The following is a 230,686-nucleotide window of genomic DNA, read 5'->3' on the forward strand; positions in this document are numbered from 1 at the left end:
TGACTGCCCTCCGGATCGGCGATAAGGGACGACAAGTTCACGTGCGACGTTGCGTGCAATTTCGATGCCGTGGTCGGTTTCGATGAGGGCCAGCGCCAGGTCAATCCCTGCGGAAATCCCCGCAGATGTCCAGACATTGTGGTCCGAGATGAAGATACGGTCGGCCTCAACCCTGATCTGGGGATAGCGCTGTTGCAGTTCTGGTGCGAGGCGCCAGTGGGTCGTTGCACGGCGACCGTCGAGCAACCCGGTTTCTGCGAGGAGGAATGCACCGGTACACACACTCGCAATACGGCCAGTGTTTGCCGTGAGATTTTTTGCGGCTGCGATGACGCCGGGGTTTTGGAAAGCCTCGATGTCTCCGCCGATGAACAGAACCGTGTCGAAAACCGTGCTGAGGATGGGTTGGGTGTCGATGGGCACCCCCGAGCTCCCGACGACGATGCCGCCGGGTTCGGAGATGACCGTCAGCCGGTAGGCCCCACCCTCAATGAGGGTGTTGGCCTCTTCGAAAGCCCCCAGAGGACCTGCGAGATCGAGAATCCGGTGGTTCGGGCAGACAAAAAATCCGATGTGATGCATAGGCCTTATTTAAGGGAAAAATGTAATTCAGGCCATGTGTTTCTTTTCAGGGGCGGAGGGAGAAGGCGCAGACGCGGGGATTGCCACCTCGCGGTAGTGCGAAAGCGTTTCTTTCAGTCCTTCGCTGGAAGAAAATGCTGCAATATAGCCGTCTGGTCGGATCAGGACCCACTCGTTGCCGTCGAGGCCATAGGCCTCGGCAATGAAGCCGTTATCGTCCACAACATCTCCTCCGTCGCCGACGGTTATGATGCGAAGGCCAGAGCTGGCGGCTGGACGGTTCTGAACATTTTGTCCCATCAAAATCCATTCGGGGCCCTGAAAGAGGGTGAACAGTCGGGTCTGCTGACCGTCTGGAGTGCGGCATGGTGCATCTGGCGCGCGATCGCCGGTCTTGATCCGCGCCGTTTCAGCCCGCTCGGACTGCGACAGGGAAGATGCGCGATAGCCAAGGTCCATCTGCCGGACTTCACGATTGCGGCGCATCCTACCGTCTCGTGCCTCGCCCAGCATGCGAGTCGAGAGATCCAGCATGTCGCTGGCGATCGGCCGCCGTTCCTCTTCATAAGTCTCGAGCAGGGCGTCCGGTGCGCCTTTGAGGACAGCAGCCAGTTTCCAGCCGAGGTTATAGGCGTCCTGAACACTGGTATTGAGCCCCTGGCCACCGGTAGGCGGATGAATATGGGCAGCATCACCTGCCAGGAAAACGCGTCCGACACGATAGCGGTCTGCCAGCCGGGAACTCATGGAATAAACCGATGACCATACGACCGATTGCACGACAATATCGTCACGGTTACTGCGATCCCTGAGGAGGCTTGTCAGGCCCTGAGCGGAGAGGTCCACTTCTCCTTCCAGAGGTACAGGCGCCTGGATCTGGAACAGTTCGGTGCCGACGAGCGGGCAGACCATGATCTGGGTTGCGGCAGTTCCAAGCTGGAAGCGATGCCAGACGAGCCGATCCAGCCCGGTGAGGTCCACATCGGCAACAAGCGCGCGGACACCCAGGGACTGGCCGGGGAAACCGATCCCGAGCGCATTCCTGACGAAACTGCGTCCGCCGTCGGTTCCGATGAGGTATCGCGCCCGCAGAGTGTGCGATTCCGTTGCATCCTGAATGCGGGCTGAGACGCCATCTGCGTCCTGCTCAAAGCCTGTCAGCTGGCAGCCGAAACGGGGCTGTTGCCCCAGTTCTGCAAGGCGCTCGCGCAGGACAGCTTCCGTGCGGAACTGCGCGACCATGAGGGGATGTGCATAAGGTTCTGCCGGGCTGGGAGTTGTCCTGTCCTCGCTCAGGGACGTTTTCTCACGGCTTCCATCCGCACGATAGACGAGGAGCGGGGGGTATGGGCCGCCCGCCTCCATAAGTCTGTCGAGAAGGCCGAGATCCTCGAAGATTTCCAGTGACCGCGGTTGAAGGCCTTTTCCCCGCGAGCCACCGAAGGGCTGCGCGTTCTGCTCGATCAGGATGGAGTCAATTCCATGTCGTGCGAGGTCGATAGCCAGGGTCAGGCCTGCTGCTCCTGCACCGCAGATCAGAACGTCCGTATCAAAAGCCATTGGCTTCTCCAGTAAACAGCGTGTAATATGCACATATCACCATTAAATTGGATAAAGCAATAATTACGTGAAAAATACACACGACTCCAAGATCCTGCAGGAATTGCACAGCGCGCTCATCGACCTTGTCGACGAAATCAACCGTCCGCGCCGGGATGATCGACTGATCGAAGAAGCGGGGCTCCCGCTTGATCGGGCATTGTTTCCGCTCCTCGCCCGTGTCGGCAGATATGGACCGATTGGCGTGGTGGAACTTGCGGACCGGACGGGTCGAGATCACACGACAGTGAGCCGCCAGATGGCGAAGCTGGAGTCCCTTGGGCTGATTGAACGTCAGCCTTCGATAAAGGACAGGCGTGTCCGCGAGGCCGTGGTCAGCACGCGCGGGAGAGAGATGATTGCAGTGCTGAACCGGGCGCGCGAACGGCTGGCCAATCGCATCCTCGCGTCATGGACGGATGATGACCTCGACCAGCTGGGAAAATTGTTGCGACGCTTTGCGGACGATCTGATGCGCTGAAGCGTTTATGGTGTCGGAAGGCTGCTTTCGACCAGGGTCATTTTCTGCCGGTCGATGGTCCACAGGTGATGGCTGGAGATAACGTCCCAGTCGAAGGCCTGTCCGCGTGTGGGCAAATCATATGTGCCGACATGAAGGAGGCGCCCGCCAGCATCCGGAAGGGCGAGAACATAAAGGCTGGGGGCGTCATGTCCGGTGACATAGAGGCGGCCATCCTGACCCCAGTGTCCGCCCGATGCGCTGTGATGGCCGAAGCTGTTGAGGACGTCTTCGGGAAACAGCCACTGCTCCTGTGTGACGAAATGCGGATCCATCCGCACAAGCAGTGTGGAGCGGTGGTCACGGGGAGCTTCGCCGCCATCGCCGTCGTAATTTGCGAAACATGCCCACCAGCTTCCGTCATGCCAGTCGATCCAGGTGAGCGATCCGCGTCCGGGGCCGAAACTGTGGCTGCGGAGGTGACGCATGGTCTTCGTGTCGAACCACTCGACAGAACTCCACATCGGAACATTGGGATAGTTCGACATCGCGCAGACCAGTTCGGTCCCCTGCGTTTCGCAGCTGTTGATATGGATGAAAACCCTGCGATCACCCGACCATAAGCCTACACGCTGGCCTGTTCTTCGGTCGTATTTGCCGATTGTGCTGTTTTCGATGGCGTAGAGAAACCGGGGATCGTTGGCGACACCCTGCGTGGCTTCCCGTGCCGGCACGGTGCGCAGAATCTTTGCCGCACCCAGCATGGGGGCTTCCTCCTGAGCGAGGGCTGGGGCACTGACGGACGCGGTGAGGAGGAGGGCGAAAAATGACAGAACAAGCGTTTTCATGAGATCAGAAATCCGGCTGGAAGCGGAGGCCGAACCAGACGCTGCGTCCGGCGGGATGACGGTCCTGGATCAGGTTTTCACGCGGCCCCATCCGGGTTTCGTAACCTTCCCCCGTCAGGTTCTGGACCTGACCGGTGGCGGAAAGCCATTTGTAGAAACGGTAGCTGACCTGAAGGTCGAGCTGTCCGCGCTCCTGAAGCCACATGTCCTGCCAGCTTGCCGTGCCGGACGTGGAATAGAGGGACTTTCCGATCCGGTTATAGGCGACGCGCGCCTCGAGATGTTTGTCGGCATAAAACAGTGAGGCGTTATAGATGTGTGACGGCTGGTTCGAGAGACCGTGCACCCTGCGCTGCGAACCGTCGTCCATGGTTTCCTCGTAGAACCCCTGAAGGAAGGTCGCGTTGAAGGAAATACCGAAATTCTTCAGAATTCCGGGCAGGAAGCCGAAGCGTTGACGCATGAACTGCATTTCGACGCCACGCATGCCCGCACCGGAGGCGTTGAGGGGTTCGGAGACGACTGCAGCGTAAGTGCTCCCGTCCATCACGACATTGCCGTATGATGTGCGTGTATAGATTTCGTCGTGAATGTCTTTGTAGAAGATCCCGACCGTTACGAGGGTGTCCTTCTGCGGATACCATTCATAGGACAGGTCGTAATTCCAGGAATGACGGGGTTTGAGGTTCGGGTTGCCCTGGGAAATATTGACGGTCGCGCCGTCGAATGTGGTGCTTGTCGCGGCGCCGTAGTCTCCGTAGTTGGGGCGACCGACCGTCTCGGTGAATGCCGCGCGCAGCTTCATTGTGGGGCTGACGTTGAATGAGGCCAGAACCGAGGGGAGGAGATAATCGTAACCGGCTCCTCGCGTTTCGAACTGGTAATCGGTGACGCCGGAATTTGTTACGCCATTGAAATTTCCGATGTCGGCGCGTGTGTGGTCCCAGCGGAAGCCGCCCTGAAGCGAAACGTAGCGGTTGTGCCAGCCGGTCTGGAAGTAGGCGGCAGTGATGGACTCCTGAAGGTGATAGTAGGCTGGTTTGGTCGTTGACGTTGTGTTGGTGGTTTTGAAAAGAGATTTGTTGTTCAGGAGCTTGTTGAGGGCTTCCTGATAATTAAAAATGGGAAATTTCAGCCCCGGAGCGGATTCCAGCGTCAGGACCTTGCTCGCGAGTACTTCGTTCATGTTCCCGATTTCAGCAGCGGTTATGGCATCTTTCGGGATCCACTGGGTGTAGGTTTCACTGTTGTCCACATGTGTCATCGTCTGGGTGACGCCGGCATTCAGCCAGAAACCATGCCCGACGTCCCATCGCCAGTCGCCCCTCAGAAACCGTACGTCATTCTTGACGTGGAAGCCGTAAAACCGCCAGTAACGCGGGTTGTAGTTGTTGGCGTCATTGGCCGCGGAGAGGTCGTTCAGGGCAATGACCGGAGCGCCGTTGTTGATGGAATAATTATATCCGTAGGCAGACTGGTATGTTGTCTTGTTCGTGTTTTCGTTCATTCCGGTGTTGTATTTGATCATGGTGCGGTAGCTGTCGTCCCAGGCGATGGAGTCTGACGCGAGAAAATTCAGGTGCATCCGGTCGTTGATGTCGTAATGGATCTTGCCGTTGACGAACCATGTCCGCTGCGTCTCGGGCTGTTGTGTGATTCCGAACTGATACTGGCCGGTCGTGACGGAACCGGTGTCGGGGGTTGCGCCCTGCGTCCATGTGCCTGAGGGCATCGAAAGCGCTTCGTTGCGCGTTTCCTGATCGAGTGTGTGGAAGTAGCCGCCAAAAACCGACAGATCGAAGCGGCTGGACGGTCGATACTGGAACTTCCCGGTCAGGCTGTAGCGCCGATAGGCGTCATCAAAAGCGTAATCCTGCGAACGCACGGGAACAGCGTTGCCTTTTGCAGCCTGTGCGTCCGTGTTGGTAGGGGAGCCCACGGATGTTCCCGAGGTGCTGTAATAGTTCCAGCCGTCACCCGTCGTATCGCCCGGCAAAATCGCGTGCGAGGCGGAATGAAGTTCCTGATAGTTGCCGGAAAGGACGAAGCCGAATTCCTTGTTCTTGCCGAATACGCGCGTCAGGGCGCCGTCGACGCGCCAGTTTTCGTGCATCGGCTGGACGACACTCCCGGCAAGATTGTTCCATCCGCCGAGAAGCTGCGTATCGAAACTGTTGCCGTAATCGAATGCGCTTTTCGTCACCATGTTGACCTGACCGCCGATCCCCTGCGGATCGTTATAGGCGTCCACAGTTTTGAGAACCTGGAGTTCGCCCAGCATGGACGATGGGATGAGGTCCAGCCGTGCGCCGCGATAGGTATTGTTGGCGCTGGCAAGCTGGGCGCCATCAATGGTGATGAGGTTGTAGGAATTGTCGAGGCCGCGGATCGTGATGTTTTCGATATTGTTGTCCGACCGGTTGTCGTCCGTGCTCGGCATGACCGAAATGCCGACGATGCGCCGGGCCGCCTCGACGACGCTCAGATCGGGCACCGTGCGCATCTGGGCCGCGCTGAGCGTATCGACGATCTGCGAAGCGTAGCGTTTGGTCGAGGTGTTGTCCCGCTTTCCGGTGACATTCACGTTCTCGCTGACGGTTGCATCCCGTCCAAGGCGGCGGGCAGAGGCTGTTTTGACGCCGGAAGCTGCGGCTGTCTTGCGAAGACCGATGACAATCAGTCGGTCATGCGTGGAAATTACTTCAAGTCCGGTTCCGGCCAGAAGTTTCTCCAGAGCGGTTTGACTGTCCATGCTGCCCTGAACGGCATTTCCGGTGATGGACTGGCGCACGGGATCGGCCAGAATGATCTGCATATTGGCCTGCCGACCATAGGTAATGATCGCGCGGGAAATCGGCATGCGTCCGATATTGAATGCAGTCGATTGCGCAAAGGCCCTGTGGGGTACGAAACCGCTGGCGAGGCAGGTTGTCGAGAAGGCAAGAGCAGAAAGAAATCGTGTATGATGGATAAAGCGAGACACAGCAGGTTCGATCCCCGTTCGGCTACGTTCGCTTCAAAGATGTAAAAGATCGAAAAATCCGCCGTTGTGTTTGTGTGAAGCTTTTATGGCGTCACGAACGCATGGTTCCGGTCATGAAATTGCAATGTTTTCTTTGGAAATACTGAGGCGGACACCAAATATTTCCCTGAGAACGCGGGCGAAACCGAGAGGGTCGTCCAGCATGAAGATACCGCTGATTTTCCGGTGCGCGCAGGCAGATCCGGTCAGGATAATCTTTCTGGCATTGTAACGGTTCAGTTCGGAGATGGCCTCTACGACATCCACGGACTGGAATTCGAGTTTGCCCTGACTCCAGGCGACAGCGCGCTCCATGTCGTCGTCGCAGAGGGTTGTAACCGTAATGGAACGGGGGGTGGTCTGGATCCAGTCCCGTGCATGGAGATGGCGCTCCATCCGTTCCTGCGCGCAATGGCTCAGGGCGTGACCCTGCAGCACGAGGGCATCGCTGTCGGTTCCGGCTGCATGAGCAATCAGTTTGCTGGAAGGCTGCAAGGCGATGAAAAGCCCGTTCATGTTGATCGGGAGGGACACGCGGCGTGCTGCCAGACTCATGCGCCCCGTGAGCAGGTCGAACGCAGGGCGGCCGGTATTGCGGCGAATGCGCAGGATCGTCCCCTGATCGAGAACGATCTCGCCGCATTCCGGCTGGGTGACGTGCATCAGCCCGGAGGCCGCGTGGAAAATCTCCGAGGCATCTGCGGAGCGATGCGGGATCAGGCCTGCCCCCGCGATCCCGGCCGCTACGGCCGTACGGATAAGCGCGCGCCTTGAAAGAGCGCGGGGCGGGACGGGAGCGCGAAGCGGCATGCCCTGAAGCGCGGCCATGCGGCCTGCTGACATCCAGAGGCTCTGCGCACGCACGAAGGCTCCGCGATGGCGCACGTCTTCTGCGAGCCAGCGCTGGAGGGCTGCGGCATCGGAAACATTCAGAGGGGCGTTGTCGAGGCGTGCGACCCAATCGAAGGCGACCGCATCAATCGAGCCTATGCTCGTGTCATCATGGCTCAAAGGAGGGTCGTAACCTTCTTCATCGGGGCGGGGCGCGTTTTCGGGGGTGTCGGCCGGTCGTCGCAGAATAGTCGGCTCAGTGCGCGCAGACCACGGGCGACCTGTTTTTCGACAATATTTTCCGAAATGCCGAGCCGTTCGGAAACCTGACGTTGTGAAAGTCCTTCCAGTTTCCTCAGCAGAAGGACCTGACGACAACGTTCGGGGAGATCCTGCATCATGTGATGAAGCCGTTCGAGTTCCTGCCGGGCTTCGATCGTCCGGTGAGGACATGAGGCATCGTCCGCGATGCCGTGGACGTCGAATTCCGCCAGCGCCGTAATGGAGACAACCTTCGCCCGGCGGTACTGCTGGAGGACGATATTCCGGGCGATCCGGAAGAAATAGGCTCTGGGCGTTTGTATTGCTGCGACTTCGACATCGAGCAGAATGGCGTAGCACTCCTGAATGACGTCGTCGGTGTCGATATCACGAAAACCGCGCAGCCAGCGGCGTACGTCCGGTTCGTGAGGCAGGATCTGCTGCGAAATCCAGACGATCCGGTCATTGCAATGGAAATCCAAGGCTGACACAGCTCCAAAAAATGACGTCATGACAGACTGGCGATGCCTGCCCCGAACCGGGCCGGTTTCAGCCAGCCGGAGAGGGACGGACGGACGGAGGAAGAGAGGGGGAGCGCGCGGCGGGTACTGTCCCTGAAGCGGAATCATATCCGGGGCTTTCCGGGTCTGCCGGGTCGGGCTGCGCTGACGTCTCGGGCGGCAGGGCGCTCTCCCGCCATGCCCGATAGACAAGGTCGCGCAGCATGGCCGCCGCCGCTGCGGTGCGCTCGTAAACCAGGTGACGCGCAGCCTTGTTCTGCGGGTCTTTGAGGGCGCCGGACTGGTCGAGAGCGTAGACCGTTTCGACATCCCGGTGTGACTGCGCGAGATAGGCAAGAACGAGGTCGAAGACGTCGCCACTCTGATGCCCGAGTGGTGCGAGGTGCTGCTGCACGTCCCGTTCGGTCAGGTTGATCATTTCGACATAATCGGACTCGAAACGGCCATGGACATTATGGTCTCGGGTATAATGATGCGGGTTGGGGCCAACCCAGCCGTCATGATGGATCGTGACATGCAGGGGTTGCGATCCGTCGGCGACGTAATGCCCCATCCAGGCCACTATGAAGGCGGTATCGGTCTGAAGGGCCGATGGATCATGTCCGGCAGCCTGCGCTTCGCGGATCGCGCGCATATCTGCGACGAGGTGTTCGTATCCTTCGACCACGGCGTAAGGCAGTGTACCGGCCCAGCGGACGTTCATGCGTTTTGCTTCGGGCGAGCCGAGGGCTTCGAGGCGTTCATGTTCGCGGTACAGCGCAAGAATAAAGGCGACGCGCGAGCGGGGGATCGTTTTCAGAAAAGCGGACTGTTCGCGAAACCAGCCATGATTGGGGTCTTCGGCCATCTTTGAAAACGGCTCGCTCGCAGCCCGCCAGCTATCCGGAACGCTGGCCGAATCCGCGATCAGCGAGACCTGTTTTTTGAGGCAAGTCGGTCCGTCATCCGGAAGGGCGTTGATTGCGGTGCTGTCGATGAGGGAATGCGCTCTCTCCCCCCAGGCATAGGCCTTCAGCGGAACGCAGGCACATGCGCCCAGAACAGCAGACCATAAGAGCTTGTGTGAAAGCACGGCAGGGCGATCCGATCGGACGTTTTGCGAAATGACCTTGTAGGGAGCGTTTGGCTTTGTGTGTGTGACGGTTTGATGATCGTTCTTCTGCGTCTGCAACACATGTCCGGGGTCTCGCGTGATGAAGCGTCCGTCATTGGATCAAGGAAATGTGTGCTCCATTCTGCACTTGATCTTCGGACGCTTCTCCAGCACTGTCGCGCCTGTCAGGGGAGTCCCGCCCAGGGGACTGAGAGGCCAATTGGTGACGTCGGGAAACCGGCGCCACGGTGAGGCGACCCTTTGAACCTGACCCAGTTGATGCTGGCGTAGGAAGACCGGAGGGCGTGTCCCTCTCGGGCCGATCTGGCCTTTTCCGTGTCCGTTATTGGGCACTGGGGGCGGCGGCTCCCTTTCTGCCTCACGTTTCTTGGGTCTTTTCGAGTGCGCTTGAGGAGACACCACATGAACGCTTCCATTCCCGCTATTACGACCGGCCCTCTGCCGGCCTCCAGCAAGATCCATGTCCGGGGCATGCATCATGACATCGCGGTGCCGCTCCGGCAGATTGCGGTTTCGGGTGAATGTCCGCTGAATGTCTATGACAGTTCAGGCCCCTATACCGATCCCTCCGTCAGCATCGACATCGCAAAGGGCCTGTCGGACAGCCGGGGAAACTGGCTTCGCGATCGTGGGGACGTGGAAGAGTATGAAGGGCGGACGATCACGGCAGCTGATAACGGTTTTGCACAGGGTGACCGGCTGACACCGAGCTTTCCGCAGCAGCGTCGTCCCCTGCGGGCTGTTGGAGATCGCGCTGTCACACAGATGGCCTATGCCCGTGCGGGGATCATCACGCCGGAAATGGAATTCGTCGCCATCCGCGAGAATATCGGCCGGACGGAAGCCCTGAAAGAAGCGCGCGACGGCGAGGATTTCGGAGCCAGCATTCCGGATTTCGTGACGCCGGAATTCGTGCGGCAGGAAATTGCCTCGGGTCGCGCCATTATTCCCGCCAATATCAATCACCGCGAACTCGAACCGATGATTATTGGCCGTAACTTCCTTGTGAAGATCAATGCCAATATCGGTAACTCGGCCGTGACGTCTTCGATGGAAGAAGAAGTCGAGAAAATGGTGTGGTCCATCCGCTGGGGCGCGGATACGGTCATGGATCTCTCGACAGGCCGCAATATTCACAACATCCGCGACTGGATCATTCGCAACGCGCCCGTGCCGATCGGGACGGTTCCGCTCTATCAGGCGCTGGAGAAGGTTGGCGGAATTGCGGAAGACCTGACATGGGAAATCTTCCGCGATACGCTGATCGAACAGGCGGAGCAGGGGGTGGATTATTTTACCATCCATGCCGGTGTCCGCCTGCACATGATCCCGCTGACGGCGCGTCGCGTGACGGGCATTGTCTCCCGTGGTGGCTCCATCATGGCAAAATGGTGCCTGCATCATCATCGCGAGAGCTTCCTGTACGAACATTTTGATGAAATCTGCGACATCTGCCGCCGTTATGACGTGTCGTTTTCGCTGGGAGACGGACTGCGCCCCGGTTCGATTGCGGATGCCAATGACGCCGCGCAGTTCGCGGAGCTGGAAACCCTTGGCGAACTGACGAAAATCGCCTGGGCGAAGGACTGTCAGGTCATGATCGAAGGGCCAGGGCATGTGCCGATGCACAAGATCAAGGCCAACATGGACAAGCAGCTTGAGCACTGCCACGAGGCACCGTTCTACACGCTTGGCCCGCTGACGACCGATATTGCGCCGGGTTACGACCACATCACCTCCGCCATTGGTGCGGCCATGATCGGCTGGTTCGGCACGGCGATGCTCTGTTATGTGACGCCCAAGGAACATCTGGGCCTGCCGGACCGCAATGACGTCAAAACCGGCGTCATCACCTACAAGCTTGCAGCCCATGCAGCGGATCTGGCGAAGGGGCATCCAGGCGCGCAGATGCGTGACGATGCGCTGTCCCGCGCGCGGTTCGAGTTCCGGTGGGAAGACCAGTTCAATCTTGGTCTGGACCCCGATACGGCGCGGTCCATGCATGACGAGACCCTCCCGAAAGAGGCGCACAAGGTCTCGCATTTCTGCTCGATGTGCGGGCCGAAATTCTGTTCGATGAAGATCTCCCATGACATCCGGGCAGAAGCGGAAAAACAGGCTGGAATGGAAGAAATGGCCGGGAAATTCCGGGAAGGCGGGGCGCTTTATGTTCCCGTGACGGAACCGGCGGAATGATCCATTCCGTCCTGGGGGAGGGGGTTGCGGCGCTGTGTTGCGCCACGGCCCTTTCCGACCGGGGTCTTGACGTGGAAGTCATCGTCCCGGAGGGCAGTCCAGAGGCGGCGTCACGGTTTGCGGGGGGAATGCTGGCCCCGTTCTGCGAGGGAGAAAGCGCGCCCGACCTGATCGTGGCGCAGGGGCAGGCGGCGGTGAACTGGTGGGCGGCCCATGTTCCGGATGTCACAAAGCGTGGCACGCTTGTCGTCGCCCCGCCGCGTGATGGTGCCGAACTGGATCGTTTTGCGCGTGCCACGCAGCAGCACGACTGGGTCGTCCCCGGCGATCTGGAGCCGGATCTGGAGGGGCGATTTGCGCGCGGACTGTTTTTCCCGACCGAAGCGCATCTGGACCCGCGCAAAGCGCTTGCCAGTCTGCGTGACAGCCTGCTGGCGAAAGGCGTGACCTTCCGTTCCGGGACGCCGTGCGGTCATGTCGTGGACTGCCGGGGACTGACGTCGCGGGACAGTCTCGCCGATCTGCGCGGCGTGCGGGGGGAAATGCTGATCGTGCATGCCCCGGACGTGTCGCTGACGCGGCCGGTCCGGCTGCTGCATCCGCGCTTTCCCTGTTACGTCGTGCCAAGGGATGGGGATCGGTACATGATCGGGGCGACCATGGTGGAAAGCGCCCGGCCCGGCCCGGTGACCGCGCGAGCGGCGATGGAACTGCTTTCGGCGGCCTACACGCTTCATCCGGGCTTTGCCGAGGCTGAAATCCTTGAACTGGGCGCGGGGCTGCGTCCGTCCTTTCCGGACAATATTCCGGCCGTGCGCCATGTCGGGGGGCGGAGTTACGTCAACGGGATGTACCGCCACGGTTTCCTGATGGCGCCCGTCTGCGCCGAGCGGCTGGCGGCAGAACTTGCGGAGATTTATGCGCATGCGGATTGATCTGAACGGCGAGATCGTCAGGACACAGGCCCGGACGCTGGCCGACCTGCTGATCGAACGGGGTTTTGAAGCCCCCTGCGTGGCCACGGCCCTGAACGGCGATTTCATTGCCCGTTCCATGCGTGAGGCAACCCGTCTGGACGAAGGCATGAAGGTCGAAGTCCTGTCTCCGATGCAGGGAGGCTGACATGTTTTATGGCGTTGATCTGACGTCGCGGCTGATGCTCGGGACGGCGCAGTATCCGTCGCCCGCGGTTCTGCTGGAGGCGATCGAGGCGTCCGGCGCGGAGATCATCACGGTTTCGCTGCGGCGGGAGGGCGCTGCGGGTGCGGCGTTCCGGAACATCCTGTCCGAAAGCCGATGCCGCCTGCTGCCCAATACGGCGGGGTGTCATACGGCCCGCGAAGCCGTCACCACGGCCCGCATGGCGCGCGAAGTGTTCGGAACATCGTGGATCAAACTGGAAGTCATCGGCCATGCCGACACACTCCAGCCGGACCCGTTCGCGCTTGTCGAAGCCGCGCGTGTGCTGTGTGCGGAGGGGTTCGAGGTGTTTCCCTACACGACCGAAGACCTGATCGTGGGGGAAAAACTTCTGGAAGCCGGATGCAAGGTGCTGATGCCGTGGGGCGCGCCGATCGGATCGGGGCAGGGGCTGCGCAATCCTGAAGGTCTGCGGACCATGCGGGCGCATTTCGCCGGGATTCCGCTGGTTGTGGATGCCGGGATCGGAGCGCCCAGTCAGGCGGCGCAGGCCATGGAGATGGGGCTGGACGCCATTCTGCTCAATACGGCGGTGGCCAAGGCCGTGGACCCGGCGGCCATGGCGCGGGCATTCGGTCGCGCCATTCAGGCGGGGCGGGAAGCGTTCGAGGCCGGGCTGATGCCCAGACGGGACATGGCCTGCGCCTCGACACCCGTTTTCGGTCTGGCGGAGCTGTCGTGATGACAGTGCTTGATCCGTTTTATCTTCTGGTGGGCGACGTTGCGTTTCTGGAAACGCTGCTGCCCTGTGGCGTGCGTCTGGTTCAGCTTCGGCTGAAGGACATGACAGAGGCGGAACTGCGCCGTCAGATCCGTCATGCGCGGACGCTGTGCGCGGCACATGGCGCGCAGCTTGTCATCAATGACTACTGGCGTCTTGCACTGGAACTGGGGTGCGATTTTATCCATCTCGGGCAGGAAGACATGGAGACCGCCGATTTTGAGGCTCTGCGGCGTGTGGGGATCCGGTTCGGACTGTCCACCCACGACCCGGCGGAACTCGAACGGGCCCTGTCTTACGAACCGGCCTATGTCGCACTCGGCCCCGTCTATCCGACACTTCTGAAGAAAATGAAATGGGGGCCGCAGGGGCTGGAGCGCGTTCGGGACTGGAAAACCCGCGCCGGAGAGACGCCGCTTGTCGCCATTGGTGGCCTCACGCCGGAGCGCCTTGAAGGGGTTTTTGCGGCGGGGGCGGACAGCGCGGCCGTTGTGACGGACATCCAGCAGGCCGAAGACCCGGTGGCGCGGTGTCGGGAATGGGTCGCCGCGACGCAGGCCTACAGACGATGAGCCGTTATATGCGGCAGACCGGGCTTTTCCCCCAGGGGGAAGCTGACCAGAAGCGCCTTTTGAAAGCCCATATCCTGGTGGTGGGCGCGGGAGGGCTGGGTGCGACTGTTCTCCCTGCGCTTGCCGGAGCCGGATGCGGGCGGGTGACGGTGGTCGATCATGATCGTGTGGATGAGAGCAACCTGCATCGCCAGACGCTCTTTCGCATGGACGATATTGGCCGCTTCAAGGCCGCTTGCGTGGCCGACCGGCTGTCGGATCTGAATCCGGACTGTCAGATCGTGCCTGTGGCGGAGCGTCTGGAGCCGACACTGGCGCGGAGCCTCCTGACGGATGTGTCCGTTGTCGTGGATGCGGCGGACAGCGTGGCCGTCACCTATCTGCTGTCCGATCTGTGTGTGGAAGCGGGTCTTCCCCTCGTGAGTGCTTCGGTGCTTGGGCGGTCGGGCTATGCGGGTGGGTTCTGTGGTACGGCACCGGATTACCGGGCTGTTTTCCCGGATCTTCCCGCCATTCTGCCGAATTGTGCGGAAGCCGGTGTGATGGGGCCTGTTGTTGCGGTGCTCGGGGCCATACAGGCGCAGATGGTGCTCTCCGTTCTGCTTCAGACGCAGCCCTCTCCGCTGGGGCAGATCATGACGCTGGATCTGGAACGCTGGAGAAGTTCGTCTTTCCGGTTTGATGCTGCGGTTTCCTCCGAAGGCGATGGCCCTTTCATTCTCGGGCTTGAGGAGATCCGCGCGGACGACCGCGTTTTCGATCTGCGGGGGCTGGAGGAACAGGGACCGCCCTCCGTGTCCTGGGCCGTTCGCGGGCCGATCGAGCACCCGGAAACGGTGGCGAAGGGGATGGGCAGGACCGTTTTCGTCTGTGCCAGTGGTCTGCGGGCCTGGCGGGCTGCTAAACGCTTTTCCACACAGGCGGGTGGTCCTGCCTTCATTGCAACGACGGGACGATGAAGCGCCCTGTTCTTCTGATCGGCGGGATGGATTCCAGCGGGGGAGCTGGTCTTGCGCGGGATCTGCTGTCCGTTCAGGCGTCCGGGCAGACCGCACGCCTCGCTGTCACTGCCGTTACGGCCCAGACGGATCGTCGCGTTCTGGCGGTAGAGCCCGTCGCGCCCGCTCTTTTGGCCGCGCAGATTGAAGCGGCGCTGGAAACGGGGATCGGTGCCGTCAAGATCGGGGCCATGTTCAATGCGCCTCTGATCCGTGTTGTTGCAGCGCTTCTGCCAGATGTGCCGGTGGTGCTGGACCCGGTGCTCTGTTCAAGCTCCGGTCATGCGCTGCTGGCTCCGGAGGGCGTACAGGCTATGATCGCGCTGCTTCTGCCCCGAACCACTGTCCTGACTCCCAATCTGCCGGAACTGGCGGCGCTGGCGGCTGCCCTGGGGATGGATCCGGCCTCGGAGCGCGAGGCGGTTGTGGACGTGCTGCTGTCCCGGGGCTGTCGGAGTGTTCTGCTGAAAGGCGGGCACGATCTGCCGTCGTCGGTTTCTGAGGATATCCTGTACGCGGCAGGCTCTTGTCCCTTGGCCTTCCGCTCACCGCGCTTTTCCTTCGAGCTGAGGGGAACGGGCTGTCAGCTCGCCAGTGGTCTGGCAGCCGGACTGGCCAGAGGACAAAATGTGCCCGAGGCCATCAGGGCTGCGCGTTGTGGAGTTGAGGCGCGTTTCCGCAACGCCGGGTGAGCGTCTTTTCAGAGGATGGCCCTGATCTGCTGTCCGAATAAATTCCTGAGATTTTCCATTTCCGCGCGGTTCAGATTGGCGAATTTCAGGATAAATTCCTCATATGAAAACGATCCTCCGGAATTGAGGATATAATAAACCATGTCGGCTTCCGAATATTCATTTTCGCCGTGGAATGTCGTGTCTGATACTTTTTCCGAAAAATGGAATTTTCTCTGATCCTCGGCACCGTCCTCCGTGAATTCCAGTCTGCTCCCCTCGGACGGAGATGTCAGATATTTCCCGGTTTTTGGAGATTTTATGAAGATGGAGGCATCCATCGCGTTTGATTCGAACTCTAGGTCGTAACAATATGTATGGCAGGAAGAATTTTTGATGTGAAAATGGATATTTGAAGACACAAGAGAGGGATCTCTGAAAATCCAGATCCTGTTGCCGGCATACGGGATTGCGGCCAGAACCTGTTCGCTCCCTTCTCCCTGGCTGAGATATCCATCAATCCTGTCGACGGAAAGATCGTCACCCCGAAAGTTCTTCAGGTGGAAGAATTCTGTTTTTCTGGTGGGCAATACGGGGTTTCTTCCCCGCTCCAGAGAGTTTCCCCGGACGAGGAAATCATGCATGGACGCATGGAAGACGGCCTTCTTGATATTGGCACAGACGGCATTGGCCGCAGTCACCCGGTCCGGATCCTGGGGTGCATGACTGTCGTTGCGATCAAAATGGGACCAGTAATCAGGGCCGTGTGATGTTTCGGGGTCGGGGCGGTTTCTGAACCATTCGACAAAATGTTCCCGCGATCGGCAGATATAGTGGTTGATTCTGGCTTTTTCCCAGACAACCGCTTTCGTTTCTTCAGACGTCCATTCAACGGGCCGTCCCAGAGCATCCACATAATTGCCGTAGGACAGGCCGAACCTGTGAGACGATCTGACGGCAGGATCGACGGCCTCGGGCCTTACGAAGCTTTTGACGAGGGTGTTGTCCTCGAAATCGGCTTTGGATCTGTAGGTGAAGGCCTGATAGGTAGGGACCCTGTCCTTCAGAATTTTCTCTGAACTTCCGTATATGCACCAGTTCAGGGCAATGGCGGTATCGGTCTCGCTGAAGTTGCCCAGAAAAGCATTGATGTCATCAGAGCCATCAATGCTGACATATTCGTCGCTATCGAGCATGGTGATCCAGTCGTAGCGGCCTCTGGCTTTTCCGATGGCGTCAAAATAGCTGTTCTGTTTTCTGTCGTGGTAAGAACCGGGGATCGCAGATGTCCTGAAGACTTCGACGCCATAAATTTCGGCGCAGGATTTTGCTATGTCAAAAGTGCCGTCTGAGGACTGATCATCATAGACGAAAATCCTGTCGAACCCCAAAGAGATGTGCCAAGATAACCATGCGATGATGTCATGGGCTTCGTCTTTTACAAAGAGTACTACTGCGGATGTTTCTTTTTTCACGACGAATACCCTGTGTACTGTTGGTGCTGACATCAATTCGGTTCAGACTATATCCTGAAAAACAATTCTCCAACTCAATCGAAGCCACGTTGCATCAGTCGTGCTGAAGCCGTCGGGGGAAGGCGGCCGGATTGAAAGCCGCGAGCAGGATACCCCCCAGTGCGATTACGACGGAGGCGGGACAGAGCACCGCAAATCCCAGTGTATTGAGAAGATGGCCGCCAATCGCCGAGCCCAGCAGGATGCCCATATTGCTGCTGCTGTTGACGGCAGCGCCCGCCACATCCGCACTGGTCGCCCGGGCACGGATGGCGCCGGACATGACGAAGGGAATGATGGCGGCATAGCCCATGCACCACAGCCCGACTGCCCCAACGCTTGGCCAGGCGGACAGCAGGTGTCCATAGACCAGGGTCATGCCGGTCAGCATGGCGATGCCGCCGCCGAACAGCCCGCCCGCAGGCCAGCGATCCACGACCTGTCCCGCCGCCCACAGACCGAAAATGCTGACAACGCCCGTGATGAGGAGCGCAATGCTCAACAGGTGTTCAGGCAGGCCATGCGCCAGAAGCAGCGGGGAGACGTAAGTATAGAGCAGGTTATGCGCGAAGAAGAAAATGGCGTTCACGCCGATCACGATGCCGAAAATCCGCGCGGCATGTGGCGACCGGATGGTCGGGACCTTGAGGGCCTTGGTATCGGCTCCGCGAACGGGTGGTAGGTAGAGCGCGATGAAGATCGTCAGCATCGCGGCCAGCGCTGCGATGACGTAGAGCGCCACGCGCCAGCTTGTGAGCTGGCTGATCGCGGCGGCTCCGGGAACGCCCAGAACCGAACCCAGCGACGTCCCTCCAAAAACAAACGAAATGGCGCGGCCTGTCATGCGTTCGGGTACGAGATGGGCGGTGTAGGCGGCGGCAATGGACATCAGCAGCGCATGGGACAGGCCGCCCAGTGCCCGGCCGATGCAAAGGACACCGAAGCTTGGTGCCATGGCGGAAATCAGGTTGGAGACGACATATCCGCCAAGACAGAGCATCATGAGCATCTTGCGGTTCATGCGGCTCGTGGCGATGGTGATGGGGACGGCCCCGAAAGCGACAAGCAGGGCATAGGCGCTCACGGCCAGTCCGGCATGGCCTTCGGTGATGTTGAAGGACTTGGCCATGTCGATCAGCAGACCCACCGGAGCAACCTCGGTCGTCACGGCAATGAAGGTCGACGCGAACAGGGCGCAGAGACCCGCAATGGTCGGACCGGAGAGCGTTTTGAACACGATGCACTTCCTGACTGGAACGGTGACCTGAGCGTCCCGAACGCGAGGGCTTTTGGCACTTCGGGCGCATCACGGAAACCTAAAAATTCAGCGTGCGATCATGATTGTTCGCAGGGTGGCAGAATGGTCCGCAGGGCCCGGTTTTGCAGGGATTTATGAAGATGTCCGGTTTCGTTTTTCCGGTATGATATTCCGGATTCGGTGATCCGTTTTGGCAGATGTCCGGAAGGGGATTTCCGTACCCGCCTCCCGTATCGGGGGCTGAAAGTGTTTCGTATGTTTTCATAATGGCTTTTTTTGCCGGAATGAGCGGAATGCCTCTATGTTAATAAGAACTATTCTCATATAGGCTTGCATCAGTCCTTCTGTGGGAAGGCACCGGTAAACGATCACTTGAAAGTGCGGATGATGCAGGCAGGGAATAATATGACGTCGCGTTCCCGCCAGGGAACGGGGTTCAGAAAAACCCTGTATGTGATCGCACTTCTGTCCGGCGGATGGGAGGAGGCTGTGGCGCAGACCGCGCCTGCGGATCTCTCTGCGACGGGACAGGAGCAGAACGGGACGCCTGCGAAGAAAAAGCCCTCCCTTCAGGGGCGTTCTGCCGTTGCGTCTGATTCGGATGTCCCCGGTAGTGTTGAACAGCTTCTGGTTCATGGACATCGTGCAACCGCCGCCACGGACGGTACCGGCACCTATACCGTGCGTGCGGTGTCCACGACGCGCATGCTGCTACGGCCAGAGGACGTGCCGCAGTCGATTTCCGTCCTGAGCACGCAGCAGATGAAGGACCAGAATCTTTTCACGGTCGATAACGCGCTCAAACAGGTCGCGGGCGTCAACGTCAATCTGTATGGCGATGGTACGGCGGGATTTTCTTCCCGTGGTTTTTCGCTGGCCGCGCAGTATGACGGATCGCCCGCGACCGGTGGGTTCCAGTTTTCCCAGCAGTTCGATCTTGCGATTTATGACCGGATCGAGGTTCTGCGCGGCCCGGATGGCGTGTTGCAGGGCTCGAGCGCGCCGGGTGGCAGTGTCAATTTCGTTCATAAGCGCCCGACCGAAACATTTCAGGGAAATGCGTCTTTCAGTGCCGGATCATGGGACAACTATCACGCCACGGTTGATGTGGGGGGTCCGATCGGAAACTCGAAAATCGTGTCCGCCCGCCTTGTCATGGCCGGGACCGACCGCGATTTTTTCTATAAAAACGCCTATGACCGTCGCTGGACGATTTATGGCGTGACGGACATCCATATTGACCGCCACACCACACTGACCGTTTCCGTCACGTCGCAGTCCAACGACACGACCCGCTATATGGGGCTGCCGCGGATGAGCGGGACGGGCGCGGACCTCAATCTGCCGCGCAATACGTTCATTGGGTCGGACTGGAACAAGGGGCAGGTGCCTACGACCGAGGTCATGGCGCAGCTCGAACGGCGGTTTGGCGCGGGTTGGGTCGGGCGTGTCACAGGGCGGCACAGAACGGCCGATACCGATCTGCAATACAGCTATATCAACGCCTATAATGCCAAGTCCCAGACAGCGAATTATGTGGCGGCCCGCTCCATTTACAGCGAGACCAATGACGGTGTGGACGGGTATCTGACCGGACCGCTGCACCTGCTGAACCGGACGCATACGCTCATGATCGGCACGAATTATAACCGCTATGTCTATGAAGGCGGCGGGGCAAGCGTCAATTCTCGCACGAACGCCGCTCTGGCCGGTCTGCCGATCAGCGACTATGGCGCAATTTCAGGCGCCATTCTTCCCTCCGTCAAAAGCCGCAGCTGGCAGCCGACCGAACAGTGGGGAGTGTACGGACAGGGGCGCTTTCAGCTCATGCCGAGCATTTTCCTGACGCTGGGCGGTCGTATCAGCGGATATGTACAGAAATCGCGCGATCTGGTGCCGGGTGCCGTGACCAGCACGTCCATTGACCAGCAGGGCATCCTTACGCCCTATGCCGCGCTGGTCTACCACCTCCTGCCTCACATCACCCTCTATGCCAGCTATACGGACACGTTCAGCCCCCAGTCCGCCTATGGTGTGGATGGGCGCCAGCTTCAGCCGGTACGGGGCGGGCAGCTTGAAGGCGGCATGAAAGGTGCCCTGTTCAACCAGATGCTGACTTTCACTCTGGCGGGATACAAGATCGTGCAGCGGAACGACGCCATCGCCAACAGCGATCTGGACCCGACCTGTGGGCCGAGCCATACCGCCACCTGTTACGTTGCAGCGGGCAAAACGCGCAGTCAGGGGGCGGAAGCCGAAGTGATCGGCCGGCCTCTGCCGGGATGGGACATCAACGCCAGTTACACCTATAATGACAACCGCATCGTTGATGATGGTACGCCCTCGAATGCAGGTCTCACCTATGCCGGGAACTCGCCGCGCCATCTGTGGAAACTCTGGACGCATTACCGGTTCGAACCCTACCAGGGGGCGCAGAAAAACATCTGGAGCATCGGGGGCGGCATCAATGCACAGAGCGGGACATTCGGCACCAACCGCCTCGTGACGCAGTCCGGCTACATCACGGCCTCGGCGCAGGTCGGATATCAGTGGAACCGCTATCTGGCCCTGACAATGAATCTCAACAACATCTCCAATACGCGCTATTATCAGCGCCTCGGCAATTTCTATTATTACAACTATTACGGTGAGCCCCGGAATTTCATGTTTACCCTGCGCTCGAATTTCTGATGACCGTCAAAGCCTCCACAGTCGTACGCCCCCGTCGTTCCGGGGGCCGTATGTCATCGCCAGCGCGTCGGTGGATCTGGCGGGCGGTGTCGGTATTTGTGCTGGTCTGGATGGCGGCGCATTTCATCACGCTGGGCGCCCTGAAATGGGGCCCCTCCGTGCGGCATGATGCGACGGTTCTGGGGCAGATGATTGCCGTTGCCGCGTTTCCTCTGCTGTTTCTGCTGGCTTTCGGAGCACGCAATCCGTTGCGCGGTGGGATCATTGCCGGGGCCGTCGGCGTTGTGGCCCTTCTGGCCGTCCTGTTGCATCCCTGATGCAGGATACGCTCCGCACCCGGATGGGATGGCTGCATGCCTGGGTCGGTTTTGCCGCAGGGCTTCTGCTGTTCTGCGTTTTTACGTCAGGCTGTCTGGCGGTGTTCGACACCGAACTGACGCGATGGCTCCAGCCCGAAGCTCCACCGCAGACCGCTGCATTTTCTCCCCGGTCTCTGGACCATGTGCTCCCGGCCGTGCACGACCTGCTCGCGCAGGGCGAAAAGCCGTTCGTAACCCTGCCTTCCGCGCGGGATCCCTATCTGCGTCTTGAGCATCATGACGGGCATGAATTCCTGACCGTTCCGTACAATCCACAGACCGGAGAGCGTCTGAATGTCCGTGCGACGGCGGGGGGAACGTTCTTTTACGACCTGCATTACACGATGCGTTCCGGCGTTTACGGAGAAACGGTTGTTGCGTTTGCGGGTCTGGCGCTTCTGCTGACGATCGGCTCGGGCATCATCATCCACCTGAAGGGGCTTGTCTCGGATCTGATGCTCCTGCGTCCTTTTGCCGCCAGGCTACGGGCATGGCTGGACGTGCATGTGGTGGCGGCTGTTGTGTTCCTGCCGTTCATTCTCCTCATGGCCTATAGCGGGACCTTCATCCGTGCACGGACGCTTTTTCCGCCCGTGTCCTATCTCGCATCCCTTGAAAACGCTTTCCGGGTCTCTGCTCCGTCTGCGGCTCACAGGCCCGAAAAACCAGCCGTTCCAATCCCAGAAGCTTTTCCGCCGCTGGCTCCGCTCGTGGCGGAGGCTGAACGTACGATTGGGGCCGGCCAGACCGGATATATCCTGTTCCAGCCGCAGACCATCCTCGTCTCGCGGACTGACTCTTCTGGTCCGTTGCTGACGCGCGAGCATGTCGATTTCAGCCCGGTGGACGGTCATGTTCTGCGTCATGTCCTGCTGCCCGGCGCCATCACCCATACGGAACAGGTTCTGAAAGGGCTGCATTATGCGCGCTGGACGGGTGTGGGTATGCGGTGGCTGTATTTCCTCTTGGGAGCCATGGGCGCCGTCATGTTCGCGAGCGGGTCCATCATTTTCCTGATGAAACGTCGCCGTCAGTCGGGGGAGCGGATCATGTTCCGGATCGCCGAGGGGCTGGCCATTGGCAGCGTTGTAGGTCTGCCGATGGGCGCGCTTGCTTTTTTCTGGGCCAACCGTCTGTTGCCCATCTCTTTGCCAGACCGCCCACTGGCTGAAGGGCACGTTTTTCTGGCTGTCTGGGTGCTCAGTGTCGTTTCCGGAATGGCATGGAGTCTTTTTGGTCGTCCGCTTCAGGGCTGGAAAATCCAGCTTTTCTGTCTGGGAGGACTGGGTTTTTTCCTGACCCCACTAGACCTTGCGACCCGACCGGGTGTTGCGTTTTTTCATGTCCCGACGGTTTTCGCCGCAACGGATCTGGTGGCGCTGTTTCTGGCCTTCGTCTCATTTCAGATGGCGCGCCGGCTGTGATGATCGCTCTGTGTATATTTCTATGGAGCCTGTTTCTGCTGCTGCAGGCCTGTCATGAGCCGAAAATGCTGCGTTTTGCGCGCCTTCAGAAACCTGCATGGCTTCAGAGGACACGGGCTCTCCGGTTTGTATTGCCTCCCGTGGTGCTGGGTGTGTGTGTTGCGGAGCGTGCCTCCACGGCAATTCCGGTTTGGGTTGCGACCTTCTCGGTTGCGGCGCTGCTCGTCGCGCTGGGCTGGGCCGGGTTGGCCCGGTACAGGGAGCTTCTGCTTACAACCGCCGAAGTCCGGGCTGCAGCACTCAGGAAAGAGTGAAGATCCGGACCGTCAGGGGCATGGTGTGGACGTGTCGGAAATGTCAGGCGGGGAAGGGTTTTCTTCGTGTGCGAAATGCACCACGCGGTCTCGGCCTGTCTGCTTGGCGGCATAAAGGGCATTATCGGCCCGGGCCAGAAGATCTGTCCGGCTGATGCCCGTCCCGGGGCACAGGGCCGCGCCGATGCTGAGTGTTGCAGTGATGCCTTCCTCTCCGATCACATGCGTTTCGGCTGAGAAAGCGTTGCGGAGGCGCTGGGCCGTGGCGAGCATCTCGTCAACACTGCCGCACTGGAAAACAACGACAAATTCGTCTCCGCCAATGCGGAACAGTGTTGTTGTGGGGTAAAGGAGATCTTTACAGACACGACCCATGGCGATGATGATCTGATCCCCGATCGCGTGGCCATGCACGTCGTTGATGTTTTTGAAATGGTCGATATCGACCATGAGAAGCGCTTCGTGGGCGCAGTTTTTTCCGTCATTTTCCAGCCATGCCTGAAAGGCCCGGCGGTTGCCGCCTCCTGAAAGAGGGTCCTGAAGGATCAGTTCCTGCTGCTGGAAGGCCAGTTGCTCCCAGGGAATGGCGATCATGCCCAGAGCGAACAGGGCTACTTCGATGACGGTCAGGAAATTATAACTCGCAACCGCCCAGATGGTGGCCGGAGCAGCGCCCAGCGGGGCCGGCATCCACACAACGAGCGCCACCAGCAGGAAATAAAACCCTGCATAGAGGATCAGAAGCTTCTGTAAGCTGCGTCGTGCGGGCGTTCTGATCTGGGTGGGATGTCTGAGGTCCCGAACTGCGAAAACGTGGAGCAGGGCAAGCGTGGTCAGGCGAAAGGCCGTGCTGAGCACATGGAACAGCCCTGTTCGGGCAGAAAGTACAGAAAGGACAAAGAAGATGAAGCAGGCCAGCAGGACCGGCAGAAGCCGCGGGCGGTAGCCGAGTATGATACGCATGGCCTGCCATGCGGCTCCGTAGGCCATGATCATGAATAGGGAGATCATCCGTGGTCCCCACTGTCCCGGCAGAAGGGACTGGACAGTCGAGAACAGGCCGGAGACCGCCCCCAGAAAGAACGGGGCTCCATACCACGCCATGCGGGACCATCGTCTGCCGGAAAACTCGGCCAGGATGAAGTGAATGCCCAGAAGCAGGAAAATAACCGTGCTGTACCCAAGCAGAGTAGGCGGATCAGGAGTCATTGATGATGCATGGGTTATTGAACAGGCTGCACGGGCCACTCCCGAAAAAGCTGATAGACAGTCTTCGATTCCTCAAGGGGATAATAAAGACATCCCGACCTTACCTTGAGGTTAATGGCATTTTTCAGGCTGGGTATTCCTTGGGTCTGTGATGGAAAAAGGTGACGGATCCGCGGGCTTCCTGCATAGGAACGTTTTTGTTATCTCCATGATGTCGGGTGATATGTCTCCTGAAAAATGCTTTTCCGAAATGATTCTGCGGCAGTGATGACGCGTCTTTTTCCGCTCTGGGCCATTGTGGTGTCCGGGCTTGCCCTTCTCCTGCCCGGACCGTTTCTGACACTCGTTCCCGTCATCACGCCGCTTTTGGCGTTCGTCATGTTCACGATGGGCGTTTCCCTGACCCCGGCCGATTTCGGGCGAATTCTCCGCAGGCCCGCGCCGGTTCTGGCAGGGGTGGGGCTGCACTATCTCGTCATGCCGCTTGCGGCGTGGGGGATCGCGCATCTGCTGGGACTGTCGCCTGCGCTGATGACGGGCATGGTGCTGGTAGGGTGCGTGTCGAGTGGTACGGCGTCCAACGTCATGATCTATCTGTCACGTGGGGATGTTGCGCTTTCCGTCAGCATCAGTGCGTTTTCAACGCTCGTCGGGATCGTTGCGACGCCGCTTCTGGTGCGGTTCTATGTCTCGGCGGGCGTTGCGGTGGATAGCTGGGCGCTGTTTCGCAGTATCGTGACGATGGTGGCACTTCCCGTTCTGGCGGGGGTTGTGCTCAACACGTTCTGGCATCGGGCGGTTCGCCGGGTCGAGCCTGCACTTCCGCTGGTGGCCATGGTGTCAATCCTGCTCATTATCGGGGCGATTGTCGCGGGGGTGGGGCCGTCTTTGAAAGAGGCTGGTCCGATCATGCTGCTGGCTGTCATCCTGCATAACGGGATCGGGCTGCTGGGGGGCTACTGGGGCGGACGGCTGCTCGGTTTTGATGAAAGTGTCTGCCGGACTCTGGCGCTGGAAGTCGGGATGCAGAATTCCGGCCTGGCTGCGACGCTGGGGCGGCTTTATTTCTCTCCGCTGGCCGCACTTCCGGGCGCGGTTTTCTCCGTCTGGCACAATGTTTCAGGGTCCATTCTGGCGTCGCTCTGGGCGTCGCGGCCTATTGTGCGGAAAGACCCGCCGTGTTGACGAGGAACACCATGTCCGTCGCGCGCGTGACCGCCACATAACAGAGCTGCTGCGTCTCCAGCGGGTTCTGCCGGGCGCGACGGCCGATGTCGCCGAGATCCACGAACACGTTTTTGAACGTGCTGCCCTGCGCCGTATGGACCGTCATGGCATAGATCGCCTGAAGCTGGAGCAGGGCGTTGTGGAAGGCGAAACGGTGACTCCAGCGTCGGTGCTGCTGTTTCGCTTCCTGCACCAGACGCCGGTCCACGGCCTCCAGATCCTTCGGGTTCTGCACGATATGGCCGGTGATTTCCTCGCCCGCCATCGTTAGCAGCGTGACTTCCCATGACGCCAGATCGGCGACCCAGGCTGGAACGTCCTTGCACAGCTCGAACTTGTAGGACAGCCGACCGGGCTTGATGTCCATGACGAGGACTTCCTCGTTCGTGGCGATGGCCTGACGTGGGCCGCTTTCTTCTTGCTGGATGGAAAACGGTGCGCGGGACACCACGCGTTCGCCGGGCATGAAGGGGGTGGGTGTTTCGTCGCCATAACGCCAGAGCCGGACCATCCGGTTGATCTGATGCACCCGTGCATTGGTCCAGCACAGATAGCGGCACCAGTCGTTATCGGCGTCGAACGCATCGGACAGGAACGCCTTGCGGACCCAGCTTTCCACATCCTTGGGCAGGAACAGGCCGGTCTGTTCCTGACGGGCATCGCGGACCCAGCTCCAGTCGGCTTTACTGCCCTGACTCTGGCGGATGAGGGTCGCGGCTTCGAGGATCGGATTGCCTGCCGCCTGTCGTACGACGGTGTCGAGATGGGAGCGGGAGGGCACGGAAAACGAGGGGGAGGCGGCTTCTCCAACAGGCGGAAGCTGTGCCGGGTCGCCTACGAACAGCACGAAGCAGTAGCGCAGCAGATCGCGGATCCAGTTCATCAGTTCCGCCGAAAGCATCGAACATTCATCGACGATCACGATGCCATCGGCGATCGTCTGCGGCCGCTTGGAGCGCACGAGGGTTGTGGTCGTGCCCTGCGAGGAGGGCTGGAGGCTCAGCAGGCTCTGGATGGTGCGGCAGTCCACGTCCCGGTCCACTTTCGAGCGTAGGACGGCGGTGGCCTTGTGGGTGGGGGCTGTGATGGCCACCACCTTTTTCTCGCCCATGAAATGCCGGGCCACGGCCTGCATCAGCGTCGTTTTGCCGCTGCCCGCATATCCTGTCAGCAGATGCGTCGGCCGTCCTGCGGCATGGGCGGCAATGATTTCATCGAGCGCCTGCCGCTGGGAGGGGGTGAGCATGACCATGGGGGGCTTTTCTCACATTTTTCCAGCACATGCCATTGCTTCTCCTGTCCAAGGCGGCACAGTCTCAGCCGTGAAAAGCAGGGAGAAAGCCGGATTTATGGATGTCGCGTCGAATGCCGTTTTCTGGCAGGAAAAATGGGAACGGGGAGAGACGGGCTTTCATGAAGCGGGGGGCAATCCGCTTCTGACCCGCCATATCGCCGCGCTGGACCTGTCTGCCGGAGCGCGGATTTTTGTGCCTCTGTGCGGCATGAGTCAGGACATGGTCTGGCTTGCGGGGCAGGGGTATCGGGTGATCGGATGTGAACTCAGCGATATCGCGGTCAGGCGTTTTTTCGATGATCTCGGCGTCACGCCCGATGTTGTGCAGGCAGGTTTGCTCCGGTGTTTCTCAGCCGGTGCCATCAGCGTTTTTGCAGGCAATATTTTCGATCTGACGCCGGAGGTCCTTGGCCCGGTGGAGGCCATTTATGACCGTGCCGCGCTGATTGCCCTGCCAGAAGATCTGCGCCGGGCTTATGTCGCCGGTCTTCTTGCCCTGACCGGCCCCGTGCCAGAGCTGCTCGTGACATTGGCATACGATCAGTCCCGCCTGAAGGGACCGCCGTTTTCCGTGGATGAGGGTTTTGTGCGCGAGGTCTATGGCGAGGCTTACGAGATCCGGCGTCTGGAAAGCCGGGAGGTCCCAGGGGGCTTGAAAGGACGGTGTCCGGCTACCGAAAATGTCTGGAAGTTCAGCCCGTTGCCGGCGCGTTCCTGAAACCTGTGTCCCTTCCCCGGAGAAAGCGGGGAAGGGGTGTGTTGTGTTCAGAAGGCTGCGGACACTGTTCCGAAGAACATGCGCGGAGCCGTGGGGTAGCCGGTATAGGTGTTGGCGTCGCCGGCGGCGATCGTGGACCAGGAGCGCGCATTCGTCAGGTTGCTGGCGTTGAACTGGAGCTTGAGACTGTTCATGTGTGGGATCTGGTGGAACGTGTAGCTGGAACTGAAGGCGAGCTGCACGCGCGGTGGCACCATGACGCTGTTGGTGATGGTCCCCGGACGGACGCCCATATAGCTGCCGCTGAACTGGGCGTTGAAGCCGCCCTGATTGTAGTTGACGGCGAACTTGTCGGACCATGCCGGAATGGCCGGAACCTTCTTGTCCTTGGTGGCATAGAGCGTCGCGCCATCCATGAAGTCGTTGCCGTAGATGCTGCTGACATAGGACACGGCGTCATAGATCGAGAAATGCGGTCCGAAGCGCAGCGTAAACGACATGTCCATGCCGTTTGTCGAGACGCTGCCGAGGTTCGCCACCGTATTGCCGACGCCTGAAATGCCCTGACCCGGCGGTGAAATGGTGCCGAGGCGGTTGAAGAAATCGACGTGATAATATTCGAGCTGTCCGCTGATCCCGGTCAGGATGCGCGTATTGATCGGATGGCTGGTGCGGATGCCGGTTTCATAGGTCCAGGACGTTTCCGGCTTGCCGCTGCGCTTGAACTTCTCGAAATCCGCCTGATCGGACACGGCCCACGGAGACGTCGAGCCGTAGCCGGTGGCGGCGAAGGAGTTCATGTTCTCCTGAATATTGGCAAAGAGCTGTTCGTGCTGTGTGACATTCCACAATGCACCGAAAGCGGGCAGGAACGGTTTGTAAGACGGAATGGTGCCGCCCGCGACGGTGTGGGTGCTGGTATCGACGATTGTTTTCGCTCCCTTCACCGAAGAGGCGAGGGACTGCGGCAGGGCGGCCACCGGGAGGGTGCCGTTCGTATAGACCATCTCGGACTTGAAGCCCGCCGTCAGCGTCAGGCGTGACGTCACCTTCCAGCTGTCCTGAAGATGTGTGACGAAGGTGTTGGTGTAGAACGCGTTGTTCCACTGCGTGAACAGCGGGTTGGTCGGCCGTGTATAAGGCGTCAGCGTGTCGTTCTGCGTCAGCGGATACCAGTAGCGGCCCTGTTCGTTGTTGTTGCGCTCATACCAGCCACCCAGCTCGATGTTGTGATGGCCGAGACGATAATGCAGCGTGCTGATCAGACCGCCGCGATAGTCGCTGTATTCCGTGGTGCGGACGGCGAAACCCGTGCCGCCGGTGGCGTTCCAGACCTTCGGATCAATACCCGCGACGCTGTAGGTGAACTGCCCGTTCTTGATGTATTTCGTGCCGGTCGGGTCGAGATAGGAGCCTAGGATCGTCAGGATTGCATTCGTGCGAATGGAGGTCGCGACAACGCCTGCACCGTCGTCATAGTGGAAGTAAAGCTGGTTGTCCCAGTTCAGGTTCGGGGAGAACCGGTGGGAAATTTTCAGATAGGTCAGGTAATCGGTCCGCTGTGCGGCGGAGAAGTAATATTTGTTGTTGGGCGTCGCCGGGCCGGCTTTTGTGGAGCTCTCAGCCGGGTATCCCGCCATGGCGGCGTTCAGATCAGGGAAGAAGGCCCCGCGGGCATACAGGTCGGTCGGGGCGGTCAGACCCTGCGTGTTCGGCTCGGCCTTGTTCTGCCAGTCGAAATAGGCAGTGATGGTTGTGTTTTCGCCCTTATGGACGAATTTTCCGTTCACCTGATAACCGCCCTGCCGGTTGGCATTGCCAAGATTCCACGGACGGGCGTCCTGACGGGCAAACGCCATATAGGCGGAATTGCCGTTGCCGAAATTGCCCGTATCGACCCGCGCGAATGTCCGGAATGTGGAATAGCTGCCAAAGGTCTGGTTGATCGTGGCACCGGCCTTCTGCTTCGGATCGCGCGTGGTGAATTCGATTGTCCCGCCCAGATTGCTGGTCGAAGCCGTGCCCAGCGCACCGGCGCCTGACGACAGGGATGTCGATCCGATGTCTTCACTGATCGCTGCGCGCTGCGGGGACAGGCCGTTATAGTTGCCGTAAGCCCCGGCGCCGAGCGGCACGCCGTCCATCGTGTAGCCGAGCTGGTTCTGGTTGAAACCATGGACGTAGATGCTGGAGTTCTGTTCGTTGTTCCCCCAGGGATCGACGTTGGTGAACGTGACACCCGGCAGCAGATCCAGCGCCTGCATCGGGCTCTGGCCCGGCATGAGCGTCTGCATTTCGTCGCCGCTGACACTCATGACCGAGCGTGTGCGGTGGCCGGTGGCGACGATCTGTTCGATGTCATGCGCCTGCGCTTCACGCAGGCGCTGCGACTTTGGGCGCGCGGAGGGGTCCTTGCGGATGATGACGCCGCCATCCGGCATGGCCTCGGCCTTCAGTCCGCTTCCCCGCAGCAGGCGCCTGACCGCATCGTCGGGCGACAGCGTGCCGTCCACGGCAGGGGCGCGCAGATGGGCCACGGCATCGGAGGTGAAGATGATGTTGCGGCCCGTCTGATGCCCCAGCGTCACGAGGGCCTGCGCCATGGACTGCGGCGCGATGTGCACCGGAGCGGCGGGTGCGGCGAAAGCGCTGGACAGCGAGTGCGTCAGAATGGTCGCGCCTGCCGACAGAAGCAGAACGGTGCGGCGGGGGTAACGGGAGGGCGGGGTCATGGGGCTCGTTTCCTGTCGTCGGGCCTGAAAGCGGTCTCAACAGGAAGACAGATGAAAAACCAAAAACCTCAGCGTTATGCAGCGGTTTTCATCGAAACGTCACAAAGCGATGATTTCATACGTGTTGTGGGCCGGGCGGATCCGCAGGGGCAGAAGATGCGGGAGCATCTGCAAAAACGCATCCCCCTGACGCACGTGATACACGCCGCTCAGGCGCTGCGACGCCAGGCGCGGCGCGGACAGGACAATCTGGCGTGAAGCGTAGCGGTTGATTTCCTGAATGACGTCCGCCAGTGGCTGGTTGCGGAACACCAGTTCGCCCCCCTGCCAGGAGAGCAGCGTCTCCAGATCGGGGTAATCAATGTTCCAGCCTCCGTTGCGATACATCCGCAGGCGCTGTCCGGGCATCACCCAGCGTCCCGTTTCACGCAGGGTTGCGGCGGTCAGGAACACCTTGCCCCGGATGGCCGTGACTTCCGTATTGCCGCGATTGATGCGGATATCGGCAGAGGTCTGGTCATGAAGCTGTACCGTCATGCCATCGGCGGAAAGATGAAACGGGTCCGGCCCTGCAACCGAGAGCAGGATCTGCCCGTGACACAGCCGCGCCTGCTGTCCGTTCGGCCCCACTACGAGGCGCGTCTGGGTGTCGAGGCGGCAATCCGTCCGGGGCGTGAGGTGGACATCGCGGATGCTTCCGATCCCGGTCTCCTCGATCCGGCGCGCATGTGCGCCCTCCCACGGGGGAACGGCCAGAAAGACCGTTGCCACCAGTCCGGCCAGCGCATGACGCCGACTGAGGACGGGGCGTCGGGCAGTTTGAACCGGTTTTGCAACGACGTGGGGCGTGCGCGCGCCTCCGGAGAGTTCCCACAGTTCCGTCAGATGTTCGAAAACCGGTCCGTTCCGGGGATCGCTCGCCAGCCAGTCGCGGAACATGTCATGGTCGAGGGGCGTGCAGTCCTCGGCATGGAGGCGTGCAATCCATTCTGCCGCGCGGAGTTTGATGACATCCATCAGATCGGTATTTCAGTGATCCATCCATGTTGAAAGGAAGATCAGCGCCTTTGCGATATGTTTTTCAACGCTGCTTTCACTGATCGCCAGCGATTGCGCAATATGGCTGTACTTCATTTTTTCCACACGGTTCATCAGGAAGATCTGTCGGGTCCGGTCCGGGAGCTGTTCGCAGCCTTCATGAAAATGCGCCAGCCTTTGTGTTGATTCGTAAATGTCCTCCTGCGAGGGCGCGGGATCGGCGACATTGACGAGCGTCTCGAAGTCGTCTGCCGCCTGTACGCAGCCCTGCCGTTCGCGACGGATCGCGTTGAGAGAAAAATTCACGGCGCTCCGGGTGATATAGGCATCCTGATGCTGCACGCTGCCTTCGGGACGCTCGAAATAGCTCATGAGAGCGTTCTGAAGGTGGTCGTCCGCATCATCCCGACGGGTCCGGGAACGCACCCTGCGATAAAGGCGCAACCATTCCTGCTGACAGCGCATCCATGTTCCCGTTTCTGGATGTTTCCGAATCACCACGCCCTGAAAGGACCCCTCCGGGCTGCGGCGCAACAGCGTTTAGGGAATTCGACCGGCCGTATTCGTGACAGTTTCATGAAATGGCGTTTGGGGGAGTGGGCAAATCTTCATTTCATGTGTCCACAGAGCGGAGGGCGTGTGTCCAAAGACCTCTGGAAGCCCGGTTCCGCAGGGAGCCGGGCTTCGTAGGAAAGAACTGCTGCATGGTGTTCATGAAACGTAGAAGCCTGCTGACCGGCCTTGGTGCGGGTCTCCTCCTCTCGACGCGCGTCCGTGCGCTGCGGGCTGCCGTCCCGCGGGATCTGGATAAAAATCCGACTTTCACGGCCACCCCGTTCCAGCTTGGCGTGGCCTCCGGCGATCCGGCTTCGGACGGTCTGGTGCTGTGGACGCGCCTTGCACCCGACCCGCTGGAAGAGGCAGGCGGTATGGAGGCTCTCAAACCGGTTCTGGTGGGATGGGAAGTCAGCGAGAACGAAACGTTCTCGAAACCCGTGCAGAGCGGACAGGCGCTCGCCCATCCGGAGCTTGGCCATTCGGTTCATGTCGAGGTTGCGGGGCTGAGGCCGGACCGGCCGTACTGGTACCGCTTTCACATTGCCGGCTATCAGAGCCCGGTTGGCCGGGGGCGTACGCTGCCGATGCCGGGCGCGACGCTGTCGCGCGTGCGCTTTGCCGCAGCCGGTTGCCAGCATTACGAATATGGCTACTACACCGCCTGGCGCGCCGTCGCGAATGAGCCGATCGACTTTGTGTTCCATTATGGCGACTATATTTACGAAGGCGCGGATAGCGGCGATCATCTGCGGGATATCGACGGGCGCAAGGCGCATGTGCTGCGGCGTCATGTCGGGCCGGAATGTTACTCCCTGGACGAATATCGCCGCCGCTATGCCCAGTACAAGCTGGATCCGGATCTTCAGGCCGCCCATGCGGCGACATCGTGGATTGTCAGCTTTGACGACCACGAGATCGACAACAACTGGGCTGGCGATACGGATCAGGACGGCACGCCGCCGGAGATTTTCCGTCTGCGCCGGGCGGTCGGACTACAGGCGTATTACGAGAACATGCCACTGCGGGCGACGTCCATTCCCGATGGCAGCCACATGCATCTCTATCGCAGCTTCACCTTTGGCGATCTGATGAACATGTTCGTGCTGGATACGCGCCAGTACCGCAGCGATCAGGCGTATGGTGACACAAATGCCGCGCAGGGCAAGGACGTCTGGTCTCCCGAGCGCACCATGATGGGCGCGGAACAGGAGCAGTGGCTGTTTGATGGTCTGGGGCGGTCGGATGCGAAATGGAACCTGCTGGCGCATCAGGTCATGGTCATGGATCTGGCGCATCGGAAGTCCGCCCATTCCGAGCTGACCTACAGCATGGACCAGTGGTCGGGCTATCTTTACAGCCGCAAGCGCCTGCTGGACTTCATCGACACGCATTGCCCAGGCAATGTGGTGAACGTGACCGGAGACGCGCATCGGCACTTCGCCGGAGATCTGCTGATCGAGCCGGGGCGCGGCAAACCGGTTTCGGTGGAGTTTCTCGCGACGTCCATTTCATCGGGAGCGGATGGTCTGGGCGATGACGATCATTTCAGCCGCATCGCCCGCAGCGAGAACCCGCATCTGAAAGCCACGACCGACAAGCGCGGTTACGTTCTGTGCGATGTGGGGCCGGAAGTATGGCACGCTGATCTGAAGACCATTGATCGGGTCATGGTGCCGGGGGGCAGGCTGTCCACCTATGCCAGCTTTGCGGTTGAGCGTGGCAATCCGGGCCTGCAGAAGGCCTGAGAATGGGGGTGGCTGCCTTAGTGGCAGCCACTTTTGCCCGCGCGGTCACAGCCCGAGCAGCCGCCGCAGCCCTTGCCGATTGTGGGTTGCGGGGCGGACAGGCCGACGGCCGTCCGCACTTTGCCCCATCGGGCGGGAAAGAGGCGGGCGTACCAGTAAATGGCGGCCGCGCAGACGATCAGGACGGCAATAGCAAGTTCAAGCATCAGGGAACTCCCGTAATGGCGCGGGTGATGTGATAGGTCAGGAACGCGGCCAGATAGGCCAGACCGAACAGATACGCCGCAGCCCACAGAACGGTTTTGATGGACCCGGTTTCCCGACGCATGACAGCCAGCGTGGAAATGCATTGCGGGGCATAGACATACCACGCCAGCAGTGAAAACGCAGTGGCCATGCTCCATTGCGTCGAGAGCAGGGGCAGGAGTTTGTCGGCCGCGCCGTCATCCGTGGCCCCGATGGCATAGACGGTGGCCAGTGCACCGACGGCTACTTCACGCGCCACAAGGCCGGGGATCAGCGAGACGCAGATCTGCCAGTTGAAGCCGATGGGCGCGAACACCCATTGCATCAGATGGCCGATCCGGCCCGCCAGACTGTAATCAATAGCGGCACCCGGAGCGCCCGCGGGCGGGAGCGGGAAGCTCGACAGCGCCCAGAGCAGCACATTCAGCGAGACGATAATCGTGCCGACGCGGGAGAGGAACATTACCGCGCGCTGCCACAGTCCGAGCGCGAGGCTCCTGAGGTTCGGGCGGCGATAGGATGGCAGCTCGAGCAGCAGCGGATGTTCTGCGGACTTCACGCCCCGCGTCATGACCCGTGCGGCGATCACGCCGCTGACGATGGCGACTGCATAAAGCCCGAACAGCACCAGCCCCTGAAGCCCGAAAATTCCGAACACCGTATGATGCGGCACGAACGCGCCGATCAGCAGCGTATAGACCGGCAGACGCGCCGAGCACGTCATGAGCGGTGCGATCAGGATCGTGACCAGACGGTCGCGCGGGTTCTGGATCGTGCGGGCTGCCATGATGCCGGGAATGGCGCAGGCGAAGCTCGACAGCAGAGGAATGAAGGAGCGACCGCTCAGCCCGGCCAGCGCCATCAGCCGGTCCAGCAGGAAGGCGGCGCGGGGCAGATAGCCGGACTCCTCAAGGGCGAGGATCCACAGGAACAGGATGAGGATCTGCGGCAGGAACACGATGACCATGCCCGCCCCCGCGATCACGCCATCGGCCAGAAGGCTGTGCAGGATACCATCCGGCATGGGCTTGAGGACGATCTGCCCGAAAGTGGAGATTCCGCTGTCCAGCCCGTCCATGAGCGGCTGCGCCCAGGCGAAGACGGTCTGGAACATGACGAACAGGACGGCAAGAAGGATGACCGGCCCCCAGACGGGATGCAGGAATACGCGGTCCAGCCGATCTGTCAGGCGGTCCGTTCCAGCGGCGGGATCGACGACATGGGTTGCGAGCAGGCGCCGGACTTCCATATGCGGGTCGAGCCCCGCCGGAAGGGGTACGGGCGCGGGCGGGAGGGGGAGATCCAGCGCCTGAAGCAGCGGCATCACGCCCGCACGATTGAGGCTGACGACCGGGACGATGGGCATGTCCAGATCGGCCTGCAATCCGGCTGCGTCGATCTGAAGTCCGTGACGGCGGGCTTCGTCCATCATGTTCAGTGCGACAATGACGGGAAGGCCGAGCTGCTTCAGTTCCAGCAGAAAACGCAGGTGCAGACGCAGATTGGTCGCCGAGATGACGGCCACCAGCATTTCGGGGCGGGGTTCGGTCCGATGGCGTCCGAGACAGACATCGCGTGTGACATCTTCGTCCGGGCTGGTTGAATCAAGGCTGTAGGCGCCCGGCAGGTCGAGCACGCGGATGGCGCGGCCATGGGGTGTTGTGAAGAACCCTTCCTTGCGCTCGACCGTGACGCCCGCATAGTTGGCGACCTTCTGGCGGCTGCCCGTCAGCTGGTTGAACAGGGACGTTTTGCCGCAGTTCGGATTTCCGACGAGGGCGATATGCAGAGGGGAGGCGGGTGTCTGCGGAGAGGCGGTTACACTCATGGGGTGTCAGGAAACGGTCCGCAGGCCAACGCGGGCCGCTTCACCGCGGCGCAGGGCAAAGCGTGACGAGCCCAGACGCACGGCAATCGGATCTCTGCCCATCGGACCGGTCGCGACAACCTGTACGGCCTCGCCGGGGACGAAACCCAGCTCGCCGAGGCGTGTGGCGATCGGGTCCAGGGGCGCACGCTGTTCGACCTTTTCGATCACGGCATGTCCGCCCTTGGGCAGTGTATCCAGATACAACATCAGTTCCGTACCCCGGTGGTGTGGCGGAAGCTCACGGGCTCCGGCCTCTGTCCTAGATAGGCGCATCCGGCCCGTCCGGGAAGGGGAGTGAGAATGATTTGCATCAAGCGTTGTCCGGGGTCCTATGCGGGACTGGAGAAAATTGCCGGATTTTATAATAAATTTTACGAAAATCCGCGCTGATGGGGGCTGTTGCGGACCAACATCCCAAACAAAAAGGGAATATTCGCCTCTTCCGGCAGAACAGAACGTCCGTTTCCCTGCGGGAGACTCGGTTTTTTCGATCGGGAAAAGGCGGATGGGCGTCTGCGGACTGGCAATTCCCGGCGCAGCGGGGCATACACACGCCCTATGGGTGCGCTCAGGAGGCGGGCCCGGATGGGCGGACATGGACCCGCAGGGTGATGTTCGGATGTCTGACTAAAGGGCGGATCCAGGAATGGCACTATCCCAGAAAGAACATGCAGTGGATGTCTGCGAGAACTGTGCGCCGCTGGACGATGACGGCCGCCGTGTCGAGCAGCCCCGCAAGAAGGCCCTGACGAACCGCGTTCGCCGGATTGAGGGGCAGGTCGGCGGTGTTCTCAACATGATCGAGAACGACCGCTACTGCGTGGATATCCTGACCCAGATTTCCGCCATCAAGTCGGCTCTGGATGGTGTGTCCATCCAGATCCTGTCCTCCCACGCCAATGGCTGCGTGCGCCGGGCGGTGCAGGAAGACGGTGGAGAAGACGCGATTGACGAGCTTCTCCAGGTCGTCCGCCGGATGATGCGCTGAAAAATCCGCGCCTTCAGCGGTCCAGCGTTTCGCCCGGTGCGGACTGGCTCGTCATGCCCATGTCCATTTTCTGACAGGCGGCGCGCTGCTGCTTCATTTTCGGCGTCAGCGGACTGTTCTGTTTGCTGAGCGTCTCCAGACGCGCGCACAGGGCCATCTGCTGATCCATGTTCAGTCCGGCCATCGGGTCCTGTGTTTTGGGGGACGACATGGTCATGGTGCTTTTGCCGCCCATATCCATATGGCTCATGTCCATGCCGGGCATGGACGGATCGGCGTAGGCTGCGACGGTTGTGAAAAGGATGCCCAGTGCGAGGAGGGTTTTGCGCATGATGTGTGACTTTCTTTTATGGGATGTTGGAATCAGAACCAGCTTCGGACGCCGAGGCTGAAGCGGACGGAGCCGGTGTCGTCGTGCTGGTCACGGGCGATCCGGCGGGCCTGGGTGAGATATCCGGAGTAGGTCACGGCCACGTAGGGCGCGAATTTCCGCCAGAGTTCGTATCGCAGGCGCAGACCGGCATCGACGTCCGACAGACCGGCGCCAGCCTGCCGTCCCGTGTCGGACTTCGTGTAGAAATTGAATTCAGCCTGCGGCTGAAGGATCAGGCGGTTGGTCAGCAGGAAATCGTAAGAGCCTTCCACGCGGGCGGCGAAACGTCCGCGGTCGCTGACATAGGCCGTGGCCTCGAACTCGAACTCGTACAGCGCCAGACCTTCGATGCCGAACGCGCCCCAGGTACGGGTCGGGCCGTCATCGAGATCCATCCGCACGCCGCCCTGAAGGTTCCAGTAGGACGAAATGGAGCGCGTATAGAGGAGTTCGTGGTCGCCATCGCTCAGGCGGCCTTTCTCCAGCGTGCCTTCGGATTTGAGCCAGATCTTGTTGTAATCGCCGCCGAACCAGGCTTCGCCATCCCAGCGGAAATCGGTGCCGCCGGGCGCATAGCGGCCTTCAAGCTGGTTGAAGATGCCGTGCAGCCAGGTGCCCTGATCCATGGCGGGTTTGATGTTGCCGATATAGACGACCGGGGTCGCCTCCGGCTCATCGGCGGCGTGATAGACCGTCTGAGCGGCACGGGCTGTGCCGGCCGAAACAGCGAGAGCGGACAGGACTGCGAGGGAGAGGGCGTGTTTCATGCCACGATCACCGTGCGGAACATGCCCAGATCCATGTGATACATCAGGTGGCAGTGATACGCCCACATGCCGGGGGTATCGGCCGTCACGAGATAGCTCAGCTTCGAGCCCGGCTGGGAAATGATGGTGTGCTTGTAGGGGCGGTAATCGCCCTGACCGTTTTCCAGCTCGCTCCACAGACCGTGCAGATGGATCGGATGTTCCATCATGGTGTCGTTGATGAGCGTGAAACGCACCCGTTCGCCGAGTTTGAGGCGGATCGGGCCGGATTCCGAGAATTTCCGGCCGTTGAAGCCCCAGATGTAGCGGTCCATGTTGCCGGTCAGGTGCAGGATGATTTCCCGCGTCGGCGGTCGCAGATCCGCTCCGGGGCGCGTGGCGCGGAGCTGCTTATAGTTCAGGACGCGGCGGCCGTTGTGTTCCAGCCCGTCGCCGGGGCTGCCGGTGCGGTCGATCGGCATCATGGCGCGCATCTGGTTTTCGACATTGATGGGTGGCGGGCCGGGATCGTCCACTTCCATCTTCGGCATGGCCATGTGGCTCATATCCATGCCTTTCATGTCCATGCCGTGCATGTCCATTCCGGCCATGTCGCCATCCATTTTCATGCCGGACATATCGCCCGACATGTCCATGTCCTTCATGCTTTCGCCGGGCTTCATGTTCCCCATGCCCATATCGACCATGGTGCGGACCGGGCGCGGGTCCATGGGGGGCAGGGGGGCGATCATGTCTTCGCGCGGGGCAAGGGTGCCGCGGGCGTAGCCGGTGCGGTCTTCGCTCTGGGCGAAAATGGCATAGGCGCGCTCGTCCTTGGGCTGGACGATCACGTCATAGGTTTCCGCCACGCCGATGCGGAACTCGTCCACGGGGACGGGTTCGATATCGTTACCGTCCGCCTGCACGACCAGCATTTCGAGCCCGGGAATCCGGATGTCGAAAAACGTCATGGTCGAGCCGTTGATGAAGCGCAGACGCACTTTTTCGCCGGGTTTGAACAGGCCGCTCCAGTTCATGTCCGGGGCGTGCCCGTTCAGCGTGTAGGTGTAGATCGCGCCTGAGACGTCCGCGATGTCGGTCGCGGCCATGCGCATTTTTGACCAGGCCAGACGGTCCGCGAGGGCAGCCCCGGCGCTTCCCGCCTCGCGCGCTTCCTTCGGGAAGGACGCGGCTGTGCGCTGGCGGAAGACGTAATAGTCGTCCTGCATCTTGAGGTTGCTGACGATGTCATGGGGCATGACATCCGTCCATTCGCCCAAAAAAATGACGTAATCGCGGTCGCAGGCGTTCGGGTCCGGTCGGCGCGGGTCGATCACCATCGCACCATACAGGCCCATCGCTTCCTGCATGCCGGAATGGCTGTGATACCAGTAGGTGCCACTCTGATGGAGTTTGAAGCGGTAGGTGAAGGTCTCGCCGGGTGCGATGCCGCCGAAGCTCAGCCCCGGCACGCCGTCCATGTTCGCGGGCGTGCGGATGCCGTGCCAGTGGATCGAGGTCGGTTCATCCAGCGTGTTGGTCACGTTAATGCTGACGGTATCGCCCTGTTTGAAGCGCAGGATCGGACCGGGCACCGTGCCGCCGACGGTCGGGGCGTGCATGGTCTTGCCATCAAGCGAAATGCGCGTGTGGCCGACCTTCAGATCCCACCGCTCAGAGGGGTGGGGGGGTATAATGCCGGAAGAGGCCCTGAGAGGAGAACCTCCAGAGGGAGCGGCCGTGGACGAGAGCGCCTGTGAGGTGCGGGGCAGGGCCGCCAGAAGGCCGCCTGCGCCGATCCCCGTCACGAAACGCCGTCGTGTCAGGCCGTCCCGGAAGCGGGACGGAAAGGTCATGAGGATAAATCCGCGAAAATGACAGAAGGTCAGGTCCTGAATGCCCATTGCAGACAGCAGGACGGGTCCACGCCGGTCAGGCGTGTGTCAGATCGCGCGGGGTTTGGGAGGCGGAGAGGCGGGGATCCAGTCCGTGCCGCTGAAACGGCCCTGCAGGCCGGACGCAAAGGCCTGGGAGGTCGCACGGACCGGCCCGGACGGGTGGATGGACGCCGTTGTCAGCATGGGGTCGGTTGAGACCACATGGGTGTGGCAGCAGCCTTCGGAAGACTGTTGCGGATGGGGGATGGCATGGAACGCTGAGGTTTTGCAGCAGTCCGTGGCGACCGGCTTCTGGTGATGGGCCATGTGGTGCATTGCCATGGCCATGTGGGGGGCCTCAGATCTGGCCTGCGCGGTGGATGTGCCGAGCAGCAGCCCGACCTGCATGAGCAGGCAGGCCAGCAGGCCGATCCAGATCCGGGCATGTGTCCTGACCATCAGAAATCACCACAGAAGGGGGAGAAACGGAGCGATTCATCGTTCGAATCTGATCTGACCCTATACCCTGCCGGGGGATCGGAAAAGATTATTTTTCCGTGTCTGAAAAAATTGTCTTGTCGAATCTGTTTCGGAGGCAATATGAAAATTGCATACCCCGGTGCGGTATATATATCATATTGTGATCGTGGAATAGGGACTATTGCCAGAATCGTTTTATGGTGAATAGTTATATAAACCCTACCCCCGCATCGTATGTGGATATGCCCGTCACCGGGGGGAGTTTCTCTCTCTTTCAAGGATTTCGTGACATGACAGAAACAGCGCACATGACGGTCGAGGGCATGTCCTGCAACGGGTGTTCGGGCAAGCTCCAGCGCGCACTTGAAGCCGTAAACGGCGTAACGGGCGTCGATATCGTGCTGGATGGCGGCAAGGTGACGGTCTCTTACGACCCCGCCCATGTTTCGCCCGCAGCGTTCAGGGGCGTCGTCGAAGACACGGGATTTGACGTCGTTTCCTGAAGCAGGAGCACGCCTCCTCCTGAACAGGAGCGTTTCATTGCCAGTCTCAGGCCGCAACACGGCGCTTTTCGTGGAACGGGTTGTTGCATGGGGCTGGCATGTCTCTTTAGGACAGACATTATGACACAGCATGGCATTTCAGTTCGCCGTCGGCTCGGCTTTTCCGCCATTTCCCACCATGCCCTGATCTGGGGCAGCCTGATGGCGGGCGCATGCCCTGCGGCCCTGGCTGATACGGTTGCAGAGCGCGCCAGAAACCACCCGTCTGTCTGCCATGCCACACACAGGGCGCCTCGTCCTGTGCATTGCGGCGTCTCCCGGCGCGCCGAAACTCCTGCCGCGAAGTCTGCGAAAGCCCCTGTTGCGGTCTCCGCCGGAGCCCCTGCCGCAGTCGTATCGCGCTCTTCAGAGGATCTGGACGCAGCGGCAGAGGAAAATATTCAGGTTCTGGGGACCAACCACACCTATACGGCGCCTGCCGTTGAGGTCTGGGGGAAAAGCCCCGTGGCGCTCAAGGACGTGCCGCAGTCCATTTCGGTCATCACCCAGCAGCGTATGGAAGATTCCAACATGCTGACGATGGCGGATGCGATGCGGCAGATCAACGGGATCCGCGTCTTTCCCGGCTCTACGGCCAATTCCAATTATTATTCACGCGGATATCAGCTCACGACGTCGATTGATGGGACGCCCAACGCTGCCGGAACGCTGAACAACGCGGCCTTTGATCTGTCAATGTATGACAGGATCGAGGTGCTTCGTGGCTCCTCCGGTCTGTTGCAGGGCGGAGGCGGCGCGGGTGGCGTGGTCAACCAGGTGACGAAAAAGCCTGGTATGGACTTCGCTGCGGGCGGGTCGGCCAGCGTGGGCAGTTTTGACAATTACCGGGTGGATACGGATATCACCATTCCGCTGAACCGCTCCAAGACGGTGCGTTTCCGGACGGCCGACCTGTATCAGGACAACCATTTTTTCTACAAATACTCCCATTCGCGCAAATGGCAGGCCTATGGCGCGCTGGAGTGGGATGTTACGCCCACGACGACGTTCATGGTCTCTCATGCTGCCCAGCAGCAGGACATTACGGCACCTTATTATGGTCTGCCGCTGACCACGGCCAATACGCTGTGGTCCGGCAACCGGGATGCGAACCCGAGCCAGAGCTGGGGGTATTCGAACTACATGACGCAGCAGACGATTGCGTCCATCACACAGAAGCTCTGGGGGGACTGGACGGCGACGGCCCGCGCCACGTTCTATGACCAGGACTATAATATTTTCTACAACGAGCCCTGGAACAAGATCAGTCCCACGACCGGAAAGCTTCAGTACCGGGATCAGGGGATTGCCAAGTACAGAGGCTCCAACACGTCCCGCTCCGCGGATGTGTATGCTCAGGGCAGTTTCAAGCTGCTCAACAGGACGCATCATGCGCTGTTCGGGTTCAACTACAATTCCTATGAGCAGATTACGCAGTATGCGAACGTGAACTGCAACAATATCTACAACAATATCAGCCTCGAAAACACCAATGCTGTTCCCCAGCCTCCGGCAAGCTGCTTTGATTACAAGCAGAATGCCGATGGATACGGGACGGACGACTATGCCTACCAGTGGGGGTTCTATGGTCAGCTCCGGCTGGAGGTGATCCGGCACCTGTCCCTGATTCTGGGTGGGCGTGTTTCACGCTACTATGAGAAGCTTCAGAAGATTTCTCCTGCTCCGAAAGGGGAGTGGGTCAATCAGGCTGATCTGCGCGGGCAGCTCACCCCCTATCTGGGAACGGTTTACCAGATCACGCCGAACATCTCATGGTATGCCAGCTATGCCAGCATTTTCACGCCGGCCGTGGGCAGGCAGACCTATGGTGGGGGCGGTCTTGCGCCACAGGAAGGCAATCAGGTCGAGACCGGGTTCAAGGCGGAATATTTCCGCGGACGCCTGAACATCTCGTCCGCGCTGTTTCGGATGGAAAGCATCAACCAGCCGGTGCAGGATCCATATCACTCGCAGTTCTACGTCACGACCGGTCCGATCCGCCGTCAGGGCTGGGAAGCGCAGGTTGATGGCCAGATCCTGCCGGGGCTCGACGTATCCATTGGGTATACCTATCTGGATACGAAGGTTTCGAACTCGAAGGTCAGCGACTTCGGGGGTGTTTTCTCACCGCACCACATGTTCAAGTCCTGGGTACATTACAATGTCCAGGATGGTTTTCTCAAAGGCCTGAACGTGGGGGCGGGAATTAATGCGAACAGCAATCTGCGCGGCAGTTACGCCACGACCATCCAGGGCGGTTACATGACTCTGGATGCCATGGCGGGGTATCGGTTCAACCGCCACCTGCGGCTTCAGCTTAACGCAACAAACCTGACCAACCGGTATTATTACGAGCGTGCCAGCGGTCAGTGGCAGTTCAACTTCCCGGCTGCCCCGCGCAGCTTCATGGCGACGCTTCGTGCAAACTACTGACGACGCAACCCCGCCACATTCCCTTGCGGACTGGAAGGTTCTTTTTCCTTACTGGAAGTCCGAAGAGAAGTGGTGGGCCTGGTCCCTTCTGGGCGGGACCATCGGGCTGTCCGTGCTCTACGTTCAGTCCGCAGTCTGGTTCGGGGCCTGGTATCACCGGTTTTTCGATGCGTTCTTTGCAGGAGAGGTCGGGCGCTGTCTGGGGATGTTGCCGTTTTACCTTCTGGTGACGCTCGGCTCCGTGGGGGTTCATGCGACACAGACCTATCTGACGCAGGTTCTCTCGATGCGGTGGCGTCTGTGGAACACGAAAGTCTATCTGCGGCAGTATCTGTCGGAAGAGGCGTATTACCGGCTTGAACATGGCCCGAACCGGGCCGACAACCCCGACCAGCGTATTGCGGACGATCTGTCCCAGATGACGGTCCAGACGCTCAAACTGGGGCTGGACGCCATTGATGCGGTGACCACGCTGCTGTCTTTCGCGGTCGTTCTTTGGAACATCGGGGGGGTATTGTCCTTCGACTGGCATGCTCATCATTTCCACATTCCCGGCTATCTTTTTCTGGGAGCGGTCCTCACGTCGCTGGTGGCTTCCGGGATACTGGAGCGGTTCGGCGCGCCGCTGATCGGTGCGAACTACCGACAGCAGCATTTCGATGCGGATCTGCGTGCCGGGCTGATGGATGTCCGGCGTAATTCGGAGCAGATCGCCTTTTATGGGGGCGAAAACGCCGAGCAGTTGCGGTTGTCCGGCTATCTGACCCATATCGCCACCAACTGGCGCACCGTTGTGCGGTATACGTGGCGGGTCAATTTCATCAGCGAGTTCTATACCGGAGTCGCAACGATACCGCTCTGGCTGATGCTGGCCCCCAAAGCGATGGCTCATGCCCTGAGTTTCGGGCTCTATTCGCAGATCAATTCGGCCTATACGCAGGTCCGGATCAGTCTGGAATGGTTCATTTTCAATTATGCCGATCTGGCGACCCTGCGTTCGGTGCTTCAGCGTCTGGGCGAGTTCGAGCGGGTTGTCAGTCAGTCGTCCCGGAGCGGGATTGTACGTTTCGCTTCCGAAACACCTGTCGTGCAGATTCGCGACCTGACGCTGGACCGGCCGGATGGGGCGCCGATTGCGCGGATTGGCGATCTGACAATACAGGCTGGCGAACGCTGGCTGGTGCGTGGGCCGTCCGGTTCCGGAAAAAGCACCTTTTTGCGTGCGCTGGCCGGGCTGTGGCGTCACGGGCGAGGAGAGGTCTCTTTCAATATGAGACAGGCCATGTTTCTGCCCCAGCGCAGTTATGTTCCGTCCGGGACCCTGCGTCAGGCGCTGAGCTATCCCGCGACGCCAGACCATTACGACACAGCGTTCTGTCAGCAGGCTCTGGAAGCCGTCAATCTGGCGGGATACGGCCATCGGCTGGACGAAGCTGCGGACTGGGGGGCTGTGCTGTCTCCGGGCGAGCAGCAGCGTCTGGCGGTGGCGCGGGCGTTGCTGTTCCGGCCTGCAATCCTGTTTCTGGACGAGGCGACGTCTGCTCTGGACGACGTCAATGAACGTCGTCTTTACGAGGCCCTTCTTTTCTTTTTGCCCCACACCACATGCGTCAGTGTGGCGCATCATGATGCGCTGCGTGTTTTTCATGATCGCGAGATTGTTCTCGGGAGTGGAAAAGCTGCTTTTTCTGCACTTGAAAAATAGGGGTATGGGGTATATTTCTTGTGGAGCTTTCCTCCCGTCTCCCTAGCCGACAGGACCCTTTCCAGATGTCAGAAACGATCAGTTTCCCCGTCGGCGGCATGACCTGCGCCGCCTGTGCCGCGCGGATCGAAAAAGTCCTCAACCGTCAGGAGGGCGTCAGTGCGACCGTTAATTTCGCCTCCGAACGTGCGCAGGTCGCTTTTGAAAATGCCTCCTCCTCCATCGAGACTGTTGTGGCCGCCGTGCGCCGCGCGGGCTTTTCCGTGGACGAGCAGAGCCTTGACCTGTCGCTGTCGGGCATGACCTGTGCGGCCTGTGCGGCGCGGATCGAAAAGATCCTGAACCGTCAGCCTTCCGTGCAGGCCAGCGTCAATTTCGCGGCTGAGCGGGCACATATCAATTATATTCCGGGCGTGGTTGAGCCGGCGTTTCTGATCGGGAAGATCGAGAAGGCCGGTTTTGGCGCAACAAGACTGGACGAGGGAACGCGCGAAGACCCGAAAGCCAAGCGCGAGGCCATCTGGAGGCGGGAGCGCAACCGGTTCATCCTGACGCTCGTCCTCTCCCTGCCGCTCTTTGCCGAGATGATCGGCATGTTCTTCGGGCGCATGATCGTACCGGTTCCGGTGCAGTTCCTGTTCGCCACGATCGTACAGTTCGTCTGCGGCGCGCATCTGTATCGCAGGGCCTGGAACGCGGTACGCGGCGGTTCGGCCAATATGGATGTACTGGTCGTGCTGGGGACGTCCATCGCCTGGCTGTTCAGTGCGGTTGTTGTGGTGTTCGGGCTGCATCAGCATGTCTATTTCGAAGCCAGCGCGTCCATCATCACGCTGATTTCGCTCGGCAAGCTCATGGAAACGCGGGCCAAGAACCGCACCAGCGCCGGGATCGAAAGCCTGCTTCAGCTTCAGCCGCAGATTGCGCATGTCGAGCGTGACGGCGTGATCGTGGACCGGGCCGTGGCGGACATGCATGTCGGCGATATTTTCGTCGTGCGTCCTGGTGAAAGTGTGCCGGTGGACGGAGAGGTCCTTGAAGGGGCGTCCGAAGTCAACGAGTCCATGCTGACGGGTGAGAGCGTGCCGGTTCTCAAGGAAGCCGGGCAGGACGTGTTTGGCGGGACGATGAACGCCAATGGGGCGCTGCGCGTCCGGGCGACGGGCGTTGGCGCGGATACCGCACTGGCGCGGATCGTGAAAATGGTCGAGCAGGCGCAGGGCTCCAAGGCGAATGTGCAGCGTCTGGCCGATCGGGTTTCGGGTATTTTCGTCCCGGCCGTCATCGGGATTGCGGTGCTGACGTTCCTGATCGGTTGGGCCGTGACCGGGTCTGCGGTCTGGAGCCTCGTTTCGGCTGTGTCGGTTCTGGTCATTGCCTGCCCGTGTTCGCTGGGTCTGGCCACGCCGACGGCCATCATGGTGGGGACGGGGCGTGGCGCACAATCCGGTATTCTGTTTCGCAATGCCGATGCGCTGGAGCGGGCCGAAAAGCTGAAGACCATTATTGTCGACAAGACCGGTACCCTGACCCTGGGGCGCCCGACTGTTGCGGCGGTTCATCCGGCAGCGGGTATTCCCGTGGATACGCTTCTGGGCGTTGCTTACGCCCTTGAGCACAACTCGGAGCACCCGCTGGCCCGGGCGATCGTGGACTATACGCAGAGCAATGGTGTCAGCGCGTCTGTAGCAGCAGAGGGTTTTGAAGCTGTTCCCGGCAAGGGCGTTATTGCCCGGATCGACGGGCAGGAAGCACGGCTGGGGTCTCCTGCTTTCATGCAGGACAGCGGGCTGGACCTGTCGTCCCTGCCGGTCGCCGCGCTGGAAAGCGAAGGCAATACCGTCATTGCCGTAGCGCGGGCCGGAGAGGTTCTGGGCATCATCGCGCTGGCGGATGAGCTGCGGACCGATGCCGTGACGACCGTGCAGGCTCTGAAAGCGCGCGGCATTCGTGTTGTGATGCTGACGGGCGATAACGAACGCGCGGCTTCGGTCGTGGCGCGACAGGTCGGTGTGGATGAGTATCTGGCAGGCGTTCTGCCAGAGCACAAGGCCGAAGGCGTGGCGAAATACCGTGCTCAGGGCGATCTGGTGGGCATGGTGGGCGATGGCATCAACGATGCGCCTGCTTTGGCAGCGGCAGATGTCGGATTTGCCATCGGTGCCGGGTCTGCCGTGGCGCTCGATACGGCGGATGTCGTGTTGATGAAAAGCGAAATGACCGGGGTGCTGGACGCAATTTCCCTGTCCAGCGCTACCCTGTCCAAGATCCGGCAGAACCTGTTCTTCGCCTTTATTTACAACATTCTGGGTCTGCCGCTGGCGGCATTCGGCATGTTGAATCCGATCGTGGCGGGGGCGGCCATGGCCATGAGTTCCGTCTCTGTGGTGAGCAATTCCCTGTTGCTCAACCGCTGGAAACCTTCCGGCCGTCAGGCCTGAGGGCGTCTGCTCCGGGTTACTGCACCCGGAGCGGCAGCCGCCTTCTGGCGAAATCGAGCATGGCTGTTGCGCCATGCTCCCACAGGCCCAGCGGTTCGCTGCTGCCGATATGGCCCGCAGCGCCGGCTTCCAGAAAATCCGACTGCCAGTGTCCGGCCAGTTCGCGCGCGCGGGGCAGGGATAGCCAGGGATCGTTGCTGCTGGCCATAACGGCCGAAGCGGCGGGCAGAGGCGTTGCAGGCAGGGGGCCGAACGCACGGATGAGCGCGACATCCGGATGTGTCGTCTGGTCGATATCGGCCGGGGCCACCAGAAAGGCTCCGGCAACGCGCCGCCCGCCATGACGTGTCAGCCATTTTGCGGTCAGCACGGCGCCGAGACTGTGTGCGATCAGGAAAGCCGGGCGTGTTGAGGTTTCGACAGCCTCCGTCAGGGCGGCTTCCCAGTCTGCGGGATCTGGCGTTTCCCAGTCCTTCTGGTGCAGGCGGCGCAGGCCGTAAGCCTGCTCCCAGTGTGACTGCCAGTGATCCGGGCCCGATCCGAACAGGCCCGGCACCAGAAGCAGATCGACCTGCTGTCCGAGGGAGTGGAATGCTCTGGCGATATGGGGCTGCGCCGTGCCGGGCAGGCCATGCGTGGCCCAGGCGGGATCGAAAGATGTGGGACGGCCGGAAAACAGGTTCATGACGTTATCTCCTCTCAGCCCTCCCGACTCTTCTTCAAGAGACCGGAACAGGATTCGAGTTTAATAACGAACATATATGGATATTAAATAAAATAACTTTATAAAAAAGTTATTTTATAACCCTCAGGACAGGCCGTCGAAAAGCTGCGTGGAGAGATAACGTTCCGCGAAGGACGGCACGATCGCCACGATCGTCTTGCCGCGGCTGGACGGCTTGCGGGCCAGTTCCATTCCGGCAAACAGGGCAGCGCCCGAGGATATGCCGATGGGGATGCCTTCAACCGCCGCACAGAGGCGCGCCGTGGCAACGGCTTCCTGTTCGGAGACTTCGAAAACGCCATCCAGCGCCTTGAGGTCCAGAGTATCGGGTTCAAATCCCGGCCCAATGCCCTGAATACCATGCGGGCCGGGTTCGTCTCCGTGCAGGATCGCGCTTTCGCGAGGTTCCACGCCGTAGATCTTGATGGATTTTCGATGTTTCTTCAGGCCGTGAGCAATGCCGGAGGCCGTGCCGCCCGTTCCCAGACCGGCGACGACCATATCGACCTTGCCTGCCGTATCTTCCCAGATTTCCTGAGCCGTCGTTTCTTCATGTACGGCGGGATTGGCGTCGTTTTCGAACTGGCTCGGCATCCAGGCGTCGGGGAGGGTGCGGTTGAGCTGCTCGGCGCGTTCGATCGCACCGGCCATACCGCGGGCGGCGGCGGTCAGTTCGGTTTCCGCACCCATCAGGCGCAGCATCTTGCGACGTTCGGTCGACGCATTTTCCGGCATGGTCACGATCAGCCTGTAGCCAAGCGCCACGGCGGCAAAAGCCAGCGAAATACCGGTATTTCCCGATGTCGGCTCGATCAGAACCGTGCGGCCCGGCGTGATCAGGCCGCGCGCTTCGGCGTCCCGCAGCATGGCCACACCGATGCGGTCCTTGACGGAACCGAGCGGGTTGAAGAATTCCAGCTTGAGGAGCAGGCGCCCGTTGAGATGCTCACGCTGGGTCAGGTGAGGCAACGCCACCAGCGGGGTGCCTCCCACCGTTTCCAGGAAAGAATTGAAAACGCGTCCCCGGGGGGCTGCATAGCCCTCGAACGGGGCGGGGGACAACGGAACCTTCTTGCTCATGGTTCCCACTTAACATGGAAAACGGGGGGAAGGGCAGACGGTAAATGACGGGCCCTGTGACAACATATAAATAACTTAATTAGAACGTATTTATTGATATCACATCATGTTCATACGTTATATGTTGACGGTAGCTGTCCGGGTGTCGTATCCGACATTCTGAAGTGACGTCCACAGCAACAGGGCCGGTCGGTCGATGATGTGTCGAATGTGTAGCTCGCAGCAATCGCGCTGCTTCGTTTCAGGTCCGGAGGCATTTGTCTCCGGCATGTCATAACGCCCGACACTGAATTGTCGGGCTCTTTCTTCAGGGTCCGGCATCATGCTTGGTTCAACCATCATCGAAATCAACGGAGTCTTTCTCGGCGCGGCCATTCTGGTCAGCAGCAGCGGGAAACGGCGCTTTTATGCCGCGCATGACAGCGTGCGCGCGCTCCATAATGAACTCCTTCCCGATCTGGGGACGCTCCAGCAGCGTATCCGTCTGCATGTGCGCAAACCGGCCCTCGATCTCGCCTGATTGCGAAGAGCCTCTTCTGTCCGGGTGGTTTCGTGCTGTAGAACAGGAAACAACGCAAACCGGAACGAATGGGAGCAGGCGTGGAAGGAAGTTACCGGCGGGTTGTCCGCGCTGTTCTGACGCGTCGTGACGGTGCTTTTGCGGCCCTGCTTCTGGCTTTCATCATTGTCGCGTGCCTGTCAGCCCCGCTTTACGCCACGCTGAACGGCGTTGATCCTTTCTCATCCGATATTGCTGGCACCACGACCCGTAACGGGCAGCGCGTCGATCTCATGCAGCCGAACGACAATCCGCTGCATCTGGGTCTTAGTCCGATCGGGCCGGGCTGGCGGCCGGGGCCTTATGTGTTGGGCGCGGATTCGCAGGGGCGGGATGTGGCGGCGCGTGTGCTTTATGGCGGGCGCAATTCGCTCCTGATTGCGTCATCGTCCGCCCTGTTCTGTCTGTGTCTGGCGGCGTGTCTCGGGATCTGTGCCGGGTATTTCGGTGGTTGGATCGACCTGATCCTGTCGCGCATTCTGGACATGCTCTGGGCGATTCCGGTCTATCTGTTTGCAATTTCACTGTCCGTTGTCACGGTCGGACATGGCATCCGGCTTGGTTTCATCACCATCGGCGCGGATAATCTGCTGATTCCGATCGGGATTATTGCACTGGTTTATGTGCCCTATGCCGCCCGGCCTTTTCGGGCGCGGGCGCTGAGTCTGTCTCAGGCGGGGTTTGTAATGGCGGCGCGCGGGATGGGCGCGTCGGATTTCCGTATTCTATGGCGGGAAATTCTGCCGGGGCTGATGCCGACCGTGGCCGTACTCGCGCCTCTGGTGATGGCGTTGTGCATGCTCGCGGAATCCGCGCTGTCGTTTCTGTCGCTGGGTGTGCAGGCGCCGGCGGCGTCATGGGGGACGATCATTCAGGATGGCGAAGGGCTGCTCTATACGCGGCCTGTAGTGGCGATTGCTCCGGGCGTTGCGATCGTGTTGACCGTTCTGGCGCTGAATGTTCTGGGCAATGCACTGCGGGACCAGATTGATCCGAAAGGCGGTGTCTGATGATCCGGAGTTTTGCGTCCCGGACCGGGCAGATGCTGCTGGTCATTTTCGGGATTTCCGTTCTGGTGTTCGCGATTTTCTTTGCCACGCCGGGCGCGGATCCGACGGCGCGGATTGCCGGCCGCGGGGCCAGTCCGCAGGTCGTAGCGCGCATCCGGGCGGAGTATGGTTTCGACCGCCCGCTGCCGGCGCAGTATGTGACGATGATGCAGAAACTGTTCGTCAGTCGGGATCTGACGTCTTTCGTCAATCACGGTCAGCGCGTTGTGCCTGAAGTGTTGCAGGCGGCCCCGGTGACGCTTTCGCTCGTGCTGTGGGCCGCGTTTTTCTGGGTTAGCGGGTCACTGGTGTTCGGGATTGCTGCGGCTGTGTTGCGCGACAGCTGGGTGGACCGGCTCCTGATGGTTCTGGGGCTGATTGGCCTGTCCATGCCAGTGTTCTGGCTGGGCGAGGTCGTCAATCTCGTCACTCAGAGCCGCTGGCATGACACGTTTCTGTTCCGCTGGGTGCCGCCGCTCGGATATGTGCCGTTTTCGCAGAGCCCCTGGGGCTGGGCGAAGGCGCTGTTCCTGCCCTCTTTGACGCTGGCCGTATGTTTTATCGGTCTGTATGCGCGGGTCCTGCGCTCCGAACTGCTAACGGCGATGGGCGAGGATTCCATCCGTACAGCGCGCGCCAAGGGGGCGGGGCCGGTTCGGGTGTGGCTGTGGCATGGCCTGCGGTTGTCCTGGCTGAGTTATGTGTCGCTGTTCGGGCTGGATTTCGCGCAGCTTCTGGGGGGCGGCGCGCTTCTGACGGAAGTCGTGTTCGCCATGCCGGGCGTGGGGCGGCTGACCTATCAGGCTCTGGCGACGCTCGATCTGCCGCTTATCATGGCGACGGTCATGTATGCCGCTGTTTTCGTCGTCATCGCCAATGCATTGGTGGACGGGCTTTATGCCCTGCTGGACCCGCGGATCAGGGAGGGACGGCATGGACGCTGAAGTGCTTCTGAAGCTGCATCACCTGCATCTGGAACTGCCGAACGGAACAGCGCTGCTGGAAGACGTGTCTCTAAGCGTGCGGCGCGGGGATGCGCTGGGCGTGGTGGGGGAGTCCGGGTCGGGGAAGAGCCTGACGGCCATGAGTGTCATGGGGCTGCTGCCGGGTCTGAAAGCTTCGGGGGCCATCCGTTTCGAGGGCCGCGAACTTCTGGGGATGAAGGATCGGGAGTGGCGGCGTCTGCGTGGTGCGGGCATGGCCATGATCTTTCAGGACCCGATGACGGCGTTCCTGCCCGTTCGCTCCATTGGTGCGCAGATTGATGAACAGATCCGGCTGCATGAGCGCGTCAGTCGTCGCGAGGCGCGGGCGCGGACCGTGGCTCTGCTGGGGCGGATGGGGGTGCCCGATCCGGAAGCCGCGGCGAAGCGTTATCCGCACCAGCTTTCCGGCGGTCTGCGCCAACGCGCCATGATCGCGATGGCGCTGTCCTGTGGCCCCGCACTTCTGATCGCGGATGAGCCGACCACGGCGCTCGATGTGACGGTGCAGGCACAGATCCTGACATTGCTGTGTGAAATCCGCGACAGCGGGGCGGGGGTGATGCTGATTACGCACGACATGGGCGTGGTGGCGCAGACCTGCACGCATGTGGCGGTCGTCTATTCCGGGCTTGTGGTGGAGCAGGGGCCTGTTGCGGCGGTCATGGCGCAGCCGCTGCATCCCTATACGCAAGCGTTGCTGGAGGCGATCCCGCCGCTGGATGGTCCGAGGCCGGATGCGCTGCCGACCATTCCGGGGCAGCCGCCAGCCCCGGATGCGCGGCCTGAAGGCTGTGTTTTCGCCCCGCGCTGCCGGTTTGTGCGGCCGGACTGTGCCGTCCGTCCTGCGTTGCGGGAACCGGAAGAAGGGCGGCGCGTGGCCTGCGTGCTGTACGACGCATGACCATCCTGCTTGAAGCGAAAAACCTCAGCAAACACTACCGTCTGTCACACGGGGAGACCCTGCGGGCCGTGAGCGATGTGTCGCTGGCCGTGCATCGCGGGGAGGCTCTGGCGTTGGTCGGGGAGTCCGGTTGTGGCAAGTCCACGTTGGGGCGGACGCTGATCGGGCTGGGGGCGCCGAGTTCGGGAGAGGTGTTCTTCGAAGGCGAGCGGATTTCCGGCCTGTCGGACCGATCGTTGCGCCGCTGGCGACCCCGGATGCAGATGGTGTTTCAGGACTCGTCCTCGACGTTCAATCCACGCCGGACCATTGGCGACACGCTGGCGGAGCCCATGCGGATTCATGGACGGGCCGGCATTGCGGAGCGGATCGGGGTGCTGCTGGAGCAGGTTGGCCTGTCGTCGTCCGTTCTGTCCCGGTATCCGCATGAGTTTTCGGGTGGGCAGCGGCAGCGTCTGAACATTGCCCGCGCCTTGATGCTGGGGCCGGATCTTCTGGTCGCGGATGAGCCGACCTCTGCGCTCGACGTGTCGGTGCAGGCGCAGATTGTGAATCTGCTGCGGGAATTGCGCAATTCTCTGGGTGTGGCGTGTGTGTTCATCTCCCACGATCTGGCGGTCGTGCGGCAGATGGCGGACCGGATTGCCGTCATGTATCTGGGGCGGATTGTGGAGGAAGGGGATGTGCTGGCTGTTCTGGAAGCCCCGGCCCACCCTTACACGCGGGCGTTGCTGAACGCGGTGCCGCGCCCGGACCGACCGTTGCCGCCGCCGCTTAAAGGCGACGTACCGAGCCCGATCCATCCGCCGCAGGGCTGTGCGTTTCATACGCGCTGTCCGCTGGCCCAGCCGCGATGCGCGCAGGAGCGCCCGGAACTCCACAGGATCGCGGAAGGCCGGACGGTCGCCTGTCATTATTCACTGCTCTAGAAAAAGCAACGCTTCGTTCCGATCTTGGATATAGACGGCAACGCCTGCCGTGGGGCACAGAAGTCTGCACGCCCCCTCTTGTTTTTTGCTCGAGATACCGCCCGATGCGCCAGACTGTCCTTTTTTATCTGGGGGAAGACCTCTGCACGCTCAGGGATCTGTCCCCGACGCTGACCCTGCTGGACTGGCTGCGCGACCGTGGCCGGACCGGCACGAAGGAAGGCTGCAATGAAGGCGACTGTGGGGCGTGTACGGTGCTGGTCGTCCGGCTTGAAGACGGGCGGTTGAACTGGCGGGCGGTCAATGCCTGCATTCAGTTCGTCAGCATGCTGGACGGTGCACAGGTCTTTACGATCGAAGACTTGGGAACGGCCGATGCGCCGCATCCCGTGCAGACGGCCATGGTCGAGCAGCATGGCTCGCAGTGCGGGTTCTGCACGCCGGGTTTTGTCATGTCGATGGCGGCCTATCGAAAGACTGAAGGGGCCAAGGCGGACGATCAGGCCATTGATGACGCACTGGCCGGCAATCTGTGCCGCTGCACCGGATACGCTCCGATCGTGCGTGCCATGAAACAGGCGCTGGCGGCGGGGCCGGACCGTTTTGATGCGCAGGTAGAGGCGATTTCCGACCGTCTGATGGTCTTGCAGGACGGAGAGAGCGTGCGGCTTGAAGGGCCGGAGGGTACGCTTAGCATTCCGGCGTCTGCGGATGATCTGGCGGAGATCCTGATGGCCGATCCGGAGGCGACGATTGTTGCAGGGGCCACGGATGTGGGGCTGTGGGTGACGAAGGGGATGCGTCGCCTGAAGCATGTCGTGCCGATCGGGCGGGTTCCGGAACTGCGCGGTCTGACCAGAACGCCCGAGGGGCTGCGGATTGGCGCTGCGGTGACGTATCAGGACGCGCGCCCGGCCATTGCGCAACTGCTGCCGGATGCGGGGGAAATGGTCCGTCGCCTCGGCTCCACGCAGGTGCGCAACAGCGCGACGGTTTGCGGGAATATCGCCAACGGTTCGCCGATCGGGGACGGGCCGCCGATGTTCATTGCGGCCAATGCGACGCTGCATCTGCGGCGCGGGACGGAGCGTCGGTCCATCGCGCTGGAAGATTATTTCATCGCTTACGGAAAGCAGGATCGGCAGTCCGGCGAGTTCGTGGAGGCCCTGACCATTCCTGAGCCCGCGCCGGGTGCACAGTTTCGCGCCTACAAGATTTCCAAGCGCTTCGATCAGGACATTTCCGCCGTTCTGGGCGCTTTCATGATCGAGACGGATGATCAGGGCCGGATCACTGTGGTCAGGCTGGCCTATGGCGGCATGGCCGCGACCCCGAAGCGGGCATCGGGTGCGGAAGCTGCACTGATTGGGCGGGTCTGGGATCAGGACGCGCTGGAGGAGGCACGATCGGCGATTCTGGAAGATTTCGCCCCGCTGACCGATATGCGGGCGAGTGCCTGGTATCGGCAGACCGTGGCCGCCAACCTGCTGACGCGGTTTTTTGAAGAAACGACGGGCTGCGGTCAGGCGCGTCTCGCCCGGACGGGAGGGCTGGCGCATGTCTGATCTCGTTCCGGGGGCCGCTTCGACCAGCATGAAGCATGAAAGCGCGCTGCTGCATGTGACGGGGCAGGCGGCGTATATTGATGACCTGCCTGAACCACGCGGGACGCTGCATCTCGTGCCGGGGCTGAGCACGAAGGCTCATGCGCGGATCGTGTCGATGGATCTGGATGCAGTTCGCGCCGCGCCGGGTGTCGTGTGTGTGCTGACGGCGGATGATGTGCCGGGCGAGAACCAGATCAGCCCGGTTCATCGGGAAGACGAACCGCTTCTGGCGACGGATCATGTCCATTTCTGGGGGCAGACGATGTTCGCCGTGGTGGCGACGTCGCGTCAGGCGGCGCGTCAGGCCGTCGGGTTGGCGAAGATCGAGTATGAGGAAAAGCCTGCGATCCTGAACATTGCGCAAGCGCGGGAAAATGGCAGCCCGATGGTCTGGCGCTCCCTGACTATGCAGCGGGGGGATGTGGAGCGTGGTCTGAAAGCCGCGCCGCGCCGTCTGTCGGGGCAGATCGAGATTGGCGGGCAGGAGCATTTCTATCTGGAAGGGCAGGCCGCGCTCGCCCAACCGGGAGAGGCCGGGGAGATGCGCGTCTGGTCGTCCACGCAGCATCCGTCCGAGACGCAGCATCTGGTCGCGGCCGTGTTGGGGCGTCCGCATCATCTGGTCACGACGGAAGTGCGGCGGATGGGTGGCGCGTTTGGTGGCAAGGAGACGCAGGCCAATGCCTGGGCCTGTCTGGCCGCTATTGCCGCGGACCGGACCGGGCAGGCGGTCAAGGCGCGTCTGGACCGTGATGATGACATGATGGCGACCGGGAAGCGGCATGACTTCCTGATCGACTATGACGTCGGCTTCACCGATGAGGGCGATATTCTGGCCGTGGACATGGTTCTGGCGGCGCGGTGCGGCTGGGCGGCGGATCTGTCTGGGCCGGTCACGGACCGAGCTCTGTTCCATGCCGACAATGCCTATTTCTATCCCGATGTGAGTCTGAAATCCGAGCCTTTGCGGACCAACACCCAGTCCAACACCGCCTATCGCGGGTTTGGCGGGCCGCAGGGCATTGTCGCGGCGGAACGGGTGATCGAGGAAGTCGCGTTTGCGACCGGACTTGATCCCGTGGCGGTCCGGCTGCGGAATGTTTATGGAACCGGGACGCGTAATCTTACGCCGTATCATATGACAGTCGAGGACTCGATTACGGCCGAGATCCTGACAAAGCTGGTCGCGCGCTGTGATTATCAGGCGCGCAAGGCCGAAATCCGGGCGTTCAACCGCACCAGCCGCATCATCCGGCGCGGCATTGCGCTGACGCCGGTGAAGTTCGGGATTTCCTTTACGGCTACCCATTACAATCAGGCCGGCGCTCTGGTGCATGTCTATACGGACGGCTCGGTTCAGGTGAACCACGGCGGGACAGAAATGGGGCAGGGGCTGCACACCAAGATGGTGCAGATCGTCCTGCGTGAATTCGGTCTGACGGCGGATCGCGTCCGCATCACGGCGACGACGACCGGGAAGGTGCCGAACACGTCCGCCACGGCGGCGTCTTCGGGGGCGGATTTGAACGGCATGGCGGTGCTGGATGCGGTGCGCAAGATCAAGAATAGGATGATCGTCTTTGCCGCTGAGAAGTGGGACGTGGCGGCCGAAGACATCCATTTCGGGCCCGATGGCGTGCATGTCGGCGCGGAGGTCATGACCTTTCAGCAGCTTGCCTGGCAGGCCTATTTCGCGCGGGTGTCGCTGTCTTCGAACGGGTTTTACAAGACGCCGAAGATTTCCTGGAATCCTGAGACCGGGCGCGGGCGGCCGTTCTTTTACTTCGCTTATGGCGCGGCCTGTGCGGAAGTGTCGGTCGATCTGCTGACGGGCGAACACAGCATCGACCGCGTGGATATCCTGCATGATGCCGGGCAGTCCCTGAATCCGGACATCGATATCGGGCAGATCGAGGGCGGGTTCGTGCAGGGGGCTGGCTGGCTCACGACGGAGGAACTGGTCTGGGACGGAGGCGGGCGTTTGCGGACCCATGCGCCCAGTACCTACAAGATCCCGGCCTGTTCCGACCGGCCGCGGATTTTCAATGTGGAACTGCTGGAGAACGCGCCCAACCGGGAGGAGACTATTTTCCGTTCCAAGGCCGTTGGAGAGCCGCCCTTTGTGCATGGGGTTGCGGTTTTGCAGGCTATTTCAGATGCGATCGCCAGTCTGGACGACTACCGGATCTGTCCGAAGCTTGATGCACCGGCCACGCCTGAGCGGGTTCTGAAAACCCTCATGGCGCTGCGGGAACAGGCTGGCTGACATGCTGGCGGATGTTCTGCGCTGGCGGCGGGACGGGCAGGAGATGGTGCGTTTGACCGTCATCCGCGCCCGGGGCTCGACGCCCAGAGAGGAAGGCGCGTTCATGCTCCTGACCCGGAGCGAACAGACCGGCACGATCGGCGGCGGGCGTCTGGAATGGGATTGCATGGCGGAGGGGCGTGCGCTTCTCGCTTCGGGCGGGGCACCGGTCGAGCGCCATATTCCGCTGGGTCCGGCCATCAACCAGTGCTGCGGCGGCGCTGTGACGATCCGCATCGCGCGCGTGGAGGATGCCGAGGCTCTTGAGGCGGAAATCTGCGCGGAGCGGGAGAAACTGCCGCAACTGCTGCTGTTTGGTGCGGGCCATGTCGGACGGGCGTTGGCGCGCGCGCTGGCGCTTCTGCCGCTGCGGCTGGTTTGGGTGGATGCGCGCGAAGAAGAGTTCGGCATCGTGCCATCCGGGGTGGAGGTGCATGTCACGGACCGCTGGGAAGGGCTGCTGCAAGCAGCACCTGCCGGGTCGGGGGTTCTGGTTCTGACCCAGAGCCACACGCTGGATGCGCTCATCACGGGGGCGGCGCTGGAGCGGGGCGACCTGCGCTATGTCGGGATGATCGGGTCGCGCACCAAGCGCAAACGGTTCGAGAGTGCGTTCCGCCAGATCGACATTCCGCAGGAGCAGATCGACCGTCTGGTCTGTCCGATCGGGGATTTCGGGGTGCGGGACAAGCGCCCGGAGGTGATCGCTACATTCGTGACGGCTGAAGTCGCTGCCCGTATGCTGTGCGGGGCAGATTCGCCTCAGGTTTCGGAGAGTGTCATTTCAGATACCAATAATGTTACATCTCCCGCGATCCTGTCGTGAGGCTTTACGGAACAAGGGCGGAGTTTCCTCACTTTTCAGATATCACTAAAAGTTGATGTAACGGTGGGTGCGTCGCGGGCGGTCCTTCTGCTTATCCTCCCCGCATGAGCATGCAGAACCGGACGCAGCGGACTTCCGAAGTCCCGTTTTTCTCTCCAGCCGCCCCGACAGGGCAGAGGTGGAAATCCCGGATTTCCCGTTTCTGTCAGGCAGGATTTGCACTGGGTGCACTGAGCCTGACGCTTCAGACCGCTCAGGCGGCCCCGACGGCCAGTACGGCGCTTTCACCAGCGCTTCAGCCGGCAAACCTTCCGGCTGCAGATGCCGCTTTTGTGGACGATCTGGAAAAGCGCACGTTCAACTGGTTCTGGGAAACCGCCAATCCGAAGAATGGCCTGGTGCCGGACCGTGCACCGCTGCCCAATGGGGCTGCCAGCATTGCCAGCGTCGGCTTCGGGCTGACGGCTTACGGCATTGGCGTGGAGCGTAACTACATCACGCGTCAGCAGGCCGTGGACCGGACACTGACGACGCTTCGCTTTCTGGCCAGCCTGCCGCAGAACGATCATGTGGCGGGTGCTGCGGGTTACAAGGGTTTCTTCTATCATTTCCTTGACCCCAATACCGGCCTGCGGGTTGCGGAGTGGTCCGAACTCTCCAGTATCGACACCGCGCTGCTGATGGGGGGCGTGCTGTTCTCGCAGTCCTATTTCGATCGCGACACGCCGCAGGAGAAGGAAATCCGCGACATTGCGGATCATCTGTATCGCCGGATCGACTGGACGTGGATGAAGGCGCATGGCCCCTGGCTCAGCATGGGCTGGATGCCGCCGCGCACATTCCTGCCCAGCGACTGGAAAGGCTATAACGAAGGCCTCATCATTTATCTTCAGGCGCTGGGTTCGCCCACGCATCCGCTTCCGGCCGAGACCTGGAAGGCCTGGACTGCGACCTATGAAGGGCAGTGGGGCGATTTTCAGGGTCACAAGATGCTGAATTTCGCGCCGATGTTCGGCCATCAGTACAGTGAATCCTGGATCGACTTCCGGGGCGTTCAGGATGCCTGGGACCGCGCGCATAACGTCGATTATTTCCAGAACGGCCGTGAAGCGGCCTATGCCCAGCGCGCCTATGCGCAGGCCAATCCGGGCGACTGGAAAGATTATGGCCCCAATATCTGGGGCCTGACGGCCTGTGACGGTCCGGGGGATGCGCAGCAGATCTATGACGGCAAGAAGCGCCATTATCTGGCCTACAGCGCGCGGGGCGCGGGGCGGGATTACATCTTGGATGATGGCACGATCGCGCCCACGGCCGTGGGCGGCTCCATTGCCTTTGCGCCTGAAATCGCTCTGCCGGCGCTCAAGGAAATGCGTTCCCGCTACGGGGACCGGATCTACAATAAATATGGCTTCCTTGACGCCTTCAACCCGTCCTTTGCCGATCAGAAATCCTACTGGGTGGATGGGCAGCAGCTCGGGATTGATCAGGGGCCGATTCTGCTGATGCTGGAGAACTGGCGTAGCGGGCTGGTCTGGAACACCATGAAGAAAAATCCCTATCTGCGGGCCGGTCTGGAACGTGCGGGATTTGAAGGCGGGTGGATGCATACCAAGACGGCATCTTCCAAACCGGTCGGCGCTTCTCTCTGAGCCTTTGACGGATCCGGAGTTGCATCTGGTGCGTTTCTCCCCGATCACTGACGATACAGTCTCTTTGTGAAAGGAGCGCACCATGCGTCTCATTCTTGCCCTGCTTCTGCCCTGGCTTCAGTTCTTCACCATCGGCCGTCCGTTTGCCGGTCTGGTGTGCCTGCTGCTGCAGGTAACGATTATTGGCTGGATTCCGGCTGCCATCTGGTCGGTCTATGCGCTGAGCCAGTACAAGACCGATCGCAAGATCGCCTCATCCCGGGGCTGAGGCTTCGAATGTAAAAAAGGCCCCCGTTCCAGCCGGAACGGGGGCCTTTTTTATGTCGTGAGTACGGAGTTCAGCGGCCGATATCGCGCAGCTTGATACCCTGGTTGAGACGGATCTCGATGGACTCAAGGGAGACGCCCTTGGTCTCGGGGACGAAGAACAGCACCATGAAAATGAACAGTGCATTCAGCCCCGCATAGAGCCAGAAGGTGTTGGCCGAGCCCAGCGAGCTCAGCAGCCCCAGGAAGGTCGCGCCGACGACCATGTTCGTGATCCAATTCGTAACTGTTGAGCAGGTGATGCCGAAGTCGCGTCCCTGAAGCGGCATCACTTCCGAGCACAGCACCCAGACCAGCGGTCCAGCCGAGAAGGCGAAACCTGCGATGAAGCACAGCAGGACCGCAACGGCGAGATAATGCGACAGGTCCGAGCTGCCGAGGCCGCCTGACATGATGGCGGCGAGCATGGCCAGTCCTGTGGCCATGATGGCGAACCCTGTGATCAGCATCTGGCGACGGCCCCAGCTGTCTGCGAAGGCGATCGCGATGAAAGTCGCAAGCCAGTTGACCACGCCGACGATTGCCGTACCCCACATCTGCCCGCTGGAGCCGAAGCCGACTTCCTGAAAAATGCGCGGGGCGTAGTACATCACGACGTTGATGCCCGTGAGCTGCTGCGCGATCTGAAGGCAGATGCCCAGCATGACGGCGCGGCGGAAATTTGGGTTCTCGAGGAACATGGCCAGACCGCGCTGGCGGTCATGGATCTGTCCCTGGATGTCGCGGATTTCCTGATGGGCGTGTTCGGGGTCGTGGCGCAGCTCTTTCATGATGGACAGGGCTTCTTCATGACGGCCCCGCAGCATCAGCCAGCGCGGGCTGTCGGGCAGGAAGAACGAGCCGATCAGGAAGAATATGCCCGGAATGGCCATGATCCCGAGCATCCAGCGCCATGAGCCACTGTAGGACAGGATAGCATTGGACACGAAGGCCAGAAGGATGCCGAACGTGATCATGAGCTGGTACATCGAGACGAGGCTTCCGCGGCGGCTCTCGTCCGAGACTTCGGAGATGTAGAGCGGTGCCACGAAGCTTCCGATGCCGATGGCCAGTCCAAGCATCGCGCGTCCGATGATCAGTTCGGAGACGGAGGAGGCCAGCGCACAGACCAGACCGCCTGCTACGAACAGGAACGCGCTGAAAATCAGCGCGCGGCGGCGTCCGAACGCGTAGGACATGCGTCCCGCGCCCAACGCACCCAGAGCCGCGCCGAACATCATGGAGGATACGATCCAGGACTGTTCGAAATCGGATGCGTGGAATTCGTCGCGGATGAAGCCGAGCGCACCGGAAATGACGCCTACGTCCAGCCCGAACATCAGGCCGGCGATCGCGGCCAGAATGACGGCGAACATCATGCGGCCGACCATCGGCGGTCTGGTGGCGGTGGCGGAAGAAGTGAGCACTGTGTCGCTCATGACGGGGAAACTCCGGCGACCCGCAGGGCAGGCCTGTCAGGAAAAAGCAGAAAAAAACCGGATCAGGCCAGCCTGTACCGGGAGGTGAGGGAGAGGGCTATTCTGTGACAGGCACGATGATTCGCCATCTTTAGCCTTAAACCATAACATGGAATTGGGAAAATATTCAAAATCATATGTGATAATTTTCCGGATTTTCTCTGCTGGTGCAGTTGCGCCACAGTTTTCTCCCGTCCCGTGTTTTTCGGCAAGCCCCGCGCTGCGGCATCGGACCGGCTGTTCTGCCTCCTGCCCGATGCCCGAGATGAGGCGTGACAGGATACGGGAAATGGCGGATCTGTTATGGCGTGATACAGTTCCGGCAGGAGACGTGTCCGGGCGGGCAGGGCTGAGGGAGAGGGCTGATGGATCTCGTGCAGGAGACGGACAGGGAAACGGAAGCACAGATGCTGCATCCTTCTCCCTCCGGCGGTCGTGCCTCCATTCTGTGCGTTCATCTTCTGGCTCTTGCCGCAGCGGAAGGCGGGGGAGAGGCTGCCCTTCTGGTTCGGGACACGCAGGGTGTGCGCGTGCTGGGTGGGGGAGGGAGTGCGATTGCCGCCGAGGGCGCGGCCTGTCTTATGGATGGTCAGTCCCTTGGTGTGTGTACGGTATGTCTGCTGTCCGTGCGGTCCGGTGCCGTGGAGGTCTGGCTGTGTGTGCGGCAGAATGCTCCGGCGCTGGAGCATGTCCGGGCCTTGTGTGCGTTGCAGGTGGACGACCTGCTGCGCGAACATGCGGCTCCTCCGACACCAGAGGAACACGCTACCCTTGAACATGCGACTGTGGAGCGGATGCAGCTCCGGATGCAGCGCGTAGCGGATACGGCGGATGTCGCGTTCTATCGCTGCGATTTTGCGATGCGAATGGTGACGGGAGATGCCCGGTTCGCCGGGCTGTGGGGGTTGGCGCCCGAGCGGCTGGCGGTGGGTGTTCCCATCGACGAACTGCTGGAGTTTCTGCATCCGGATGACCGGTTCATCTATGATGACAGCATTGAGGACGAACTGCGGGACGAGGGGGGGTACGAGCTTCGTTTCCGTATTCTGGTGCCCTCACGCTTTTCGTACCAGTCTGCGCATCCGTCTGCGGCGGAGCACGCCCCGCAGGACACCCCCATGCTCCGGCATGTGCTGTTGCGTGGCTGGCGGGAAGACGAGAGCCGCGCTGACGGGCGCCGGAGTGTCGGGCTCGCGATGGATGTCTCCTCCGCGTCGCTGACGGCAGAAGCCCTGAGATCCAGCGAATCCTTTACACGGCTGCTGCTGTCGAGCCTGCCGGACTGCATCCATATTCTCGACTGTGATGGCTGTATCCGCTTCGTCAACGAAGGGGGCGTCCGCTCCATGGAAATGGATAGCCCGATTATCATGCACGGCTTGCCCTGGGTGGATCTGTGGCGCGGGCAGCCGCGACGGCGGGCGGCTCTGGCGGTGCAGAGCGCCCTTGAAGGCGAGACGGCGCGGTTTCAGGGTTATGCCATGACCATGAAAGGCGCGCGCCGTTTCTGGGACGTGGTGGTCACGCCCGTGCTCGGTGAGGACGGGGATGTGCAACGCCTGCTGGCGATCGGGCGCGACCTGACGGATGCCAACCAGTCTGCCGAGCGGCTCCAGCTTGCGCTCGATGCGGGCGCGATTGCCGGGACCTGGATGTGGGACGACAGTACGTCGCGGATGATGGGCGATGCCAGGCTGGCTCTGACGCTGGGACTGGACCCGGCCTGTCTGCGTGAAGGCGTCATGCCCAACATCATTTACGACGCCGTGGACTCGCGGGACAGGTTCGCGGTGGTGCAGGCTGTCACGGCGGCGACGCGGCGCGGTGGAAAATGCCGTTTCGAGTTCCGGGCGGAGACGCCGGAAGGGCAGCGCTGGTTCGAGGGGAACGGGCGCTGCGATCTGGGGGATGAGGGGCGTGTGGCCCGCTTTCCCGGGATTGTTTTCGATATCGACCGGAGCAAGCGGCAGGCTTTGCGGCAGGCTGCGCTTGTCGAACTCGGGGACCAGCTCCGCGCCCTCGACGATACCAGCATGATGGAAGAAGTCGCGGCCCGGATCATCTGCCGGGAGCTGAATGCCAGCGGCGCGGGTTATGGGATGGTCAATGACGACGGAACCGGTATGACCGTCGGCGGCATTGCCGAAGCGGGACGCCCGCTTGTGGGTGTACGGATGTTTGCCGATTACGGGGAATTCCGGTCACCTCTGGGGCGGGGTGAGCCGGTTGCCATTACCGATGTCCATACGGATACCCTGACGGCGGGGTCCGGGGCGCGGTATACGGCCGAGGGGATCGTCGCGTTTCTTGCCATTCCGATTTTCAAGTTCGGGCGCTTTGTGGGGCTGATGTTCGTCTGTCATGATGTGCCGCATGTCTGGACGGATGAGGAAATCGTCTTCACGCGTGCGGTGGCGGACCGCACCCATGCGTCCATGCGTCAGGCCCGGACCCAGCAGCAGATCCGGGACCTCAATGTCATGCTTGAAGAGCGGATCCTGCAACGGACCCGCGAGCGCGACCGGCTGTGGAATATTGCAAAGGACCTGTTCGTCATCATCGACCGTCACGGCTATTACGTCGCGGTCAGCCCGAGCTGGGAAGAAATGCAGGGCTACAGGATGGACGAGCTGGCCGGGCTGCGGCTGGATGCGCTGTGTCATCCTGATGACAAGCGGACCGTCCGGGACACGTTTGCACGTCTTATGGAGGGCACGCCCTGGCCGGCAGCGGGTCTGGATGTGCGGATGCGGCGGCATGACGGGACCTGGCGGACCTATAACTGGAGCTGCAACGACGAAGGTGATGCGATCTATGCAATCGGACGCGATCTGACCAGACGCAACGAACTTGAGGAACAGCTCCGTCAGGCCCAGAAGATGGAGGCGGTCGGCCAGCTGACGGGCGGTCTGGCGCATGATTTCAACAATCTGCTGGCCGGAATTGGCGGAGGGCTGGAACTTCTGGGGCTGCGGATCGCGCAGGGGCGGACGGAGGGTCTGGGGCGGTACATCACGGCCTCGCAGGAGGCGGTCCGTCGGGCGGCTTCGCTGACGCACCGTCTGCTGGCCTTCTCGCGGCGACAGACCCTCGATCCGAGCCCCACGGACATGAACGTGCTGGTGCGGGGGCTCGAGAGCCTGCTGCGCGGGACGGTCGGGCCGGGCATAGACCTTGTTCTGGATCTCCAGCCGGATCTGTGGCGGACGCGGGTGGACGCCAATCAGCTCGAAAACGCGATCCTCAACCTGTGCATTAATGCCCGTGACGCCATGCATGATCAGGGGAGCACGCTGCTGCTGAAGAGTGCCAACTGGATTCTGGGGGATGCGGGTTCCGTTGAAACGGCGATCCCGCCGGGCGATTATGTGGTCTTGACGGTGCAGGACGAAGGCTGTGGCATGCCCCCCGAGATCGTGCAGCGGGCCTTTGATCCGTTTTTCACGACCAAGCCGCAGGGCGCGGGAACCGGGCTGGGACTGAGCATGATTTACGGCTTTACCCAGCAGTCGGGTGGGAAGGTGGAAATCCGTTCTGCTCCGGGACACGGGACCGCCGTATCGCTCTGGCTGCCGCGCTATGAAGGACGGGAGACCCTGCGCCCCGAGCCGCCTCCGTTGCCGTCGGCGCCGCAGCCCCGCCTTCTGGAGGGGCTTCGCGTTCTCGTCGTGGACGACGAGGAGGCAGTGCGGATGATCGTGACGGATATGGTGGCGGATCTGGGGGGGATCGTTCAGGGCGCCTGCGACGGCCCGTCAGCGAAGGCACTCGTGGCGGAGGGCGCGCCGCCTTCGCTTCTCATCAGCGATATCGGGATGCCCGGTGGCATGAACGGGCGCGAACTGGGCGAGCAGATGCTGACGCGCTGGCCGTCGCTCAAAGTGCTGTTCATCACAGGGTATGCCGAGCAGAACATTCTGGGAAATCAGGCTCTTGCACCCGGATGCGCGCTTCTGGTCAAGCCCTTCACGGTCGAGACATTCAACCGCAAGCTGGCCCTTCTGCTCAACGGAGACTGAACCGTCCGTCCGGAGCCTGCGTTGAAAAGCCAGCACCCCACGCGCTGATGATTTTTTCTTCAAGTCCTGCAAGGAGGCAGACATGTCGTCACAGGTTCCATCCGCCGACGCCCAGACGGTGATTTCCTTTCATGATGGCAACACCATGCCGCAGATCGGTCTGGGCGTCTGGCAGACGCCTCCGGACGAAACCGCTAATATTGTTCGGGAAGCCGTAAAACTCGGGTATCGCTCCGTTGATACGGCGCGGCTTTACAAGAATGAAGCCGGGGTCGGCGAAGGTCTGGAAGACCATCCGGAAATTTTCCTCACGACCAAGGTGTGGAATGATGAGCAGGGTTACGACAATACGCTGCGTGCCTATGAGGAGAGCGCGCGTCTGCTGCGTCGTCCAGTGCTGGACCTGTATCTGATCCACTGGCCGATGCCGGATCAGGGGCAGTATGTCGAGACGTGGAAGGCCCTGGTCGAGCTGAAAAAATCCGGCCGCGTGAAGTCCATCGGTGTGTCCAATTTCGAGCCGGAGCATCTGGAGCAGATCATGGATGCGACGGGTGAGGTGCCGGTCGTCAACCAGATCGAATTGCATCCCGATTTCCAGCAGCGCGCCCTGCGGGAATTCCACGAAAAGCATAACATCCGCACCGAGGCCTGGCGTCCGCTGGGCAAGGGACGTGTGCTGAGCGATGAGCGGATCGGGAAGATCGCTGAAAAGCACGACCGCACTCCGGCTCAGGTCGTGATCCGCTGGCATCTTCAGAACGGACTGATCGTGATTCCCAAGTCCGTCAATCCGAAGCGTCTGGCGGAAAATCTGGATGTGTTTGGCTTCGTGCTGGATGCGGACGACATGTATGCCATCGGGGGGATGGATCGTGCGAATGGCCGGATGGGGGCAGACCCGAAAACGGCCAAATTCTGAGAAATATTCCTCTTTAGCAACATTAAGTAAAAAACCGGGCCTGTGCTATGGGCTGCCTCATGCAACCGGAAGGTGGATGGCATGAGGCAGCGTTTCGGCCTGGGTGTGAGAGTGGTTTTTGCGGTTCTGCTGGGGAGCACGCAGGCGCGTGCTGCGCCCACTCAGGACAAGGCGTGGACGGATCAGTGGTTTTCCGATGTCTCCTTCGGCGCGCAGATCGAAGGCGGCGTCATGGGCAGTTCGAGCCATCCTGCCAGTAATCTCAATTTCGGCCAGCTTCTCTCGCCTTATGCCGATCAGGCGACGCTGAACCAGCTGACTTTCACATTCACCAAACCTGTTGATCCGATCGGGGACGGGTACGGGCTGGGGATGAACCTGCGGATGCTCTACGGTTCTGACGCGCGAAGTTACACGATCGCAGGCGTGTCTGACCGCTGGATCAATGGCCGTTATCAGGCCATGCCGGTTTTCGCCAATGTAGCGCTTCATATGCCGTGGTTTACGAGCCGGGGACTGGACGGGCAGATCGGTATTCTGACGTCGCCCATGGGCGTGGAGACGCTCGATCCCTCGACGCGGGCGTTCTATACGCTGGCTTATACGACCGAATATTCCACGCCCTTCGAGCATGTGGGGGGCATGTTCCAGCTTCATCTGGACGAGCATTTTGATCTTCAGTTCGGCGCGGATACCGGCAACCAGACCTCCTTCGGGCGGGGGGATAACAATGACCGGCCTGCCGGGTATCTCGGCGTGACGGGCAATGATCTGGCGGACGGGCATCTGTCCTTCACCTATCTGCTGCGGGTTGGGCCGGAAGACGCCGTGCGCGCTCTGGGGCCGAAGGCCAACGGGGCCATGCGGTACTGGAACGACCTGAACGGGACGTGGACATTCTCGAAAAAATGGAGCGCCACCGTGGAGGTGAACCAGCTTCATGACGAAGGGCTGCGCGCCGATACATGGAGCGCGGTTGTCTGGGGTGGGTGGCACATCCATCCGAACCTGACCGTTAATGCGCGGGCCGAGCTGTATCGGGACAATACGGGCAGTTTCGTGGCCAGCTTTGCGCAGAACGAAGGCTATGCACAGGCTCTGCTTGGCAATCCGACACGCTCTGTGTCGGCTCCCGCCACGACCTATGGCGCGCTGACGCTCAACACTGTCTGGCGGCCGGACGTGGGGCATCACGTCAAGCTGCTCCAGTTCCGGCCGGAACTGCGATTCGACCGTTCCCTCAACGGCACGCGTCCGTTCGATGACCAGCATCATATGGGTCGCATCCTGTTCGGGGCGGATATGACGCTCGGGTTCTGAGAGGTCATGCGTCCGGGCAGGGGGAGGTGCGCTGGCGATCGGATTATGGCAAGGAGTCTGCATGACGACTCCGAACGACACCGATTTCCGCAAGGCCATGTCCCATTTCGCCACGGGTGTGGCTGTGGTGACGGCCAAAGGCAGCGAAGGCGAGCAGGGCGCGACCATCAGCGCTTTGACCTCCGTGTCCCTTGATCCGCTTCTGCTGCTGATCTGTCTCAACCGTGCCAGCGCAACCTATCGCGCGATTGCGGAAGCAGGGGCGTTCGGCCTCAGCATTCTGGGCAATGACCACAAGGACGTGGCGATGCTGTTCGCCAGCCGGACGGGAGACAAGTTCAGCTCCGACGTAATCGAGCGTTCGGCGGATGGCACGGCGTTTGTCCGGGATTCGCTGGTGAAGATGCACTGCGAACTGGTCGAAACGTTCCAGGGTGGCACGCATGCGCTTTTCATGGCGCGTCCTGTCTCGCTTGAGCTCGACGAAAACCGTGCGCCTTTGCTGTATTTCCAGGGACAGCTCGGTATCACGCTCTGAAGCCTGCGCAATTCTGACGAGACCGGACAGGCTCTCCACCCTTTATGTCTGGGGTGGGGAGCCTGATGTGTTTTGGGCAGTTTCTGATCCGGCAAAGCGTTTTTCTGGCGAAAGGAAAGGCATTCCTTCAGAAATTTGTTGCGAATGATTCTTATTTCTAATATTGGCCTCTGTAACACAAACAGACATCTCCGTAACCAAGAGGCCCTCGATGACCGGTTCGCTGCGTGCGCACATCACTTCGCTATCAGTTGCGGGAACGCTGCTGATGTCTTCACAGGGCTATGCGGCGGATCCCGTCAAAAAGGATGAAAAACCGGACCCCAAAGCGCCTTCTGCGGCAAAATCCCTGAACACGACGCAGAGGCTTGAAGGTGCCGATGCGGAATATCTGACGGTGCAGGGACATGGCTTCAACACCATGCATGACTCCACCGGCCTGTCGCGGATGCCGCAGGATGTGATGCATACGCCGCAGAACATCAACGTGGTGCCGCAGGCCCTGATGCAGCAGCAGAACGTGAAATCCCTCGATGAGGCCCTGCGGAATGTTCCGGGTGTCACGACGTCCATCGGCGAGGGCGCGGGCGGGATGAACGGCGATCAGTTCCTGATCCGCGGTTTTCAGGCCCAGAATGACATCTACGAAGATGGTCTGCGGGATTTCGGCGTCTATTCGCGCGATGCGTTCAATTTCGAGACCGTTTCGGTCATCAAGGGGCCGTCTTCCGAAGTGTTCGGCAACGGCACGACGGGTGGCGCCATCAATATGGTCACCAAGACGCCCGGTCTGAAAAACCATTACAATGCCGAGTTTTCCGGCGGGTCTGGCAGCTATTATCGCGGGACGCTGGACGTCAATCAGAAGATCAATGACTCAACGGCCTTCCGCGTTACCGGCATGGGCGACGAGCACAATATCGTCGGGCGCGACAACCTCTATTCCCATCGCTGGGGCATCGCGCCGTCGCTGGCTTTCGGCATCGGCAAGAGAACGACGCTGGTTCTGCAATACATGCACCAGCAGGAAAATTCGGTTCCGGATTTCGGTGTGCCTGTCGTGACGAAGCCGGGTGCGAAATACGGTCAGCCCATCACGGAATATGGCATCCGCCGCACCAACTGGTACGGGACGGACAATGACCAGAACGCAACGAACGCCAACATGGAAACGGCCCGTTTCAGCTTCAAACTGAACAAACACATCACCTTCTATGACGATCTGCGGGGCGGGGAATATTACCGGACTTTCGCTGCCTCCAAGGCGACCTGTGATACGACCTGCGTGAACAACTATTTCAATGGTGATCCGTCGAAGGCGCTTGTGGCGCGCTCGGGGCCGGTGGGCGCCGGCGCTGGAACGGGGGCGGGAACCTATATGGCGCCGCTGCCGTATCAGCAGACGAGCTGGTCGGTGCAGAACGTGGGCTCGATGGTTGCGGATTTCCATACGGGGTTCCTGCGGCATCAGGTCGTCGCAGGCTTTGATATCGAGCGCGTCAATGACGTCCGGTCGCAGTCGACCTATCTGAAGCCCAAGCCTTATGCCAGCCTGGTCAATCCGAATTCGCATGTCGGAAATCTGGATCTGGTGCCGGGGGACATGAACCCGGCCGGTCTCGTCTCGCTGGGTTCTCTGGGCGCAAAGTCGCACAGCAACGGCTACGGTTTCGATACGGGTCTTTTCCTGTTCGACCAGATCTGGCTCACGAACTGGCTGTCTCTCAAGGGCGGGTTCCGCTGGGATCGCTGGCAGACGAGCTACACCATGACGGGCGGAGATGTCGCAAAGAACCCGGACCAGCATTTCCATGATGTGACCGGGGTGTTCAATCCCAATGCCAGCCTCGTGCTGACGCCAGATTCACATCAGACCTATTATTTCACGTGGGCCAATTCCACCACGCCGATGGGCATGTATGTGACCAACGGCTCCGTGCCCATCCGTCCCGGCACCAACTCGTTCGCCAGTCCGGAAAAGGCGCAGCTTTATGAACTCGGCGCCAAGTACAGCATCCTGCACGACCGGCTGGGAGTTACGGCATCACTGTTCCGGCTGGACAAGGGCAATGCTCTGAATGCTGATCCGGTGACGGGAGAAGTCACGGGATCGTCCGACCGGCAGCGCAATCAGGGGCTCGAACTGTCGGTGGGTGGCGTGATCCTGCCGGGCTGGAACGTGTCCGCCACCTATGCCCTGTATGACAGCAGCACCACCTATTCCGCCACGAAAGCCAACCGCGGAAAGAACGTGCAGTATGTGCCGCATAACCAGGCGACGCTGTGGTCGGCCTATAATGCTTTCGCTGGCAAGCCTTACAACGTGACGTTCGGCGGTGGGTTGACCTGGCGCGAGCATGTGTGGCTGGATTCGGCCAATACGCTTCGGGCCCCGGCAAATCTGGATTTCAGCGCCCTGATTTCGCACCGCTTCAACCAGCACTGGAAGGTGTCGATGAACGGCTACAATCTGGCGAACCGCCTGAACTACCAGAGCCTCTTCTCCAACCGTGCGACACCGTCCGCCGGGCGTATGTTCCTTGGCGAGATCAGCGCGTCTTACTGATCGTTTTCCGACGGCTGTTCCGGTCTGCTCCAGTCCTGCACGGCCATGTGAATGGCCGGGGCCAGCGGGAACAGGCGTGAGGCCGCCGAACCGATATGCCCGTGGCGGAGCAGGCTGTTTCCGTCGAGCTTTGCACCAAAAGGCTCGAAACGCTCCGTCTGCGTCTCGGGGAGGCTGATGCTGATCCAGCGGCGCTCCCCGTCTGCCATGATGCAGGTTCCATCCTGAAATCTGGGTCCGTCAGGGGCAGCGAGCCGCTCGGCCAGATGCAGTGCCGTGCAGGTGTCCCAGCCCGTCCCGATCATCAGAATCTGTGCGTTTTGGTCTGACAAAGCCGAAAGCGGGGAGCGGGTGCCGAACGGATCTTCCAGCGGTTGATGAGCAAGAATATCCGCTGCCAGCGGCCCCAGAGCCGTGAACGAAACCTGTGGATGGGCGCTGCGCTGCACGCCGGGCCATGTCCGGAAAATTTCGGCGGTCTGCCCCATGCCGCGCGTCGGCGTCAGATGCGGATCATAGGGCGGCATGGTGGTGCGGATCGTCTCCCACCAGCTTTCCGGTACGGGGGGATCGCACCAGCCTGACGGGTCGCTCAGTTCGGAGGACTGCGCGGGCATAACGATCGTGCCGTCTGGTCCCACGGCCTGAAGCAGGCTGTCGATTACGGTGCGTGCCCCGCCACTGACCCAGCCGATCCGGCTCAGGGACGTATGGACCAGAAGCGTCATCCCCGGCAGGACGCCGAGGCGTTGCAGATCCACCACCAGCCGCGCCTGCGTGAGCGGACCGCTGGAGCGGGCGATGGCGGCGGCTTCGGTCATGGTTTAGCCGCGACCGCGATAGCCGGGCACGTCCTGCGCGGGAATCCACACGCCCTTCGGCGGCTCGCCCGTCTGCCAGAACACGTCTATCGGGATGCCGCCGCGCGGATACCAGTACGCCCCGATCCGCAGCCATTGCGGGTTGAGCAGTGCCACCAGACGCTCGGCAATGGCGATGGAGCAGTCCTCATGGAACGCGCCGTGATTGCGGAAGCTGGTCAGGAAGAGCTTGAGGGACTTGCTTTCGACGATCCATTCGCCGGGGATGTAGTCGATGACGATATGCGCGAAGTCCGGCTGGCCGGTCACGGGGCAGAGAGAGGTGAATTCGGGGGCCGTGAAGCGCACGACATACTGCCGTCCCTGATGCGGAGAGGGAACGCGTTCGAGAACGGCCTCTTCGGGACTCTGCGGCGTTGTGGTCGCGCGGCCGAGCTGGCTGAGCGCGTCGGTTCCGGGGGCGGAGGGGCCGGTCGGGTGGTGGTCGGTCTGGTGGTCGGACATGGGGCTGAACTCCTTGAAGGGGCCGTGTTTTGTGAGATGTGGCCCAGCTCTCCCGTGGGCTCAAGACATCTTCAGGACGAAAAGACAGTGACAGAGTTTGCATATTGGCGGGATTCGGTGCAGAAGACGGCGCAAATCCTCTCTTCGATGCCTCCCGTCTGGAAGACCACATGGAACTCCGTAATATCGCCATCATCGCGCACGTCGATCATGGCAAAACCACGCTGGTTGACGCGCTTCTCAAACAGTCCGGCTCTTTCCGCGACAATCAGCATGTTGCTGATCGCGCGATGGACAGCAACGACCTCGAACGCGAGCGTGGCATCACCATTCTCGCCAAGTGCACGTCCGTTGTGTGGAAAGAAACCCGCATCAACATCATTGATACGCCGGGCCATGCCGATTTCGGCGGCGAGGTCGAGCGTATCCTGAGCATGGTGGATGGCGCGATCATCCTCGTCGATGCTGCTGAAGGCGCGCTGCCGCAGACCAAGTTCGTTCTTGGCAAGGCGCTGGCCCGTGGCATCCGCCCGATCGTTGTCGTCAACAAGATCGACCGCTCCGACGCGCGTCCGGACGAAGTGCACGAAGAGATCTTCGATCTGTTCGCCTCCCTCGGCGCCGACGAGCACCAGCTCGACTTCCCGATGCTCTATGCTTCAGGCCGTCAGGGCTGGGCCGATCTGGAGCTGGACGGACCGAAGAAGGACCTCGCTCCGCTGTTCGATCTGGTGCTGCGCCACGTGCCGACGCCGAACGTGGACAAGGACGCGCCGTTCGGAATGGTTTCCACCATTCTTGAGAGCGACAACTTCCTGGGCCGCATCCTGACGGGTCGTATCGACCAGGGTCGTGCGAAGGTGAATATGCCGGTGCGCGTGCTGCGTCCGGATGGTACGATCGTCGAAACCGGTCGTCTGACGAAGCTGCTGTCGTTCCGTGGCCTCGACCGGGTGCCTGTGGAAGAAGCCGAAGCCGGTGACATCGTGGCCGTGGCCGGTCTGTCCGAAGCGACGATTCCCGATACGATCGCCGATCCGTCCATTGACGTGCCGCTGCCGTCGCGTCCGGTTGATCCGCCGACCCTGTCCATGACCTTCCGCATCAACGATGGCCCGCTGGGCGGTCGTGAAGGCAAGAAGGTGACGTCGCGCCAGATCCGTGACCGTCTCTTCAAGGAAACCGAAGGCAACGTGGCCATCAAGGTGACGGAAAGCCCGGAAAGCGAAGCGTTCGAAGTGGCCGGTCGTGGCGAACTTCAGCTTGGCGTTCTGATCGAAACGATGCGTCGCGAAGGCTTTGAGCTGACGATCGGCCGTCCGCGCGTTCTGTTCCGTGAAAACGAAGAGACCGGCGAGCGCGAAGAGCCGTTCGAAGAAGTCCTGGTGGACGTGGACGAGCCGTATTCGGGCGTTGTCGTTGAGAAAATGTCGCTCCGTAAGGGCGTCATGCAGGACATGCGTCCGTCCGGTGGCGGAAAGGTCCGTCTGACGTTCCTGATCCCGTCGCGTGGCCTGATCGGCTATCATGGCGAGTTCCTGACCGACACGCGCGGCACGGGCCTCATGAACCGCCTGTTCCATGGCTATCTGCCGTATGTCGGCCAGATCGAAGGCCGTCGTAACGGCTCGCTGATCTCGTCCGAAGACGGGCAGACGACGCAGTACGCGCTGTTCGCCCTTCAGGACCGTGGCACGATGTTCGTCGATGCCGGCGAGAAGATCTACACAGGCATGATCCTGGGTGAGCATTCCCGCGAGAACGACCTCGACATCAACGCGGTCCGCGAAAAGAAGCTGACCAACATGCGTGCCTCCGGCAAGGACGAAGCCCTGCTTCTGACGCCGCCGCGCCGCATGAGCCTTGAGCAGGCCATCGCCTACATTGAAGATGATGAGCTGGTTGAAGTGACGCCGTCTGCCATCCGGATCCGCAAGCTGCATCTGGACCCGCATGATCGCAAGCGCGCCACCAAGTCCCGCGCAAGCTGAACCGTCCGTTTCAGGACTGTTCTTTGAAGAAAGGCGTGTTCCCGGTTTGCCGGGACACGCCTTTTTTATGCGGTTTCAGGAAGTTTGTCTGAATTGAGGCGTATTCGCACGTTACACGCGCAAGAGACTGAAATTTCATAAAGTTAATGCGCGACCGTGCGCAGTGGGAATGATAACGTCAGAGACGAGACCACTTCGGAAAACCTGAATGCTGGTCCATTTTTATTCTGTTATGGAGCTTCGTTTCCAGATGCGTCTTTTCAACCTCTCCCTGATCGCTGCCGTTTCCGCCCTGGTCCTGACGGCTGCTCCGGCATTCGCTGACCCCGCCACGACGGCAGCCCCTGCTGCGCCTGCCGCTGAAGCTCCTGCTGCTCCGGCTCCCGCCGCCGCTGCCCCGGCCGCTCCTGCCGATGCCGCTCCGGCTGCTGAAGCCGAGACGCCCAAGAAGAAGCATTCCGGCAAGAAGCACCACCACAAGCACAAGCACCACAAGAAGACGTCTGCTGCTACGGATGCCGCGCCGACTGAAGACGCTGCACCGTCCAACTGAGGCGTCTCTGTCGCTTCTTCTGAAGGACTGCGGAAAGCAAAACGGGGGTCTGCTCATGGCAGACCCCCGTTTTTTATGTCCTGTGCATCCGTAAGCCGCGCAGGCTTACGGATGGGAAGTGTCAGTAGCGGTCGAGCGACAGGTCGAGCGACGGAATGGCCGTCTGGCGGCCGGAGATCTGGTCTGCGACGATCTGGCCGGAGCCGGCCGTCATCGTCCAGCCCAGCGTGCCATGGCCGGTGTTGAGCCACAGATTGCCATAGCGCGGGGAGGGACCGACGATCGGCGTGCCGTCCGGCGTGCAGGGGCGCAGGCCGGTCCAGTATTTCGCGGACGACAGGTCGCCGCCGCCATACATTTCGCTGAAGGACAGTTCCAGCGTCTCGCGGCGATCCGGGCTGAGGCGCAGGTTGAAGCCGTTCAGTTCCGCCGTGCCACCGATGCGGATGCGGTCGCCCAGACGCGTGATGGCGACCTTGTACGTCTCGTCATTGACGGTCGAGACCGGGGCGCGGCTTTCATCCGTGATTGGCATGGTCAGGGAGTAGCCCTTGACCGGATAGATCGGCAGGCGCAGTTCCAGCGGCTTGAGGAAGCGCGGGGAGTAGCTGCCGAGCGCGAGGACGTAGCGGTCCGCCGTCATGCGTCCTGCGCTGGTGCGGATGCTGACGATGGCGTCACTGGCGGCTTCCAGAGCCTCGATCGTGACGCCGAGATGGAACTTCACGCCCTTGTCTTCAGCCATTTTGGCCAGACGGCGTGTGAAGAGATGGGCATCGCCCGTCTGGTCACCGGGGAGGAGCAGACCGGCCTTGAGCAGGTGTCGGGCATGGGCGAGGCCGGGCTCGCGGGCGAGAATCTCGTCCACGGTCAGCAGCTTGTGCTCAACGCCGCTTTCGGCCAGCAGGCGCATGTCTTCGGCAGCGTATTCGACCTGGCTGTCCGTGCGGAAGAGCTGGATCAGGCCTTTCTGGGCGCCGTCATAGGTGATGCCGGTCTCGGCGCGCAGGGCGTCGAGGCGGTCGCGGGCGTATTCCGCAATCCGCAGCATCCGGCCCTTGTTGATGTCATAGGCCTTTTCCGTGCAGTTCATGAGCAGTTCGCCCATGAAACGGAACATGGCCGTATCGAGGCGCGGGCGCACGACGAGCGGGCTGTGCTTCTCGAACATCCATTTGGCGGCCTTGAGCGGCAGGCCCGGCATGGCCCAGGGGGTTGAATAGCCGGGAGAAACCTGTCCTGCATTCGCAAAAGACGTCTCCAGACCCACACCCGGCTGGCGGTCGATCACTTCGACTTCATGGCCTTCCTGAGCGAGATACCAGGCCGTTGTAACGCCGATCACTCCGGCGCCCATGACGATGACTTTCATATCTGTCCTGCTGTGTTGTCGTCTGTAGAACCGCCCTGAACTGACCGTGATCGGCTCAGCGCCACGAAAATATTGTTCCGTTTCGTTAGCCCGGAACGCCCTTGCTGGTCGAATATTCGAAATGCAGAGCCGTGTCGGGATGGACGATGGCATGGATGGCATGGGCCGCCATGGCGCCTTCGGAGAAGCCCTGAAGGATCAGCTTCAGCTTGCCCGGATAGGTTGCCACATCCCCGATCGCGAAAATGCCGGGCGTGCTGCTCTCCAGCGTGGCCGGGGTGACGGGAACGGTGTTACGATGCGTGTCCAGTCCCCAGAGGGCGATCGGCCCCAGATCGGTGGACAGGCCATAGAACGGCAGAAGTGCATCGGCCCCGATGTGGCGCGATGTGCCTTCAAGCGTGGTGACTTCCACGGTGGAAAGCACCCCGTCCGTGCCGTGCAGGGCATGGAGCTGATAGGGCACGACCTTCTCGATCTTTCCAGCCTCAATCTGCTGCTCGATCCGTGACAGCGTCTCAGGCGCACCGCGGAAACGATCCCGGCGATGCAGCAGATAGATTTTTTCGGCGACGTCGGAGAGGGACAGCGCCCAGTCCAGTGCGGAATCGCCGCCACCTGCGACTACGACGCGCTTGCCTGTGAAATCTGCGCGTTTCTTGACGTAATACTGCACCGCGCCCGTGCGTTCATAGGCTTCGAGCCCGTCGAGCGGTGGGCGGTTCGGCCCGAACGCACCGGCACCGGCCGCGATGATGACGGCTTTGGCGATGATGACGTCGCCGCGTGCGGTTTTCAGCGTGAAATCCCCACGATGGCCTTCCAGCGTCTCGACGCGCGAGCCCAGCAGACGGGGGACGTCGAACGGAGCGATCTGCTGTTCGAGCGCCTCGATCAGGGCGCCGCCTTCGATAGCGGGATGGGCCGGGATGTCGTAGATCGGTTTTTCCGGATAGAGCGCCGCACATTGTCCGCCGACACTGTCGAGGGCGTCAATCAGGACGCAGGACAGTTTGAGCATGCCACATTCAAACGCGGCGAAGAGAGCGGTCGGACCGGCGCCGACAATCGCGACATCGGTGTTGAGGGTCTGAGGTGCAGTCGTCATGATCTGTTTCATAATCGGTTTGAAGGGCTTGGGGTAGGGCATTGAACGTACGATATACGTTTGTAATTCAGGACCTGAAGGGCCTCGGCGGGACCGAGCGTTCGGCCTGTGCCGTCATGAACGGACTGGTACGTCAGGGGTGCGACGTGCGGCTGGTGGAACTGGTCGGCGCGGGCGCTCCGGCCTTTGCCCTGTCGCCTGAGATTCCCATGACCGCGCTGTTCGTCCGGCCGGTAAAGATTTTCAATTCGTGGTTCCGGATCGTGTGGCGTTTGTCGCGTTTCCTGAAACGGGAGAACATCGACACGCTGGTGGTCGTGGAGTCCACTCATGCGCTTTACGGCGTGGCGGCAGCGAAGCTGGCGGGTGTGCGCTGCGTGGTCTGGGAGCATTTCAACTTCAACGTGACGTTAAATCGCCGCAAGCGCGTCTGGGGACGGCAGCTCGCCGCGCGCTGGGCCGATGATGTGGTGGTTCTGACCCAGCGGGACACGGCGTTGTGGCGAGAAGGGACGGCGGTTCGTGCCCGGCTGACCGCCATTCCGAACATGGCTCCTCCTGTGACGGATCGCCTCTATCCATCCGAGTCCCGGCTGGTTCTGGCGGCGGGACGTCTGACGGAGCAGAAGGGCTATGACCTGCTGCTGCGGGCCTGGCGGATCGTGGAACAGGACCCGGCGAGCATGGGCTGGGATCTCCTGATCCGGGGGGACGGGCCGGATCGTGATGCCCTGCTGCAACAGGCGCAAGGGTTGCATCGCGTGACGATTGCGCCGGCTATCGGGGAGATCGACGCCGATTATGCTCGTGCGGCCCTGTTCGTGGGATCCTCGCGTTATGAGGGGCTGCCGATGGTGTTGCTTGAGGCCCTATCGGCGGGGGTGCCGGTCGTGGCGTTCGACTGCGAGACGGGACCTGCGGAAATCGTGCGCGACGGCGAGACCGGATTGCTCGTCCCGCCGGAAGAGCCGGAGGCCCTGGCCGTTGCCCTGTTGGAGTTGATGCGCGCGCCCGAACAGCGTCAGGCCATGTCGGTCGCCTCCCGGCTGCGGGCCGCCGCGTTTCAGGAAGAGGCCGTCATGGCGCGGTGGATGGATCTTCTTCGGAACGGTGGTCGCTGAACGGGCTCCGAACGCCCTTGCTGGCACCGGGCAGTCGGGTCCACATTGGCGGCATGCAGATACGCCTTGATGACCAGCTTGCGACCGAAACTCTGGCGGCCCTGATTGCCGACCGTTGTGCGCCCGGAGACTGCCTTGCGCTTTCGGGTGGTCTGGGGGCGGGGAAAAGTACATTCTCCCGGGCCTTTCTGCGCCATTTGGCCCGGGATCCGCAGATGGAAGTTCCCAGCCCCAGCTTTGCGCTTGTCCAGCCATACGAGACGCCGAAGGGCGCGGCCTACCATTATGATCTGTGGCGGCTGGACGGGCCGGATGCGTTGCATGAACTGGCATGGGACGAGGCATGCGAAGGCATCATGCTGGTCGAATGGCCAGAGCGGGCCGAAGACCTGCTGCCGGAAGGCGCGCTGCATCTCACATTCTCCCCCGGCAAGACCGAGGACGCTCGCCTTGTTGACCTGACGGGCTGGCCCGATGGTCGGCTGACAGGACTGAAGCCATGAGCGGCGTCGTCACCATTGCGGGCACGGAGCCGTTTCTGGATCGTGTGGCGCAGGAATGGCTCGATCGCGATCCGGCCGCCCGAACGGATGGTCCGGGCCTGATCCTCGTTCCCAGCCGCCGCGCGGGCCGTGCGCTGATGGAGGCCTTCCTGCGGGTTCTGGACACGCAGGCCGCACTCCTGCCGCGTATCGTTGCGATCAATGACGTGGACGAGGACGCGCTGGCTTCTATCGGGATCGACGTCATGTTGCCTCCGGCGGTGGAGCCGCAGCGACGTCTGGCCGTGCTGTCGATGCTGATCCTTCAGACGCCGCTTGTGAGTGTCGGTGTGGACAGCACCAAAGGAATCGACCGGGCCTGGCCGCTTGCCAAGGCGCTGGCGGACCTGATGGACGAGGCCGAGCGCAGCGGTGTCGATCTGGCCGAGCGCCTGCCGGACGCGGTGGAAGAGCGCTTCTCCGATCACTGGCAGCAGACGTTGAAATTTCTGGAGATCGTTACTGCCGTCTGGCCGAAATGGCTGGAAGAAGAGGGGCTGTGCAACCCGGTGGCGCGGCAGATTGCGCGTCTGAAGGCGCAGGCCCGCGCCTGGGGAGAAAAACCGCCCTTAACACCGGTCTGGGGCGTGGGCTTCGCAGATGGATCGGCAGCGGTGTCGGACGTGCTGGCCGTGGTGGCGCGGCTACCTGCCGGGCTCGTGATCCTGCCGGGTGTGGATCTGGGTATGGCGGACGAGATCTGGGCTGCTCTGCCGCCGTCGCATCCTCAGGCGGGTCTGAAGGAAATCCTGACGGATCTGGGTCTGTCCCGTGAGGAACTGACGGACTGGGATGGGGGCAGGGATCGCGGACGCGAGCTGATGCTGCGCGAAGTGCTGTTGCCGGAACAGGGTATCGCTCATTGGGGGCAGGACAGCCGCCCGCGCGATATCGACAGGCTCTCCATTCTCCCGGCGCAGGACCAGCAGCAGGAGGCGCAGGCCATTGCGCTGATCCTGCGCGATGTCGTGTCCGAAGCCGGGAAAACCTGCGCCCTCGTCACGCCGGACCGGGCCTTGGCGCAACGCGTGGGCACCGAGCTTCTGCGTTTCGGGATCCATGCCGATGACAGTGCGGGCGAGTCCCTGTCCCAGACCCCGGCCGCCGTGTTTCTGCGGCTGATCGCGACCGCTGCGGAAGCGCAGCTTTCTCCCGTCGCGTTGCTGTCCGTTCTGAAACATCCGCTCGCCGCTCTGGGCCGCACGCCGGGGGACTGCCACGCTTCCGCCCGGCGTCTGGAGCGGCTTCTGCTGCGCGGGCCTGCCCCTGCGCCCGGCATTGCCGGACTGAAAGCTGCGCTGCACGACTATGCACAGAAGAAACATGCCCCGGATCACGGGGCCAGCGCGGATGCCCCGGACGAGCCGGAAGGCCCCGCTGCCTTCATCACGCGGATCGAGCAGGCTTTCGATCCGCTTCTCTCCATCGAGGGGGCCATTCCCCTGCCGGACCTGCTCGAACGCCTGATCCATACGGCGGAAGCGCTGGCCGCCACGGCGGACGAACTGGACGCTCCGGAGGAGGAGCCGCGTCATCCGGGCGCGCGTCTGTGGCTGGGCGAGGATGGGGAGGCCCTGTCGCGGCATCTGGCGGCGCTGATCGTCAATACCGGTATTCTGCCGCCGCAGCGCCTGACGCATCTGGATTCGTTCCTCAACACGTCCATGGCCGGACAGATGCTGACCGGTCTGCGCGCGCATCGGGGCGGCGTGGAACTGGCGCATCCGCGCGTCTCGATACTGGGTGTGCTGGAAGCGCGGCTTCTGGCGTTCGATGTCGTGGTGCTGGGCGGCCTGAACGAAGGCGTCTGGCCGCCCGCGACCGATCCGGGGCCCTGGCTGAGTCGCCCGATGCGCGTGCGTGTGGGGTTGCCCTCGCCGGAGCGGCAGACGGGCGTGAGCGCGCATGATTTCGTCTCGACCATTCTCGCTTCGAAGGAAGCCGTGTTCGCCAGTTCGGCCCGGCGTGAGGGTGCGCCCGGTGTTCCGGCGCGCTGGATGGTGCGGATGGAGGCGTTTCTCGGCGGCCGGTCGCAGAGCCTGCCGGAGCATCCCGCGCTGGACTGGCAGCGCTGTCTGGATCAGCCGCTCGCGGGTGCCGAAGCCGTTGCGCCGCCCGAACCACGGCCACCTGTCGCTTTGCGTCCACGGGGGCTCAGCATTACCGAAATTGAGACGTGGATGCAGGATCCATATGCGATCTACGCCAAGCATGTCCTGAAGCTCCGGGCTCTCAAACCGTTGGAGGAAGGCGCGGAGCACGCCGATTTCGGCATGATCGTGCATGATGCGATGGAACGCGTTCTGCGCGACTTTCCCGAGCGCTGGCCCGCCAATGCGAGCGCCATTCTGCGCCGCGTCTTTGCCGAGGAGCTGGCGAAGGCCAATATGCGTCCGGCCCTTGTGAACTGGTGGGGCCCGCGTCTGGCCCGGATTGCGGACTGGGTGGCGGAAAAGGAAGCCTCTTACCGCCTAGAGATGGAAGACAGCGGCCCGGCGCTGGGCCGGTTCGTGGAAGTCACGGCGTCTTTCCGTCTTGAGGCGGCTTTCGCGCCGTTCGAGTTGCGCGGTCGGGCGGACCGGATTGATATCGGTGCCGATGGTCTGGCCACTGTTTTCGATTACAAGACCGGGCAGCCACCGAGCGGAAAGAACGTTGCGGAAGGCTGGTCCGTCCAGCTCGTGCTCGAAGGTGCGCTTCTGGCGAAAGGGGCGTTCAGGGACGTTCCGGCCGTTGAGACAAAGAAACTGCTCTACTGGCATCTGACGGGCGGAGACGATCCCGGCAAAGAGAGCGAAGTGCCGGGTTCGCGCGCTCATACGGATGCGCCGACCCTGATTGCCGAGGCCATGGAAAAGCTCCGGACCCTCGTGGACGAATACGATACCCCCGATCAGCCCTACCGCTCCCAGCCCTGGGCCGGACATGTCCCGCGCTACACGGATTACGCGCAGCTTGCCCGCGTGGATGAATGGCGCGCGGCCTATGCGGAAGGAGAGGGCGAATGAACGACATGCCGCCTGTGATGCACCCCGTTTCCCGCCCCGTCACCCGCGACGAAGTCATTGCTGCTGCCGACCGCACGCAGCGTCAGGCGTCCGATCCGCGCGCTTCGGTGTTCGTCTCGGCCTCGGCGGGTTCGGGCAAGACCAAGCTGCTGATCGACCGTCTGCTTCGGCTCATGCTGCCGCTCTATGTCCAGACCGAGGACGGCGACACCATTCTGGCGGATGGCGCGCATCCCTCGCGTATCCTGTGCCTGACCTACACCAAGGCCGCCGCCGCCGAGATGGCCAACCGCCTTCAGCAGAAGCTGGGAAGCTGGGTCTCGCTGCCGGATGCGACGCTGGGGGCGGAACTTGAAAGCCTCGATGTTCCCAATACGGACGAGACCCGGGCGCGTGCGCGGGCCCTGTTCCTGTGTGTTCTGGATCTGCCCGGTGGCCTGCGGATCGAGACGATCCATGCGTTCTGTCAGTCGCTGCTGCGGCGTTTCCCGCTGGAAGCGTCAGTCGATCCGCATTTCACGCTGATGGAAGAGACGGACACGACACTGGCGCTGCGTGAGGCGATGGAAGACGGCCTCGCCCGCGCGCCGGAGCTTGCGGCCGATGTGGCTGGCACGGTGGGGCTGGACGATTTCTTCAGGCGTATCCGCACACTGAACATGGAGGAAAGCCGCGCCCGGCCATTGCTGGAGCGCTGGGCGACCCTGCCGGACAGTGTGGTCAGCGCCTATCGCAAGGCGCTGAAAGCCGGGCAGCAGAGCCTTGAGGATCTTGAGGCCCTCGCCTGTCGCCCTCCGAAGGAAGACGATCTGCGGGCCGGACTGCGTGATGTGCTCGGGCTTGTGACACCCACCGCCCGCGTCAACGTCGAACAGATGCTGGAATGGCTCGGGACGGAACCGGCAGAGCGGGCACCGGCCGTCTGGGCGAAATGTCTGCTGACGGACAAGGGGACCGTTCGGCAGATGAACCGGATCGTCGCCAAGAAGGCACAGGAAGCCGTTCCGAGCATTGCGCCTTTGCTGGAAGACGAGGCGCAACGTCTGGTGGACCTTCAATCCAGCCTCAAAAGCCTGCGTCTGCTGCTGCTGAACCGGGCCCTGCTCGGTCTGGCCGCGCCGATGCTGACGGCGTTTCAGGACGGCAAGTCCGCCCGTGGTCTGGTGGATTACAATGATCTCATCCAGGAAACCCGCAACCTTCTGCGGGATCCGGGTGCGGCCTGGGTGCTGTATAAGCTCGATGGTGGCATCGACCATCTGCTGCTGGACGAGGTGCAGGATAATTCCGGCCTGCAATGGGAAATTGCCGGGGCACTGACTTCCGAGTTCTTTGCGGGCGAAGGCGCGTGGGACATGGGGCCGCGTCCGCGCACGATTTTCGCGGTCGGCGATTACAAACAGTCGATTTACGGGTTTCAGGGCGCCCAGCCCGAAGAATTCCATCGCTGGCGCACCGAGTTCGCGGATCGGGTCCGCAATGCCGGGCTGCTATGGCGCGATCCGGAACTGAACGTGTCTTTCCGCTCGGTCCTGCCTGTTCTGTCCTTCGTGGATGCGGTGTTTTCCCAGCCTCTGGCCGCGCATGGCCTGTTGCAGGAAGGCGAAAAGACCCTCCGCCCGCATGTCTCGGCCCGTCCGGGGCAGGGGGGGCGCGTGGAACTGTGGCCGCTCGTCCCCGTCGTTCAGGGCGAGGACGATGACGAGGGCCTGACGCCCTGGCGCGCGCCTTCCGCCAATACCGGACAGCGCAGCGCGCCCCAGCGCCTCGCCGAAGCGCTTGCGGAATGGATTGACCGGCAGATCGGGCGTCCGCCCCAGCCGGGGCAGGCGCCTCTGACAGCGGGGGACGTGCTGATCCTCGTCCCCCGTCGCTCGCCGTTCCTGCGCTCGCTGATCCGGGCTCTGAAATCGCGCAATGTGCCGGTCGCAACGCTGGTCCGGGTTGGGCTGACGCAGCAGGTCGCGGTCCGCGATCTCATGACGCTCTGCGCGGCCCTGCTTCTGCCGCAGGATGATCTGACGCTGGCTTCCGTCCTCACATCGCCGCTGGGAGGGCTTACGGACGATTCGCTGATGGCGCTCGCCACCCGCAATGGCACGGCCCATGCCCTCGGCCCGAAAGGCCAGCCGCTCTGGACCGTTCTGCGGGATCGTCACCGGGAACGGGAGGACTGGCGTGCAGCATGGGAGATGCTGTCCACGCTCTATGCACGTGTCGATTATGCGTCTCCGTACCGGTTGCTCGCCGAAACGCTGGGGCAGCATGGTGGACGCACGCGGCTTCTGCGGCGTCTGGGGCCAGAAGCCGCAGAACCGGTGGATGAACTGCTGACGGCGGCCCTGCGCTATGAAGGGCTGCATCCTCCGTCGCTTCAGGGCTTCCTGCACTGGCTCGAAGCCAGCGAGATCACCAGCAAGCGCGAGGCCGAGAGCGATCTGGGTGCCGTTCGCGTCATGACGGTTCATGGCTCCAAGGGGCTTCAGGCGCGTCTGGTTGTCATGCCGGATACGACGTCCAAACCGCCACCTGGCAGCGATTTCCTGTGGGAAGAGGCAGGCGCCTTCGAACTTCCACTCTGGGTCCCCAAGAAGGGCATGGGCACGGAGGTCACAGCCGCTCTATCCGAACGGGATTCCGAAAAAGCCCGAGCGGAAAGCAACCGCCTGCTTTACGTCGCTCTGACCCGGGCCAGTGACTGGCTGGTGATCTGCGGGGCCGGCGCCAAGCGGGAGCCGGATGACAAGAGCTGGTACCGGCAGTGCGAGGCGGGGTTTAAGCAACTGGCGAATGCCCGTTCCGAACCGATGGATCTCGGCTGGGAAGGTGAACGGTTCGTGTTGGAAGAAGACCGCACGCTGGCGCCGGTTTCATTCAGGCCCGGAGCGGCCGAAGCCCCCTGTGCAACACTGCCGGACTGGATGGGGCGTGCTCCCGACTGGAAGCCGTTCATTGCCCAGCGTGAAGATGCCCTGACGCGTCCGCTCGCGCCCAGCCGTCCGGATGGGGCCGAGTTTGGCGAACTCCCCGCTGCCCGTTCCCCGCTGGAGCTTCTGGCCGGTCGTCCCACGCCGATGCGTGAACAGGCCATGCGACGCGGGACCATGATTCATCGTCTGCTTCAGCTTCTGCCGGAAACCCCGGTGGCAGAGCGTGAAGCTGTGGCGGTGCGCTGGCTGTCCCGACGGGCCCTCGGTCTGACGGAGTCGGAAATCCATCGTCTGGCCGGACAGGTCCTGGGCGTTCTGTCCCATCCGGATCTCGCGCCGCTCTTTGCGCCCGGAGGCCGCGCCGAACAGCCGATTTCGGGTGTCAGTGACGGGCGCGTCGTGCTCGGGCAGGTCGATCGTCTGCGGATCGGGGAGGGACAGATCTGGATCTGCGACTACAAGACGAACCGCAATCCGCAGCTGCGTGCCGATCGGACGCCTGTCGTCTATCTGCGTCAGATGGCGGCTTATCGTGCCGTGCTGGAGCAACTTCATCCCGGCTACGACATTCACTGCTCGCTGGTCTGGACGGAAGGGCCTGCCGTTGTCACACTTCCGGCCTCGCTGCTGGATCAGGCGTTGCAAAGGTCTTGATCCACATCAAAAGCCCCTTGCAGTGAGGGGCATGGCAGCCGATATCCGTTTTCAGAAACTTCATTTGCCACAAGGAACACACTCATGAGCGCAAACACCGTTGCCGTCAGCGACAGCAGCTTCGACGCAGACGTTCTGAAATCCGAAGGTCCGGTTCTGGTTGATTTCTGGGCGGAATGGTGCGGCCCGTGCAAGATGATCGCACCGGCGCTTGAAGAAATCGGCGCCGAGTATCAGGGCCGTCTGAAGGTTGCGAAGGTCAATATCGACTCCAACCCCGAAGCCCCGACGAAGTATGGCGTCCGTAGCATCCCGACGCTGATCGTCTTCAAGGGCGGCAAGCCGGTTGCCCAGCAGATGGGTGCGCTGCCGAAGAGCCAGCTCAAAGCATGGATCGACCAGTCTCTTTGATCGTTCTCCCCTGAGTAGCCCTGAAAACGGGTAAGGGAAGGACGTGAGGGGCGTGGTCACGATCCTGCGCTTTGTGTAGGATCGTGTCATGCGCTCGAAAGCTCCGACCTTCCCGACTCCCGTTCTCCTGACCTCCAGCGAGGAGGTGGCCCGTATCTGCGAAAAACTGCAGCACGAGCCTTTCGTGACCATCGATACGGAGTTCGTCCGGGAAAAGACCTACTGGCCGGAGCTTTGTCTCGTGCAACTCGCGGGAACCGAGGATGTTGTCCTGATAGACACGCTCGCTCCCGGCATTGACCTTGCGCCGCTGGGTGATCTTCTGGCCAAGCCGGACTGCATCAAGGTTTTCCATGCCGCGCGGCAGGATCTGGAAATTTTCCTTCATATTTTCGATCGTCTTCCGGTCTCGGTCTTCGATACGCAGGTTGCCGCCATGGTTGCCGGTTTCGGCGATCAGGTGGGGTATGACAGTCTTGTGGGTGCGATCACTGGTCGCAGCATCGACAAGGCGCATCGCTTCAGCGACTGGTCGGCTCGTCCGCTGAGCAGTGCCCAGATCGCGTATGCCGCCGCCGATGTGACCCATCTGCGCACGGTCTATGAGGCCCTGCGCAGACAGCTTGCCGAGCAGGGCCGTCTGCATTGGGCCGACTCCGAGCAGGCAATTCTGACAGAAGAAAAGACGTTCCGCCCGGATCCCCGCCGCCTGTGGGAAAAGCTGAAAGCCCGCACCAGCAACCGCCGGATGCTGGCTATTCTGCGGGAAGTGGCCGCATGGCGCGAACAGGAAGCGCAGAATGCCGATATTCCCCGCCAGCGCGTCATCCGTGATGAAAGCCTGCTGGAAATCGCAGCCGTTCATCCGGATACGGTTGAAGCGCTCTCCCGTATTCGGGGTGTGACCCGGGGTTTTGCCGAGGGCAAGATGGGCAGAGGGCTGCTCGAGGCCATCTGTATTGCTCAGGAATGCCCGGAATCCGAACTTCCGAAAGCACCGTCGAAATCCGAACGGGTGCGGCCCTCAGCCGCTCTGGTGGCGCTTCTGCGGGTTCTTCTGGCCGCCAAATGCGAAGAGCACAAGGTGGCGCCCCGATTGGTCGCCTCTTCGGAAGATCTTGATCTGATTGCTCTTGGAGAGACCGATGTCGGCGCACTGCGCGGCTGGCGTCGCGAACTCTTCGGTCTGGATGCCCAGGCGCTGGTGCGCGGCGAGATTGCGCTGGCCGTTGTGAACGGTCTTGTGGAGCTTCAGCGCGTCGCGGAAACGGCCGCATAAGAAGCGCCTTCGACGCGGCGGGGAGTTTCTGGTAAGAAGCCTCCCGAAGATGTTTCGGGTCCGGTGGGCCGGGACTGCAGATCAACAGCATATCGGGCCATATCAGGCACCGAAGCGGGACAGGGAAACGAACATATGGAGTGGACGGACGAGACGATCGCCAGACTTCGCGATCTGTGGAGTCAGGGACTTTCGACCGCCGAAATCGGCCGCCAGCTCTCCATCACCAAGAATGCCGTTGTCGGCAAGGCTCACCGTCTGGGTCTGCCTCCCCGCCCTTCTCCCATCCGTAATCGCAAAGCCGCGGACGGTGAAGCAGGAACGGCAGAAGCCGCGCCCCGTCGCAAAAGCCCCTCCCGTGCCAAGGCGACAGAGTCTGCCGCGTCGGACCTGTTTGCAGACGGCAAGGATGTCGTCCTGGAAAAATCCGCTTCAGGCACTATGGAAAAACCCGCCGAGAAGTCTGCAGCACCTCCCCGCAAGGCTCCCGCCGCTGAACCTCCCAAGGCTCCTGTCCAGCCTGTTGCTGCGGCTCGTGTCATTCCTCCGGTTCAGAAGGATGTGGCTGCGTCACATCGGGAGGCTGCCGTCACGCCTCCTAAACCGGAACCCCGTGTGGCTCCTGCACCCCGTCCAGCCATGCCACCGCGGTTTTCGACGGCAGGTATCGACCGCCCCACGCGGCGTGGTCCTTCATGCTGCTGGCCGATTGGCGACCCCGGTACGCCGGGCTTTCATTTCTGCGGGGCAACGCCGCTCCCTGGAAAGCCATACTGCGCCGAGCATGCTGCGATCGCCTATGTTAAAATCCGCGACCGCCGCGACTGATTTCAGGCACAGAACCACGAAAAAAGCCGCCCTTCCGAAGAAGGTGCGGCTTTTTTCATAACAGCGACGCAGTCTGTTTCGTCATAACAAAAAAAGATGGGGAGCAGCCGAAGTTGCTCTTTGTTCTGTGCGGATGGTTTAGCCCGCCGCAGTGGCCGACCATGCGCGCTGCGCGAAAATTTCCCCTTAATTATGAATTTCCGTCAGGTAAGAGAGATTACTGTCCAGCATGCGACCTGACGAATTCATTGGCTTGAATAGGCCCGCAAGGCCGTTATCGAATACGAAACCATAAACACTATCCGGTTTCTGTAGATTATCGGAATAGGGGAAATGGTGGCTGATTGTGAAAGATAAAGTTTGTTCTGGTTTTCAAATACCAGAAGCCAATATAGGCAGCACTGTTGCAGGCGGCTCATTCGGACGCAATATTAGCGTTGCTGGGGTCGATCTTGCCTGCTGTCAAAGGCAAGATGACGTGTCCTCCATTTATTGTAACGGAGTTCATGTCCCGATATCCGGTATCAGGAATACCATAGTCCTGCATCGCAGCTTTATAAATCTTGCGACGTATTCCGTATTTTTAGGGAAGTAAGGAAAAATGGTGCTGCTGGACAGGATTGAACTGTCGACCTCTCCCTTACCAAGGGAGTGCTCTACCACTGAGCTACAGCAGCATACCGTTGCCTTGGCGCGCTTCGTAACGGGTCAGCGCGCCAAGCGCAAGTCTTAATCGTCGCGATGGACCTTTTCCATCTTCTCATGACGCTCCTGCGCGTCGATGGACAGCGTGGCGATCGGGCGGGCCTCCAGCCGTTTCAGACCGATCGGTTCTCCCGTCTCTTCGCAAAAGCCGTAGCTTCCATCCTCGATCCGTTCGAGCGCCATATTGATCTTGGTGATCAGTTTGCGGGCCCGGTCACGGGTTCGAAGTTCGAAAGCCCGATCCGTTTCGACGCTGGCGCGGTCGGTAATATCGGATTCATGGATTCCCCCTTCCGAGAGACTCGCAAGCGTTCCATCGGCCTCTTTCAGAAGATCGACACGCCAGCGCAGAAGTTTCTGCCTGAAGTACTCGACCTGAAGCGGGCTCATGAACTCTTCGTTGTCGGAAGGCCTATAATCCGGCGGCAGCGTAATCATGCGCATCCAATCCCTGGCTGATCCGCCGACGTCCGCTTCCAACAGCCGCAGGCGATAACGCGCGGCTTATAGCTACCCCAGCGGCATCCGCCAACCCCGAACATGTTTTTGCCTGTCTATCGGAAAGGGCGGAAATCTGCGTCTCCGTTAGGGGTTTCTTTACCCTGTAAGGCCATCCTCAATACCTGAGACCCCTAGACCTGTCTTGCAGGCATCAGGATACCCCCCGTCGCCCATGCGTTTTATTCTGCGATCTCCGTCATCTTTTCACATCCTGATGCACCGGCTTACTGCGCTTGTTTGCGTTTGGCTGCTTCTGCTTCCGGGTTTTGCTCTGGCAGCCAGTGTCCGCATCAAGGACATTACGGATATGGAAGGCGTGCGAAGCAACCAGCTGATCGGTTATGGTCTGGTCGTGGGGCTGAACGGCACCGGTGACCGGCTGACCAATACAATTTTTACGCGTGAAACGCTGATTTCCATGCTGAATCGCCTGGGCGTTAACATCCGCGATCAGGAAACACAGCTTCAGACACATGACGTCGCGGCCGTCATGGTGACGGCAGATCTCCCGGCTTTCGCTCATGGAGGAAACCGGATTGACGTGACGGTCTCAGCTGCGGGTGATGCTTCCTCCCTTACGGGAGGCACGCTTCTGGTCACACCATTGATGGCGGCGGATGGTGAAGTCTATGCGGTTGCGCAGGGATCGCTTGCAACAAACGCGTTTTCGGCCAGGGGAGCTGCTGCCTCCATCACCCGCAATGTGCCGACGAGCGGGCATATCGCGAATGGTGGCATCGTCGAGCGGGAAGTGCCTTTCGACCTCAGCCATCGATCCAATCTTCACCTGAGTCTGCGAAATCCTGATTTCACAACAGCGAGTCGGATCGCAGCGATCATCAACCGGACCTTCGGGCCGATTGCGAATGTTCAGGATCCCCGTACCGTCCTACTGGATCTGAGCAGCCACGATCCCGTTCCTACACTTTCGCGGATCGGTGATCTGCTCGTGACGCCGGATACGCCTGCCAAGGTGGTGGTGGATGAAGCCAGCGGAACCATCATCATGGGAGCAGATGTCCGGATCAGCACTGTTGCCGTAGCGCAGGGAAATCTGACGGTACAGGTGACCGAAACGCCCGAGGTCTCCCAACCGGGCCCATTCTCCAATGGTCAGACGGCTGTGGTGCCCCGTACGAACGTCAAGGTCGATACGGGCAAGAACCAGCATCTGGCGGTTGTCCCTGGCGGCACAACGCTCAGGGAGCTTGTTGCGGGACTGAACGCTCTGGGTGTGGGGCCAAGAGACATGATCAGCATTCTGCAGGCCATCAAGGCTGATGGTGCCCTGCAGGCAGAACTGGAGATGCGTTGATGACCATATCCTCGACCACCGGCACCCTATCACAGGGATTTCCGCTGCACGGCCAGAAGGCAGATCCGGCCAAGACGTTAAAATCCGCCCAGGATTTCGAATCAATGGCCATCAATCAGATGCTTCAGCCCATGTTCGCAACGGACGACGACAGCGACAGCATGTTCAGTGGTGGAGCCGGAGAAAAGCAGTTTCGGCCCATGCTGGTGGAGCAGATCGCCAAACAGATGGAAAACAACGGTGGTATTGGCATGACGGATGCAATCAACCGTCAGATGCTGGCCATGCAGGAGCAGAAATGAGCGCGTCCATTATTCCGGCCATGCAGCGGCTGATTGCCATTCTGGAAGCGGAAAATTCTGCATTGGAAGAAGCGCGCATCCCGGATGCTCTGGCGCTCCTGCCCGACAAGCAGAATGCTGCCAGAACGCTGGAGCAGGAGGTCTCGGTCGCCAATGACCGTAAACAGGACCTCTGCCCCTGCTGCCCGGATGACGAAGAGAATCCCGTACAGCAGGAGTCGTCGGCGCTGCCCTATCGCGATTTGCTGGACCAGATGACCGAACTGGGCAATCGCAATGGTGAACTTCTGCAAAGAGCCATCACGGCCCAGAAGCGCGTGATTGAATTGCTGACATCAACCCCAGCGGCGGCTCTGCCGCAGAACTATGGCAATCAGGGCGCCTATGCCCCTGTCAGCGAGAGACAGGCGCTTTTCGTCAGTAAAGCCTGAAGTCGTCAGGTCAGTCTTCGGCGAGAATCTGCCGACTGACCTTGACCTTGCCAACACGTCGGCGGTCCATTTCCAGAACCTCGAACAGCCATCCGCCGAACGCGACCTTGTCTCCCCGTGCGGGAACGCGCCTGAGAAGTGCCAGCATGACACCGCCAAGGGTATGATAGCCCCCGGCGCCAGGGAGTTCCGGAAGGTTGAGGCGCGAGCGCAGTTCATCCGCAGGCATGAAGCCTTCAAAGACATAATCGTCTTCGCCTTCAGCGGCCTGTAGTTCCGATGATGACGACTCCGTTTTTTCCTCACCGACAATCGCTTCCAGCACATCGGATGGTGTGACGATGCCTTCAAAAGAACCGTATTCGTCCAGAACAAACGTAATTCCGAGATTGACCCCGCGCATGCGCTCGATCATGTCCTGTGCGCTGAGACTGTCGGGGATGACGGGGGGCTCACGCAGGACGGCATCAACGGAAACCGGCAGTTTCAGGAGCAGTCGATCCATGATGTCTTTGGCGAGAATGACACCAACAGGATGGTCGACATCTCCTTCACAGACCACAATCCGCGCGTATGAAGACTGGCGCAGTTTGCGGACCAGCGTTTCCTGATCCGCATGTCTGTCGATCCAGAAAAGTTCATTGCGCGGCGTCATGATGGCTCTCACCGGTCGGTCTGCCAGACGCAGAAGGCGCTCGATCATGGCCTGTTCGTCAGTTTCGAGTACGCCCGCCCGTGCACCTTCGGCCAGAACGGCCTTCAGTTCCTCTTCCGTCACGGCAGCGCGCGTCAGGGGGCCGATACGGAGCGCCCGGAGGACCAGAGAGGATGTCCCGCTCAGTAGCCAGACAATCGGCTGTGCCACACGCGCGACGCCCACCAGAAGCCAGGCCAGACGTGAGGCAATGGTCTCCGGCTGTTGCAGGGCAATCTGTTTGGGAATCAGTTCACCGAAAACCAGCATGGCGAAGGTGATGATGGCAACGACAAGAACCATCGAGACTTCGCTGGCGATCGGACGGAGCGAAGGAATGTCCGCAATCCAGGGCGTGACGGTACCTTCCATCTGGCTGCCGCCAAACGTACCTTCAAGAATGGACACCAGCGTCATGCCGACCTGAACGGTTGGCAGAAAGCTGTGTGGATCTTCCGCCAGCCGGATTGCGGTTGTAGCCCCACGGACTCCCTGCTTGGCCAGAACCTCCAGCCGTGGCCGTTTTGCCGAAATGAGAGCCATTTCTCCCATGGCAAACACGGCATTGAGGAAAATGAGCAGACAGATAACAAGAATAGGGGTCAGCATGGTCCGGCCAGAATAATGAATGGCTCAAGCATAACAGGACGACTGACGGATGCCATGCCCTTCATTTGCTGACCGTAGACGCGAGGCTTTTCCATAAAAAAACCGGCTCGCATGGAGCCGGTTTTTTTTACGCAGATCGAAGAAGGCCAGTTCTCAGTCTGCTGCGTCTGCCGCTTCCGAAACGGTGTTGGCAGCCGGCCGACCGTTGACGCGGACGCGAGGGCCGCGAGCCGGCTTAGCACCTGTGGAGATGCGTTCCATCTGCTGCTGGACCTGCGCTTCATAGCCGTATTCGGCAGGGCGCTGGTTGGCGAGCGAGATTTCCGGAACCATCGGCTTTTCGGTCTCGGGACCGAAAAGGGCGACCTTCGCGATGTGCCAGGGGCGTGCGACGGCGTCCATGACGGCTGTGGATTCGTAGCCGGAGTGGACCATGCAGTCGGCGCACTTTTCGTATGCGCCTGTGCCGTACTGCTCCCAGGCCGTGTCGTCCATCAGTTCCTTGAAGGTCTTGGCATAACCTTCGCCGAGCAGATAGCACGGACGCTGCCAGCCAAAGACCGTACGCAGCGGCTTGCCCCAGGGGGTGCAGTGGTAGTTCTCGTTGCCCGCCAGGAAGTTCAGGAAAAGCGGGGACTGCGTGAAGCGCCACTTCTTGCCTTTTCCGAGACGGAAAACGTCGCGGAAAAGCTGCTTTGTCTTCTGGCGGTTCAGGAAGTGCTCCTGATCCGGTGCGCGCTCATAGGCGTAGCCCGGAGCCGTCATGATGCCGTCAACGCCGAGAGCCATGACTTCGTCGAAGAAGGCGGCAAGGCGCTCCGGCACGGCTCCGTCGAAGACGGTGCAGTTGATCGAGACGCGGAAGCCACGGGATTTTGCAAGACGGATCGCCGCTACGGCCCGGTCGTACACACCGTCCTGACACACGGAGGAGTCATGCATCACCTGATCGCCATCGAGATGCACGTCCCAGGAGAAGAACGGGGAGGGCTCGTAATCGTCGAGCTTCTTTTCCAGCAACAGCCCGTTCGTGCACAGGTAGACGTATTTTTTGCGCCCGATCAAACCTTTGACGATCTGGGGCATTTCCTTGTGCAGGAGGGGTTCACCACCGGCGATTGCAATGACAGGAGCGCCGGCTTCCGTGTCGGCATCCAGGCATTCCTGAAGGCTGAGACGCTGGTTCAGGATCTGCGCGGGATAGTCGATCTTGCCGCAGCCGGCGCACGCCAGGTTGCAGCGGAACAGCGGTTCGAGCATCAGGACCAGCGGATATCGCTTGCGGCCCGTGAGGTGCTGCTTGACAACGTACCGTCCGACTCGGACAGCCTGCATCAAAGGAACGGCCATTATAATCCTCTGGTTCTAGCCTCCGGAAGGTGCGTCCAATAGGGCGCCCGGGGCCTTGCACATCGTGGATGGCCCGTGGCCTTCTTTCCTGTCCCGGCTCCGGGAAGTCGGGAAACGTGAAGGACCATCGGGCATTAGATTGTCTGCCTATAGACCCATTGTCGTGTTCGCCTCAATGTCAGGCTGCATAATTCGTACCGGCCCTGTGGCTAATGGAGCACAGATGGTCCTATGGATGCGAGAACCTGATACAGGGAACTTGATACATTGTGTCATGAACCTGATCTCTATGCCCGGAATTGTCTACCAGGACGAAAGTACGATCATGATTTGCCGTTTTTCCCCGAAAGTGACTCTGTCCCTTCTGTCTGCCTGCCTCCTGACGGGCCCTGTTGTGCTGGCGGCTTTTTCTCCGGCTGCATTGGCCGATGCAGCGGCTGTGGCCTCGCCAGCGGATTCTGCTTCTGCCGTCGCCCCTGTCGCAGCCCTGTACGACGCTCTGAAGGCCGCTCAGAAAACCGGGAAAACCGCCCAGCAGCGTGCGACGATGATCGCTCCTGCCGTGGACCATGCTTTTGATCTGGAAGCGATTCTCCGTCGTTCGGTGGGTGTGCGCTACAACAGTCTCAGTCCTTCGGACCGTACGCGTCTGCTGGGGTCGTTCCGGCAGTTCACGATCGCCCATTATGCCGCGTCGTTTAAGCCTCAGGCGCAGGCAGCCTTTACCATTTCCTCACAGACGCGTCCGAACCCGACCGGTGGTGTGATTGTCGATACGACGATCGGCGGCACGGATGGCGGCGATGTCGTGCCCATCGACTACATCATGACAAATGGGGCATCGGGCTGGAGGATTACGGATGTTCTGCTGAACGCCCATATCAGTCAGGTCGCCGCGCAGCGTTCCGATTTCGGAGGGGCCCTGAGCCAGGGCGGCGCCAACGGTCTGGCCGATCATCTGGACGACAAGACTGCCCATTTCCTGCATGACTGAGCCCAGTCCCACGACGGCAGTCTTTCCCAAAAGCGTTCGGGAAGGCTAGAACACCGTCGTGCCCTTACCTCTTACCGTCGCAGCCAGCGTCTGCGCACTTGTTTCAGCCGCTGGAAACCTACAGGCGCTGACGGGCGCCCTCCTGCTCGCCCGGTTCCGCCGCACGGAGCGTCGCGCGGATGATGCGCTGCGCCTGTCCGAGCGGGCATGGCCAGCCGTCACGGTGATGAAGCCTCTGCACGGTAACGAGCCGTTGCTGGAGGATGCGCTGGAAAGCGTCTTCACGCAGGATTATCCCGATTTCCAGATCGTCTTTGGCGTGCAGGACGCGCAGGACACCGCGCTGGCCGTGATCGAGCGACTCCGGGGGCGTTATCCGCAGGTTCCGGTCAGCGTGGTGGTCGATCCGCGCGAATATGGTCCGAACCGCAAGGTCGGGAATTTGATGAACATGTACGGGGAGGCCTGTCATGACATTATCGTGATATCCGACTCGGACATTCACGCCAGCCCCCGCTACCTGCGTCATGTCGTAACGGGTCTGGAAGAGCAGGGGGCCGGTCTGGTCACCACCCTGTATGCAGGTCGTCCTGCTGCGGGAACGCTCGTGCAGCAGCTCGGCGCCTGCCAGATCAATCATAATTTCCTGCCTGGCGTCATGATGTCCCGCTTTCTGGGGCGTCAGGACTGTCTGGGCGCGACGATGGCCCTGCGTCGGCAGACCCTTGAGGAAATCGGTGGCCTTGAGGCGCTGGTCGATCACGTGGCGGATGATGCCGAACTGGGTCAGCTGATCCGGACGCGGGGCGAGAACATCGTCATCGCGCCGACCCTGACCCACACGACCGTGGGCGAACATACGCTCGGCGAGTTGCTGGCGCATGAGTTGCGCTGGGGGCGGACCGTCAAGAATGTCGCTCCGGTCGGTTATGGGCTGTCGTCCATCCAGCTTCCCCTGTTCTGGGCCGTGACGGCAGTGCTGTTCCGCCCGAATGCCTGGTGGACATGGAGCCTACTGCTTCTGACATGGCTGCTCCGCGCCATCGGAAGCCGTATCATGGACCGTGCCACGGACTGTCCGCTCCCGGCTGTAATCCCGCTTCTGGTCATCCGCGATTGGCTGTCTGCTGCCATCATGGTGGGCAGTGCCCGCGGATCACGCGTTGCATGGCGGGGCAGAACGGTCCATATCGCCCGAAGAAAACGTAATTCCGTGTCCTGCGCCTCCTCGCTCCAGGCCGGCGCCACCCAAAGGAGTGTCCGATCATGATGAGAACCCTTTTTCTCCAGCCTCCTTCCTTTGACGGTTTCGACGGTGGTGCGGGCTCCCGCTACCAGGCGAAGCGCGAAATCAAGTCCTTCTGGTTTCCGACATGGCTGGCCCAGCCGGCTGCTCTCGTTCCAGGATCACGCCTGATCGACGCGCCGCCGGCCAAGATGGGTATGGATCCCATCCTTGAGGACGTGAAGAACCGCGACCTCGTCGTTATCCATACCTCCACGCCGTCCTTCGCTTCCGACGTGCGCGTGGCGCAGATGATCAAGGATGCAAATCCGAAGATCATGATCGGCATGGTGGGCGCCAAGGTGGCTGTTCAGCCGACCGAGAGCATGGAGAAGGGCAGCCCGATCGATTTCGTGGCCCGCAACGAGTTCGACTTCACCATCAAGGAAATTGCCGAAGGCAAGCCGCTCGCGGAAGTGGACGGTATCACCTGGCGCAACGAGAAGGGTGAGATCATCGCGAACAAGGATCGCGCGATGATCGAGGACATGGACAGCCTTCCGTTCGTGACGGAAGTCTACAAGCGTGACCTCAACATCAACGACTACTTCATCGGCTATCTGAAGCACCCCTACATCTCGATCTATACGGGCCGTGGCTGCAAGTCGCGCTGCACGTTCTGCCTGTGGCCGCAGACGGTCGGCGGCCATCGCTACCGGACCCGCAGCCCTGAGCATGTGGCCGCTGAAGTGCGTCTGGCCAAGCAGTACTTCCCCGAAGTGCAGGAATTCATGTTCGATGATGACACCTTCACGGACGATCTGCCGCGCGCCGAAGCCATTGCCCGCGAAATGGGCAAGCTTGGTGTTACGTGGTCCTGCAATGCCAAGGCGAATGTTCCTTACGAGACCCTGAAGGTTCTCAAGGAAAACGGCCTGCGCCTGCTGCTGGTCGGTTACGAAAGCGGCAACCAGCAGATCCTTCACAACATCAAGAAGGGCATGCTGGTCGAAACGGCCAAGGAATTCACGCGCAACTGCCACAAGCTGGGCATCAAGATCCACGGAACCTTCATCGTCGGCCTGCCGGGCGAGACGAAGGAGACCATCCAGGAGACGATCCAGTTCGCCAAGGAAATCAACCCGCATACCCTGCAGGTTTCGCTGGCTGCGCCGTATCCCGGCACCTTCCTGCACAAGCAGGCGACGGAAAATGGCTGGCTGAACGAAGCGGAAGCCGAACTGATCGACGAGAGCGGCGTGCAGATCGCACCGCTGCATTACCCGCACCTGTCGCATACGGAAATCTTCGAGAGCGTCGAGGAATTCTATCGCAAGTTCTACTTCCGCGGTTCCAAGATCGCCTCCATCGTCAACGAGATGATCCGTAGCCCGCAGATGATGAAGCGTCGTCTGCGCGAGGGTGTGGAATTCTTCCAGTTCCTCAAGGACCGTCACGCCGCCTGAACGGCGTGCGCCTGACCAGACAATATCCGGGGGCCATGGCGCATGTCATGGCCCCTTTTTCGTGAGATCTGCCATGACATCCAGCCCCTCCCGCCGCGCCATCGTCTCCGCCGATGATTTCGGCATGAGCCTCGAAGTCAACGAGGCCATCGAACAGGCCCATCGCAACGGCATCCTGTCCACGGCTAGTCTGATGGTGGCCGGGGATGCTGCCGGGGATGCCATCCGGCGTGCAAAGACAATGCCGGATCTGAAAGTCGGGCTGCATGTGGTGGCGATTGAGGGCAAGTCCGTCCTCGATCTTCCAGCCATTACGGACGGGCAGGGCTGGTTTGGTCGCAACCAGTTGCGTCTTGGTGTGGAGTATTTTTTCAGCCCGCAGGCCCGTAGCGCCCTGCGGCGCGAAATCGAAGCCCAGTTCCGGGCTTTTGCCGCGAGCGGGCTGACGCTCGATCATGCCAACGCCCATAAACACATGCATTTGCATCCGACGGTGGGACGATTCCTGATCGAGTCCGGCCTGGAGCATGGATTACAGGCTGTCCGCTCGCCCTTCGAGCCGCCGGAGCCTGTCGAGGCCAACGATACGCTGGGAGACCGCGCCCTCCGCCACTGGATTGGCGTCCTGCGGCATCAGATCCGCAAAGCGGGGCTGAAAACCAATGACTGGTGTTTCGGGCTGCGCTGGTCCGGCCATATGACGCCGGACCATATCCGCGGTCTTGTTCCGCGCCTGCCCACGGGCACGAGCGAAATCTACTTTCACCCCGCCACGGCTCAGGACGCCATGATGAAGCGTTTCATGCCGGGCTATGAGCAGGAGGGCGAACTGGCCGCCCTTCTGGACCCGGCTGTGCGGGAGGCATTCGACCGGTATGGGGTCGCCCGCATCGGCTGGGCCGATCTGTAAGACCGGCCCGGCGGCACGTCTCAGGCCGTCAGCGTGAACGCCTCGGTCGGGCGGGCGCCGTAACGGGTGATGATCTCACCGGCAGCCTGATTGCCCAGCTTCGCGCAGGTGACGAGGTCGTGCTTCTTGCTCAGACCGGCCAGGAAGCCTGCTGCGAACGCATCGCCTGCGCCCGTGGTGTCCACGACCTTTACTTCGGTTGTCGGAACGTCATGGCGCTCGCCTTCGCCGATCACGACCGCACCCTTTTCGCTGCGTGTGATGACGGCCAGCTTTGTTTCGGCGGAGACCTGCGTGACGGCTTCTTCGAAATCCGTGACTTCGTACAGGGCCAGAAGCTCGGCCTCGTTGGCGAACAGGATGTCCACATGGCCCGCTACAAGCTCGTGGAAGGCGGCGCGATGGCGTTCCACGCAGAACGTGTCGGACAGCGTCAGGGCGACCTGACGGCCAGCCTTGCGGGCCAGACGGGCTGCATGTTCGAACGCTTCCTGGGCCTGCGGCTTGTCGTACAGATAGCCTTCCAGATAGGTGATGGCCGCATCCGCCACGACGGATTCATGTACGTCCTCGGGCGTGAATTCCGTGCAGGCGCCGAGATAGGTGAACATGGTGCGCTGGCCTTCGGGCGTCACCAGAACGATGCAGCGTGCGGTCGGGGTGCCATCGGCGGCCGGAAGCGGCTCGGATGGGAAGGTGATGCCCTGTTCGCGCATGTCGCGTGTGAAATGGTCGCCGGCTTCGTCAGCCGTGACTTTGCCAAGATAGGCCACTTTCGCACCCATACGGGCCGCCACGACGGCCGTGTTGGCGCCGGAGCCGCCACCTGTCACATTTTCGATATCCACGCGGCTTTCGATGGCATGCGCCGTGGCAGCGTCGATCAGGGTCATGCTCCCGGCAGCAGCGCCAAGCCCGTCGATCAGGTCCTGGCCCACAGGGGCGAGAACGTCGACGATGGCATTGCCGATACACAGAAGGTCATGCTGGGGTGCAGACATTGGAACTCCGGTCAGGTCGCTGAAAACTTCAGAAAAAAACATTTAACGGGCAGACTGCGCCATTAAATCAACACGATCATAGGTCCCCTCTGGGTTCACGCCAACTCCCGGTTAACCCGACGCCGTTTTCCTCCGTGAGATTTCGTCACATTTATGGAAATGCGCGTCTTGTCCCGCCGGGTCGTGAGCGTGTAGCCTTGTCGAAAGACCGGTTCCCGAATGTTCTGTCTGCGAGCGTCCTGTTCTCGCAATGGATCGTCCGGGAGACGTCCAAGACAGAATTAGAGTGTTCGTTTCCAGATCCGCAGCGGGGTTTCCTTGTTCAGAAGACGCAAACCGGAAGATGACTCCAAGCCTGTCGAGAACGGCAAACTTGCAGGTCAGCCCATTTTCCCCAACCGGCCGGACGCTCCCAGCCAGACGGCTCCCGCGTCAGGATCCGGATCGCCCTCCAGTCCCCAACCTGCCCAGCAGCCCAACCAGCAGAAGGACCCCGCGCCCATGGGTCGTACCCCTTTCCCGGCACCGCCGTCTTCCAATTCTCCGACGGGCGTAACGCCGGCAGGGGCGCCGCGCCCCGGTGTGGCCGCTGTTCCGGGCGCACCGCGCCAGACCGGCCCTGAGCGTCGTACGCTTGTTGTCGGCCGTGGCATCAGCGTGCAGGGGTCCGTGCAGGACGCCGAACGCCTTGTCGTTGAGGGTACGGTCGAGTCCAGCATGATCCACGCGACCGAGCTTCAGGTCACGCATGGTGGCGTCTTCCGGGGCGGCGTCGAGGTTGAGGACGCAGAACTGGCGGGCACGATCGACGGCACCCTGACCGTCAATGGCAGCCTGACGATCCGTGCGACCGGCCGTCTCATCGGCAAGGTCAAGTGCCGTCGTCTTCAGGTCGAGGATGGTGGTCAGATCACGGGTCAGCTCGAAATGATCACGGATGGCGCATCTTCGCGTCCGGCTGTCAGCGAAACTGCCAAGTCCGAGCCCGCTCCCGGTGAAGGCGCCAGCGAAGCGCCCTGATCCCTTATTGCGGACCAGCATAAAGGCCCGTTCCCTCTCAGGGGCGGGCTTTTTTGTGTCTGGTCCGGACCTTCTGGCGGCAGAGCAACAGGCAGAACCGCCCTGACAGGAGAAACCCCCTTCATGACATTCCGTCTGTTCTCCACGTTTGCTGTGACACTGCTATGCGCGCCATTGGCCGCATCCGCTCAGGGCTTTTTCGGCCAGAATACTGCGCCCCGCAGCGCGCATGACATGCCTGCACAGTGTGACAATGCGCGTTTCCTCGCCGATCAGCATGGACTGGAACAGAGCGGCCCCACCGGTATCGACCTGCCCGAGCATCTCTGTGGACGGGTTCTGGCGGTCTCCCTCAAAGCAAAACGCACCCGCAGCGGCTGGCACGGTTATTTCTATCTGTCGGTCGGGCAGGGGGTCTCCATCCGGATCGTTTCTGATCTGGACCAGATGAACGCGCCGCAATGGCCCTGGGTCAGCAAGGGCGATCAGGTCGAGGTTCAGGGCCGCTACTATTACGACAGCCTGCGTCGTCAGGGCGTGGACTGGACCCATCATGGTACAGGCCGCAAATGGCCCTGGCCCGGCTATGTCGTGGTGAACGGTACCCGTTACCAGTAAGAAAAAAGGCCCGGCGAGACAGTGTCTCCCGGGCCTTTCTGCTGGTTGAAGGACTTCAGCTTGTCGCTTCGTCTTTCTTGGAAGCGCCATCCTCGCCCTTGGCGTTATCTCCTCCTTCGAGAATATCGAAGTCGAGTGCGCCGTTCTTCATGCCAATCCGAACGGCACCGCCCTGAGCCAGCCGTCCGAAAAGCAGTTCCTCGGCCAGAGGCTTCTTGATGTATTCCTGAATGACGCGTCCCAGTGGACGGGCGCCATACAGTCGGTCGTATCCGCGCTCGGCGAGCCATTCCTTGGCGCTCGAGGAAATCTCGATCGTCACATGGCGGTCGGCAAGCTGAGCTTCGAGCTGAAGCACGAACTTCTCGACCACGCGGCCTACGGTCTCCGGCGTCAGGTTGGCGAAGGGAATGATCGCGTCCAGACGGTTGCGGAATTCCGGCGTGAACAGGCGTTTGACTGCCTCTTCGTCCTCACCGCTCCGCGCCGTCCGTCCAAACCCGATCGCCTCCTTGGACAGGTCCGCCGCGCCTGCATTCGTGGTCATGATCAGGATCACGTTGCGGAAATCGACGACCTTGCCGTTGTGATCCGTCAGGCGACCATGATCCATGACCTGAAGCAGGACATTGAACAGGTCCGGATGGGCCTTCTCGATCTCGTCCAGCAGCAGGACCGCGTGCGGATGCTGGTCGATCGCATCCGTCAGCAGGCCGCCCTGATCGAACCCGACATACCCTGGAGGCGCACCGATCAGACGGGAGATCGAATGACGCTCCATGTATTCGGACATGTCAAAGCGGATCAGTTCGATCCCGAGCGAGTTGGAAAGCTGCTTGGCGACCTCCGTCTTGCCGACGCCCGTGGGGCCGGAGAACAGGTAGTTGCCGATCGGCTTTTCCGCATCGCGCAGTCCGGCGCGGGACAGCTTGATTGCCGCAGCCAGCGCGTCGATCGCCTTGTCCTGTCCGAAGACCATATTCCGCAGGTCCCGCTCCAGATGGCGCAGAGTCTCGCGGTCATCGGCCGAGACGCTCTTGGGCGGGATACGGGCGATCTTGGCGATGGCCTCTTCCACGTCCTTCAGCGTCACGGTCTTGCGGCGCTTATTTTCGGGCACCAGCATCCGCGCCGCGCCGACTTCGTCGATCACGTCGATTGCCTTGTCCGGCAGCTTGCGGTCATGGACATACTTGGCCGCCAGTTCGACGGCGCCGCGCAGGGCTTCGTCAGTGTAGCGGACCTTGTGATGCTTCTCGTAGCTGCCCTTCAGGCCGCGCAGGATCTTGATCGCATCCTCGATCGAAGGCTCCGGCACGTCGATTTTCTGGAACCGGCGCACGAGCGCCCGATCCTTCTCGAAGTGCTGACGGAACTCCTTATAGGTCGTGGAACCGATGCAGCGCAGGGTCCCTGCGGCCAGGGCAGGCTTGAGCAGGTTGGAGGCGTCCATTGCCCCCCCCGATGTCGCTCCCGCGCCGATGACGGTATGGATTTCGTCAATGAACAGGATGGCGCCAGGGGTCTGGTCCATTTCCGTCACGACGGCTTTCAGCCGCTCTTCGAAATCGCCGCGATAGCGCGTGCCCGCCAGAAGCGAGCCCATGTCCAGCGAGTAGATCGTACTGTTCAGCAGAACGTCCGGCACTTCGCCTTCCACGATCCGCTTGGCCAGACCTTCGGCAATCGCCGTCTTGCCGACGCCCGGATCTCCCACATAAAGCGGGTTGTTCTTGGTTCGGCGGCACAGGATCTGGATGGTGCGTTCGATTTCCTGATCGCGACCGATCAGCGGATCAATCCGCCCTTCACGCGCACGTTCATTCAGATCGACGCAATAGGTCGCGAGTGCGCCTTCCTTGGGCGTTTCCTTGCGCTCCTCACGCTCGGATGTGTCCTTGGAAGCCGCCGCCGGGCGACGTCCGGTCCCCCGGTCCGGAGCCTTGGCGATCCCGTGCGAGATGAAGTTGACCGCATCGAGTCGCGTCATATCCTGCAACTGCAGGAAATAGACGGCATGGCTTTCGCGCTCGGCAAACAGGGCAACAAGTACGTTCGCACCCGTGACCTCGTCGCGACCCGTGCTCTGCACATGAATGGCCGCGCGCTGGATCACGCGCTGGAAAGCCGCGGTCGGCTTGGGTTCCGTCGGGCGTTCAGCCGCCAGCCCTGCCAGGTCCTTGTCCAGGAAATCCGTCAGATCGGAGCGCAGCTTGTCGAGATCAATGCCGCAGGCCCGGAAGACCGTCAGGGCATCGTCGTCTTCTGTCAGTGCGAGCAGAAGATGTTCGAGGGTTGCATATTCGTGACGCCGGTCACCTGCGAATGTCAGGGCGCGGTGGAGTGTCTGTTCGAGCGTACGGGACAGCATGTGATGGCGCTCCTCTCGACCTCTCGTAGGAAAGGTATCTTGTCGCGGAGTAACATGTAACGCCAGTCAGAAACGCAAAGGGAAACAAGAAATTATCCTGTGCCCGGGCTTTTCTGCCTGTCAGACGGATCAGTCTTTCTCGATCGTGCACTGAAGGGGGTGCTGGTTCTGGCGTGCCAGATCCATCACCTGTGTCACCTTGCTTTCAGCCACTTCATATGTGAACACCCCGCAGACTCCGACGCCGCGCTGGTGAACCTGAAGCATGACGGACGTTGCCTCGTCCCGGGTTTTGGCAAAGAAACGCTCCAGCACATGCACCACAAACTCCATGGGCGTGTAGTCGTCGTTGAGCATCAGAACCTTGTACATGGAAGGTTTGCGCGTCCGGGTTCTGGGACGCACCACCACGCTGACTTCAAGGTCCTGATCCCCGCCTCCCCTGTCCGGCTCACGGGGCGGAATGGAGTCGGGAGACTCCGGCCCCATGCGAGATGGACTCCGCGAGGATGAGACACCGGAAAGGCCGTTCGGGCAGGGGGGAAGATCATAAGAAGACATGACGGGTATGATATGGTGCGAATTTCGGTCTTGAGAAGGGCTGCAAGCCCCTGAAATAAGGTTTTTATGCGCCACGTGCCATGATCCTGCCTCCTTTCCGCCCTGCTTACGAAAAATTAAGGAAAGTCCTTCAAAGCTGGTGGACGGGGAGTTTTCAATGCGCCTAGACTGCCTGTCATGCAGGTGGCTCAAGAGCCCAGATCTTTCCCAAGACGACGTTCCGTTCAGAGGCTGTCAGTAGATGCGTTTCCCGTTCCAGAAAGCTTTTCTGTTGTGCGCCATGACAACCATGGGGCTGGGATCTGCGAAGGCACAATATGCCGGACATGTCTCGAGCTATGTGATGGACGCCAGGACAGGCGCTGTTCTGTCTGCGACGGATGCCGAGCTGCAACGGTATCCTGCGTCCCTGACAAAGCTCATGACGCTCTATCTGACGTTCCGCGCCCTTGAAGCGCATCAGATCACACTGGACGAACAGGTTCCGGTGTCCATTCATGCTTCCATTCAGGCTCCGTCAAAGCTGGGCCTTGTGCCGGGAACGAAGCTGACAGTGGAGCAGGGCATTCTGGGGCTCGTCACGAAGTCTGCCAATGATGCGGCCTGTGCCCTGGGTGAATTTCTTGGCGGCGGAGATGAGGTACGCTTCGCCCAGCTCATGACGCAGCAGGCGCGGGCTCTGGGGATGATCAATACGACCTTCCGCAATGCTTCCGGTCTGCCTGACCCGGATCAGGTTACGACAGCGCATGATCTGGCCCTGCTGTCCCAGCATCTGATTGCGGATTTTCCGCAGTATTATCACTATTTCAACGTTCCCTCCTTTTATTTCCATCGCCGTATGGTTCCGAACCATGATCCGATGCTGAAAATCTATGCGGGCGCTGATGGTCTCAAGACGGGGTATACCGATCTGGCAGGCCATAACCTCATCACGTCTGCCCAGCGCGGGAATGTGCGCCTGATCGGCGTGGTCATGGGGTCTCCCAGCAATGCGCGTCGTTCCATGGAAATGGTGGCGCTGCTCGACAAGGGGTTTGCAGATGAAGGCGTGGCGCCCCAGCCGCTTCTTCACCCTGCGGCTCCATCCGGTGTCCTGATGGCCTCGGCCCGTCGTCGCGGTCGCTTCCATCACGGTTTCCTGCTGGCGTCTTCGCGCCCCATGGAAGTTGCCGATGCGCCAACAGCCCCGCGTCGTTATGGCCGGATTTCTCACCATGGTGCGGCCGTACGCATGGTGAGTGTGCGCCATGTTGTCGCCCACAAAAAGCGCTCCCGGCACAGCTGATCCTGAAAATCTGACCTGCCGCCTTGCGATCCAGCCCGGACAGACGCATTTTGTCCGGGCTTTTGAAGATTGAAGGATCAGGCGGCAGATTATGGATAACGCACGGGGTATCGTTCTCTACGATCAGGACGATTTTAAACATCTGCATCGTGTTGGCCGCCTGACGGCGGAGGCGCTGGACATGATCACGCCCTATGTGCAGCCCGGCGTTACCACAGAAGAGCTGAACCAGCTGATCCACGACTTCACGATCGCCCATGGTGCCACGCCTGCTCCGCTGAACTATCGCGGCTATCCGAAATCCTGCTGCATCTCGATCAACCATGTCGTGTGTCACGGCATTCCCGGTTCCAAGAAGCTGTCCAATGGTGACATCGTCAACATTGACGTCACTTCCATTCTGGACGGCTGGTACGGCGACAGTTCACGCATGTATGTCGTGGGCAAGGCGCCAAAGAAGGCCGAAAAACTGGTCGATGTGACGTATGAGGCGCTGATGCGTGGCATCGCGCAGGTGCGCCCAGGTAAGACGCTTGGTGATATTGGCCATGCCATTCAGGAATATGCGGAAGCCAACCGCTTCTCCATCGTGCAGGATTTCTGCGGCCATGGCATTGGTCGGGATTTCCATGCCGAGCCGAATGTTCTCCATTATGGGCGTCCCGGTGAGGGTGTGAAGCTCGTGGAAGGGATGGTGTTCACGATCGAACCCATGCTGAATATTGGCCGTCCTGACGTGAAAATCCTTGATGACGGCTGGACAGCCGTGACCCGTGACCGCACCCTGTCAGCCCAGTTCGAGCATCAGGTTGGCGTGACGGCCGATGGCTGCGAAATTTTCACCCTGTCCCCCAAAGGCTACACCAAGCCTCCTTATGGAGAGACCGCATGAGAGCGTTTTCGCTTCTTCTCGCCACGGCCCTGATCAGCAGCACGACGCTCGCCACCGCAGCCGCCCCGGCGCTGAGTTCAGCGCATGATCCGCTGGCTTTCGGTCCGGACAATGTCAGTGCCGGTGTGCTGACTTCCGGTCGTCATGGCATGGTGGTGTCGGCGCAGCATCTCGCCTCGGATGCCGGTGCGAAAATCCTTGCACAGGGTGGCAATGCGGTCGATGCGGCCGTGGCTGTCGGATATGCTCTGGCTGTGGTCTATCCCGCAGCCGGTAATATTGGCGGCGGCGGATTCATGACCCTGCGTCTGAAAACGGGCCAGACGGTCTTCATTGATTTCCGCGAACATGCTCCCGCCGCTGCGACGGCTACGATGTATCAGGACGCTTCGGGCAAGGTCATTCCGGGTTTGTCCACCGAAGGCTGGAAAGCCGTCGCCGTTCCGGGAACAGTCGCGGGGCTGGATTCCATTCTGCAGAAATGGGGGCGCCTGCCACGCGCCAAGGTCATGGCCCCTGCGATTGCGCTGGCCCGGAATGGCTTCGTTCTGAATCAGGGCGATGCGGATCTTCTGCACACCTCGACGCGCTATTTCCAGCACGATCCCTATGCCCGCGCGTTCTATCTGCGCCCCGATGGTACGCCGCTTCAGACGGGCGACCGTCTGGTGCAGAAGGATCTGGCGGACTCGCTGGAACTGATCGCCAAAGAAGGTCCGCAGGCGTTTTATGATGGTCCGATCGCGAAGGAAATCGTGCGCGCCAGCACTGAAGGCGGCGGCATTCTTCAGCTTTCTGACTTCAAAAACTATCACATCCGTTACCTTGAGCCGATCCGCTGCACCTATCGGGGCTATACGATCGACACGGCACCGCCGCCGAGCGGCGGGGGTGTTGCACTCTGCGAAATCCTGAACATTCTCTCCGGTTACGATATGCACGCCCTTGGTCTGCATAGCGCGCCTGCAACGCAGCGCGAGATAGAGGCCATGCGTCATGCTTATTCCGACCGGCGCGATCTGGGCGATCCGGATTTCGTCCATAATCCTGTCGAACACCTGATCGACCCTGCTTACGCCTATCAGATCCGCCAGGGCATTCCGACCGATCGCGCGCTGTCGTCCAGCACGCTCAGAGCAGGAGAGGCGCTGCCCGTTCCCGTGACGCAGGCGGCTCCCGACACCCAGGAAAAGCATGAGACCACGCAGTTCTCCGTGCTTGATCGTGAAGGGACGGCCGTTTCGGCAACCTATACCCTCAATGGCTGGTTCGGCGCGGGTGTAATGGGGGGGCATACCGGCATCTGGATGAACGACGAGATGGACGATTTCTCGTCCAAGCCGGGTGCGCCCAACATGTTCGGCATTGTCGGTTCGGAAGCCAATGCGATTGCCCCGGGCAAGACGCCGCTGTCTTCGATGTCGCCCTCCATCGTTTCGCGCGATGGCAAGGTCGTCATGGTGATCGGCAGCCCCGGCGGTTCGCGCATTCCGACGATCACGCTTTCCGTCATTCTCGGGGTGATCGACTACGGGCTGGATATCCGTCAGGCCATCGACCTGCCGCGAATCCATGAACAGTGGGAGCCTTCCGCTGTTGAGCTTGAGCAGGGCGCGCTGTCTGACACGGCCATGCAGACTCTCAAGGCCGAAGGGTATGCCCTGTCGCCCCATCGTCCGTGGGGTGTGGCGGAAGGCATCCTTGCCGATCGCCCGAGCCTGAAGGCTCCGAAGACCGGTCTGATCTATGGTGCGGCCGACCCGCGGCACATGGGTGGGGCGGCTGTCGGCGAATAAGACGCGGGAATGAGGGCGTACTCTGATGATTGGGGGTTGTCAGACACCCCTCTCTCCGTGTTAGGAGAGCGCCGGGAGGTCGGCTTTGGACGGATACCTTGCCAACCCGGTCAGGTCCGGAAGGAAGCAGCCGCAGTGAGTTTTATCCGGGTTGAATGTCCGGCCTCCTACCTCACACAGTCACTGGACGCTCTTTCCCGCAGCGTCCCCGACCGTTTCCTGACGGTCCCATCCTCAGTGCTGAGGGTTCAACACTTCCATGACTGATGACCACGACGATCTCCCCCTGCCGCCCGAAAATGGCGGCGGCTTCTTCGGAGACGCACCAGAGCCGGAAATGTCTGTGCCCCTGACCGCCGAGGCCACGCCCTATCGCGTTCTGGCCCGCAAGTACCGGCCCCAGACCTTTGATGATCTGATCGGGCAGGATTCACTCGTCCGCATCCTGCGCCGCGCATTTGAGCTCAAGCGTGTGGCGCACGCTTTCATGCTGACCGGCGTGCGCGGCGTCGGCAAGACGACGACCGCCCGTATCATTGCCCGTGCCCTGAACTGCATCGGCCCGGATGGCAACGGTGGCCCGACCGCTGATCCCTGCGGCGTCTGCCCCAACTGCACCGCCATTCTGGCGGACCGTCATCCCGACGTGCTGGAAATGGATGCCGCCTCCCGCACGGGCGTAGACGATGTGCGCGAAATTATCGAGGCCACGCGTTTTCGCCCGATGCAGGCGCGCATGAAAGTCTTCATCATCGATGAAGTCCACATGCTGTCGCGCAATGCTTTCAATGCGTTGCTCAAGACGCTTGAAGAGCCGCCGCCGCAGGTCACATTCATTTTCGCCACGACTGAGCTGCGCAAGGTTCCGGTTACGGTTCTGTCCCGCTGCCAGCGTTTCGATCTGCGCCGCGTTCCGCAGTCCCTTCTGGCCGGGCATTTCCACAATATCGCCGTCAGGGAGGGAGCGACCCTTTCTGAGGACGCGCTTGCCCTGATTGCCCGTGCGGCGGATGGTTCCGTGCGTGACGGCCTCTCGCTGCTCGATCAGGCCATCGCGCAGGGCGCCAGTGATGCGGATGCCGTGGCCGATATGCTGGGTCTGGCGGATCGCGGCCTGGTCTTTGATCTGCTGGATGCGCTCATGGCGGGCAAGCCTGCCGAGGCGCTGGACCTGACCGATCAGGCCTATGCCCGGGGTGCTGATCTGGGCGTGCTGCTGGCGGATCTGCTGGATCTGCTGCATCTGATTTCGCGTCTCAAGGCCATTCCGTCCCTGCGGGAAGGTCGGGATTTGCCGGAAGCCGAGCGCACACGCGGCGGGGCGCTGGCTGACCGTTTGTCCAATGCCGTTTTGGGCCGTGCCTGGCAGATCCTGCTGAAAGGCGTGCAGGAAGTCGAGACGGCTCCGGATCGCCGTCAGGCGGCGGAGATGGTCCTGATTCGTCTGTGTTATGCCAGTCTGCTGCCCACGCCGGACCGGCTGATCCGTCAGTTGACCGAAGGGGGGCAGGACCTGTCTCTGCCAGCTGGGCCTCTCACGCCGACAGGTGGGGCGTCTTCAGCCACACCGTCAGCTGCCGTCAGCGGTATCGCCTCGGCCACCGTCAGCGAAGGCGTCGGTGGTCCCGCGCCTCGGGCGCATGTCCGGCTGGTGGCGAATGGTGGAACGATTCTCGAGCCTGGTATTGGTTATGCCGAAGCGGCTCCGGAGCCTGAACCCGAACCTGAACTTCCGCCGCCGCCCCGGACATGGCGCGAGATGGTGGCGATGGTGGCGCGGGAACGCGAACCCGTTCTGCACGGGCTGCTCCGCAATGCTGTTCATCTCGTGCGTTTCTCGGCCCCCGATGTCCAGATCCGTGCTGAAGAGCCGCAGGCCCGTATCGAACGCCAGCTCCAGAAACTGCTGGATCGTGTCTATCCCGGTCAGTGGCGCGTCAGTGCCTCGACCGCTCCGGGCGAGCCCACGCTGGATGAGCAGGGCGCCGAGGTTGTGGCCATCAATCAGGCTTCGGTGGAGGAACATCCGCTGGTGCAGGCCATTCTGAAAGCCTTTCCCGGCGCAAAGATCGGGGAAGTTCAGGATCACTCCCTTGATGAATACGGTCTGCCACCCGAAATCACCGTGCCGCTGACCGATGATGTGCCGCCCGATCTGGAATTTGCACCTCTGGATGCCGATTCCCTTGATGAAGACGATCTGAACCTGAACTGAAGGACGATAGTGATGAAAAACCTTGCCGGACTGATGAAGCAGGCCAGCCAGATGCAGGCCAAGATGGAAGCCGCGCAGAGCAATCTGGCGTCTCTTGTTGTTGATGGTTCCGCCGGTGCCGGACTGGTGACGGTCAAGCTGACGGGGAAGGGCGAAATGCGCGACCTGAAAATTGATCCGCAGCTGGCCGATCCGACCGATATCGAAACGCTTCAGGACCTGATCGTTGCGGCCTATACGGACGCCAAGGCCAAGGCCGAGGCTGCAAGCTCCGAAGCCATGCGCGACGTGACGGGTGGTCTTGATCTTCCGGCAGGCCTGAAACTGCCGTTCTGATCCGGCTGGCGGGGATTTTACGCCCATGATGGGCCACGGCGATATCGATCAGCTGATCACCATGCTTGCGCGTCTGCCGGGACTGGGGCCACGCTCCGCCCGCCGGGCCGCCCTAGCGCTTCTGCGTCAGCCGGAAAGCCGGATGCTGCCGCTTGCCCATCTGATGGAGCGCGCGGCCACGAGCGTAAAGACCTGCACCCGGTGCGGCAATCTCGATACGGTCGATCCGTGCCAGATCTGCACGGACACGGCGCGGGATCAGGGGCTGATCTGCGTGGTTGAAACCGTGGGTGATCTCTGGGCGCTGGAGCGCGCGGGCGTGCATCGCGGGGTCTATCAGGTTCTGGGCGGGACCCTGTCCGCGCTGGCGGGGCTGGGGCCGGATGATCTGAACGTTCGCCCGCTGTTTGAGCGGATCGAGGCTGGTGGGGTGAGGGAAGTCATTCTCGCCCTGAGTGCCACCGTTGAGGGGGCGACGACCGCGCACTGGCTTCAGGAACGGCTGCTCTCTACGGGCGTGAGCGTCACGCGTGTGGGGCATGGTGTGCCAATGGGCGGCGCGCTGGACGTGCTGGATGACGGGACGCTCGCCGCCGCGCTGACGGCCCGGCGGTCTCTCTGAACATGATGCCGTTTCAGATTTCTGCGGGTGTTCCCCGTGTGGCTCTGGTGACGGGAAGCGCGCGCCGTATTGGTGCAGCGCTTGTGGAAATGCTGGCCGGGGAGGGATTTGCGGTCGCCATCCATTGTCGCGACAGCACCCGTGAAGCCGAAGATTTGCTGGAGCAGATCGGGGGCAAAGGCTGCGTTCTGAAGGCCGATCTGCACTGCGAAGACGAGGTCGAGGCGTTGCTGCCGCGGGTGCAGGCCGCTCTTGGTCCGGTTGGCGTCCTTGTTAACAATGCCTCCGCTTTCATCCGCGACGAGATGGGCAACGTTACCCGCGAGAGTTGGGATCTGCATCTTGAAACCAATCTTCGCGCGCCATTCGTCCTGTCCCAGGCCATGGCGCAGGCGCTTCCTGAGGGTGCCGAGGGTCTGATTCTGAACATGCTGGACCAGCGTGTATGGAACCTGACGCCGCATTTCGTCAGCTACACCCTGTCCCGCACGGGATTATGGACCCTGACGCAGACCATGGCACTGGCGCTCGCACCGCGGGTCCGGGTGAACGCCATCGGTCCCGGCCCGGTCCTTCCTGCGGTGCGGCAGACGCAGGAGCATTTCGACAGCATGTGCGCTCGCACACCGTTGCAGCATGGCTCTTCTCCGGAAGAAATCGCTCAGGCCGCACTTGCGCTGTTCGCGCTTCCTTCCGTGACGGGGCAGATGCTGGCGTTGGATGGCGGGCAGCATCTGAACTGGTCTCCGGCGTCCTGACGCTCAGGGGCGGAGGGCTGCGGGGAGATAGTCTTCCACCACGAGGGAAATCGGTGCGTCATCTGCGCCCCGGCGCAGAAGCGCCCTGTTCTCCAGAACGATTCCGGAGGCTTCCCCGGGGAAACGGGTTTCCAGTCTTTCCCGTCTGAACGCTGTCTGCTGCACGACGCGTCCGAACGGTGTGTCGGTCTGTTCAAGCAGTGTGTTCATGGCCGGGGAAAGCCGCTCCGGCACATACCAGTTCCAGGCATCCGACAGTACGGTCTCGCCACACAGCAGCCGGACATGCCGCGTGTTGACCTGATGGGTCTCGCTCACCTGCAGCAGGGCCAGAATATCTTCCGTCACGGGACGGTCCACGCTCAGGCGCAGCACGCGGATCGGAGACGGGCAGCGGGCCTGAAGCACCGCCGTTGCGCTGGGCTGGCTGTCGAGCCGGGCCCTGAATGCGCGAACGGCTGCGCTGTCCGGGGCGAAGATGCCTTCCGGATCAGAGCAGCCGCTCATCAGTGCCGCCAGAAAAGCGGCGCAGAGGATTTTGGCGACAACCTCAGTTGTCGTCGCGATCATCCTTGTCATTCGGGACTTCGATGTCGTTGCTGAGATCGTCGTCATCGTCCAGATCGTCGTCCGGGGCGATTACATCGTCATCGTCCTCGTCATCGGCGACTTCCAGATCCACGTCGTCCTCATGCTCGTTGGCCTGGGGCTTCGGATCTTTTTCTTCCGGCAGCGGAACTTCGCTGCGCTTCAGACGGGAATCGTCCGGCTGGGTCGTGCCGCATTTCGGGCACACCGCGGGGACGCGGTTCAGGTCATAGAAGCGGGCGTTGCACTCAACGCATGTCCGTTTCAGACCGAGTTCGGGTTTTGCCATTGTGCGGGAACCTGCTGATGCCTCGAATAAGGAACGCGGCCATGCCAGCTTGTGCGCTCCCTGTCAAATCCCATCGTATGATTCCTGACAGTTTTCAGGCGCATGACTGCACCCTCATGAGGTGATTGACAGGCATGGGGCACCCCAGCAAGAACATCACCATGCAAGTCTCGCGCCCCCTGACCGTCTCCGCGTCCCCCAAGGGACTTTCCGGCCGCACCCGTGTTCCGGGTGACAAATCCATCAGCCACCGCTCGCTGATGCTCGCCGCCCTCGCATCCGGCCGCACCCGTGTGACCGGTCTGCTCGAAGGTGAGGATGTGCTGCGGACGGCGGATGCCATGCGCGCGCTTGGCGCGACCATCACGCGCGAGGGCGCGGAGTGGACCATTGACGGTCGTGGCGTGGGCGCCCTGAGCGAGCCTGCGGACGTGCTGGATATGGGCAATTCCGGCACGGCGGCCCGCCTGCTGTCGGGGATTCTGTCTTCCCATGCATTCAACAGCGTCATGACCGGCGATGCCTCGTTGCGGTCCCGGCCCATGCGCCGCGTGACTGCGCCTCTGGCGGCCAATGGCGCCGATTTTCTGACGCGTGAAGGCGGTCGTCTGCCGATGGCCGTTCGCGGGACGGGAGATGCGAAGCCGATCGAATACCGCCTTCCGGTCGCGTCCGCTCAGGTCAAGTCTGCCATTCTGCTGGCGGGTCTGAATGCTCATGGCACCACGATCGTGGAAGAGCCCGTCGCCACGCGCGATCATACGGAAAACATGCTCCGGCATTTCGGGGTCGAAGTGGATGTTGCGCGGCTCGATGCGGGTGGACGCCGAATCGCTCTGACGGGGCCGGTCGTCATGACCGCTCGGGACGTCACGGTTCCGGGTGATCCGTCTTCCGCGGCTTTCCCGATCGTCGCGGCCCTGCTGGTGCCGGGTTCGGATATCTGGATCGAGGGCGTGGGTCTCAACCCGCTGCGGACCGGGCTGTTCACGACGCTGATCGAGATGGGAGCATCCCTCTCCATCGAGAACGAGCGCGTGGAAGGTGGAGAGCCGGTTGGCGATCTGCATGTCCGTCACAGCCAGCTCAAAGGCGTGGACGTTCCGCCCGAACGTGCGCCGTCCATGATCGACGAATATCCCGTTCTCGCCGTGGCTTGCGCTTTTGCAGAGGGCCCCTCCCGTCTGCGCGGTCTGGAAGAACTGCGCGTGAAGGAAAGTGACCGTCTGGCGTCTACGGTCGCCCTGCTGAATGTGAACGGTGCCGAAACCGAAGTGATCGGAGACGATCTCATCGTGAAGGGGACTCATGCGCCTCTCGGTGGCGGAACGGTCCAGACCCATATGGACCACCGCCTTGCCATGAGCGCGGTCGTGCTTGGCCTTGCGGCTGCAAAGCCCGTGAAGGTGGACGACACGGCTTTCATCGAAACTAGCTTTCCCGGCTTCGTGGACCTGATGAACGCTCTCGGCGCAGGGCTGACGGCGTGACGGCTCGTCCGCTGGTCATTGCTGTTGACGGGCCTGCGGCGGCGGGCAAAGGAACGCTCGCCAAGGCTCTGGCCGCGAAACTGGGGCTGCCCTATCTTGACACCGGGTTGCTGTATCGTGCTGTTGCGCGCCGGATGGTGAATGCCGGGCTGGACCCGGCTGACGATGCTTCCGCTGAAGCGCAAGCTCTGCAACAGGCTGATCTTGCCCGGACGGACCTGCGTGTTCCCGAGATTGATCGTGGGGCTTCTCTCGTTGCGGCACAGCCCGCTGTCCGTGCCGCACTGCTGGGCCGTCAGCGCGTTTTTGCATCTGAAACCGGCGCGGTCGTGGATGGGCGTGACATCGGGACTGTTGTTTTCCCGGATGCGGACGTGAAGTTCTTCATCACGGCTTCTGCAAGCACCCGCGCCCTGCGCCGCCACCGTCAGGTTGCAGGCGAGACTCCGCTGGAAGGGGCTTCACTTGACGCGGCCGTATCCGAAATCGTGGCGCGGGACGCGCGCGATTCATCGCGTGAAACGGCTCCGCTGGTTCAGGCTGCGGATGCCGTTCTGATCGAGACGGACGGGCTTTCTGCCGCAGAGGTTCTTGATAAGGCCTGCGAAATCGTGGCCCTGCGTCACACGCGACACTGAACCGACGCGACGGCGGCCGGAAAACGGCTTTTTTTATTGACACCGCGCCCCCGCAGGGTGTTGGTGCACCGTATCACCCGCCCCGAAGGGGAGGGGGGATGGTCTGTTCCGCGTCTGGCGGGCAGGTCCAACAGCCAACAAACCCGATCTGACCGTTCATCGGCAGCGGGGAGACGTCCGGTCCATTGCTGGATCTGGCGCAGACGTGGACATCCGCTCCGCCATTGGAACGGGCGTCCGGGAATATCGTATCTACATGGCTTCAGCCACTCAGACCCACACGACAGAGCGCGCTCACGAAGATTTCGCAGCTCTTCTCGACGAGACCCTTGGCCGCGACACGGGCTTTGACGGCTCCGTCGTCACCGGTCGCGTTGTCCGCCTGACCGACGAATTCGCCATCGTCGATGTCGGCCTCAAGAGCGAAGGCCGCGTCTCCCTCAAGGAATTCGGTCCGGCTGGCGTTGCCCCGGACGTAAAGCCGGGCGACGTTGTCGAGCTTTATGTCGAGCGTTACGAAGACCGTGACGGCTCCATCGTCCTGTCGCGCGAGAAGGCTCGCCGCGAAGAAGCATGGACCGCTCTGGAGCGTGCATTCGGCAACAACCAGCGCGTCAACGGCACGATCTATGGTCGCGTCAAGGGCGGCTTCACGGTTGATCTCGGCGGCGCCATGGCGTTCCTTCCGGGCAGCCAGGTCGATATCCGTCCGGTTCGTGACGTCGGACCCCTGATGGGTCATCCGCAGCCGTTCCAGATCCTGAAGATGGACCGCGCCCGTGGCAACATCGTTGTCTCGCGTCGTGCCGTTCTCGAAGAGACCCGTGCGGAACAGCGCTCCGAGCTGATCCAGGGCCTGAAGGAAGGCATGATCCTCGACGGCGTCGTCAAGAACATCACCGACTACGGTGCGTTCGTTGACCTCGGTGGCGTCGATGGCCTCCTGCATGTCACGGACATCGCATGGAAGCGCATCAACCACCCGTCCGAAGCTCTGCAGATCGGTCAGCCGGTTCGCGTGCAGGTCATCCGCTTCAACTCCGATACGCAGCGTATCTCCCTGGGCATGAAGCAGCTTGAAGCTGATCCCTGGGAAAACGTCGCCATCAAGTATCCGGCTGGAGCACGCTTCACGGGTCGTGTCACGAACATCACCGACTACGGTGCATTCGTGGAGCTGGAGCCGGGCGTCGAAGGTCTGGTGCACGTTTCCGAAATGTCCTGGACAAAGAAGAACGTCCATCCGGGCAAGATCGTCGCCACTTCGCAGGAAGTCGACGTCATGGTTCTGGATGTGGACAGCTCCAAGCGCCGCATCTCCCTTGGTCTCAAGCAGGTTCAGCGCAACCCTTGGGAACAGTTCGAGGAAGAGCACAAGGTCGGTTCGATCATCGAAGGCGAGATCCGCAACATCACCGAATTCGGTCTGTTCGTTGGTCTTTCCGCAGACATCGACGGCATGGTTCACATGTCCGATCTCTCCTGGGACGAAGCTGGCGAAGCTGCTATGGCCCATTACGAGAAGGGTCAGGTCGTCAAGGCCAAGGTCCTCGATGTGGATCCCGAGAAAGAGCGTATCTCCCTGGGCATCAAGCAGCTTCAGGAAGATCCGGCCGCTGACACCCTGTCCCGCGTCCAGAAGGGTGCTGTCGTGACCTGCGTCGTGACCGCTGTTCAGAGCAACGGGATCGAAGTGAAGGTTGATGACGTCCTGCAGGGCTTCATCCGTCGCGCTGAACTGGCCCGTGACAAGGCCGAGCAGCGTCCGGAGCGTTTCGCAGTCGGTGAGAAGGTTGACGCCAAGGTCGTCTCCGTTGACCGCGCGTCACGCAAGCTGGCCCTGACGATCCGCGGCCGTGAGGTCGAGGAAGACAAGGCAGCCATCAACGAATACGGGTCTTCTGACTCTGGCGCGTCCCTGGGTGACATCCTGGGTGCCGCTATCCGTCGCCGTAACACGGACGCCTGAGCATCTGCCCAGGTTACCGAAAGAGGATTTCCTCTTTCGGTCGGAGAATAAAGGGTCGCTTCGGCGGCCCTTTTTTTATCAAAAATTCATTCTTTTGCGGTGGGCTTTTTCTTGACCGTGCCATCCGCTACACAAGAAGGTGCGTCGAGACAAAAATGTCGTAAACGGGAGGCAGGTCCTGCTGAAATCCGGACGACTGGCCAATATTGAAGATGGGAGTGGGCGTCAGAGCCCAGGAGATTGATGGCGGTCATTTACAATACGAATTATACCCACAATCCCAATTCCTATCTGACATTGGCCGTGCAGCGGGCGGCCCAGGCGCTTTTCGGCAAGGATAATGTCACGGTCGCGGACAACATGAGCCTTGCGGGGATCGCTGCGTCCGGCGAGCATGATGTCCTGATCTGTCTGGACGCCCAGCGCATCAACCTTCCGCTCATCCGCCGGGTCCGCCCGGCCTTCAAGACCATGATCCTCTGGACGTTCGAAGATCCCTTCATGCGGGATTTCAATGTCGAGAACGCCGAACTTTTTGACTTCGTCTTTACGAATGATCCGTCCTGTGCCGAATACTATCATGGCAAGGGACATTACCTTCCGCTGGCTGCCAGCCCGTCGATCCATGAACGGAGTGTGGTTCCTGCGGACGATCTGGAATACGATATCTTCTTCGCGGGCACGATGTGGCCCAATCGTGTTCATACGCTGCGCAAGGTCATTGCGGCGTTCCCCGATGCCCGGCTCAAGCTAGTCTGCCCGACCAATGAGTTCCTGCCGCCGCTGCCCGGCGATCTGGCATCTCTCGCCATCCAGCGTCCCATCAGTCATGAAGCCTTCATTGATTTTGCGAATGTCAGCGCCGTCACCCTGACCATGTTCCGTGATTACGCCAGTCATGGCGAAGTCAGTCAGGCAACGGCACCTGGCCCGCGTTTCTTCGAACTCGCCTTGGCGGGTACGGCGCAGGTGGTCGAAGCCCCGGACAGCATGGATGCCGCCCATTTCGAGACGGTGAACGGCATTGCGCTGGCCCGGGATGCCAATCAGGTCGTGGATGCCATCGCAAAGCTGCTCAAGCAGAAAGATGCGCGTCTTTCTGCGGCACAGGCTGCTCAGAAGTCGGTTCTGTCGCAGCATCTGTATGAGCACCGGCTTGAGAAAATCCAGAGCATTACGGGCGCAGATTTCGGGCGCCGCACCCATGCGATTGCGCCTCTTCACCGGCGCCGGCGCCTGCGCGTGCTGATGTGCACACACTCAACGATTCACGAGCAGGCCTGGGGCGGCGTTGAGGTCTATCAGCAGGGGCTGTGCACGCTGCTGGCGCGGGATGTGGAGTATTTCTACTGGCTGCGTCGTGGAAACTTCTGCCGCCTGACGACGGCTAACGGTCATGAACTGGAGCGTTTTGACGTCCCGGAAGTGGGCTGGCAGGATGCCTTGTGTGATGCGCCGGAAGAAATGGCGTTTTCCAGTGTTCTCAGCCAGTACAACATTGATCTCGTCCATTTCCAGCATCTGGGCCATCACGCCCTGTCGCTGCCAATCATTGCCAAGGCAAACGGGACGGGTGTGATCTTTTCCGCCCATGATTTCTGGCTGCTCTCCGCACGGTATAACCTGCTCAACCATGAGTTGCGGTATGTCGAAGCCGAGGTTCGTTCCGTTCTCGCTGCCGACATTACCCTTAAGGCATCAGAGAATGTGGAACATGGTGGAGAGCAGACCCGCCGTGCTTTCGTGGCGAAGATGCTACACTCGATTGATGCCATCCTGTTCGGGACGGTTCATTCGCGGAACCTGACGCACGAGATCTATCCGGTTCTCGACAGCAAGCGCAGCCTCGTGAAGGGAATTCCGAGCCCGGACAATACGGTTCCCGTTCTGAGAAAAGCGTATCAGCCTCTCGGGGAGCGCCCGCTGGGCGTGGCGATCGTCGGAAACTTCCTGCGGACCAAAGGCGCAGACACGATCCTCAGCCTGATCGATATCGCCCATCCGGATCATTTCGTTTTTCATATTTTCGGATATCTGAGCCCGGAATACGAGGCGGTTCTGACGGCTGTTCCGCGTGCGAACGTCAAGGTTTATGGCCGTTACGAGATGGGAGACATCGACGCGCTGAAAGTCGCGGATGTCGCGCTGAATCTCTCGATCTGGCCCGAGACATACTGCATCTCGCTTTCTGAAGCCTGGCAGAACGGACTCATTCCCATCGTGACGGATGTGGGGGCTCTGGGAGACCGCGTCGAAGACGGCGTCAACGGTTTCAAGGTTCCCATCAGCCGTCCGAGCATGGTGCTCGAACGGCTGGAACTCCTGCGTTCTTCCGAGCCGCTGCGCCACCAGATCATGCAGAACATTACGCCCGCGCTCTGGACTCATGCACGGGACTATGCCGACGATCTTCTGGCGCTGTATCACGAGACGGCGCCCCGGCGTGAAATGGGCGTCTCGGAACTGCGTCTGGATGCCGGACAGGTTCATCTGCTGCCTCACGCCTCCTGGCGTCATCAGGCCCCGCCGCGCCATATTTTCGATCCTCCGACCGCCCGTGATCTGTCTGTGGAACTTCCGGTTACGATTTCGGACTGGTTCTCCGTCCAGGGGGCGGAATGCTATATCGACGATATCTGCCACCACGTCTTTTCCGATCTGGATGAAGCGGTTTTCCAGGGGGCTTCCGAGTTCCATATCCGGGGATGGATGATTCTTCCCGGTGTAAGTTCTGCAGGGCAGATGTTCACGGTTCTGGTAGGCGAAGATCCCGACAGCCCGATGATTTTTCTGGAATGCCAGCGCGAAATCAGGGGCGATATTGCGGAGCTTTTTGCCGATGCGCCCCGACGTTCAGGGTTCTCTGGGAAAGTGGCTCTGCGCGGTAAGTGGTGTGAAGGGCGATTCCGGATTGGTCTGATCAATGTGGTCAATGGGCAGGGCGCTTTCCAGCTGACCCCGATCCAGATCGAGGTCGAGGGAGGCCAGATCCGGAGTATCGTCCGCAGCGCGCCGTCCAACGATCTTGTCCTGTCCGACTTCCGTCGCGTTTCCCACAGCGACGGTCTGATGCGGAACGTCAAGCTGTCAGGTGTCGGCAAACAGCCGATGCATCCATATACGGCGGGTGCCCTGGAGTATTTCATTGACGAGTTCAGTGGACTGCTCGGTGATCTTCCCCTGCCCTCCGGTCCTGAAACGCCCGTCATGATCCGGGGCTGGATGTTCTTCCGCAATCTGTCCCGGGCCGGACAGGTTTATGGCGGACTGGTATCGGAAAGCGGAGAGGAAATCATCTTCTTTGCGATGGAACGGATGGCCCGTGCCGATGTCGGCAAGGTTTACCGTGATGCACCTCTCTGTGTTGGGTTCAGAGGGGCGTTCATGCCGCGCGAAGGCTATGCGCGTCCGCTTGATGGGGTCTATCGCTTCATCCTCGTCAATGTCGTCGGCGATGTCTACGGATCGAGACTGACGGATATTGCCGTGACGTTTGATGATGGTGCTGTCCTGACGGTCGAACGGACGGATGTGCAGCCTTATGATGTCGAACGTGCTGAACGCCTGCTCGCGGCAAAGATCGTTTCCTGACCTGGAGCGGGAGGCTTGCCCTGATGTCCGAAAATGCTGAAGTGCCGCTGTCAGAGGAGCCCCGTACCCCCCGCTGGTCCCGTTTTGACGCGCAATGGTATCTGCTGCGCTATCCCGAGGTGCGGGACTGGATGCGGGAAGAGGGGCAGGAAGGGCCGTATGCATTCTATCAGCAGACGGGTCAGCGTTACGGACACTCTCCCAATCGGTATTTTGACGAGGTGTGGTATCGCGAGGCCCACAAGGATGTGCGTCAGGGCCTCATCCGCGAAGAGTGGGCGTCGGGTTTTGAGCACTACATCGCCACGGGTTACAAAACCCACGCGCCGCACTGGCTGTTTGACGAACCCGCCTATCGCCGCCGCTATCCGGAGCTGACGCAGCGTTTCCTGACTGAAAACGGGTTCCTCAACGGCTACGACCATTTTCTCGAGATTGGCGAAAGTCATTACTACCGCGGGCATCATTTCTTTGATGATGAGCTCTGCCGGGATCTTGCGCTGACTTTTCCGGATCATTTCGACAGTCGGATCGGTCTGTTCGGTTCCTGGCTTGGCCTGCCGGCCCATGTTGCCGATGCCGGTCGCGTCTCCTGGTATTTTGATCCGGTCTGGTATCTGACGCGCTATCCAGAAGTCCGTCAGGAGATCGCTGCCGGACATTATTCGAGCGCCCTGCATCATTACCTCACGAACGAAACGCCCCGGCTTTTCGATCCTCAGGAATTCTTCTCCGAACAGTTCTACGCCACGGCCCACCCCGACATTCTCCCCTCGCTGGAGCATGGGTTTTTCCGTAACGGCTACGATCATTTCGTCCGTTACGGCGCGCAGGAAGGCCGTATTCCGCAGGCGGATGTGGATCTTGCGGCCCATATGTCGCAGACGCAGGTCCGCAACGATGTGCGCAATCGTCTGTATGACAGTGCGTTTGCCCATCTTGTGGCGGGGCGGACGGGTCTGGGCGAGGGACGGATGGCGGCTCTTGCAGCTGTTCCCGCTATTCCCGAAGAACAGTCCCGGATCCTGTTCGAGCGTGAGGCCGAAGCCATTCTGCCATCGCTGGTCCGCCATCCGCTGGATTTCACCGTTCATGGTGTGCCTGAAGTCAGCGTGCTGATGGTGGTTTATGACCGGATCGCCCTGACCGCGCAGGCGCTGGCGTCCCTGCGTGCCAATTATGGCGGGGGGATCCAGCTTATCCTCGTGGATTCCGGATCTCATGACCAGACGCGCCATATCGGCCGGATGGTGCGCGGCGCCACGATCCTGCGTTACCGGCACAACATCGGGTATCTTCAGGGCTGTAATCTTGCGCTGGAAAAAGCAGAAGCACCGCTCGCCCTGTATTTGAACAACGATGTCCGTCTTTACCCGGATGCCATTCTTCACGCCTTGAAGCGCCTGCATGGGGAGCCTGGTATCGGGGCTGTGGGTGGCAAGCTGATCCGTACGAACATGCGTCTTCAGGAAGCGGGGTCGATCATCTGGCGGGACGGCGCGACCTACGGATATCTGCGCGAGGATGACCCGAACCTGACGAGTGCCAATTTCGTTCGGGACGTGGATTACTGTTCAGCCGCCTTCCTGATGGTGCGGACTGCGCTGCTGCGCCGTCTTGGCGGATATGATCCACGGTACATGCCCGCCTATTTCGAGGATGCGGATCTGTGTGTGCGGATTCTCAAGGCGGGGATGCGGATCGTTTATGATCCGAGTGTGGTGATCGAACATCTGGAATTCGGAAGTTCCGGTGCGGCGGGCTCCCATGCCCTGATCCGTGGCAATCTCAAGACCTTTGCGCGCCTGCAGCAGGATTTCCTGCGGCATCAGCAGCCTGCCCATATCCGCAATGCCGTGCTTGGTCGCGAACACCGCGTGAGCCAGCGTAGAAAAATCCTTTTTATCGAGGATCGTCTGCCCCTGCGCCGTCTGGGATCGGGCTATGTCCGTTCCAACGACATCATCCGCGAGATGACGGCTCTGGGTTATCAGGTAACGGTTTTCCCTGTGCTTGCGCGGGATCAGACATCCATCGATCTGTTCGGGGATTTCCCCGAAACGGTGGAACTGATTGTTGACCGGAATTTTTCCAGCTTCGCTGATTTCATTCAGGAGCGGGTCGGATATTACGATCTGGTCTGGATTGGCCGGACGCATAATCTGGAACGCCTTCTGCCGCTGCTCAATGAGTCAAGTCGCTACCTCCCCGCTGGCGGCCCGGTTCTGGATACGGAAGTAATCGCCACGCCACGGACGCTGGAGCGCATACGGATTCTGGATCTTCCCGCTCCGGAGATCAGTTTTGACGAGATGCTGCAGCAGGAGCTGGACTGTGCCCGGTTCTGCCAGAAGGTCATTACGGTGACGGCGCATGATGCAGAGCTGGCGCGCCGTGCGGGCTGTGTGAGTGTCTCGGTGCTTGGACATGAACTGAATCCTCAGCCCACCCCTGCTCCTTTCGAGAACCGTCACAACATCCTTTTCTTTGGCGCGATTCATGATGAGGGTGCGCCCAACCATGACAGTCTTGTCTGGTTCGTGGAGAGTGTCCTGCCCCTGCTGGACAGTGTTCTGCCGCCGGAAGTTCATTTTACGATCGCGGGGTTTGTCGGACCGAATGTGGACATGACGGTCTTTTCGACGAACAGCCGGGTCGAGATCGTGGGGCCGGTCGGAGACCCGAGAGAGCTGTTCGACCGGCACAGGGTCTTTGTCGCGCCGACGCGGTTTGCGGGAGGGATCCCCTTCAAGGTTCATGAAGCGGCGTCCTATGGTCTGCCGCAGGTCGTGACGACACTGCTTCAGGAGCAGGTTGGCTGGGCTGAGGGTAGCGAGGTTCTGGCGGCTCCGGCGGATGATCCGCAGGCGTTCGCGGCGGCTGTAGAGCGGCTTTATCGGGACGGGGAACTGTGGAAGACTCTGCGCAACGGCGCTCTCGCGGCTGTCGAGCGGGACTGTTCTCCGGCCGATTTCCGGCAGGCGCTGTCAGGGATTGTTCAGAGCTGCATGGCATGACGGACCGGATACGACCGGTTTTAGAAGTTTGGGGAGAGCAGGAAGGTTATGGACGCAGTGAATGACGCGGTCGTGGAAGCCGGGGACGCCAGTGTGACGAACAGCGGAACAGCCGGGATGACCGGTCGGGTCCTTGTGTGTAGCGGGGGGCGGTATGAAAGCCAGGCCAACACCCAGATCCGCGAGTCCATCATGGATGGCTGGGCGGACTGTTTCGGTGAGGAAAACGTTACGGCCGTTCACATCTCGGCCGCGGCCAGTTCCATCCGCTTCCTGAAGCCGACAATTGTCTTTGCCATCGGCTCCTACCTTCCTGAAAGCACCTATTTCGGCGAGGTATGCCGTGAGGCAAAAAAGATCGGCGCCGTGACTGTGTTCTGGGCGACCGAAGACCCCTACGAGCAGGATGCGAACTATCGCGTTGCCGATGATTTCGACGTGATTTTCTCCTGTGACCGCTGGGGCCATAATTTCTACCAGCGCGAGCGGGTGTTCCATCTGCCGCTGGCCGCCAGTCCGAAGCTGCATTACGGCGAGATCGAAGAGCATTCGGAAAAGACGATTGACGTCCTGTTCTGTGGTGTGGCGTTCACCAACCGCAAGGATATCGTCCGCAATCTTCTCCCCGCCCTGCGGGATCTGAACATCAAGATCGTCGGGCCGGGCTGGGGTGAACTGGGGATCGGGTTCTCCGATGCCCGGATCGAGAAATCGCAGCTCGTGGAACTGTACCGTCGCTCCAAGTTGGTCCTGAATCTGGGGCGTTCCCTGAGCTTTGAGAACAAGCGTTTCGTCATTGCGCCTTCCACGCCGGGGCCGCGGACATTCGAGGCCGCGCTGGCCGGGGCGTTTCAGGTATTTCATGAAGACACCCATGAGATCCGGCGGTATTACTCGGCGGATGAAATTCCGGTCTTCTCGAACCGTGTCGATTTCGAACGGCTGGTCGCGACCTATCTCGACAACAATGAACTACGTGTGAAAATGGCCCGCAAGGCGCAGGCGCGGACGCAGGCCGAACACCTGTACCGACACCGTATCGAGTATGCGCTGCGCGTTCTGAAAGACGAGGGCCTGATCGCCTGAGCATCGTTCAGGACGAGCCCCATTAAAAAAGGCCGCGGAAGTCATTCCGCGGCCTTTTTTTGTGTTTGAGAGGAGCCTCAGTTCGGCTGAGGACCCATGACGATCTGGGCGAGATCGGTCGGGCGGACCCATTTGCGGAACGCCGCCTGCACCTGCTGCGGGGTCATGTCATAGATGGCCTGCGCGGCTTTCGCCTGACTGTCGAGCGGCAGGTCCAGCGCGATCAGGGAAAGGTAGCTTCCGGCCAGGGCACTGAAGCTGGCGCGGGACATGGGCTGACTGCGCAGGAGGGTGGCCTTGGCGAGGTCGAGGCTTTCCTGCGAGACGGGTGTTGTGCGCATGTCCTCGACATCCTTGACGGCAAGCGCCCGGGCCTTGCCAACCTTGTCGGGATCGGCGCCGAAAGTAATGCCGAAGCTGCTGCGGGTGCGGGAATAGTTGAATCCGCTTCCGGCGCCATAAACATAGCCCGTCTTGACGCGCAGGTCCTGCATCAGGCGCGAAGAGAAGCCGTCTCCAAGGATCGTGTTGCCGACGGCGAGTGCGTGACGGTCAGGATCGGTCACTTTCATGCCGATGGTCTCAACAAGCTTGACCTCGTCCTGTGAACGGCCCGGATCTTCGACTACGGCCTGGGAGGGGCGGCTGAGGGGAATTCCCGGCAGATCGACGACGGGCTTTGGTCCCACGGCCTTCCAGCCGCCAAATGCTTTCTCAACGTCTGCTTTTGCAGCCTCGGGAGTGATGTCGCCGACAATGACGATGGTGGTCAGATCCGGACGATAGGTGTGGGCATAATAGGCCTGAACGTCGGCCAGTGTGAGCTTGCTGATCGTGGCAGGCGTGGCTTCACGCAGGGTCGGGTCCTGCGGGGGGACGAGTGCCTTGCGGGTGGCGCGGCCGAAGCGGTAACCGGGTGACTGAAGCTCACCGGCCTGAGCCTGTGCAGCCTGCATCTGCGTGACGCGGAACGCTTTTTCCGGGAATGCCGGGTTCAGTTCGTGATCCGCCAGCAGGGCGAGGCCTTTTTCGAAGTTTGGCGTCAGGGTGCTGAGAGAGAAGGAGGGACCGGCTTCTTCGTCTGCCGAGAGGTCATCAAGCGCGCGGGCGAGGGCCAGACGGTCATGCGTTTTGCTGCCGTAGAGGAACATCTGCTCCGTCACGCCTGCTACGCCGTCCTGACCGGCAGGCTGTTCGAGGTCCGCGTTCTGGCGGATGCTGCCGATCAGTTCAACCGTATGGCTGACATGTTCGGGCTGGACGAGAAGATGCAGCCCGTTGGACAGCGTATAGACCGTGGGAAGCGGCGCTGCGGCAGGGATCGTCAGACGGGCAAGGGCCTGCTGGGCCCAGTCCGGGAGAGCAACCTTGCCCGCGGGAGGGGTATTGAATGACTCCGCACCGCCAAAGCCCTTCTGGCCGACGGGCTTGCCCGAAGCGCTGGGCGTCAGGGTCGCGCTGATGGCATGGGCAGGGTCGAGCAGTTTTTTCGCCAGCGCGTCGACCTGTTCTTTCGTGACGCTGCGGAAAGCGGCCAGCATGTCCTGCGGATCGTTCAGATGCTGGATGGCGACGGCCTGCGACCAGCTTTCGGCAAGGCCGGAAATGCTGTTGGCGTTGAACTCAAGCGCTGCGATTTCCTTGCGGCGCGCGGCTTCGATCAGTTCGGCCGGAATACCATGCGCGCGGAAATTCTCCATGATCGCGGCAACGGCTGTCCGCAGTCCGTCGGGATTGGCGCCTTTGGGGAAGCCGGCGTACACGACGCCAAGTCCGGCCTGCGCATCGGGATCATACATGAAGCCCGTATCCAGCGCCTTGCCCTCAGGCACGAGAGCGAACAGAGCGGCGCGCTGGCTGCTGATGGCATCTGCGAGCAGGGTTGTCGCGGCATAGTCGGGATCACGCTGTCCCGGCATCCGCCACGCCATCGTCACAAGGCCAATCGGCAGGTCGGTGTCGAGGGAAATGCTCTGGGCCTTGGCCGGGGTAGGGGAGACGGTGCCACGTTCGGGAAGGGTCGTAGCTGGAATACTGCCAAAAGCGGCCTCGACTTTTTTCAGCGTCTCCTGAGGGTCCACGTCGCCGGTGATGACCAGCACGGCGTTGTTGGGCGTGTACCAGGTCTCATAGAATTTTTTCAGCAGCGGAGCGGTGGTTGCGTCAAAGGACGGACGCGTGCCGAGGGCATCATGTTCGTAAGGGGTGCCTGCATAAAGGGCTGCCCGGATCTGCGACAGATACCGGTAGATCGGGCTGGAGAGATCGCGCGAGACTTCCTGTTCGATCGCGCCTTTCTCATGGGCCCATTCAGCTTCGGTAATGTTCAGGCCGCGCATCCGTCCGGCCTCAATCCGCAGCAGGACGTCAAGATCGCTGGCGGGGGTCTTGAAGTAATACTGCGTGACGTCCGAGGTCGTGTCCGCGTTGTCGTTGTTGCCGAGCTGCGCGCTGATGGTGGAGAGCTGGTCGCGCGAGAGGGTTTGTGAGCCGTTGAACATCATATGCTCGAGCGCATGTGCCGTGCCGGGAAAGCCCTTCGGCGCATTCACGGAGCCCGTCTCGTAATTCAGCATGGTCTGCACGACCGGAGCGAGCGTGTCGCGCACTACAATAACCCGCAATCCGTTGGGCAGCGTTGCGCGCGTGACTGTGGCCGGAGCCGCACTCTCCGGAGCCGCACTCGCCGTCGGGGCCGGGACCGAGGCGGCGTGAGCTCCCGTCAGAACCGGAGGGGCGAGCATGGTGGCTGCCAGCAGGGACAGGCGGGAGAGACGGGAGAGTGCGGACATGGATTCAGAACTTTCCTGAGGAGAAACGTATCTTCACAAAAGAGTAAAGCTGTTGCGCCGGTTTCTGTCCACCATGTGTAACCCGTGCCTGGAGCGCTGTATCTGACGGCCGGATGAAGAAAAAATTATGTGCAGCTGAGCGGGGAGGTGGATAAAGTATGTGTGATGACTTTACCTGAACGCATTGCCCAAGTGGATGACTGGCTGCTCGACCGGCTTTTCCAGCCTCTGGCGGACCGTCTTCCCGCACGCCTGACGGCGCTCCATCTTGGTCTGAGCTGTCAGCTCGGGGCTCTGATGCTTGACGGGCTGTCCCTTGTGCTGCCGATGCTGCTGTTCGGGGCCAGTCTGGGCAACATGATCGACAGCGCCCTGATCTGGTGCGTCAGTCTGGCGTTCTTTCTGGGCATGCGGCGTTCCGCGCCGATGGTGCGACCCGGAATGCTCAACCCGCTGCGGCCCCTGCTTCGGGCCATGCGGCTGTTGTCTCTGGCTTTTCTGGCGTACCAGCTTTTCCGCGGGCTGGGTGCGCCCGGTTTTGTCTGGCTGGTGACGCAGCTCACGACGATTTCCCAGCTTCTCTTTACCATCGGCCTTTATCTCGTGGCCTGCCAGCCGCGTCCGCCTTTCCAGCGCATGTCCAGCCGCAGCGGCCCGGTCATTGAGGGCGTCTGGGGTACGGCCGGAGGCCGTCTGAACTCCTGACATTCCGTTTCTTCGCCACGCCCATCAAGGAAAACGCGCGTGACTTCCCGACTGCGAATTCTGCATTGTCTCTCGACCCGGGAATTTGCGGGAACGGAGCGTCATGTTGCGGAATTGTCCGCGATTCAGGCGCAGAGCCATGATGTCACGTTGCTTTTGGAGCGCAGGACGACCGATGCGCGCACGGGCGGAGATATTCAGGGGTTTCTGTGCCCTGACGTAAAGATCGTGCGGGCGGGGCCGGCGGGATATCTGCCCGCACTGGCCAGCGAGCTGCGCAGCGGGCGGCACGACATCGTTCATACCCATCTCGGTCGGGCCTCCGCCCGGGCGAGCTGGCTGCGCCGGGCGGGGCTTGCGGGCTCCGTGCCTGTCGTTGCCACGCTTCATACCTCTTATCGCGGCCGCAGTTATGGAACGCATGACGGACTTGTCTGCATCGCATCCTGGCAGCGCGATGTTCTGCCAGAACGACAGCGTGAAACCTGTGCCCTGATCCCCAACTGGACGCTTCCTCCACAATCCACTGTCGCATATCGTGCGGCTTTGCGGGAACGGATGCGGCTTGAATGGCGTATTCCAGATGGGGGCATCGTGATCGGGGCAGCCGGGCGGATGGTTGAGGAGAAAAACTTCCAGCTTCTGATCCATGCCTGGAAGCAGGCTGGCCTCAGGCCCGAGACCCGGCTTGTTTTGGTCGGCGACGGCCCGGAGCGGTGTGCGCTGCAAAAAGCGGCGCAGGGCCGCACGGATATTCTTTTCACCGGCTATCGCACGGACATGCCCGATCTTCTGGCCGCATTCGATGCGTTCGTCGTTCCCTCACGTCACGAACCGTTCGGACTGGTGCTGCTGGAAGCCATGGAAGCTGGATTGCCGGTCTGCGCAACGGCGGCGGGCGGAGTTAAGGATATTCTCGCAGAGGCGCCAGAATGTTTGCTACCGTCCGGCTGCCTCGAAGCCCTGACGGCCGGGTTGCAGCGTCTCGAAGCCGCGGCGCCGCGTCAGTGGGACATGTCCCGTTACCGTATCGCGACAGCGGCCAGCAGCGTTGAGGCTTTTTATCGCCGTTACTGCTGAATCTTACAGTTCATAGTAACGGCGGGAAACATAGTCCGACAGGCCAACATCCGGGAAGACGTGCCAGCCCGTGGTGAGCGCGGGAACGAATTCACACAGAAATACCAAAATCGACAGGAAAAAGAGCAGCATGCCGTGTCCGACGATCTGGATGCGGCGCCAGACATAAAGCGGTGGCAGCAGGATCCACAGGATTGTGCCGGGGCGAAAACCCCCAGCGAGCAGGCTGCGGCGGTCCATAACGAGAGCCACGTAGAAAATGCTGATGCTCACGATCATGGACGCAAAATTGCTTGCGAAATCGGGGATGAGTCCGAAGCCCTGAAGAACGCTGACCGCCATGCTGCCGAAAAACGGACCGACCAGACTGAGCCAGAGCCAGCGGTTTGAAATCAGGCTGGCAGGGAGGGCAGGAGGAACGCCTTCGGGTTGGGGCGGCCAGAAAACGCAGCTTCCGGCAGGATGCCATTCGCCGCCAAATTCTTCGGTCCAGCACAGGGTGGCATGCCCGATGATGCCTTCGGTGACGAGGGCTTTCATGCCGTCTGCGGACACCGGTCCCTTGCGGGTGCCATGGTCTTCGTAAAACCAGCTCACAGTTCGTCCTTATTCCGGGCCGCGCATCGTGGTGCCGGGTCCTGCCGGGTCCCGAGCGGTACAGTCTGTCACGACTTCCGGGGGGCTTGGCAAGACCCATCCTTTCCGCAGGACGGGAGCAGGCCTGTCGTCGGGTATGAAAAAGGCCGCAGTCCCGGCTGGAACTGCGGCCCTTTCATGATTTGCCAACAGCTCAGCGCGCGTGCTGTTGCAGTTCGCGACGCACGTCGGCCGGGCGCATCGGCATATGCCGCAGGCGAACGCCAACCGCATTGAAGATCGCATTGGCGATGGCAGGCGCAACAACGGTCACACCCGGCTCGCCGAGGCCCGTGGGCTTTTCGGTGTTCTGGATGAACTCGATGTCGATATCCGGAACGTCTGGGAGACGCAGCGGAGTATAGGTGTTGAGGTTGCGGTCCTTGATCGTGCCGTCGACGATTTCGGTACCCTCGAACATGGCCATGCTGAGACCCCACAGCGCCGCGCCTTCGGTCTGGGCGAGTGCGCCGCCCGGATCGACGATGGTGCCGGCATCAAGCACGAGCCAGAGCTTCTGGCAGGTGACAACACCCGTCTTGCGATCGACGTGGACCTGCGCCGCACCGGCCGTCCAGGTCGGCATGCCGCGCTCCTGACCAAAGCTGGTGGCGATGCCGATGGCCGTATCGGCAGGAAACTGTTCCTTGCCGTAACCGATCTTGTCAGCCAGACGCTGGAGAACGGCGGCCTGACGCTTGGCCCCGCCGACGGAGTTCGGAGCCTGACCCGCGTTGCGGCCCTGCGCCGTGAACATGGACAGGCGGAACTCCAGCGGGTCCTGTTTCGTGGAATGAGCAACCTCGTCGAGGAAGCATTCCAGCGCCCAGGGAGTCCAGCCCGCACTGACCGAACGCAGCCAGCCGGGGCGGAACGTGGCGTTGGCGAGGTCGTTGCTGACGGCGCGGACGCGCGTCGGCCCTGTTTCGTACCAGTGATCCGCGCCTGCGATGGCAAACGGATCATATTTCTTTCCGTCTTCAGCCGTCGCGAGGAATGCTGGCGCCATCACCTGTGTCGGCCAGCCCGCGACCGCGACATAGTCCATCGCGGTGATCTTCTTGCGATCGTTGTCGAGCGCGACCTTGATGTTCTGAAAGGACGGCGAACGGATGGAGTCCAGTTCCATGTCGTCGGAGCGCGTCAGGATCAGCTTGACCGGAGCGCCACCGATGGCTTTGGAGGCCAGGGCAGCCGGAATGCAGTAATCGCCGTTCAGACGCCGTCCGAAGCCACCGCCGAGCATATAGGTGCGCATCACGACCTGCTCTTCGGGAACCTGAAGCGACTTGGCGAGCTGCGGCAGAATGAGGGACTGCCACTGGTTGCCGGTATGGATTTCCCACATGCCGTCGATATGACGCGCTACGGCATTGACCGGCTCAAGCTGGTAATGTGCGACGGACGCGCAGGTATAGCTGCGTTCGAAGACCTGATTGGGATGGATCGCGAGTGCTTCGTCCACGCCCTTGTCGTTGAAGACGCGTGCGCCGTTCTTCGGATCGAGGGTCAGCTTGCGGCCGTGTTCGATGATGTCCGCTTCGGAGACGTGGATCGTCGGACCGGGATTCCACTGTACCTTGAGGGCATCGGCAGCGCGGATCGCAGCGGGGTAGGTCTTGGCCAGCGCCACGACCCAGCCTGGAACGATTCCGGAAGGGTCATCCAGAACCACGTAGCGCTCATAGCCGGGGATTTTCTTCGCGGCGCTGTCGTCCACGGAGACGACCTTCGAGGCATAGCGTGTTGGCGGCATTTTCGGTCGGCCATACACCATGCCGTCCAGTTTGACGTCGATGCCGTAAATGGCCTTGCCGGTCGTCTTGTCCGGGATGTCGAGCGCCGGGACCGGCTTGCTGATGAGGCGGCGGTTCGTGACAGGCTTGAGCGGCAGCTTCGCCATGTCTTCGGGCGTAAAGGTCCGGGTCGGCTTGGCGCGGGCCACGATGTCGCCGAAGGACACGCTTTTGCCGCCAGCGGAGACGACGCTTTCACTGACGGTGCAGCGTTCCGGCGTGGTGCCGAGGAGCTTTGCGCCTTCCTCAAGCATGACCATGCGGGCCGCGGCACCTGCCTGACGGAAGGTGTCCCAGGTGTCCCAGACCGACCAGGAACCACCGGTGACGTATTTCCCGGCCCATTTTGGCGCGGTGTCGACCTCGGTGATCTTGATCTTGTCCCAGCTCGCGTCCATCTCGTCCGCGATGATGCGGGCAAGGGCTGTGCCGACATGCTGGCCCATTTCGGCGCGGACGATGTTGACGTTGATTGCCCCGTCAGGCGCGATGGCGCACCAGATGTTCGGCTCGAACGCGGCTTCCGGCGGCATCGGGGAGGGCAGCGTTACGGCGGCACCGGCCTTGCGGGCGAAACCGAACATCAGTCCGCCGCCAGCCGCCGTCATCAGGAAGTTGCGGCGGGAGAGGCGCGCGGCGTCGCTCTTTTTCGCAATCTGTTCGATTTTAGCCATTGTTGGCACCTTCCTGCTGCTTTGAGGCAGCTTCCTTGATGGCCTTGCGGATGCGGATATAGGTCATGCAGCGACAGAGGCTGCCGCCCATCACGCCGTCGATCTGGTCGTCCGTCGGGTTGGGATAGTCCTTCAGGAGGCTTGCGGCCTGCATGATCTGACCGGACTGACAGTAGCCGCACTGCGGCACCTGCTGGTCCCGCCAGGCGACCTGAACGACGTGGTTTCCTTCCGGATCCAGCCCTTCGATCGTGGTGATCGACGCGCCTTCCACGGCCGAAAGCGGCGTGATGCAGGAGCGCGTGGCGCGTCCGCCGACATGGACGGTGCAGGCACCGCATTCGCCGATACCGCAGCCGAACTTGGTGCCGGTCATGTTCAGGTCGTCACGGATGACCCAGAGCAGGGGGGTGTCTGCCGGGGCGTCGACCGTAACGGGCTGTCCGTTGAGTTCAAATTTCGTGGTCATGTCCTGTATTCCCAGTCCTGCCCGGATCAGTGCGAAGCGGTGATGGGCGGAGCTTCGAGCGTGGCGCGCGCGCTTGCGGCCTTCTTTTCCAGATCCGTCCAGGGGGGAAGCGTGGTGCGTGTGCGACGCAGATACGCGGCGATGCGGGCCATGTCATGGTCGGACAGGCCGGAATAGAAGCTCGGCATCGAGATGTGATCCTGACCTTCCTCTGCGGTAATGCCATGCAGCATGACCTGATAGAGGTTGTTCGGCTCATCCAGCCACAGCGCGTTGTTCAGGGCGAGTTCCGGGCGGCCGAGCACGGGGTTCGGGCCGGAATTGTAATGGCAGGCGCCACAGGCGGCCTGATACAGGCGGGCATCGGCGTCCTGCGTCTGCGGGCCGGTCAGGTTGAGACCGGACATGTGCATGGCACGGGCAATCGCGGCCTGATCGCCGCTGCTGCGCTGCGCCGCCTTGTCTATATCCGCATAATAATGAGCGATGGCGCGCACGTCTTCCTCGGGGATTTTCGACAGGAAGCGATGCGGCACGGGGGACATCGGGCCTGCGGCCGAACCGTGCAGCGGAGCCACGCCAAAGCGCAGATACTGGAACAGCTCGTCTTCGGTCCAGACGACCGGCGTCGGGTTGTGGTCGTTCAGCGGCGGAGCGATCCAGCCGTCGATGACCGCACCGTCATAGACCTTGCTCATCTTTTCGGCGCCGAGCAGATTCCGCGGTGTATGGCAGGCGCCGCAGTGTTCGTTGCCTTCGGCGAGGTAGGCGCCGCGGTTCCACTGTGCGTCATGCTTGGGGTCGTTCTGATAGCGGCCCGGCGTGAAGAACAGCAGTTTCCAGAAGCCCTGTCCGATCAGGCGGATGTTGATCGGGAAGGGAACGGTGTTGTCGCGCGGCTTGAGATGAATGGCCGGACGCGTCATCAGATAGGCGTAGAGGTCCGAGACGTCCTGATCGTTGACCTTGGTGAAGTGGTCGAACGGGAAAGCCGGATAGAGCTGCGAGCCATCGCGGGCGATGCCCTTGTTCATCGCGCGTTTGAAGGCGGCCAGAGACCAGTTGCCGATTCCCCATTGCTCGTCAGGAGTGATGTTGGACGAGAAGATATCGCCGAACGGCGTGGCCATCTTGAAGTCGCCAGCCAGTTCGGGGCCGGGGGTGCCATCCACGCGGGTATGACATTCCGCACAGTAGCCGCCATTCGCGACGATGGCGCCACGGCTGATGGCGTCAGCGGAGAACGACGATGCGGCTGGCTTGGGGATCGGGGCGATGGCGGGGTACCAGGCATAGGCAAGAAAGCCGATGCCTCCCACGGCACCAAGGCCAATGACAGCGGCAGCTATCCGTTTGAGCATGGTTGGACTGTCCCGGAAGGATTGAAATCATTTGCCACAAAAGGCGGCTGTTGCGTGCAACCTAAGGCACCGGACCACGAAAGGAAAGATTGCGCTATCTCAAAACCGTGCGTTTCCTAAAATAAATGCAATCAGAGTCATGAAAATAACACAGATTTCCGGATGTTTCAGCGTAAATCCGGGACTGTTTCAGTCCTGATTGCAGTATTCCCGGTTAAGGATCCTGCAGACGCAGAGGGGCGATACTGAGGGATTTGTTTAAAATCCTGTTACATGGCCTTTGAGCGCAAGTATGTTTTGTAGTAAGTATTGTGGCACCCGGTGCCAAAAATACTGATGCTTTTGATCCATTCTAGTCGCGCCTTACAGTCTCGGATCATGCCCTGACTTTGCCGTGCAACCGGTTCTGGTGGCGCGGAGAGGCTTGGCTTATGATTTTCCTGCGGCGGGTTTCGTCTGTCGTTCTGCCGAGAGGACCTGCCATTTCCGTTCGTCCTGCCCTGATCCGTTCCCTGGCCCTGACCGGTGTTGTTCTGAGTGTGGTGTGCGCGCTCTGTCTGGGGCGCTATCCGCTGTCACCGCTGCGGGTGTTTGGAGTGTTCGGGCATTTGCTGCATCTGTCCGCCGGAGTTGATCCTCTTGCGCAGGCCGTGGTGATGCAGGCCCGCTTGCCGCGTATTCTGGCGGCGCTGCTGGTGGGAAGTGCGTTGTCCTGCGGCGGCGCAACCTATCAGGCGGTGTTTCGTAACCCACTGGTTTCGCCGGATCTTCTGGGCGTTCTGAGTGGCGCGGCGTTCGGGGCAGCGCTTGCGATCGTCAGCGGCGGATCAGCGTTCGTGGTGCAGATGGGCGCCTTCGGGGGAGGGCTGCTGGCGGTTGGCTGTGGGCTCCTGATCAGCAGGACCCTGCCGGGGGGCGGCATTCTGGCCCTGCTTCTGGGTGGCTTGATCGGGAATGCGATCTTCACGGCCTTGCTGTCTCTGGTGAAATATCTGGCCGATCCGATGGATCAGCTTCCGGCTATCGTAAACTGGTTGCTGGGCAGTCTGGCGCCGAGCGGATGGCGGGAACTGGCGTGGATATCTGGTCCGCTTATTGTTCTGACCGTGTCGCTTGTGTTGTGCGCCCCCGTTCTGGACGTGCTGTCGCTGGGAGATGACGAAGCCCGCAGTCTCGGAATTTCCGTTCGGGTCATGCGACCGGCACTCATTGTTCTGGCAACGCTGGTCTGTGCGATGACGATTTCAATGGCGGGCATTATCGGCTGGATCGGACTTCTGGTGCCCCATGTGGCACGCCTGCTCGTCGGGGCGGAGCACCGGAACATGATGCCGGTGACGGCGCTGCTGGGGGCCGGGGGGCTGGTGCTGGCCGATACCTGCGCGCGCAGTCTGACGACGGGCGAGGTTCCGCTCGGGATCGTCACGCAACTGTTCGGCGCTCTGGCTTTCGTGCTGGTGCTGCGGCGCCTGCGGGGCGGAATGGCATGACGCTGCTGTCGTGCCGGAACCTTGGTTTTCGCCAGCCGCGGCAGCCCGGATCTGTGCTGGAGGGGATCGACCTTTCGCTACGGGAAGGCGAACTGGTTGGGCTTCTGGGCCTGAACGGTGCAGGAAAAAGTACGCTGCTGCGGCTTCTGATGGGTTTTCTCGCGCCTTCGACGGGAGAGGTTTTTCTTGAGGGGCGGCCTCTGCGGGCGTGGCCTGCCTCTGCCATCGCTCGGCATCTGGCTTACGTGCCGCAAAGCCATACGGCGACCTTTCCTTATACGGTGCGGCGAATGGTGGAGCTTGGACGGGTGCCGCATTCCGGCCTGACGGGGCGTTTGTCCACGCAGGACCGCCGCGCCGTGTCGGCGGCGCTGGAGCGGATGGGGCTGGAGCGCTTTGCCGATCGTGCCGTCACGGAGCTGTCCGGCGGCGAGCGTCAGCGGGTCGTGCTGGCGCGGGCCATTGCGCAGGATGCGCGGGGGCTGCTGCTGGACGAACCGATGACGGGGCTGGATTACGGGTATCAGATGCGTCTGATGGCGCTGGTGGCGGAGCTTGCGCGTGAGGGGCGGCTTGTTATGCTCACCTCCCACCGGCCGGAAGAACTCTATGCGCATGCCAGCCGGGTTCTGGTTCTGGATCATGGCCGGATCGAAGCGGACGGGCCGCCGCAGGATGTCGTGACGGCACAACGGATGTCGGCGCTTTACGGGGTGCCTCTGATGCAGATGGATCATGCCGGAAACCGCTTTTTCCATCAGGAAAGGAACGAGAAATGACACTGGGACTGACGTTGTCACGGACCCTGAAGCGGTTTTCGGCCCTGACATTTCTGGGGGCGACGTTGCTTGGTGCGGTTTCGCTGTCGGGGACGGTCGCATACGCGGCACCTCCCACCCGGATCGTGGAGGGTTGGTACGCCCATAATGCGATGCTCGTCATGCTGGGGGCGCAGGACAGGATCGTGGGGACTGTGGCCCGTCCGGCGATGCTGCCCTGGATGTTCAGGCTGGTGCCGTCGCTGTCCAGGACCGAGATGCTGGACCCCGGCAATCTGAATGCGGAAGAGCTTCTGGCGTTGCATCCCGATCTGGTGTTCGTGACGGCTTCGGGCCATTCCGCCGATGCCCTGACACGCGCCGGGCTCAATGTCGTGCCTGAAGGGTTCGACCGGTTTGATTCGATGCTCGACTGCGTGGACGGAACGGCGACCCTGCTTCAGACACCATTGGCGGCAAAGCGGGCGCAGGCCTATCGCCTGGCGTTTCTTCAGGCCGTCTCGCAGGCTCCGACCAATCCGCAGGGGCCGCGCGTGCTGCATGTGGAGTCCCTCAGGCCGCTCAGGGTGGATGGCGATGCCAGTATCATCGACCAGTGGATCCGCAGTGCGGGGGGGCAGAATGCGGCACAGGGCATTCATGGCAACAAGCAGCCCGTTTCGATCGAACAGATCCTGTCGTGGAATCCGGATATCGTCATTATTGGCGCCAATGCGGGCGATCCGGCGACACTGACGCAGGACCCGGTCTGGTCGAAAGTCAAAGCCGTGCAGTCCGGGCGTGTCTATCGCAATCCGACCGGGCTGTTTCCGTGGGACCGTTATGGGCCGGAGCTTCTGCTTCAGGTTCTGTGGTCGCGGCAGATCGTTCAGACCGGACAGGTGGACCGGCCTGCGATGATCCGGTCTATCCGTTCTTTCTATCATGAGTTCTATGGTATTGCGCTGTCTGCCGGAGATGCGGAGCTTATGCTCGATGCGCGCCCTCCCGCGCCCGATACGCACTGAAATTCACACTCAGGGACAGCTTCAGATGACGCAGACAGCTTCACAACGCGGCCGGATCATTCACCGCAGGGTTCGTGGCGCGGTGGGGCTGCTCCTTGCGGGAAGCGTTCTGGCCGGAATTTCTGTTGGTAAAGCGCGAGCGGAAGAGAGTCTGCTGCCCGTTCCGCAGAGCGTTTCGGTGCCCAATGGTGTGGCGCCAATTGGTGGCGGGGTGCAGATCGTGTGGGACACACGCCCCTCACCCCTGCTGCAACGGGCCGCAGCGCGGTTCGCGACACGCCTTGCCGCCATCGCCGGGCCTGCGGGACAGGGCGCACCGTATGTGCTGCACGTGTCTGCCGGGCAGGACCGGGCCTATCTGAGTGTGGATGAAAAGGAGCATTACGCGCTCACGACTGCGGCCAAAGGTGCGCGGCTGGAGGCGGATGGTCCGGCAGGTGTGATCCATGGGCTGGCTACGCTGCTCCAGCTTGTCCGCGCCACGCCGGAAGGTGCCGTCGTCGAGCGTATCCATATCGAAGATGCGCCCCGGTTTGCGTGGCGCGGTCTGCTTCTGGACGTGTCGCGGCATTTCGATACGGTCGCGACCGTAGAGCGTCAGCTCGATGCGATGGAAATGGTCAAGCTCAACGTGCTGCACTGGCATCTGAGTGACGGAACGGCCTTCCGGGTCGAGAGCCGGGCATATCCGCAGCTTCAGGCCATGACCGCTCCGGATCAGTATTATACGCAGGCCCAGATCCGCGATGTCGTATCCTATGCGGCCGACCGTGGTATTCGTGTGGTGCCGGAATTCGACGTTCCGGGTCATGCACTGGCAATCGTCCGCGCCTATCCGGAACTGGCAGCGCAGCCTTTGCCGGACATGAGCACCAAGGGGCTGAACCTCAACAATGCTGCCCTCGACCCGACCAATCCGCAGACGTTGCGCTTCGTACGGGTTCTTTATGGCGAGATGGGCCGCCTTTTCCCGGACCGCTATATTCATGCGGGCGGCGATGAAGTCGTGTCGTCCCAGTGGACGAAAAATCCGGCGATTGCGGCTTATATGAAGGCGCATGGCTACGAAACGGCCGAAGCGCTTCAGGCTGCGTTTACGGGGCAGGTCGCGGCCATCATCGCGGCGCAGGGGCATGTAATGATGGGATGGGACGAGGTCAGCGAGGCCCCGATCCCGAAAAACGTGGTCGTCGAGCCCTGGCGCGCGTCGAAATGGACGGGATCGGCCACACGCGCCGGACATCCGGTGGTGGTGTCCGCGGGATATTATCTCGATCTGCTGCGGCCATCCGCCACACATTATGCGGTCGATCCGTTCGATACGAGGGCGGACGGCATTACGCCGGATCAGTTGGCGAAGTTCCCGCCCAAGCATCCCGAGTTCTCCGTGCCTTTTGAGATGGATGTAAATGCCCTGCCTCTGGATGACGCACAGAAAAAGCTGGTGTTGGGAGCGGAAGGGACGCTCTGGGCGGAAATGGTGCCCGAACCGATGCTGGATTCACGGCTCTGGCCTCGGATGGCGGCGCTGGCCGAGCGGTTCTGGTCCGCGCAGGATGTGCGGGATGTTCCTGATCTGGAGCGGCGTCTTCCCGCTGTGATGGCGGAGCTTGAGGCAACCGGGTTGCAGGCGACACAGCATCGCAATGCTCTGCGCGAAGCCATGGCGCCGGGGCATTCAGAGCCTCTGGACGTGCTGACGGATGTAACGGTGCCGGTCCGCAATTACGCGCTCAACCATCTCGACACCACCAGTGGTGGCACCATGCTTTCGGGTCCGGTGGCTGTGGCGGAGCCGGATTCATTCGTGGCGATACAGTTCAACGCGATGGCGGAGCGTTACACGCAAGGCGAGACGGGACTGGCCGCGCCGTTGGGCCAGATGCTCCAGCGCTGGGCGGATAATGACGCGGCCTTTGTCGCCGTTGCAAAAAATATCCCCGCGCTTGAGACCGTGGTCCCCGTATCCCATGCCGTGGGGCAGTTGTCCCGGGCCGGGCTGGGTGTTCTGAACGGGCGAGGCGGCTCGACATGGCGGATGGATGCGACCCGCCTGCTTCAGGATCAGGAAGCGGCTTTTGAAAATTCGGCCAGCATGCTGGCCTCCGCCCGCGCTCCGCAGCCGCCGGGAGGATTGCTGATTGCGATTTTGCCGGGGATCAGGGCGCTTCTTGCAGCAGGCGGTCGATAAGCGTTGCGGATATGCGCCGCAGGGGATGGATTTCCGTCGCATGGCGGGGGAAAAGGAAAGCATGACAGGTTTTCCGATCCTCCTCCTCGACTATGACGGCACGCTGGCGGAAACGCAGCCGGCCATTCTTCGCAGCCTCAGAGAAGCATTCAACGCCGTGGGCGTCCCCGCTCCCGCACCGGCTGCGCTCAGGCAGGAACTGACGCGGGGCGGAACGCTCCAGACGCTGTTTCAGGCGATCGTCCCCGAAAGTGACGCACAGGACGCTGCAGCGTTCGTGCGCCATTACCGGGCGTTCTACCCTGCTGCGGACGAAGAGGAGACGGTCCTGTTCGACGGGGTGGTGGATACGCTCGCCGCGCTGAAAGAACAGGGGACCATCCTTACCATTCTCAGCAACAAACATGCCCCGACCGTCTGTGCGAGCATCGCGCGCTTTGGCCTGACGCCGTTCTTCTCAGGCGTCGTGGCCTCCGAACCGCATTTTCCGCACAAGCCTGATCCGCGCGTGATGGACGAGCGGATTGTGCCGCTGTTCCCGACACAGCCGCGCTCGGCTTTCCTGATGGTGGGCGATACCGTGGCCGATCTCCAGTTCGCCCGCAATGCGGGGATTGCGTCATGCTGGGCCAGTTACGGCCATGGATCCGCAGCCCAGTGCGCGGCGCTGGACCCGCATCTGCGGATCGGTTCTTTCAGCGAGCTTCCTGCGGCGCTGCGGAGCTGAAAGCCGCCGTCAGGTTGCGGCGGGGCCGATGCTGCCGCGCAGGACCAGTTCGGTATCGAGGATGACATTCTCGCTGCCGCTGGCCGCACCCAGCAGGCGCACGGCTTCCGTCCCCTTGCGTTCGTGAGGCTGGCGGATCGTGCTCAGATCGGCACCTTCGGCGGCGGGGATGTCGTCGAACCCGAAGATCGAGACGTCCTGCGGGATGTTCAGGCTCAGGGCGCGGATGGTCTGCATGGCGCCGATGGCGACGCGGTCGCTCATGGCGAGAATGGCGGTCGGGCGCTGGGCGCGGTTCAGCAGGTGGCGAACGCCTTCCGCTCCCATGTCTTCGGAATTAATCGGGATTTCCCAGGCGGGGACGTCTTCGGGGGCGATTTTGGCTTCCCGCAGGGCCAGAAGATAGCCTTCGAGGCGCATGGCGATGGTGCTGTGGGCAATATTGGCGCGTCGTTTGGCGGTCAGGGGGCCGAAATAGCCGTCATGGGCCGTTTTGAGCGACAGGATGCCGAAATGCCGGTGCCCCAGATCAAGAAGGGTTTTGGCTGCGCGATAGGCTGAGCCACGATCGTCGATCCCGACATACGGCACGCCATCGAGGCGGGGCTGGTCCACCACGACGAGCGGGACATTGCGCTGCTGGGCCATGAGGACGCAGCGGCTGTCGGGAGCAACGGAATAGAGGATGTAGCCGTCCACGGCCGCGTTGCCGAGCGACACGGGCGCGGCGCGGTTGCGCAGATTGCTGCCCGCGGAAATCAGGGCCAGATCGGTTTCCAGATCGTCGCAGGAACGGGCGACGCCGTTGAGGACGCTCAGGATCGCGGGGTCGGTGAAGGCGTAGGGCAGGTCTTCGCTGAACAGGAACCCCAGAGCCCCGGCGCGACCGGTTGCAAGCTGTTTGGCCGCCGGATCGGGGCCGGTATATCCGAGCTCCTGCGCGGCGGCGAGGATCTTCTCGCGCAGGGCGGCCGAGAGCTGGCCAGGGCGGATATAGGCATTGGAAACCGTTGTGTGGGAGACCCCGACCTGTGCTGCCACGTCCTTGAGGGTTACTTTGCGGCGGTCGTACTGTCGGGTCATTGTTCCGGTCTGTCCAGCAAAACACACCAGACCTGTCGGGGCCGATCCTGACGGTTGCGGTGTGATGTCAGTATTCTGTTGAAAATCACTGGAGGTACCATATCCAGTCTGTCAGGCAGAAACCAGTCACGGACGCGGGAGTGATTGCGAAAATGACCGATTTCGCAATCACGGATCCGTTAAACTGTTTTTCAGGGCTGCTTCAGCCCTGTTTCGGCTTGGGTGCGGAAGCTTTTTTGGTCTGAGGGAGAGGTGCGAACATTGCGCGGCATTTCGGGGACAGTTTGTCGATCTTCTTCTGCATGCAGGCGGTGATCTTGGCTTCGTTGGGAATGGCCAGCGCGCACAGGCGCAGCGCATCGCCCTTGCAGGCCTTCGTCTGTTCTTCGCGGGTGGCTGCGGAGGCACCCTGTGTCAGTGCAAATGCCAGTCCGGCCAGAGCGATACAATAACGGATCATGCGTTTTCTCCTTACCTTCAGGTAAGCGTATAGGGCTTTTTACAGTTTCAGCCTGAAGAAACTTTATCGCAACTCCGCATGGTGCAATATTCTTCAATAAAGACTTACCAGATCCTGATTCCAGACTGTCAGGAGTGAAGAATACGGGCAAACCGCGCTGACGCAGCCGGGCCGGGTGCGGTTTCGGCGGCCGGGACGGGGAGTTCGGGCGGCAGGGCTCCGGGTTGCAGACTCATCAGGAGTGCCCGGGCGCGTCGGGCGTCCGGGGTGTCGGCCCAGCAGTAATGGATGGCGCGGGATTCGCGCTGGGATTCGATCAGACCTGCGCGTCTGAGTGCGCCCAGATGCTGGCTCAGTGTCGGCTGTCCGATGCCGGTCATGGTCTCGATTTCGCTGACGGCATGGGTGCTGTCGAGCAGGGCCGAGAGGATCATGAGGCGTTGGGGCTGGGCAAGGATGCGCAGCCATTCCGCCAGTTCCCGGCTTTTCTCCAGGGGGAGCAGAACGGTCATGAGCGTTCCCGTGCCATGGGTTGGAAGAACCATTTGGCCCCGGCTTTTTCCACGGCGGCCTGCGTCTGGAGCGGGGGCGCGATGGTACGCTGTCCGGGCTGCCAGCTTTCGGGTGTGAGAGCGCCCGCGCGGTCGACTTCCTGTAGTGCGCAGAGCAAACGCAGGAGTTCGGGAACGGAGCGTCCGACCGTGGCAGGGTAGTTGAGGATCGCCCGGACGATGCCCGCGGGATCAATCATGAAGACGGAGCGGACCGTTGCGCTGTCCTGAGCCGTGCTGTCGAGCATGCCGTAGGCCTTGGCGACGGCAAGGGACGGGTCTTCGATGATGGGGAAAGGGACATGGACGTCGAACTGGGTCCGGATCGCGTTCACCCAGGCCAGATGGGCCGGAAGACTGTCCGCCGAGATGCCGAGGAGCGCGCAGTCCCGCTGCTGGAACTCTTCCGCACTGCGGGCCAGTGCGATGAATTCGCTGGTGCAGACAGGTGTGAAATCGGCCGGATGGGCAAAGAGCAGAACCCAGTGCCCGCGCAGAGCGCTCATGATGAACTCGCCATGCGTGGTCCGGGCGCTGAAATCCGGAGCGCGGTCGCCGATGCGAAGGGACGGAAAAGACGATTCAGCGGGAGGGGATACGATCATGGTCCGGTTCCAAAAGCATCAGGGCGCTTGACATGCAACACTTACAATATTAACTTAACAGTTAATGAAAGTGTCGTAAAGACATTCCGCAGCCAGAAGGTGGACGCCATGCACGATGCAGCAATTCAGGCCGCGACCGACCAGATCCGGCGGACCGAGCAAGGCGCGACGCTCGTTCCCGTCGTCTGTACGTTTTTCGATGAAGCTACGAACACCGCGACGCATGTGGTCCATTGCCCCGTCACGAAGCACGCCGCCGTCATTGACAGCGTGCTTGATTATGACGCCGCGGCCGGACGCACATCGCATGGCTCGGCTCAGGCAATCGTCGATTATGTCGGGCGCGAAGGCCTGACTGTGGACTGGCAGCTTGAGACGCACGCTCATGCGGACCACCTTTCCGCCGCTCCGTGGCTGCAGGAAAAAATCGGCGGAAAGCTGGGGATCGGGGCGGATATCACGCTGGTCCAGGCTGTGTTTGGCAAGATCTTCAATGCGGGAACGCGGTTTGCGCGGGACGGGTCGCAGTTTGACCGTCTGTTCCGCGATGGCGAGACCTTCCGGATCGGGGAGCTTCCCGTAACAGTACTGCATGTTCCGGGTCACACGCCGGCGGATATGGCGTTCGTGATCGGTGATGCGGCCTTTGTGGGCGATACGATCTTCATGCCGGATTTCGGTACGGCGCGGGCGGATTTCCCGGGCGGTGATCCGCGCCAGCTGTTCCGCTCCATCCGCCGTCTGCTGTCACTTCCGGTCGAGACGCGGCTGTTCCTGTGCCATGACTACAAGGCGCCGGGACGGGACGACTATGTCTGGCTGACGACGGTCGGGCACGAGCGTGGTTACAACATTCATGTTCATGACGGGGTGAGCGAAGAAGAGTTCGTGCAGATGCGCACGGCGCGCGACGCGACGCTTGCGATGCCGCGCCTCCTGATGCCGTCCGTGCAGGTCAACATGCGTGGCGGACACCTTCCCGAACCTGAAGCCGACGGCGTGAGCTACATCAAGATCCCCGTCAATCGCGTCTGAAATCCGTCTGTCCGGCACGGCCGTGCCCTGTTTTTCGTTTCTGGAGTTCCCATGCCAACCCGTCATCTGACCGACAGCTATGCCATTTCCCCCCAGATTGCCGTGCAGGATATTGCCGATCTGAAGGCTGAGGGGTTTCATACGATCCTGTGTTTCCGTCCCGATGGAGAGGCCCCGGATCAGCCGGATATGGCCGTGATCGAAGCCGCTGCAAAGGAAGCGGGGCTGGCGTTCGCAGCAATTCCCGTAAAATCCGGTACGGTGCCGAGCGATGCCCAGATTGCCGAAACGCGCCAGATTCTGGCCACGCTGCCTGCGCCGGTCGTAGGCTATTGCCGCTCCGGGACGCGGGCGGGGCAGATCTGGGCTCTGGCCGAGGCTGGCAAGCGCCCTGCCGCTGAAATTTTCGCGGCAACGGAGCGGGCCGGGGTGGATATCAGCCGTCTGCGGACGCGGATCGAGAAGGTTGCCGCTCCCGCAGCCGCCCCGCGCAGGGATGCAGCCCATTTTCAGGTGCTGATTATCGGCGGTGGTGCGGGTGGCCTGTCCACTGCGGGAAGCCTGCTCAAGCGGAACCGGAACCTGTCCATCGGTGTGGTGGAGCCGTCCAATGAGCATTTCTACCAGCCGGGCTGGACGCTTGTGGGCGGCGGCGTGTTTCAGGCCGCCCAGACGCGCCGCAAGGAAGCAGACGTCATGCCCAAGGACGTTGTCTGGGTGAAGCAGGCGGCAAAGCTGTTCCGGCCGGATGTGCGCGAGGTGGTGCTGACGGATGGCACGGTCGTGTCCTATGACGCGCTGGTCGTGGCGACGGGGATTACGCTGAACTGGGACGCCATTCCGGGTCTGGTGGAGACGCTGGGCAGGAATGGTGTGACATCGAATTACCGTTTCGATCTGGCGCCCTACACCTGGCAGCTTGTGCAGCAGCTCAAGGGGGGCACTGCGATTTTCACGCAGCCGCCGATGCCGATCAAATGCGCCGGTGCGCCGCAGAAAGCTGTGTATCTGTCCTGCGATGCCTGGAAGCGCCGGGGCGTTCTGGACAGCATTTCGGTCGAGTTCGACACCGCAACGCCGGGGCTGTTTGGCGTCAAGGAATTCGTCCCGCCGCTGATGGAGTACATCAGGCGCTATCACGTCGGTCTGCAGACCGGATCGAAGCTGGTGGAAGTGGACGGACCGAACCACAAGGCCGTTTTCGAGCGCAAGGTCGGGGATGGTGTGGAGCGGGTTGAACGGACGTTCGACATGCTGCATGTCGTGCCACCGCAGAGCGCGCCGCAGGTGATCCGCGAGAGCGCCCTGGCGGGATCGGACGGGTTTGTTGAGGTCAACCCGGCGACGTTGCAGCATGTGCGTTTCCCGGACGTGTTTGCCATCGGAGACGTGATCGGCACGTCCTGCGCCAAGACGGCGGCTGCCGTCCGCGTACAGGCGCCCGTGGTGGCGACCAATGTGCTGGCATTTCTGAAGCATCAGGGGCCCGTTTCGGAATATGAGGGCTATGGCGCCTGCCCGCTGACAGTGGAAAACGGACGGATCGTGCTGGCGGAGTTCAGCTATGGGGGCAAACTTGCACCCACGATGCCGAAATGGCTGCTCAATGGCCAAAAGCCGACGCGTCTGGCCTGGTGGCTCAAGAAATACGTCATGCCGCTGATGTACTGGGACGGGATGCTCAAGGGGCGTGAACTGATGGTCGCGCCCAAGCCCCTGACTGCGAAAAAAGGCGGCTGAGCGGATCGTGCATATTGCCCTTGAGCTGGCCTGCGGTGTTCTGATCGGGTTTACGCTGGGACTGATCGGGGGAGGCGGGTCCATTCTGGCCGTTCCTCTGATGGTCTATGTCGTGGGTGTGAAAAACGCCCATGTCGCCATTGGAACGAGCGCCATGGCAGTGGCGGTCAATGCTCTGGCCGGGCTGGTCAGCCATGCCCGCGCCGGGACGGTCAAATGGAAATGTGCGGGCATTTTCGCGCCCTGCGGCGTGGCAGGCGCGTTGATCGGAGCGGCAGCAGGCAAGGCGGTCAATGGCGAGAAGCTGTTGCTGTGTTTTGCGCTGCTCATGATCGTCGTGGGCGTCCTCATGCTGCGGGGGCGCCGCAACAAGGGCGAGGCGGGGGCTGCGTGCAACCGCCAGAACATGCCGCGCGTCATGCTGGCCGGGGGCGGGACAGGGCTGCTGTCCGGGTTTTTTGGAATTGGGGGCGGGTTCCTGATCGTGCCGGCGCTGATCGCCTGCACGCGGATGCCCATTCTCAATGCGGTTGGCACGTCCCTGGTCGCGGTGGCGGCGTTGGGGTCGAGTACGGCATTGAGTTACATGCTCTCGGGCTATGTGGACTGGACGATGGGTCTGCTGTTCGTTGCGGGCGGTGTGGTCGGCAGCTTGCTGGGAACCCGTGCGGCGAAGCGTCTTTCAGGCTCCGGCCCTGCACTGACGACGTTCTTTGCCTGCGTCATTTTCACGGTTGCGGCTTACATGATCTGGAAGAGTCTTGCCGCACTGTAAAAGGCATCAGTCGAGGCCGAAATTCGGAAAAATCGTGAAGCAGACCATCGAGAAATAGAACATGACCGCCAGCAGGATGTGACACATATAGAGCGGTGCGATCATGGCGCCGCGCCTGCGGAAAAATGCCATCAAAACACCGAAGGCTGCGATGGCGACAGCGAGTGCCACGTTCAGCATGAGACGGTTGTCACCATTGCTGATGGCAATGATGAGGAAGACCGCTCCCACGATGGCCGATCCGACGTGAACGGGCGTGAGGAAGCGGAAAGGGCGTTTGTAGCGGGCCGCGAAAATGGCGAGCCACACGCCCATGATGACCGTGAGGGTGAAACACCCCGTCGAAACATACAGCATCAGTCGTCCATCCTGTCTCTGCTAAAATCGCGGAGCCTTGACTGGAACAGCCGGAAGTCCGCACACGCCGTTCTGGGAGTTTGTCTACTCCAGAACGGCTTTGCGGGCCATATGTTCCGGGCTCACATGCCTTTGTCCGAAGAACGGCCCGGACAGGAATACGAAAAAATAATACTACCCCCCGGTATAACGATTTTCATGGTTTCCTTTCTGTTTCGATATGACATACTCATGACACGGAACAGGATAAGGGGCATGGGACAGGATGGATCTGGGAGCACGCCTGCGGTTTGTCCGGACGGCCAGGAACCTGTCACAGCGTGAGCTGGCCAAGCGGACCGGCGTCACCAACTCCACGATTTCCCTGATCGAATCCGGAGATATGAACCCCTCCGTCGGGACGCTCAAGCGTGTTCTGGACGGGATTCCCGTCACGCTTGGTGAATTTTTCAGTATCGCCCCGGAAGGCGGTGACAAGATCTTTTACCGCGCGGACGAACTGCTGACATTCGAGCAGGGGGGCGTGGTGTTCCGTCAGGTGGGCGCGCCATCATTCGGCAGGACGCTGCAGATCCTGCGGGAAAACTATGTTTCCGGTGCCGATACGGGGGCTGCGGTCTATGCCCATGAAGGCGAGGAAGGCGGCTTTATCCTTCACGGGCGCGTGGAAATCACGGTCGGAGACCGGCAGGAGATCCTTGGGCCGGGGGATGCGTATCATTTTGACAGTCGCCAGCCCCACCGGTTCCGATGTCTGAGTTCCGAAGGATGCGAAATCATCAGCGCCTGTACGCCGCCGACGTTTTAAGCGTTTCGGTCTGCTCTTCAAAAGAACGGGAGGGGTAAGGCGTCCTTCCGGCTGTTGCGTTTCTTCCTCTGGCCGGCCTGCCAGCAGTATGAGGCGGGGTGTGCCCAGAAGGAGTCACGGGCATGCGAGACCGTCCGTATCCTGAGTATTTGACATGGCGTCGTCTCGCATCCGGATCTGTGCGGATGGGGTTGCGGGTGATGGTCTGTGTGTGCGTTCTCAGCGTGCCTGGATGGGGAGAAACCGTGACGCGGACGCCTGATATCTGTCCGGTTCGCAAAGCCGACTTGCAGATCGACACAAAAACCCTTGCAGCGGCTGTCGCAGAGCTGGAGCGCAAGACGCGATGCCCGGTTCTGATGGACGACGCGCTTTTGCAGGACGGGAGCAGCGTGGCCGTCAGGGGGCAGTATACGCCGCGGGATGCGCTGGTGCGGCTGCTTGGAAATGCGGAGCTGGACGTGATCGAGACGGTTCAGGGGTTGGCGGTCATGCCCCTGACCTATCGCGAGGCGCATCGTATGGATCGTGCCTCGCATCTGTAAGCACGACAGTCATCAGGGGCGTGATTTCCAGATCCTGCGTTGCAGCAGGAAGGTCAGGATCGCCATCAAGGCGAGATAGGTGAGGACGTAGAGGCCGATCCGTCTGCGTTCTGCTGTGTGCGGGTGTGCGACGTCGTTGAGGAAGGCCGAAACGTCGGTTGCCATCTGTGTGGTGGTGGCTTTTGTGCCGTCCGGATAGGTCAGCATGCCGTCCTGAAGGGGTGGAGGCATGCCGATATGCTTCCATTTCAGGGCCGTGTTGTAATAGCGGCCGTCATCAAGTTTTACGCCCGCAGGTGTGGGAGCATAGGACAGGAGAATGCGCTGGATCTGGTCCGGGCCGCCATGCAGCGTCATGGCCAGCCGGGACAGATCGGGCGGGAGCAGTCCGTGATTGGCAAGGCGCCCTATGGCCTCGTTGGGATAGGGCGAAAGGATGGGATCGGCGGGTGTGGCGGGACGGGTTTTCGGGTCGCCATTGTCGTCCGTTCCGTTCGGGATCTGCTGATCGGCCGCCCAGTTGCGGATGGCGTCCGGTGACAGTCCGAAGGCGGCCATATCGCCGTAATCGACATGGTCCATGCCGTGGCAGGCGGCGCAGACCTGCTGAAAGACGATCAGGCCGCGCTGGGCCGGGGTGCTGGCGCAGGCAGGGAGCGCGGTGAGAAGAGAGGCGAGGCTGGTAAGCACGAGATCCCGGAGCAGGCGTCTCATGATGTGATCTCCCGTTCCGAGACGAGCGGCATCACCACCAGAAAATGGATAAACCACCATGCCATCGCCACCCGGCTGAGGATCAGCCATGTTTCGGTCGGCGGATGCATTCCCGCGATGCCCAGCAGAATGAACGACACAAAAGCCAGCGGCAGGGACAGCCGCACCAGTGGGCGCCGTGTGGCCGGACGGGTGGGTGAACGGTCCAGCGAGGGCAGGGTGAACAGAACGGCCAGACTGCCCACAGCGAGGAGCAGCCCTCCGAGGCGGGACGGCACCGCGCGGAGAATTGCGTAAAATGGTGCAAAATACCATTCCGGCCGGATGTCACGCGGTGTGACGAGCGGATTGGCCTGAACATAATTGTCCGCGAGCGTCAGCAGGTCGGGCAGGAAAAAGACCAGCCCGGCATAGACCATCAAAAACAGACAGAGCGCGAAGCCGTCCCGGCTGGTGTAATACGGATGGAACGGCAGGGTCTGTTTCGGGCTGACAGGGTCAATGCCGGAAGGGTTGTTCGGCTTCACCACATGCAGGGCCGCAACATGCAGGGCGATGACGGCGAGGATCGCAAAAGCCATCGTGAAATGCAGCACGAACAGGCGGTGCAGGGCCGTGTTTCCCAGCGTTTCGCCGCCCAGAAGCAGTTCGGAAACCGGCTTGCCGATCAGGGGAATGGTATGGACCGCGTTCAGGACCACCGTGGCGCCCCAATAGGACATCTGTCCCCAGGGCAGGACGTAACCCGCGAACGCCGTGACCATCACCATCAGCATCAGGCCCAGCCCCGTCAGCCAGAGCAGTTCGCGCGGGGCTTTGTAGGAGCCGTACCAGAGGCTGCGCGCGATATGGATGTAGAGGCAGGCGAACAGCATGGTCACGCCGCCCATATGCAGGCTGCGCAAAAACCAGCCTGAGGGGATCTGCCGGTCTATGGCTTCGACGCTGGCGAAGGCCTGCGTAATGTCGGGGGTATAGTTGATGGCGAGGAACAGGCCGCTGGCGACCATGGCGGCCATTGTCACGATCAGGAACGCGCCGAAGCTCCACAGGGCATTGAGGTTCCGGGGCATCGGAAAGGCGATGTATTCTCGGCGTAAAACGCTCATGACGGGCAGGCGCCGTTCAAGCCAGCCGGGAGTTTTCTCGGGTATGGGCATGGGGGCCGGTCCTCAGATCTGCTGGATGTCGGACATGCTGAACCCCGGATCGCCCGCGCTGTGGCCAATGCGGATTTTCGTGTCGGAGAGGAACGTCACGGGCGGGACCGGCAGATTATACGGCGCGGGCGCGCGTTGTGCGACGCGGCCTGCGGCGTCGAAATGTGAGCCGTGACAGGGGCAGAAATATCCCCCCGCCGCCTCGGGCGTCGAGCCGGGTTTCTCGAAAGACGGGACGCAGCCCAGATGGGTGCAGATCCCCACCAGAACGCCATAATCGGGGCGGACCGAACGGTGCCAGTTCGTGGCGTCCTTCGGCTGCTGGAGCATTTTCGAGTCCGCGTCTCGCAGGGTAGCGATGTGGCCGGGCGTCTGTAGGGCGGCCAGCATCTGTGGTGTGCGATGCTGGATGAAAATGGGCCAGTCCTGCCACTGCACGGTCATGTCCTGTCCGGGAGCAAGAGAGGACAGATCGACCTCCAGCGTTCTGTCGGAAAGGGTCGTGGCGACCGGGTTTTTCAGGCTGTTGAGGAAAGGGAGGGCAAGGGCGCAGGCACCCGCGCAGCCCAGTGTTACGGTTGCGGTCGTCAGCAGATCGCGTCGTTTCGTGCCGCCCGGGGGAGGGGGTGTCTCGCTCTGGGTCATGCGGAACCTCTGCCAACTGTGCCGGACCCCGGCAGGAAAGATGCGCGCAGGATAGGCGGATTTGCGGTTTCGAGAAAGACGCGGGCCGCCGTCTGGAGGCGGTAGCTTTCAGACGAACCGGGAGGTAATGTGTTTCAAACTGCTACGGCAACGCATATTCCGGAGGGCTTCGGGCCATGACGAAGAGACATGGGTTCAGGATCATGCTGGCGGGCCTTCTCGGCGTGGGGCCGTTCGTGACCTCGGCGGCGATGGCGGCGGATGGTGCAGCCCTGTACGCGGGGAAATGCGCGATGTGTCACGGTCCTGCGGGCGCAGGCCGACCGGGTGCTTTCCCGGCATTGGCGGGACGGGTTGGTGCAATTGCGGCCTCATCCGAAGGGAAGGCGTATCTTGCTGCCGTTCTGGTGAACGGGCTGCATGGTCCGATCCTGGTGGAAGGGCAGTCCTATAAGGGCTTCATGCCGTCGTTCAAGGCGCTGTCCGATGACGATATTGCCGCTGTGCTGAATTATGCCGCGACTCTTGGCGGAGGATCGTCGTCCGGGATTTCTGCTCAGGAGATCGCCTCGGTTCGGTCTGTTCCGATGGATGCAGCAGCAGTTCAGGCCAAGAGAACAGCGCTTCAGGCGAGCCATGTGATTCCCTGATGGAAAATGGACATCTTTTGATATCAAATAAACGCAATTGCGTGTTGTAACGAAGCGTCCATCTCTGACTAGCTGCGTTAACTCAAGAGATCATGTCGACCGATAAAATGGTCAGGAAGGGGAACACTCATGTCGCAGACCGCAGTGACACATACTTTACCGCTAAAGCCAGTGCATGTTCCCGTTCGGGACCGCGCACTGATCCGTGCGCCGGGACGGCCCATCAATCTCAGCCTGAAAGACAATATCCTCGCGGCGATCGCGCAGGTTCTGGCGGAGGAAGGCTATCAGGGCCTGACGATCAGTCGCGTGGCAAAAGCCGCTGGCGTTTCGACCGCCACGGTCTATCGGCGCTGGCCAACCAAACAGGCGATGTTCTTCGATGCCATTCGTCTGTGGCGCGACGATCTGACGCCGCAGATCGACACGGGAAGCTTTGCCGGGGACGTAGACGAACTGATCGCGGCGCGTGTCCGGTTCCTCGCCACACCGCTGGGCCGTACTTATGGGACCCTGCTGGGTGAGGCCGTGCATGATCCACAGTTCGGTCAGGTTCTGTGGGAAACGAGCGTGGCACCTGCCCGTGCGCAGATGGCCCTTTTCCTTGAGCGTGCAAGTCGGCGTGGCGAGAAAGTTTTCTGCCAGGATCCGGATACGATTCTGGACATGCTGCTCAGCACAATCCACTTCCGGGCAATGAACATGCTGGGACGCGAGCCCATGAATACCGAGAAGAATCTTCAGGAAATCCAGTCGCTCGCGCACTGCCTGATTTCCTGCTGATCCGGCCCCGAGGTTTTCAGAAGCCGCAGGAAACTCGGCCGCCGATGAAGCGCGGCGGCCCGGGGATGTAGAAATAGGTTGTCGTCGCCATCCCGCCACTTTCGAAAAAGCTGCGGTTGAGCAGGTTGGAAGCGTAGATCGTGGCTTCCCATTTTCCCGATGAAGGGCGAAGGGTCGCATGGGCGCCGAGCAGGAAATAAGGCGGCAGGCGATAGAATCCGGTGCCGCCAACCGCGATGGCCTGGCTGCCACGATACGACCAGTCCGGCCCCACATCGAGCCCCAGAGCTGAGGTCAGAGGCTGCCGCCATTCTGCCTGACCGTTCAGGGTGAGTTTAGGCTGTCCGTTGTCCACGCCAGCGAAATTGCTGTTGATGGCCCGCCAGACGCCTGTCTTGGCATAGGCCGCGTTCGTGGCGGCGCGGTTGACGTTCAGGAAGTCCTGATAATTCCCGCGCTGCCAGCCGATGTTCTGCGTCACGAAAACATGGCGCACGGGGTGGAGTTCGATCGTCCCTTCAAAACCCCAGCTTTCGGATTTCGGGACGTTCGTGATTTCGCTGAGCGGGCCGTAATTCGGGATCATCACTGTTCCAACGACCTGCTGGCCGTGGAAGTCGTTATAGAAGGCCGCACCGTTCAGGCGCAGGACATTGGGGATGGGATCGCTCTTGAAGCCGAGTTCGTAGGTCAGCACCGTCTCCGGTCCGAACGGATCAAGCTGGGCCTGGATCTGGGTGTTGTTGGCGCTGAAACCGCCAGGTTTGAAGCCCTTGCTCATCTTGTAATAGACGAGCGTGGTTTTTGTCGCCTGCCATGAGACGCCGACCTGTCCGGCAAACTGGGCTGAGGCCGTGCTCTCACCGTGGAAGGCCGTGGTCTTGCCGCCGAAGATTTCAGACGTCAAGCCCGGCAGGCTGCGGTCGTCAATTTCGTGCAGCAGGCCCGCAAACAGCGTGACGTTATGGGGCAGCCGGTAGCTGACATGGCCAAATTCGGACGTGCTTTCCTGATTCATGGAAAAGGACGTCGCCATCATGTAACCGCGGGCCGCATAGTCGGTGTAGTCGAAGAAGAAGCGCTGTTTCATCCGGCTGCGCTGGTAGAACGCGCCGACGACCCATTGCAGGCGGCTGTCGGGATTGCTGGAGCCCAGACGCAGCTCCTGCGTGAAAGCGTTGGCACTGATGGTGCGGTAGGTGTCGGCTTCGGCGCGCGACGTGCCGTCCTGATCGGTGTATTCGCCCTGCCGCTCGGTCTCAAATGCCGTGACGGAGGTGAGTTTTGCAAACCCGAAGTCATGGTCCATATGCAGGTCCCAGCCCCAGAACTGGTTGTGTTCGCTGGGTTTGAGCCCTTCCGGACGTCCGATCAGGTTTGCGAACTGTGGCCGCATGGACCATTCGGCCTGCTGCTGGCCCAGATGCGGGAGAGCGGCTGTGCCAATCAGGCGATGGACGGCCTGACTGGTCACGACCTGACTGTTGTCCTGCACGAAATGTCCGGACAGCAGGACCGTGGTGCGGTTGTCGTCCGAATGCCAGCGCAGCTTGCCGCGCAGGGCATAGGAGTCTGCATCGCCCAGATGGGCACCGTTCTGCGGGTCGGTCTGCCAGCCGCCACCCTGCCGGATCTGTCCGGCCAGACGGAAATCGAGCCCCTTGGCGATCGGGCCTGAAACATAGGCTTCGCTGCGGCTTCGGGCATAGGACGCAATGTCCTGACTGGCCCCGTAATGCCAGCTGCTGGTCGGGTCGGCAGTGCGGAAGCGGATTTCGCCGCCGGTATCGGACTGCCCGTGCGTGGTCCCGACGGGACCGGGTGCAACTGTGGCGTCCGCCAGATCGAACATCAGGCCGCTCGACATGGTCGATAACGCGAAGGGCACGTCATCGAAATAGGTCATGACGGTGGGGATGTTGTTCATGGTGAAGTCGTTGAAGCCGACGCCACGCAGATAGAAATTGGTCGAGGCCGTCCCGTTGATCGACTGGATCGTCAGATTGGGCGCCACGCGCTCCAGATCGCGCAGGGTTATAACGCCGCGCTGGATCAGGCGCTCTGCACTGAGGCGGGTATCAGCGTCGGGAAGATGCTGTGCGGCAGCGAAGGCGAAATCCGTGCGGCGTGCGGTGACGGCGATTGTTTCGGTATCACGGGCCTGAACGGACAGGGGGCCGGCTTTGCGCGGGACTGACTTCGCGACTGACGGATGGGCCTTCGTCCGATGAGGCGCGATAGCTTTTCCGGGCAGTGTCTTTGGTTTCTCCGTCGGGGCCGCGAGGGCGAGGGATGGGCCGAGAAGGCTGGCGCTCAGGAGAAGGGCCTTGCGAAGCGTCATGGGAAAAATCGGAGCTCCTGGGAAGGGCAGCGTCAGTCGTGGGCAGTCTGTCCGGAAAGGCGGACAAACCCGGCAATTCACGGTGCTTATATTGTACTTGTGCAACAGCGCCAACGCGCAACGCATCATGGCGGGTGAGGCGGCAGATTTCACTTGAATCGTTATGATATAACATAATAAGAGAGCCGCTCTGACAATCCTTCGTCTCTGCCTGCATCCCCGTCCGGAGGTTTCATGCCGTCTATTGTGTCTGCCCGTTCTTTTCTGCTGTTGCTGGGCTGCACCACCGCCCTTGCCGATTCCGCGTTTGCGCAGTCGGTAACGCCGTCTGCAACCTCTTCCCAGACGGCTGCGGCTTCCGCTGACGCCCAGACGGATGATGAGGCTTCCGCTGCCCGTTCCAGCTTCGGCCACACCGATGACCAGCATGGGACGACAACGACGGAAACAAGCCGCACGGGCGAAGATGCCGTTACTGTCAACGCCCATCTCGAGCGCGCCCGGGCCGCGCTTCAGCCTTCAACAGGGGCCACGGTCTACAATTTTTCGCGTCAGGCGATCGAGACCAATCCGGGCGGCGACAATGCTCCGCTGAACGCCCTGCTGCTTCAGGCTCCGGGTGTGGCGCAGGACAGTTACGGCCAGATCCATGTTCGTGGCGATCATAATGAAGTGCAGTTCCGTCTGGATGGCGTGGCCCTTCCGGAAGGCATGAGCGTTTTCGGACAGACGCTCATGACGCGCTTTGCCCATTCCATGTCGCTGACGACCGGCGCGCTCCCCAGTGAATACGGATTCCTTCAGGCAGGCGTGATCGATATCACCACGAAGAACGGATATTCGGATGCGGGCGGAGACGTTTCGATTTACGGTGGCGCGCGCGATTATTTCTTTCCGTCCGTGCAGTTCGGGGGTCATCACGGCAAGTGGGACTGGTTTGCGACGGGTGATTTCGTGCATAACCGTGTCGGTATCGAAAACACGACACCGAGCTTCAATGCCCTGCACGATCTGACGAACCAGTATCATTTTCTCGGGCATGGCCGTTACACGGTTGATGAAAATACCCGCATCAGCTTCACGGCCGGTGTGTCCAATGCGGAATACCAGCTCCCCAACAATCCGGGGCAGCAGCGCCAGTTTGCCAATCCGTCCTTTGCTGGCAGCGACCTGTCACAGCAGCTTTACGGCAATGGCGACAGCTCAAGCCTGAACGAACATCAGAAGGAAATTACGGATTTCGGCATCCTGTCCCTGCAGAAGGACATGGGCAAGCTGAGCTTCCAGACCTCCGCCGTGATGCGCTACAGTTCCCTGCGGTATTCGCCCGATCCGCTGGGCGACCTGGTCTATAACGGCATTGCACAGCGTGCGGCCCGTTCGGTCTTCTCGACGGGAACACAGTCCGACGCGACATGGCAGGCCGCGAAGGATCACACTGTCCGCTTCGGTTATCAGATCTATGTCGAACGAAATGTTTCCAAATCGGATTCAACCGTTTATCCCCAGACGGGTGAAGATGCCGACGGGGGTGCGGTTTATTCCGACAATCCGCTTACCATTCATGATGGAACGGGCCGTACGGGCTGGATGTACGGGCTCTATGCCCAGGACGAGTGGCGTCCGCTCAAGAACCTGACAGTCAATTATGGTCTGCGTTTCGATGGCGTGGATGAATATACGCACGCCAAGCAGGTCAGCCCTCGCCTGAATATTGTCTACAAGCCCTGGCATGGCGGGACGTTCCATGCGGGATATTCCCGTTACTTCACGCCGCCGCCGTTCGAGCTGGTGGGAGGCACTTCGCTTAACAAGTTCGCCAATACGTCTGCCGCTCCAGGAACGTTCCTGAACAGCAACGTCAAGGCCGAGCGTGACCATTATTTCGATGCGGGCTTCTCTCAGACCATCCTGCCGGGTTGGCATGCCTCTTTTGATGCCTATGTGAAGCTCGCTAAAAACATGATCGACGAAGGCCAGTTTGGCTCTCCCGTCATTCTGTCGGCGTTCAATTACCGTCGCGGTCAGGTTCATGGCTATGAATTCGCCACTGACTATACCCGTGGTGCCTTCAGCGTTTACGGCAATTTCTCCTGGTCCCGCGCGATCGGAAAGGACATCACGACCGCCCAGTGGAACTTCGATCCGGACGATCTGGCCTATACCAGCAAGCGCTGGATCCATCTGGATCACGATCAGCGCTGGACCGCTTCGGCAGGCGGAAGCTATTCCTTCTTCCACAGAACCGGCCATCCGCTGCGCCTGTCTGCAACGATGGTTTACGGCAGCGGCCTGCGGGCTGACGGTGCAACGCCCAACGGAGCTTCGGTTCCGCAGTACGCAACGTTCAACCTGTCGCTGGTCCAGTCCTTCAAGGATCTGTTCCACGTTCCTTTCCTCAAGCGGACCCAGCTTCGTCTGGATGTGACCAATCTGTTTGACCGGACCTATCTGCTGCGTGATGGCAGTGGCATTGGCGTCGGGGCACCGCAATATGGTCTGCGTCGTACGATCCTCACCGGTATTGATCAGCGTTTCTGAGTAACACGACCTGACGGGCTGAAGCGCCCGTCAGGTCATCCCGGTACAAGGACTTTTACAGAAGCGCTTTGTACCGGATTTTTTCCAGCGCGGCCGGGATGTCCATCACAGGCACCGCTTCGCACAGAAAATCCCCCTGCACGAAATCGCATTCCATTTCCAGAAGTGCGCGAACCTGCGAGGCGCTCCTGATACCTTCGGCGACCACCTTGCGTCCGAGGCTGTGCACGATGTCAATCACGCCCCTGATGATTGCCGCATCGGTCCCGTGACGCTCCAGCCCGGCTACAAATGCGCGGTTGATCTTGACGTAGTCGAACGTGATGGTCTTGAGGTGGGTCAGGGACGCAAATCCCGTCCCGAAATCGTCCAGAGAAATCTGGACTCCCTTGCGATGCAGCGTATCGAGTTCTCGCTCAACCTGTTGATGGTGTGGCCGCGAGAAGATGTTCTCGGTAATTTCGAGCGCCAGGGAATTGAGTGGAACGTTCATACCATCCGCGAGGCTGTCGAGCTTTCGAAAAAAATCGGTATTCTCAAAATCACAGGACGTGATGTTAATGGCGATCCGCTCAAAACGGACGTTCTTTTCACGGAGTCTGCTCATATCTTCCATGACCCTGTGCGTCACGAAAGTATTCAGGGTCATGGTCAGGCTGTGATCTTCGAAAACTTCGGGGAAATATTGCGGAGAGAGCACTTTATGCTGCGGATGGTCCCAGTGCAGAAGGGCTTCGAACGAAATACGTCCCGGAACGCTCAGAGAAAAAATGGGCTGGTAGAAAACCTTGATGCTCTGGTCGCGCAGGCCACTCTGGACGCGTCGGCGGAGACGGGCAGCAAGGTCCAGCTTCTCTTCCATGACAGGATGGTATTCCCGCATGCGGTTCCGGCCTTCTGTTTTGGCAGCATAGAGGGCCAGATCGGCGCATTTCAGAAGGGTTTTTTCCCGTGCATCGGACAGGGGTACAGACACATACCCGATACTCACGGTGCAGGCATGGGTCATGGTCCGGTTGCGGATGCTGAAGCGCATCTGCTCCAGGATGTCCTGAAGGATTGTCTCGAACAGGACCAGAGTGTCGCCCGTCATGAGGACGGCAAACTCATCGCCTCCAATGCGGGCGATGAAGCAGCTGTCGCTCTCGAATTCCTGTAGCTTTTCGGCAACCTTGCGCAAAAGGCGGTCGCCGGAATCGTGGCCGGACGTATCGTTGATCGTTTTGAAGGTATCTATGTCGAGCAGGGCCAGGCAGATATGGCTTGCGGTGCTCGTACGGAGTGTTCTGCGCAGGGTATGTGAAAAATGAAGCCGGTTCGAAATCTTGGTCAGGAAGTCTGTATTGACGACTTTCTGCAGTTTCTGCCTGCTTGATTTGAGATGGTTTTCAGCCTGTTTGCGGTCGGTGATATCAAAGCGGATGGCCACATAGCTCGTGACTTTTCCGCTTTCCGAGATATGAGGGACGATCGTGGTGTCGACCCAGTACAGACTGCCGTCCTGGCGCCGGTTGCAGATCTCGCCATGCCAGACATTGCCTGAGGCGATCGTGCGGTACATCTGGCGAAAGAATTTTTTGTCATGCTGCTTTGAGCGCAGCATGCGGTGATCGTTTCCGATGAGCTGCTCACGGGTGTAGCCGCTGATTTCCTCAAACCGGTTGTTGACGGAAAGAATACGGCCGCGGGTATCGGTGATGGCGACAATAGCGGAGCAGTCCAGAGCGTGAAGGACAAAGTCATCACGGGCTCCCTGTGGCCAGTTCTGGACAGAATTCAGGCTTTGCCTGAAGTCATCCCTTTGCTTTTCCATCACCCGAATTGACTCTCTCGATAGGAGAATTGACTATTATCCTACAATAATTAAACGTTCGTTAAAAGGCTGTCCGGGTGTGTTCGGGTGAATCTTCGCCGGCTCTGTTGCAGAGTTTTTTCTTTTCTGCGCTGATTATGTCAGCTTTTATTTAATTTCTTTCAGTAGAGACGGCTTTCAGCGGATTGCCGAGGCGATCTGATCTTTCATAACGCCTCGGTGATGCGGTTGAGAACCCGCCTTTCTGTTTTTATGTGTGTCGGCAGGGACGGATATGGGGGTCAGAGTTCCGCCCACTGTCGCAGAAGATTGTGATAGGTCGAGGTCAGGCCAAGGACGGCGGGGTGGCTGTCGGGCAAGGACTTGCGGGTCTCGATGATGGAGCAGTCGAAGTCGTAGAGCAGTCTGCGCTTCGTATCGTCACGCACCATGGACTGCGACCAGAAGAATGAAGCCCAGCGGCTGCCGCTGGTGATACGGTTGACGCTGTGCAGGCTGGTCGAGGGATAGAGCACCATGTCGCCCGCGGGAAGTTTCACGCTCTGGGTGCCGTAGGTATCCTGAATGACGAGTTCGCCGCCTTCATATTCGTCCGGGCCGGTGAGGAACAGCGTTGAGGAAACATCAGTGCGGATGCGCATGCCCGTGCCGGGGACGGGGCGGATGGCGTTGTCCACATGAGCGTCGAAATGCATGCCCGTATCGTAGCGGTTGAAAAGCGGCGGGTAGACGCGCAGCGGCAGGGCCGCGCTGTTGAACGTCGGATTGCGGCCTAGGGCGCGCAGGATGGTTTCCCCGAGTTCGCGGCATTCCGGAGAGTCCTGCGGGATCTGGAGATTCAGCTTGGCCCGTGCGGACTGTTCTCCGGCCGTGACACGACCATCCGTCCACTCGGCCGCTTCCAGCCTGTTGCGGAAATGGCGGACTTCTTCGGGAGAAAGGACGTTCGGGATATGGATCAGCATGGATGTTGGGCCCTAGGGGAGTAAGGACGGACATTAAATGAGAGTGACTCTTAGCTTTGAGTCATAAGGCTGTTTGGGAAGAGGAGCAATTGACGCAGCAGCTGCGTGACGCACCCGGAATGCGGAGAGACAGTCGCATTTCTGTCCGTTGACACGTCTCGCCGGTCGGGGGATGAGACGGGAATGGCATTTCATTTCCTTTGTGTTGCGCGGTCTGCAGGGGGCGCGTGCAGGCTGTGGGCCAACGTGGGGCTTCTGGCTGTCATCTGTGTCGCAGGCGCAGAAAATGGCCGTGCCGAAGGGAGTATGACAGCACCGCTTTCAATGCATGATGCGATTGCCGCGGCGTGGAAAAATGATCCCGTCCGGATCGAACTCGAGACCAATCAGGAGTCTGCGGATGCGCGGGCGAAGGCAGCTCAGTCCTGGTTCGCGGGTGGCCCGACACTGAGCGGTGAATACTATGATGACCGTATCAGCGGGGACAATCATGGGTACATCACCTGGCAGGGGGGTGTTTCGGTGCCGCTCTGGCTGCCCGGACAAGGCACGGCCACTGAGAACGTTGCGAAGGCCGAAGCGAAAACCGCGACCGTTCGCCTGGATGTGGAGCGCATGTCCGTTGCGGTGCGGGTCGTGGATGCAACCGGGGCCGCGATCATGGCGATGCGCCGGCAGACTGCGGCACTGGCGACGGTGTCCGCATTGCGCAGGATCGAGGCCGATGTGCAGCGGGCCGGACATGCGGGCGAGACTGCGATGTCCGACCAGCAGGCCGTGGAAGCACAGCTCGCCCAGGCCCGGACCGAAGCGGACATGGCCGCCGAGGAAATCGAAACCACTGCGAGCCAGTTGCGGACCCTGACCGGCCTGCCGGGGGTGCCGGATATCACGCAGGCGGATGACCACTGGCTGGAGCTGACGCGTGCCAATGACGGACGCTGGGTCGAGGACATTGATCCGCGTGTGCGGGCAACGCATCAGGCCGTGATTGCGGCGCAGAACCAGATGAAGCTGGTCCGCAGGAGCTTCATGCCCAACCCCGAAGTTGGCGTCGATGCGATTGATCAGGGGCAGTATGGGAGTCCGTGGGATACGCAGGTGGGCGTCAATCTGCGGGTGCCGCTGCCGAGTGCAGTGACGAATACTCCGCAGGAATCCGCCGCCCGGGACCGCATGGCTGCGGCAACACGACAGGAAGTCGAGGCGCGCCGGGCCGTGCGGAACGAGATGGCACAGGTCCGGGCACGGCTGGTAGCGGCGACCGGCGCGCGCTCTAATGCCCGCGTTGAAGCCAGTTCCATGCTGCACCGGGCGGACGGGATGGAGCGTTCCTGGCGGGTGGGCGAGACGCCGCTGATCGAGGCGCTGCGGGCCCGGACGGATGCGTATCGCGCGCTGCTGGATCTGAACCGTGCGGAGATTGCCTGGCATGCGGCCGTTATCCGGATGGGCATTGCGACGGGGACCATTCCATGAGCCGCTTTTCACGTTTTCTGATCGTCGGGGTGGCTGCATGTGCTCTGAATTGTGCGCATGCGGCTGAATCGCCGGGCTGGATGCAGCCCCTGACACTGGGGGTGCAGGCGCGGGACGCGGAGCATCTGCGGACCGCGACCGTCCGTCAGGGAACACTGCATGACACGGTGTCGGCGCTGGCTCAGGTGAGCGCCGATCTCTCCCGGACAATCGTGATCCGTACAAGCGGGGACGGCAAAGTCACGGCGGTCCGGGTGACACCGGGGCAGACGGTGGAGCCGGGGCAGGCGCTCATTGATTACACCGATCATTCGCTGCATGTGCTGCATCTTCAGATGGAGCAGGATCAGGCCGCGCTGGCCTCGGCGAAAGCGACGCTGGGGGAAGCCGAACTGGCTTATCGTCGCGGGCAGTCGCTTGTCGGCAGTACGGTGTCGGTCGGGGAAGTGCGGCGGCGTCAGACGGCGGTGCAGCAGGCCCGCAGCATGGTTGTGGCGCGGGAAGCGGATATCGGGCTGATCGAGCATCGCCTGACGGAAGAGTTCACCTCCGTGACGGAAAAGATCGTGCAGGATGAGGCCTCCACGCTCATTTCGCCGGTGCGGGGTGTCGTACAGTCCATCCAGACCTCCGTGGCCTCTGACGTGACGCCGGGGCAGGCCGTGGCGACGGTCGTGGATCTGTCGGGCGTGTGGATCGTCGCGGATCTGCGGCCCGATGAAGTGTCCCGGCTGGGCGTGGGAAGTGTCGTGACGGTTCGGCCTTCAGGAAATACGCGGGCCGAGCCGTTCCATGCGAAAATTACGACGATTGATGGTGTGGCGGATCCGGTGACGGGACTGGTCAAGGTCGTCTGTGTTGTGGACCGGCCTGTTGCCTTCCTGCGACCGGGCGTCATGCTGGACGCGACCTTGGAAACCAGCGAGGCCGTCGAGGGCATGATCGTCCCGGCCAGTGCGGTGCAGACGATCGAAGGGCACGATCTTGTCTATGTCCAGACGTTGGAGGGCCATTACGCCCCGCGCGAGGTCCAGGTCAGGCTGGCCACGGATGAGAGCGCCGTCGTGCAGGGGCCTCTGAAGGTGGGAGACATCGTGGTGACGGAGGGCAGTTTCGTCCTGAAATCCATGTCGCTCGTCAGCGGGCTGGATACGGACTGACCGGGTTTCATGCTGCATTTTTTCCAGTCCAACCGTTTTGTCCTGCTGGGCCTGCTTGTCGCGCTGATGATCGGCGGGATTATGACCGTGCCGGGACTGCCGGTCGAGCCGGTACCGGATATTTCACCCAAACAGGTCATGGTTTCGGTCACCGCACCCGGACTGGCGACGGAAGAGGTCGAGAAGCTCATCACCTTCCCTGTCGAGGCCAGCCTGACCGGAATTCCAGGCGTTACGGATCTGCGGTCTGTGTCCCGGACGGGCGTGTCGGCGGTCTATCTCCAGTTCGATGATGCGACGGATATTGATCTGGACCGGACGCGGGTGTCGGAACGGCTGCAGGCGGCGCGGGACAGCATCACGCTTCCGGGCGTAAGTGTGTCGATGGGGCCGCTCGCAACGGGCATGGGCGAGATCATGCAGCTTCAGATCCGGGGCGGCGGTCTGTCGCTGATGGAACTGAACCGTCTCATGACCTGGACGGTCGTACCGCAGCTCCGGCTGGTGCCGGGCGTGGTGGATGTCAACGTCAATGGCGGGTCGGTCGAGACGTATCAGGTGGCGGTTGATCCGGCGCGGATGAGGGCGTTCGGTGTGTCGATCGGCGATATCGTTCAGGCCGTGGACACGAATAATGCCTCGTCGGGTGGGGGCTGGATTGCGCATCATGCCGAGCAGAATGTCGTGGTCGGGCGTGCGCTCGTGGGCAGCCTGGCGGATTTTGGCGCCATACCCGTAAAATTTGGCACGAATGGTCATGTGATCCGGCTGCGCGACATGGGCATTGTGTCCGCAGGGCCCCGCACGCGGCTTGGAGCCGTGACGCGCGACGGGCAGGGCGAGGCGGTCATTGGCGTCGTGATGATGCAGACCGGCGCAAGTTCGAATGCGACGCTGGATGCGATCCGGCATGTTCTGCCGACGATCCGCCAGTCCCTGCCGCCGGGTGTCACGCTGGAGCCGTTTTACAGCCGGGCGGATCTGACGGGCCAGACCATTCATACGGTTAAGGAAAACCTGTTGATCGGTGCGGCTCTGGTGCTGTTTGTGCTGGTGGTCGTTCTGGGAGACTGGCGGGCGGCGCTGGTGATCGTGTCCGTCATTCCGGCGTCCCTGGTCGCGGCGATGGCGGGGATGCGGCTGTTTGGCGTATCGGCCAATCTGCTGAGTCTGGGCGCGATTGATTTCGGGATGATCGTGGACAGCTCGCTCGTCGTGGTGGAACACATCATGGTCGAGCGCGGCGAGAACCGGGAAGGAAAGCCCTTTGCCGCGTTGACGGCGGAGGCTGCGCGCGCCGTGGTGCGGCCGGTGAGTTTTGCGATTTTCGTCATCATCATGGTCTATCTGCCGGTGCTCACGCTTCAGGGCATCGAGGGCAAGATGTTCCGGCCGATGGCGCAGACAGTCATTATGGCCCTGCTGGCTTCACTGGTTTACTGCTTCGTCTGCGTGCCGGTTCTTGCAGCAATGTTGATGCGCAATGTCCAGGCGGACCGGGAGACCGCTTTCGTACGGACCGTGCGCCGGTATTACGAGCCCGCTTTGCGCTGGACCGAGCACCATAGCGGGCGACTGCTGATCGTCACGGGTGTCGCATTTATCACGGCGGTGCTGATCGGTGGGCGGCTGGGTGGCGAGTTCGTGCCGCAGCTTGAGGAAGGCTCGCTGGTCGTGACCTCGACGCGCCTGCCCGGAGCCTCGCTGGAGACGGTGCTGGCTAGCGTGACGGCGGAGGAAAAGATCCTGCGTTCTTTCCCCGAAGTCCGGACGGTTGTGAGCAGCACGGGAACGGCGGCGATCCCGACCGACCCGATGGGGACGAACGAGACCGATACGTTCGTTTTCCTGCGTCCCCACGACGAGTGGAAAACGGCGTCCACCCAGACGGAACTGGTCACGAAAATCAATGACACCCTGCAGAAAACCCTGCCGGATGCAGCGTATTCATGGTCGCAGCCGATCCAGATGCGGATGGACGATTTGCTCGCCGGGGTCAGGACACAGCTTGCGATTTCGATCTATGGCGATGACCTGTCGGAGCTGAACCGGATTGCAGGAGAGGTCGTCACGACGCTGCAAATCGTGCCGGGCGCGGCGGATGTGGCGTTGCAGGGAAGCGGGACCGTGCCTTTCCTGCATATCGACGTCAACCGCGATGCGGCCGCCCGCCTCGGGGTCGCAGTGCCGGATATTCTAGCGGTGGTGGAGGCCGTGGGCGGTCATGTCGGCAAGCCCGTGACAGTGCAGGGGGCCATCATTCCCACGCAGGTGCGTCTGCGGGCGGATGCGGTCAGTTCGCCGGACAGGATCGGCCATCTGCAGGTGCGCCGGGCGGATGGGAAGGGCTGGGTTCTGCTGTCACAGGTCGCGGATATCGTGCTGTCGGATGGCGTGCCGCGCATCGACCGGGACAACATTCACCGCCGGGTGATCGTTCAGGCCAATATCCGCGGGCGGGACGTCAGTTCGTTCGTGGCGGCCGCGCAGAAAGCGGTGGTGCAGAATGTGAAACTGCCACAGGGCTACCGGATGGTCTGGGCCGGGCAGTTCCGCAATCTGCAATCGGCGCTGCACCGTCTGTTTATCGTCGTGCCGATCGCGCTGGCGCTGATTTTTTTGCTGCTCGTGGCGGCTTTGGGATCGTTCGGCGCGGCGTCACTCGTGTTTGCCAACCTGCCGATGGCGGCGACGGGCGGCATTTTCATGCTGGCGCTGCGTGGGCTGCCTTTCAGCATTGCGGCGGGGATCGGGTTCATCGCGCTGTTTGGCGTAGCGATCCTGAACGGTGTTGTGCTGGTTAGCCAGATCCGTGTGTTCCGGGAACAGGGACTGGCAGCGGCGGATGCGGCATTTCAGGCCGCGCGGAGCCGGTTGCGACCCGTTCTGGCGACGGCATCCGTAGCCAGTCTGGGCTTTTTCCCGATGGCCTTTTCAGGCGGATCGGGCGCGGAAGTCGAGCGGCCTCTGGCGTCTGTCGTGATCGGAGGGCTGATTTCTTCCACGCTCCTGACGCTGTTCGTATTGCCGACGCTTTATGCGCGTTTCTTTGGCCGCGACGATCAGGAAGCACCGGAGCAGAAGTAGGTCTGTCCGGTGCGGAGGGCTCTTACTGGAAGGGCAGGTAGCGGAAGTCGAAGAAGATCTGGCTCATGCTGGTATGCGGATCGCCACCGATGCCGGACCAGATCTGGCGTTGGGCATAGGCAAGCTGTGTGCCCGCCTCGACAGTTCCGAATTTGCCCTTGAAGAAACGCCACCAGCCGCCGATCGTGACTTCGGACACACCGCGCGTGTTGGCCGTGCAGGACAGGGCGGAGAGCTCCTGAAGGCAGCCAGTATTGGAATAGGCAGGGTTACCGTAGCCATAAGACCCGCCGTTTTCGTTAAAATAGGAATGGCCGACGCGTTGAGTGCCGAAATAGCCGTACACATCAATCCGCGGATTGGGATGCGCGATGATGCCTGCCTGCGCCTGGATGCCGAAAAGCGGATCGGGGCTGCCATTGGCCTTGAGCGTGGCGTCGGGGAGCAGGACGGAACCGTAGCGGTTGATGCCCCAGCCCGCGAGGCCAGCCATACGCAGTTCCAGTTTGCCGGGGATGAGAGGCAGGATCATGGAACCACCCGCTCCTCCGCCGACAGCGGTGTTGTTATGGCCGGTATGGCCCATGGTTACGCGGTCATGGGGGAAGTGCAGGATGCCTTCCACTTCGTAGTGACCCCAGACCGGATCGTAAGCGACCTTTCCAATGACATCAGGGGCGATTTCATTGGAAAAATTGGTCGTATCATTGGTCAGACCGACGCCGTTTTCCCCGATCGTGACGGTCGAGCCATTGGGCATCGCAACAGCGCCGTTCGTGTTTGAAAAGCCGGTCGTATCATACAGCGTGGCGGGGTTTTCGATGGAAAAGCCGGTCCACAGGCGGTGATGGAAGAAATCCTTCACTATGCGGACCTGCCACTGCCGGGACCATGTCTGGCCTGCAAGCATGGACGCCTCGATCGTTTCCGGAAGGCTTTCCTGACGTGCGACGATACCTGCACGACCCGGCGTCAGGAGGCTCCAGGCCTGACCGCCCAGGAAATGCCACCCTTCCTTGTTGTCGTCATAGGCGAGATAGGCCTGACGCATACGAAAGGAATAGCTGTTGCTCTCGTAAGGGTCGGTCGTGACCGCACCCGCGCCGAAATCAGACTCGAAGAAGCCGGAAATCGTCGCTTCCGAATCAATATTGCCGCGCGCCAGCAGGGACAGGCGGCTGTAACGCGCACCCCCGTCGAAATTGTTGGTGTGATAGCGCGGCTCGTTCGGATACGGCATGTCCTGCCAGTAATTGAATGTGTCCGAAGCGATATGACGGTTTTCGAGCACGGCGGCAGTATCGACGAACCCACCCAGCATGAGCGTGACGGGACCGAGATGGAAAACCCCATGATCGCCAACAGCGCCCGCAGCCTGCGCGCCGAGCGTTTCACGCGGATGGGGGCCGACGCCGTTTTCCGCGAAATGAACAAGCACGTCTTCGGCGCGATGTCCCACGACGGCAAGTTCCGATCCCCTGTCGGTGTCGACCAGGGCCCGTCCGGTCGGGGAGAGAGAGACCCTGTCGCGCCGCGCATGGGCGCCACGCATTGGCTCATAGCCAGAGGCGGCCGTCATCTCACGTTCGGAGGCGGGAGGATTGAGGGGGGCGTTCGCCTTGATTCCCGGACGGTGCAGCGAGGCCGTCGTGAGGCGGCCTGAGCGATTTTCCTGGGAGGCGGTCTGTTCGGCATGGGGGGAACTCGCACGCGCCGTAGATGCGCCGGAAGCATGATGCCGGGCGATTTCTTCTTTCAGGATGGCCATGTCGTGATTGATGGCGCGCTGTTCTTCTTGGACATGAGCCTGAGCGGCCTGAAGGCGGCTCATTTCCTGTTCCATTTTCGAAACAATATCGTCGTCTGCCCGCGCTGGTGCGCTCAGTGCGAGTGCACCCAGAGCCGTTCCAAGAAACAGGGAGCCGCGTCCCGAATAGCGCAGGGATCGCAGCATGTGAAAGGTGAACAGAATCAAGTAATCCCCCGTGTCAAAAGATGTCACGAGCATGTGCATGAAGCCGGGCCCGATAGCTCTTAAAAATATTTTCAGAGGAATGGCAGAAGCGCGGAAACCGCAGGGATGCGCGGAAAAATGACAATATTTTCGGAGGGGGCATGACCAACATAACGGAATCGTGAAGTCTTTTTTAAAGATGAGAATGTTGATCCGAGCTGAAGGAAGAAAAAACCAGGATGAATTTCGATAAAATTTGTCTAAAAATTTAGCAAAATAAGCTGATTAATATTATTAATACATTATGTTATTTGGAATTTATGTTTCATTTATCTCAATTTGTTTTAGAATTTATTTTTTCCTGATTCCTGTTTGAGGAATCTGTTCCTGTAATAAAAAGTATCAACCTCCTGCATCTTCACCGTAACGTACGGGTCGGGCATGCTGGGAGAACGGATTTGGGCGTGTGTCCACTCTTTTGGAAAATGGAATGCGATGATGAAAGTTGCTCTGGGACAGTTTGCTGTTGCGCCGGACTGGGAAACCAACCAGCGGCAATGTCTGGATCTGATCGCGCAGGCAAAGGCGGGCGGCGCTGAACTGCTGCTTCTGCCCGAAGGCATTCTGGCGCAGGACATCAACAATCCGGAGCTTCTGCCCCAGACGGCACAGCCACTGGACGGCCCGTTCATGGAAGGACTGCGCGCCGCCAGCCAAGGCATTGCCGTGGCGGGATGTGTGAATGTGCCGGACGGGCATGGACGGTTCTACAACACGCAGTTCGTCCTGCGAGACGGGGCGTTCATCGCACAGTACCGCAAGCTGCATCTCTATGATGCGTTCAGCATGAAGGAATCCCAGCGGACATCACCGGGGCTGGAACTGCCGCCCGTCGTGCAGATCGGTGACATGAAGGTCGGTCTGATGACCTGCTATGACGTGCGCTTCCCGGAACTGGCGCGTCATCTCGCTCTGGCGGGAGCCGAGGCCATACTGTTGCCCGCAGCCTGGGTCAGAGGCCCGATGAAGGAACGGCACTGGGAAATCATGGCCGTGGCGCGGGCTCTGGAGAACACCTGTTATGTCGTGGCGGTCGGTGAATGTGGCGCGCGGAACTGTGGCGCCAGCATGGTGGTCGATCCGCTGGGCGTGATTGCGCTCGCGCTGGGTGAATCGCCCGCTCTGGGTTTTGCCACACTGGATCGCGAGCGGATTGCCCATGCGCGGCGCGTGCTTCCGGTTCTGCAAAACCGCCGCTTCGCTGACCCGGTTCTGGCCGACCGGTAAGTCGGCCTTCACTCATGAGGCTGGGGCGAAAGCCTCAGCCCCGGCGTGACCTGAGGAAGCGTCCCGTGCCGGGTCGGGCGAGAATGGTGCCGTTCTCCATGGCCAGCACGCCTCTTTGGAACACCTTGACCGGCCACCCCTGAACCTGCCGCCCTTCATAGGGCGTGTAGTCGATATTGCTCTGGAACAGTGCGTTGGTGATCGTGACGGATTTCTTCGGGTCCCACAGGACGAGATCGGCGTCCGAACCCGGAGCAATCGTTCCTTTTTCGGGATAGAGCCCATAGCGCTGGGCCGGGGTGGTGGCGGTCAGACGCACGAAGTCCGTCAGGTCGATTTTTCCGCCGTTGATGGCGGCATCGTAGAAGACCGGCAGGCGAGTTCCGAGGCCCGGCATACCGTTGGGAACCAGCGAGAAATCCGCATCCCGGCCGTGGCGTCCCTTACCGACAGCGCCATCGAACGTATAGCCGCAGTGATCCGAAGAAATGATGCTGATGACGCCGCTGCGGAGATACTGCCACATGCCGTCCTGAGCGGCTTTCGTGCGTAGAGGAGGGCTACAGATATATTTCGTCCCCTCGAAACCGTCCCTCTTGAGGTCGTCTTCCGTCAGGGTCAGGTAATGCGGACAGGTTTCCGCTACGACCTTCACATCCCGGGACTGTGCGCGGGCGATCTCTTCGGCGACTTCGGGGCAGGAGACGTGAAAGATCTGGATCTTCTGGTCAACCAGTTCGCTCATCGTCATGGCGCGATATGTGGCTTCACGCTCTACGGCGGGCGGGCGCGAGGTTGCGTGCCCGTGCGGCTCGGTGCGGCCCTCCGCAAGATGCTGCAGGATCAGGTGACGGATGGCGTCATAGTTTTCGCAGTGGACGGATACGATGATGTCGCTTTTGCGGGCGGCTTCCAGAACCTGAAGAAACTGGCCGTCCGTCAGATGGAAATCGTCATAGGTCATGAAGACCTTCAACCCTGCAGCGCCACGCTCGGCCACGACGGGAATTTCGTCGCGGATGGTCTGTTCGTCAGTGCGGGTGATGATCTGGTGGATGGCGAAATCAATGCGGGAATTGCCGCCTTTTTCGCGATAGACGTCGAACTGCTCCACAAGGCCCCGGCCGGGGACGTGGGACGCGAAGCAGACGACCGTTGTGGTTCCGCCCAGCAGTGCCGATCCGGTGGCGGAGACGAAATCGTCTTCATGGATCGTGCCGTCGGCTTCTTCCTGTTCGATATGACAATGACCGTCAATTCCGCCCGGCAATACGAGCAGGCCGGTGGCATCAATCGTCTCATGGCCTTTCAGGTCGAAACCGATATCGACGATCTTTGAGCCGTTTATTCCGATATCGGCAGTATATTTATCCGTGGCGGTCACGATCATGCCGTTGCGGATAACGATGTCAAAAGTCGTCATGACGGTTTCTCCTGAAATGGGCAGGGGTGGTCAGCCGCCCCTGAGAATGTCCATGCAGTCTGTCGCGACATTGCGCAGATGCATGACCATGGCTTCGCGCGCGCCGGTACTGTCGCCGTCGAGCAGTGCGTCCAGAATGGCCAGATGTTCGCGCGTGGATGCGGGAACACGTCCGAGCGGGTAGCTGACTTCGCAAAGACGGGTCAGGGTCCGCAGCTCGTTGATGGAACGGAGCAGGACCGTGTTGCCCGAGACTTTGGGAAACATCAGATGGATCCGGTCATCAAGCTGCCACTGTGCAGCCGTCTGCTCGGGCGTCTCGCCAAGTTCGATGACTTCACGGCGGAGATTTTCCAGAACTTTGCGATCAAGCCTGTCGAATGACAGGTTGATGGCTTCGCTTTCAAGGATCTCGCGGATATGGATGCCCTGAAAGAATTCGGTAGCCGAGACGTTCCGCACCGCAAACGAGCGCGAGCCCTGCTTGACCAGAAGATCCTCGGCGGCGAGTCGCATCAGGGCCTCGCGAACGGGAGTGCGCGAGATCTCGAGATGATCCGCCAGGCGCCCCTCCACGACGGACATTCCGCCGGGAAGTTCTTTTTCAAGGATCATGCGCCGGATCTGTGTATAGGCCAGTTCCGCGAGATTCAGCTCGCGTTCGGCCACCATATAATCGCCCATTACGGTCCTTCCAGTGCCATTGCATCGTGCAAGGCTGCTGACAGCTCCTGCCATTCTTCGGGGGCGATGATATCAGAAGCCTTGCGGGTGCGGCAGGAGGGCCATTTGCCCTGCATGACCAGACAGGCCTTCAGACGCAGCGTGGCCCGACCCGAGGGCGCACGACCGTAAATCAGGTTCGCCAGCGGTTGGATGGCATCATGGATACTGCGCGCAGCGGGCAGGTCATCGTTCTCCATCGCGCGCCACAGTTTGGCGAGCGAAACGGGCAGGATGGCCGCTAGGCTGACGAGGCTGCCGGTCGTTCCAATGGCGAAGCAGGGCAGGAGATGTTCGTCTCCCGACGCCATGACGTCCACATGCGGGGCCACGCGCGCGGCCAGCCTGCGGTGTTTGTCATAGGCGTTGGTTTCCCAGCTTCCTTCCTTGATGGCTACGATGCCGGGGAGCCTGAGCAGGCTTTCAAGGATGGGGAGGGAATAGGCCATGCCGCCGCTGCCGACGGAGGATTGATACAGCATGATCGGGGCATCGACGGCCTCGCAGATCGCGGCATGATGGGCGATGATGGCGTCATGATCCTGCGACACCGCCCATGAAAACGGCGGGAACACGAGCAGTGCGTCCGCTCCGGCCGCGATGGCATCACGGGCATGAAGGCAGGCTTCATCGAGGTCTTCGGACAGGATGCCCGAGACGATGATGCGGTCCTTGCCGATGGTGTCGGCGGCCAGTTCCACGACGCGGCGCTTTTCCTCGCGGGTTAGGAGATGGTTCTCGCCTGCATGACCGTTGCACAGGATGCCTACGATGCCTTCGGCACGGGTGCAGTCCCACAGGTGCTGTGTAAAGCGCGCCACGTCCAGCGTCCCGTCTTCCAGAAAGGGCACCAGCGTTGCGGCATATACGCCCCGGAATGGCGTGGGGGAAGCGGGGATCATGGGCGTGTTCCAGTGGCGGGAAGGGAGGAAAAGCGGGTGGGGTCGAACGCGCCCAGATCCGGGTCGCCCCCTAGAATGCGCTCGGCAAGCAGGCGCCCCATATATGGCCCGCTCGTAAATCCGGAATGGACGCATCCGACGACAAAGGCATCTTCATCTGGCGTCAGGGCGCCGATCAGGGGCATGGCGTCCGGCGTTTCGGATTCGAGACCGAGCCAGACACGCAGGATCTGCGCTTCGTTGAGGCGCGGGACGACGTGCTGAGCCAGACGGACATTGCCGCGCAGGTTTTCAGGAATGACGCGGGTACCGCCCTGATGGATGTTGCCCTCGCCCTGCCAGCCGCCACCGATCAGCACGCTGCCATTGGCAAACTGCTTGAGAGACAGAAGGCCGTTGGCAATGCTCAGAACGCTCCTCATGACGGGCGGCAGCGTTTCCGTGACGACAAGCTGGTTGATGAGGCAGCGGATCGGGATGTCATATCCGAGCCAGCCCAGCATTTTTTCGAGCCAGGCCCCGGTGCTGAGCACGATCCTGTGGCCCCGTACGGGGTGCGCGCGGCCAGTAATCTGGACCTCATAGCCTCCGCCAGTAGCGGGGCTGATGCCCTCGACCGGACTGTTCTCGATGATCGTGACCCCGGCCTGCCTGAGGGCGCGGGCATAGGCCCCACCGACGCGATAGGTCGGGATATGGCCGTCCAGCGCGCAGTAGGCGGCGGCCCGGAGGGTTGGGTTTACGCCGGGTTCGATCCTGATGGCCTCTTTGGCTGACAGGACTTCAATCGGCGCACCCATTTCCTGTCGGACGCGCGCGCGCTGACGCAGCAGCTCTTCTTCGGCTTCGGTAAACGCCATGGACAGGCCGGGTGTGGCGAGGGCACCGACGTCTTCCCCGAGCCAGTTGGCACTGTCGAGCCACATCTCGCGGCCACGAATGGCATGCGGAATGAGCTGAGCACGGGTCATGTGCAGGGTCAGGGTGCCAGCATTGACGCCGGATGCTGCCCTGAACATGTCCTCCCGGTCGATCAGGGCGACTTTCTGGCCAGCGCGGGCAAGGAAAAGCGCAGTTGTAGCGCCCATAACGCCCGCCCCCACGACGACCGTATCAAAGATATCCGGTCTGGTGTGCAGCGCCTGGGTCATAGGGGAGCTGCCTTCGGAAGAGGAATATCGGAATAAGTGAAATCCCCGGTCACGGCTGTGAGCGGGAGGGGGAAGAAGGGCATTCGCGCTGTGAAGCTGCCTGCCTCTTCGGGAGTTTTGCCGCAGGCAACCGCGAGCAGGCTGCGTGCGCTGTCCTCACACATGCGGCCCTGACACGGGCCCATGCCACAGCGTGTCCAGGCCTTGAGTTGATTCAGGTCTTCGGCTCCGGCCTGAATGGCGGAACGCAGGGTCGCGGCCTTCACGCGTTCGCAGCGGCAGACGATGGTTTCGTCCTGAAGATGGGCGGGAATGGCGCTGCCGGCGTTCATCAGAGGCAGCATCCGGCGCGAAACGGCTTCAAGACGACGGCGCTGACGCAGGGGCACGCGCGTCAGCGCCTCGTAAGTGTCTCTGGAAATCACGCCCCGGTCATGGGCGATGGCATGGGCCGTGATCAGGCCGCGCAGACGGGCCACGGCCATGCCACGGATTCCGCCAGCGTCCCCCGTGACATAAAGATCGGGACGGCTGGTACGGCCTGCGGTGTCCGTTACGGGCTCAAGATAACCGCCAACCGGATCGTGACGGTGTTGAACGCCCGCCGTGCGGGTGATGAGAGTGGAAGGCTTGAGGCCATATCCACAGGCTGCGGCCTCAGTCGCATAAACGTGGCGTCGTGCGGGATGATCCATTTCTGTAACGGTCAGGCGCAGGCCGGTTTCTGTTTCCTGCGCTTCCGAAATGTGGGCGCGATGATGGATCGGGATGCCAGCTTTTTTGAGACGCAGCATCCAGCTTGTGGCCTGTGTCAGGCGTGCCGGGTCGAGCGACAGCATGGCGCCAAGACGCAGCCAGTCCGAACGATGACCGGCATCCACGATGGCAACGACCCTGCCGCCCAGTTCAAGCACCTGATGGGCGACGGAAAACAGGAGCGGCCCCGAGCCCGCGACCACGACGCTCTGGCCGGGCAGGGTGCCGCCGTTGCGCATCAGGATGCTGGCGCCCGCAAGACCGATGATGCGCGGCGTCGTCCAGCCTTGGAAAGGCAGGAAACGCTCAGTGGCGCCATTGGCGACGACGAGGGTTGCGGCGGGCAGCTGGTTGATGCCGTCCGGTCCGAGCAGATCGAGCATTAGTGTGGGCGACAGGCCCCAGACGCGCGTGGAAAACCGGACATCCACGTTTGATGCGGCCAGTTTCTGCCGCAGGGTGTCGCCGCCGGAAAATTCGTGATTGGGCGGAACGATTTTGCGCGCATAGGGTGAGGGGGCACGGAAGATCTGGCCGCCTGCGACAGGCTGTTCGTCGATCAGGGTGACCGGGAAGCCATGCCGGGACAGGGCGATGGCAGACGTCGCACCGGCAATGCCGCCACCGACGACGGTAACGGGAGAGAAATCAGGACTGGACATAGGGCGTGACGGTCATGTTCGGGAGGACGGGAGCCTTGCAGGCATAGGCGACGGTGCCGTCGATGCGGACCCGGCATTCCTGACAGCTTCCCATGAAACAGAAGGCGCCGCGGGGTGTTCCGTCGACGCCGGACCGGCCGAGTTCCGTAATTCCGGCGCGTCTGAGGGCTGCTGCAACCGGTTCTCCCTCGACCCCTTCGATGGTGCTGTTCAGGAAGGTGAAGGTTACAGGAGGCATCTTGTTTCCCATCAGGATCGGTCCGGAGAAGAAATTTCTTTTAAAGGGTTTTCTATCGTATACAGAACGTATATCTGAATTAGATCAGTGATCGGGTAACCGCAACCCCAAAGTCGCACAACATGCAGGGAAACCTTTCTTGAGAGCGATCTGGAACAGTCTGCTGCTGGGGGTCTGTGCTGCATCCGTCGTCCTGTGGGGCGGGGGTGTGCAGGCGAGAGACAGTGCCGCCATCCGGGCCAGCGGGCACATCAATATCGGTGTGGAACCCGGACTGCCCCCACTTGGGGAATATGACGATCACAACGCACTCGTCGGATATGATGTCGATATCGGCCGGGCGATTGCGCAGGGTCTGGGTGTTGAGCCGCGTTTTGTGACGCTCGCTTCCAGCGGTCGCATTCCCTATCTGATGGCCGGGAAGGTCGACGTCGTTCTGGGCGGTCTGACACGGACGCCTGCACGTGCGGATGTTATTGCGTTTTCACGGCCGCTTTATTCCGAACAGTTTGCGGTTATTGCACCTGCGGACCGGGGCATCGCGTCCTTTGCAGATGTCGAATCCGGCGCGCACCGCCTGATCGAGGTGCGCGGCTCGACGGCGGTTGCCTATCTGCAACAGCATGCTCCCAAGGCGCCGATGCTGCTGCTTGAGAGCTATGCCGATGCCATTCGAGCGCTGGCGCAGGGGCGTGGTGATGCGATGGTAGATGTCATCGAATATGTCGGCCATTACCTGCCGTCGCAGCCTCAGGTGCGCTGGCGGATCATTCGCGGATTTGCGCCGCCTGTTGGGGATGACTGCATCGGGATGTCGCAGCAGGACGTGGCCCTGCGCGCGGATGTGAATCGTATCCTTGACGGGATGGAGCGCGACGGGCGTCTGGAGCAGATCCATCGTCAGTGGTTCGATCCCATTGGTGCAGGGCACGCGCCATGACGGGGTTGGATTTCAATCCTGTTTTCGCGCATCTCCCGTTTCTGCTGGGCGGTGTAGGCGTAACTATTCTGATTGCGACGCTGGCCTTTGCGTTCGGGCTGTCGCTGGCAGTCGCACTGGCCATTCTGCGTTTCGAAAATCAGGGGGCTTGGCGCCAGCTCAGTCGCAGCTACAGCACGGCTCTGACCAATACGCCTCAACTGTCCCAGATTTTCGCTGTGTTCTACTGTCTGCCGCTGATGGGGCTGATGGTCTCGCCGTTTTTATCAGTCGTGATCGGCATGACGCTCAATGCGGCGGCCTATCTGGCGGATATCCTCGGAGCGGGCATAACGCGGGTGCCGCCTGTCTATCATGAAGTTGCGCTGACGCTGGGGCTGAGCCGGCGTCAGACCTATCTGCGGGTCATCCTGCCCTATGCAGGGCGTGCGATGTTCCCGGCGTTGGCTAACCATTTTCAGATCATGATTCTGGGGAGTGCCATGGCGTCCATTTTCGGCGTGGAGGACCTGACGGGCCGCGCTTATGATATCGGATCGACAACGTTCCGCATCCTTGAAGTCATGCTCGTGACGGGCGGATTGTATGCCCTGCTCTCTTTCGCGCTGACGGGCGTCTTTGCACTGTTCCGCCGCACGATGGAGCGGATGGTATGATCGCATTTTCGCATTATGACATCACCCTTCTGCTTCAGGCGATGGCCCGGACGATCGTGCTGTCGCTGGGTGGCGGCATTCTCGGGATTGTGGGGGCGGTCATCCTCACGGCGCTTCGCCTGTCCGAGATGCGGGGCATGATGCCGCTGCGGGTTCTGGCGGTGGTGTATGTTCAGACTATCCGACGCATTCCGTTCATCGTGACGCTGTATATCGTCTTTTTCTGCACGGGTATGATGGGCGTGGATGTGTCGGCGACTGCTGTTGCGATTGGCTCCATCGGGCTGATTGCGGCGGCCTATCTCTGCGAAATCCTGCATGGCGGGGTCAAAACGGTTCCGGTGGAGCAGGTCGAGGCCGCGCTGGTCCTGAACCTGCCGCTCTGGGCGCGGTGGCGGTATGTGATCGGGCCGCAGGCGATGTCCGCCGTTGTGCCGCCCGCGGTGGGCTATCTGGTGCTGTTCATCAAGGATACGGCACTGGCCTCCCAGATCGGGGTTGTGGAGCTGAGCCAGGCCGGGGTGATCCTGACCAATCGCGGCCTGCCCTCGTCGCAGGTCTTCTGTGTGGTCCTCCTGCTCTATTTCGCGATTTCCTATCCCCTGACCTGTCTGAGCCGCCTGCTGGAGAAACGCATTGCCGTACATTGATGTCCGGGACGTCTGCGTCCGCCACGGGAAAAACGAAACCCTGCGTCACGCTGGATTTGAGGCCGAACGCGGGGACATCGTGAGTTTCATCGGGCCGTCCGGTTCCGGGAAAACCACGTTTTTGCGGACGCTGATCGGGCTTCAGCCGGTCTGGCAGGGCCAGATGGGCGTTCACGGGCGGAACGTGGACATGGCCGCCCCGGCCTCTGCCCGCATCCTGCGGGAGCAGGCTGCGATCGTGTTCCAGCAATACGGACTGTTCGGTCATATGTCGGTTCTGCGGAACCTGACGCTGGCACCGACGGTCGTGGCGAAGCGTTCGCGTCGGGAGGCCGAGCACGAAGCGCGCGCGCTATTGGAGCGTCTGGGGCTGCCGGACAAGGCGGACGTGCTGCCAGCCGATCTGTCGGGCGGCCAGAAACAGCGTGTGGCGATTGCACGCGCGCTCATGCTCCGCCCGGCGCTGCTTCTGCTGGACGAGCCGACATCGGCGCTCGATCCGCACAAGGTACGTGATGTCGGCGTGCTGCTGCGGGATCTGGCGCAGGACGGCATGACGATCATTCAGGTTTCCCACGCGATGGGTGTCGTTTCATCGCTGTCGGACAGGATTGTTCTTCTGGAAGACGGTCAGGTCAGGGCCGTCGGAACGGGGCGCGGATATGCGGCGCAACAGCCCGATATTGCGGCGTTCATGAATTCCCATGGCGGTGATGCCGCCACGGACCCGGCCGGATCGCGGTCGGACCCGGAACATTGAGGAAGGAAAGACCCATGAAGTTTCGTGGCACATATACCGTCATGATCACGCCTTATGACAGTGAAGGGCGCATTGACGTCCCCGGACTGCGGCGTTTTACCGACTGGCAGATTGCGCAGGGCATCGCAGGTCTGATCCCGCTGGGCTCAACCGGCGAATTCCTGTCGCTGACGGATGACGAACGCACGCTGGTTGCGCAGACCGTCATCGAGCAGGCCGCAGGCCGCGTTCCGGTCTTCATCGGCACAGGTGCGGAAAACACCTATGACGTGATCCGCTACAGCCAGGAAGCCGAGAAGCTCGGGGCTGATGGCGTGATGATCATCCCCCCGTTCTATTCCACGCCGACGGATGACGAGCTGTTCGTCCATTACCGTCGGGTGTCGGATGCGATCGGCCTGCCGATCATGCTCTACAACAATCCAGCCACGGCAAATGTGGATCTGAAGCCGGAACTCGTGGCGCGTCTGTCCTATATCGACAACTGCTGCCTCATCAAGGAATCCACGATGGATGTAACCCGCGTGCGGGACATCATCCGTCTGTGTGGTGACCGGCTTTCGGTCTTTGGCGGCATCATGGGCTTTGAGAGCTTCCTCGAAGGTGCGATCGGCTGGGTCGCAGTGGCATCCAACGTAGCGCCGCATGTCATGAGCGAGATCTTCAATCTTTGTGACGGTTACAAGGACATCGGCAAGGCACGCGAGATGTATTTCCGCCATGTGCCGCTGATCCAGTTCGTGGGTGGGCAGGGTTATGTCTCGGGGACGAAAGCCCTGCTGAAGCATATGGGCTTCGATGTGGGCGGTCCGCGCGCGCCGCGGCTGCCGCTGCCGGAAGCGGATGATGCCCGTGCGCTTCAGATCGTCCGCGATCTGGAGCTGCGGTTCGAAGAGCGGGCCTGATATGGCGGGCGGCCCTGTGTCAGGTCTGATCCGGGGGGCGGGGCTGCTTTGTGCGGTGCTCGCTTTCGGAGCGCAGGCCGCGCCGTGTCCGGAGGCTGTTGAGGGACTGATTTCCCCGCAGCATCTGGTCATGGCGACCAATCCGACGCTGCCGCCCCTGCAATATGTGACGGTGGACGGGCAGATTGCCGGGATGCGGATCGAACTCGGAAACGAAATTGCCCGCAGGCTCTGTCTGAAGCCGGTCACGCTCTCGACGTCCTTTGCGCAACTTACGCTTGGGCTGCTCGAAAAACGGTGGGACGTCATCAATACGGGCATGTTCTATACCGCCCAGCGCGCCCGGCTGATGGAAATGATCTCCTACGAGATTCAGGCGATCAGCGTGTCTCTCAACGACGATTCTGCCCGGCACCCCACCCGGCTAGAGGATCTGTCCGGCTCTTCGATCGGGGTTGAGATGGGCGGGATCGAGGAGCACCATGCCCGCGAAGCCGATCAGGCCCTGCGGAACGCCGGGCGTCCGGGCTTTGATATCAAGACGTTCCAGAACGTGGGCATAGCGTTCGCCGCCTTGCGTGCGCGACAGGTAACGGCGGTGTTTTCCATTGATGCGGTGGCACGGCGCAACGCGCTTCAGGGTGGCGTAAAGCCCATTCTGAAGGGGTTGTATCCCACGCCCGTCGCGCTGGCGCTGCGGGACCCGGCTCTGGCGCAGCGTCTGGCGGATGTTCTGGAAAATATGCGTGAGGATGGAACGCTGGAACGCCTCATGGCGCCCTATGGCGTCTCCCCCTTTCCCGGACGGATCACGGTCTCGGGGCCGTCCCATCCATCCGACATGCACTGATACGAACACGATACGAACGCGGGGCATCGACATGCAGATCTGGAGCTGGCACGGCTTCTTCACCTATCTCGGCAGCCCCTATATTTTCCGCGGGGCGCTCATCACGGTCATCATGACGGTCGTCTCAATGATGATGGGGTTCCTTCTGGGGCTGCTGATTGCGGTCATGAAACGCTCGCAGCACCGTGTGCTGTCCTGGCCGGCGCGCTTCTATGTCTGGTTTTTCCGGGGTACGCCTCTGCTGGTCCAGCTGGTCGTGATCTATACCGGTCTGCCGAAGCTGGATATCCGGCTGAGTGTTCTGGCGTGTTCGATCATCGGGCTGACACTGAACGAGGCAGCGTATCTCGCGGAAATTATCCGTGCGGGGCTGAATGCCGTGCCAACCGGCCAGATCGCAGCGGCACGGGCGCTGGGTCTGAGCGAGCGGCAGATCGCCTGGCGGATCGCATTTCCGCAGGCGTTCCGGCTCATCATCCCCCCGCTGGGCAATTCGGTGAACGGTCTGCTCAAGACGACCAGCGTAACGTCCGTCATCTCCATGGAGGAGCTGATGCAGCGCAGCCAGATCCTGGTGCAGGACCAGTTCATGGTGCTGGAACTGTTTTCCGTGGCGGCCCTGTATTACCTGCTGATGACGACGGCATGGGACTTCCTGCAACGGCGGATCGAGCATTATGCGGAACGGCCCTATCGTCGCCAGCAGAAAACCGCAGCAGTTGAGGCCATCGAACTTCCCGCTACGACGCAGGATGCGCGCTGATGTCGGACCAGCTGAATTTCACGTTCAATAACACCACCGTCTCCGCAAAACCCGGACAGACCCTGACGGCTGCGCTGATGGCCGCAGGCTGCATCGCGCACCGGACGGCGCCGGATGGATCGGAGCGTGGTCCGTTCTGCGGGATCGGGGCCTGTCAGGAGTGTCTGCTGGAGGTGAACGGGCAGATGTCCCGCCGGGGCTGCATGACGCCCGTGCGAGACGGGATGCGGGTTCGCAGCAATGACCGTCTTCCGGATGCGGCTGTTTCAGCCTGTCTGGCGAAGGGTGAGGAACGTCTGGCCGAACATGCCTGCGACGTGCTGGTGGTGGGCGCGGGCCCGGCGGGTCTGGTGGCGGCGACCGAACTGGCGCGTGGCGGGATGGATGTTCTCGTCGTGGATGAACGGCATATTCCGGGCGGCCAGTATTTCAAGCAGAATGCGGTGCATCCGGAGCGGCAGGATGATCAGGGTCGCAAGGGGCGACAGCTTATTGAAACCATGCGGGCCAGTGGCGCGCGGCTATGGCACGATACGCTCGTCTGGAGCGCCCATCGCGAAGAGGGCGCACTCGTCATCGGTGGGCTGCGGGATGGTGAGGCGTTCTATATCCGCACCCAGCACATCATCGTGGCAACAGGCGCACAGGAAACGCCTGCGGCCCGACCGGGCTGGACGCTGCCGGGTGTCATCACGACGGGGGCCGGGCAGACAATGCTGCGTGCCTATGAAGCGGTGGCGCCAGGGCGGATCGTCATTGCCGGGAATGGACCGCTCAATCTTCAGCTTGCGGCGGAACTGGTCCGGCATGGCGCCGATGTGGTGGCCGTCGTGGACTCAGCGCCGGCGCCGGTAAAACGACCGCTTCTCGCCGCGCGGCTTTCAGCGGAATCCCCCCGACTGGCGCTCGCCGGGATGCGGCATCTCGCGACATTGCGCCGCGCCGGGGTACCGGTGCTGTGGGGAAGCGTCGTAACCCGCATCGAAGGCGAGGATCGTGTCGAGCGGGTGGCGGTGAACCAGCAGGGAGGCGCAGAACGCTGGATCGAGACAGAGACTGTCTGCCTCGGAGACGGGTTCGTTCCTGCCAGCGAACTGCCACGGCTTCTGGGCTGCCGACAGGAGATCCGGAACTGGCCCGTGACCCATCCCGAGACGGGCCGAGAACCCGACGGAAAGACCGATCAGGCGGATGTGTCCGTTATTGGTGAGGCCGGGCGTTTTGGGGGTGCTTTTCTGGCGCAGGCCCAGGGAATGCTGTGCGCGGCCAGACTTCTAGACCGAGCAGGAAAACCGGTCCCGTCCGGTCTGGAACGCAGTCGGCGGATGTATCGCGATAATGCCCGTTTTCAGAAGCTTCTGTGGAAGCTGTATGATCCGGTTGTCTCGCTGACGTCCCCTCAGGATACGACCATTCTGTGCCGATGCGAATGCGTGACCGCAGGGACTGTCCTGGCACGCGTGTCGGAAGACGGGATCACCGATCTGGCGACGCTGAAACGGACGACACGCGCCGGCATGGGGCGCTGTCAGGGGCGGTTCTGCCAGGCTTCACTGATGAAGATGCTTCCGGACCCGAAAAACGAAAAGGATTTTACCGCTCCCCAGATCCCGCTGCGGCCGGTTCCGGTTGCGGCCCTTGCGCGGCAGAAGCCGGAATGGCGGGGGCATGTCCGTGTTCCCATTCCATCGGGGCTGAGAGCGACGGGGCCATCGGCTTCCGGCGCTGTCGAAACCGTGGATGTCGTGGTCGTGGGTGGAGGGATCGTTGGGCTTTTCACTGCGCTGTTTCTCGCCGAGGCCGGGAAAAGTGTCGTGGTGCTCGAACGTGGTCGGGCCGGGGCGCTGGCCTCGGGCGGTAATGCGGGCAGTCTGCACGCGCAGCTCATGGCGTTCGACGCCAGCGCGGATACGGACGGACCGTCCATGCCTGCGCGAACGCTGGCCTTGCAGCGGGAATCCATCCGCATGTGGGAGGCGCTGCGCACAACGTTCGATCGCGATCTGGAGATCAAGGTCAGCGGCGGGCTGGTGGTGGCGGAAACCGAAGCCGACATGGACCGTCTGCGCAGCAAGGTCGCGGTCGAACAGGCTCTTGGCGTTGACGCGCGGATTCTGGCATCGGACGAATTACGCGGGATCGAGCCCAATCTGAGAGATGGTTTTCTGGGCGGGGCGTATTGCTCCGAGGAAGGCAAGATCAATCCCATGGCCGCAACGCAGGCTGTTCTGGCGCGGGCACGACACGCGGGCGTTCGGGTTGAGGAACTCACAGCTTTGTCCTTAATCCAGCCCGACGGCACACGGTTTCATGTCAGTGCGGGGTCAAGGCGCTGGTCGGCTGGAGCGGTGGTGAATGCGGCCGGAGCCTACGCCGGAGAAGTCGCTGGGCTGGTCGGGCGTCGCCTGCCGGTTTTCGGTGCCCCGTTGCAGATGATCGTGACCGAGCCTGTGGCTCCGCTGGTCTTTTCGCTTCTGGCCCATGCAAGCCGGCATCTCACGCTCAAACAGGCCGCGAATGGCTCGCTGCTGATCGGCGGAGGATGGAGTGCGGGGCTTGATCCGGTGCACAGGCATCCGCGACCGCTGCGGGAAAATCTGGAAGGAAATCTCTGGGTTGCGCAGAGGCTGGTTCCAGCGCTGGGGGCCGTGAATGTCGTCAGGAGCTGGGCTGCGATGAACATTGATATCGACGGGGCTCCGATCCTTGGAGAAAGTCCGGACGTGCCGGGCTTTTTCACGGCCGTAACGGCCAATGGTGTCACGCTCGCTCCGGCCATGGGGCGGCATGTCGCGGATATGGTTCTGCGCCGCTCCGAACGTCCCGATCTGGAGATCTTTTCTCCCGCACGCTTTTATGGAGATCTGTCATGATCACGCTGGACACCGTGACGAAATCATATGGCGCCTTTCAGGTACTCAAGGGCTGTTCGGCGGAGATCGGCAGAGGGGAGGTCGTGGTTGTCTGTGGCCCCTCGGGTTCGGGTAAGTCCACGCTCATCAAATGCATCAATGCGCTGGAGACGTTCGAGAGCGGGCAGATCTACGTTGATGGCATGCCCGTGCGTTCCGCGAAAACCGATCATTCAGCGCTGCGGGCGAAAGCGGGGATGGTCTTTCAGAGCTTCGAGCTATTTTCCCATCTGAGCATTCTGGACAACATCATGCTGGCCCCGCGTCTGGTCCAGAAGCAGGGGAAGGAAGAACTTCGCGAGCATGCGAAAACGCTTCTGCGCCGGGTCGGGCTGGAGCAGCATGCAGATAAATATCCGATTGCTTTGTCCGGCGGCCAGCAGCAGCGGGCGGCGATCGCACGTGCTCTGGCGATGAAGCCGGATGTGATGCTGTTCGACGAGCCGACATCGGCGCTCGATCCTGAAATGGTGCAGGAAGTCCTTCAGGTCATGACCGAGCTGGCGCGCGAGGGCATGACCATGATGTGCGTCACCCATGAGATGGGATTCGCGCGTCAGGTCGCGACGCGGATTCTGTTCGTTGATGCTGGCGAGATCGTCGATGATTGCCCGGCACCGGACTTCTTCGCAGGCCATTGTTCGCCTAGAGCGCAGGCTTTTCTGCGGTTTGAGGCGGCCCATTCCCGTTAGGGGAAAATATTTTCCGCGACAGGCAACATTCCGCTTCAGGATCGAATTCAGTTCGTATACAAAGAGAATATGAACTGAGGACGGTAAGACGATCCGGTAGGAGAAGGCGCTGTGCTGGAAAAGACTTCCTGTTGCGAGAAAACGGCGAGCGAATGTTTGGGTCATGTCGTCGACCGGGACTTCGATCTGTGTCAGGTGCCGTTCCTTCAGGAACTCGTCGGCGTCCCGTCCGACAATCCTCCCGGTGACTGCGCGCCTCACGCCCGTTTTTCCGCCGACAGACTGCGGGCGCTCGGTTTTGAAGTTGAATGCCATTCGGTTCCGCAGGACTTCGTGCAACGGCACGGCATGCAGAGTGCGACGAACCTGATCATCCGGGAGCGTTTCGGAAATGGTAGCGGCCCCGTCATTGCGCTCAATGCGCATGGGGACGTCGTGCCCCCTGGCGAGGGCTGGATGTATGATCCTTATGGCGGCGTCATTGAAGATGGCAAACTTTATGGACGCGGTGCCGCGGTTTCGAAGTCCGACTTTGCAACCTATGCCTTTGCCCTGCGCGCGCTGAAGGAAGCCGGTTCTGACCTGTCCGGCACGGTCGAGCTTCATCTGACCTATGACGAGGAAATCGGTGGTCATGTCGGGCCGGGCTGGCTGCTCTCGGAAGGGCTCAGCACCCCCGATTACGTCATCAGTGCCGGTTTCACCTATGACGTGATGATTGCCCATAATGGCAGTCTTCAGCTTGATGTGGCTTTCACGGGCAAGGCCGCGCATTCCGCATGGCCCGAAACGGGCGCCGACGCCATCGAGGCGGCGTGCCGTGTGATGACGGCTCTGTACGCTTACCGGGACGGGCTGGCGAAGACGGTCTGTTCCATCCCGGGTATTGAATCGCCGACGCTCGTGATCGGAACGATCAACGGCGGTGTTGCGGCCAACGTCGTGCCCGAACAGGCGACGTTTCGGCTTGAGCGCCGGATTTTACCGGACGAAAAAGCGGCCGAGGTCGAAGCGGATCTGCGACAGCTTATTCTGAATGCGGCAGATGTGCCGGGCGTGAGTTGCGTCGTAACGCAGCATCTTCTGGCGCTGCCACTGGTTCCGGATGATGGGCAGGCCCCTTTGATCGGAGCCTTGCAGGACGCTGCCGAAGCGGTGTTCGGGGAACGGATTGCCGTCAAGGGCATGCCGTTGTTCACGGATGCCAGAATTTACAGCAATGCGGGCTATCCGACCGTTCTGTATGGGGCCGGTCCGCGTCGCCTTCAGGATGCCAATGGTCATCGTGCGAACGAGCATGTGGTTCTGGAAGATATGCGTCGTGCGACGAAGGTTGTCGCAATGGCACTCTCCCGTCTTTTACGTTCCGAATTCGAGTAGTTCCGAACAAGGAATAAAAATCCCGCATAATTTCGTTATGCGATCCGACTGTTTCTGACTGAACCCCTGTGCTGCGCCAGGGCGATGGAGCCGATTATGAACATCAGGAAACTTGCGCTTTACTCTACGTTCCTCTCCGTCAGCGTCTGTAGTGGATCGGTTTTTGCAGCCTCGGAAAAGGCCGTACCGGGGGCGACGAAGGCTTCCGTTCACAAAACGCCGTCCAAAACGATAACTCCGAAGACGCGCACGCAGTCTGCCGCGAAGCATCGGCCTGCGGATGTCATCGCCGGGAGCGAAGAAGGCGTAATTGTCACCGGAACGCATGCGTCCAATCGTCACGCCCGTCAGAGCACCAGCCCGATCACGGTTCTGTCCGGTGCGACGCTACGTCGCTCAGGCATGATGAATCTCGCCGATGCGCTGACCAAGACGTATCCGTCCATCAACATGAGCACGATGGGCAATGACGCCGGTGCACTCACGTCCTTCATCCGGATGCGCGGCCTCAATCCGAACCAGGTGCTGGTTCTGCTGGATGGCAAGCGTCGGCACACCACAGCCAACATCAATGCCGATGCGGGGCCGAATTTTGGTGCGACGCCCGTGGATCTGAACATGATCCCGTCCAACATGATCGACCATATCGAGGTGCTCGAAGACGGCGCGGCTGCGATGTACGGCTCGGATGCGATTGCCGGTGTGGTGAATATCATCACCAAGAAGCAGGATCACGGGCTGAACATGAGCGCCCAGACGGGGGCGAACGCCTACAACGGCGATGGCTGGCAGTACCAGCTCAACGCCGATGGCGGTCTTAAGCTCGGTAATGACGGGTATGCGCATATATCGGCACAGGTTTACCATACGGACCATTTCGTAACCAACACGGTTGATAACCGTCTGGCGGGTTATGTTCCGGCAGGGGCTGCGAACGAGCTGTATACCGGGTCTGTCAAAGTACCCAAGAACTCCAACAAGATCATGAGCACGCCCGAAGAAACGCGTGAGAATCTTGGGATTGATTTCGGCAAGAACCTGACCGAGAACATCCAGTTTTACGGTCAGATCACATATGCACACCGTCATGCGGAAGCGTATGAGAACTACCGCGTCCCGTCGGGCGCCAGCGCCAGCAATCCGGAGCTGTTTCCATATGGCTATTCGCCGCTGGAGACGATCGACGAGAATGATTATGCCGCGACGCTGGGCCTGAAAGGCGGCCATCTTCTGGGCTTTGACTGGGATCTGAGCAGCACCTGGGGCGAGGATCTGGACAAGATCTCCAACCAGAACACCACCAATCCGAACATGTACGCCGCCACGGGCTACACTCCGACGACCGTGCGGACGTCCAATTTCCGGCTGGCGCAGTGGACGAACAATCTTGATCTGCGCCGGAACTTCAAGATTGCCAATGTGGTCCCCGTCACGGTGGCCTTCGGTGGCGAACATCGTCTGGAACAGTACACCATTCTGGCGGGCGAACCCGCATCTTACGAATATGGTGGCACCTCGGCCCTGGCGGGTCTGACACCGCAGGACGCCGGCAAGTGGGACCGTGATGTCTGGGCGGCCTATCTGGATGGCGACTTCCACCTTCTGAAGAACTGGAACCTCGATTTCGCCGGCCGTTTCGAACACTACACGGATGTCGGCAACACCGAGAACGGCAAGGTCTCCACGCGTTACGACATCACCAGGCGCATTGGCCTGCGGGCGACGATCAGCAATGGCTTCCGCGCGCCGACGATGGCCGAGCAGCATTACAGTGCCATCAATGTCGGGCCGACATCGGTGCTGGGACTGTTGCCGGTTTCGTCTTCCGAAGCGCGTGCGACAGGGGCGTCTCCCCTCAAGCCCGAACGTTCGACCAGTGCAACAGGTGGCATCGTTCTTGAGCCGGTAGATGGTTTCCATGTTGAGGCCGATGTCTATCAGATCAATATCCGCGATCGCGTCGTGCAGGGTGGCAACGTAACGGGACCGGCTGCAATTGCAGCACTTGAAGGCATGGGCGTTTCGCTTCCGGCTCTGACGCAGCTTTCGGAAAATGCGGTGCAGACCTATTATTTTACGAACGGCGCCAGCACACGCACGCAGGGTCTGGATATCAAGGCGGATTACATGGTCCGCATGCATCGCTTCGGCAACCTGAACCTGTCGATGGCGCTGGACCTGAACAGGACGCGTCTGACGCATAACGGCATGTCCTCCACCGGGTCGCCGCTGCTGAACGCGCAGAATATTGCTTACCTCACGACGGCCTATCCGCGCAGCAAGATCATTCTGAATGCGTTCTGGACAATCGGGAAATGGGACGTGAACCTGCGCCAGACCCGTTATGGCGAAACGACAGGTATGATGACGTATCAGGACTGGACGCCTACGGCGGCGATCTGTCCAATTGATGGCAAGCAGCTTCAGCAGTCCAGCAGCTGCTTTGCGCAGTTTAAAAATTCTCCGCGCTGGCTGACGGATCTGGAGATCGGGTATCGGGTGAATTCGCGCTGGCATCTGGCGGTGGGGGCGAACAACATCTTCAATATCCGTCCGCGCAAGCTGCCGGGTGAGCTGAACCAGCTTGGCGGCAATCCTTACGATACGTTCTCGTCTCAGGTGCCGATGACGGGTGGATATTATTACGGGCGTGTGAACTTCACGCTCTGAGGGCTCTTATCTTCGTCTGTGGATGTGTTACGGTCGGTATCAGGCAAACATATCTGCAGATGAATGATGAAAAACGGTATTGCGTGGGGTGTGGGGGCGAGTGCTCTGGTTGTCGGGCTGGGCGTTCTTGGCCTGACAATGCGGCATCCCCAGGCGGCACAGGATCCGTGTGCGGCAGCGTCCGACAAGCGGCCCCAGAACTGCCCGGAGCAGGACAGTTCTTCGGGGCATTTCGTTTATGTGCCCCGGTCCAGATCCCGTGACAGTCGTGCTTCGCATGGCGACAGCGAGGCTGAGTCCGCAGGGCATGCCGGGTTTGGAGAAAGTGCGGGCGGACATGCGGGCGGGGGCGAATAGGGTCGGTCCGTGGGGCAGATCCGCCGCCTGACATGCTGTGCGAGACCGGACTGGCAGCGTCAGGCCGATCGGCTCGGTTATCATTATTATCGCAATACGGATGGAAGTTTCGCATGGCGTGAGGACGTGCGTTACGAGTTCGATGCGCAGGCAGTGGCGCGTGTTCGGAACGTGGCCGAAACGCTGCATCGGCTCTGTCTGGAGGTTGTGGACGAGGCCGTCCGGCGGCCTGAGGGACTGGACGCGTTTCATATTCCGGCTGCCATGCAGGATGTGGTGCGGGAGTCCTGGAGGCGCGGGGACCCGTTTCTGATCGGGCGGTTTGATCTGGCCTGGTGTGGGGGGCAGCCCCGTCTGATTGAATATAATGCCGATACGCCTGCGACACTGCCAGAAAGCACGCGGATGCAGGAACTCTGGCACCAGCAGTGTGGCGGCTCTCATGACCATGCGCCTCTGGACGTGCGCGCTCTGGTGGAGCGTCTGGCCGCACTGAGGCGTGCGGGGCGGATAGGGCACACGGTGCATATCGTGCCCTATCCCGACAATCTCGAAGACACCACGCATGCCGTTTATTACCGGGAGTGGGCCGAGCAGGCGGGCTTGGAGGCGATTCACTGTGAATTGCGGGATCTGGAGGTGACGCGTGGCGGGCAGCTTCTGCATCGGGGGCGGATCGTTCGCAGCATGATCCGCATGTATCCATGGGAGTTGATGTTCCGCGATTCCGGGGCGCGGCATCTGCGGGAGTGTGGTTGTACGTTTCTCAATCCGCCCTGGACCGCGCTTTTGTCGAACAAGGCGCTTTTGCCCGCATTATGGCGGCGGTATCCGGGGCATCCCAACCTGCTGGCGGCGGGATATGCGCCCGAAGATCTGCGTCGCAGGCGTGGGGGGAAGGCCGGGGCGCCTTACGTTGAAAAACCGATCCATGCCCGGGGTGGGGAGAATGTGCGCATTATTGCCGGGGGGCGGACGGTCTGTGCCGAGGGCGGGACATATGGGGCGTATCCGAAAATTTTCCAGGAATTTGCGGATCACCGGATCGACGGGGTGACGGCATCGGTCGGGGCGTGGATCGTGGGGGAGCGGTTTGCGGGTCTGACGATGCGGGAGAGTGCGGACCCGATCGTGCGGCATACATCGCCCATCGTGCCGCATCTGGTGCGCGACGCGCCGGGCAGGCTGGCGCGATGGCGCATGGTACTGGAGAAGCGTTTCTAAAAAACTTCACATGTTACGGCCCATCTTTCGCCACATGGACGGCCCAGCGTTCTGTAGGGTGTCGACTCCCGTTATCGCCCCGTTTCGCGAGGATGCCATGCGATCAGTCAGCGCAATCAACAGGTTTGGGTGGGGCCAGCGGGATGGCTCCAGTTCCGGTCTGTCCGTTCAGGACTGGCTGGCGGGTCAGTTGACCGGGCCGGACAGGGCCGTGTTTGCGGGTGTGGGGCCGTGTGCGGACGGGCTGGTTGCGCTGCGGGAACAGCGGAAGGCCAGGATGCAGGGCGATCCGCTGGTCAAACCGATCTTTCAGGCCGAAGTCGCGACGCAGATGGACACGCTGTTGCTGACGGAGCAGCCGTTCCGGGAGCGGCTCGTCTGGTTCTGGTTCAATCATTTCACGGTCAGTCTGCGGCAGGGCAGCACACGTGCCGTTGTGGGCGCCTATATGCGCGAGGCGATCCGGCCGCATGTGACGGGGCGGTTTTCGGACATGCTGCTGGCGGTCATGCGGCATCCGGCGATGCTGATGTATCTGGACAACGCGTCCTCCATCGGGCCAGACAGCGCGGCGGGGCGTAAAAGCCATCGCGGACTGAACGAAAATCTGGCCCGAGAATGTCTGGAGTTGCACACCGTCTCGCCTGCTTCCGGGTACAGTCAGGCGGATGTGACGTCCTTTGCCGCGATCCTGACGGGATGGGGTGTGGATCTGAAAGCCGACGAACCGGGGTTTGTGTTCCGCGAAAAGGCGCATGAGCCGGGTGTGAAAACGCTTATGGGACAGGCTTTCCCCGAAGGCGAAGAGGGCGGCGTGCAGGCGTTGCAGTTTCTGGGCACGCATCCGGCGACCTACCGTCATATCGCGACACAGATGGTTCGGCATTTCGTTTCGGATACGCCAGCGCCAGCCTCCGTGCGGCATGTCGAGGGGGTTTTGCAGGCCAGTGGCGGGGATCTGCGGGCGGCGTCTCTGGCGCTGGGGGCATTGCCGGAACCGGCTTTGGGCGGGGGCAAGTTCCGCTCCCCCATGGATTATGCCACGGCGGTTCTGAGGGCGTTGTCCGTGGGGGGCGTGCCCAGCCAGCCGGGCGATCCGCATTCTCCGGCACATCAGCTGGTTTCGGGTTTTGCGTCGCTCGGGCAGCCGCTGTGGACCGCGCCGCTGCCCAATGGCTGGAGCGACGATGCGGCGGACTGGTCCGCGCCTGCGGACATGCTGGCGCGGACGGACTGGGCCTGGCGCGTGGCGGCGCATGTCCGGACCGGCGATCCGATGGATGTTGCCGATATTGCCCTTGGTCCGGCCCTGCGACCGCAGACCCGCACGGCCATGCATCATGCCGGGTCGCGTCAGGATGCGCTGGCCCTGCTGTTTTCCTCCCCTGAATTCCAGAGGCGCTGAGCCATGATGATTTCCCGTCGTACCGCCCTGCTGGGTCTGACGTCTGCCTGGACGCTAGGGCGTTCTTCCGTTGCTTTTGCGGGCTCTTCCGGTGGGCCGGACGATCCGCGGTTGGTGGTGATCCTGCTTCGGGGCGCGCTCGACGGATTGTCGGCTGTGACGCCATATGGAGACCCGGATCTGGCGTCGTATCGTCGTGCGCTGGTTCTGCCCGAGCCGGGGCAGGAGGGCGGACTGCTCGATCTGGGTGGGTTTTACGGGCTGCATCCGTCTCTCGTGGCTCTGCATGGGCTGTATGGTCAGGGGCAGATGCTGCCGATCCATGCCGTTGCGGGGCATTATCGCAGCCGGTCACATTTCGAGGCGCAGGATTATCTGGAGAGCGGGGCGGATGAGCGTCTGGGGAGCGGATGGCTGAACCGGGCTGTTTCCGTGCTTCAGGGCAAGGCGAACCGGCCAGATGGGTATGGGCTGGCGATGGGGCTGACGGTTCCGCTTCTGCTGCGCGGTTCGGCGCGCGTTGGGAGCTATGCGCCTGCGGGGAGCCAGCACCCGGATGCGGATCTGTATGGCCAGATTCTGGCGCTGAATGCGTCCGACCCAGTGACGGGACCGGCGTTGCGGAATGCTCTGAAAGCGCGGGGATTTTCGGATGCGGCCATGACGGAAGGGGGCATGGCTGCTGCGCCGGGCATGGATGCTGCGGGCAAGCCGCGAAAAATCGACGCGTTTACGCAGCTTTCCACGGCAGCGGGAGAGATGCTGGCGACGGCGCATGGTCCGCGTGTGGCGGCGCTGGAAATCGGGGGGTGGGACACGCATGCCGGGCAGCTCGGGCGGCTGGGCGGACCGCTGGCGCAGCTTGACCGCGGGATCGGGGCGCTGCGTCAGGGGCTGGGCGAGAGCTGGAACCGCACCGTGGTTCTGGCTTTGACGGAATTCGGACGGACCGTGCGGATCAATGGTACGGGCGGGACGGATCACGGGACGGGGACGGTCGCGTTTCTGGCGGGCGGTGCGGTTGCGGGCGGGAAGGTCGGGGGGACCTGGCCCGGTCTGCGATCAGGGCAGCTGTTCGAGAACCGGGACCTTGCGCCGACGACCGATCTGCGGTCGGTCGTGGCGGGGGTGCTGTGCGATCATCTGCATCTGCCGCAGCATGCGGTTGGGACAGTCTTTCCGGGCACGGCTGTGGAGCCTGCGCGGGGGCTGGTTGTTCCGGTGTGAGACCGGGTTCTTACATCCGTTCAGAACTCCGAGACGACTGAGAAAAACGTGCCGCGCCGCTGGCCGTACTGGGCCTGATAGATGCCGACGCCGCTGCCATTGCGGAGCTGGTAGCGTTTGTCGAACAGGTTCATGACGTCCGCACGGATTTTGATGTCATGCCCGACCGGGACCTTCGTGAAGGTGTGCTGGTAGCCGATGTTGAAGACGTCGTATTCCGGCTCTTTTTCCAGATTGGCGAAGCCGCTGCGCAGGCCGTAGCCATAGACGAAATCGATATAGGCCATGTCGTGTTTCGTGGTCCAGGATGCACCGGCGGTGGCGGTGAATTCTCCCTGATGGTCGAGCTGGATTGCGTGGTTGCGGATATAGGCGAGTTCCGCCAGATCGAACTGGTACTGCGCCGAATTGATGTCGCGGGCCGAGGTTTTGACGTAAGAAAAATTGCCGAACAGCGACCAAGGGCCGTGGCGCCAGGAGCTGCCCAATTCCGCGCCATAGACGCGGCCGCGTTTGTAGCTGAAGGGGGCGAGGATGACGGCGCGGCCGAACTGTCCGAGATCGGTGAGGTCATGCGCCCATTTGGCGTAGGCGTCGAGCGTGATCTGGAATTCGGGGGTGATGCGCTGGAGGATGCCGCCATCGACGTAATTCGATTTCTCGACTTTCGTGGCGCTGTTGATCGTGTTCGCGGCCGCGTTGGTGGTGCCTGCAAAGCGCGCGAGTGTGGACGGGTAGACGTATTGCGGGGAAGGCGGGGCGAAATAGCGCGAATAGCCGAGATGCAGCGTCGTGGTGCGGCTCGGCTTCCAGACCATGTTCGCGCGTGGGCTTAATTGTCCTTCATTGTCGAAGGACGAGGCGAAGCGGTCGTACCGGATGCCGTAATTGAAGGTCAGGTTGTGGGTGATTTTGTACTCGTCCTGAATATAGGCACCCGCTTCGACGGACCAGTTCCCGGTATTGTCGATCATGCGTTTGGCGATGTCGGACGTCTGGTTCCCGGCCTCGTCCACGGGGAAGGCCAGCGTATTGGTATCCAGACGTTCGGACGTGTACTGCCCCAGCAGACCGGCCCGCAGGGTGTGATGGGGGGCGATATCGTAGGACAGGTCGGCCTGCATGCCGCCGGTCGTGAAGTCGTTGACTTCATGTTCGGAGACGCCCTGATAGATCAGGTCGCGGTCACGGTCCGGGGTGTAGTCGATCCGACCGTAGCGGAAATAGGGTGAGACCTGAAGGTTCAGTTTTTCGGTCGTGCGCTGATAGGACAGCACGGCGTAGTAGTTCTGTTCGGTCTGGCTGTCGTTCAGATTGGCCCAGTTCATGGACGGGTCATGCGGATTGACGCCCGCGACGTTGTACAGGGTCGTGTAGTCCGGGCTGGTCGTATCGAATGTCTTGAACGAGTTGGGGATTTGGAAATCCGCGTAGGAGGCGCTCGTCAGCAGCGTGATGCGGCTTGCGTCGTCGAGATGGTAGGACAGATACGCGAAGGCTTTTTCCTGTTCTGTCACGTCATGAATGGCGCGGAACGTGTTGCTCGGGTTTTCGATGCCGATATTGTTGCGGGTGAAGGACAGGGTGGTGAAATAGTCCAGTTTTCCATGCTGGCCGCCAAACTGCACGGACGGGACGAACGTGTTGTAGCTGCCGCCGTACAGCGAGACCTGATTGTGTTTGAGGCTGTCTCCTGTCTTGGTCGTGACGTCCACCACGCCTGCGGTGCGGAAGCCGAACTGGGCGGGCAGCGTGCCCGTCAGCAGGTCCACGGACTGGATGATGCGGGTGTCGAGTTCCTGTCCGAAACCGTTCAGCCCTTCCGGCAGCAGCACGCCGTTGACGCGGTAGGTCAGGCCGCCATGTTCGCCGCGGACATGGACCTCGCCGTAGCTGTCGAGAACGACGCCGGGGACGCGGAGGAGGATCTGGCTGAAGGCCGCGTTCTGGCCGCCAGGGGTGGTGGTGATCTGGCGCTGGTCGATGGTGTAGTCCACGGCGCCGAGACCGGGGAAAATGCGCGCGCGTTCGCTGTTGAGATGCCCGACGACGCTGATGTGTTCGGAAGGGGCGGGTTTTTTCGCCGGATCGGCTTTTTTGATGGTCCGGGATTTGTGTCCGGGCAGGATGTCGTTTGCGAAGCCTGTCCCGATGAGGGTCAGGCTGACGGCCATCCATCCGCAGGTCCGGAAGCATTTTCGGTGCGATAGTAAACTGATCATGTTATAGTATTTGCTATATTTGTTGGAATGCATGCGGGCGGCCTGCGGCGTGGGGTTTAGCCACCCGGAATCAGGGGGCAGCGTCAGACTTAAAGCATCAGCGTTATGATATGCAATATGCTATATCAATCAGCATAGGGTCTGTCAGAGGACTAATCGAAGGATCGGGAGAGGCTGGAACTGAAAAGCCTCTGTCAGGGCGGCCTGAAAAGCGGTAAAAATCATTACGATGCTGGATATGCGATCATTCGTCCGCCATGCTCGCCCGTCTTTCTTTCTGCCTCTGTTGTCTCAAGCGAAGCGTCAAAACATGACAGTCTCTTCTCCGGTCCCACACCCTCATCATCAGCCCTGCATCGCCGCCATAGACGGGGGGGGAACAAAGACGCTTCTGGCGGTTCTGGGCAGGGACGGATCGCTGGGGCCTGTGCTTCGGGGGAAAGGGTCCAATCCGTTTGACCAGACCGGCTGGCAGGAAGTGTTGCAGTCTTTGCTGGGGCAGCTTCCCTCCACCACGGCGGCGCTGTCTCTGGGGCTTGCGGGGTATGAAGAGACGCGGGTTCTGGGGCGTGAACAGATGGAGGTTGTGGGGAGCGCCTTTGCAGGGTCCTTCAGCATCTGCAGCGATGTGGAGATGGCCTGTACCGGGGCTTTCGCGGGAGCTGCCGGGGTTCTGGTCCTGTCGGGTACGGGGTCGGTGGCCTGGGCTACGGATGGCCGGGGCGGTCAGGTCAAGATTGGTGGATGGGGTGGCCTGTTCGGGGACGAGGGCAGTGGGTTCTGGATCGGGCGTCAGGCGCTGGCGCTGCTGACGGCGCTTCTGGATGGACGCAATCAGACGGATCATGCGTTTTTCGCGCCGTTTGCAACCGCAATGGGGCTTCCGACTGAAAAAGAGGCGTGTGGGACAGCGCTTCTGGAATGGTATGGGACGCTGCGTCATCCGAGGGCCAGTGTTGCGGCTCTGGCGCGGATTGTTTCGGATCTGGCCGAGGACGGGCTGGAACCGGCCCGACGCCTGATGCGTGAGGCAGCGGGTCATCTCTGTGCTCATATCGAGGCGGCCCAGCGCCATTTTCCCGAAACATCGCTGCTGTGGAGTTATGCGGGGGGAACGTTCCAGAGCCGGTTTTTGCAGGAAGGCGTCGCCGTTCGGCATGGTGCGCCTGTATCGCCGCGTCTTCCGCCTGTCGGAGGTGGGCTGCTCAGTGCCGCGCGTCTGGCCGGGTGGGACGTGGATGATGCGTGGATTGAGCGCGTGTCCGTTGCACTGCGTGATGCGGGGCTGACGTCGTGACGGCTCCTGTCCAGTCCGGCAGGGGGCTGACCGGGGATTATGGACTGGCGCCGCTGGGTGTGGCGGCGGCCATTTTCTTCATCATGGGTTTTGTAACCTGGATGAACGGTCCGCTGATTTCGTTCGTGCGCGTTGCGTTTGATCTGAGCGATACGAGCGCCTTTCTCGTGCCGATGGTGTTCTATTTTTCGTATTTCCTGTTTTCCCTGCCTGCGTCTTTTCTGGCGCGGAAGCTGGGTCTGCGCAGGGGGCTGGCTGTTTCGCTCGTGTTGTGTGCGGCGGGCGTGGCGCTGTTCGGGCAGTTCATTGCCATGCGTCTTTATGGGGGTGCCCTGACCGGGTTGCTGGTGATGGGGGCGGGGCTGTCTCTGATGCAGGTGGTCATCAACCCGCTGGTCAGTTTGCTGGGGCCGTCCGAGCGGGCGTCGCAGCGCATCGCCATCATGGGGGTGTGCAACAAATGCGCGGGAATTCTGGCCCCGATCGTTCTGGCGACCGTGGTGATGGGCGATATTGGGACGCTGTCCCAGCGGGCGCAGGAGACGACGGACCCTGTGGCGCGCAACGCGCTTCTGTCGGGATTCGTGCATGCGATTTACGCGCCTTACATGACGATGGCGGTTGTTCTGCTGCTGACGGCCATCGGCGTGGCGCTCTGCCCGCTTCCGGATTTGCAGGCGCCAGCCCTGCCGGGACCTCTGGAGGGGAGCCGGCGTATTTTCCGGCCGCATCTGGTGTTCGGGATTATCGTGATGTTTTTGTATGTCGGCGTGGAAGTCATGGCCGGGGACGCCATTGGGACCTATGGGCAGGGTTTTGGCCTGCCGCTGAGCCAGACACGCTTTTTCACGTCCCTGACGCTGGCCGGAATGCTGGGGGGATATATTCTCGGGTTTCTGGTCGTGCCGCGGCTCGTGACGCAGGAGCGGCTCATGGAACTGGCCTGTCTGCTGGGAGGTGGGCTGACGGTCGCGGCGTTTCTGACGCAGGGATATGTTTCGGTTCTGTGCGTGGCGTTGCTGGGGGCGGCTAATGCCATGCTGATGCCCTCGATTTTCCCGATCGCCATCCGGGGTGCGGGGGCGTGGACGCCGCTCGCATCCGCACTGCTGGTCATGGCGTATAGTGGCGGGGCGATCATTCCGCAGATTTATGTCCTTCTCAAGCCGTTCGTCGGCTTTCAGGGCATGTTCGCCCTGCTGGTTCTGCCGTCTTATCTGGCGCTGCTGCTATATGCCCGGCGGTATGGCCGGACCGGGCTTCTGCCACTGGATCAGGGGCGATAAGGCGTCGTGGAGAGCGTTGGGGGAGGCGTGGCGTCAGTAGAGCAGGAACGGGCGGCGTTGCCGCGTGAACGCTTCGGCATCCGGTTTCCAGCCTGCCATGATCTCGGTGACTGACACGTTCCGGGAAAGCTGCTGGCGCAGGGTGTTGCTGCCGGCGAGGATGTCGAAGGTTGCGCCGGATTTTCTCCAGATCGGGCGGTCAGATATTTTCAGGACGCTTTGAAGCAGGGTTACGCCTGTCAGCAATGGATCGAAGGATTTGCGGTCCGTGATGGCGAGCTGAAGCCCGTGGCATAGCTGGCCTTTCGCGACGTCCGCTGTGGGTGTGAACCAGTCTTCGCGAAACATGCATCCCGGCAGGGCGGCGTCGTTGAGGCTGTCTACCCAGCGGGTCGCGTCCAGATCGGGCGCGCCGAGTGTGAGGAAGGGCGATGCTGTCCCGCGGCCGACCGAGAGGGTTGTGCCTTCGAACAGGCAGGTCCCCGGATAGGCGAGGGCTGTGGTTATGTCGGGCATGTTGGGGCTTGGGGGCACCCAGACGAGATCGGTTTCGTCCAGATACAGATCCCGCCGCCAGCCGCTCATGGGAATGACGCTGAGTTGGGCGGGACGTCCTGCCTGTTGGGGCACGAACTGGCTGTTGAACAGGCGTGCGAGTTCGCCCACGCTCATGCCGTGTCTCAGAAGAAGCGGAACCCTGCCCACGAATGAAGAAAAGGCCGGGTCGAGGCTGGGGCCGCTGGGATGCAGGCCCGTGATGGGGTTGGGTCTGTCCAGCACCATGAACGCGATGCCGCAGCGGGCGCAGGCGGCGAGGGCGTCGAACATGGACCAGATATAGGTGTAGAACCGGGCGCCGATATCCTGAATGTCGAAGACGAGAAGGTCGATATCCGCAGATTTCAGAAGCGCATCCAGCTTCGGGCCGGAGAGCGTGTACATGTCATAGACGGGGATGCCGGTGCGGGGGTCGATGCTTTTCGTTTCGGCATGACCCGCCTGTGCCGATCCGCGAAATCCGTGTTCCGGTCCGAAAATGGCTTTCAGGTTGACGCCCGGGGCGGCGTGCAGACGGTCTGCGATGTGGCGCAGATGACGGTCCACGCTTGTGGGGTTGGCGATCAGGCCCAGTTTCCGGCCTTTGAGGGCCTGATAACCATCGGCTTCGAGGACGTCGTAGCCGGTTCGGACTTTGGCTGGAGAGAGACATCCGGCGGCCAGTCCCGAAGCGGTTGCCCATGATGTGGCTGCAGTTCCCGCGCACAGGCCCATGAAGGTGCGGCGGCCGAGGGGCGTTTTCCGGGCGGGGGACGCGGAAAGAGGGTGGGGCATGTGAGACGGGCTCCCGGGATTTGTTATGCGACTTGCACTATTCGGCTTTGGCGACGGCGGTGACGAGATCATCCATGATTCTGGTCGGATGCGGCAGGTCGTCCGGGATGTCGTTTGCGAAGATGGCGATCAGGAGCATCTGGCCCCGCGTGGTCCGAAGATAGCCGGACAGGGAATGCGTGGCGGCGAGGGTGCCGGTTTTTGCGTGCAGATGATCGGCGACCGGGGTGCCGATGAAGCGGTGCGCCAGCGTTCCATCCTGTGCTGCGAGAGGAAGGTCGTCGCGCCAGTTTTTGCCCCAGGGCTGTTGGTCCGCGAGACGGAGAAGCTGGATGACACTCTGGGGTGTGACGCGGTTGTAGGGAGACATTCCCGAGCCGTCGTAAAGCGCGACGCCTGCGGCAGACAGGCCCAGAGCAGTCAGAACCCTGCTGCGTTCCGCGAGGCCATCCTGGACTGACCCGTTTCCGTGCACGAGCGCCAGACGGCGCAGAATGAGTTCGGCATGGAGGTTCTGGCTGACTTTGAGCAGGTGACGGATGTCGTCTTTCAGATCCGGGGCGGGCAGGGTGGCGAGGATGCTTGCGTCTGCTGTGGGCGTATCAGGGGTGGTTTTCGTCAGACGGTGTCGGACCTGCACCGTCTGCACCCGGATGCCTGCGTCGCGCAGCAGGGATCTGAAGTGACGGGCGGTTGAGAGGGCCGGGTCGTCCAGACCGATTTTCAGTGTCTGGACGGGGGCGGTGAGCGGGAGTGCCCCTGTCAGAACGACGCGGTTGTCGCCGGGCTTTTTTTCAAGGCTCAGTCCGGGTTTGCCGTCCGGGACCGTCAGGGCCTGATTGAGCAGGGACAGTCCTTCTTCAGGTGCTGACCAGTGGGCGGTTGGGCGGTCGCCGGGATGGGTTCCGGGCTGGACGGTCAGTTCAGCGGTGTTGTCGTTCAGCGTCAAGGCCGAGACGGCGGTGCCCCACTGGGTTGGAAGGTTGTTCCAGCTCCATCCGTCGCCCCAGCGTTCGTCGGCGAAAAGCCGGTCATCGGCGATGATGGCGTGGATATGTCTGAGGCCCTTCGCGGAGACGAAATCCGCCAGCGTTTTCAGGCAGTCGGTTTTGCAGGGAGCGTCATCCGACAGGACGGCATCGCCCGAGCCGCGCAGGATGAGGTCCGGTGCTCCGTGTTGGCGGCGGACGAGCAGGAGCGTCGTGGGGTGTGCGGCTGCCGCGTGGTCCAGTTCTGCAAGCTCGGCCATGGCGGCGGCTGTTGTGAACAGTTTGGTGTTTGAGGCTGGGATGAAGCGTCCTCTGGCGTTGCGGGAGAACAGGATTTTTCCGTCCTGGGTGGCAATGACGATGCCCCATCGGACGCCCTGATCCTGCGAGGGTTGCAGGATGGGAGAGAGTTGCTTCGCAAGGGCATGCTGGCCGAGCGGGGGCGGGGTGCTCTGGACGGCGCAGGCACTCAGGAGGACGAGCAGTCCGGCGGCGGTGCGGGAGAGCAGCTTGTGGAAGAGCCGGGGCAAACGCTGCGGAAGATAACTGGACATCTGATGCATGAAGGCCCTGGCTGAGTGGGATTGGAAGCTGAAAAGACATGAGGCTGCCTGTGTCGGGGAGACAGGCAGCCTCGTAGGCAGGTCAGGTGCGGAAAGGCTGGCTCAGAACTCCATGCGGATACCGCCGCGATAGGCCCGGCCCAGCAGGTTGCTGTAGGTTTCGTCGGCTTCGAGCCCGCCTTCCGGCAGCAGGATCGGGGATGTGTTTGCGAGGTTGGTGACGGTCAGGAAGAGCTGCATCTTGCCGATTTTCTCGACCGGCAGATTGTAGGTCGCGTTCATGTCGAAGTAGAAAATGCCCGTGACGCGGTTGTTGTTGATCGTGGGATAGTTGGCGTTATACGCCGGGCATGTTCCGGAGCACTGGATGTAGCTGTTGGAATAGTTGCCGGCGCTGATGCCATGGGCGATGGCCGTGAGGCTGTAGCGGGCCGTGCTGTAGGTGGCAGAGAAACGGTAGATCCAGCGCGGCGGCCCGGAAGAGATGTCGCCCGATGTGTCGACCGTGTAGCCCACGCCGGAGTCCGAGACATATTTCAGGTAGTTCGTGGCCTGACCATGGATGGTGATCTTGCCGTCGGCGTCGCGCAGCAGGCGGCGGAGCGGGAAGGTGTAGGAGGCGTCGATGTCGATGCCGCTGGTTTCGAGCTTGGCGAAGTTGAAGGGTGAGGCGTTGATCAGGAGATCGCGCGTGCCCGTCGGGTCGGGGCGGATGGCCGAGCAGAACGTGGTGTAGCCCGAGTAACATTCATTGATGATGGACTGCGGATAGAACTGCTGGATCGCGTTCTTGATCTTGGTGTGGAACCAGTCGACCGAGATGGCCATACCGGGCACGTATCGCGGCGTGATGACAGCGCCGACGACGGTCGTATTGGCCGTCTCGGGGCGCAGTCTGGTGTTGCCGGTTGTGGTGGCAAGAACGGTGTTCGTCAGGCCCGTTGCCGGATTAAGCACGCTTGTCGTCTGGGACGTTCCGGCGTTGTAGAGTTCGTTGATGTTGGGCGCGCGGATGTCATGCGACTGCGTGGCGCGGAACAGCACGTCCCGGACCGGCTGCCAGGTGCCACCGATTTTCCATGTCGTGACATAGCCGGAGGTCGAGTAGTCCGTTCCGCGGACAGCGCCGTTGAAAGACAGGCCCTTCGCGAGTGGCACCGCGGTTTCGAGATAGGCTTCCTTGACGTTGTAATGGCCGAATGTCGGGCGGTAATTGCCGACGGACCAGCCCGACTGGTATTCGGTCGGGACATATCCTGAAGAGCGTTCGTCACGATATTCGCCGCCGACGGCCACGTTCACGTCGCCTGCCCATGTTGCGAACGGGATCGTTGAGAGGTTCACGCCCGAGACGATTTCCTGGAACCGCTGGTCGCGCCACGGGGCGTCGAGGACGTATCCGATGGATGAGGAAGACATGACGCCCGTTCCCAGCCAGTCGATCGGGGAGCAGCCATTGCCCGGATTGGTCAGGGATGAGCGGCAGACGATCTGTCCGGCGGAGTTGCGCACGGCGTCAGTCGCATTGGCGATTTTTGCCGTGTTCATGACGTTATAGATCTGCTCGTGCGTATGGGTGACGCCATACTGGCCATAGGCGCTCCATGAGGCGCGTTTGCCGAACATCTCGAAATTGCCTTCGCCGCCGAAGGTGTAACGCTGGACGTTGCGCAGGTTGTCGGTCCGGCGATAGGGCATGTCGAGCGCGGTCGTACCGACGGTGACGTTCGAGACGTTCTGAAGGGCTGCTGCGCCGAGCGCATCGACAAGATAGGGGTTGGTCCCTTTCAGGGACACCGAGCTGATATACTGGGGGCCTGAATTGTAGACGTATTCGCTCTCGTTATAGGCGCCTTCCGCATACAGGGTCATCCAGGGCGCGACGTCGTAGCTCAGGCGTCCGAAGAGATTTTTGCGGTCGCTCTGGGGCTCCAGGCCGATGTTCTTGTTGTTGTTGGCGAGGTTCTGGTCGCCGCCGACCGAGACACTGGACGTTGAGAACGAGCCGTAGTTGTAATGATTGACGCTGCCGCCGGGGCCAAAATAGATCCCGCGCAGGGAGTTGGCCACGCCGCCCGTGGAGGCGTTGATGATGCCGCCGGGCATGACGTTGTTGGTGCCTGCATTGCTGACGCGGAGGTAATAGGGCTGGCCGTTTCCTGCGACATAGTCGGGATTGGCGACGATGCGGCTGCCGTTCACGTTCCAGCTACGGGAGACGTGGAAAATGCCGTCCTGATGGGCGATGTCGCCGCTGAGCAGGACATGGCCTTTTCCGTGAGCGAAGCCGAAGCCACCGGCGATGGCGGCGTGTTCGTTCTCACCGTCGCCATAGTCCGAAATGCCGGAATCTGCGCTGACTTTCAGGCCCGTATAGGTTTTGTCGAGTACGAAGTTCGTGACACCTGCGACGGCATCGGAGCCGTACTGCGCGGACGCACCGCCCGTCACGACGTCCACGCGTTTGACGAGCTGCTGGGGGATTGTGTTGATGTCGACGATGCCGGTGATGGCGGAAGGCGTGATCCGGCGGCCATCCATCAGCACGAGGGAGCGGACGGGGCCGAGATTGCGCAGGTTGAGCGCGTTGATGCCAGCCGTGCCGTCACTCAGCGAATAGGCGGAGTTCTGGGGCGTCTGGCTGCCTGCGAACTGGGGCATCTGGTTGATCAGATCGGCGAGGTTGTTGCTCGGCGCCTGGTTCAGGATTTCCTGCTGGTTGAGGGAGCTTATGGGGGTCGGGGACTTGATGTGCGAGTTCGCGATGTGACTGCCCGTAACAGTAATGACTTCCCGGTTGGAGTCGGTCTGCTTCTGTGTCTTTTTGTGACTTGCAGCAGGCTTCGAAGACTGGGAAGATGCCGCCTTGGAATGGGCGGGATCTGTCACTGTTGCAGCTGCGCAGGCCTGCTGCGGCATCAGGAATGCTGCGCCCGATGACAGGGCCGCAAAGGACAGGAAATAAGACTTCAGGGGCAGTCTGGCCGTCATACCCTTGTTCCCTCGATAAGCGCCGGTGGGCGGTGATGTTTCGGTTTCGAATTAATATGCATGTCTGTCATGCATGCGTCGATTTCGAAACTGCGCGCGCCATATAACCCGAAGTTATGTGCGCGCCATCCCCTGACGTTTCATGAGGGCAACATTTCCCGGATGAGGGGCATGGGGTGGTTCCGAGGTCCCATCCGGCAGGAAGGTCAGTGAGGCTGGACGTCCAGCTTTGCGTCAAGGAAATGCAGCGTCCACAGATAGGCCTGCAACCAGTCCTGTGTTCGCAGGAAGGCGTGGCGTTCACCGGGGAAGACGTGATCTTCAAACGGAATGTTCCGCTCCACGAGCATGCGGGCCAGAAGGACGGACTGTTCGAATTCGACGTTGAAGTCGTCATCGCCGTGGATCAGCAGGACGGGTGAGCGCCAGTGGGCGATGTCGGCGATCGGGGAGGAGCGCCACTCGCTGTCCTTTTCCCGCTGTTTTTCTTCGGGGGAAAGGCCGGAATGATCTGGCTCCGTCATGTCATGGACGCCGTGGAAATCTGCACCTGCTATGAACAGGTCGCTGTTGCGGGCCAGGGCGAGGGCGGTCAGATAGCCGCCCCAGCTTCCGCCCCAGATGCCGATCTTGCCGGGGACCACATCGGAGCGGCTGCGCAGGAACAGTCCGGCTGCGTGAACGTCTTTGTATTCGCTCGCACCTGCACGGCCGATTCCGGGGGCGGTCCGGAAGTCTACGCCGTAGCCGGTGCCGCTGCGGTAATTGACGGCCAGCACGACATATCCGCGCGATGCCAGAAACTGGTTCATGGCATAGGCATTGGAATAATAGCCCATCGGATTGAAGGCCGGGAGCATCTGGCGGCGGGGGCCGCCATGCACGAAGACCAGCGCGGGATGCGGGCCGGGTGTTCCGGCGGGCGGCAGGAACAGTTGTCCGTGAATGTCGCGGCCGTCCTCGCTGCGGAAATGGACGACCTGAGGGTGTGTGAATGTGAAGCCGTTCGGGGCGGCGGGGGTTATGGGGAGGTGCCGGACAGTGTTCTGGAGCACGACCGGATGGGCGGGATGGTCTGTGCTGGTGGCCATCATGGCGATGGCCGGTCCCGCCCGTGTGAGGTCCATGACCTGTTCGTTGGGTGCGCTGAGGGCTACGGGCTGGCTGTTATCGAGGGGCTGGGACCAGGCGCGCCAGTGATCCGGATCGCCGATATTGGCCGTGTAGAGGAGGCGTGTTTCATCCGCTGACAGACGGTAGGATGCGATTTCGGCCTGATCCGGCGTCAGGCAGCGTGGTGTTGCGCCAGAGCCAGAGGTGACGCTGAGGGCGCAGAGGCGCAGCCAGCCGCTGCCTTCCCAGGGGAACAGGAGCTGTCCGCTGCGGGTCCATGTCAGGTCCATGCCTTCGGGCGCCCAGAAGCGGTTTCCCGTGCCTTCCGGTGCGGTCCAGAGCGTGTGCTCCGCGCCGGAGGCGGTGTCATAGACCTGCAGGGACCAGAAATGTCCCTTGCCGCGTTCGGCCGTCATCAGGGGGTGATAGGCCCGGACGAAGGCGATGGCACGGCCGTCTGGCGAGAAGGTCGCGTTCTGGTCGTGGCCCAGTGCGGCGGGCAGGAACATGGGTGCGGCGCTGCTGTTTCTGACGTCCCAGAGCGCGATCAGGCTGTGGGAGCCACGGTCGATTTCGAGCGCGAGGCGGCGGCTGTCCGGAGACCAGTGCAGGGCGGTGACCTCGCCCGGCGTGGTCATGACCACACGCGGCGTCTGGCCCGGCTGTCCAACCAGAAGGGCACCGCCGCGCATGAAGGCCAGCAGGCGTCCGTCCGGGGAAAAGACGGGGCTGTGTCCTTCTCCGGCGGTGGTGGTCCGGCCATCGGGCAGGAGGACACGCACGGTTTCCTTGCCCGGTATGGCCGCGTTGCCGGCATTGGGGGCGTGGTCGTTGGGATATTCCGCATCGCCGCCTTCGACGAAGGCCAGTGTCCGCCCGTCCGGGCTGAGGGCAAGGCCCCACAGATCGGTCCCGTCATCCTGCGTATAGGCCGTGACCCGGCGGGGGGCAGCGCCTCCGTCCGAGATCAGGATGTTGCGGATGCCGTCCCGACGTTCGACCCAGGCCAGACGCGCTGATTTCGCAGCGCCGGTCAGGCCGTTGGCGTAGGGCATGGCCAGAAGGGCACCCAGTTGGGTTTTGTCCTGCATGGGGGCGGCGTTTGCGCCGGAGACTGCGCCAGAGACTGTGGTGGCGAGGAGCGCCGAGGCGGCGAGGAGGGACAGGCGAAGGGTCATGGAATGTCTTTCCCGGCTCCGGCGAGGGCTGTGAAGATCTCTTCCTCGACACGGGTGAATGATGAATAGGTGCCCGGACGTTCCAGTCCGGCGTCGGGGAAGCCGTCTGCGGCGAACAGGAAGCCGTCGCCGGTTGCGGGGTCGTACCAGAAGCCCGAATGCAGCGAATAGGCATCCCCGAGATGACCGGCCAGATCGCCCGAATAGCCTTTATAGGGCCGGGTTTCGCGGCCCGAAGGATCCCGCGCTCCGGTCAGTCGGGCCATGCTCAGGCCGTAGCTGGCGATCGGGTAGGGGCAGTCGCCGTTCTTTCCGTCATACTGCCAGGTGGGGGTCTGCATCAGGGCGATGCTGTGGGCCGAAAGCAGCGTCCTGCCGTCCAGCGTGCCGTGGCCGAGCATGAAGCGGGCCAGCCGGGTCAGCCCTTCCATGGAAATACGCAGGCCGCCCTGGGGGGAAAACAGCGTGCCGTTGGTTCCGGGCGTGTAGGGGGCGAGGGAGGCGGCGCTCCAGCTTGGGGTCAGGGGCTGGGTGTCGGTTTCTGCCTCCCATCCTTTGGGCTGGTGGCTGTAGAGCGTGGCGAGGCGTTCGGGGTGGGGCAGGGCCGTGCGGTTATAGCCGCCGTCGATCCCGAGGGGGGCCAGCACATGCGTCTGCTGGTAGCGGTCGAAGCGTTCGCCGCTGACGCGCTCCATGATCGTGCCGATGAGGCCGTAGCAGAGATTGCAGTAGCTGAACCATGTGCCCGGCGCGTGTCCGTCGCCGTGAGCGAAATGGTAGCCGGGGTCGCCGGGTTTGCGGGTGGTGTCGAAGAACGTGCTGATTTTCTGGTCAGGAGGGAGCGTGTAACTGTCGGCGTCGCGGATGCTGGAAGTGTGGTTGAGCAGCATCCGCACCGTGATGGGTGCCTGGGGGAAATCCGGGTTACGGAGCCGGAAGCCCAGATAGTCCGAGGCATCGTGATCGAGGTCGATCTTGCCCTGCTCGACCAGTTCCATCAGCCCGATCGTCGTGACGACTTTCGAGATTGAGGCGATGCGAAAGAGGGTCTGTGCTCCGACGGGAACCGTTCCGTCCGGGGTGCGTCGTGCAAATCCACCGTAATAGCTGTAGGCGACGCGACCGTGCCGCAGACGGACGGCGGCGATGGCGGCCAGCGGACGGACTTCGCCCTGTGTCAGGATGCGATCCAGCGCGTGGGTGGTTTCGGTGGCGGACTGGGCGTGTGTCTGGGCGTGTGCTGCGGATGACAGGACGGCGATGGCGGCGAGTGTGAGGCGCCTGACGGTCATGGTTGGGCCTCAGGCCGCAGCGTGATGCGGCGGACCGCGGCGGCATCGACACTGTGGGGACTGAAGGACAAAGGCTGCATGGCGCCGCGCAGCCAGACGGGCAGGAAATCGGCGTAATGCGGCGATTTCGGATCGGCGGACTGCCCGGGGAAGTTGAGATACAGCGAGCGGTCCCAGTGGCCGACGTCACACACCATCAGATAGCTGGCACCTCCGGTCGTGGCATAGGCGTCGGTCCCCCCAGTCTGGGGGCTGTACCAGCGGGCCATGACGGTATAGGGGTCGCCGCCGCTCTGGGCGGAAGGGCCGCCGACCGTGGGGAAAGCCGCCGCGATTGCAGGGACGGAAGCGAGCGGATGACGCAGCGTGATGGTATGGAGTGCCCCCCAGCGCCATGCGGCGGGGAGCGGGCCGAGGCGCTTCCGCAACTCCTGAACGGCTTCCCGGAACTGTTCGACGAGCATCCTGTTCCGCGCGCTCACCGGATCTGCGCCAAAGCGGGCATCGGGAGACTGGAATAGGGAGAGCTGAACCGTGGCGTTCACGGGGCCCGGCAGTAGGTCGTGCAGGGCGGCCGGAATGATGAGCGCGTGCAGGGCGCGTTCGAGCCGGGTCCACCAGACTTCATACAGCGCGGCTGCCGCGCTTGAAGCATCCACACGACCGTTCCATGCTTTGAGCACTGCGGCCTCTGCGGCAAGGTCGGGCGGAACGTCGGGCAGGAGCCGGACCATATGCAGGGCCAGCACGGAGAATGTGTCGTGTTGCAGGGCTACGCTGTCGGCGAGGGTCGCACGTGGGGTTGCATCCAGCATCTGGGCCACGCGCTCGTGTCGGAAGCCGTCACGCCATTCGAAGCTGACGCGCCGTTCCTCCACCGGATAGCCGGGGGGCAGGTTCATTTCATTCGACGTTCCGAACCAGCCGCGTGCGGGATTGAAGCTGCTGGGCAGGGCTTCGAGCGGCTGAAGGCCCTGCCAGTCATACCGCCCGTCTCCCGGTGCGGGCATCAGCCCGTCATGTCCCGGCGCACGACGCGGCAGACCGCCTGCGGCCTGCCAGCCGATATTGCCGCTGGTATCGGCATAGGTGAAATTGGTCGGGCTGGTATGGACGCGCAGGGCTTCGCGGAAGCTGGGCCAGTCATGGGCCAGATTGATCCCGATATTCGCCAGAAGGCCGTTCGCACCGGGGGCGAGCCAGGTGGCGGAGACTGCCGTGGCGCGGTTGCGTGCCGGATCGCGCGAGACGACCGGCCCGTGCACGGAATAGAACAGGCTCACCACGCGCTCGGCCTCGCCACGGACTGCAATCCGCGTTTCGACCTGTTCCATGCGTTTCCAGCCGCTCTGATGGGCATAAAGCAGCGGGTCGGTGGGGTTGGTGCGCAGGATGAACAGGTCTTCCTGATCGATATGGAAATTCGTCCGGCCGAAGGCGATCGTCGCGTTATGACCCTGCATGACGCCGGGCATGCCCGCGCCTCCGCCGCCGATCACATCCAGCCCCGGCGCCGTCAGATGGATGACGTGACGCGGGCCGGGCACGCCGAAGGACAGATGCGGGTCGTTGGCCAGAATGGGACGGCCGGTTGCGGTGCGGGAGGGGGCGATGACCCAGGCATTACTGCCCTCATTCCGCTGTCGCGTGCCGTCATCGGCTGCGGCGCGGATGTCGTGGCGGGGCAGCGGGGCCTGAAGCACGCCGAACAGTCCGAGATCGGCTTCGCTGATGGCGGCTGTGTCCAGACCATCCGGCACCCGCAGGTCATGGACGGGTTCCAGCGGCGTGATGAGGGCGTCGTAAGCCAGTGCTCCACGAGCGGCCAGTCGGGCGCGGCGGATTTCGGTGCGGGTGTTGCCGGTAACTTCGGCGCGGATGCGGATCAGGTCCAGCACATCCCAGTGCAGGGGTGTGGTGGCGAAAATGCCGAATTCCGGAGGCAGGAGGGCGGGTGTTGCGCTGACTTCCGCGATGCGCGCATTGATCCCGGCGACATAGGCGCGGGCGCAGTCCTGGGTCAGTTGAGGAAAGGCCGCGAGTTCGTGCTCGGCATCGCCGCGGAACAGCAGCAGCCGGTTGGCCGTGTCGGAAGGCAGGAAGGCCGGGCCGAAGACTTCCGCCAGACGCCCCAGAGACTGGCGATGGCCGAAATCCAGCTCCCACAGGCGATCGCGGGCGATCAGATAGCCGTCTGCAAAATAGGCGTCGGGGATGCTCTGGGCGCGGACATGGGGGACGCCCCAGCGGTCTTCCAGAATTTCGACCGGCTGGCCGAGGCCTGCCAGCCCCTGAAGAGGCGCTGCGGCACGGGCTTTGCGTCCCGGCGCGGACAGGGTGGCGGCGACGCCGCCAAGAAGAACCGTGCGGCGGGTGGCCTGCATAAGAGCCTGTTCCTTTTTCAACTGATGGCGCGGGAATTGCACCCGGCCACGATCTCTTTCAGTCTCAGGGCCGAGCCGACCGAAAGTGTGAAGCCAAGGGCGCCCTGCCCGACATTGAGCAGAAGATTGTCATACCGTGTGCGGCCGATGATCGGAACGCCGGTGGGGGTGGCGGGGCGCAGTCCGGCCCAGGGCGTATCGTCGCCCTGACCCCCTGTGCCTTGGCCCAGCGCGCCCGGAAGCGTTTCGTTCACGAGCGCGCGGAGTTCGCGGAGGCGTTTGGGGTTCAGATGTGTGTCCTGCGCGCCGATATCGACCATCGCGGCAACCCGCAGACGGTCGCCTAGCCCGGCATAGACCACGCGGTTATCGTAATCCGTTACGCTGACCGAAGGGACGAGGCCGGGGCGCGGGCGTGTGCTCAGGCTATAGCCTTTCAGGCCGTAAAGCGGCAGGTCGATCCCTAAGGGGCGGGCCAGTTTGCGGGAGGCGATCCCGGCTGCGAGAACGACGAGATCGGTCTCGAATGGCTTGCCATCAAGCAGGACGGCGCAGCGGTTTTTCGAACCGGCCGTGAGCGCGGCATTGCCGTGGATAAGACGGAAGTTCGGCGCCGCCGCGAGGGCTTCGCGCAGGGCTTCGCAGAACAGGAAGCAGTCTCCGACTTCGTCTTCAGGCGAGAAAATGCCGCCTGCAATCTGTCCGCGCAGACCTGCGAAGGCCGGTTCGATATCGGTGCATTCGGAAGGGGAGAGGGCGCGCTGGCGTTCCGGATCGCTGATGGATTTCGCGGCTTTGCGGAAGGTGGCGGCGTTGCGGTACAGGACGAGCTTGCCCGGACGCCGCCACAGGAAGTCCCGTAAGCCTTCCTCGCGATAGGTCTGAAGTTCCGCCTGTCCGCTGAGGGCCAGATCAAGCAGGACTGCGGCATTGCGACGGTTTGTCTGCCGGTTGCAGGCGCACAGGAACGCGAACAGCCACCGCCACTGGGACGGATCGGCTTTCAGTCGCAGGGAAATCGGGGAGTTGGGGCGGAAAAGCCAGCCCAGGGCGTCTCGCGCGATCCCGGCATCGGCCAGCGGGCTGACATAGCGGTAGCTGAGCTGACCGCCATTCGCGAAGCTGGCTTCCTGCCCGACGTCCTCGCGGCGTTCGATCAGGGTGACGTCATGTCCTTCCCGGACGAGGGCGTAGGCGGCTGTCAGGCCGATAACGCCTCCGCCGATGATGGTGATGGTCCGTTTGCCGGCCATAAAAATCCTGAGCGTCCAGAGGCTGGGCGCGGGGAGATGCTGCGGTCTCCTGCGCCGTTATCATGACCAAAACCTACATTTCCCAAACCGGTCGGGCCAATGCAAAGAGGCCATCCTCCCATAACCTGCGGTTAAGGCGTTGTTTTGCAATGGGAACAGGCAGTCAGGGTTTGGGCGCTTCCGGAGAGGGATGGACTTTTTTCGGGTGCAGATCCTGTGCATCGAAGCTGAAATCGGAGCCGATGACCTGCATTTTCAGACCGCTCACCTGACCGGACAGGTCGCGTTCGAACTGGACGTAGGAATCGTCGTCAGCGTCCTGCGCACGGTCATCCCAGCGGACAGTGAACAGATCATGTGGCAGGGCGGAGAGCGTTCCGGTCAGGCCATCGGCATGGCTGAAAGACATCCGCAGATCCTTTCCCCGGCGGCTGATCGTGATCGGGCCGCGCCAGTCGTCGCGATAGGTTCCGACATAATCCTGCTGCGCCTCATGCGAGAGGGTGATGAAAGGCCGGGCGGGCGAGCCGGGGCCGGTTTCGGCGGCTTTTTTCCTGTCGGCCGCGTCTTTGGCATTCTGTGCGTTCTGGAAATACGTGACCCAGTCCGCACTTTTGCCGTTCGCCACATAGGCGCTGAGTTCCGTCGCGATGGCGAAAGGGGCCGCGTGACTGTAATGGTTGGTCAGAACGATAATGGCTGATTTCCGTTCTGGCAGGAACGTCACATAGCTGACCATGCCGCTGATGGTGCCCGTGTGCCAGACGCGTTTGAGGCCGAAGAAATCCTCCATGAACCAGCCGTAACCATAGGCGCGGAAATGGGTCTGTGTGGCTTCTGCCGTGTCGGGCAGCGGCAGCAGTCCGTGTGGTGCCCAGAGCGCATCGCGGCTGGCCTGACTGAAGACCTGCCGACCGTTCGGGGCGCGGCCCCCATTGAGATAGGTCTGGGCCCAGCGCGTCACGCCATCGGCGCTGCACCAGATGCCGCCTGCCGGGGCCACGCCGGGCAGGCGCAGGGCGCTGCGGTCTGGCAGGATGCTGCTTTCGCCTTCGCCGATGGCCACGTTCGTCTGCCCTTTGACGGGCGGTGTGCTCTGACAGGCGGGAAGGTCCGCGGCATCAATCAACTGCTTCTGGACGACCTCTTCCCAGCTCTGGCCCGTCATGCGTTCCACGAGAGCGCCGGCCACGACGTACAGAAGATTGTTGTAGGCGTATGTGCTGCGAAAAGGGGCCGTGAAGGGCATGAAGGGCAAGCCCGCCAGAATTTCCGGGCGGGTGAAGGTGCTGTGTGAAAACAGCATCAGGTCTCCAGCGCCCTGTCCCATGCCGCTGTGATGCGTCAGCAGGTCCGAGACGCGGAAGTCCCGCGTGATGGCGGGGTCGGTCACGCGGAATTCCGGCATATGGTCGATCACGCGGTCATTCCATCCCAGTCTGCCCTGATCCACCAGTTGCGCCAGTGCGGTTGCAGTGAATTCCTTGGTGTTGGAGCCGATGGCAAACATCGTGCGGCTGTCGACCGGTGCGCTCGCGCTGTCCTGGGTGCGTCGTCCATAGCCGCGGCTGAACACGACTTCGCCGTCCTGCACTACGGCCACTGCAATTCCAGGCACGTTAAAGGCCGAGCGGGCGCGTTCCACCGTGTTGGTGATGACCTGCTCGGTCAATCCCGCCGGTAGCGTTGCGGCGTGGGTGGCGTATGCCGTGCAAAGAAGGAGCGCTGCCGGGATGGCGCGCATGAGGGACTGTCGGAGAGGCTGGATCATGGACGGCTCTGGGTGCGGTTTTCCGGCTCCGGACCAGGCGGAAGCCGTGACGAAAGATGCCCGATTCAGAGCATGAAATGCTGCGCCTGTCCTGCCTTAAGATGCGGGGTGTCCTTAACTCCGGGTTAAGCGGCGTCCGTCATTTTTTCAGAGCGCGCAGATCGACGTCCAGTTCGCTGCGGAGCAGGGCAAGGATGTCCTGCGAAATATGTGACAGCGCATGATCGGCCCGGAACAGGACGGTACAACTGACGCTCAGGGGCGGAGAGAGGGGGCGGGGCGGGGCCAGTCCCGGATGGTGCAGGGCCGTTACGGCATCCACGATGGCGCATCCTCCCCCGAGGCGCACGAGTTCGGCGGCCATGAAATGGGTCCGGACCCGCACATGGGTCTTGGCCGGAACGCCGGCTTCTTCGAGCAGCATGTCGAGCATGCGGGCCGTGGGATCGTTTTCGCTTAGGCCGATATAGCGCTCGGGATTGATGTCGGTGACGCTGACGGGGCCTTCGCCGTCCTCGCCGTCGATCATCATCAGCGGGATGTCCGCAAGATGCAGCGCCGTCATCCCTTCGGATGTGTAGTCGCCGAAGACGATCCCGAGATCAAGGTCATGGTTCATGATGCGTGAGACGATTTCGGTGCCGTGCATGGCATCAATCGTCAGTTCCATGCCGGGGTGATCCTTGCGGTAACGCTGCACCACGCGCGGTACCAGACTCAGGCCCAGACTTGGGACGCATCCGATACTGATCGAGTGTCCGTCGCGCGCATAGCGCAGATTGTCGGTCAGGCGCTTGAGATCGGACAGTTTTTCAAAAATGGCGTTGACATGCGGCAGCATGATGCGGGCTTCCCGCGTCGGAACAAGCCGTCCTCCCGCCCGCTCGAACAGGGCAAATCCCAGCGACTGCTCGGCGTAGCGCAGGACCTTGCTGGCGGCCGGTTGTGAGACATGCAGCAGTTCCGCGGCACGTCGCAGCGAACCCGTCGTCATGATCGCATAAAAAACTTCGATCTGGCGCAGGCGCATTGGCGGTCCTTGTTCTGAAGGCGGGGTTTCTGAATGTTTCGCGGCGGCACCAGATGGGGCATCCGGAACCTTCCGGATGAATGAAACCCTTTTTACGTTTCTTTTGCAAAAGGAGATGTGGCTGGGGGCATTCTTCAGCAAAGCCCATAACCTGAGGCTATGCTTTGCGGGTTTTTTGAGAATTCCATTTCCATCCGGCTTCCCTGATGCTCATTGCCTCATGAACTCCCTGTCCCAGCCGGAAGGTTTTACGATGCCTCTTCTTTCCCGTCGGCATGTCATGGCAGGAGGCGCGTCCGTTGTCGGCCTTTCCAGCCTCTCCGCCTGCGCGACCAGACCTCTTTTCAACCCTGATCTGGATGCTGACGTCCGTTCCATTCCGGTGATCCGGGCGCGGACGGACAGGATCGACCGGATTACGGTTTGTCTGCGTCCGTTCAGGGCTGCCGGGCCACGTCTGGAGGTCGATCATGTGGGACACAAGACGGTCGTCCATAATTACGGGCATGGGGGAAGCGGCTGGTCGCTGTCCTGGGGCAGTGCGAAGCTGGCTGTGGAGCGGGCATTGCCTGTCAGTCGCAATATCGGGGTGATCGGATGTGGCGCGATCGGGCTGACGACGGCCATCGTTGCCCAGCAGGCTGGCGCGCAGGTCACGATCTATACCGAGGCTCTGCCGCCGTTCGTGCGTTCTTCACGGGCGTCCGGGAGCTGGACGCCTTCCTCCCGTATTGCCCGCGCAGACGCCGTTACGCCGGAATTTGCCGCACGTTGGGAGACCATGGCCCGGTATTCATTCTCCTGTTACCAGAGCCTTCAGGGGCTGCCGGGAAATCCGGTGGAATGGGATACGTTCTATGGACTGCATTCCCGTGAACCCGCGGCTCCGCATGCCGATCCCATCGGTTTTGCCAGACTGGACGAGCGTATCCGGGACATCGAACCGCAGGGAGACCTGATCCGGGTGGACGACAGTCGGCTTCCCTATTCGGAAGTACACAAAAAGCCCAATCTGATTTTCAATGTGGCCAGTTATTCGGATTACCTGATGCGGCAGTTTCTGGAGCGGGGCGGCAGGGTCAAGGTCCTGACCCTTCATCACCCGTCGGAACTGACGGCTCTTCCGGAGCCGGTTTTCATCAACTGTACCGGGTATGGTGCGCGGGCACTTTGGAATGACACCAGCATTGTTCCCGTGCGCGGACAGATTGCATGGCTTATTCCCCAGCCGGAGGCGCTGTGCAGCATGAGTTTCGAGAATGTTTATGTCGTTTCCCGAAGAGATGGCATCGTTGTCCAGTGGCTGGGTGACGATATGGGGTTCGGTTACGACAATACGGACGAAACGCCGGATCTGGCCGAGGCGAGACGCAGTGTTTCGGTAATTAACGGGCTCTATCGGAGGATGGGGTACAGGATTTGAATATTTTTCGGCTATGCGTCTCAGACGGGAGAGAGGGCTGCTCTCGGCCTGGGGCGTGAAAACCATGAATTGCTGGAACGAATGGGTGGGGTCGAGCCCTATCCGTGTTCCAGTCGCAATTTCAGCGGAGCATGAAGCGGGTTCTGGAAATTCGGAATTTTCATTGCCCACAACAGTCTTTTTTATTCTGGTGCCCGGTCCAGAATTCGTCCCCGCCGCCTAAGAGCCAGTGTACAGTCAGCCGATCTCGGGTGCGAGATTTTGGCGCCGAGCCTGTGTCGGCTCTCCCAGATGTTCGCGCATCCATTTGGCCTCCTCGCTTGGGGTGCGATGAAAGTGACGTTTGAAGTCCCGGCTGAACTGGGCGGGGCTGGCATAGCCAACTTCGGCAGCAATCATGGCCATCGAACTCTTACGCCGTGCAACCATCAACCGGGCTTCGTGTAGCCGCAAAGCCTTGATGTATTGGATTGGAGTTGTTCCAGTGAGGGCCTTGAAGTCGGCGTGATAGGAAGGAACGCTCATACCGGCCTCGGCAGCCAGTTCTGGTACCGACAGTCTGGCATTATAGCGTTCGCGGATCAGCGTCAGGCTGTGTACGATCCTGTCTGTCGTGTCGTTGCCACGCAGCGCTGCCATCAGGGCGTTCCCCTGTGGACCTATCAGGACACGATAATGCAATTCCCGGAGTAGCCCCGGACCAAGAATGGCAAGTTCCTTCTGATGGTGGAGAGCGTGAAGCAGACGCTGGAGCACATCCGCAATGGAAGGCATCATCCGACTTGAAACCATGCTTTTTGCTCGCACTCCCCCGTCATGACCAACGTGTCCCTCCAGGGCTCTCACAATTTCAGCGGCCAGACGCAGGTCAAAATCAAAGTAGATGGCCAGCAGAGGTTGGTCGGAACTGGCCTGCGACGCCATCCGAAAAGGTACGGGAACCGAAACTGCAAGGTAATGGTCGGCGTCATAGCGGTAGACCTCGCTATTGAGGAAACCTTGTTTGGCCCCTTGCAATACAAAGACTGCACCAGGGCGATAAAGGACTGGCACATCTTCAAGAACGGTCTCGGAACGCAGGATGCGGATACTGGGCAAAAGCGTGGCGTTGTAACCCGTTCGCGGTGCGAGCGCGGCGGCTAGAACAGGGAGAGCAGAGGGTGTGGAATGAGGGATCATAGAATCAGGCAAGAATATCAGAGGAACCGCAATAGATAGCGCATCATTTCAATATTATTGGTCAAGGCATGAATGCAATCAAACAGAGCAGAGCCATGACAAAGAAGACTTTTTTCATCACAGGCGCCAATTCAGGCTTCGGGTTGGCCATCGCACAGGCTGCCCTTGGAGCAGGTCATCGGGTGATTGGTACAGTCCGTTCGCAAACCGCAAGAGCGTCGTTACTGGAGCAATTGCCGGATGTTTGCGTGGTCCTGTGTGACGTCACCGAGTTCGATCGTATTCCCGCCATCGTCGCACAGGCAGAAGAAGATCACGGTCTGGTTGACGTACTCATCAACAATGCCGGGTATGGCCATGAAGGTATTCTGGAAGAATCCCCTTTAGAGGAAATGCGCCACCAGTTCGACGTGAATGTCTTCGGAGCTGTTGCCGTCGCCAAAGCCTTCCTGCCCCACTTTCGCGAACGTCGTCGCGGGTTTATTGTAAACGTGACATCAATGGGTGGTCTGATCACCATGCCGGGTTTGGCGTCTTACTGTGGTAGCAAATTCGCTTTGCAGGGCATTTCGGAGGTCATGCGCGCGGAAATGGCGCCCTTCGGCGTTCATGTCACCGCACTGTGCCCCGGATCATTCCGCACAGACTGGGCCGGGCGTTCGATGGTGAGGACTGAGCGCTCGATCGGAGACTATGATACTCTGTTCGAGCCGATCCGGGCTGCTCGACACGAGAAGAACGGCAGACAACTGGGCAATCCGGCGAAACTCGCCGCGGCAGTGCTTCAGTTGGTTGCGTCGGACACGCCTCCACCTCAACTCCTTTTGGGGAACGATGCTCTGCAACTGGTGCGTGACCGTCTTTCTCGTCTGGAAAAGGAAATTGCGGATTGGGAAGAATTAACCCGATCAACAGACGGCTGATCCTTCCGGAAAGCGGTGGTCGACGACATCAGGTTTGATTTTGTCGATGCCGGGCTTCTCGCGGCAGACCTCACGCGCTCGGAAGGAGCCCGGAGCCGATAATTTCCACCAACCAGTCGACGAAGACACGCACACGCGGAGAAAGTTGTCTGTTGCTCGGATAGAGCACCGAGAGCGGCGTGGGTGTCGGTGGAAAATCGGTCAAAACCTCAATCAACCTGCCAGTCGCAAGATCATCAATGAAGCGGTAACGTGGGGCCTGCACGAGGCCAAAGCCTTGCCGCGCGGCCGCGGCACTGGTTTCAGCGCCACTGACCAGGAGTTGCGTCGGCAGTATGATTTCGATCACTTCGTCTCCGCGCGTGAACTCCAGCGGCAGGGGCTGGCCGGTGCGCGACGATACGAAACCGATCATCTGATGGCCTTGAAGGTCCTCCGGTGTCGTGGGCATTCCATGCCGCGCCAGATAGTCCGGACTGGCCACTGTGATTTCTTCCATCACCCCCAGGGGGCGGGCCACCATGTCGCTGTCAGCAAGAGGGCCGGCCCGCACGACGCAATCCACACCCTCCCGGACCAGATCGACAAACCGTTCGCCCTCTCCGAGATGGACGGTCAGGGCAGGATGCCGCATGAAAAACTCGGGCAGCGCCGGCAGCAGGATGGTGCGCGCGAGGTAGCCGACGACGTCCACGCGTAAAATGCCGGAAACAGTTCCAGCCGCTTCACGGTCCGCGTCCTCGAGATCGGCCAGGATCGCGATGCAGCGCCGATAATAGGCGGTTCCTTCCACCGTGGGCCGGACGTGCCGGGTCGAACGTTGTAGCAATCGGGTGCCAAGCCTGCTCTCCAGCGCCTTGATCGCAGCGGTCGCGACAGGTCGTGAAACACCACATGCGGCTGCCGCAGCACTGAAGCTGCCGCGATCAACAATGCGGATAAAAAGATCGAGCGTGGCAAGCCTGTCCATGGGATTGTTCCATGATGCAAAACAATGCTTTCGGAAAGGATGATCTTATCGAACGGGCGATGGGATGAGCAATATGGGGTTCCCACCAAACGGAGAGTCCCATGCCTGAAGTCAAAACAATTGCCCTCGTCACAGGTGGAAGCCGAGGCCTCGGGCGTTCGACGGTCGAGGCGCTTGCACGACGCGGTGTTTCATCGATCTTCACCTATCACGCCAACAGGGCTGCTGCTGACGCGGTTGTCGCCAGCGTAGAACGCAGCGGAGCCCGCGCTGTGGCCTTGCCACTCGACACTGGCGATGCTCATACGTTTCCGCCCTTTGCCAATGAAATTCAACGTGTGTTGGGCGACTGGGGGGCTGAGCGTTTCGATTACCTCATCAACATGGCAGGGACGTCGCATAGCGGTCTGTTCGGCGAGGTGACGGAGGAAGATCTCGACGCAGCTTATCGTGTTCACGTGAAAGGCCCGTTCTTTCTAACGCAGGCGCTACTGCCATTGATCGCGGATGGCGGCCGGATCGTGAACATCTCTTCCGGGCTGACCCGTTTCTCTTACCCTGGCCGGATCGCCTACGCCTCTATGAAAGGGGCGGTGGAAGTCATGACACGTTACATGGCAAAGGAACTCGGCCCACGCCGTATTGCCGTCAATACAGTTGCACCCGGTGCCATCCAGACGGATTTTTCAGGCGGTGTGGTGCGGGACAATCCGGACGTGGCCCGGCACATCGCGGAAGCAACCGCACTTGGGCGCCCTGGAGTGCCGGATGATATCGGCCCGATGATCGCCTCGCTGCTGTCCGAGGACAATCGCTGGGTTAATGCACAACGGATCGAGGTCTCCGGCGGCCAGGCTATCTGAGTGCGAACAGCCAGCTTGAGGGCATTTGTCATAAACTGGTAACAGGCTGAGAAAATTCTTCCCGATATTGTGGTCGTGGCTGCGCTGTATGGCTGTTCGTAGTCGGAATATTTGTCGATGAGCAGTAATGTCATGACCGACGGCAGGTAACCGCTTTCAGGAAATGCCGCGAGTTTCCTGTATGCCCGAGATGAGGGCGTGAGCGGACTTCTTTTTTCCATGTAATCTGGTGCCGGGCGATAAAGCGTCACAGCGTGCCGACTGCGACATGGTGGCCACCATCGGCCAGGCGGCACGTAGATCCAGAGACAGTGTACGTGATGACATCCAGCGCCGGCCTCTATTTCGGCCGTTATCTTGAATCAGATCACCGTCAGGTTGGGAATCCCTTGCGATTCAGTTCGCGCAGAAACCGCTCTGAACATCTAGGGCGTCCGACTGGGCTTCGGTCCCGAAATAGTCGGCGGTAAGCGTGTGGGCAGGTGGGCCTCGAACTCGGCCGCCGCGCCGTTCTCGCTGTCCTTGATCTTGCTGAACCGCGTGCCCGGCGGCAGCAGGATCTCGCCTTCATGGGTATAAGTGCTGACTGGCCGCGTATCGACCGGGAGGATCGCATCTTTGTCCCTGACGATCCTGATCTTCTCGGCGACCTTGTCCGGCCCGAGACGACTAAGATCGGTTGCCACCGACGTGCTGGTCGGGTTGTGCTTGGTCAAGCTCCCGCCCGCGTGTAGCGCGTCCTCCCCGGTGCCGGCGTGGACCACGCGATGGACAGTTGTTCCTTCGAAGGCCGGCATGCTGTGCCAGTGCTGCTTCAAAGAATTGAGGCTCGCCACACCGTCGGCGATTTCATGAGGCTGCATTGGACGATTCAGTTTGGTGGTACGGTCGTATTTGGTAAATTTGTTCGCAATACCCGTCACATTCTCATACTTCTCCCGTGTGTAGGCACCGAAGACAGGGGCGGCCGTATCGAGATCGGTATGTTTCTGCAGATCGATTTTCGGCATCGTGCCGAAGTAATTCAGAACTTGAGCGCGATGCTCTGGCATCTGCCCATGAGTAAGCTTGTCGTAAGTCTGTCCAGCATCGACGTCGTGCATCTTTCCGGACAAGGCGCTGTTTATCGCCGCCGTGCGCTGCGTCGCCGACCATTCGGGGTTGAGGAACGAAAGCGTCGGCGTCCTCTTCGTGGTTTCCCGTTGCACCATTGCCGAGACGGAAGCCAGCGTCTGGTGCAGGTTCTGCTGTTCGGTTCGCGCGATTTTCTCCCTCGTAGAGAGGGGCGCCTCCTGCTTCATCATCAAGGCGAATTTATCTGCCGACCCGGCGTCTGCCCTGACGGGAGTCCCTTTAGAGGAAGGCGGCGCGGCTGCCCCCCGATCGACGCTAGCGTCACGGCCATCAAGGCGGGGTGGCAACATGCGGCGTGCATCCTTATCGGTATTCGGTTCCGTATCTTGGCCCACGAGCATAGGCGCACAGCCTTACTTGAACCTGACCCGGCATGCGGCCGATACCCGACAGTGTGGGCATGCGGACAGCCAGGACCCAATGACCGTCATTCGCCTAGGCCTTCGAGATCAGGGGAGCATAAGCTTGCCTGTTACGAAAAGAGAATGATAATGCCGGGAAGGTCTTTCATGCCTCGATCAATGCCAGCGATCAGGAGTTAGGCGAGATCGCTGTGCAGGCTCTCAATGTCTGCCAGTCAAACTCTCTGCAAACGTCTGCTTCTGGGCATTCCAATCGGTATGCTCATGTCTGGCATGAGGCAGTTGCCGCCTGTCTGTTCTGGTTCTCTTGAGCAGACAGTCGAATTAGGGGGAAGCGGCATGTCCGGTTTCGGAAGTGCGTGAAAGAAACCGGACGTCGATGATCTATGTCTTGCTGCCGAGACGATCCTGCGTTTTTGTCTCGAAATCGGAAGCGTCGTGACGTTCATGAAGCTGGCTTGAGAGATCTCCGGATGTCCGGTTGACCATACGACCACGCTGAACGGCAGGTCGTTCCAGAAGTCGGTCCGCCCATGCCCTGAGATGGGGATAATCCTGAACGCTCAGGAACGTGGCAGCATCATTATAGAGCCAACCCTCTACCAGGCCACCATACCACGGGAAAATGGCCATATCGGCAATTGTATAGTCTTCGCCAGCTATGAAAGGGCTTTCCGCGAGACGCCGATCAAGGACATCCAGTTGTCGCTTGGCTTCCATGGCAAACCGATTGATTGCGTATTCGATTTTCTCTGGCGCATAAGCATAGAAATGCCCAAATCCGCCGCCGAGATAAGGTGCACTGCCAACCTGCCAGAAAAGCCAGTTCAGGCACTCTGTCCGATGGACGATATTTTTGGGAATGAAGGCACCGAATTTTTCCGCGAGATACAGCAGGATTGACCCGGATTCAAAAACGGCCAGAGGCTGATTGCCGCTATGATCGACCAGGGCCGGAATTTTGGAATTCGGATTGATCTCCGTAAAGCCGGAGCCGAACTGGTCCCCTTCGCCAATGCGAATAAGCCATGCGTCATATTCGGCCTGCGTATGACCGGCAGCAAGCAGTTCCTCAAGCAGGATCGTGACTTTGACGCCATTGGGTGTGCCAAGGGAATAGAGCTGGAGCGGGTGTCGGCCAACGGGCAGGGTCTGCTCGTGGGTGGCGCCGGCAGTCGGGCGGTTCGTACTGGCAAATTTACCGCCACTTGGTGCCGTCCATGTCCAGACTTTGGGGGGTGTATAATCGGAGGGTCCGCTCATGAGATTGTTCCTTTTGACACCGGGGAGAAACTGGTCGGATACATGGCCTGACGCGCGTCTTGATCCATGACGGTCTTGAATGCGTGCCCGTTCATGATGGCATGGGCACGCTCGACTGTTGGACGAGCGTTCATCATGTCCATAAAACGGGTAAGATTGGGCCAGCGTTCAAGTGGCTCGTCTTTACCTTTCATGACCCGTGCTGCCCGGTCCAGCCAGCCCCATGCTGACATATCCACAATCGTATAACGGTCGCCGACAATGAAAGATCGCCCCTCCAGGTGATCGTTCAGGACCTGATAATGCCGCTCCACTTCACGACGGTATCGATGGACCGCATAGTCCAGACCTTCCGGTGCGGCATGCTGGAAATGCACAGCCTGTCCTGAGAAGGGGCCAAGACCCGTTGCAACAAACATCAGCCAGGACAAAAGCTGGGGGCGATCCTGCGCCGTTCCGAGGAACTCTCCTGTTTTCTCGGCCAGATAGAGAAGGATGGCCGTGGAATCGAACAGGACTGCGGGACTGCCCTGTGGACCATCCGTGTCTATGAGAGCAGGAACCTTGCCATTGGGATTGATGGCCCGAAACGCGGCATCATGCTGGGCACCACGATAGGTATCGACCGGTATGGCTTCGAAAGCCATGTCCGTTTCAGCCAGAAATAGCGCAATTTTCGCCGGGTTCGGACCGGGACCATAATAGAAATGGATCATGTGCCGCTTTCCTTGAATTCAATGCTGGGAGAGTTCCCGTGCTGAGGGCGCCCGGACGTCGCTCCCATACAGTCGACAGGGCTATGTCCAGACGCTGGAACATGGATGTTTAACCGGCTGACGATCGCTTTGCTTTTCGAAGTGCTGGCAGCATGTCTTCCGGCTCCGGGCGTCGGGTATAGTCCGGATTGACCTCGGCATAGAGGATTACGCCGTCCTGCCCGATGACGAAACGGCCAGGCATCGGCAACGTCCAGCTCTCATCGGCATTGAAAGACGGAAGATCGTTTTTCAGGTTGGTGTAGAGGTCCACGAGATAGTCTGGCAGGGCAAACCGCAGACCGAACTCTGACGCAGTTTCGTTATGCGGATCTGACAGGATGGGGAAGTCGAGATGGTTCTGACGGACCGACTTGCGGCTGTTCACGGCCGTCTGCGGTGAGATGGCAATCAGGCTTGCGCCGAGCTCACGGAAAGACGGAAGTGCAGCCTCAAGAGCCTGAAGCTCCATGTTGCAGTAGGGGCACCACACACCACGATAGAAACTGATGACCAGTGGGCCTTTTGACAACAGATCTGCGGAGGACACCGGATTGCCCTCCGGGTCGTTCAGAGTGAAGGAAGGAGCCTGGTCACCGGCTTTGAGCGCATTTTCCGCTGCACCCGAAGCGATCAGTTCAGCGGTTGCACGGTGCATGACCTCAATCACCGAAGCCGGAACATTGTAAGGCGGGTTACCCGCTTCGAAATCAGCCTTGAAAGCGTCGAGTTTTGTTTGAAGAGACATTGGTATTTCCTTTGAAATGAAGCAATGCCTGACGTTAGGGCCGCTGGTTTTTTCAGGGATGACGGCATGGAGGACTATTGATCATTCCATGTCGGAATGGCTGTCAGTCAGAGATATTGGCGCGTGGGTAATCGGTGTATCCGTGCGCCCCGCCGCCACTGGCTCTGCCTCCAAGATCAGCTTCGTCCCCTTATTTGAAAACCAGTCGCTGAGGCGAGCGGCCGGAATTGTGAAGAATGAATGCGGATATAATGAAGGATATGGTGGCAAAGCGATCAACCTGCTTCATTCTTAAACTTCGCAAGTTCCGATACGCGTGCGGCCTTCCACCGCTGGAGCAGTCGGTGGCGAGGCTCACCTATCTGCTCAGCCAGAATTTCGACCGCGTGTATCCGGTCCGTACGGAAATGCCGGAATCCCTGTCGCAGTTCGCACCAGGCAATCAACATGCGTGTGATATCCGAATAACCTAGAACCACCGGCCATATTATGCGCTCGGTTAGCTCCCCCTGTTGATCGCGATAACACAAGCGCAGCTTAACCCCGACACGGATTGCCGCTCGCAGGCTCGCTGCATCGGCCGTGTCTTGTAATGCCTCCAGAGACGGCTGTGCGTGTGTGCTCGGAGCGCTGATAAACGACTGCATGGGCTTGGGAACGATCGCTGAAACCTTGGACAGAACGTCCAATGCGGCGCGTGACAGCGTTGTGTCACCATGGGCCGCTACCCACTGTGCGCCCAGAACAATCGCTTCAAGTTCAGTCGGAAGCAGCGCGAGCGGCGGCATGTCATATCCGGTCCCCAGTACGTAGCCAACGCCAGCTTCGCCTGAAATGGGTATGCGCTGTCCCGTCAGATGCGCGATGTCGCGGTAGACCGTACGGATCGAGACTTCCAGTTCGTCGCCCAGCATCCGCGCCGTGACAGGGCGAGATGAGCGGCGCAGGATCTGGATAATCTGAAAGAGACGATCAGTGCTGCGCAAAGGCTTTTACAATCATGCTGACAGAATGCTGTCAGCATGATTGTGCCAAAAGGTGGAGAGCACAACCTCCACAGGAACTGACCAATGAAGTTTGCCTCTATCCGCCTGATTGCCGCCGATATTACCAGTATGGTGGCCTTTTACGAACTGGTGACCAGACAGTCTGCTGAATGGCTTTCCCCCCAGTTTGCTGAAATCGTAACTCCTGGCGCGACGCTTGCGATTGGAAGTGCTGAGACAGTAGCGCTGTTCATGGAAGGGAGTGCTGAACCCGGTGTAAATCGCACTGCTGTCCTGGAGTTTAGGGTCGATGATGTGGATTCTGAGTTCACGCGTCTGAAAGGAAGGGTAGACGTTGTGATCGAGCCGAAACTTCTGCCTTGGGGGAACCGCACGGTCCAGTTTCGTGACCCCGAGGGCACAATCATCAGCCTGTTCACGCCCGTGACTGAAGCCGCCCGCGCCCGCTTCGGAAGCCGCTGATAAAGCACGGTCCCGCAGATGTATAACTCCGTTTGACCGTATATGCCGGATTCTTGCCCGTGGCGAGCTACAGATCGTGCATGTGCAGATTCTCTGCCTCTCGTCCATCAGAGCCATTGGAGAGAGTTGAATGAGACTTATGAGCGCCAGGATATGAATATGCCCAGATTGGACACGAATGAGTTGGTCGTCATCACAGGGGCCTCAAGCGGCATCGGAGCTGCAACGGCTCGAGAAATGGCCCGTCGAGGATTTCATGTCCTGGCCGGCGTTCGCCGCGAAGAAGATGCTGCTGCATTACGCGACCAGAATATTGAGCCCCTGATCCTGGACATCACGAATAAGGATCATGTTCAGGCCCTGACGGATCGGGTTCAGAACGATCCCGCAGGCAGGGTGTTAAGAGCTCTCGTGAACAATGCCGCCATCGGTGCGAACGCGCCTGTCGAGGTTTTTCCCCTGGAAGCTTGGCGGCAGCTTTTCGAGGTTAATTATTTCGGACACATTGCGGTTACGCAAAAGCTTTTGCCGGCCTTGATCCGCAGCAAAGGGCGGATAGTTAACATCAGCTCGGTCGGCGGAACCATCGCAATGGCGACTTATGGAGGAGCGAAATTCGCCCTCGAGGCGTTGAGCGACTCTTTGCGACGCGAAATGCTGCCGTTCGGGGTCGACGTCATCGTGATCGAGCCAGGTGCAATCAAGACGAAAATATCAAGCCGCGCGATCGCCACAGCCAACAAAGTTGCAGCCACCATGACGTTGGAACAGCGCGAGCGCTACGGCGACCTGATACATGCCGTTACTGCTCAGGCAGCCGAGGCGAACGAAAATGGGCTTACCGCTGACGCAGCAGCCCACGTGATCGCTTCGGCCATGACAGTCCGCAAGCCGCGCACGCGGTACGGTATCGGAAGGGAGGCATCCATGATCGGCATCATCCGGATGCTCCCAGACCGGGTTGTAGATCGCATCCTCGCATTCGTCCTTCGCCGCTACATGCCTAAACCGAAACGCTCAGCACAGTGAACGAATACATTCGCCCTAACAGCTTTGTCACTTAGGCTCGCAATACTCTTCGGCTGCCCTTGGGGAGAGGCGAAGAACCGACTGTCTCTCTCCAGCAGTCAGCACGCATCTTTCGATTTTTGTCCACACCAACGGAGCATTTGATGTCAGCGATCAAGAGCTTTCTGCCGAGATAACATGTCACGAACGCGTAGACCTCTTCATGCCGGTCCATCGTGAACGAGAATAATGACGAGAACACAACCCCGCCAGCGTGGCCCGGGAGCGCCAAGCTGCGCCTTCAGGCTGAGAAATCCATCAGCGTCAAGCGAAACCGTGGATTAGCCTGCCGAAAGTGACCGTCCTCAGCAAGCGAGGACTTCGCGGCAAACTGTCTGGACTGTGTCGCGAAGCCAGCGATGGGCAGGGTCAGCGTCCAGCCTGGGATGCCACATGGCGGAAATGGCGATTTCAGGCGTTTTAATGGGAAGCTGGAACAGTCTCAGGCGTGATATTGCTGCATCAGCTTTTAAAAGGCCTGCGAGACACGACCGCGGGACATGCGTCACCAGATCCGATTGTCGCACGATCTCGAGCGCGTCGGGAAAGCCCGGCACGACGACCGAGACGGTGCGTTGGTATCCCAGTTGCTCCAAGGCATCATCAACCGGCCCCCTGAATGTTCCGCGTCGTGAGGTCGCGACATGGCCGCATGCGGCATAGCGCGCGATACTGATATCCTCGTCCAGAAAAAGGACGTGGCCGACGCGTGCCACGCCGACGAACATATCCCGGAACAGGAGCCGACTTCGGATTTCGGGCGCAGATGTGCCCCGGACACCGATCTCCAGATCAAGCTGTCCCTCCCGCAATGGCAACGCGTCCTTGTCAGGCTTGGGCGCAAACCGCAGGCGAACCCGTGGTGCTTCTTTCAGGATGGTTGTCACCAGCGGCGCTGCAACAATATTCAGAAAGCCTTCATTGGCGCGAAGGGTGAATGTCCTTTCCAGCGCTTTCAGATCCAGTTCCCCATGCCGAGGGCGTAGGACGTCCTGCACGTCCTGGGTCAGGACATGAACGCGCTCGCGGATACCTACTGCATAGGGTGTGGGCACGAGATGCCGCCCCGCCCGCACCAGTAACGGATCGCCGGTGGTCGAGCGCAGCCGTGTCAGGGTGCGACTCATGGCGGACGGACTGAGCCCGAGCCGGCGGGCCGCGCCAGTTACGCTGGCCTCGTCGAGCAGCACATCGAGCGCTGTCAGAAGGTTGAGATCCAGGTTTTCCATGCACTGAGCCTATCGACAATGACCGGCGACAGATAGCGTCGCATGCAATGATACTTTGATCTTCATGCGTCTGGCGCCTGCTCTGGTTCCACACCTATTTTCGATGACGTGAAAACAGGCATGTCCGTCGGGATGGCAGCCTGTGGAAAGGAACCATTCCATGAAGTTGATCGGTATCGAAGAACATTTCCTGACCACCGAAGTGAAGGACGCCTGGTCTGCCATCGGTCTTGAAGCCGCTGATCCAAGCGTTGCGTTCCATGGGGGACCGCTTGAGAAGCGGCTAGCTGATCTCGCCGAAGAACGACTGTCCCTCATGGACGAAACAGGGCTGGACGTTCAGGTGCTTTCGCTCACTACACCATCACTGCACGATCTTGGACCCAACAGTGTCGATCTGGCGCGCCGTGCCAATGATGCCGTGGCAGAAGCGGTATCTCGTCATCCGGATCGCTTTCAGGCGCTGGCAACGCTGCCCGTAGCGATGCCCGACGAAGCCGCACTGGAACTCGAACGCTGCGTCAGGACGCTCGGCTTCAAGGGAACGATGCTGTGTGGGCGGGTAGGCCATTGCAACCTGGACCATACTGATCTGCTCCCGATCTTCCAGAGTGCGGCTGCATTGAAGGCGCCGATTCTGCTTCATCCCAGAGCGCCACAAAAAGATGTCCGGGATGCCTACTACTCCGGATTTAGCCCACAGGTGGATGCTGCGTTTTCCTGTTTCGGTCTCGGGTGGCATTACGATGCTGGCATCCAGTTTCTTCGTCTCGTGCTGGCGGGCCATTTCGATCGCTTTCCGGATTTGCAGGTTATTCTGGGCCATTGGGGCGAATTGGTCCTGTTTTATGCCGAGCGTATTGCGAACATGGATCGTGTGTCCGGGCTCAATCATTCAATAGCGACATATTTCCGGCGCAACCTGTATGTCACGGCCAGCGGTATGTTCCTGCCGCATTATCTGGAACAGGCAGCACGGATCGTCGGTCGGGACCGGCTGCTGTTTTCCACCGACTATCCGTATCAATACCGCCCCGGCGGCGACGCACGGCGCTTTCTCGAAAACGGCGGTTTGGATGAGGCCGACAGGCAGGCCTTCTCGCATGGCAACTGGGAACAGTTGACAGAAAATCTGCCTCACGCGTCCTAAACGGCCGACGGGACGGTCATAGGGGCAGTCGCTTTCTTTGCAGACGTGTAGCGTCTTCTTCAGGAGGGAAACTGCGATGCGAAGGTGCATCATGGTGCTTTTGGGACTGCGAGACCTTACTGACCTTGTTTCTGTGCTCGAAACCTGACCACCTCCTGTTCAGCTTCAGCTTTCAGTGCAGCAAACCCCAGTCTGAGATGGGTCTCGAGGCTACAATTTCCGTAAAGAGGCGCGATCAAGGGGCCACTTGATGCTTCGATAAAGGTAACTTTACTTCTCTCATCGGACACTGTTTTCCCATCCCAGCGTGTGATGCCACTATATCAAGCCATTGCTCCGTAAAGCATAACCATCACACCTGGCTTTACCTTGGCAATGCGTGGTTATGCTTGATTAAGCCGCAGTAAACTGGCGCGTTTCGGTGGAAAATGGCCCCTCAAGCTGTGCACCTGTAAGATAACTGTACCATCGCGGCCAGCTGGCTACGCTGGTCAGTAGGTGCCATGCCGTTTCTGACGATGTGTTAATTATGGTCGAGCATGTCGCATGAACCGGGCCGTACGGTATCGAGGGATGATTGAGACTGGGGCTCTCGACCTGCCTTCTCTGGCCTTCGGTTCATACAGCAGTGGTTGCTGTTCCGGCCCTGATCCGCGACCACCGCGTAACGCCGCAGGTGCTGATACTAAACGCTGACGCGCAGCTCATGGGAGCGCCTCAATATAGCGTAAATGGTTACGGAAAGACTTTTGCGACCAACTGCCTGGGTTATTGATTCAGTTAATCGCCTTTGATCCCGGTTTGGTCGTAGAGACCGGGTTGAGCCGGTGGGCACCGGCATAGAGGTTGATGCGGGCTAGCCTCACCAAAAGGCTGTTTCAAGCCCGGGGCAGCATCGCGTTCTCAGGCAACGTGCTTGCCTGTTGGCTTTTGACCTGGGGTTTGCGCGCGCATCAGGCAAGTATATCCAGTCCATCAGTGGCCATTTGATCGAAGTGCGTTCGAGTGCCATGTCATACGACGTCGGTCGCGCGCAATGCCCCGTATCGCCACTTCAAGGACCGCGATGCGCTGCGATTGTGGAGCGGAACTTCAAAATGCTGGTCTTGGTTCTGTAAACGAGCGCGTGTCGGCGAGGCAGAACCCATCCAGCGGCTGAGGGCAGCACCAGACGCGTTCATCAGGTATGGGCGAGAGTATCCGGCCTGATACAGATTGTTGTTCAGCAATCCTGTTATCGCTGCTGCGGGGCTCGTTGAAGATGCGCAGAATGCGGAGACATTGCCGCCGATCCCCGTACGGGAGTTGGCAGGACTGATCTACGCAACAGCCCATGGACTGATTGATTTGCAAGGTGGTGGCCGCATGTGCGAGCAGAAAGGCTTGGCGGCAGCAGCGCAAGGCGTGGCGCTATTTTTGCTCCTTCTAGGGCCGTCGCCGCCTAATTTCGGGTCCGGAATGTTACGACTGTGAATTTTATACGGGTATGTACAGCATGAACGGTGTTTCAGCCCGGATTGCCGTTTGCATTGCGCCGGACAGCCTGAGGCGGTTGGTGAAACTCGCGCAGGAAGGCGCGACGCATCCGTTCGGGATCATGGAACCCGGTCATGACTGCAATAGCTTCAATGGGGAGGGTGGAGCGCTCGACCCGCTCCCGGGCTGCTTCCAGACGCAGTTTCTCGACCGCTCTGGCGGGACTCATTCCCACCGCTGCCCGGAAACTGCGAGAAAAATTGCGGGGGCTCATGCCGGCCTGACTGGCCAGAATATCCACGGTCAGGCGCTGTTTCAGGTTGGACCGGATCCATCCCAACAGTTCGGCAAAGCGTTCCTGAGTGCTTCCCATCTCAAGAAGTACCGAGAACTGGGACTGTCCTCCGGGACGGTGATAAAAAACGACCATCTGCTGGGCCGTACGATGCCCCACTTCTGTCCCGAGGTCTTCCGTCACCAGCGCAAGGGCCATATCTATGCCCGCGCTGATGCCAGCAGACGTCCAGACCGGGCCATCATGGACATGAATGGCATCGGCCGAAACCATGACTTCTGGAAAGAGTGCTTTCAGAGTTGCAGCCTGTTGCCAGTGTGTCGTTACGCGGCGTCCATCGAGCATTCCGGCCGCCGCCAGCAGAAAGGCCCCGGTACATACGCTGCATATCCGCCGCGCCGTGGTCGCCTGATATCGGATGAAGGCCTGTAATTCCGGACAATTCATGGCCTGCCTGTGGCCTTCGCCTCCGACAACGACAAGCGTATCAAACGACCCTGCCGCTGCGAGCGGAACCGTCTTGATTGCCATTCCGGAAGACGACCGGACCAGACCACCATGGCGGGACAGGAGCGTCATCTCATACGCAGCTCCCCCAAATCCTCCGGCAATCTCGAAGGCTGCCGTCACTCCGGCAGCGTCGAGCAACTGGAAGTCTGGATAGAGAAGAATACCGATCTGTCTGGTCATGGCTTGAAATGAGGGATCGTTGTCCTTTCGTCAAATGCTCTTTTGGAAAACACTGACAGGTCTCGGATCAACTCGTGATCCGTCCCCGAACCAGAGGCGGAATTCCCTATGTCCCGACCCCCATTGCCTCCCTTCAATGCTGAAACTGCTGCTCAGAAAGTCCGTCTCGCGGAAGATGCCTGGAATGGCCAGGATCCTGAAAAGGTGGCGCAGGCCTATACGACCGATAGCCAGTGGCGCAATCGCCTGGAATTCATCCACGGACGCGAGGACATCGTTGCGTTCCTGACGCGCAAATGGGAGCGCGAGCAGGAATACCGCCTTATCAAGGAACTTTGGGCTTTTCAGGATAACCGGATCGCGGTCCGCTTTGCTTATGAGTGGCAGGATCAGGCCGGACAGTGGTTCAGGTCCCATGGGAACGAGAACTGGGAGTTCGATGAAAACGGGTTGATGCGTTACCGCGCAGCGTCAATCAACGACCAACCCATTTCGGCGACCGACCGTCTGTTCCGATGGCCTGAGGGACGGCGTCCGGACAGTCACCCCGGTCTTTCGACGCTAGGATTGTAACTGTCCGGA

The 230,686-nt window shown here is 61.0% G+C and carries 188 protein-coding genes, 1 tRNA gene, 1 other RNA gene and 1 riboswitch (1 of these 191 cut by a window edge); of the genes, 110 read left to right on the forward strand and 80 right to left on the reverse strand.

All coding sequences use genetic code 11. From position 1 onward, the window contains the following. Positions 1-582, reverse strand: partial view of a GlxA family transcriptional regulator gene (locus tag A0U94_RS00705; protein ID WP_062109341.1) — the 5' portion only. The gene continues 366 nt to the left of window position 1, outside the view; 582 of the gene's 948 nt are visible here — the first part of the coding sequence; it begins with the start codon at positions 580-582; its stop codon lies beyond the left edge, outside the window. Between the two features lie 27 nt (positions 583-609). After that, a complete protein-coding gene (locus tag A0U94_RS00710; RefSeq protein ID WP_077802136.1) occupies positions 610-2,142 on the reverse strand; it encodes an FAD-dependent oxidoreductase in 1,533 nt (510 codons plus the stop codon). A 67-nt stretch (positions 2,143-2,209) separates the two neighbouring features. Between A0U94_RS00710 and A0U94_RS00715 the strand changes: the two genes are divergently transcribed. Further along, entirely contained in the window at positions 2,210-2,662 is a 453-nt protein-coding gene (locus A0U94_RS00715) for a MarR family winged helix-turn-helix transcriptional regulator (protein WP_062109337.1), read from the forward strand. Positions 2,663-2,667: 5 nt separating this feature from the next. Here the strand turns inward: A0U94_RS00715 and A0U94_RS00720 are convergent, their stop codons facing one another. The 5 genes from A0U94_RS00720 to A0U94_RS00740 form a co-directional block, all read right to left on the reverse strand. Then, on the reverse strand, positions 2,668-3,489 hold the full coding sequence (locus A0U94_RS00720) for a hypothetical protein (RefSeq protein ID WP_077802137.1): 822 nt from the start codon (positions 3,487-3,489) through the stop codon (positions 2,668-2,670). A gap of 4 nt (positions 3,490-3,493) precedes the next feature. After that, the gene (locus A0U94_RS00725) at positions 3,494-6,349 is read right to left on the reverse strand and encodes a TonB-dependent receptor (protein ID WP_077802138.1); all 2,856 of its coding nucleotides are present in this window, start codon (positions 6,347-6,349) and stop codon (positions 3,494-3,496) included. A gap of 234 nt (positions 6,350-6,583) precedes the next feature. Beyond that, a complete protein-coding gene (locus A0U94_RS00730; protein ID WP_167369332.1) occupies positions 6,584-7,522 on the reverse strand; it encodes a FecR family protein in 939 nt (312 codons plus the stop codon). Beyond that, positions 7,519-8,085, reverse strand: a complete 567-nt coding sequence (locus A0U94_RS00735; protein WP_062028498.1) for an RNA polymerase sigma factor — start codon at positions 8,083-8,085, stop codon at positions 7,519-7,521. The genes A0U94_RS00730 and A0U94_RS00735 overlap by 4 nt, the downstream gene beginning before the upstream one ends. Before the next feature lie 67 nt (positions 8,086-8,152). Next, the gene (locus tag A0U94_RS00740; RefSeq protein WP_077803758.1) at positions 8,153-9,196 is read right to left on the reverse strand and encodes a phospholipase C/P1 nuclease family protein; all 1,044 of its coding nucleotides are present in this window, start codon (positions 9,194-9,196) and stop codon (positions 8,153-8,155) included. A 198-nt stretch (positions 9,197-9,394) separates the two neighbouring features. Then, positions 9,395-9,528: riboswitch (TPP riboswitch) on the forward strand. Between the two features lie 112 nt (positions 9,529-9,640). Here A0U94_RS00740 and thiC point away from each other — a divergent pair. From thiC to A0U94_RS00775, 7 genes are read left to right on the forward strand one after another with little or no spacing between them, the layout of a single operon-like run. Next, entirely contained in the window at positions 9,641-11,434 is a 1,794-nt protein-coding gene (gene thiC / locus A0U94_RS00745) for a phosphomethylpyrimidine synthase ThiC (protein ID WP_077802141.1), read from the forward strand. Beyond that, positions 11,431-12,369: an FAD-dependent oxidoreductase gene (locus A0U94_RS00750; protein ID WP_077802142.1), complete on the forward strand. Its 939-nt coding sequence runs from the start codon at positions 11,431-11,433 to the stop codon at positions 12,367-12,369. The genes thiC and A0U94_RS00750 overlap by 4 nt, the downstream gene beginning before the upstream one ends. Beyond that, complete coding sequence (gene thiS / locus A0U94_RS00755) at positions 12,359-12,556, forward strand: sulfur carrier protein ThiS (protein WP_077803759.1); 198 nt, start codon at positions 12,359-12,361, stop codon at positions 12,554-12,556. Before A0U94_RS00750 ends, thiS begins: the two co-directional genes overlap by 11 nt. A gap of 1 nt (position 12,557) precedes the next feature. Further along, entirely contained in the window at positions 12,558-13,316 is a 759-nt protein-coding gene (locus tag A0U94_RS00760; RefSeq protein WP_077802143.1) for a thiazole synthase, read from the forward strand. Further along, on the forward strand, positions 13,316-13,927 hold the full coding sequence (locus A0U94_RS00765; RefSeq protein ID WP_077802144.1) for a thiamine phosphate synthase: 612 nt from the start codon (positions 13,316-13,318) through the stop codon (positions 13,925-13,927). The genes A0U94_RS00760 and A0U94_RS00765 overlap by 1 nt, the downstream gene beginning before the upstream one ends. Beyond that, positions 13,924-14,886, forward strand: a complete 963-nt coding sequence (locus tag A0U94_RS00770) for a HesA/MoeB/ThiF family protein (protein ID WP_244178035.1) — start codon at positions 13,924-13,926, stop codon at positions 14,884-14,886. Before A0U94_RS00765 ends, A0U94_RS00770 begins: the two co-directional genes overlap by 4 nt. Further along, complete coding sequence (locus A0U94_RS00775) at positions 14,883-15,617, forward strand: hydroxymethylpyrimidine/phosphomethylpyrimidine kinase family protein (protein ID WP_077802146.1); 735 nt, start codon at positions 14,883-14,885, stop codon at positions 15,615-15,617. The genes A0U94_RS00770 and A0U94_RS00775 overlap by 4 nt, the downstream gene beginning before the upstream one ends. A gap of 8 nt (positions 15,618-15,625) precedes the next feature. Here A0U94_RS00775 and A0U94_RS00780 read toward each other — a convergent pair whose 3' ends face one another. Continuing rightward, a complete protein-coding gene (locus tag A0U94_RS00780; RefSeq protein WP_167369333.1) occupies positions 15,626-17,071 on the reverse strand; it encodes a glycosyltransferase family 2 protein in 1,446 nt (481 codons plus the stop codon). 94 nt (positions 17,072-17,165) lie between these two features. Next, positions 17,166-18,350, reverse strand: coding sequence for an MFS transporter (locus A0U94_RS00785; RefSeq protein WP_062109312.1), 1,185 nt, complete (start codon positions 18,348-18,350; stop codon positions 17,166-17,168). A gap of 423 nt (positions 18,351-18,773) precedes the next feature. Between A0U94_RS00785 and A0U94_RS00795 the strand changes: the two genes are divergently transcribed. The 4 genes from A0U94_RS00795 (at position 18,774) to A0U94_RS00810 (ending at position 23,156) form a co-directional block, all read left to right on the forward strand. Then, positions 18,774-21,059, forward strand: a complete 2,286-nt coding sequence (locus A0U94_RS00795) for a TonB-dependent siderophore receptor (protein ID WP_077803760.1) — start codon at positions 18,774-18,776, stop codon at positions 21,057-21,059. A 50-nt stretch (positions 21,060-21,109) separates the two neighbouring features. Continuing rightward, entirely contained in the window at positions 21,110-21,376 is a 267-nt protein-coding gene (locus A0U94_RS00800) for a hypothetical protein (protein WP_077803761.1), read from the forward strand. Then, on the forward strand, positions 21,376-22,842 hold the full coding sequence (locus A0U94_RS00805; RefSeq protein ID WP_077802149.1) for a PepSY-associated TM helix domain-containing protein: 1,467 nt from the start codon (positions 21,376-21,378) through the stop codon (positions 22,840-22,842). Before A0U94_RS00800 ends, A0U94_RS00805 begins: the two co-directional genes overlap by 1 nt. Positions 22,843-22,907: 65 nt before the next feature. Further along, a complete protein-coding gene (locus A0U94_RS00810; RefSeq protein WP_149026632.1) occupies positions 22,908-23,156 on the forward strand; it encodes a hypothetical protein in 249 nt (82 codons plus the stop codon). A 12-nt stretch (positions 23,157-23,168) separates the two neighbouring features. Here the strand turns inward: A0U94_RS00810 and A0U94_RS00815 are convergent, their stop codons facing one another. Continuing rightward, positions 23,169-24,365 carry a GGDEF domain-containing protein gene (locus A0U94_RS00815; protein WP_077802151.1) on the reverse strand — a complete coding sequence of 399 codons (1,197 nt, stop codon included), beginning with the start codon at positions 24,363-24,365 and terminating at the stop codon, positions 23,169-23,171. 264 nt (positions 24,366-24,629) lie between these two features. Between A0U94_RS00815 and panS the strand changes: the two genes are divergently transcribed. After that, positions 24,630-25,550: a ketopantoate/pantoate/pantothenate transporter PanS gene (gene panS, locus A0U94_RS00820; RefSeq protein WP_077802152.1), complete on the forward strand. Its 921-nt coding sequence runs from the start codon at positions 24,630-24,632 to the stop codon at positions 25,548-25,550. Here the strand turns inward: panS and A0U94_RS00825 are convergent. Next, on the reverse strand, positions 25,522-26,844 hold the full coding sequence (locus A0U94_RS00825) for an ATP-dependent DNA helicase (protein WP_077802153.1): 1,323 nt from the start codon (positions 26,842-26,844) through the stop codon (positions 25,522-25,524). The genes panS and A0U94_RS00825 overlap by 29 nt on opposite strands. 97 nt (positions 26,845-26,941) lie before the next feature. Here A0U94_RS00825 and tmpT point away from each other — a divergent pair, with 97 nt between their 5' ends. Further along, a complete protein-coding gene (gene tmpT, locus A0U94_RS00830; protein ID WP_077802154.1) occupies positions 26,942-27,604 on the forward strand; it encodes a thiopurine S-methyltransferase in 663 nt (220 codons plus the stop codon). A 47-nt stretch (positions 27,605-27,651) separates the two neighbouring features. On the opposite strand, the gene A0U94_RS00835 is transcribed toward tmpT, so the two are convergent. From A0U94_RS00835 to A0U94_RS00845, 3 genes are all read right to left on the reverse strand, one after another. Then, positions 27,652-30,336, reverse strand: a complete 2,685-nt coding sequence (locus A0U94_RS00835) for a TonB-dependent receptor (RefSeq protein ID WP_077802155.1) — start codon at positions 30,334-30,336, stop codon at positions 27,652-27,654. 99 nt (positions 30,337-30,435) lie between these two features. Further along, a complete protein-coding gene (locus tag A0U94_RS00840; protein ID WP_077802156.1) occupies positions 30,436-31,353 on the reverse strand; it encodes a FecR family protein in 918 nt (305 codons plus the stop codon). Positions 31,354-31,365: 12 nt separating this feature from the next. Beyond that, a complete protein-coding gene (locus tag A0U94_RS00845) occupies positions 31,366-31,839 on the reverse strand; it encodes an RNA polymerase sigma factor (protein ID WP_077802157.1) in 474 nt (157 codons plus the stop codon). Positions 31,840-32,078: 239 nt separating this feature from the next. On the opposite strand from A0U94_RS00845, the gene A0U94_RS00850 reads away from it, so the two are divergent. Further along, positions 32,079-33,677 (forward strand): alkaline phosphatase D family protein, encoded by a 1,599-nt coding sequence (locus A0U94_RS00850; protein ID WP_077802158.1) that lies wholly within the window; start codon positions 32,079-32,081, stop codon positions 33,675-33,677. Between the two features lie 17 nt (positions 33,678-33,694). On the opposite strand, the gene A0U94_RS00855 is transcribed toward A0U94_RS00850, so the two are convergent. From A0U94_RS00855 to A0U94_RS00865, 3 genes are read right to left on the reverse strand one after another with little or no spacing between them, the layout of a single operon-like run. Further along, the gene (locus A0U94_RS00855; RefSeq protein WP_077802159.1) at positions 33,695-33,883 is read right to left on the reverse strand and encodes a hypothetical protein; all 189 of its coding nucleotides are present in this window, start codon (positions 33,881-33,883) and stop codon (positions 33,695-33,697) included. Further along, positions 33,883-35,751, reverse strand: a complete 1,869-nt coding sequence (feoB, locus tag A0U94_RS00860) for a ferrous iron transporter B (RefSeq protein ID WP_077802160.1) — start codon at positions 35,749-35,751, stop codon at positions 33,883-33,885. Before feoB ends, A0U94_RS00855 begins: the two co-directional genes overlap by 1 nt. 6 nt (positions 35,752-35,757) lie before the next feature. Continuing rightward, complete coding sequence (locus tag A0U94_RS00865; RefSeq protein WP_077802161.1) at positions 35,758-36,000, reverse strand: FeoA family protein; 243 nt, start codon at positions 35,998-36,000, stop codon at positions 35,758-35,760. A gap of 439 nt (positions 36,001-36,439) precedes the next feature. Here A0U94_RS00865 and A0U94_RS00870 point away from each other — a divergent pair, with 439 nt between their 5' ends. Further along, positions 36,440-36,781, forward strand: coding sequence for a metal-sensitive transcriptional regulator (locus A0U94_RS00870; protein ID WP_062027560.1), 342 nt, complete (start codon positions 36,440-36,442; stop codon positions 36,779-36,781). Between the two features lie 13 nt (positions 36,782-36,794). On the opposite strand, the gene A0U94_RS00875 is transcribed toward A0U94_RS00870, so the two are convergent. The 4 genes from A0U94_RS00875 to A0U94_RS00890 all read right to left on the reverse strand — a co-directional run bounded on the left by A0U94_RS00875 (position 36,795) and on the right by A0U94_RS00890 (position 40,236). After that, positions 36,795-37,112 (reverse strand): hypothetical protein, encoded by a 318-nt coding sequence (locus tag A0U94_RS00875; RefSeq protein WP_062027561.1) that lies wholly within the window; start codon positions 37,110-37,112, stop codon positions 36,795-36,797. A gap of 32 nt (positions 37,113-37,144) precedes the next feature. Continuing rightward, complete coding sequence (locus A0U94_RS00880) at positions 37,145-37,921, reverse strand: copper resistance protein B (protein WP_077802162.1); 777 nt, start codon at positions 37,919-37,921, stop codon at positions 37,145-37,147. Further along, positions 37,918-39,756, reverse strand: a complete 1,839-nt coding sequence (locus A0U94_RS00885) for a copper resistance system multicopper oxidase (protein ID WP_077803762.1) — start codon at positions 39,754-39,756, stop codon at positions 37,918-37,920. Before A0U94_RS00885 ends, A0U94_RS00880 begins: the two co-directional genes overlap by 4 nt. 87 nt (positions 39,757-39,843) lie before the next feature. Beyond that, on the reverse strand, positions 39,844-40,236 hold the full coding sequence (locus A0U94_RS00890) for a hypothetical protein (RefSeq protein ID WP_077802163.1): 393 nt from the start codon (positions 40,234-40,236) through the stop codon (positions 39,844-39,846). Positions 40,237-40,547: 311 nt separating this feature from the next. On the opposite strand from A0U94_RS00890, the gene A0U94_RS00895 reads away from it, so the two are divergent. From A0U94_RS00895 to A0U94_RS00910, 4 genes are all read left to right on the forward strand, one after another. Then, positions 40,548-40,760 (forward strand): heavy-metal-associated domain-containing protein, encoded by a 213-nt coding sequence (locus tag A0U94_RS00895; RefSeq protein WP_077802164.1) that lies wholly within the window; start codon positions 40,548-40,550, stop codon positions 40,758-40,760. Between the two features lie 120 nt (positions 40,761-40,880). After that, positions 40,881-43,232, forward strand: a complete 2,352-nt coding sequence (locus tag A0U94_RS00900) for a TonB-dependent siderophore receptor (RefSeq protein WP_077802165.1) — start codon at positions 40,881-40,883, stop codon at positions 43,230-43,232. After that, entirely contained in the window at positions 43,219-44,937 is a 1,719-nt protein-coding gene (locus A0U94_RS00905) for an ABC transporter ATP-binding protein/permease (RefSeq protein WP_077802166.1), read from the forward strand. The genes A0U94_RS00900 and A0U94_RS00905 overlap by 14 nt, the downstream gene beginning before the upstream one ends. 65 nt (positions 44,938-45,002) lie before the next feature. Beyond that, positions 45,003-47,378 carry a heavy metal translocating P-type ATPase gene (locus tag A0U94_RS00910; protein WP_077802167.1) on the forward strand — a complete coding sequence of 792 codons (2,376 nt, stop codon included), beginning with the start codon at positions 45,003-45,005 and terminating at the stop codon, positions 47,376-47,378. A 16-nt stretch (positions 47,379-47,394) separates the two neighbouring features. Here the strand turns inward: A0U94_RS00910 and A0U94_RS00915 are convergent, their stop codons facing one another. Next, positions 47,395-48,063, reverse strand: coding sequence for an RBBP9/YdeN family alpha/beta hydrolase (locus tag A0U94_RS00915; protein ID WP_077802168.1), 669 nt, complete (start codon positions 48,061-48,063; stop codon positions 47,395-47,397). 123 nt (positions 48,064-48,186) lie between these two features. Continuing rightward, positions 48,187-49,182 carry a cysteine synthase A gene (gene cysK, locus A0U94_RS00920; RefSeq protein WP_062029913.1) on the reverse strand — a complete coding sequence of 332 codons (996 nt, stop codon included), beginning with the start codon at positions 49,180-49,182 and terminating at the stop codon, positions 48,187-48,189. A 322-nt stretch (positions 49,183-49,504) separates the two neighbouring features. Here cysK and A0U94_RS00925 point away from each other — a divergent pair, with 322 nt between their 5' ends. The 10 genes from A0U94_RS00925 to A0U94_RS00970 all read left to right on the forward strand — a co-directional run bounded on the left by A0U94_RS00925 (position 49,505) and on the right by A0U94_RS00970 (position 60,264). Further along, positions 49,505-49,702: a hypothetical protein gene (locus A0U94_RS00925; protein ID WP_062029912.1), complete on the forward strand. Its 198-nt coding sequence runs from the start codon at positions 49,505-49,507 to the stop codon at positions 49,700-49,702. A 68-nt stretch (positions 49,703-49,770) separates the two neighbouring features. Further along, the gene (locus tag A0U94_RS00930) at positions 49,771-50,751 is read left to right on the forward strand and encodes an ABC transporter permease (RefSeq protein ID WP_077802169.1); all 981 of its coding nucleotides are present in this window, start codon (positions 49,771-49,773) and stop codon (positions 50,749-50,751) included. Next, a complete protein-coding gene (locus A0U94_RS00935) occupies positions 50,751-51,734 on the forward strand; it encodes an ABC transporter permease (protein ID WP_077802170.1) in 984 nt (327 codons plus the stop codon). The genes A0U94_RS00930 and A0U94_RS00935 overlap by 1 nt, the downstream gene beginning before the upstream one ends. Continuing rightward, the gene (locus tag A0U94_RS00940) at positions 51,724-52,677 is read left to right on the forward strand and encodes an ABC transporter ATP-binding protein (RefSeq protein ID WP_077802171.1); all 954 of its coding nucleotides are present in this window, start codon (positions 51,724-51,726) and stop codon (positions 52,675-52,677) included. The genes A0U94_RS00935 and A0U94_RS00940 overlap by 11 nt, the downstream gene beginning before the upstream one ends. Continuing rightward, a complete protein-coding gene (locus tag A0U94_RS00945) occupies positions 52,674-53,606 on the forward strand; it encodes an ABC transporter ATP-binding protein (RefSeq protein WP_077802172.1) in 933 nt (310 codons plus the stop codon). The genes A0U94_RS00940 and A0U94_RS00945 overlap by 4 nt, the downstream gene beginning before the upstream one ends. Before the next feature lie 104 nt (positions 53,607-53,710). Beyond that, a complete protein-coding gene (gene xdhA / locus A0U94_RS00950) occupies positions 53,711-55,171 on the forward strand; it encodes a xanthine dehydrogenase small subunit (protein WP_077802173.1) in 1,461 nt (486 codons plus the stop codon). Continuing rightward, positions 55,164-57,479, forward strand: coding sequence for a xanthine dehydrogenase molybdopterin binding subunit (gene xdhB, locus A0U94_RS00955; protein ID WP_077802174.1), 2,316 nt, complete (start codon positions 55,164-55,166; stop codon positions 57,477-57,479). Before xdhA ends, xdhB begins: the two co-directional genes overlap by 8 nt. A gap of 1 nt (position 57,480) precedes the next feature. After that, positions 57,481-58,344, forward strand: a complete 864-nt coding sequence (gene xdhC / locus A0U94_RS00960; protein WP_077802175.1) for a xanthine dehydrogenase accessory protein XdhC — start codon at positions 57,481-57,483, stop codon at positions 58,342-58,344. A gap of 104 nt (positions 58,345-58,448) precedes the next feature. Further along, positions 58,449-59,996 (forward strand): glucoamylase family protein, encoded by a 1,548-nt coding sequence (locus A0U94_RS00965; RefSeq protein WP_149026636.1) that lies wholly within the window; start codon positions 58,449-58,451, stop codon positions 59,994-59,996. An 82-nt stretch (positions 59,997-60,078) separates the two neighbouring features. Further along, entirely contained in the window at positions 60,079-60,264 is a 186-nt protein-coding gene (locus tag A0U94_RS00970) for a YqaE/Pmp3 family membrane protein (protein ID WP_062029897.1), read from the forward strand. Positions 60,265-60,334: 70 nt separating this feature from the next. Here the strand turns inward: A0U94_RS00970 and A0U94_RS00975 are convergent, their stop codons facing one another. After that, positions 60,335-61,741: a sugar porter family MFS transporter gene (locus tag A0U94_RS00975; RefSeq protein WP_077802176.1), complete on the reverse strand. Its 1,407-nt coding sequence runs from the start codon at positions 61,739-61,741 to the stop codon at positions 60,335-60,337. Between the two features lie 404 nt (positions 61,742-62,145). Between A0U94_RS00975 and A0U94_RS00980 the strand changes: the two genes are divergently transcribed. The 5 genes from A0U94_RS00980 (at position 62,146) to A0U94_RS01000 (ending at position 71,145) form a co-directional block, all read left to right on the forward strand. Next, positions 62,146-65,799, forward strand: a complete 3,654-nt coding sequence (locus A0U94_RS00980; protein ID WP_077802177.1) for a PAS domain-containing protein — start codon at positions 62,146-62,148, stop codon at positions 65,797-65,799. Between the two features lie 82 nt (positions 65,800-65,881). Next, complete coding sequence (locus A0U94_RS00985; RefSeq protein ID WP_077802178.1) at positions 65,882-66,721, forward strand: aldo/keto reductase; 840 nt, start codon at positions 65,882-65,884, stop codon at positions 66,719-66,721. A gap of 81 nt (positions 66,722-66,802) precedes the next feature. Further along, positions 66,803-68,041, forward strand: coding sequence for an outer membrane beta-barrel protein (locus A0U94_RS00990; protein WP_077802179.1), 1,239 nt, complete (start codon positions 66,803-66,805; stop codon positions 68,039-68,041). A 61-nt stretch (positions 68,042-68,102) separates the two neighbouring features. After that, positions 68,103-68,579: a flavin reductase family protein gene (locus A0U94_RS00995; protein ID WP_077802180.1), complete on the forward strand. Its 477-nt coding sequence runs from the start codon at positions 68,103-68,105 to the stop codon at positions 68,577-68,579. A 211-nt stretch (positions 68,580-68,790) separates the two neighbouring features. Beyond that, positions 68,791-71,145 (forward strand): TonB-dependent receptor, encoded by a 2,355-nt coding sequence (locus A0U94_RS01000; RefSeq protein ID WP_244178036.1) that lies wholly within the window; start codon positions 68,791-68,793, stop codon positions 71,143-71,145. Here A0U94_RS01000 and A0U94_RS01005 read toward each other — a convergent pair. After that, positions 71,139-71,966, reverse strand: a complete 828-nt coding sequence (locus A0U94_RS01005; RefSeq protein WP_077802181.1) for an AAC(3) family N-acetyltransferase — start codon at positions 71,964-71,966, stop codon at positions 71,139-71,141. The two genes, A0U94_RS01000 and A0U94_RS01005, sit on opposite strands and share 7 nt — an antisense overlap. 3 nt (positions 71,967-71,969) lie before the next feature. Further along, positions 71,970-72,470: a preQ(1) synthase gene (gene queF / locus A0U94_RS01010; protein WP_062109262.1), complete on the reverse strand. Its 501-nt coding sequence runs from the start codon at positions 72,468-72,470 to the stop codon at positions 71,970-71,972. A gap of 170 nt (positions 72,471-72,640) precedes the next feature. On the opposite strand from queF, the gene typA reads away from it, so the two are divergent. Both typA and A0U94_RS01020 read left to right on the forward strand, forming a co-directional pair. Then, positions 72,641-74,461: a translational GTPase TypA gene (gene typA / locus A0U94_RS01015; protein WP_062109410.1), complete on the forward strand. Its 1,821-nt coding sequence runs from the start codon at positions 72,641-72,643 to the stop codon at positions 74,459-74,461. Between the two features lie 208 nt (positions 74,462-74,669). After that, positions 74,670-75,014 carry a hypothetical protein gene (locus tag A0U94_RS01020; RefSeq protein ID WP_208611662.1) on the forward strand — a complete coding sequence of 115 codons (345 nt, stop codon included), beginning with the start codon at positions 74,670-74,672 and terminating at the stop codon, positions 75,012-75,014. 121 nt (positions 75,015-75,135) lie between these two features. Here A0U94_RS01020 and A0U94_RS01025 read toward each other — a convergent pair whose 3' ends face one another. After that, complete coding sequence (locus A0U94_RS01025) at positions 75,136-76,386, reverse strand: D-amino acid dehydrogenase (protein ID WP_062109260.1); 1,251 nt, start codon at positions 76,384-76,386, stop codon at positions 75,136-75,138. Between the two features lie 85 nt (positions 76,387-76,471). Then, positions 76,472-77,494 (reverse strand): NAD(P)/FAD-dependent oxidoreductase, encoded by a 1,023-nt coding sequence (locus A0U94_RS01030; protein WP_077803766.1) that lies wholly within the window; start codon positions 77,492-77,494, stop codon positions 76,472-76,474. Between the two features lie 41 nt (positions 77,495-77,535). On the opposite strand from A0U94_RS01030, the gene A0U94_RS01035 reads away from it, so the two are divergent. The 7 genes from A0U94_RS01035 (at position 77,536) to A0U94_RS01065 (ending at position 88,267) form a co-directional block, all read left to right on the forward strand. Beyond that, complete coding sequence (locus tag A0U94_RS01035; protein WP_077802182.1) at positions 77,536-78,615, forward strand: glycosyltransferase family 4 protein; 1,080 nt, start codon at positions 77,536-77,538, stop codon at positions 78,613-78,615. A gap of 53 nt (positions 78,616-78,668) precedes the next feature. Further along, positions 78,669-79,118, forward strand: a complete 450-nt coding sequence (gene tsaE / locus A0U94_RS01040) for a tRNA (adenosine(37)-N6)-threonylcarbamoyltransferase complex ATPase subunit type 1 TsaE (RefSeq protein ID WP_077803767.1) — start codon at positions 78,669-78,671, stop codon at positions 79,116-79,118. Beyond that, positions 79,115-82,165, forward strand: coding sequence for a double-strand break repair protein AddB (gene addB / locus A0U94_RS01045; protein ID WP_077802183.1), 3,051 nt, complete (start codon positions 79,115-79,117; stop codon positions 82,163-82,165). Before tsaE ends, addB begins: the two co-directional genes overlap by 4 nt. Continuing rightward, positions 82,162-85,749 (forward strand): double-strand break repair helicase AddA, encoded by a 3,588-nt coding sequence (gene addA / locus A0U94_RS01050; RefSeq protein WP_077802184.1) that lies wholly within the window; start codon positions 82,162-82,164, stop codon positions 85,747-85,749. Before addB ends, addA begins: the two co-directional genes overlap by 4 nt. Positions 85,750-85,833: 84 nt before the next feature. Continuing rightward, positions 85,834-86,160 (forward strand): thioredoxin TrxA, encoded by a 327-nt coding sequence (gene trxA / locus A0U94_RS01055; RefSeq protein ID WP_077802185.1) that lies wholly within the window; start codon positions 85,834-85,836, stop codon positions 86,158-86,160. Positions 86,161-86,248: 88 nt separating this feature from the next. Next, positions 86,249-87,439 (forward strand): ribonuclease D, encoded by a 1,191-nt coding sequence (rnd, locus tag A0U94_RS01060; RefSeq protein ID WP_062029872.1) that lies wholly within the window; start codon positions 86,249-86,251, stop codon positions 87,437-87,439. A 135-nt stretch (positions 87,440-87,574) separates the two neighbouring features. Beyond that, entirely contained in the window at positions 87,575-88,267 is a 693-nt protein-coding gene (locus tag A0U94_RS01065) for a GcrA family cell cycle regulator (RefSeq protein WP_077802186.1), read from the forward strand. A gap of 186 nt (positions 88,268-88,453) precedes the next feature. On the opposite strand, the gene A0U94_RS16305 is transcribed toward A0U94_RS01065, so the two are convergent. From A0U94_RS16305 to dksA, 3 genes are all read right to left on the reverse strand, one after another. Further along, on the reverse strand, positions 88,454-88,612 hold the full coding sequence (locus A0U94_RS16305) for a glycoside hydrolase family 68 protein (RefSeq protein WP_077803768.1): 159 nt from the start codon (positions 88,610-88,612) through the stop codon (positions 88,454-88,456). Positions 88,613-88,869: 257 nt separating this feature from the next. Continuing rightward, positions 88,870-88,944: transfer RNA gene (locus A0U94_RS01075), tRNA-Thr, on the reverse strand. 52 nt (positions 88,945-88,996) lie between these two features. Further along, positions 88,997-89,410, reverse strand: a complete 414-nt coding sequence (gene dksA / locus A0U94_RS01080) for an RNA polymerase-binding protein DksA (protein ID WP_062029923.1) — start codon at positions 89,408-89,410, stop codon at positions 88,997-88,999. Between the two features lie 235 nt (positions 89,411-89,645). On the opposite strand from dksA, the gene A0U94_RS01085 reads away from it, so the two are divergent. Genes A0U94_RS01085 through A0U94_RS01095 form a run of 3 tightly spaced genes read left to right on the forward strand, consistent with a single transcriptional unit; the run spans position 89,646 to position 91,521 of the window. Then, positions 89,646-90,788: a flagellar basal body P-ring protein FlgI gene (locus A0U94_RS01085; RefSeq protein ID WP_077802187.1), complete on the forward strand. Its 1,143-nt coding sequence runs from the start codon at positions 89,646-89,648 to the stop codon at positions 90,786-90,788. After that, positions 90,788-91,090 (forward strand): rod-binding protein, encoded by a 303-nt coding sequence (locus A0U94_RS01090; RefSeq protein WP_197460430.1) that lies wholly within the window; start codon positions 90,788-90,790, stop codon positions 91,088-91,090. The genes A0U94_RS01085 and A0U94_RS01090 overlap by 1 nt, the downstream gene beginning before the upstream one ends. Further along, positions 91,087-91,521 carry a flagellar protein FlgN gene (locus tag A0U94_RS01095; protein ID WP_062029866.1) on the forward strand — a complete coding sequence of 145 codons (435 nt, stop codon included), beginning with the start codon at positions 91,087-91,089 and terminating at the stop codon, positions 91,519-91,521. Before A0U94_RS01090 ends, A0U94_RS01095 begins: the two co-directional genes overlap by 4 nt. A gap of 10 nt (positions 91,522-91,531) precedes the next feature. On the opposite strand, the gene A0U94_RS01100 is transcribed toward A0U94_RS01095, so the two are convergent. Both A0U94_RS01100 and hpnH read right to left on the reverse strand, forming a co-directional pair. Then, positions 91,532-92,824 carry a hemolysin family protein gene (locus A0U94_RS01100; RefSeq protein WP_062109249.1) on the reverse strand — a complete coding sequence of 431 codons (1,293 nt, stop codon included), beginning with the start codon at positions 92,822-92,824 and terminating at the stop codon, positions 91,532-91,534. A gap of 153 nt (positions 92,825-92,977) precedes the next feature. Continuing rightward, the gene (gene hpnH / locus A0U94_RS01105; RefSeq protein WP_062029862.1) at positions 92,978-94,174 is read right to left on the reverse strand and encodes an adenosyl-hopene transferase HpnH; all 1,197 of its coding nucleotides are present in this window, start codon (positions 94,172-94,174) and stop codon (positions 92,978-92,980) included. Positions 94,175-94,448: 274 nt separating this feature from the next. On the opposite strand from hpnH, the gene A0U94_RS01110 reads away from it, so the two are divergent. The 4 genes from A0U94_RS01110 (at position 94,449) to hpnK (ending at position 98,769) form a co-directional block, all read left to right on the forward strand. Then, on the forward strand, positions 94,449-95,168 hold the full coding sequence (locus A0U94_RS01110) for an ABC transporter substrate-binding protein (protein ID WP_244178037.1): 720 nt from the start codon (positions 94,449-94,451) through the stop codon (positions 95,166-95,168). A 58-nt stretch (positions 95,169-95,226) separates the two neighbouring features. Next, a complete protein-coding gene (gene hpnI, locus A0U94_RS01115; RefSeq protein WP_077802188.1) occupies positions 95,227-96,438 on the forward strand; it encodes a bacteriohopanetetrol glucosamine biosynthesis glycosyltransferase HpnI in 1,212 nt (403 codons plus the stop codon). After that, on the forward strand, positions 96,435-97,859 hold the full coding sequence (gene hpnJ, locus A0U94_RS01120; protein ID WP_062029858.1) for a hopanoid biosynthesis associated radical SAM protein HpnJ: 1,425 nt from the start codon (positions 96,435-96,437) through the stop codon (positions 97,857-97,859). The genes hpnI and hpnJ overlap by 4 nt, the downstream gene beginning before the upstream one ends. Positions 97,860-97,932: 73 nt before the next feature. Then, positions 97,933-98,769, forward strand: coding sequence for a hopanoid biosynthesis-associated protein HpnK (gene hpnK / locus A0U94_RS01125; protein WP_077802189.1), 837 nt, complete (start codon positions 97,933-97,935; stop codon positions 98,767-98,769). Between the two features lie 20 nt (positions 98,770-98,789). On the opposite strand, the gene A0U94_RS01130 is transcribed toward hpnK, so the two are convergent. Beyond that, positions 98,790-99,770, reverse strand: a complete 981-nt coding sequence (locus A0U94_RS01130; protein WP_062109244.1) for an adenosine kinase — start codon at positions 99,768-99,770, stop codon at positions 98,790-98,792. 318 nt (positions 99,771-100,088) lie between these two features. Here A0U94_RS01130 and A0U94_RS01140 point away from each other — a divergent pair, with 318 nt between their 5' ends. Beyond that, positions 100,089-100,790 carry a bactofilin family protein gene (locus A0U94_RS01140; RefSeq protein ID WP_233142337.1) on the forward strand — a complete coding sequence of 234 codons (702 nt, stop codon included), beginning with the start codon at positions 100,089-100,091 and terminating at the stop codon, positions 100,788-100,790. A gap of 123 nt (positions 100,791-100,913) precedes the next feature. After that, the gene (locus A0U94_RS01145; RefSeq protein ID WP_077802191.1) at positions 100,914-101,408 is read left to right on the forward strand and encodes a DUF3465 domain-containing protein; all 495 of its coding nucleotides are present in this window, start codon (positions 100,914-100,916) and stop codon (positions 101,406-101,408) included. Between the two features lie 55 nt (positions 101,409-101,463). Here the strand turns inward: A0U94_RS01145 and clpA are convergent, their stop codons facing one another. Further along, on the reverse strand, positions 101,464-103,779 hold the full coding sequence (gene clpA, locus A0U94_RS01150; RefSeq protein ID WP_077802192.1) for an ATP-dependent Clp protease ATP-binding subunit ClpA: 2,316 nt from the start codon (positions 103,777-103,779) through the stop codon (positions 101,464-101,466). Positions 103,780-103,908: 129 nt separating this feature from the next. Beyond that, positions 103,909-104,340: an ATP-dependent Clp protease adapter ClpS gene (clpS, locus tag A0U94_RS01155; protein WP_244178038.1), complete on the reverse strand. Its 432-nt coding sequence runs from the start codon at positions 104,338-104,340 to the stop codon at positions 103,909-103,911. A 241-nt stretch (positions 104,341-104,581) separates the two neighbouring features. On the opposite strand from clpS, the gene A0U94_RS01160 reads away from it, so the two are divergent. From A0U94_RS01160 to A0U94_RS01195, 8 genes are all read left to right on the forward strand, one after another. Continuing rightward, positions 104,582-105,628: a D-alanyl-D-alanine carboxypeptidase family protein gene (locus tag A0U94_RS01160; protein ID WP_077802193.1), complete on the forward strand. Its 1,047-nt coding sequence runs from the start codon at positions 104,582-104,584 to the stop codon at positions 105,626-105,628. Between the two features lie 91 nt (positions 105,629-105,719). Continuing rightward, positions 105,720-106,520 carry a type I methionyl aminopeptidase gene (gene map / locus A0U94_RS01165; RefSeq protein WP_077802194.1) on the forward strand — a complete coding sequence of 267 codons (801 nt, stop codon included), beginning with the start codon at positions 105,720-105,722 and terminating at the stop codon, positions 106,518-106,520. Further along, the gene (ggt, locus tag A0U94_RS01170) at positions 106,517-108,316 is read left to right on the forward strand and encodes a gamma-glutamyltransferase (protein ID WP_077802195.1); all 1,800 of its coding nucleotides are present in this window, start codon (positions 106,517-106,519) and stop codon (positions 108,314-108,316) included. Before map ends, ggt begins: the two co-directional genes overlap by 4 nt. Positions 108,317-108,390: 74 nt before the next feature. Then, an RNA gene (ffs, locus tag A0U94_RS01175) (signal recognition particle sRNA small type) lies at positions 108,391-108,487 on the forward strand. Positions 108,488-108,575: 88 nt separating this feature from the next. Next, positions 108,576-110,531 carry a DNA polymerase III subunit gamma/tau gene (locus tag A0U94_RS01180; RefSeq protein ID WP_077802196.1) on the forward strand — a complete coding sequence of 652 codons (1,956 nt, stop codon included), beginning with the start codon at positions 108,576-108,578 and terminating at the stop codon, positions 110,529-110,531. 12 nt (positions 110,532-110,543) lie between these two features. After that, positions 110,544-110,867, forward strand: a complete 324-nt coding sequence (locus A0U94_RS01185; protein WP_062031793.1) for a YbaB/EbfC family nucleoid-associated protein — start codon at positions 110,544-110,546, stop codon at positions 110,865-110,867. A 25-nt stretch (positions 110,868-110,892) separates the two neighbouring features. Next, positions 110,893-111,489 (forward strand): recombination mediator RecR, encoded by a 597-nt coding sequence (recR, locus tag A0U94_RS01190; RefSeq protein WP_062031791.1) that lies wholly within the window; start codon positions 110,893-110,895, stop codon positions 111,487-111,489. A 2-nt stretch (positions 111,490-111,491) separates the two neighbouring features. Next, complete coding sequence (locus tag A0U94_RS01195; protein WP_408735611.1) at positions 111,492-112,247, forward strand: SDR family oxidoreductase; 756 nt, start codon at positions 111,492-111,494, stop codon at positions 112,245-112,247. Between the two features lie 3 nt (positions 112,248-112,250). Here the strand turns inward: A0U94_RS01195 and A0U94_RS01200 are convergent, their stop codons facing one another. Both A0U94_RS01200 and A0U94_RS01205 read right to left on the reverse strand, forming a co-directional pair. Next, a complete protein-coding gene (locus A0U94_RS01200) occupies positions 112,251-112,817 on the reverse strand; it encodes a chorismate--pyruvate lyase family protein (RefSeq protein WP_231878120.1) in 567 nt (188 codons plus the stop codon). Further along, a complete protein-coding gene (locus A0U94_RS01205) occupies positions 112,798-113,124 on the reverse strand; it encodes a TIGR02300 family protein (RefSeq protein WP_062031788.1) in 327 nt (108 codons plus the stop codon). Before A0U94_RS01205 ends, A0U94_RS01200 begins: the two co-directional genes overlap by 20 nt. Positions 113,125-113,258: 134 nt before the next feature. Between A0U94_RS01205 and aroA the strand changes: the two genes are divergently transcribed. From aroA to A0U94_RS01235, 6 genes are all read left to right on the forward strand, one after another. After that, positions 113,259-114,614 (forward strand): 3-phosphoshikimate 1-carboxyvinyltransferase, encoded by a 1,356-nt coding sequence (aroA, locus tag A0U94_RS01210; protein ID WP_408735612.1) that lies wholly within the window; start codon positions 113,259-113,261, stop codon positions 114,612-114,614. Then, a complete protein-coding gene (gene cmk / locus A0U94_RS01215) occupies positions 114,611-115,252 on the forward strand; it encodes a (d)CMP kinase (RefSeq protein ID WP_077802197.1) in 642 nt (213 codons plus the stop codon). Before aroA ends, cmk begins: the two co-directional genes overlap by 4 nt. 256 nt (positions 115,253-115,508) lie before the next feature. Further along, the gene (gene rpsA / locus A0U94_RS01220; protein ID WP_062031864.1) at positions 115,509-117,221 is read left to right on the forward strand and encodes a 30S ribosomal protein S1; all 1,713 of its coding nucleotides are present in this window, start codon (positions 115,509-115,511) and stop codon (positions 117,219-117,221) included. Between the two features lie 243 nt (positions 117,222-117,464). Further along, complete coding sequence (locus tag A0U94_RS01225; protein WP_077802198.1) at positions 117,465-120,812, forward strand: glycosyltransferase family protein; 3,348 nt, start codon at positions 117,465-117,467, stop codon at positions 120,810-120,812. Between the two features lie 23 nt (positions 120,813-120,835). Then, a complete protein-coding gene (locus tag A0U94_RS01230) occupies positions 120,836-123,829 on the forward strand; it encodes a glycosyltransferase (RefSeq protein ID WP_062109227.1) in 2,994 nt (997 codons plus the stop codon). Between the two features lie 117 nt (positions 123,830-123,946). Further along, positions 123,947-124,915 carry a CgeB family protein gene (locus A0U94_RS01235; RefSeq protein ID WP_062109393.1) on the forward strand — a complete coding sequence of 323 codons (969 nt, stop codon included), beginning with the start codon at positions 123,947-123,949 and terminating at the stop codon, positions 124,913-124,915. A gap of 77 nt (positions 124,916-124,992) precedes the next feature. Here the strand turns inward: A0U94_RS01235 and A0U94_RS01240 are convergent, their stop codons facing one another. After that, positions 124,993-127,707: a M16 family metallopeptidase gene (locus A0U94_RS01240; protein ID WP_077802199.1), complete on the reverse strand. Its 2,715-nt coding sequence runs from the start codon at positions 127,705-127,707 to the stop codon at positions 124,993-124,995. 165 nt (positions 127,708-127,872) lie between these two features. On the opposite strand from A0U94_RS01240, the gene A0U94_RS01245 reads away from it, so the two are divergent. Continuing rightward, positions 127,873-128,412, forward strand: a complete 540-nt coding sequence (locus tag A0U94_RS01245) for a hypothetical protein (RefSeq protein WP_077803772.1) — start codon at positions 127,873-127,875, stop codon at positions 128,410-128,412. Between the two features lie 39 nt (positions 128,413-128,451). Next, complete coding sequence (locus tag A0U94_RS01250; protein WP_208611663.1) at positions 128,452-129,492, forward strand: glycosyltransferase; 1,041 nt, start codon at positions 128,452-128,454, stop codon at positions 129,490-129,492. A gap of 3 nt (positions 129,493-129,495) precedes the next feature. On the opposite strand, the gene A0U94_RS01255 is transcribed toward A0U94_RS01250, so the two are convergent. The 4 genes from A0U94_RS01255 to A0U94_RS01270 all read right to left on the reverse strand — a co-directional run bounded on the left by A0U94_RS01255 (position 129,496) and on the right by A0U94_RS01270 (position 134,428). Beyond that, the gene (locus A0U94_RS01255; RefSeq protein WP_062109223.1) at positions 129,496-130,089 is read right to left on the reverse strand and encodes a DUF4339 domain-containing protein; all 594 of its coding nucleotides are present in this window, start codon (positions 130,087-130,089) and stop codon (positions 129,496-129,498) included. Between the two features lie 193 nt (positions 130,090-130,282). Beyond that, complete coding sequence (locus A0U94_RS01260) at positions 130,283-132,598, reverse strand: xanthine dehydrogenase family protein molybdopterin-binding subunit (RefSeq protein ID WP_077802200.1); 2,316 nt, start codon at positions 132,596-132,598, stop codon at positions 130,283-130,285. After that, positions 132,591-133,067, reverse strand: coding sequence for a (2Fe-2S)-binding protein (locus A0U94_RS01265; RefSeq protein ID WP_062031771.1), 477 nt, complete (start codon positions 133,065-133,067; stop codon positions 132,591-132,593). The genes A0U94_RS01260 and A0U94_RS01265 overlap by 8 nt, the downstream gene beginning before the upstream one ends. A gap of 26 nt (positions 133,068-133,093) precedes the next feature. After that, positions 133,094-134,428: a cytochrome c gene (locus A0U94_RS01270; protein ID WP_077802201.1), complete on the reverse strand. Its 1,335-nt coding sequence runs from the start codon at positions 134,426-134,428 to the stop codon at positions 133,094-133,096. 431 nt (positions 134,429-134,859) lie between these two features. Between A0U94_RS01270 and A0U94_RS01275 the strand changes: the two genes are divergently transcribed. From A0U94_RS01275 to A0U94_RS01295, 5 genes are all read left to right on the forward strand, one after another. Continuing rightward, entirely contained in the window at positions 134,860-135,918 is a 1,059-nt protein-coding gene (locus A0U94_RS01275) for a FecCD family ABC transporter permease (RefSeq protein ID WP_077802202.1), read from the forward strand. Further along, a complete protein-coding gene (locus A0U94_RS01280; RefSeq protein WP_077802203.1) occupies positions 135,915-136,697 on the forward strand; it encodes an ABC transporter ATP-binding protein in 783 nt (260 codons plus the stop codon). The genes A0U94_RS01275 and A0U94_RS01280 overlap by 4 nt, the downstream gene beginning before the upstream one ends. After that, entirely contained in the window at positions 136,694-137,704 is a 1,011-nt protein-coding gene (locus A0U94_RS01285) for an ABC transporter substrate-binding protein (protein WP_077802204.1), read from the forward strand. The genes A0U94_RS01280 and A0U94_RS01285 overlap by 4 nt, the downstream gene beginning before the upstream one ends. A gap of 25 nt (positions 137,705-137,729) precedes the next feature. Further along, positions 137,730-139,895, forward strand: coding sequence for a family 20 glycosylhydrolase (locus tag A0U94_RS01290; protein ID WP_077803774.1), 2,166 nt, complete (start codon positions 137,730-137,732; stop codon positions 139,893-139,895). Positions 139,896-139,956: 61 nt separating this feature from the next. After that, the gene (locus A0U94_RS01295) at positions 139,957-140,622 is read left to right on the forward strand and encodes an HAD family hydrolase (RefSeq protein ID WP_077803775.1); all 666 of its coding nucleotides are present in this window, start codon (positions 139,957-139,959) and stop codon (positions 140,620-140,622) included. A gap of 9 nt (positions 140,623-140,631) precedes the next feature. Here the strand turns inward: A0U94_RS01295 and A0U94_RS01300 are convergent, their stop codons facing one another. The 4 genes from A0U94_RS01300 to A0U94_RS01315 all read right to left on the reverse strand — a co-directional run bounded on the left by A0U94_RS01300 (position 140,632) and on the right by A0U94_RS01315 (position 143,321). Beyond that, the gene (locus tag A0U94_RS01300) at positions 140,632-141,705 is read right to left on the reverse strand and encodes a LacI family DNA-binding transcriptional regulator (RefSeq protein ID WP_077802205.1); all 1,074 of its coding nucleotides are present in this window, start codon (positions 141,703-141,705) and stop codon (positions 140,632-140,634) included. 202 nt (positions 141,706-141,907) lie between these two features. Further along, positions 141,908-142,165 (reverse strand): hypothetical protein, encoded by a 258-nt coding sequence (locus A0U94_RS01305; RefSeq protein WP_077802206.1) that lies wholly within the window; start codon positions 142,163-142,165, stop codon positions 141,908-141,910. A 128-nt stretch (positions 142,166-142,293) separates the two neighbouring features. Next, positions 142,294-142,677: an ArsR/SmtB family transcription factor gene (locus A0U94_RS01310; RefSeq protein WP_077802207.1), complete on the reverse strand. Its 384-nt coding sequence runs from the start codon at positions 142,675-142,677 to the stop codon at positions 142,294-142,296. Then, positions 142,674-143,321 carry a peroxiredoxin gene (locus tag A0U94_RS01315; RefSeq protein WP_062031743.1) on the reverse strand — a complete coding sequence of 216 codons (648 nt, stop codon included), beginning with the start codon at positions 143,319-143,321 and terminating at the stop codon, positions 142,674-142,676. Before A0U94_RS01315 ends, A0U94_RS01310 begins: the two co-directional genes overlap by 4 nt. A gap of 108 nt (positions 143,322-143,429) precedes the next feature. Between A0U94_RS01315 and A0U94_RS01320 the strand changes: the two genes are divergently transcribed. From A0U94_RS01320 to A0U94_RS01330, 3 genes are read left to right on the forward strand one after another with little or no spacing between them, the layout of a single operon-like run. Then, positions 143,430-144,356, forward strand: coding sequence for an MBL fold metallo-hydrolase (locus tag A0U94_RS01320; protein WP_077802208.1), 927 nt, complete (start codon positions 143,430-143,432; stop codon positions 144,354-144,356). A gap of 51 nt (positions 144,357-144,407) precedes the next feature. Beyond that, the gene (locus A0U94_RS01325; RefSeq protein ID WP_077802209.1) at positions 144,408-146,096 is read left to right on the forward strand and encodes a bifunctional protein tyrosine phosphatase family protein/NAD(P)/FAD-dependent oxidoreductase; all 1,689 of its coding nucleotides are present in this window, start codon (positions 144,408-144,410) and stop codon (positions 146,094-146,096) included. Positions 146,097-146,103: 7 nt separating this feature from the next. Then, a complete protein-coding gene (locus A0U94_RS01330; protein ID WP_077802210.1) occupies positions 146,104-146,871 on the forward strand; it encodes a sulfite exporter TauE/SafE family protein in 768 nt (255 codons plus the stop codon). Between the two features lie 6 nt (positions 146,872-146,877). Here A0U94_RS01330 and A0U94_RS01335 read toward each other — a convergent pair whose 3' ends face one another. Next, positions 146,878-147,228: a hypothetical protein gene (locus A0U94_RS01335; RefSeq protein WP_062031726.1), complete on the reverse strand. Its 351-nt coding sequence runs from the start codon at positions 147,226-147,228 to the stop codon at positions 146,878-146,880. A 265-nt stretch (positions 147,229-147,493) separates the two neighbouring features. Here A0U94_RS01335 and A0U94_RS01340 point away from each other — a divergent pair, with 265 nt between their 5' ends. Next, a complete protein-coding gene (locus A0U94_RS01340) occupies positions 147,494-148,036 on the forward strand; it encodes a cupin domain-containing protein (protein ID WP_062109207.1) in 543 nt (180 codons plus the stop codon). A gap of 122 nt (positions 148,037-148,158) precedes the next feature. Further along, a complete protein-coding gene (locus tag A0U94_RS01345) occupies positions 148,159-148,581 on the forward strand; it encodes an STN domain-containing protein (RefSeq protein ID WP_149026637.1) in 423 nt (140 codons plus the stop codon). A 12-nt stretch (positions 148,582-148,593) separates the two neighbouring features. Here A0U94_RS01345 and A0U94_RS01350 read toward each other — a convergent pair whose 3' ends face one another. From A0U94_RS01350 to petA, 3 genes are read right to left on the reverse strand one after another with little or no spacing between them, the layout of a single operon-like run. Beyond that, positions 148,594-149,295, reverse strand: a complete 702-nt coding sequence (locus tag A0U94_RS01350; RefSeq protein ID WP_077802212.1) for a cytochrome c1 — start codon at positions 149,293-149,295, stop codon at positions 148,594-148,596. Further along, entirely contained in the window at positions 149,292-150,455 is a 1,164-nt protein-coding gene (locus tag A0U94_RS01355; RefSeq protein ID WP_077802213.1) for a cytochrome b, read from the reverse strand. The genes A0U94_RS01350 and A0U94_RS01355 overlap by 4 nt, the downstream gene beginning before the upstream one ends. Positions 150,456-150,467: 12 nt before the next feature. After that, positions 150,468-151,100: a ubiquinol-cytochrome c reductase iron-sulfur subunit gene (gene petA / locus A0U94_RS01360; RefSeq protein ID WP_077802214.1), complete on the reverse strand. Its 633-nt coding sequence runs from the start codon at positions 151,098-151,100 to the stop codon at positions 150,468-150,470. Between the two features lie 176 nt (positions 151,101-151,276). Here petA and A0U94_RS01365 point away from each other — a divergent pair, with 176 nt between their 5' ends. Together A0U94_RS01365 and A0U94_RS01370 are read left to right on the forward strand one after the other, a co-directional pair. After that, a complete protein-coding gene (locus tag A0U94_RS01365; RefSeq protein ID WP_077802215.1) occupies positions 151,277-151,750 on the forward strand; it encodes a c-type cytochrome in 474 nt (157 codons plus the stop codon). Positions 151,751-151,879: 129 nt separating this feature from the next. Continuing rightward, the gene (locus A0U94_RS01370; RefSeq protein ID WP_077802216.1) at positions 151,880-152,533 is read left to right on the forward strand and encodes a TetR/AcrR family transcriptional regulator; all 654 of its coding nucleotides are present in this window, start codon (positions 151,880-151,882) and stop codon (positions 152,531-152,533) included. Positions 152,534-152,549: 16 nt separating this feature from the next. Here A0U94_RS01370 and A0U94_RS01375 read toward each other — a convergent pair whose 3' ends face one another. After that, positions 152,550-154,874, reverse strand: a complete 2,325-nt coding sequence (locus A0U94_RS01375) for a TonB-dependent receptor (protein ID WP_077802217.1) — start codon at positions 154,872-154,874, stop codon at positions 152,550-152,552. Between the two features lie 234 nt (positions 154,875-155,108). Between A0U94_RS01375 and A0U94_RS01380 the strand changes: the two genes are divergently transcribed. Then, positions 155,109-157,415, forward strand: a complete 2,307-nt coding sequence (locus tag A0U94_RS01380; protein WP_062031699.1) for a TonB-dependent receptor — start codon at positions 155,109-155,111, stop codon at positions 157,413-157,415. A gap of 55 nt (positions 157,416-157,470) precedes the next feature. Here the strand turns inward: A0U94_RS01380 and A0U94_RS01385 are convergent, their stop codons facing one another. Beyond that, entirely contained in the window at positions 157,471-159,228 is a 1,758-nt protein-coding gene (locus tag A0U94_RS01385; protein ID WP_077802218.1) for a putative bifunctional diguanylate cyclase/phosphodiesterase, read from the reverse strand. Positions 159,229-159,509: 281 nt separating this feature from the next. Further along, positions 159,510-160,193 (reverse strand): Fe2+-dependent dioxygenase, encoded by a 684-nt coding sequence (locus A0U94_RS01390; protein WP_077802219.1) that lies wholly within the window; start codon positions 160,191-160,193, stop codon positions 159,510-159,512. Between the two features lie 306 nt (positions 160,194-160,499). Here A0U94_RS01390 and A0U94_RS01395 point away from each other — a divergent pair, with 306 nt between their 5' ends. Genes A0U94_RS01395 through A0U94_RS01405 form a run of 3 tightly spaced genes read left to right on the forward strand, consistent with a single transcriptional unit; the run spans position 160,500 to position 165,919 of the window. Continuing rightward, the gene (locus tag A0U94_RS01395) at positions 160,500-161,672 is read left to right on the forward strand and encodes a TolC family protein (protein ID WP_167369391.1); all 1,173 of its coding nucleotides are present in this window, start codon (positions 160,500-160,502) and stop codon (positions 161,670-161,672) included. Then, positions 161,669-162,832, forward strand: coding sequence for an efflux RND transporter periplasmic adaptor subunit (locus A0U94_RS01400; protein ID WP_077802220.1), 1,164 nt, complete (start codon positions 161,669-161,671; stop codon positions 162,830-162,832). The genes A0U94_RS01395 and A0U94_RS01400 overlap by 4 nt, the downstream gene beginning before the upstream one ends. Positions 162,833-162,841: 9 nt before the next feature. Further along, on the forward strand, positions 162,842-165,919 hold the full coding sequence (locus tag A0U94_RS01405) for an efflux RND transporter permease subunit (RefSeq protein ID WP_077802221.1): 3,078 nt from the start codon (positions 162,842-162,844) through the stop codon (positions 165,917-165,919). 22 nt (positions 165,920-165,941) lie between these two features. Here A0U94_RS01405 and A0U94_RS01410 read toward each other — a convergent pair whose 3' ends face one another. Next, entirely contained in the window at positions 165,942-167,873 is a 1,932-nt protein-coding gene (locus tag A0U94_RS01410; RefSeq protein ID WP_408735618.1) for a hypothetical protein, read from the reverse strand. A gap of 495 nt (positions 167,874-168,368) precedes the next feature. On the opposite strand from A0U94_RS01410, the gene A0U94_RS01415 reads away from it, so the two are divergent. After that, entirely contained in the window at positions 168,369-169,160 is a 792-nt protein-coding gene (locus A0U94_RS01415; RefSeq protein WP_077802222.1) for a deaminated glutathione amidase, read from the forward strand. 34 nt (positions 169,161-169,194) lie between these two features. On the opposite strand, the gene hydA is transcribed toward A0U94_RS01415, so the two are convergent. From hydA to A0U94_RS01445, 6 genes are read right to left on the reverse strand one after another with little or no spacing between them, the layout of a single operon-like run. Then, the gene (gene hydA, locus A0U94_RS01420; protein ID WP_077802223.1) at positions 169,195-170,583 is read right to left on the reverse strand and encodes a dihydropyrimidinase; all 1,389 of its coding nucleotides are present in this window, start codon (positions 170,581-170,583) and stop codon (positions 169,195-169,197) included. A gap of 30 nt (positions 170,584-170,613) precedes the next feature. Continuing rightward, positions 170,614-171,267 carry a GntR family transcriptional regulator gene (locus tag A0U94_RS01425; RefSeq protein WP_233142342.1) on the reverse strand — a complete coding sequence of 218 codons (654 nt, stop codon included), beginning with the start codon at positions 171,265-171,267 and terminating at the stop codon, positions 170,614-170,616. Continuing rightward, positions 171,267-172,208 (reverse strand): dihydrodipicolinate synthase family protein, encoded by a 942-nt coding sequence (locus A0U94_RS01430; RefSeq protein ID WP_077802224.1) that lies wholly within the window; start codon positions 172,206-172,208, stop codon positions 171,267-171,269. Before A0U94_RS01430 ends, A0U94_RS01425 begins: the two co-directional genes overlap by 1 nt. Further along, complete coding sequence (locus A0U94_RS01435) at positions 172,205-173,359, reverse strand: NAD(P)/FAD-dependent oxidoreductase (RefSeq protein WP_077802225.1); 1,155 nt, start codon at positions 173,357-173,359, stop codon at positions 172,205-172,207. Before A0U94_RS01435 ends, A0U94_RS01430 begins: the two co-directional genes overlap by 4 nt. Beyond that, complete coding sequence (locus A0U94_RS01440; RefSeq protein WP_077802226.1) at positions 173,356-174,777, reverse strand: NAD(P)/FAD-dependent oxidoreductase; 1,422 nt, start codon at positions 174,775-174,777, stop codon at positions 173,356-173,358. The genes A0U94_RS01435 and A0U94_RS01440 overlap by 4 nt, the downstream gene beginning before the upstream one ends. Further along, positions 174,764-175,027: a (2Fe-2S)-binding protein gene (locus A0U94_RS01445; RefSeq protein WP_149026639.1), complete on the reverse strand. Its 264-nt coding sequence runs from the start codon at positions 175,025-175,027 to the stop codon at positions 174,764-174,766. The genes A0U94_RS01440 and A0U94_RS01445 overlap by 14 nt, the downstream gene beginning before the upstream one ends. Positions 175,028-175,154: 127 nt before the next feature. Between A0U94_RS01445 and A0U94_RS01450 the strand changes: the two genes are divergently transcribed. The 15 genes from A0U94_RS01450 (at position 175,155) to A0U94_RS01520 (ending at position 192,406) form a co-directional block, all read left to right on the forward strand. Further along, positions 175,155-175,955 carry a transporter substrate-binding domain-containing protein gene (locus tag A0U94_RS01450; protein WP_062109181.1) on the forward strand — a complete coding sequence of 267 codons (801 nt, stop codon included), beginning with the start codon at positions 175,155-175,157 and terminating at the stop codon, positions 175,953-175,955. Beyond that, positions 175,952-176,611 (forward strand): amino acid ABC transporter permease, encoded by a 660-nt coding sequence (locus A0U94_RS01455; RefSeq protein ID WP_077802227.1) that lies wholly within the window; start codon positions 175,952-175,954, stop codon positions 176,609-176,611. Before A0U94_RS01450 ends, A0U94_RS01455 begins: the two co-directional genes overlap by 4 nt. Next, on the forward strand, positions 176,608-177,261 hold the full coding sequence (locus A0U94_RS01460) for an amino acid ABC transporter permease (RefSeq protein ID WP_062109177.1): 654 nt from the start codon (positions 176,608-176,610) through the stop codon (positions 177,259-177,261). The genes A0U94_RS01455 and A0U94_RS01460 overlap by 4 nt, the downstream gene beginning before the upstream one ends. Beyond that, complete coding sequence (locus A0U94_RS01465; protein WP_077802228.1) at positions 177,248-178,021, forward strand: amino acid ABC transporter ATP-binding protein; 774 nt, start codon at positions 177,248-177,250, stop codon at positions 178,019-178,021. The genes A0U94_RS01460 and A0U94_RS01465 overlap by 14 nt, the downstream gene beginning before the upstream one ends. A 14-nt stretch (positions 178,022-178,035) precedes the next feature. Continuing rightward, positions 178,036-178,926 carry a dihydrodipicolinate synthase family protein gene (locus A0U94_RS01470; protein ID WP_077802229.1) on the forward strand — a complete coding sequence of 297 codons (891 nt, stop codon included), beginning with the start codon at positions 178,036-178,038 and terminating at the stop codon, positions 178,924-178,926. After that, complete coding sequence (locus A0U94_RS01475; RefSeq protein WP_244178040.1) at positions 178,874-179,776, forward strand: transporter substrate-binding domain-containing protein; 903 nt, start codon at positions 178,874-178,876, stop codon at positions 179,774-179,776. The genes A0U94_RS01470 and A0U94_RS01475 overlap by 53 nt, the downstream gene beginning before the upstream one ends. Before the next feature lie 31 nt (positions 179,777-179,807). Further along, positions 179,808-180,539 (forward strand): amino acid ABC transporter permease, encoded by a 732-nt coding sequence (locus A0U94_RS01480; RefSeq protein ID WP_062109172.1) that lies wholly within the window; start codon positions 179,808-179,810, stop codon positions 180,537-180,539. Further along, positions 180,539-183,412, forward strand: a complete 2,874-nt coding sequence (locus A0U94_RS01485; protein ID WP_077802230.1) for an FAD-dependent oxidoreductase — start codon at positions 180,539-180,541, stop codon at positions 183,410-183,412. The genes A0U94_RS01480 and A0U94_RS01485 overlap by 1 nt, the downstream gene beginning before the upstream one ends. Then, complete coding sequence (locus tag A0U94_RS01490; RefSeq protein ID WP_077802231.1) at positions 183,409-184,143, forward strand: amino acid ABC transporter ATP-binding protein; 735 nt, start codon at positions 183,409-183,411, stop codon at positions 184,141-184,143. The genes A0U94_RS01485 and A0U94_RS01490 overlap by 4 nt, the downstream gene beginning before the upstream one ends. A 111-nt stretch (positions 184,144-184,254) precedes the next feature. Continuing rightward, positions 184,255-185,523, forward strand: coding sequence for an ArgE/DapE family deacylase (locus A0U94_RS01495; RefSeq protein ID WP_456303947.1), 1,269 nt, complete (start codon positions 184,255-184,257; stop codon positions 185,521-185,523). Between the two features lie 96 nt (positions 185,524-185,619). Continuing rightward, complete coding sequence (locus A0U94_RS01500; RefSeq protein ID WP_062109167.1) at positions 185,620-188,193, forward strand: TonB-dependent receptor plug domain-containing protein; 2,574 nt, start codon at positions 185,620-185,622, stop codon at positions 188,191-188,193. 63 nt (positions 188,194-188,256) lie between these two features. Beyond that, positions 188,257-188,550 carry a hypothetical protein gene (locus A0U94_RS01505; protein WP_062031627.1) on the forward strand — a complete coding sequence of 98 codons (294 nt, stop codon included), beginning with the start codon at positions 188,257-188,259 and terminating at the stop codon, positions 188,548-188,550. 9 nt (positions 188,551-188,559) lie between these two features. After that, positions 188,560-189,774 carry a glutathionylspermidine synthase family protein gene (locus tag A0U94_RS01510; protein WP_077802232.1) on the forward strand — a complete coding sequence of 405 codons (1,215 nt, stop codon included), beginning with the start codon at positions 188,560-188,562 and terminating at the stop codon, positions 189,772-189,774. 97 nt (positions 189,775-189,871) lie between these two features. Next, the gene (locus A0U94_RS01515; RefSeq protein WP_077802233.1) at positions 189,872-191,179 is read left to right on the forward strand and encodes a DUF1800 domain-containing protein; all 1,308 of its coding nucleotides are present in this window, start codon (positions 189,872-189,874) and stop codon (positions 191,177-191,179) included. A gap of 3 nt (positions 191,180-191,182) precedes the next feature. Beyond that, on the forward strand, positions 191,183-192,406 hold the full coding sequence (locus A0U94_RS01520; RefSeq protein WP_077802234.1) for a DUF1501 domain-containing protein: 1,224 nt from the start codon (positions 191,183-191,185) through the stop codon (positions 192,404-192,406). A gap of 20 nt (positions 192,407-192,426) precedes the next feature. Here the strand turns inward: A0U94_RS01520 and A0U94_RS01525 are convergent, their stop codons facing one another. After that, positions 192,427-194,580 (reverse strand): TonB-dependent receptor, encoded by a 2,154-nt coding sequence (locus tag A0U94_RS01525; RefSeq protein WP_244178041.1) that lies wholly within the window; start codon positions 194,578-194,580, stop codon positions 192,427-192,429. A 358-nt stretch (positions 194,581-194,938) separates the two neighbouring features. On the opposite strand from A0U94_RS01525, the gene A0U94_RS01530 reads away from it, so the two are divergent. Both A0U94_RS01530 and gluP read left to right on the forward strand, forming a co-directional pair. Beyond that, positions 194,939-195,925 carry an N-acetylglucosamine kinase gene (locus A0U94_RS01530; RefSeq protein WP_077803782.1) on the forward strand — a complete coding sequence of 329 codons (987 nt, stop codon included), beginning with the start codon at positions 194,939-194,941 and terminating at the stop codon, positions 195,923-195,925. After that, positions 195,922-197,211 carry a glucose/galactose MFS transporter gene (gene gluP, locus A0U94_RS01535; protein ID WP_062031612.1) on the forward strand — a complete coding sequence of 430 codons (1,290 nt, stop codon included), beginning with the start codon at positions 195,922-195,924 and terminating at the stop codon, positions 197,209-197,211. The genes A0U94_RS01530 and gluP overlap by 4 nt, the downstream gene beginning before the upstream one ends. Before the next feature lie 33 nt (positions 197,212-197,244). Here gluP and A0U94_RS01540 read toward each other — a convergent pair whose 3' ends face one another. From A0U94_RS01540 to A0U94_RS01580, 9 genes are all read right to left on the reverse strand, one after another. Next, positions 197,245-198,543, reverse strand: a complete 1,299-nt coding sequence (locus tag A0U94_RS01540) for an exo-beta-N-acetylmuramidase NamZ family protein (RefSeq protein ID WP_077802236.1) — start codon at positions 198,541-198,543, stop codon at positions 197,245-197,247. A 37-nt stretch (positions 198,544-198,580) separates the two neighbouring features. Next, on the reverse strand, positions 198,581-200,086 hold the full coding sequence (gene dacB, locus A0U94_RS01545; protein WP_167369335.1) for a D-alanyl-D-alanine carboxypeptidase/D-alanyl-D-alanine endopeptidase: 1,506 nt from the start codon (positions 200,084-200,086) through the stop codon (positions 198,581-198,583). Between the two features lie 111 nt (positions 200,087-200,197). Next, positions 200,198-203,086, reverse strand: coding sequence for a TonB-dependent receptor plug domain-containing protein (locus tag A0U94_RS01550; protein WP_077802238.1), 2,889 nt, complete (start codon positions 203,084-203,086; stop codon positions 200,198-200,200). A gap of 206 nt (positions 203,087-203,292) precedes the next feature. Then, the gene (locus tag A0U94_RS01555) at positions 203,293-205,377 is read right to left on the reverse strand and encodes a S9 family peptidase (protein ID WP_077802239.1); all 2,085 of its coding nucleotides are present in this window, start codon (positions 205,375-205,377) and stop codon (positions 203,293-203,295) included. Further along, positions 205,374-206,669 (reverse strand): serine hydrolase domain-containing protein, encoded by a 1,296-nt coding sequence (locus A0U94_RS01560; RefSeq protein WP_077802240.1) that lies wholly within the window; start codon positions 206,667-206,669, stop codon positions 205,374-205,376. Before A0U94_RS01560 ends, A0U94_RS01555 begins: the two co-directional genes overlap by 4 nt. After that, positions 206,666-209,053 carry a penicillin acylase family protein gene (locus tag A0U94_RS01565; protein WP_077802241.1) on the reverse strand — a complete coding sequence of 796 codons (2,388 nt, stop codon included), beginning with the start codon at positions 209,051-209,053 and terminating at the stop codon, positions 206,666-206,668. Before A0U94_RS01565 ends, A0U94_RS01560 begins: the two co-directional genes overlap by 4 nt. Before the next feature lie 17 nt (positions 209,054-209,070). Beyond that, a complete protein-coding gene (locus tag A0U94_RS01570; protein ID WP_077802242.1) occupies positions 209,071-210,306 on the reverse strand; it encodes an FAD-dependent oxidoreductase in 1,236 nt (411 codons plus the stop codon). Between the two features lie 163 nt (positions 210,307-210,469). Next, entirely contained in the window at positions 210,470-212,077 is a 1,608-nt protein-coding gene (locus tag A0U94_RS01575; RefSeq protein WP_077802243.1) for a serine hydrolase, read from the reverse strand. 139 nt (positions 212,078-212,216) lie between these two features. Further along, positions 212,217-213,107: a LysR family transcriptional regulator gene (locus A0U94_RS01580; RefSeq protein ID WP_062109150.1), complete on the reverse strand. Its 891-nt coding sequence runs from the start codon at positions 213,105-213,107 to the stop codon at positions 212,217-212,219. A 253-nt stretch (positions 213,108-213,360) separates the two neighbouring features. On the opposite strand from A0U94_RS01580, the gene A0U94_RS01585 reads away from it, so the two are divergent. After that, positions 213,361-214,530 (forward strand): FAD-dependent oxidoreductase, encoded by a 1,170-nt coding sequence (locus A0U94_RS01585; protein ID WP_077803783.1) that lies wholly within the window; start codon positions 213,361-213,363, stop codon positions 214,528-214,530. Between the two features lie 237 nt (positions 214,531-214,767). Here the strand turns inward: A0U94_RS01585 and A0U94_RS01590 are convergent, their stop codons facing one another. Further along, positions 214,768-215,709, reverse strand: a complete 942-nt coding sequence (locus A0U94_RS01590; RefSeq protein ID WP_077802244.1) for an AraC family transcriptional regulator — start codon at positions 215,707-215,709, stop codon at positions 214,768-214,770. A gap of 95 nt (positions 215,710-215,804) precedes the next feature. On the opposite strand from A0U94_RS01590, the gene A0U94_RS01595 reads away from it, so the two are divergent. Beyond that, positions 215,805-216,632 (forward strand): oxidoreductase, encoded by an 828-nt coding sequence (locus tag A0U94_RS01595; RefSeq protein WP_077802245.1) that lies wholly within the window; start codon positions 215,805-215,807, stop codon positions 216,630-216,632. 70 nt (positions 216,633-216,702) lie between these two features. Here A0U94_RS01595 and A0U94_RS01600 read toward each other — a convergent pair whose 3' ends face one another. Next, positions 216,703-217,602, reverse strand: coding sequence for a LysR family transcriptional regulator (locus tag A0U94_RS01600; protein ID WP_077802246.1), 900 nt, complete (start codon positions 217,600-217,602; stop codon positions 216,703-216,705). A 101-nt stretch (positions 217,603-217,703) separates the two neighbouring features. On the opposite strand from A0U94_RS01600, the gene A0U94_RS01605 reads away from it, so the two are divergent. Further along, positions 217,704-218,465, forward strand: coding sequence for an SDR family NAD(P)-dependent oxidoreductase (locus A0U94_RS01605; RefSeq protein WP_077802247.1), 762 nt, complete (start codon positions 217,704-217,706; stop codon positions 218,463-218,465). Positions 218,466-218,890: 425 nt separating this feature from the next. On the opposite strand, the gene A0U94_RS01610 is transcribed toward A0U94_RS01605, so the two are convergent. The 5 genes from A0U94_RS01610 to A0U94_RS01630 form a co-directional block, all read right to left on the reverse strand. Beyond that, positions 218,891-219,889: a hypothetical protein gene (locus A0U94_RS01610; protein WP_077802248.1), complete on the reverse strand. Its 999-nt coding sequence runs from the start codon at positions 219,887-219,889 to the stop codon at positions 218,891-218,893. Positions 219,890-220,345: 456 nt separating this feature from the next. Beyond that, complete coding sequence (gene yghU, locus A0U94_RS01615; protein WP_062027614.1) at positions 220,346-221,224, reverse strand: glutathione-dependent disulfide-bond oxidoreductase; 879 nt, start codon at positions 221,222-221,224, stop codon at positions 220,346-220,348. After that, positions 221,221-221,940, reverse strand: coding sequence for a glutathione S-transferase family protein (locus A0U94_RS01620; RefSeq protein WP_077802249.1), 720 nt, complete (start codon positions 221,938-221,940; stop codon positions 221,221-221,223). The genes yghU and A0U94_RS01620 overlap by 4 nt, the downstream gene beginning before the upstream one ends. A 109-nt stretch (positions 221,941-222,049) precedes the next feature. Further along, positions 222,050-222,727 (reverse strand): peroxiredoxin-like family protein, encoded by a 678-nt coding sequence (locus A0U94_RS01625; RefSeq protein WP_077802250.1) that lies wholly within the window; start codon positions 222,725-222,727, stop codon positions 222,050-222,052. A gap of 275 nt (positions 222,728-223,002) precedes the next feature. After that, positions 223,003-223,713: a helix-turn-helix transcriptional regulator gene (locus A0U94_RS01630; RefSeq protein ID WP_077802251.1), complete on the reverse strand. Its 711-nt coding sequence runs from the start codon at positions 223,711-223,713 to the stop codon at positions 223,003-223,005. A gap of 84 nt (positions 223,714-223,797) precedes the next feature. Between A0U94_RS01630 and A0U94_RS01635 the strand changes: the two genes are divergently transcribed. Both A0U94_RS01635 and A0U94_RS01640 read left to right on the forward strand, forming a co-directional pair. Beyond that, positions 223,798-224,196 carry a VOC family protein gene (locus tag A0U94_RS01635; RefSeq protein WP_077802252.1) on the forward strand — a complete coding sequence of 133 codons (399 nt, stop codon included), beginning with the start codon at positions 223,798-223,800 and terminating at the stop codon, positions 224,194-224,196. Positions 224,197-224,355: 159 nt separating this feature from the next. Beyond that, a complete protein-coding gene (locus A0U94_RS01640; protein WP_077802253.1) occupies positions 224,356-225,225 on the forward strand; it encodes an SDR family oxidoreductase in 870 nt (289 codons plus the stop codon). Between the two features lie 344 nt (positions 225,226-225,569). Here A0U94_RS01640 and A0U94_RS01645 read toward each other — a convergent pair whose 3' ends face one another. Beyond that, positions 225,570-226,493: a LysR substrate-binding domain-containing protein gene (locus tag A0U94_RS01645; RefSeq protein ID WP_077802254.1), complete on the reverse strand. Its 924-nt coding sequence runs from the start codon at positions 226,491-226,493 to the stop codon at positions 225,570-225,572. A 160-nt stretch (positions 226,494-226,653) separates the two neighbouring features. On the opposite strand from A0U94_RS01645, the gene A0U94_RS01650 reads away from it, so the two are divergent. After that, positions 226,654-227,643: an amidohydrolase family protein gene (locus tag A0U94_RS01650; RefSeq protein WP_077802255.1), complete on the forward strand. Its 990-nt coding sequence runs from the start codon at positions 226,654-226,656 to the stop codon at positions 227,641-227,643. A gap of 1,507 nt (positions 227,644-229,150) precedes the next feature. On the opposite strand, the gene A0U94_RS01655 is transcribed toward A0U94_RS01650, so the two are convergent. Then, entirely contained in the window at positions 229,151-230,104 is a 954-nt protein-coding gene (locus A0U94_RS01655) for a GlxA family transcriptional regulator (RefSeq protein WP_077802256.1), read from the reverse strand. A gap of 108 nt (positions 230,105-230,212) precedes the next feature. Between A0U94_RS01655 and A0U94_RS01660 the strand changes: the two genes are divergently transcribed. Beyond that, a complete protein-coding gene (locus A0U94_RS01660; protein ID WP_062027053.1) occupies positions 230,213-230,677 on the forward strand; it encodes a nuclear transport factor 2 family protein in 465 nt (154 codons plus the stop codon). Positions 230,678-230,686: the final 9 nt, after the last annotated feature.

It is taken from the genome of Gluconobacter albidus, from assembly GCF_002005485.1.
Taxonomy (GTDB): Bacteria; Pseudomonadota; Alphaproteobacteria; order Acetobacterales; family Acetobacteraceae; genus Gluconobacter; species Gluconobacter albidus.

Coding starts and splice junctions, on each gene's coding strand:
- A0U94_RS00710 (WP_077802136.1), bottom strand. CDS start 2,142: ATGGCTTTTGATACGGACGTTCTGATCTGCGGTGCAGGAGCAGCAGGC.
- A0U94_RS00720 (WP_077802137.1), bottom strand. CDS start 3,489: ATGAAAACGCTTGTTCTGTCATTTTTCGCCCTCCTCCTCACCGCGTCC.
- A0U94_RS00725 (WP_077802138.1), bottom strand. CDS start 6,349: ATGCCGATTTCCCGCGCGATCATTACCTATGGTCGGCAGGCCAATATG.
- thiC (WP_077802141.1), top strand. CDS start 9,641: ATGAACGCTTCCATTCCCGCTATTACGACCGGCCCTCTGCCGGCCTCC.
- A0U94_RS00750 (WP_077802142.1), top strand. CDS start 11,431: ATGATCCATTCCGTCCTGGGGGAGGGGGTTGCGGCGCTGTGTTGCGCC.
- thiS (WP_077803759.1), top strand. CDS start 12,359: ATGCGGATTGATCTGAACGGCGAGATCGTCAGGACACAGGCCCGGACG.
- A0U94_RS00760 (WP_077802143.1), top strand. CDS start 12,558: ATGTTTTATGGCGTTGATCTGACGTCGCGGCTGATGCTCGGGACGGCG.
- A0U94_RS00765 (WP_077802144.1), top strand. CDS start 13,316: ATGACAGTGCTTGATCCGTTTTATCTTCTGGTGGGCGACGTTGCGTTT.
- A0U94_RS00770 (WP_244178035.1), top strand. CDS start 13,924: ATGAGCCGTTATATGCGGCAGACCGGGCTTTTCCCCCAGGGGGAAGCT.
- A0U94_RS00775 (WP_077802146.1), top strand. CDS start 14,883: ATGAAGCGCCCTGTTCTTCTGATCGGCGGGATGGATTCCAGCGGGGGA.
- A0U94_RS00795 (WP_077803760.1), top strand. CDS start 18,774: ATGACGTCGCGTTCCCGCCAGGGAACGGGGTTCAGAAAAACCCTGTAT.
- A0U94_RS00800 (WP_077803761.1), top strand. CDS start 21,110: ATGTCATCGCCAGCGCGTCGGTGGATCTGGCGGGCGGTGTCGGTATTT.
- A0U94_RS00805 (WP_077802149.1), top strand. CDS start 21,376: ATGCAGGATACGCTCCGCACCCGGATGGGATGGCTGCATGCCTGGGTC.
- A0U94_RS00810 (WP_149026632.1), top strand. CDS start 22,908: ATGCTGCGTTTTGCGCGCCTTCAGAAACCTGCATGGCTTCAGAGGACA.
- A0U94_RS00815 (WP_077802151.1), bottom strand. CDS start 24,365: ATGACTCCTGATCCGCCTACTCTGCTTGGGTACAGCACGGTTATTTTC.
- A0U94_RS00825 (WP_077802153.1), bottom strand. CDS start 26,844: ATGGTCATGCTCACCCCCTCCCAGCGGCAGGCGCTCGATGAAATCATT.
- tmpT (WP_077802154.1), top strand. CDS start 26,942: ATGGATGTCGCGTCGAATGCCGTTTTCTGGCAGGAAAAATGGGAACGG.
- A0U94_RS00835 (WP_077802155.1), bottom strand. CDS start 30,336: ATGACCCCGCCCTCCCGTTACCCCCGCCGCACCGTTCTGCTTCTGTCG.
- A0U94_RS00840 (WP_077802156.1), bottom strand. CDS start 31,353: ATGGATGTCATCAAACTCCGCGCGGCAGAATGGATTGCACGCCTCCAT.
- A0U94_RS00845 (WP_077802157.1), bottom strand. CDS start 31,839: ATGCGCTGTCAGCAGGAATGGTTGCGCCTTTATCGCAGGGTGCGTTCC.
- A0U94_RS00850 (WP_077802158.1), top strand. CDS start 32,079: ATGGTGTTCATGAAACGTAGAAGCCTGCTGACCGGCCTTGGTGCGGGT.
- A0U94_RS00855 (WP_077802159.1), bottom strand. CDS start 33,883: ATGCTTGAACTTGCTATTGCCGTCCTGATCGTCTGCGCGGCCGCCATT.
- feoB (WP_077802160.1), bottom strand. CDS start 35,751: ATGAGTGTAACCGCCTCTCCGCAGACACCCGCCTCCCCTCTGCATATC.
- A0U94_RS00865 (WP_077802161.1), bottom strand. CDS start 36,000: ATGTTGTATCTGGATACACTGCCCAAGGGCGGACATGCCGTGATCGAA.
- A0U94_RS00870 (WP_062027560.1), top strand. CDS start 36,440: ATGGCACTATCCCAGAAAGAACATGCAGTGGATGTCTGCGAGAACTGT.
- A0U94_RS00875 (WP_062027561.1), bottom strand. CDS start 37,112: ATGCGCAAAACCCTCCTCGCACTGGGCATCCTTTTCACAACCGTCGCA.
- A0U94_RS00880 (WP_077802162.1), bottom strand. CDS start 37,921: ATGAAACACGCCCTCTCCCTCGCAGTCCTGTCCGCTCTCGCTGTTTCG.
- A0U94_RS00885 (WP_077803762.1), bottom strand. CDS start 39,756: ATGACCTTTCCGTCCCGCTTCCGGGACGGCCTGACACGACGGCGTTTC.
- A0U94_RS00890 (WP_077802163.1), bottom strand. CDS start 40,236: ATGGTCAGGACACATGCCCGGATCTGGATCGGCCTGCTGGCCTGCCTG.
- A0U94_RS00895 (WP_077802164.1), top strand. CDS start 40,548: ATGACAGAAACAGCGCACATGACGGTCGAGGGCATGTCCTGCAACGGG.
- A0U94_RS00900 (WP_077802165.1), top strand. CDS start 40,881: ATGACACAGCATGGCATTTCAGTTCGCCGTCGGCTCGGCTTTTCCGCC.
- A0U94_RS00910 (WP_077802167.1), top strand. CDS start 45,003: ATGTCAGAAACGATCAGTTTCCCCGTCGGCGGCATGACCTGCGCCGCC.
- A0U94_RS00915 (WP_077802168.1), bottom strand. CDS start 48,063: ATGAACCTGTTTTCCGGCCGTCCCACATCTTTCGATCCCGCCTGGGCC.
- cysK (WP_062029913.1), bottom strand. CDS start 49,182: ATGAGCAAGAAGGTTCCGTTGTCCCCCGCCCCGTTCGAGGGCTATGCA.
- A0U94_RS00925 (WP_062029912.1), top strand. CDS start 49,505: ATGCTTGGTTCAACCATCATCGAAATCAACGGAGTCTTTCTCGGCGCG.
- A0U94_RS00930 (WP_077802169.1), top strand. CDS start 49,771: ATGGGAGCAGGCGTGGAAGGAAGTTACCGGCGGGTTGTCCGCGCTGTT.
- A0U94_RS00935 (WP_077802170.1), top strand. CDS start 50,751: ATGATCCGGAGTTTTGCGTCCCGGACCGGGCAGATGCTGCTGGTCATT.
- A0U94_RS00940 (WP_077802171.1), top strand. CDS start 51,724: ATGGACGCTGAAGTGCTTCTGAAGCTGCATCACCTGCATCTGGAACTG.
- A0U94_RS00945 (WP_077802172.1), top strand. CDS start 52,674: ATGACCATCCTGCTTGAAGCGAAAAACCTCAGCAAACACTACCGTCTG.
- xdhA (WP_077802173.1), top strand. CDS start 53,711: ATGCGCCAGACTGTCCTTTTTTATCTGGGGGAAGACCTCTGCACGCTC.
- xdhB (WP_077802174.1), top strand. CDS start 55,164: ATGTCTGATCTCGTTCCGGGGGCCGCTTCGACCAGCATGAAGCATGAA.
- xdhC (WP_077802175.1), top strand. CDS start 57,481: ATGCTGGCGGATGTTCTGCGCTGGCGGCGGGACGGGCAGGAGATGGTG.
- A0U94_RS00965 (WP_149026636.1), top strand. CDS start 58,449: ATGAGCATGCAGAACCGGACGCAGCGGACTTCCGAAGTCCCGTTTTTC.
- A0U94_RS00970 (WP_062029897.1), top strand. CDS start 60,079: ATGCGTCTCATTCTTGCCCTGCTTCTGCCCTGGCTTCAGTTCTTCACC.
- A0U94_RS00975 (WP_077802176.1), bottom strand. CDS start 61,741: ATGAGCGACACAGTGCTCACTTCTTCCGCCACCGCCACCAGACCGCCG.
- A0U94_RS00980 (WP_077802177.1), top strand. CDS start 62,146: ATGGATCTCGTGCAGGAGACGGACAGGGAAACGGAAGCACAGATGCTG.
- A0U94_RS00985 (WP_077802178.1), top strand. CDS start 65,882: ATGTCGTCACAGGTTCCATCCGCCGACGCCCAGACGGTGATTTCCTTT.
- A0U94_RS00990 (WP_077802179.1), top strand. CDS start 66,803: ATGAGGCAGCGTTTCGGCCTGGGTGTGAGAGTGGTTTTTGCGGTTCTG.
- A0U94_RS00995 (WP_077802180.1), top strand. CDS start 68,103: ATGACGACTCCGAACGACACCGATTTCCGCAAGGCCATGTCCCATTTC.
- A0U94_RS01000 (WP_244178036.1), top strand. CDS start 68,791: ATGACCGGTTCGCTGCGTGCGCACATCACTTCGCTATCAGTTGCGGGA.
- A0U94_RS01005 (WP_077802181.1), bottom strand. CDS start 71,966: ATGACCGAAGCCGCCGCCATCGCCCGCTCCAGCGGTCCGCTCACGCAG.
- queF (WP_062109262.1), bottom strand. CDS start 72,470: ATGTCCGACCACCAGACCGACCACCACCCGACCGGCCCCTCCGCCCCC.
- typA (WP_062109410.1), top strand. CDS start 72,641: ATGGAACTCCGTAATATCGCCATCATCGCGCACGTCGATCATGGCAAA.
- A0U94_RS01020 (WP_208611662.1), top strand. CDS start 74,670: ATGCTGGTCCATTTTTATTCTGTTATGGAGCTTCGTTTCCAGATGCGT.
- A0U94_RS01025 (WP_062109260.1), bottom strand. CDS start 76,386: ATGAAAGTCATCGTCATGGGCGCCGGAGTGATCGGCGTTACAACGGCC.
- A0U94_RS01030 (WP_077803766.1), bottom strand. CDS start 77,494: ATGACGACTGCACCTCAGACCCTCAACACCGATGTCGCGATTGTCGGC.
- tsaE (WP_077803767.1), top strand. CDS start 78,669: ATGCAGATACGCCTTGATGACCAGCTTGCGACCGAAACTCTGGCGGCC.
- addB (WP_077802183.1), top strand. CDS start 79,115: ATGAGCGGCGTCGTCACCATTGCGGGCACGGAGCCGTTTCTGGATCGT.
- addA (WP_077802184.1), top strand. CDS start 82,162: ATGAACGACATGCCGCCTGTGATGCACCCCGTTTCCCGCCCCGTCACC.
- trxA (WP_077802185.1), top strand. CDS start 85,834: ATGAGCGCAAACACCGTTGCCGTCAGCGACAGCAGCTTCGACGCAGAC.
- rnd (WP_062029872.1), top strand. CDS start 86,249: ATGCGCTCGAAAGCTCCGACCTTCCCGACTCCCGTTCTCCTGACCTCC.
- A0U94_RS01065 (WP_077802186.1), top strand. CDS start 87,575: ATGGAGTGGACGGACGAGACGATCGCCAGACTTCGCGATCTGTGGAGT.
- dksA (WP_062029923.1), bottom strand. CDS start 89,410: ATGATTACGCTGCCGCCGGATTATAGGCCTTCCGACAACGAAGAGTTC.
- A0U94_RS01085 (WP_077802187.1), top strand. CDS start 89,646: ATGCGTTTTATTCTGCGATCTCCGTCATCTTTTCACATCCTGATGCAC.
- A0U94_RS01090 (WP_197460430.1), top strand. CDS start 90,788: ATGACCATATCCTCGACCACCGGCACCCTATCACAGGGATTTCCGCTG.
- A0U94_RS01095 (WP_062029866.1), top strand. CDS start 91,087: ATGAGCGCGTCCATTATTCCGGCCATGCAGCGGCTGATTGCCATTCTG.
- A0U94_RS01100 (WP_062109249.1), bottom strand. CDS start 92,824: ATGCTGACCCCTATTCTTGTTATCTGTCTGCTCATTTTCCTCAATGCC.
- hpnH (WP_062029862.1), bottom strand. CDS start 94,174: ATGGCCGTTCCTTTGATGCAGGCTGTCCGAGTCGGACGGTACGTTGTC.
- A0U94_RS01110 (WP_244178037.1), top strand. CDS start 94,449: ATGAACCTGATCTCTATGCCCGGAATTGTCTACCAGGACGAAAGTACG.
- hpnJ (WP_062029858.1), top strand. CDS start 96,435: ATGATGAGAACCCTTTTTCTCCAGCCTCCTTCCTTTGACGGTTTCGAC.
- hpnK (WP_077802189.1), top strand. CDS start 97,933: ATGACATCCAGCCCCTCCCGCCGCGCCATCGTCTCCGCCGATGATTTC.
- A0U94_RS01130 (WP_062109244.1), bottom strand. CDS start 99,770: ATGTCTGCACCCCAGCATGACCTTCTGTGTATCGGCAATGCCATCGTC.
- A0U94_RS01145 (WP_077802191.1), top strand. CDS start 100,914: ATGACATTCCGTCTGTTCTCCACGTTTGCTGTGACACTGCTATGCGCG.
- clpA (WP_077802192.1), bottom strand. CDS start 103,779: ATGCTGTCCCGTACGCTCGAACAGACACTCCACCGCGCCCTGACATTC.
- clpS (WP_244178038.1), bottom strand. CDS start 104,340: ATGTCTTCTTATGATCTTCCCCCCTGCCCGAACGGCCTTTCCGGTGTC.
- A0U94_RS01160 (WP_077802193.1), top strand. CDS start 104,582: ATGCGTTTCCCGTTCCAGAAAGCTTTTCTGTTGTGCGCCATGACAACC.
- map (WP_077802194.1), top strand. CDS start 105,720: ATGGATAACGCACGGGGTATCGTTCTCTACGATCAGGACGATTTTAAA.
- ggt (WP_077802195.1), top strand. CDS start 106,517: ATGAGAGCGTTTTCGCTTCTTCTCGCCACGGCCCTGATCAGCAGCACG.
- A0U94_RS01180 (WP_077802196.1), top strand. CDS start 108,576: ATGACTGATGACCACGACGATCTCCCCCTGCCGCCCGAAAATGGCGGC.
- A0U94_RS01185 (WP_062031793.1), top strand. CDS start 110,544: ATGAAAAACCTTGCCGGACTGATGAAGCAGGCCAGCCAGATGCAGGCC.
- recR (WP_062031791.1), top strand. CDS start 110,893: ATGATGGGCCACGGCGATATCGATCAGCTGATCACCATGCTTGCGCGT.
- A0U94_RS01195 (WP_408735611.1), top strand. CDS start 111,492: ATGATGCCGTTTCAGATTTCTGCGGGTGTTCCCCGTGTGGCTCTGGTG.
- A0U94_RS01200 (WP_231878120.1), bottom strand. CDS start 112,817: ATGATCGCGACGACAACTGAGGTTGTCGCCAAAATCCTCTGCGCCGCT.
- A0U94_RS01205 (WP_062031788.1), bottom strand. CDS start 113,124: ATGGCAAAACCCGAACTCGGTCTGAAACGGACATGCGTTGAGTGCAAC.
- aroA (WP_408735612.1), top strand. CDS start 113,259: ATGGGGCACCCCAGCAAGAACATCACCATGCAAGTCTCGCGCCCCCTG.
- rpsA (WP_062031864.1), top strand. CDS start 115,509: ATGGCTTCAGCCACTCAGACCCACACGACAGAGCGCGCTCACGAAGAT.
- A0U94_RS01225 (WP_077802198.1), top strand. CDS start 117,465: ATGGCGGTCATTTACAATACGAATTATACCCACAATCCCAATTCCTAT.
- A0U94_RS01230 (WP_062109227.1), top strand. CDS start 120,836: ATGTCCGAAAATGCTGAAGTGCCGCTGTCAGAGGAGCCCCGTACCCCC.
- A0U94_RS01235 (WP_062109393.1), top strand. CDS start 123,947: ATGACCGGTCGGGTCCTTGTGTGTAGCGGGGGGCGGTATGAAAGCCAG.
- A0U94_RS01240 (WP_077802199.1), bottom strand. CDS start 127,707: ATGTCCGCACTCTCCCGTCTCTCCCGCCTGTCCCTGCTGGCAGCCACC.
- A0U94_RS01245 (WP_077803772.1), top strand. CDS start 127,873: ATGACTTTACCTGAACGCATTGCCCAAGTGGATGACTGGCTGCTCGAC.
- A0U94_RS01260 (WP_077802200.1), bottom strand. CDS start 132,598: ATGGCTAAAATCGAACAGATTGCGAAAAAGAGCGACGCCGCGCGCCTC.
- A0U94_RS01265 (WP_062031771.1), bottom strand. CDS start 133,067: ATGACCACGAAATTTGAACTCAACGGACAGCCCGTTACGGTCGACGCC.
- A0U94_RS01270 (WP_077802201.1), bottom strand. CDS start 134,428: ATGCTCAAACGGATAGCTGCCGCTGTCATTGGCCTTGGTGCCGTGGGA.
- A0U94_RS01275 (WP_077802202.1), top strand. CDS start 134,860: ATGATTTTCCTGCGGCGGGTTTCGTCTGTCGTTCTGCCGAGAGGACCT.
- A0U94_RS01280 (WP_077802203.1), top strand. CDS start 135,915: ATGACGCTGCTGTCGTGCCGGAACCTTGGTTTTCGCCAGCCGCGGCAG.
- A0U94_RS01285 (WP_077802204.1), top strand. CDS start 136,694: ATGACACTGGGACTGACGTTGTCACGGACCCTGAAGCGGTTTTCGGCC.
- A0U94_RS01290 (WP_077803774.1), top strand. CDS start 137,730: ATGACGCAGACAGCTTCACAACGCGGCCGGATCATTCACCGCAGGGTT.
- A0U94_RS01295 (WP_077803775.1), top strand. CDS start 139,957: ATGACAGGTTTTCCGATCCTCCTCCTCGACTATGACGGCACGCTGGCG.
- A0U94_RS01300 (WP_077802205.1), bottom strand. CDS start 141,705: ATGACCCGACAGTACGACCGCCGCAAAGTAACCCTCAAGGACGTGGCA.
- A0U94_RS01305 (WP_077802206.1), bottom strand. CDS start 142,165: ATGATCCGTTATTGTATCGCTCTGGCCGGACTGGCATTTGCACTGACA.
- A0U94_RS01310 (WP_077802207.1), bottom strand. CDS start 142,677: ATGACCGTTCTGCTCCCCCTGGAGAAAAGCCGGGAACTGGCGGAATGG.
- A0U94_RS01315 (WP_062031743.1), bottom strand. CDS start 143,321: ATGATCGTATCCCCTCCCGCTGAATCGTCTTTTCCGTCCCTTCGCATC.
- A0U94_RS01320 (WP_077802208.1), top strand. CDS start 143,430: ATGCACGATGCAGCAATTCAGGCCGCGACCGACCAGATCCGGCGGACC.
- A0U94_RS01325 (WP_077802209.1), top strand. CDS start 144,408: ATGCCAACCCGTCATCTGACCGACAGCTATGCCATTTCCCCCCAGATT.
- A0U94_RS01335 (WP_062031726.1), bottom strand. CDS start 147,228: ATGCTGTATGTTTCGACGGGGTGTTTCACCCTCACGGTCATCATGGGC.
- A0U94_RS01340 (WP_062109207.1), top strand. CDS start 147,494: ATGGATCTGGGAGCACGCCTGCGGTTTGTCCGGACGGCCAGGAACCTG.
- A0U94_RS01345 (WP_149026637.1), top strand. CDS start 148,159: ATGCGAGACCGTCCGTATCCTGAGTATTTGACATGGCGTCGTCTCGCA.
- A0U94_RS01350 (WP_077802212.1), bottom strand. CDS start 149,295: ATGAGACGCCTGCTCCGGGATCTCGTGCTTACCAGCCTCGCCTCTCTT.
- A0U94_RS01355 (WP_077802213.1), bottom strand. CDS start 150,455: ATGCCCATACCCGAGAAAACTCCCGGCTGGCTTGAACGGCGCCTGCCC.
- petA (WP_077802214.1), bottom strand. CDS start 151,100: ATGACCCAGAGCGAGACACCCCCTCCCCCGGGCGGCACGAAACGACGC.
- A0U94_RS01365 (WP_077802215.1), top strand. CDS start 151,277: ATGACGAAGAGACATGGGTTCAGGATCATGCTGGCGGGCCTTCTCGGC.
- A0U94_RS01370 (WP_077802216.1), top strand. CDS start 151,880: ATGTCGCAGACCGCAGTGACACATACTTTACCGCTAAAGCCAGTGCAT.
- A0U94_RS01375 (WP_077802217.1), bottom strand. CDS start 154,874: ATGACGCTTCGCAAGGCCCTTCTCCTGAGCGCCAGCCTTCTCGGCCCA.
- A0U94_RS01380 (WP_062031699.1), top strand. CDS start 155,109: ATGCCGTCTATTGTGTCTGCCCGTTCTTTTCTGCTGTTGCTGGGCTGC.
- A0U94_RS01385 (WP_077802218.1), bottom strand. CDS start 159,228: ATGGAAAAGCAAAGGGATGACTTCAGGCAAAGCCTGAATTCTGTCCAG.
- A0U94_RS01390 (WP_077802219.1), bottom strand. CDS start 160,193: ATGCTGATCCATATCCCGAACGTCCTTTCTCCCGAAGAAGTCCGCCAT.
- A0U94_RS01395 (WP_167369391.1), top strand. CDS start 160,500: ATGACAGCACCGCTTTCAATGCATGATGCGATTGCCGCGGCGTGGAAA.
- A0U94_RS01400 (WP_077802220.1), top strand. CDS start 161,669: ATGAGCCGCTTTTCACGTTTTCTGATCGTCGGGGTGGCTGCATGTGCT.
- A0U94_RS01405 (WP_077802221.1), top strand. CDS start 162,842: ATGCTGCATTTTTTCCAGTCCAACCGTTTTGTCCTGCTGGGCCTGCTT.
- A0U94_RS01410 (WP_408735618.1), bottom strand. CDS start 167,873: ATGCTGCGATCCCTGCGCTATTCGGGACGCGGCTCCCTGTTTCTTGGA.
- A0U94_RS01415 (WP_077802222.1), top strand. CDS start 168,369: ATGATGAAAGTTGCTCTGGGACAGTTTGCTGTTGCGCCGGACTGGGAA.
- hydA (WP_077802223.1), bottom strand. CDS start 170,583: ATGACGACTTTTGACATCGTTATCCGCAACGGCATGATCGTGACCGCC.
- A0U94_RS01425 (WP_233142342.1), bottom strand. CDS start 171,267: ATGGGCGATTATATGGTGGCCGAACGCGAGCTGAATCTCGCGGAACTG.
- A0U94_RS01430 (WP_077802224.1), bottom strand. CDS start 172,208: ATGATCCCCGCTTCCCCCACGCCATTCCGGGGCGTATATGCCGCAACG.
- A0U94_RS01435 (WP_077802225.1), bottom strand. CDS start 173,359: ATGACCCAGGCGCTGCACACCAGACCGGATATCTTTGATACGGTCGTC.
- A0U94_RS01440 (WP_077802226.1), bottom strand. CDS start 174,777: ATGTCCAGTCCTGATTTCTCTCCCGTTACCGTCGTCGGTGGCGGCATT.
- A0U94_RS01445 (WP_149026639.1), bottom strand. CDS start 175,027: ATGGGAAACAAGATGCCTCCTGTAACCTTCACCTTCCTGAACAGCACC.
- A0U94_RS01455 (WP_077802227.1), top strand. CDS start 175,952: ATGACGGGGTTGGATTTCAATCCTGTTTTCGCGCATCTCCCGTTTCTG.
- A0U94_RS01460 (WP_062109177.1), top strand. CDS start 176,608: ATGATCGCATTTTCGCATTATGACATCACCCTTCTGCTTCAGGCGATG.
- A0U94_RS01470 (WP_077802229.1), top strand. CDS start 178,036: ATGAAGTTTCGTGGCACATATACCGTCATGATCACGCCTTATGACAGT.
- A0U94_RS01480 (WP_062109172.1), top strand. CDS start 179,808: ATGCAGATCTGGAGCTGGCACGGCTTCTTCACCTATCTCGGCAGCCCC.
- A0U94_RS01485 (WP_077802230.1), top strand. CDS start 180,539: ATGTCGGACCAGCTGAATTTCACGTTCAATAACACCACCGTCTCCGCA.
- A0U94_RS01490 (WP_077802231.1), top strand. CDS start 183,409: ATGATCACGCTGGACACCGTGACGAAATCATATGGCGCCTTTCAGGTA.
- A0U94_RS01500 (WP_062109167.1), top strand. CDS start 185,620: ATGAACATCAGGAAACTTGCGCTTTACTCTACGTTCCTCTCCGTCAGC.
- A0U94_RS01505 (WP_062031627.1), top strand. CDS start 188,257: ATGATGAAAAACGGTATTGCGTGGGGTGTGGGGGCGAGTGCTCTGGTT.
- A0U94_RS01515 (WP_077802233.1), top strand. CDS start 189,872: ATGCGATCAGTCAGCGCAATCAACAGGTTTGGGTGGGGCCAGCGGGAT.
- A0U94_RS01520 (WP_077802234.1), top strand. CDS start 191,183: ATGATGATTTCCCGTCGTACCGCCCTGCTGGGTCTGACGTCTGCCTGG.
- A0U94_RS01525 (WP_244178041.1), bottom strand. CDS start 194,580: ATGGCCGTCAGCCTGACCCTCATCGGGACAGGCTTCGCAAACGACATC.
- A0U94_RS01530 (WP_077803782.1), top strand. CDS start 194,939: ATGACAGTCTCTTCTCCGGTCCCACACCCTCATCATCAGCCCTGCATC.
- A0U94_RS01540 (WP_077802236.1), bottom strand. CDS start 198,543: ATGCCCCACCCTCTTTCCGCGTCCCCCGCCCGGAAAACGCCCCTCGGC.
- dacB (WP_167369335.1), bottom strand. CDS start 200,086: ATGTCCAGTTATCTTCCGCAGCGTTTGCCCCGGCTCTTCCACAAGCTG.
- A0U94_RS01550 (WP_077802238.1), bottom strand. CDS start 203,086: ATGACGGCCAGACTGCCCCTGAAGTCTTATTTCCTGTCCTTTGCGGCC.
- A0U94_RS01555 (WP_077802239.1), bottom strand. CDS start 205,377: ATGACCCTTCGCCTGTCCCTCCTCGCCGCCTCGGCGCTCCTCGCCACC.
- A0U94_RS01560 (WP_077802240.1), bottom strand. CDS start 206,669: ATGACCGTCAGGCGCCTCACACTCGCCGCCATCGCCGTCCTGTCATCC.
- A0U94_RS01565 (WP_077802241.1), bottom strand. CDS start 209,053: ATGCAGGCCACCCGCCGCACGGTTCTTCTTGGCGGCGTCGCCGCCACC.
- A0U94_RS01570 (WP_077802242.1), bottom strand. CDS start 210,306: ATGGCCGGCAAACGGACCATCACCATCATCGGCGGAGGCGTTATCGGC.
- A0U94_RS01575 (WP_077802243.1), bottom strand. CDS start 212,077: ATGATCCAGCCTCTCCGACAGTCCCTCATGCGCGCCATCCCGGCAGCG.
- A0U94_RS01580 (WP_062109150.1), bottom strand. CDS start 213,107: ATGCGCCTGCGCCAGATCGAAGTTTTTTATGCGATCATGACGACGGGT.
- A0U94_RS01585 (WP_077803783.1), top strand. CDS start 213,361: ATGCCTCTTCTTTCCCGTCGGCATGTCATGGCAGGAGGCGCGTCCGTT.
- A0U94_RS01590 (WP_077802244.1), bottom strand. CDS start 215,709: ATGATCCCTCATTCCACACCCTCTGCTCTCCCTGTTCTAGCCGCCGCG.
- A0U94_RS01595 (WP_077802245.1), top strand. CDS start 215,805: ATGACAAAGAAGACTTTTTTCATCACAGGCGCCAATTCAGGCTTCGGG.
- A0U94_RS01600 (WP_077802246.1), bottom strand. CDS start 217,602: ATGGACAGGCTTGCCACGCTCGATCTTTTTATCCGCATTGTTGATCGC.
- A0U94_RS01605 (WP_077802247.1), top strand. CDS start 217,704: ATGCCTGAAGTCAAAACAATTGCCCTCGTCACAGGTGGAAGCCGAGGC.
- A0U94_RS01610 (WP_077802248.1), bottom strand. CDS start 219,889: ATGTTGCCACCCCGCCTTGATGGCCGTGACGCTAGCGTCGATCGGGGG.
- yghU (WP_062027614.1), bottom strand. CDS start 221,224: ATGAGCGGACCCTCCGATTATACACCCCCCAAAGTCTGGACATGGACG.
- A0U94_RS01620 (WP_077802249.1), bottom strand. CDS start 221,940: ATGATCCATTTCTATTATGGTCCCGGTCCGAACCCGGCGAAAATTGCG.
- A0U94_RS01625 (WP_077802250.1), bottom strand. CDS start 222,727: ATGTCTCTTCAAACAAAACTCGACGCTTTCAAGGCTGATTTCGAAGCG.
- A0U94_RS01635 (WP_077802252.1), top strand. CDS start 223,798: ATGAAGTTTGCCTCTATCCGCCTGATTGCCGCCGATATTACCAGTATG.
- A0U94_RS01640 (WP_077802253.1), top strand. CDS start 224,356: ATGCCCAGATTGGACACGAATGAGTTGGTCGTCATCACAGGGGCCTCA.
- A0U94_RS01645 (WP_077802254.1), bottom strand. CDS start 226,493: ATGGAAAACCTGGATCTCAACCTTCTGACAGCGCTCGATGTGCTGCTC.
- A0U94_RS01650 (WP_077802255.1), top strand. CDS start 226,654: ATGAAGTTGATCGGTATCGAAGAACATTTCCTGACCACCGAAGTGAAG.
- A0U94_RS01655 (WP_077802256.1), bottom strand. CDS start 230,104: ATGACCAGACAGATCGGTATTCTTCTCTATCCAGACTTCCAGTTGCTC.
- A0U94_RS01660 (WP_062027053.1), top strand. CDS start 230,213: ATGTCCCGACCCCCATTGCCTCCCTTCAATGCTGAAACTGCTGCTCAG.